The organism is Pseudoalteromonas denitrificans DSM 6059 (assembly GCF_900112265.1).
Classification (GTDB): Bacteria; Pseudomonadota; Gammaproteobacteria; order Enterobacterales; family Alteromonadaceae; genus Pseudoalteromonas; species Pseudoalteromonas denitrificans.
This window is the reverse complement of sequence record NZ_FOLO01000002.1, coordinates 56205-272056: the sequence shown is the minus strand read 5'-3', so window position 1 is coordinate 272056 and position 215852 is coordinate 56205. Positions and strand designations below refer to the sequence as shown.

The 215852-nt window shown below is 34.6% G+C and carries 189 protein-coding genes, 1 tRNA gene and 1 other RNA gene; 86 read left to right on the top strand and 105 right to left on the bottom strand.

Translation table 11 applies throughout. From position 1 onward, the window contains the following. Positions 1-41: 41 nt before the first annotated feature. Positions 42-3206, bottom strand: a complete 3165-nt coding sequence (locus BM088_RS02675) for a DUF6531 domain-containing protein (protein ID WP_091979651.1) — start codon at positions 3204-3206, stop codon at positions 42-44. A gap of 169 nt (positions 3207-3375) precedes the next feature. Between BM088_RS02675 and BM088_RS02670 the strand changes: the two genes are divergently transcribed. Continuing rightward, entirely contained in the window at positions 3376-5619 is a 2244-nt protein-coding gene (locus BM088_RS02670; RefSeq protein WP_091979649.1) for a TonB-dependent receptor, read from the top strand. Positions 5620-5700: 81 nt separating this feature from the next. Here BM088_RS02670 and glnB read toward each other — a convergent pair whose 3' ends face one another. After that, positions 5701-6039 (bottom strand): nitrogen regulatory protein P-II, encoded by a 339-nt coding sequence (gene glnB / locus BM088_RS02665; RefSeq protein ID WP_091979647.1) that lies wholly within the window; start codon positions 6037-6039, stop codon positions 5701-5703. A 91-nt stretch (positions 6040-6130) separates the two neighbouring features. Then, a complete protein-coding gene (locus BM088_RS02660; protein ID WP_091979645.1) occupies positions 6131-7300 on the bottom strand; it encodes an FAD-dependent oxidoreductase in 1170 nt (389 codons plus the stop codon). Positions 7301-7505: 205 nt separating this feature from the next. Here BM088_RS02660 and miaB point away from each other — a divergent pair, with 205 nt between their 5' ends. The 5 genes from miaB to lnt all read left to right on the top strand — a co-directional run bounded on the left by miaB (position 7506) and on the right by lnt (position 13014). After that, positions 7506-8939: a tRNA (N6-isopentenyl adenosine(37)-C2)-methylthiotransferase MiaB gene (gene miaB / locus BM088_RS02655; protein ID WP_091979643.1), complete on the top strand. Its 1434-nt coding sequence runs from the start codon at positions 7506-7508 to the stop codon at positions 8937-8939. A gap of 82 nt (positions 8940-9021) precedes the next feature. Next, a complete protein-coding gene (locus tag BM088_RS02650; RefSeq protein WP_091979641.1) occupies positions 9022-10068 on the top strand; it encodes a PhoH family protein in 1047 nt (348 codons plus the stop codon). Continuing rightward, positions 10061-10516, top strand: coding sequence for an rRNA maturation RNase YbeY (ybeY, locus tag BM088_RS02645; RefSeq protein WP_091979640.1), 456 nt, complete (start codon positions 10061-10063; stop codon positions 10514-10516). Before BM088_RS02650 ends, ybeY begins: the two co-directional genes overlap by 8 nt. Positions 10517-10573: 57 nt before the next feature. Next, complete coding sequence (corC, locus tag BM088_RS02640) at positions 10574-11446, top strand: CNNM family magnesium/cobalt transport protein CorC (protein ID WP_091979638.1); 873 nt, start codon at positions 10574-10576, stop codon at positions 11444-11446. A 59-nt stretch (positions 11447-11505) separates the two neighbouring features. Further along, entirely contained in the window at positions 11506-13014 is a 1509-nt protein-coding gene (gene lnt / locus BM088_RS02635) for an apolipoprotein N-acyltransferase (protein ID WP_091979682.1), read from the top strand. Between the two features lie 55 nt (positions 13015-13069). On the opposite strand, the gene rlmM is transcribed toward lnt, so the two are convergent. From rlmM to BM088_RS02615, 4 genes are read right to left on the bottom strand one after another with little or no spacing between them, the layout of a single operon-like run. Continuing rightward, positions 13070-14188, bottom strand: coding sequence for a 23S rRNA (cytidine(2498)-2'-O)-methyltransferase RlmM (gene rlmM, locus BM088_RS02630; RefSeq protein ID WP_091979636.1), 1119 nt, complete (start codon positions 14186-14188; stop codon positions 13070-13072). A 13-nt stretch (positions 14189-14201) separates the two neighbouring features. Then, positions 14202-14573, bottom strand: a complete 372-nt coding sequence (locus BM088_RS02625) for a DUF423 domain-containing protein (protein ID WP_091979634.1) — start codon at positions 14571-14573, stop codon at positions 14202-14204. Beyond that, positions 14573-15220 (bottom strand): alpha/beta family hydrolase, encoded by a 648-nt coding sequence (locus tag BM088_RS02620; protein WP_091979632.1) that lies wholly within the window; start codon positions 15218-15220, stop codon positions 14573-14575. The genes BM088_RS02625 and BM088_RS02620 overlap by 1 nt, the downstream gene beginning before the upstream one ends. Before the next feature lie 10 nt (positions 15221-15230). Continuing rightward, a complete protein-coding gene (locus BM088_RS02615; RefSeq protein ID WP_091979630.1) occupies positions 15231-16124 on the bottom strand; it encodes a transcriptional regulator GcvA in 894 nt (297 codons plus the stop codon). Positions 16125-16361: 237 nt separating this feature from the next. Between BM088_RS02615 and BM088_RS02610 the strand changes: the two genes are divergently transcribed. After that, the gene (locus BM088_RS02610) at positions 16362-16640 is read left to right on the top strand and encodes a hypothetical protein (RefSeq protein ID WP_091979628.1); all 279 of its coding nucleotides are present in this window, start codon (positions 16362-16364) and stop codon (positions 16638-16640) included. Between the two features lie 84 nt (positions 16641-16724). On the opposite strand, the gene BM088_RS02605 is transcribed toward BM088_RS02610, so the two are convergent. Next, positions 16725-17777, bottom strand: a complete 1053-nt coding sequence (locus BM088_RS02605) for an efflux RND transporter periplasmic adaptor subunit (RefSeq protein WP_091979626.1) — start codon at positions 17775-17777, stop codon at positions 16725-16727. An 8-nt stretch (positions 17778-17785) separates the two neighbouring features. Further along, the gene (locus tag BM088_RS02600; RefSeq protein ID WP_091979624.1) at positions 17786-20911 is read right to left on the bottom strand and encodes an efflux RND transporter permease subunit; all 3126 of its coding nucleotides are present in this window, start codon (positions 20909-20911) and stop codon (positions 17786-17788) included. 337 nt (positions 20912-21248) lie between these two features. On the opposite strand from BM088_RS02600, the gene sstT reads away from it, so the two are divergent. Continuing rightward, on the top strand, positions 21249-22457 hold the full coding sequence (gene sstT / locus BM088_RS02595) for a serine/threonine transporter SstT (RefSeq protein ID WP_091979622.1): 1209 nt from the start codon (positions 21249-21251) through the stop codon (positions 22455-22457). Positions 22458-22524: 67 nt separating this feature from the next. On the opposite strand, the gene BM088_RS02590 is transcribed toward sstT, so the two are convergent. The 3 genes from BM088_RS02590 to BM088_RS02580 all read right to left on the bottom strand — a co-directional run bounded on the left by BM088_RS02590 (position 22525) and on the right by BM088_RS02580 (position 30088). Then, positions 22525-25149 carry a glycosyl hydrolase family 18 protein gene (locus BM088_RS02590; RefSeq protein WP_091979620.1) on the bottom strand — a complete coding sequence of 875 codons (2625 nt, stop codon included), beginning with the start codon at positions 25147-25149 and terminating at the stop codon, positions 22525-22527. Between the two features lie 82 nt (positions 25150-25231). Next, on the bottom strand, positions 25232-26824 hold the full coding sequence (locus tag BM088_RS02585) for a lytic polysaccharide monooxygenase (protein WP_091979618.1): 1593 nt from the start codon (positions 26822-26824) through the stop codon (positions 25232-25234). A 108-nt stretch (positions 26825-26932) separates the two neighbouring features. Continuing rightward, positions 26933-30088, bottom strand: a complete 3156-nt coding sequence (locus BM088_RS02580; RefSeq protein ID WP_091979616.1) for a glycosyl hydrolase family 18 protein — start codon at positions 30086-30088, stop codon at positions 26933-26935. Between the two features lie 479 nt (positions 30089-30567). Here BM088_RS02580 and rsfS point away from each other — a divergent pair, with 479 nt between their 5' ends. The 10 genes from rsfS (at position 30568) to BM088_RS02530 (ending at position 39713) form a co-directional block, all read left to right on the top strand. Next, on the top strand, positions 30568-30885 hold the full coding sequence (gene rsfS, locus BM088_RS02575) for a ribosome silencing factor (protein WP_091979614.1): 318 nt from the start codon (positions 30568-30570) through the stop codon (positions 30883-30885). A 1-nt stretch (position 30886) separates the two neighbouring features. Further along, positions 30887-31357: a 23S rRNA (pseudouridine(1915)-N(3))-methyltransferase RlmH gene (gene rlmH / locus BM088_RS02570; protein WP_091979612.1), complete on the top strand. Its 471-nt coding sequence runs from the start codon at positions 30887-30889 to the stop codon at positions 31355-31357. Positions 31358-31366: 9 nt separating this feature from the next. Further along, complete coding sequence (gene mrdA, locus BM088_RS02565; RefSeq protein WP_091979610.1) at positions 31367-33241, top strand: penicillin-binding protein 2; 1875 nt, start codon at positions 31367-31369, stop codon at positions 33239-33241. After that, positions 33238-34347, top strand: a complete 1110-nt coding sequence (rodA, locus tag BM088_RS02560) for a rod shape-determining protein RodA (protein WP_091979608.1) — start codon at positions 33238-33240, stop codon at positions 34345-34347. Before mrdA ends, rodA begins: the two co-directional genes overlap by 4 nt. Beyond that, positions 34344-35114, top strand: a complete 771-nt coding sequence (locus BM088_RS02555) for a septal ring lytic transglycosylase RlpA family protein (protein WP_245763732.1) — start codon at positions 34344-34346, stop codon at positions 35112-35114. Before rodA ends, BM088_RS02555 begins: the two co-directional genes overlap by 4 nt. A 56-nt stretch (positions 35115-35170) precedes the next feature. After that, positions 35171-36355 (top strand): serine hydrolase, encoded by a 1185-nt coding sequence (locus BM088_RS02550; RefSeq protein WP_091979606.1) that lies wholly within the window; start codon positions 35171-35173, stop codon positions 36353-36355. Positions 36356-36620: 265 nt separating this feature from the next. Beyond that, the gene (gene ybeD / locus BM088_RS02545; protein ID WP_091979604.1) at positions 36621-36899 is read left to right on the top strand and encodes a DUF493 family protein YbeD; all 279 of its coding nucleotides are present in this window, start codon (positions 36621-36623) and stop codon (positions 36897-36899) included. Between the two features lie 37 nt (positions 36900-36936). Then, the gene (gene lipB / locus BM088_RS02540; protein ID WP_091979602.1) at positions 36937-37602 is read left to right on the top strand and encodes a lipoyl(octanoyl) transferase LipB; all 666 of its coding nucleotides are present in this window, start codon (positions 36937-36939) and stop codon (positions 37600-37602) included. Beyond that, a complete protein-coding gene (gene lipA, locus BM088_RS02535; protein ID WP_091979600.1) occupies positions 37599-38588 on the top strand; it encodes a lipoyl synthase in 990 nt (329 codons plus the stop codon). Before lipB ends, lipA begins: the two co-directional genes overlap by 4 nt. A 93-nt stretch (positions 38589-38681) precedes the next feature. Further along, on the top strand, positions 38682-39713 hold the full coding sequence (locus BM088_RS02530; RefSeq protein ID WP_091979598.1) for a tetratricopeptide repeat protein: 1032 nt from the start codon (positions 38682-38684) through the stop codon (positions 39711-39713). Here BM088_RS02530 and BM088_RS02525 read toward each other — a convergent pair. From BM088_RS02525 to rlmE, 26 genes are all read right to left on the bottom strand, one after another. Continuing rightward, positions 39710-40042 (bottom strand): Na+/H+ antiporter subunit G, encoded by a 333-nt coding sequence (locus tag BM088_RS02525; RefSeq protein ID WP_091979596.1) that lies wholly within the window; start codon positions 40040-40042, stop codon positions 39710-39712. The genes BM088_RS02530 and BM088_RS02525 overlap by 4 nt on opposite strands. A gap of 9 nt (positions 40043-40051) precedes the next feature. Next, positions 40052-40336: a K+/H+ antiporter subunit F gene (locus BM088_RS02520; protein WP_091979594.1), complete on the bottom strand. Its 285-nt coding sequence runs from the start codon at positions 40334-40336 to the stop codon at positions 40052-40054. Continuing rightward, positions 40330-40866: a Na+/H+ antiporter subunit E gene (locus tag BM088_RS02515; RefSeq protein ID WP_091979592.1), complete on the bottom strand. Its 537-nt coding sequence runs from the start codon at positions 40864-40866 to the stop codon at positions 40330-40332. The genes BM088_RS02520 and BM088_RS02515 overlap by 7 nt, the downstream gene beginning before the upstream one ends. Further along, positions 40866-42383: a monovalent cation/H+ antiporter subunit D gene (locus BM088_RS02510; protein WP_091979590.1), complete on the bottom strand. Its 1518-nt coding sequence runs from the start codon at positions 42381-42383 to the stop codon at positions 40866-40868. The genes BM088_RS02515 and BM088_RS02510 overlap by 1 nt, the downstream gene beginning before the upstream one ends. Beyond that, positions 42383-42739 carry a Na+/H+ antiporter subunit C gene (locus BM088_RS02505; protein ID WP_091979588.1) on the bottom strand — a complete coding sequence of 119 codons (357 nt, stop codon included), beginning with the start codon at positions 42737-42739 and terminating at the stop codon, positions 42383-42385. Before BM088_RS02505 ends, BM088_RS02510 begins: the two co-directional genes overlap by 1 nt. Beyond that, positions 42739-45528, bottom strand: a complete 2790-nt coding sequence (locus tag BM088_RS02500) for a monovalent cation/H+ antiporter subunit A (RefSeq protein WP_091979586.1) — start codon at positions 45526-45528, stop codon at positions 42739-42741. The genes BM088_RS02505 and BM088_RS02500 overlap by 1 nt, the downstream gene beginning before the upstream one ends. A gap of 209 nt (positions 45529-45737) precedes the next feature. Next, positions 45738-47171 carry a tetratricopeptide repeat protein gene (locus BM088_RS02495; RefSeq protein WP_143085025.1) on the bottom strand — a complete coding sequence of 478 codons (1434 nt, stop codon included), beginning with the start codon at positions 47169-47171 and terminating at the stop codon, positions 45738-45740. A 150-nt stretch (positions 47172-47321) separates the two neighbouring features. Then, on the bottom strand, positions 47322-48224 hold the full coding sequence (nlpI, locus tag BM088_RS02490) for a lipoprotein NlpI (protein ID WP_091979582.1): 903 nt from the start codon (positions 48222-48224) through the stop codon (positions 47322-47324). A 164-nt stretch (positions 48225-48388) separates the two neighbouring features. Beyond that, positions 48389-50512 (bottom strand): polyribonucleotide nucleotidyltransferase, encoded by a 2124-nt coding sequence (gene pnp, locus BM088_RS02485; protein ID WP_091979580.1) that lies wholly within the window; start codon positions 50510-50512, stop codon positions 48389-48391. A 238-nt stretch (positions 50513-50750) separates the two neighbouring features. After that, entirely contained in the window at positions 50751-51020 is a 270-nt protein-coding gene (gene rpsO / locus BM088_RS02480) for a 30S ribosomal protein S15 (protein WP_091979576.1), read from the bottom strand. Positions 51021-51218: 198 nt separating this feature from the next. After that, a complete protein-coding gene (gene truB, locus BM088_RS02475; protein WP_091979575.1) occupies positions 51219-52190 on the bottom strand; it encodes a tRNA pseudouridine(55) synthase TruB in 972 nt (323 codons plus the stop codon). Between the two features lie 13 nt (positions 52191-52203). After that, positions 52204-52641, bottom strand: coding sequence for a 30S ribosome-binding factor RbfA (rbfA, locus tag BM088_RS02470; RefSeq protein WP_091979573.1), 438 nt, complete (start codon positions 52639-52641; stop codon positions 52204-52206). Between the two features lie 114 nt (positions 52642-52755). Then, a complete protein-coding gene (infB, locus tag BM088_RS02465) occupies positions 52756-55449 on the bottom strand; it encodes a translation initiation factor IF-2 (RefSeq protein ID WP_091979571.1) in 2694 nt (897 codons plus the stop codon). A 24-nt stretch (positions 55450-55473) separates the two neighbouring features. Continuing rightward, entirely contained in the window at positions 55474-56976 is a 1503-nt protein-coding gene (gene nusA / locus BM088_RS02460; RefSeq protein ID WP_091979569.1) for a transcription termination factor NusA, read from the bottom strand. A gap of 65 nt (positions 56977-57041) precedes the next feature. Next, entirely contained in the window at positions 57042-57506 is a 465-nt protein-coding gene (rimP, locus tag BM088_RS02455; RefSeq protein ID WP_091979567.1) for a ribosome maturation factor RimP, read from the bottom strand. Between the two features lie 443 nt (positions 57507-57949). Next, a complete protein-coding gene (gene recR / locus BM088_RS02450) occupies positions 57950-58549 on the bottom strand; it encodes a recombination mediator RecR (RefSeq protein ID WP_091979565.1) in 600 nt (199 codons plus the stop codon). Positions 58550-58690: 141 nt separating this feature from the next. Beyond that, positions 58691-59017 carry a YbaB/EbfC family nucleoid-associated protein gene (locus BM088_RS02445; protein WP_091979563.1) on the bottom strand — a complete coding sequence of 109 codons (327 nt, stop codon included), beginning with the start codon at positions 59015-59017 and terminating at the stop codon, positions 58691-58693. A gap of 133 nt (positions 59018-59150) precedes the next feature. Then, the gene (gene dnaX / locus BM088_RS02440) at positions 59151-61541 is read right to left on the bottom strand and encodes a DNA polymerase III subunit gamma/tau (RefSeq protein WP_091979561.1); all 2391 of its coding nucleotides are present in this window, start codon (positions 61539-61541) and stop codon (positions 59151-59153) included. A 28-nt stretch (positions 61542-61569) separates the two neighbouring features. Beyond that, positions 61570-62115 carry an adenine phosphoribosyltransferase gene (gene apt / locus BM088_RS02435; protein WP_091979559.1) on the bottom strand — a complete coding sequence of 182 codons (546 nt, stop codon included), beginning with the start codon at positions 62113-62115 and terminating at the stop codon, positions 61570-61572. 124 nt (positions 62116-62239) lie between these two features. Next, a tRNA-Leu gene (locus BM088_RS02430) sits at positions 62240-62324 on the bottom strand. A gap of 16 nt (positions 62325-62340) precedes the next feature. Further along, positions 62341-62694 carry a preprotein translocase subunit SecG gene (gene secG / locus BM088_RS02425; RefSeq protein WP_091979557.1) on the bottom strand — a complete coding sequence of 118 codons (354 nt, stop codon included), beginning with the start codon at positions 62692-62694 and terminating at the stop codon, positions 62341-62343. A 1-nt stretch (position 62695) separates the two neighbouring features. After that, the gene (gene tpiA, locus BM088_RS02420; RefSeq protein ID WP_091979555.1) at positions 62696-63445 is read right to left on the bottom strand and encodes a triose-phosphate isomerase; all 750 of its coding nucleotides are present in this window, start codon (positions 63443-63445) and stop codon (positions 62696-62698) included. 81 nt (positions 63446-63526) lie between these two features. Then, positions 63527-64876 (bottom strand): phosphoglucosamine mutase, encoded by a 1350-nt coding sequence (glmM, locus tag BM088_RS02415; RefSeq protein WP_091979553.1) that lies wholly within the window; start codon positions 64874-64876, stop codon positions 63527-63529. Then, on the bottom strand, positions 64869-65729 hold the full coding sequence (folP, locus tag BM088_RS02410) for a dihydropteroate synthase (protein ID WP_425439262.1): 861 nt from the start codon (positions 65727-65729) through the stop codon (positions 64869-64871). The genes glmM and folP overlap by 8 nt, the downstream gene beginning before the upstream one ends. 232 nt (positions 65730-65961) lie before the next feature. Continuing rightward, entirely contained in the window at positions 65962-67905 is a 1944-nt protein-coding gene (gene ftsH / locus BM088_RS02405) for an ATP-dependent zinc metalloprotease FtsH (protein ID WP_091979678.1), read from the bottom strand. Between the two features lie 68 nt (positions 67906-67973). Then, positions 67974-68603: a 23S rRNA (uridine(2552)-2'-O)-methyltransferase RlmE gene (gene rlmE / locus BM088_RS02400; RefSeq protein WP_091979547.1), complete on the bottom strand. Its 630-nt coding sequence runs from the start codon at positions 68601-68603 to the stop codon at positions 67974-67976. 111 nt (positions 68604-68714) lie between these two features. On the opposite strand from rlmE, the gene yhbY reads away from it, so the two are divergent. After that, a complete protein-coding gene (gene yhbY, locus BM088_RS02395) occupies positions 68715-69011 on the top strand; it encodes a ribosome assembly RNA-binding protein YhbY (RefSeq protein ID WP_091979546.1) in 297 nt (98 codons plus the stop codon). 51 nt (positions 69012-69062) lie between these two features. Here the strand turns inward: yhbY and BM088_RS02390 are convergent, their stop codons facing one another. Then, positions 69063-69539 (bottom strand): SixA phosphatase family protein, encoded by a 477-nt coding sequence (locus tag BM088_RS02390; protein WP_091979544.1) that lies wholly within the window; start codon positions 69537-69539, stop codon positions 69063-69065. Beyond that, positions 69536-70669 (bottom strand): serine hydrolase domain-containing protein, encoded by a 1134-nt coding sequence (locus tag BM088_RS02385; protein WP_091979541.1) that lies wholly within the window; start codon positions 70667-70669, stop codon positions 69536-69538. The genes BM088_RS02390 and BM088_RS02385 overlap by 4 nt, the downstream gene beginning before the upstream one ends. A 161-nt stretch (positions 70670-70830) precedes the next feature. Here BM088_RS02385 and BM088_RS02380 point away from each other — a divergent pair, with 161 nt between their 5' ends. The 6 genes from BM088_RS02380 (at position 70831) to BM088_RS02355 (ending at position 76700) form a co-directional block, all read left to right on the top strand. Next, positions 70831-71649: a hypothetical protein gene (locus tag BM088_RS02380; RefSeq protein WP_091979538.1), complete on the top strand. Its 819-nt coding sequence runs from the start codon at positions 70831-70833 to the stop codon at positions 71647-71649. Between the two features lie 94 nt (positions 71650-71743). After that, entirely contained in the window at positions 71744-72598 is an 855-nt protein-coding gene (locus BM088_RS02375; RefSeq protein ID WP_091979535.1) for a MipA/OmpV family protein, read from the top strand. Then, positions 72588-72986 (top strand): DUF3019 domain-containing protein, encoded by a 399-nt coding sequence (locus BM088_RS02370; RefSeq protein ID WP_091979532.1) that lies wholly within the window; start codon positions 72588-72590, stop codon positions 72984-72986. The genes BM088_RS02375 and BM088_RS02370 overlap by 11 nt, the downstream gene beginning before the upstream one ends. 63 nt (positions 72987-73049) lie before the next feature. Then, a complete protein-coding gene (locus BM088_RS02365) occupies positions 73050-73754 on the top strand; it encodes a response regulator (RefSeq protein ID WP_091979677.1) in 705 nt (234 codons plus the stop codon). Then, the gene (locus BM088_RS02360; protein WP_091979529.1) at positions 73755-75065 is read left to right on the top strand and encodes an ATP-binding protein; all 1311 of its coding nucleotides are present in this window, start codon (positions 73755-73757) and stop codon (positions 75063-75065) included. A gap of 285 nt (positions 75066-75350) precedes the next feature. Beyond that, on the top strand, positions 75351-76700 hold the full coding sequence (locus BM088_RS02355; RefSeq protein ID WP_091979527.1) for a sodium-dependent transporter: 1350 nt from the start codon (positions 75351-75353) through the stop codon (positions 76698-76700). Between the two features lie 54 nt (positions 76701-76754). Here the strand turns inward: BM088_RS02355 and BM088_RS02350 are convergent, their stop codons facing one another. From BM088_RS02350 to BM088_RS02340, 3 genes are all read right to left on the bottom strand, one after another. Further along, positions 76755-77210 (bottom strand): GNAT family N-acetyltransferase, encoded by a 456-nt coding sequence (locus tag BM088_RS02350; RefSeq protein ID WP_091979675.1) that lies wholly within the window; start codon positions 77208-77210, stop codon positions 76755-76757. Positions 77211-77229: 19 nt separating this feature from the next. Beyond that, entirely contained in the window at positions 77230-77817 is a 588-nt protein-coding gene (locus BM088_RS02345) for a rhomboid family intramembrane serine protease (protein ID WP_091979524.1), read from the bottom strand. A 129-nt stretch (positions 77818-77946) separates the two neighbouring features. Beyond that, positions 77947-78690, bottom strand: coding sequence for a sporulation protein (locus BM088_RS02340; RefSeq protein ID WP_091979522.1), 744 nt, complete (start codon positions 78688-78690; stop codon positions 77947-77949). Between the two features lie 169 nt (positions 78691-78859). Between BM088_RS02340 and BM088_RS02335 the strand changes: the two genes are divergently transcribed. The 5 genes from BM088_RS02335 (at position 78860) to BM088_RS02315 (ending at position 83937) form a co-directional block, all read left to right on the top strand. Next, positions 78860-79552 carry a DUF3313 domain-containing protein gene (locus BM088_RS02335; RefSeq protein WP_091979519.1) on the top strand — a complete coding sequence of 231 codons (693 nt, stop codon included), beginning with the start codon at positions 78860-78862 and terminating at the stop codon, positions 79550-79552. A 137-nt stretch (positions 79553-79689) separates the two neighbouring features. Further along, on the top strand, positions 79690-81261 hold the full coding sequence (locus tag BM088_RS02330; RefSeq protein ID WP_091979516.1) for a cation:proton antiporter family protein: 1572 nt from the start codon (positions 79690-79692) through the stop codon (positions 81259-81261). Positions 81262-81549: 288 nt separating this feature from the next. Further along, positions 81550-81834, top strand: coding sequence for a hypothetical protein (locus tag BM088_RS02325; protein ID WP_091979513.1), 285 nt, complete (start codon positions 81550-81552; stop codon positions 81832-81834). A 136-nt stretch (positions 81835-81970) separates the two neighbouring features. Then, the gene (locus BM088_RS02320) at positions 81971-82198 is read left to right on the top strand and encodes a DUF3820 family protein (protein WP_091979511.1); all 228 of its coding nucleotides are present in this window, start codon (positions 81971-81973) and stop codon (positions 82196-82198) included. 281 nt (positions 82199-82479) lie between these two features. Continuing rightward, positions 82480-83937 (top strand): aminoacyl-histidine dipeptidase, encoded by a 1458-nt coding sequence (locus tag BM088_RS02315; RefSeq protein WP_091979508.1) that lies wholly within the window; start codon positions 82480-82482, stop codon positions 83935-83937. Between the two features lie 132 nt (positions 83938-84069). Here the strand turns inward: BM088_RS02315 and BM088_RS02310 are convergent, their stop codons facing one another. From BM088_RS02310 to ilvY, 5 genes are all read right to left on the bottom strand, one after another. Next, positions 84070-85245: an ATP-binding protein gene (locus tag BM088_RS02310; protein WP_342742221.1), complete on the bottom strand. Its 1176-nt coding sequence runs from the start codon at positions 85243-85245 to the stop codon at positions 84070-84072. A gap of 81 nt (positions 85246-85326) precedes the next feature. After that, entirely contained in the window at positions 85327-86016 is a 690-nt protein-coding gene (locus tag BM088_RS02305) for a response regulator (RefSeq protein ID WP_091979501.1), read from the bottom strand. 10 nt (positions 86017-86026) lie between these two features. Next, a complete protein-coding gene (locus tag BM088_RS02300; RefSeq protein WP_091979498.1) occupies positions 86027-86425 on the bottom strand; it encodes a DUF3019 domain-containing protein in 399 nt (132 codons plus the stop codon). 1 nt (position 86426) lies between these two features. After that, complete coding sequence (locus tag BM088_RS02295; protein WP_091979495.1) at positions 86427-87293, bottom strand: MipA/OmpV family protein; 867 nt, start codon at positions 87291-87293, stop codon at positions 86427-86429. A 120-nt stretch (positions 87294-87413) separates the two neighbouring features. Further along, positions 87414-88310 carry an HTH-type transcriptional activator IlvY gene (ilvY, locus tag BM088_RS02290; RefSeq protein ID WP_091979492.1) on the bottom strand — a complete coding sequence of 299 codons (897 nt, stop codon included), beginning with the start codon at positions 88308-88310 and terminating at the stop codon, positions 87414-87416. Between the two features lie 137 nt (positions 88311-88447). Between ilvY and ilvC the strand changes: the two genes are divergently transcribed. The 4 genes from ilvC to BM088_RS02270 all read left to right on the top strand — a co-directional run bounded on the left by ilvC (position 88448) and on the right by BM088_RS02270 (position 94216). After that, positions 88448-89923 carry a ketol-acid reductoisomerase gene (ilvC, locus tag BM088_RS02285; protein WP_091979489.1) on the top strand — a complete coding sequence of 492 codons (1476 nt, stop codon included), beginning with the start codon at positions 88448-88450 and terminating at the stop codon, positions 89921-89923. Positions 89924-90063: 140 nt separating this feature from the next. Beyond that, entirely contained in the window at positions 90064-91971 is a 1908-nt protein-coding gene (locus BM088_RS02280; RefSeq protein WP_091979487.1) for a methyl-accepting chemotaxis protein, read from the top strand. Positions 91972-92108: 137 nt separating this feature from the next. Continuing rightward, on the top strand, positions 92109-93302 hold the full coding sequence (locus tag BM088_RS02275; RefSeq protein WP_091979484.1) for a tetratricopeptide repeat protein: 1194 nt from the start codon (positions 92109-92111) through the stop codon (positions 93300-93302). 59 nt (positions 93303-93361) lie between these two features. After that, on the top strand, positions 93362-94216 hold the full coding sequence (locus tag BM088_RS02270) for a M20/M25/M40 family metallo-hydrolase (RefSeq protein WP_177207929.1): 855 nt from the start codon (positions 93362-93364) through the stop codon (positions 94214-94216). On the opposite strand, the gene BM088_RS02265 is transcribed toward BM088_RS02270, so the two are convergent. Then, positions 94207-94542, bottom strand: a complete 336-nt coding sequence (locus tag BM088_RS02265; RefSeq protein WP_425439267.1) for a GIY-YIG nuclease family protein — start codon at positions 94540-94542, stop codon at positions 94207-94209. The two genes, BM088_RS02270 and BM088_RS02265, sit on opposite strands and share 10 nt — an antisense overlap. Before the next feature lie 91 nt (positions 94543-94633). Between BM088_RS02265 and BM088_RS02260 the strand changes: the two genes are divergently transcribed. Continuing rightward, positions 94634-94981, top strand: a complete 348-nt coding sequence (locus BM088_RS02260) for an outer membrane protein assembly factor BamE (protein ID WP_091979476.1) — start codon at positions 94634-94636, stop codon at positions 94979-94981. A 74-nt stretch (positions 94982-95055) separates the two neighbouring features. Here the strand turns inward: BM088_RS02260 and BM088_RS02255 are convergent, their stop codons facing one another. Together BM088_RS02255 and BM088_RS02250 are read right to left on the bottom strand one after the other, a co-directional pair. Continuing rightward, a complete protein-coding gene (locus tag BM088_RS02255; protein ID WP_091979474.1) occupies positions 95056-95370 on the bottom strand; it encodes an RnfH family protein in 315 nt (104 codons plus the stop codon). A gap of 23 nt (positions 95371-95393) precedes the next feature. After that, positions 95394-95840, bottom strand: a complete 447-nt coding sequence (locus BM088_RS02250; protein ID WP_091979471.1) for a type II toxin-antitoxin system RatA family toxin — start codon at positions 95838-95840, stop codon at positions 95394-95396. A gap of 166 nt (positions 95841-96006) precedes the next feature. Between BM088_RS02250 and smpB the strand changes: the two genes are divergently transcribed. Continuing rightward, positions 96007-96489, top strand: coding sequence for an SsrA-binding protein SmpB (gene smpB / locus BM088_RS02245; protein ID WP_091979468.1), 483 nt, complete (start codon positions 96007-96009; stop codon positions 96487-96489). 262 nt (positions 96490-96751) lie between these two features. Then, the gene (locus BM088_RS02240) at positions 96752-99379 is read left to right on the top strand and encodes a TonB-dependent receptor plug domain-containing protein (protein WP_091979465.1); all 2628 of its coding nucleotides are present in this window, start codon (positions 96752-96754) and stop codon (positions 99377-99379) included. Between the two features lie 114 nt (positions 99380-99493). On the opposite strand, the gene fabB is transcribed toward BM088_RS02240, so the two are convergent. Continuing rightward, complete coding sequence (gene fabB, locus BM088_RS02235; RefSeq protein ID WP_091979462.1) at positions 99494-100705, bottom strand: beta-ketoacyl-ACP synthase I; 1212 nt, start codon at positions 100703-100705, stop codon at positions 99494-99496. Between the two features lie 214 nt (positions 100706-100919). Between fabB and mnmC the strand changes: the two genes are divergently transcribed. From mnmC to BM088_RS02220, 3 genes are read left to right on the top strand one after another with little or no spacing between them, the layout of a single operon-like run. Beyond that, entirely contained in the window at positions 100920-102902 is a 1983-nt protein-coding gene (gene mnmC / locus BM088_RS02230) for a bifunctional tRNA (5-methylaminomethyl-2-thiouridine)(34)-methyltransferase MnmC2/FAD-dependent 5-carboxymethylaminomethyl-2-thiouridine(34) oxidoreductase MnmC1 (RefSeq protein ID WP_091979459.1), read from the top strand. A gap of 45 nt (positions 102903-102947) precedes the next feature. After that, a complete protein-coding gene (locus tag BM088_RS02225; RefSeq protein ID WP_091979456.1) occupies positions 102948-103373 on the top strand; it encodes a CBS domain-containing protein in 426 nt (141 codons plus the stop codon). A 3-nt stretch (positions 103374-103376) separates the two neighbouring features. Beyond that, positions 103377-103703: a hypothetical protein gene (locus BM088_RS02220; RefSeq protein ID WP_091979453.1), complete on the top strand. Its 327-nt coding sequence runs from the start codon at positions 103377-103379 to the stop codon at positions 103701-103703. Positions 103704-103712: 9 nt separating this feature from the next. On the opposite strand, the gene BM088_RS02215 is transcribed toward BM088_RS02220, so the two are convergent. Next, positions 103713-104564, bottom strand: coding sequence for a flagellar protein MotY (locus BM088_RS02215; RefSeq protein ID WP_091979673.1), 852 nt, complete (start codon positions 104562-104564; stop codon positions 103713-103715). A 234-nt stretch (positions 104565-104798) separates the two neighbouring features. Between BM088_RS02215 and rnt the strand changes: the two genes are divergently transcribed. After that, positions 104799-105476, top strand: coding sequence for a ribonuclease T (gene rnt / locus BM088_RS02210; protein WP_091979451.1), 678 nt, complete (start codon positions 104799-104801; stop codon positions 105474-105476). 1 nt (position 105477) lies between these two features. Here the strand turns inward: rnt and BM088_RS02205 are convergent, their stop codons facing one another. Together BM088_RS02205 and BM088_RS02200 are read right to left on the bottom strand one after the other, a co-directional pair. Then, the gene (locus BM088_RS02205; RefSeq protein ID WP_091979448.1) at positions 105478-107106 is read right to left on the bottom strand and encodes a FapA family protein; all 1629 of its coding nucleotides are present in this window, start codon (positions 107104-107106) and stop codon (positions 105478-105480) included. Between the two features lie 209 nt (positions 107107-107315). Then, positions 107316-108935: a methyl-accepting chemotaxis protein gene (locus tag BM088_RS02200; protein ID WP_091979446.1), complete on the bottom strand. Its 1620-nt coding sequence runs from the start codon at positions 108933-108935 to the stop codon at positions 107316-107318. 150 nt (positions 108936-109085) lie between these two features. Between BM088_RS02200 and BM088_RS02195 the strand changes: the two genes are divergently transcribed. The 3 genes from BM088_RS02195 to ssrA all read left to right on the top strand — a co-directional run bounded on the left by BM088_RS02195 (position 109086) and on the right by ssrA (position 111188). Then, positions 109086-110153, top strand: a complete 1068-nt coding sequence (locus BM088_RS02195) for a porin (RefSeq protein WP_091979443.1) — start codon at positions 109086-109088, stop codon at positions 110151-110153. A gap of 10 nt (positions 110154-110163) precedes the next feature. Beyond that, complete coding sequence (locus BM088_RS02190) at positions 110164-110574, top strand: type 2 periplasmic-binding domain-containing protein (RefSeq protein WP_091979440.1); 411 nt, start codon at positions 110164-110166, stop codon at positions 110572-110574. A 259-nt stretch (positions 110575-110833) separates the two neighbouring features. After that, positions 110834-111188: a transfer-messenger RNA gene (gene ssrA, locus BM088_RS02185) on the top strand. A gap of 764 nt (positions 111189-111952) precedes the next feature. On the opposite strand, the gene BM088_RS02180 is transcribed toward ssrA, so the two are convergent. The 9 genes from BM088_RS02180 to BM088_RS02140 all read right to left on the bottom strand — a co-directional run bounded on the left by BM088_RS02180 (position 111953) and on the right by BM088_RS02140 (position 118769). Beyond that, positions 111953-113179: a zonular occludens toxin domain-containing protein gene (locus tag BM088_RS02180; protein WP_091979438.1), complete on the bottom strand. Its 1227-nt coding sequence runs from the start codon at positions 113177-113179 to the stop codon at positions 111953-111955. Beyond that, entirely contained in the window at positions 113179-113490 is a 312-nt protein-coding gene (locus tag BM088_RS02175) for a DUF2523 family protein (protein ID WP_091979435.1), read from the bottom strand. The genes BM088_RS02180 and BM088_RS02175 overlap by 1 nt, the downstream gene beginning before the upstream one ends. Then, positions 113483-114970 (bottom strand): hypothetical protein, encoded by a 1488-nt coding sequence (locus tag BM088_RS02170; protein ID WP_091979433.1) that lies wholly within the window; start codon positions 114968-114970, stop codon positions 113483-113485. The genes BM088_RS02175 and BM088_RS02170 overlap by 8 nt, the downstream gene beginning before the upstream one ends. A gap of 109 nt (positions 114971-115079) precedes the next feature. Then, positions 115080-115304 (bottom strand): major capsid protein, encoded by a 225-nt coding sequence (locus tag BM088_RS02165; RefSeq protein ID WP_091979429.1) that lies wholly within the window; start codon positions 115302-115304, stop codon positions 115080-115082. A gap of 16 nt (positions 115305-115320) precedes the next feature. After that, on the bottom strand, positions 115321-115551 hold the full coding sequence (locus BM088_RS02160) for a hypothetical protein (protein ID WP_091979426.1): 231 nt from the start codon (positions 115549-115551) through the stop codon (positions 115321-115323). Positions 115552-115641: 90 nt separating this feature from the next. Further along, complete coding sequence (locus tag BM088_RS02155; protein ID WP_091979424.1) at positions 115642-115950, bottom strand: hypothetical protein; 309 nt, start codon at positions 115948-115950, stop codon at positions 115642-115644. A gap of 63 nt (positions 115951-116013) precedes the next feature. After that, on the bottom strand, positions 116014-118218 hold the full coding sequence (locus tag BM088_RS02150) for a replication endonuclease (protein ID WP_091979422.1): 2205 nt from the start codon (positions 118216-118218) through the stop codon (positions 116014-116016). Then, the gene (locus BM088_RS02145) at positions 118218-118499 is read right to left on the bottom strand and encodes a hypothetical protein (RefSeq protein ID WP_091979420.1); all 282 of its coding nucleotides are present in this window, start codon (positions 118497-118499) and stop codon (positions 118218-118220) included. Before BM088_RS02145 ends, BM088_RS02150 begins: the two co-directional genes overlap by 1 nt. Before the next feature lie 33 nt (positions 118500-118532). Further along, a complete protein-coding gene (locus tag BM088_RS02140) occupies positions 118533-118769 on the bottom strand; it encodes a hypothetical protein (protein ID WP_091979418.1) in 237 nt (78 codons plus the stop codon). 107 nt (positions 118770-118876) lie between these two features. Here BM088_RS02140 and BM088_RS02135 point away from each other — a divergent pair, with 107 nt between their 5' ends. Beyond that, complete coding sequence (locus tag BM088_RS02135; protein ID WP_091979416.1) at positions 118877-119287, top strand: hypothetical protein; 411 nt, start codon at positions 118877-118879, stop codon at positions 119285-119287. Between the two features lie 56 nt (positions 119288-119343). Further along, on the top strand, positions 119344-120099 hold the full coding sequence (locus tag BM088_RS02130) for a phospholipase D family protein (RefSeq protein WP_091979414.1): 756 nt from the start codon (positions 119344-119346) through the stop codon (positions 120097-120099). Positions 120100-120210: 111 nt separating this feature from the next. On the opposite strand, the gene BM088_RS02125 is transcribed toward BM088_RS02130, so the two are convergent. From BM088_RS02125 to BM088_RS02105, 5 genes are read right to left on the bottom strand one after another with little or no spacing between them, the layout of a single operon-like run. Then, entirely contained in the window at positions 120211-120684 is a 474-nt protein-coding gene (locus tag BM088_RS02125) for a hypothetical protein (RefSeq protein ID WP_091979413.1), read from the bottom strand. Between the two features lie 11 nt (positions 120685-120695). Then, on the bottom strand, positions 120696-121376 hold the full coding sequence (locus BM088_RS27640; RefSeq protein ID WP_091979411.1) for a DUF2726 domain-containing protein: 681 nt from the start codon (positions 121374-121376) through the stop codon (positions 120696-120698). Between the two features lie 15 nt (positions 121377-121391). Further along, on the bottom strand, positions 121392-121676 hold the full coding sequence (locus BM088_RS02115; protein WP_143085024.1) for a hypothetical protein: 285 nt from the start codon (positions 121674-121676) through the stop codon (positions 121392-121394). Further along, a complete protein-coding gene (locus BM088_RS02110; RefSeq protein WP_091979407.1) occupies positions 121649-122173 on the bottom strand; it encodes a hypothetical protein in 525 nt (174 codons plus the stop codon). The genes BM088_RS02115 and BM088_RS02110 overlap by 28 nt, the downstream gene beginning before the upstream one ends. Beyond that, positions 122173-122376, bottom strand: a complete 204-nt coding sequence (locus tag BM088_RS02105; RefSeq protein WP_091979405.1) for a hypothetical protein — start codon at positions 122374-122376, stop codon at positions 122173-122175. Before BM088_RS02105 ends, BM088_RS02110 begins: the two co-directional genes overlap by 1 nt. 87 nt (positions 122377-122463) lie before the next feature. Between BM088_RS02105 and BM088_RS02100 the strand changes: the two genes are divergently transcribed. After that, complete coding sequence (locus BM088_RS02100; protein WP_091979403.1) at positions 122464-123474, top strand: phage integrase; 1011 nt, start codon at positions 122464-122466, stop codon at positions 123472-123474. A gap of 213 nt (positions 123475-123687) precedes the next feature. On the opposite strand, the gene BM088_RS02095 is transcribed toward BM088_RS02100, so the two are convergent. Together BM088_RS02095 and BM088_RS02090 are read right to left on the bottom strand one after the other, a co-directional pair. Beyond that, entirely contained in the window at positions 123688-123969 is a 282-nt protein-coding gene (locus BM088_RS02095) for a hypothetical protein (RefSeq protein ID WP_091979401.1), read from the bottom strand. Positions 123970-123984: 15 nt separating this feature from the next. Beyond that, positions 123985-124863, bottom strand: a complete 879-nt coding sequence (locus tag BM088_RS02090; protein WP_091979399.1) for a hypothetical protein — start codon at positions 124861-124863, stop codon at positions 123985-123987. A 780-nt stretch (positions 124864-125643) separates the two neighbouring features. Between BM088_RS02090 and BM088_RS27095 the strand changes: the two genes are divergently transcribed. Continuing rightward, positions 125644-125814 carry a hypothetical protein gene (locus BM088_RS27095; RefSeq protein WP_177207928.1) on the top strand — a complete coding sequence of 57 codons (171 nt, stop codon included), beginning with the start codon at positions 125644-125646 and terminating at the stop codon, positions 125812-125814. Between the two features lie 500 nt (positions 125815-126314). On the opposite strand, the gene BM088_RS02085 is transcribed toward BM088_RS27095, so the two are convergent. Next, on the bottom strand, positions 126315-126518 hold the full coding sequence (locus BM088_RS02085) for a cold-shock protein (RefSeq protein WP_091979397.1): 204 nt from the start codon (positions 126516-126518) through the stop codon (positions 126315-126317). Between the two features lie 695 nt (positions 126519-127213). Next, positions 127214-127636 carry a GNAT family N-acetyltransferase gene (locus BM088_RS02080; protein WP_091979395.1) on the bottom strand — a complete coding sequence of 141 codons (423 nt, stop codon included), beginning with the start codon at positions 127634-127636 and terminating at the stop codon, positions 127214-127216. A gap of 273 nt (positions 127637-127909) precedes the next feature. Between BM088_RS02080 and BM088_RS02075 the strand changes: the two genes are divergently transcribed. Together BM088_RS02075 and BM088_RS02070 are read left to right on the top strand one after the other, a co-directional pair. Continuing rightward, positions 127910-130168 (top strand): hypothetical protein, encoded by a 2259-nt coding sequence (locus BM088_RS02075; RefSeq protein ID WP_342742220.1) that lies wholly within the window; start codon positions 127910-127912, stop codon positions 130166-130168. A 108-nt stretch (positions 130169-130276) separates the two neighbouring features. Then, a complete protein-coding gene (locus tag BM088_RS02070; protein WP_091979393.1) occupies positions 130277-130555 on the top strand; it encodes a peptidylprolyl isomerase in 279 nt (92 codons plus the stop codon). Positions 130556-130574: 19 nt separating this feature from the next. Here the strand turns inward: BM088_RS02070 and BM088_RS02065 are convergent, their stop codons facing one another. After that, positions 130575-132620, bottom strand: coding sequence for a TonB-dependent receptor plug domain-containing protein (locus BM088_RS02065; RefSeq protein ID WP_091979391.1), 2046 nt, complete (start codon positions 132618-132620; stop codon positions 130575-130577). Between the two features lie 252 nt (positions 132621-132872). On the opposite strand from BM088_RS02065, the gene BM088_RS02060 reads away from it, so the two are divergent. Next, positions 132873-133880, top strand: coding sequence for an adenosine deaminase (locus BM088_RS02060; protein ID WP_091979671.1), 1008 nt, complete (start codon positions 132873-132875; stop codon positions 133878-133880). 36 nt (positions 133881-133916) lie between these two features. Here the strand turns inward: BM088_RS02060 and BM088_RS02055 are convergent, their stop codons facing one another. After that, on the bottom strand, positions 133917-134528 hold the full coding sequence (locus BM088_RS02055) for a fumarylacetoacetate hydrolase family protein (RefSeq protein WP_091979389.1): 612 nt from the start codon (positions 134526-134528) through the stop codon (positions 133917-133919). A 353-nt stretch (positions 134529-134881) separates the two neighbouring features. Next, the gene (locus BM088_RS02050) at positions 134882-135766 is read right to left on the bottom strand and encodes a LysR substrate-binding domain-containing protein (protein WP_091979387.1); all 885 of its coding nucleotides are present in this window, start codon (positions 135764-135766) and stop codon (positions 134882-134884) included. A gap of 99 nt (positions 135767-135865) precedes the next feature. Between BM088_RS02050 and BM088_RS02045 the strand changes: the two genes are divergently transcribed. The 3 genes from BM088_RS02045 to BM088_RS02035 all read left to right on the top strand — a co-directional run bounded on the left by BM088_RS02045 (position 135866) and on the right by BM088_RS02035 (position 137817). Beyond that, the gene (locus BM088_RS02045; RefSeq protein WP_091979385.1) at positions 135866-136180 is read left to right on the top strand and encodes a hypothetical protein; all 315 of its coding nucleotides are present in this window, start codon (positions 135866-135868) and stop codon (positions 136178-136180) included. Between the two features lie 139 nt (positions 136181-136319). Then, positions 136320-137084: a Tll0287-like domain-containing protein gene (locus BM088_RS02040; RefSeq protein WP_091979383.1), complete on the top strand. Its 765-nt coding sequence runs from the start codon at positions 136320-136322 to the stop codon at positions 137082-137084. Positions 137085-137097: 13 nt separating this feature from the next. Then, a complete protein-coding gene (locus tag BM088_RS02035) occupies positions 137098-137817 on the top strand; it encodes a substrate-binding periplasmic protein (protein ID WP_177207927.1) in 720 nt (239 codons plus the stop codon). Here the strand turns inward: BM088_RS02035 and BM088_RS02030 are convergent. The 3 genes from BM088_RS02030 to BM088_RS02020 form a co-directional block, all read right to left on the bottom strand. Continuing rightward, the gene (locus tag BM088_RS02030) at positions 137814-139661 is read right to left on the bottom strand and encodes a tetratricopeptide repeat-containing diguanylate cyclase (RefSeq protein WP_143085022.1); all 1848 of its coding nucleotides are present in this window, start codon (positions 139659-139661) and stop codon (positions 137814-137816) included. The two genes, BM088_RS02035 and BM088_RS02030, sit on opposite strands and share 4 nt — an antisense overlap. Positions 139662-139772: 111 nt before the next feature. Then, the gene (locus BM088_RS02025; RefSeq protein ID WP_091979378.1) at positions 139773-141653 is read right to left on the bottom strand and encodes an ATP-binding protein; all 1881 of its coding nucleotides are present in this window, start codon (positions 141651-141653) and stop codon (positions 139773-139775) included. Next, entirely contained in the window at positions 141653-142597 is a 945-nt protein-coding gene (locus BM088_RS02020; protein ID WP_091979376.1) for an ABC transporter substrate-binding protein, read from the bottom strand. Before BM088_RS02020 ends, BM088_RS02025 begins: the two co-directional genes overlap by 1 nt. Positions 142598-142913: 316 nt before the next feature. Between BM088_RS02020 and BM088_RS02015 the strand changes: the two genes are divergently transcribed. Then, complete coding sequence (locus BM088_RS02015; protein WP_091979373.1) at positions 142914-144467, top strand: HD family phosphohydrolase; 1554 nt, start codon at positions 142914-142916, stop codon at positions 144465-144467. Position 144468: 1 nt separating this feature from the next. On the opposite strand, the gene soxR is transcribed toward BM088_RS02015, so the two are convergent. From soxR to trhO, 3 genes are all read right to left on the bottom strand, one after another. Continuing rightward, entirely contained in the window at positions 144469-144915 is a 447-nt protein-coding gene (soxR, locus tag BM088_RS02010; RefSeq protein ID WP_091979371.1) for a redox-sensitive transcriptional activator SoxR, read from the bottom strand. A gap of 304 nt (positions 144916-145219) precedes the next feature. Further along, entirely contained in the window at positions 145220-146611 is a 1392-nt protein-coding gene (locus BM088_RS02005) for an MATE family efflux transporter (protein ID WP_177207926.1), read from the bottom strand. 182 nt (positions 146612-146793) lie between these two features. After that, positions 146794-147777 carry an oxygen-dependent tRNA uridine(34) hydroxylase TrhO gene (trhO, locus tag BM088_RS02000; RefSeq protein ID WP_091979369.1) on the bottom strand — a complete coding sequence of 328 codons (984 nt, stop codon included), beginning with the start codon at positions 147775-147777 and terminating at the stop codon, positions 146794-146796. Between the two features lie 233 nt (positions 147778-148010). Between trhO and BM088_RS01995 the strand changes: the two genes are divergently transcribed. Both BM088_RS01995 and BM088_RS01990 read left to right on the top strand, forming a co-directional pair. Further along, positions 148011-149465, top strand: a complete 1455-nt coding sequence (locus tag BM088_RS01995; RefSeq protein ID WP_091979366.1) for a protein adenylyltransferase SelO — start codon at positions 148011-148013, stop codon at positions 149463-149465. 97 nt (positions 149466-149562) lie between these two features. Continuing rightward, positions 149563-150231, top strand: coding sequence for a tRNA (adenine(22)-N(1))-methyltransferase (locus BM088_RS01990; protein WP_091979364.1), 669 nt, complete (start codon positions 149563-149565; stop codon positions 150229-150231). A 48-nt stretch (positions 150232-150279) separates the two neighbouring features. On the opposite strand, the gene BM088_RS01985 is transcribed toward BM088_RS01990, so the two are convergent. Further along, positions 150280-150753 (bottom strand): LabA-like NYN domain-containing protein, encoded by a 474-nt coding sequence (locus tag BM088_RS01985; RefSeq protein ID WP_091979362.1) that lies wholly within the window; start codon positions 150751-150753, stop codon positions 150280-150282. A gap of 202 nt (positions 150754-150955) precedes the next feature. Between BM088_RS01985 and BM088_RS01980 the strand changes: the two genes are divergently transcribed. Then, positions 150956-152113, top strand: coding sequence for a hypothetical protein (locus BM088_RS01980; RefSeq protein WP_091979360.1), 1158 nt, complete (start codon positions 150956-150958; stop codon positions 152111-152113). After that, a complete protein-coding gene (locus tag BM088_RS01975) occupies positions 152113-152541 on the top strand; it encodes a hypothetical protein (RefSeq protein WP_091979358.1) in 429 nt (142 codons plus the stop codon). Before BM088_RS01980 ends, BM088_RS01975 begins: the two co-directional genes overlap by 1 nt. Before the next feature lie 323 nt (positions 152542-152864). On the opposite strand, the gene BM088_RS01970 is transcribed toward BM088_RS01975, so the two are convergent. Continuing rightward, positions 152865-154976: an EAL domain-containing protein gene (locus BM088_RS01970; RefSeq protein WP_177207925.1), complete on the bottom strand. Its 2112-nt coding sequence runs from the start codon at positions 154974-154976 to the stop codon at positions 152865-152867. A 193-nt stretch (positions 154977-155169) separates the two neighbouring features. On the opposite strand from BM088_RS01970, the gene BM088_RS01965 reads away from it, so the two are divergent. Beyond that, on the top strand, positions 155170-156411 hold the full coding sequence (locus BM088_RS01965) for an ABC transporter substrate-binding protein (protein ID WP_091979354.1): 1242 nt from the start codon (positions 155170-155172) through the stop codon (positions 156409-156411). Beyond that, entirely contained in the window at positions 156408-158246 is a 1839-nt protein-coding gene (locus tag BM088_RS27870; RefSeq protein WP_091979352.1) for a sensor histidine kinase, read from the top strand. The genes BM088_RS01965 and BM088_RS27870 overlap by 4 nt, the downstream gene beginning before the upstream one ends. Before the next feature lie 9 nt (positions 158247-158255). Here BM088_RS27870 and BM088_RS01955 read toward each other — a convergent pair whose 3' ends face one another. Continuing rightward, positions 158256-160304 (bottom strand): PAS domain-containing sensor histidine kinase, encoded by a 2049-nt coding sequence (locus BM088_RS01955; protein ID WP_091979350.1) that lies wholly within the window; start codon positions 160302-160304, stop codon positions 158256-158258. A 276-nt stretch (positions 160305-160580) separates the two neighbouring features. Between BM088_RS01955 and BM088_RS01950 the strand changes: the two genes are divergently transcribed. Further along, a complete protein-coding gene (locus tag BM088_RS01950; RefSeq protein WP_091979348.1) occupies positions 160581-161489 on the top strand; it encodes a gluconeogenesis factor YvcK family protein in 909 nt (302 codons plus the stop codon). Here the strand turns inward: BM088_RS01950 and BM088_RS01945 are convergent. After that, positions 161486-161809: an Hpt domain-containing protein gene (locus tag BM088_RS01945; protein WP_177207924.1), complete on the bottom strand. Its 324-nt coding sequence runs from the start codon at positions 161807-161809 to the stop codon at positions 161486-161488. The genes BM088_RS01950 and BM088_RS01945 overlap by 4 nt on opposite strands. A 26-nt stretch (positions 161810-161835) precedes the next feature. Here BM088_RS01945 and BM088_RS01940 point away from each other — a divergent pair, with 26 nt between their 5' ends. Continuing rightward, the gene (locus BM088_RS01940; RefSeq protein ID WP_091979344.1) at positions 161836-162861 is read left to right on the top strand and encodes a glycosyltransferase family 4 protein; all 1026 of its coding nucleotides are present in this window, start codon (positions 161836-161838) and stop codon (positions 162859-162861) included. A 505-nt stretch (positions 162862-163366) separates the two neighbouring features. Further along, entirely contained in the window at positions 163367-164422 is a 1056-nt protein-coding gene (locus tag BM088_RS01935; RefSeq protein WP_091979342.1) for a CNNM domain-containing protein, read from the top strand. Positions 164423-164521: 99 nt separating this feature from the next. Here the strand turns inward: BM088_RS01935 and BM088_RS01930 are convergent, their stop codons facing one another. The 12 genes from BM088_RS01930 to BM088_RS01875 form a co-directional block, all read right to left on the bottom strand. Continuing rightward, positions 164522-166027, bottom strand: a complete 1506-nt coding sequence (locus BM088_RS01930; protein WP_091979339.1) for a sigma-54-dependent transcriptional regulator — start codon at positions 166025-166027, stop codon at positions 164522-164524. A gap of 106 nt (positions 166028-166133) precedes the next feature. Then, entirely contained in the window at positions 166134-166550 is a 417-nt protein-coding gene (locus BM088_RS01925) for an ATP-binding protein (RefSeq protein WP_091979336.1), read from the bottom strand. 8 nt (positions 166551-166558) lie between these two features. Next, on the bottom strand, positions 166559-167266 hold the full coding sequence (locus tag BM088_RS01920; protein WP_091979333.1) for a P-loop NTPase family protein: 708 nt from the start codon (positions 167264-167266) through the stop codon (positions 166559-166561). Positions 167267-167298: 32 nt separating this feature from the next. After that, complete coding sequence (locus BM088_RS01915; protein ID WP_091979667.1) at positions 167299-169398, bottom strand: SLBB domain-containing protein; 2100 nt, start codon at positions 169396-169398, stop codon at positions 167299-167301. A gap of 43 nt (positions 169399-169441) precedes the next feature. Further along, positions 169442-170338, bottom strand: a complete 897-nt coding sequence (locus BM088_RS01910; RefSeq protein ID WP_245763730.1) for an OmpA family protein — start codon at positions 170336-170338, stop codon at positions 169442-169444. A gap of 23 nt (positions 170339-170361) precedes the next feature. Continuing rightward, positions 170362-170688 (bottom strand): STAS domain-containing protein, encoded by a 327-nt coding sequence (locus tag BM088_RS01905; protein WP_091979331.1) that lies wholly within the window; start codon positions 170686-170688, stop codon positions 170362-170364. 169 nt (positions 170689-170857) lie between these two features. Further along, complete coding sequence (locus tag BM088_RS01900) at positions 170858-172714, bottom strand: sugar transferase (RefSeq protein ID WP_091979329.1); 1857 nt, start codon at positions 172712-172714, stop codon at positions 170858-170860. A 12-nt stretch (positions 172715-172726) separates the two neighbouring features. Beyond that, positions 172727-173791 (bottom strand): glycosyltransferase, encoded by a 1065-nt coding sequence (locus BM088_RS01895; RefSeq protein ID WP_177207923.1) that lies wholly within the window; start codon positions 173789-173791, stop codon positions 172727-172729. A 98-nt stretch (positions 173792-173889) separates the two neighbouring features. After that, entirely contained in the window at positions 173890-175383 is a 1494-nt protein-coding gene (locus BM088_RS01890) for a GumC family protein (RefSeq protein ID WP_091979325.1), read from the bottom strand. A 279-nt stretch (positions 175384-175662) separates the two neighbouring features. Beyond that, a complete protein-coding gene (locus tag BM088_RS01885; protein ID WP_091979323.1) occupies positions 175663-177063 on the bottom strand; it encodes an O-antigen ligase family protein in 1401 nt (466 codons plus the stop codon). Positions 177064-177067: 4 nt separating this feature from the next. Then, a complete protein-coding gene (locus BM088_RS01880; protein WP_177207922.1) occupies positions 177068-178507 on the bottom strand; it encodes a lipopolysaccharide biosynthesis protein in 1440 nt (479 codons plus the stop codon). Between the two features lie 148 nt (positions 178508-178655). Beyond that, a complete protein-coding gene (locus tag BM088_RS01875) occupies positions 178656-179909 on the bottom strand; it encodes a glycosyltransferase family 4 protein (protein WP_177207921.1) in 1254 nt (417 codons plus the stop codon). Between the two features lie 163 nt (positions 179910-180072). Here BM088_RS01875 and BM088_RS01870 point away from each other — a divergent pair, with 163 nt between their 5' ends. From BM088_RS01870 to BM088_RS01855, 5 genes are all read left to right on the top strand, one after another. Then, on the top strand, positions 180073-181158 hold the full coding sequence (locus tag BM088_RS01870; protein ID WP_177207920.1) for a glycosyltransferase family 2 protein: 1086 nt from the start codon (positions 180073-180075) through the stop codon (positions 181156-181158). Positions 181159-181482: 324 nt separating this feature from the next. Then, entirely contained in the window at positions 181483-181623 is a 141-nt protein-coding gene (locus tag BM088_RS27090) for a hypothetical protein (RefSeq protein WP_177207919.1), read from the top strand. Positions 181624-182030: 407 nt separating this feature from the next. After that, positions 182031-182759 carry a DUF4956 domain-containing protein gene (locus BM088_RS01865; protein ID WP_091979315.1) on the top strand — a complete coding sequence of 243 codons (729 nt, stop codon included), beginning with the start codon at positions 182031-182033 and terminating at the stop codon, positions 182757-182759. A gap of 1 nt (position 182760) precedes the next feature. Then, on the top strand, positions 182761-185388 hold the full coding sequence (locus BM088_RS01860) for a hypothetical protein (RefSeq protein ID WP_091979313.1): 2628 nt from the start codon (positions 182761-182763) through the stop codon (positions 185386-185388). Then, the gene (locus BM088_RS01855) at positions 185385-186065 is read left to right on the top strand and encodes a polyphosphate polymerase domain-containing protein (RefSeq protein WP_091979311.1); all 681 of its coding nucleotides are present in this window, start codon (positions 185385-185387) and stop codon (positions 186063-186065) included. Before BM088_RS01860 ends, BM088_RS01855 begins: the two co-directional genes overlap by 4 nt. A 170-nt stretch (positions 186066-186235) precedes the next feature. On the opposite strand, the gene BM088_RS01850 is transcribed toward BM088_RS01855, so the two are convergent. From BM088_RS01850 to BM088_RS01830, 5 genes are all read right to left on the bottom strand, one after another. Then, entirely contained in the window at positions 186236-186712 is a 477-nt protein-coding gene (locus tag BM088_RS01850; RefSeq protein WP_091979310.1) for a hypothetical protein, read from the bottom strand. A 9-nt stretch (positions 186713-186721) separates the two neighbouring features. Next, positions 186722-188791, bottom strand: coding sequence for an LruC domain-containing protein (locus BM088_RS01845; protein WP_091979308.1), 2070 nt, complete (start codon positions 188789-188791; stop codon positions 186722-186724). A gap of 149 nt (positions 188792-188940) precedes the next feature. Then, positions 188941-190068, bottom strand: coding sequence for a glycosyltransferase (locus tag BM088_RS01840; RefSeq protein WP_091979306.1), 1128 nt, complete (start codon positions 190066-190068; stop codon positions 188941-188943). A 12-nt stretch (positions 190069-190080) separates the two neighbouring features. Next, positions 190081-190779 (bottom strand): acyltransferase, encoded by a 699-nt coding sequence (locus tag BM088_RS01835; protein ID WP_091979304.1) that lies wholly within the window; start codon positions 190777-190779, stop codon positions 190081-190083. A 21-nt stretch (positions 190780-190800) separates the two neighbouring features. Then, entirely contained in the window at positions 190801-191976 is a 1176-nt protein-coding gene (locus BM088_RS01830) for a glycosyltransferase (RefSeq protein WP_091979302.1), read from the bottom strand. A 231-nt stretch (positions 191977-192207) separates the two neighbouring features. Here BM088_RS01830 and BM088_RS01825 point away from each other — a divergent pair, with 231 nt between their 5' ends. The 4 genes from BM088_RS01825 to BM088_RS01810 all read left to right on the top strand — a co-directional run bounded on the left by BM088_RS01825 (position 192208) and on the right by BM088_RS01810 (position 195792). Further along, entirely contained in the window at positions 192208-193128 is a 921-nt protein-coding gene (locus tag BM088_RS01825) for a glycosyltransferase family 2 protein (RefSeq protein ID WP_091979300.1), read from the top strand. A gap of 40 nt (positions 193129-193168) precedes the next feature. Further along, positions 193169-193597 (top strand): response regulator, encoded by a 429-nt coding sequence (locus BM088_RS01820; RefSeq protein WP_091979298.1) that lies wholly within the window; start codon positions 193169-193171, stop codon positions 193595-193597. Positions 193598-193679: 82 nt separating this feature from the next. After that, on the top strand, positions 193680-193958 hold the full coding sequence (locus BM088_RS01815; RefSeq protein WP_091979296.1) for a GrxA family glutaredoxin: 279 nt from the start codon (positions 193680-193682) through the stop codon (positions 193956-193958). A 106-nt stretch (positions 193959-194064) separates the two neighbouring features. After that, entirely contained in the window at positions 194065-195792 is a 1728-nt protein-coding gene (locus BM088_RS01810) for a DEAD/DEAH box helicase (protein WP_091979294.1), read from the top strand. A gap of 64 nt (positions 195793-195856) precedes the next feature. On the opposite strand, the gene BM088_RS01805 is transcribed toward BM088_RS01810, so the two are convergent. Both BM088_RS01805 and BM088_RS01800 read right to left on the bottom strand, forming a co-directional pair. Then, the gene (locus BM088_RS01805) at positions 195857-196111 is read right to left on the bottom strand and encodes a hypothetical protein (RefSeq protein ID WP_091979292.1); all 255 of its coding nucleotides are present in this window, start codon (positions 196109-196111) and stop codon (positions 195857-195859) included. Between the two features lie 116 nt (positions 196112-196227). Then, a complete protein-coding gene (locus BM088_RS01800; protein WP_091979290.1) occupies positions 196228-196845 on the bottom strand; it encodes a TetR/AcrR family transcriptional regulator in 618 nt (205 codons plus the stop codon). A gap of 139 nt (positions 196846-196984) precedes the next feature. Here BM088_RS01800 and BM088_RS01795 point away from each other — a divergent pair, with 139 nt between their 5' ends. From BM088_RS01795 to BM088_RS01735, 13 genes are all read left to right on the top strand, one after another. Next, positions 196985-198067, top strand: a complete 1083-nt coding sequence (locus BM088_RS01795) for an efflux RND transporter periplasmic adaptor subunit (RefSeq protein WP_091979288.1) — start codon at positions 196985-196987, stop codon at positions 198065-198067. Then, positions 198064-201135, top strand: coding sequence for an efflux RND transporter permease subunit (locus tag BM088_RS01790; RefSeq protein WP_091979286.1), 3072 nt, complete (start codon positions 198064-198066; stop codon positions 201133-201135). Before BM088_RS01795 ends, BM088_RS01790 begins: the two co-directional genes overlap by 4 nt. Before the next feature lie 159 nt (positions 201136-201294). Continuing rightward, entirely contained in the window at positions 201295-202242 is a 948-nt protein-coding gene (locus BM088_RS01785; protein ID WP_091979284.1) for a hypothetical protein, read from the top strand. A 57-nt stretch (positions 202243-202299) separates the two neighbouring features. Beyond that, the gene (locus BM088_RS01780; protein WP_091979282.1) at positions 202300-203190 is read left to right on the top strand and encodes a DUF350 domain-containing protein; all 891 of its coding nucleotides are present in this window, start codon (positions 202300-202302) and stop codon (positions 203188-203190) included. Positions 203191-203266: 76 nt separating this feature from the next. Continuing rightward, positions 203267-205003, top strand: coding sequence for a polyamine aminopropyltransferase (locus BM088_RS01775; RefSeq protein ID WP_091979280.1), 1737 nt, complete (start codon positions 203267-203269; stop codon positions 205001-205003). A 90-nt stretch (positions 205004-205093) separates the two neighbouring features. Next, positions 205094-205507 carry a DUF2170 family protein gene (locus BM088_RS01770; RefSeq protein WP_091979278.1) on the top strand — a complete coding sequence of 138 codons (414 nt, stop codon included), beginning with the start codon at positions 205094-205096 and terminating at the stop codon, positions 205505-205507. A 23-nt stretch (positions 205508-205530) separates the two neighbouring features. Beyond that, positions 205531-206223, top strand: coding sequence for a PspA/IM30 family protein (locus tag BM088_RS01765; RefSeq protein WP_091979276.1), 693 nt, complete (start codon positions 205531-205533; stop codon positions 206221-206223). Positions 206224-206365: 142 nt separating this feature from the next. After that, complete coding sequence (locus BM088_RS01760; protein ID WP_091979663.1) at positions 206366-207004, top strand: hypothetical protein; 639 nt, start codon at positions 206366-206368, stop codon at positions 207002-207004. Next, positions 207001-207327, top strand: coding sequence for a hypothetical protein (locus BM088_RS01755; RefSeq protein WP_091979274.1), 327 nt, complete (start codon positions 207001-207003; stop codon positions 207325-207327). The genes BM088_RS01760 and BM088_RS01755 overlap by 4 nt, the downstream gene beginning before the upstream one ends. A gap of 1 nt (position 207328) precedes the next feature. Continuing rightward, positions 207329-207745: a hypothetical protein gene (locus BM088_RS01750; protein WP_091979272.1), complete on the top strand. Its 417-nt coding sequence runs from the start codon at positions 207329-207331 to the stop codon at positions 207743-207745. Between the two features lie 123 nt (positions 207746-207868). Then, positions 207869-208489 carry an OB-fold-containig protein gene (locus BM088_RS01745; protein WP_091979270.1) on the top strand — a complete coding sequence of 207 codons (621 nt, stop codon included), beginning with the start codon at positions 207869-207871 and terminating at the stop codon, positions 208487-208489. 77 nt (positions 208490-208566) lie between these two features. Next, a complete protein-coding gene (locus BM088_RS01740; RefSeq protein ID WP_091979268.1) occupies positions 208567-210645 on the top strand; it encodes a flotillin family protein in 2079 nt (692 codons plus the stop codon). A 72-nt stretch (positions 210646-210717) separates the two neighbouring features. Further along, positions 210718-215852, top strand: a 5135-nt coding sequence (locus BM088_RS01735; protein ID WP_091979266.1) for a DNA repair ATPase, incomplete at its 3' end; no start/stop codon positions are given.

The following is a 215852-nucleotide window of genomic DNA, read 5'->3' as shown; positions in this document are numbered from 1 at the left end:
GTCGAAAGATCTGATCGCTAGGTGGGCAATAAGTTCACTTCTTATCCAGAATTCAGGTTAGTATAAGCATATGACTTATCTAAAATACCACTTATTTGTTTTTGATTGAGTTGATAGTTTTTATCATATATTTGATTGAGCGTTTTAGCATTACCATAAGTTAGCCTCTTCATTGGTCCAAATGGTAAATATTCAATATTGGATGCTAAAGTCTGCATCGCACCATTAAAAGCGCTGCTCACTTGAGAGACTTGACCTAATACATTGAAGTTATAACTAATAACACGACCACTTGGATAAGTGATGCTTTTTTGTTTTCCTTGGAAGTTATAACTATATTCTGTGATACTACTATGCGAGTCTATTATTGTAATTTCTTTAACTATCTCACCATAAGCATTGTAATAATAAGTTTTATCGCCTGTAAGCTCAGTTACTTTACTTAGCCGTCCAATACTGAAATGATTGACTTCACTTTCGAGTGATAATGCATCATAACTAAAATTTATGTTGTCACTAATGTGAGCGTACATTATTGCTGAAATTCGATTTAGCGCATCATATTGATAAGAAGTGGTCACTTTTCTCTCATCTGTTTTGCTTAACATATTACCCGCACTATCATAGGTAAAAGATGTAATGCCCGTATCTGGGCTTATTTGTTTAATTAAATCTCCAAACTTATTGTATTCATATTCAGTGCTTCGCCCCAGTGCATCAGTTAATTTTGTTAGCTGATCTAGTTTATTATATTCAAACTTTGTTGCACTTTTTGCTTGGTCCAAACTTTCAGTTGCGCGATTTAAAGTATCAAAAGTATTCTCAACCTGAGTATTGTTAGGGTATATTTTTTTAATCAAACTGCCTGCAACATCATACTCATTAATCCAACTTTGCCCCAGCGCATTGGTCGTTTTACTTACTCTGTTCAATATGTCATAAGCACTTTTTTGAGTCAGCTTAATAACTTTATCATTACCTTCAATATCGCGTTGCGTAACATTCCCCATTAAATCATATGAAAGTTTAATGCTATTACCTGCGTTATCAGTTATAGCTATTAGCCTACGAGCATCATTATATTTATAATTAATTTGTAATCCATTTAATGATACTTGCGTAATTTGTCCTAATATATCGTACTGGTAAGTACTGATACGCTCTTCTTTTTTTGATTGAATTAACCGACCATTGATATCAAAAGTCAGCTCAGTTAATACACCATTCTCATCTGTTATTTGAGTTGCTTGACCAAAGGCATTATATGAGCCCAGTTGAATACTTTGATTCAAAGGGTTTGTAATCTTTTTCAAATAATTATTATCATCGTATTCATAGCTATAAATATCATCAACATCAGTTCTTGGTCCATCAACAGAAGTTAATAAACCATCAACGTTATAATAGTACCGTGTCATTCTGTTATGAGTACCATCCATCAAGGTATGGCTTTCTATTCGCCCTGCATTACCATATTCAGTTATTTCAACTAAACCATTCGCATAAGTAATTTTTGTAGGCTTTAAATAAACTGCATCATATTCAAAACTGGTTTTTTGCTCATTTTCGGTATAAAAAGATTTGGTTTTATTTAAAATAAAGCCCTGTACGTTATACCTAATGACCTCCATAATGCCATTTTCATCAGTTTTAGTTTTCACCCGCCCGTTATTATCATAGGTAAATGTCATTTCACTTTGAATACCAGAAGTACTACAACTATCACCTACTACCCTTTCGATTCTACCATTACTTCTAAATGTAATTTTTTTCGTTTTTCCATTCGCACTCATTACGGTAGATGTTTTATTGATGGGATCATAATTAACTGAAATAGCATCTACACCTCCAATATGGTGAGAACTCATAGCCTGTCCAGCTGAATTGTATTGCCATGAGGCATAATCAATGCCTTTTTTATCACGTATACTTAATAATCTAAATGTATCATCATATACATAGTTTTCTGTTGGGTTATCAGATAAATCATTTACTGTATCATCAGGGTAAATAACTGAAATTAAATTATTACCTTCATCGTATTTATATAAAATACGATTAGTGTCAGGTAGCTTCACTTCACTTAATAATAAATTTTCATTATAAAAATACTGTAACGTTTCATTGTGGATATTAGTGACCTTGCTTAACTTTTCATTTGTGCCATATGTAAATGATAAAGATTGACCATTACCATCTTCTATTTTTAAAAGCTTACCCGTTAGACTAAAAATAAATTGCTGTGTATTTTTGGCTATGTAACGCCATTGGTTATCTTCTTTGGTTAGGCTATCTGCATTTCTAAAATATGGCACATAACCGCCACCAAGAAATATAAACCGACGCACCTTGCCATCAGCGAGTTCAATTGCAACATTTTCCCCATTATTATATTCAGATAGTGAAATTTGATAATTATGTCGCCACTGAATATGCCCTTGTTTATTATTTTCAGATCCTTTATAAAAAGAAACTTTAGGCCCAGTATAAGAACTGGGTTGAATAATTTTTTTCCAATTAGAGGTTTTAATTTTTTTGTATGTTTCACGACGCGGTTCTTCTGCCCTTTGAGATTTATAGGAGCGAATAAATGCTAATGGTAGAGAGGTTTTTTGGCTAAAATCTATAAACTTTTGTACTTTTTCACCTCGATAGGTATCTATGGGATTGCCAGAGCGTGCATCACATTGTTGTACTTGTGAAATATTTCCTACACATTGACCTAAATTTTCATCAAATATTGGTTTTTCCGGTGGGCAATAAACAATGCACGCTTTTGCACTTTCAGAGTATTTAAAAGGTTTTAAACATACTCTCTCAAATATTCCCCATTTATGTTCCCAATGGTCATATAAAGTTCCACTAGTCCAAGAAAAATCACAGTCATATTCATGTGTATCAGGGTTAACACCAGCAACTTCTTGACTGATTTGGATCCACCACCAAATGTCATCTATTTGCTCTATTTCAGGCGCATTCCATGAACATGACGGAAGGTCTCCAGTAGTTGGCAAGCGTTCAAAAGTATAACTTGCACATTCTCCTAAAGGTATATCTTGATGAATACCATCAAGCTCAGCTTTAACGCAATATCCTTTAGTGAAAATATTTTCGGTTTTTGTACTCGTGTGGCCAGCATAGACTATTTCGCCTATAAAATTTACACACAAAATTATAGATAACAATATCCTTGTTAAAGTATTCATATTAAATCCTTTTAATAAAACTAAAGATTAGTAACTGATTCTTATTTGCACAAGGAGGTTAAAACAACTTACTTTGACATTCTTGAAATTTGCACTAGCTTTATTAAGGCGTTAAATGTATTTATTTCATATAGATAAAAAAATAAAATGAATTTTCTAAGTGAATCAAATGAAATCAAACATAGTTTCTTTTTTGCCTTTTATCATACCCTTATCGGTATTTTTTAGTACTATTACATATGCAGATGAAAGTAATACTCAAGATGATATTTTTAGTTTTTCTGTTGAAGACTTACTTGAATATGAAATAAACACAGCCTCTTTAAGAACACAATCAGCGGTACAAGCACCGGCTAAAGTAACAGTAATCAACTCAACCCTCATTAAAGACAGAAATTATCGATACTTATCCGATGTTTTAAAAGATTTACCCTCAGTGCGTCTATCTTTATATTCAGCCTCACCAGATTCAGGGTCTTCAGAAATGATCGTAAGAGGGATCCGAGGTAATAACAAAATCGTGTTAATGTGGAATGGCCAAAGGCTAAACCATCCTGACTCTCAACCTTTGCATATTACACCTTACCTATACCCCTTAAATGACGTAGAACAAATTGAAGTGATTTATGGCTCTGCATCTGCTTTATATGGAAGCGATACAGTGAGTATGACAATTAACATGATTTCAACCCAAACAAATGAAAGTGCAATTTGGCAAGCAGGTATAGATTATGGCCGCTACAATGAAAAAAAAGCATATATACAATATTTAGGTAAATTAGGAAAATTAAAAACATCTTTCTTATTAGATAAATACCAAACTGATGGTATTGATTTCTCCAATTTTGAACAATTTTATAGTCGCTACCCTGATGGCCCAGGGATCAATGCAGGTTTTACATTCTTTCCAAAAGATGAACGTTCACATCTTTATCACCCTACAGAAGAAAGCACAACGGCCAAATTAAGGTTTGAGCTTGGTAACTGGTCAATGCAAACTTATTATCAAAGGTTTAAAACACACACTCAACTTGGCTGGTCTCCGTTAACTTATGAAGCAAATAATAAAGCAGGTAATTATATATTTAAACAACTCGGCTTTTTCTTAAATCATAAATACGAGTTCAGTGATGGTGTTTTTTTAGAGTCTCTTGTAGATCATACTAGAAATCAGTTAGATCCTAATTCCCATTGGAGCAGACCAAATATGGCTCCTTTTCGTATTTATAGTGATAATTTAGAGCCAAGGGGTGTGGGCACTCGCACTTATAAACTAAATTTTGGCAACCGTACAAAAATTGAAGAAAGGGTTTCCTGGTCTGCCATAAACAACAAGCTTCACTCTGTACTGGGTATTTCATTAACAACAAATGATTTATTACCTAAATCAGCAAATTTAGATACACCTGGTTCATATAACAATTCATTTTCAACTGAAATAGATGATGTGCAAAAGTTTCATAATTTAAGCGAAAATAACATGGGGTTTTTCTACCAAGGTCAGTATGAGTTTTCAGATACGCTCTCTTTTACTTTGGGAGGTCGATTTGATGAACATAACCGATATGGCTCTACTTTTAATCCAAGGTTTGTAACTAATTATTATGATGAAAATACAAACTGGTTTGCCAAAGGTATAATCAGTACCAGTTATTTGGCCCCCGCTCCATTTTTTACGTTTAATACTTTTATAATTCCCAGAGATTCACAACAGGTACCAAACCCCAACTTAAAACCAGAAGAAACAACAAATTACGAATTTAACTTTGGAAAAAGCTTCAAAAACTATTCTTTTGAGACATCATTTTTTCATACAAAAATTAATAATTTAATTATGCAAGGACAAGTAAAATCAATTGAACATTTAACTGATGAGTTGGGAGACTATATATTTGTAACTCAGCATACAATTAATTCTGGTGAAACTATCATTGATGGTATCAATTTAGAAGTTAAAAATAAGTTTAATGATGCTTTAAGCTTTTACGCATCAATTAGTTATATTGATGGTGAAACAACAGATACAACAAATAATGGTTCCACTTATGACTTAATACATAACCCTAAAGTACAAGCTAAATTAGGTCTCGATAGCAAATGGTTAAACGATGATTTAACCTTATATGTAAAAATACAGTACACAGGTAAAGCAAAGTTTCATCCAAATAATTACCGTTTTCCGGCAACAGATAATAATGGAAAACAATTTGAAATGAACAAGTTTTGGTTATTAAATTTAGGCGGTAACTACAAAGTTAACAAACACTTAAAAATCCACTTTAATGTGGATAATTTACTAGATAAAAAATACGACCAGCCTATCGTAGGTCAAGAAACATCTAGCTGGACCAGAGTAGCGTCAACTCCAGGAGTGCCAAGACAAATTTATTTAGGTTTCGATGTTACTTTTTAAAAAAGGTTAAAGTAAATTGCACTCTTATCTGATAGTTATCACGTTTTTTAATAGCCATCAGATAAAATTTAAAGTCAAAAATTAAATTGCTTCTTCGTCTTCTTCACCTGTACGAATACGTACAACACGTTCAATCTCAGTGACAAATATTTTACCATCGCCAATTTTACCTGTTTGTGCTGTTTTTAATATCATATCAATTGCACGGTCAACATCTTCATCAGCCAGTACAATATCCAATTTAACTTTAGGTAAAAAGTCAACCATATATTCAGCACCACGATATAATTCGGTATGCCCTTTTTGACGACCAAAACCTTTCACTTCACATACTGTCATACCTGATATACCAATTTCTGAAAGCGCTTCTCTTACATCATCTAATTTGAAGGGTTTAATTATGGCTTCAATTTTTTTCATTTTTAGTCCACTTTGAAGGTCGTGATAAATAACAATGATTTAAGTTTAGCTAATCAATAAAACCTGTGCAATTGATATTACTATTAATACTTTATGAATCACCAATTGCGTATTTTAATATTTGGTTTTTGATCGGACCTGTTTTTGAAGCCACTTTCAATCCAAACTGGCGTAAGTGTTTTAATGGTTTGATATCATTTGAAAATACACCGTAACACGCATCCATCACACTCATCATTAATAAATTAGCGTTTCGGCGCTTGCTTTCATACTCTCGTAATAATTTATTACAGCCAACATCATCAGCATTCTCAAGTACCTGTGCTAAAGCAGCGACATCTTTAAAACCTAAATTAACACCTTGCCCTGCAAGTGGGTTAATTGTATGGGCTGCATCACCTACCAAAACTAAGCGTCCTTTAAAGTATTGATTAGCATGTGATCGTGTTAAAGGAAATACGCTCTGATTAATAATTTCAAAATCTCCCGCCAATTCAGGGTAATGATCTATTATTTTTTCTTTAAGTTGGTGCTTACTTAACTGATTAAATTCATCTAACGTTTTACTATGGTGATACCAGATCAAGCTAGCGTATGGTGCTTGTAAAGGCAAAAAGGCAACGGGTCCAGTAGGCTGAAATTGTTGCCAAGTAATATCTTGTTGAGGCGCATTTAATTTGATTAAAATTCCCATGCAAGACTGCTGGTATTGCCAACCTGTAGAGCCTATACCTGCAAGTTTTCGACATTGAGACTGCCCGCCATCGGCAGCAATTATTAAATCAACTTCAAATGTGATGTTTTCAAATTCAATCGTTATTTTTTCACTCTCAGGATTATTTTGAGTTATATTTTTTAATTTTCCAGATTGCGCTACGACTTTGATATTGAATCTTTCAAATTGTTGCCATAAAGCTGATTGTATTAGCTTATTCTCAATAATATGACCCAAATGGCTTTCACCAATATCACTTGCATTAAATTCAAGGTTAGATTCTAGAGATTCACAAACAGACAAACGCGTATAAGGTGCAATACGCCCTTGTTTCAAAATAGCCATAGCCCCAATTTCATCTAATAATTTTTCAGAGAAACGGTTAAGTGCTGAAATACGAATATCGGGAATATTGTCGGAGTCAATATCATTTAACTTTATAGCCTGATGTTCAATGAGCGTAATTTGGTGGCCTTGTTTTGCAAGCTTAACTGCCGCTGTTGCACCAACCATACCGCCACCAACAATAACAATTTGATTTTTCATAATATTTTATTCTAACTCTTTATAATATGTATTATACGCTGCAACTATAAAATACGAAACAAGGTTATGCTTTGATAAATTTGATTTGGTATTATAAAATACGCGCCCAGCTCTTATTCCTGATCTTAAAGTCATACCAATAAGAGCGTTAAAAGCTGTGATAAATTGCAGCTATCATTAAAAGCACGAGGCAATAGAAAATAGTATGGGTAAAAAGCTACATATAAAAACCTGGGGATGTCAGATGAATGAATATGACTCTCAGAAAATGGCTGAATTATTAGATGCAACAAATGGTTACGCACTCACAGATGTACCAGAAGAAGCAGATGTAATTTTACTTAATACATGCTCTATTCGTGAAAAAGCACAAGAAAAAGTATTCCATCAATTAGGTCGTTGGAAATTATTAAAAGATGATAAACCTGAGCTTGTGATAGGTGTTGGTGGTTGCGTTGCTTCTCAAGAGGGTGAAACCATCCGTAAACGCGCACCATTTGTTGATGTTATTTTTGGCCCACAAACTTTACACCGTTTACCTGAAATGATTAAACAAGTTCAAAGTAAGTCAGGTTCAGTTATTGATATTTCATTTCCTGAAATTGAAAAATTTGACAGTTTGCCCGAGCCTAAAGCAGATGGTCCCACAGCATTTGTTTCTATTATGGAAGGCTGCTCTAAATATTGTACTTTTTGTGTTGTACCTTACACCCGAGGTGAAGAGGTTAGTCGCCCATTAGATGATGTACTATTAGAAGTTGCGCAACTAGCTGAACAAAATGTTAGAGAAGTAAATTTACTAGGTCAAAACGTAAATGCATATAGGGGTGAAACTCATACGGGTGACATTTGTTATTTTTCAGATTTAATTCGTTACATTGCAGCAATTGATGGCATCGACAGAATTCGTTATACCACTTCTCACCCTGTTGAATTTACACCCGATATTATAGAAGCTTACCGAGATGTTCCTGAATTAGTCGACCATTTACATCTTCCTGTTCAATCAGGTTCAGATCGCATTTTAGCTTTAATGAAACGTAGCCATACAGCACTTGAATACAAATCAACAATTCGTGCCCTTAGAAAAGTTCGTCCAAATTTATGTATGTCATCTGACTTTATAATAGGTTTCCCTGGCGAAACAACCCAAGACTTTGAAGCAACGATGAAACTTATCAGTGACATTGGCTATGATATGAGTTTTAGCTTTATATATAGCGCACGCCCAGGCACACCAGCAGCAGACTTACCAGATGATGTAACTGAGCAAGAGAAAAAAGAGCGTTTATATCTTTTACAAAATCGTATAAGCCAAATGGCTCAAGATATCAGCAGAAAAATGTTTGATACCGAACAGCGAATTTTAGTAGAAGGCCCTTCTAAAAAGAATCCTATGGAATTACGTGGACGTACTGAAAACAACCGTGTAGTTAACTTTGTTGGCCCGCATACTGTTATTGGGCAGTTTGTTGATGTGCGTATTACAGAAGCACTACCTAACTCTTTACGCGGTGATTTAATTCGTACTGAAGCTCAAATGAATTTACGTAAAGATGTTGCCCCAGCAGAAATTTTAAGTAAAGCACCTACAAATGATGAAATTAATGAAATAGGTGTTGCTACTTTTACACCGTAAAAGTGCTATACATATCGACTAAAACCACTATTTAAATGACTTCACTCAATTTTAAATAGTGGTTACTCCCAAGGAAAGTATTTTGAGTAACAAATTAAAAACGGCTGAAATTTATTTAGAGCCTTCTGATAACCAAAGACTTAATTCCCTAATTGGCCCATTTGATGAAAATATCAAACACATTGAACGCCGTTTAGGACTTGAAATAGCACACAGAGAGAATCATTTTCGCATTACTGGTAAACATAAAAATGTAAATGCCGGCCTTGATTTATTACAAAGTCTTTATGTTGAAACCGCGCCTTTAAAAGGAATTATTAAAGAAATAGATCCTGAACTTATTCACTTAAGTATTATTGAGGCTAATTGCTTAGAGCAAGATAACAGCGAGTTTATAAATGATGCCTACATCAAAACCAGAAAAGGTGTCATAAAACCAAGAAACCCAAACCAAAATACATATATTTCAAATATTATTAATCATGATATTTGTTTTGGTATTGGTCCTGCGGGCACAGGTAAAACATACTTAGCCGTTGCAGCGGCAGTTGATGCATTAGAGCGCCAAGAAATTCGTCGTATTTTGTTAACCCGCCCAGCTGTTGAGGCTGGTGAAAAACTCGGTTTTTTACCTGGTGATTTAACACAAAAAATAGACCCTTATTTACGCCCTTTATATGATGCTTTATTTGAAATGTTAGGTTTTGAAAAAGTGGAGCGATTAATTGAAAAAAAGGTAATTGAAATTGCACCGCTTGCCTATATGCGTGGTCGAACATTAAACGATGCCTTTATTATTTTAGATGAAAGCCAAAATACCACGGTAGAACAAATGAAAATGTTTTTAACCCGTATTGGTTTTAATTCTCAGGCTGTGATCACTGGGGATATAACACAAGTTGATTTACCCAGAGGCGCACGTTCAGGTTTACGCCACGCCATTGAAGTATTATCTGAAGTAGATGAAATTAGTTTTAACTTTTTTGAAGCAAAAGATGTGGTACGCCACCCAGTAGTTGGCCGTATTGTTATGGCGTATGAAGCCCATGATGAAGTAGAACGAAAACAAGCTTTAGCAAAAAAAGAGCAATATAACTTAAATAAATCCAGAGATAAGCAAAATGATTGATCTAGATTTGCAAATAGCCTGCGAATTTGAAGACTTACCAAGTGAAAAAAGTTTTCAGCAATGGGCACAAAAAGCATTAGAAAAATTTAAACCCGATGCAGAATTAACAATTCGCGTTGCCGACAGCGCTGAGAGTCAACAATTAAATTTTGAGTATCGGGGTAAAAATAAAGCAACCAATGTTTTATCTTTTGAATTTGAAGCACCTCAAGGCATAGAGATAGCACTGATAGGTGATCTTTTGATATGCCCTGAAGTTGTAAAAAGAGAATCAATTGAGCAAGATAAAGAGTTTCATCATCATTTTGCACATATGGTTGTACATGGATGCTTGCATTTATTAGGTTATGACCATATAAAAGAAGATGAAGCACAAGAAATGGAAAGTTTAGAAAAAAATATATTAGCAACTATGGGTATTGACGACCCTTATAGAGATGATGTTTAATTAAATTAAACTCTTTTTCTAAATTATTATTAACACAACGGAGCTAAAAAAAAGCGTATGAGCGACGACAACTCGCCGAGTAATCAGGGTTCTTCAAATAAAACATGGTTAGAGGCAATTGCCCAGCTGTTTCAAGGAGAACCCCAAAATAAAAAAGAATTAGTTGAAGTTATTGAAGATGCACAACATCGAGAGTTAATTGATTCTGATACTCAAAAAATGATCCAAGGTGTATTAGGGGTTTCTGAACTTAAAGTAAGAGATATCATGATACCCCGCTCACAAATGATCACCTTAGACATAGAAAAACCTTTAACTGAGCTCTTGCCACTTATGGTGGAAGCATCCCACTCTCGTTTTCCGGTTATATCTGAAGATAAAGATCACATTGAAGGCATATTGTTAGCAAAAGACTTATTGCCTTTAATTTTAAAAAATCACGATGAATTACCTCCATTATCAGAGCACTTACGCCCTGCTATTGTGGTGCCTGAAAGCAAACGACTTGATACGCTCTTAGATGAATTTCGTCAAAAGCGCTATCATATGGCTATTGTTGTTGATGAATATGGTGGTGTATCAGGACTTGTTACGATTGAAGATATTTTAGAAATCATTGTGGGAGAAATTGAAGACGAACACGATGAAGAAGAAATAGAAGATATCAAACAACTGGCAAAACATGTTTATTTAGTACAAGCGCTTACCCCACTAGATGAGTTTAATGAATATTTTGATATGAACTTCAATACAGATGAAGCCGATACAATTGGCGGTATCGTATTACATGCCTTTGGTCATATGCCTGAGAAAGGTGAAGCGATTGAGATATCTGATGTTAACTTCAAAATTGCCAACTCTGATAGCCGACGTATTGGTCAGCTTCAAATTACGATCCCAAAAATACCGGAAGTTGACTGCGCAATTTGATTAAAATAAATAAAAAACCTCTGATAAAAAGTACACTTTCTTTGCTAGCGGGTGTACTAATGACTTTTTCCTATGCGCCATTTAATTTTTGGCCATTAGCTTTTCTTTGCATCGCAATCATAATGAATAATGCGATGCCTTCAAAGAGCATAACCCCAAAAGAAGCCACTAAACATGGTTTTATTTTTGGATTGGGTTGGTTTGGCGCAGGGATCAGTTGGGTTCATGTTGCAATCGCTGATTTTGGGGGGTTACCGCTCATAGTTTCGCTAATATTAATGCTGATACTGTGCGCCTATTTAGCAATTTATCCTGCGTTAGCCTTTGGCCTCAGCGCCAAACTCTACCACAAAACAGTTACTATCGAGAATAACGTTTCTGCTAAATATTACTTATGGATAATGCTTTTTTTACCCATTTTTATGCTAATGGAAACCCTTAGAGCAACGATGCTTACCGGCTTTCCCTGGCTTTCTTTAGGTTACGCCTTAACAGATAGTCCATTTAATATATTGTCACCACTCATTGGTGAGTTTGGCTTAACAGTTATACTTATCTTACTCTCTTTTAGCGTACTGATTTTAATAAAAAGAAAGCTCTGGCAACCTTTTGCACTTACAGCCTTATTATTAGTTTCACTTGCACTCAGTACACCTTATCTTAGTGATTCTCACTACATAAAAAAAGAAGTCAAAGTTCTATTAGTGCAAGGAAACATCCAGCAAAATTTGAAATGGGATCCAGATCAAGCTTGGCCTACAATGCAAAAATATCTGGATTTAACCCGTAAAAATTGGGATGTTGATTTAGTTTTATGGCCAGAGGCCGCGATCCCTGAAATCGAAACCTACGCAAATAGTTTTTTAACCCAATTAGATAGTGCCGCTTCTTTTAATAATGCCGCATTAATTACAGGGATCGTAGATTATCAAAGGGATACTAAAACCGTTTATAATAATTTAATTGTTGTAGGTAAAAAAAATACAGACAGCACACAAGGGCATTATCAGTATTTACATAATAATCGTTATACTAAACATAAACTACTCCCCATTGGTGAGTTTGTACCCTTTGAAGATTTTTTAAGACCTTTAGCGCCTCTCTTCAACTTAGCAATGTCTTCATTTACCCCAGGAGAAGCAATACAGAAAAACTTAATCGCGAATGGTTTACATGTATTGCCTGCTAATTGCTTTGAAATTGTATTTTCAGATTATTTACGTAACAACCATGAAAAAAGTACAGATGTATTGTTAACTGTAAGCAATGATGCTTGGTTTGGAGACTCTCATGGGCCTCACCAGCATATGCAAATAGCAAGAATGCGCTCTCAAGAGCTTGGTTTACCTTTATTACGAGTAACAAATAACGGGATCACTGCTGTATATGACCCCCTTAGCCATGAACAAATATCTTCAAAACAATTTGAAACTAATGTTCTGAAAACTCAATTCAAAAAAATCTCAGGCACGACTTTTTATAGCAAAAATGGTGATACGCCATTGTGGGTATTATTAATCATTACATTTTTTAGTATATTGATTATATTAAGAAAGAAAAATAAATAAAAAAGGGGTCGGAGTTAATAATACGTTTATTAACTCCGACCCCTTTTTTTATTTATTAATATTTTAGGTGTTTTGGCATTTTAGTAATTTGTAAATTAACAGTGATTTCTTCCCTGTCATGATATAGGTGTTTTGCTTGTAACTTAAACTCAATGTTATATTTTTTAAGTTCAGTGCGAATTAAACTTAGATTTTCATAAACACTATCAAAACGTTTTTTCATCGGTAATTTAAGATTAAAAATAAGCTCAGTTACAAAACCATTAACAGCCCAATCAATCATTAACTTTGTCACTTTTGCTGGTTTTTCAACCATATCACAAACTAGCCAATCAATATTTTTTTTATCGGATCTAAATTTAAAGCCATCTTCTGTGAAATGTTTTACTTGTCCAGTTTCCATCAATGACTCAGCCATAGGGCCATTATCAACAGCTTGTACAAACATACCACGTCTTACCAGCTGATATGTCCAACCACCTGGGCATGCACCTAAATCAACTGCATTCATACTTGAGCGAATTCTTTGTTCTTTTTCGCTATCTGGCACAAATACGATGAAGGCTTCATCTAACTTTAATGTTGAGCGGCTAGGTGCCGCACCTGGCATTTTCAGCCTCGGAATGCCCATAAAGAATTCTGAATTATTATTTGTATATGAATAACCAACATAAGCAACTGAGCTTGATAAGAGCAAGACATGCATTATCGGACGTTTATTACTTGATGTATTTACAGAGCCTTTCTTATCGTCAATCAATCGATTCTTTTTTATCAATTTATGTTTTAAGGGTACTGATAGTTTTTTACAAAATCTAAGTAACTCTTTGCCATCATTAGTATCTGGGGTTTCAACACGTAATTCACTACACAGTTTAATCTCAGAACAAAATTGCTCAGTAGCCTCAACAAGGGGAGTTACTCTGTCTTCGTCAGGCATATTTTCTACTAATGTTGCTGCAAACCACTGCCGTGCAAATACCATTTGTGTAAATGGGACATTTTTAATTATTTTATCAGCATGACCTTCTTCAAAACACTGAAAAATAACAAAACCACTTTGTGCTTTTGTTTTTACATAACCCGCAACATTTTGTTGTGTTGCTTGGTGTGTGATTTCGGCTGCTGCATCACTTTCAAAACCAATACGACAGTAAATAACAATACAATTCATTAAAAATTAAATCCTAAACTTCAAAATAACGATAAACCTGAAAAATAAATAAAACCCAAGCGATTATAAAACAAACTCCACCCAAAGGAGTTATTGGACCAAACCATTTAAAACCCGTGAAAGCTAATGCATATAAACTGCCACTAAAAAATACAATGCCGGTAACGAGAAAGCCGCTCGCCCAGTTAAGTGGCACCCCTTGCTTTGCAACAAGTGCAAACAAAACTAAAGCTAATGCATGGTACATCTGATAAGTTACACCCACTTGAAAAGTCGCAATAGCCTGTTCAGTTAATTTACTTTTTAAACCATGTGCAGCAAATGCCCCCAAAAGCACACTTAAAACAGCAAAAACACCACCTAGTATTAAAAATATTTTAGTCATCAAAGGTTCCTGTGCATAAATTCAGCAGCTTTATTAGCAGCTAAGATCCAGTTTTGTGCTTGTGTAAAACCTGATTTTTTACGTGGTATTAAAGAGTGGTCACCATCTGGTATCCAATTTAGCTGCACATTATCGCATAAGCCTAATGCCAACACATCATGTTCAGTGCCAAAAGTATCTCTTTGACCTTGGACAACACATAAAGGGCTATTTAAATCTGGAAAATGCGCAGTTCTTAATTTTTCTGGCTTACCAGGAGGGTGAAACGGGTATCCAAAAGCAACAATACCATTTATAGATTTTATATATTGCTTTGTTAAATAAGCTTCATCACTTATCAGCATAGAAGCCATTCTGCCTCCCATAGATTTCCCACCAATAAACATAGGTAACTCACTTTCTTTTGAAGCTTGCGCTATAACAAGGTCAAAGTATGCTAATAATTTATCAGCTCGTTCTGGCGGCCTTCTTTTACCTTCAGCTTTAATCTTTTGCATATATTCAAAGTTAAATAATCCGACATTTATTTGTTTGCCTGCAAGTAACTCAGCCATTTGTTGCATAAACTCAGAATCCATACCTGCGCCAGCCCCATGTGCAAATATGAGCTGTGCTAAAGGGTCTTTTGATTTGTACCAAGTGATCATTGTCATTTTCCTAACTTTGCTCTTGTGCAACTAACGCTAACATCCAGTCTTTAAAAGAGACTATTTTTCCAAGTTCAGATTGCGACTCCCTAAATACCAAGTAAAATGCATTTTTACTTTCTAAACTATGGCTAAAAGGAACAACTAAACGACCGGCATCAATATCAGGTTTAGCCAGAACACTATTGCCTAATGCTACACCCTGTCCATGCCCTGCGGCCTGTAAAACCATAGATGAATGACTGAAAATAGGTCCTTGATTTACTTTTACCTCTCGAACACCTGATGTTTTCATCCAGTTTTTCCAGCTTTTTCTTGTCATGTCATGAAGCAATACATGATATTGAAGATCTGAGGGCTCTTTAAGCGGTTTTGAACCATTTAATAACATTGGGCTACACAAAGGAACTAAATACTCTGTGTGTAGCTTATGGGTTTCAATACCACTCCAATTTCCTCGTCCATAATAAATTGCAACATCTACATCATCAGTCAAAGAGTTTTCATCTTGTTCTTGTGCTTTTATTCTTATATCTATATCTGGATGTGCTTCATTAAATAAATTGAGTCTTGGCACTAACCATTGAATCGCAAAACTGGGTGTTAAACTCACAGTTAAAGAGCCTTTTTCTCCCCTCGCTAATAACTTTTCTGTGGATTCTATGAGTTGTGTGAAAATTTCTCGTATATCTAAAAAATAGCCTTGACCCTCTTCTGTAAGCAATAGCGAACGATTTTTACGCAAAAAAAGCTTTAACCCTAAATGCTCCTCTAACGTTTTTATTTGATGACTAACAGCAGCTTGCGTGACAAACAGCTCTTCAGCAGCCTTAGTAAAACTCAAATGGCGTGCAGCTGATTCAAATGCCTTTAAAGCATTTAAAGGGGGTAACCTTCTAGACATGACAACCTTATGACAGTTTTATGATATTAAAGCCAATTATGGATTAGTTTTTCTAATCTATTCGCATTATAAATGATCGTTTTAAAAAAACAATCAAGTCGGTTATTATTTACCCGACCTAAGGAAACACCTTACAACCAAAGGATCTGAAGGTAAGAATTTAAAATTGATTTTAACTCCGAAATTTTTTATGCCTTCAACCAGCATAATTATTTCTATTCAATATCGAGGACGATAATGAAAAAACTAACAACAACACTAGCATTAATAACAATTGCTTTGTTCAATGTAAATACTTTTGCAAATGAAACTTCAGAACAATTACAAATTGAGTTGAAAAATGAAGTGAATGCACAAATCAAAAATGTGATTACAATTCAATTAAATGAAGTATTTAGCGCACATACTATTGCACCTGAATTAACATTTGAAAAAATGGATATACAATTAGCTTTAGTAAACAATACTATTTCTGTTGCTGATAGCCGCTCAAAAAACTCTGAATTGACTGAATAAATGAGGTATCGTCATTTATTACCCAATTCAACAAAAAAAGGAAGCCTAGCTTCCTTTTTAAATTAAATATTTATTAATTTTTAGCTAGTTCACAACAACTAATTGACCTTCAGTTAAACGCTCAGCTCCTCTTATTGCAACTTTGTCACCGTCTAATAAATCTCCCTCTATACTTACTCTTTCAAACGTGCCCTGACCTACTTTTACTAATAATTTATGTGCTTTATTATCTGCATCAACTTTAATCACATAAGTACCTTCTTTACGTAATATCAATGCATCTCTATGTACTGTCAGTTTTGCCTGATTATCTTGTACTGGTACTGTTACTTTAACTAACTGACCTGCTGCCCAATAATCATTTAAAACCTGAGGAACCTGTAATCTGACTTCAAATGTTTGTGAGCGAGGATCTGCACTTGGGATTTTTGCAATGATCTGCGCTTTTATTTTTTTATCATTTGCAACTACTTTTAATGGGTTGCCAGTGTGTATATAAGCCAAATATTTAATTGGAACAAAAACCCTTACTTCCAAGTGTTTTGTATCTAGAAGTTTAAGTAAAACATCACTACGGCTAACATCTGTCCCCGCGCGTGTCATTCTTTGTGTTATCACACCTTCAAAAGGAGCTTTAACTGTTGCTCTATTTATTTGATCTTCTATTTGTTGTAGTTTCAAATGTGCAATTTCAATATCAGCCTGTGCTAACTCATATTGAGAACGAGTTTGATCTAACTGATATTGTGACGTTGAATTTGTTTTACGCAGTTTCTGTAGTCGGTCCCATTCATTTTTAAAATAAGCCGTATTAATTTCTGCTCGTTTTATTTGCGCTTTTTGTTCGGCTAATTTTAATTCTAATGGTAATAAGTCCATTTTAACTAATATATCACCTTTATTTGCATAAGTTCCAGGCTCTGCTAACCATTCTAAACGTCCATTAATACCTGCCGTAACTTGAATATGAGAGCGACTATGTAAAGTCCCCATTAAATCCGTAGTTGCTGATAATGCAACCTTAGTCACAGTATCAACTTTTATGGGGCTGGCAGGTATATCAGCAGCAAATGATGTTTGAGAGAGTAACACTATGCTACCAGCGAATAACCCTTTCATTAAAATTCTTGTAAACATAATGTCTCCTAACTCACCTGTTGCTGATGTAATTTTAAATCAGCAACTTTATTATCTGATTCATCATTATTAATTTCACTTGATACTGCTGAATTTTTACCTAGTTGCAATAAACATGGAAATAAAACTAAGGTGAATATTGCACTTATACCCATACCACCCACAATCACGGTTGCTAAACCTCTATATATTTCACTGCCCACACCAGGCATAAGCATTAGCGGTAACATGCCAAATAAACTGGTTAATGTACTCATATAAACGGGTCTTGCACGAATGCGCACAGCTTGTGCAACTGCATCGGAACAAGATAGTCCTTGCTTTTGAGCTGCCCGAGTTTGATCTACTAATAAAATTGCATTATTAACAACTAAACCTAATAAGATTATAAATCCTATCATGGTTAACAAATCTAATGATTGATATGTAAATAAATTCAGTACATACAAGCCTATAACACCACCAGCAACAGCTAAAGGCATCACAAGTAAAACTAATAGGCTATCTTTAGCTGATTTAAATAGAGCCGTCATTAATAAAAATAAAATCAATAAAGCCAATACAAAATTTTTCAACATATCATTAATAGCATTTGCCATTTTATTCGCATTACCACTTAGTTGAATCGAAGCATCATCAGATAAATTTTCATTCATTTTAGGAATGATTTTTTTATTAATCATCACTAGCGCTTCTTCTAGTGACATATCAGCAGGTGGTGAAACCTGTAAGCTAATTGTACGTCTACCGTCAACTCGCCTTAATTGTGTTGGACCCGCGGTACGAGTGAGTGTTGTTAACTCTCCAATAGTCTGAATACCCGCTAAAGGAGAAAATATAGGTAAAGACTCTAATTCATCAGGCGTATTCCATTTTGAACCACGTAAAATAACATTAACTCTGTCGTTACCATCAAAGTATTCACTGATAAATAAACCACTGGTATAAGCCCTTATAGCGTTAGCAACATCTCTTCGTGTTAAACCTGCCTGAGTAATACGTTGATCATCCGGTATTAAATTAAGTTCAGGTTCAGCTAAGTTTAAGCTCGGAATTGGAAAAGCGGTTGTACCTTTCATATTTTCATTAATAGCATCAATACCTGTTTGCGCCACAGTCATTAAGCTTTCTATATCTGAACCATTAATATCGATATCTACAGTACGGCCGTTCCCCCCACCCGATACATTGATCATTGACCCTCTAAATAAGAATATTTGTGTATCAGGCAAATCTGCGAGTACTTTAGTTTTGACCACTTCCATTAACTCTTCAACCCGTTGCGGATCAGCAGAATAAATAAAGCCTCCCGTCGAAGCAGCACCATATGAAAAAAAGTTATAACTTTTTATTTTTGGTGTTTTTTCACCCGATAAATAAGGCGCCAAACGTTCTTTAACTAATGAAGCAACTTCCTTTTCAATAAAATCAACATTTCCGCCTGGTGGCATGTTTAAACTCATGAAAAAACCATCGATTGGTGCCCTAGGCATAAAGTCGGTTTTAGGCATCAATAATACTGTAGCCATGACAGAGCCACCTAACAATACTGCAATCCAAGTTAACCGCTTTGTAGTCGTATTTGTAATTTTCATTACAAACTGAGTGAGTTTTTGCCAATATGCTTGATAGGGATCGATCTCTTCATCTGCATCTAACCAATATTTACTCGCAATTGGTAAAATCGTTACAGCAGAAACAAATGATGCTACCACTGCGATTGAAAGTGTTAATGCTAAATCTGAAAATAACTGCCCTTCTATACCAGCCATAAATAATATAGGTAAAAAAATAGCAACACTGGTAGCCGTTGAGGCAAAGAGTGCGCCTGTCACTTCAAGAGCGCCTCTCATAACGGCTTTTGATTTATTTAGACCTTGGCTTCGTAACCTAACAATATTTTCTTGCACAATAATTGCAGCATCGAGCACTAAGCCAACAGAAAATGCTAATCCGGCAAGTGAAATAACATTTAAACTACGGTCAAACAAGCTTAAAGCTGCAAATGCCACCATCAGGGAAACAGGTATTGTCATCGCGATGATTAATGTCGTTCTTAATCCCCGTAAAAATAACCATAAAATAATCAGAGCAAGTAATACACCCAAACCTAAGTTATTTTGCACTAACTTAAGGGCATTTCTAATATGTACAGAAGAGTCAAAACTTAAATCTATTGTCAATCCAGCTACGGCCATAGGCCCTTCATTAAGTTCTTTAATTGCGATATTTATTTCATCTAATAATGCAACAGTATTGGCATCATTTTGGCGTTTTAAAGTAAAATAATATGATGGTTGACCATTTCTTAAGTTAAACGCAAATTTATCAACTAGCGTATTTTCAACAGTCGCAACATCTTTTAAATAAATAGCTCTTTCACCACTATAACCTATGATCATTTCGGTTAAGTTACCAATGTTATATTGGCCTGAAAACCTCACTGTATATTGGCGTCGTCCTACATTTGCAATGCCACCAGATACATCACTGGCACGTGCAATAGTTGCACTAATCTCTGAAATTGTGAGCCCTAATGAAGCTGCTCTGAGCGGATCAAATGTAATTCTTAACTCTCTATCTCTATGACTGGCAAGATTAACTTGCCCCATGCCAGGAATACGTGCAAATCTTGGTTTTACAACATCTTCGATAAGCTTTTGATATTGCCCTAAATCTTGTGCCGGATTGCTTGGTAAAGTTTTTATCATTAAAGATGCTGTATTTGGTCCACCACGTCCCCCCCCAGCTGAGATCACAGGCTCAATCGCATCCAAAGGTAATGGAGGTGCCTGATTGAGATTATTTATCACATCTAGCATGGCTTTTTGCATATCAGCGCCCACATTAAATGTAAGTGTAATATTGCCAAAACCTCTTTGGATATTAGTTGTAACCTTAGTCACACCTTGTGTATTTTTAACAACATTTTCAATGGGCTCTATTATCACGGATTCCATTTCAGATGGTGCGGCACTTCGCCACCCTGTTGAAATAGTTATTTGTGGTTGCTCTATATCAGGGGTGAGTTGTAATGGAAGTTTAAATACACTCATAACACCAAAAACCATCACCAAGGCAACTATTACAATTATCGCGGCAGGATTTTTTAAAGCCGAACGGGTTAAATTCATTTAGCTGTTCTCATTGTTTTATGCCTTTAAATTTTTCTATTTGTAATTATAAGTAATGAGAAAAATTACTCCATCACTGTTACGTTAAACAGTAATAATTTAGCGATTAAAATAAATTTAGACATTTTTTGTTACACATTGAAATCATAGGCAACACATTGAAATTATTATTCACTATAAGTTCCTATTTTGAGATTTGCCTGACAATATAATCTCTCTACAGCGCTTTTTAGAACATAAAAGAAACATTATCAAAATGAAAAATACTGGACAAAACAACTTCTTCAGTGGTAAAAATCAGGGCAATTATGAAATATAATAAAAACTAAGGTCTGCTATGACAGCACTATTCAAAAAATTACAGTCAACAAGTCTTGTTAGTCAAATAATTATGGCCATTATTTTAGGCTGTATTCTCGCCGTATTATTGCCGGATACTGCAAAATCTTTTTCTATGTTAGGTGCTTTATTTGTGAGTGCTTTAAAAGCCGTAGCACCTATTTTAGTTTTAGTACTTGTCGCATCATCAATTGCGAATCAAAAGGCAAATAGTGATGCAAACTTAAAACCTATTGTGGCGCTTTATTTTATTGGCACTTTAAGCGCAGCATTTGTAGCTGTTGTAATGAGCTTTATATTTCCAACTCAGTTAACTTTGGACTTAGCAGGAGCAACCGCTAATCCACCCCAAGGTTTAAGTGAAGTATTATCTACATTAGCTTTTAAAGTAGTAGATAATCCCGTTAATGCGGTCGCAACAGGTAATTTCATTGGCATCTTAGCTTGGGGATTAGGCTTAGGGTTTGCATTAAAACGTGCAAACGATTCAACCAAGGTAATAGTGCATGATTTAGCTGATGCAGTTTCAAGTATCGTTAAAATTGTTATTAAGTTTGCTCCTTTAGGTATTTTCGGTTTAGTAGCCAATACGATAGCAACGACTGGTTTTTCTGCTTTAGCGGAATTCAGTCATTTAGTTTTTGTTTTAGTTGCTTCGATGTTAATTATTGCATTGATAGTCAATCCGCTAATCGTTTTTTTAATGACGCGTACTAACCCATATCCATTAGTATTTACTTGCTTAAAAGGTTCAGGCATAACTGCATTTTTTACAAGAAGCTCAGCTGCTAATATCCCTGTTAATATGGCTTTATGCAAAAAATTAGATTTACACGAAGATACTTATTCGGTGTCAATTCCATTAGGCGCAACCATAAATATGGCAGGCGCAGCTATCACAATTACTGTCTTAACACTTGCAGCAGCTAATACCTTAAATATTGAAATAGATATCGCTACTGCAATCTTACTTAGTGTTATAGCATCAGTTTCAGCATGTGGTGCATCTGGAGTTGCAGGAGGCTCTTTGTTGCTTATACCACTAGCCTGTAGCTTATTTGGTATTGATACAGATATTGCAATGCAAGTTGTTGCAATTGGATTTATTATTGGTGTAATCCAAGATTCAGCAGAAACTGCGCTAAATAGCTCTACTGATGTTGTATTTTCTGCAGCAGCATCACATCATATAACAAAAGGTCTATAAATTTTCCTATAAAAAAGAGCAGCTAATTAGCTGCTCTTTTTTATTTTAAAACCAACTCAATCTTGACTTATAATTTACTCCAAACAGCAGCTGTGCCAGGCTCTTCATTTTTAGTCCACCAGCCAGCTTGATATTGTGACGCTCCATGAGACACTTTATCACCTGTGTTGTAGACTAAATCTGAACGCCATGCACGAACTTGACCGTCATCAGGCACAACCTCTTCCCACGGACCACCTAAGTCAGGGCTATTTCCTTTAGTCCACCATTTAGCTTTATATGTCACATCATTAAATATTACAGTATCACCTGTGTTATACGTTTTATTGACATCCCAAGTTGTATTACCGCCTGAATCTTTATTGGTCACAGTCACAGTAAAGCTTTGCGAACTTGTCTCTAAACCATCAAATACATCAACACTTAGGCTATAATCAGTATCGGCTGCAACTTCATTTGCCGTTAAAGTCACACTTTCACCAGAGCCAGATAAAACAAGACCAGCAGGTACATTCCAAGTGTAAGTTAAAACATCATTTTGTTCATCTGTTGCGCTAACTGCAACATTAATTTGTTTGTTTTCTTCAACAATCACATCGTTAATTGGTGCAACAATAGGTGCTGTATTACCCGTTGTTGGTGCAACAACTTTTAATATTGCAGACTTACTTACTGTATCTTTACCATCTGAAACATTAACCTTAATAACATAATCAGTTGTTTGAGTGATATTGCCAGCTGTTATTTGAACATTAGCTGTATCTATACCAGTTGCACTAAGCCTAGCATCTAAAGTCCAGCTATATGTTAAAACATCTGTACTATCAGCATCGGTTGCCGTTGCTGAAATATCTATCACAGCCCCAGCATCTACCGAAAAGTTAGTGCCTAAAGTAATAACGGGTTTATTATTAATTGGCCCTGTAGAGCCTGCTAACCCTTCATGCATTGCATTTAAAATATCGCCATTATCAGCATCTATTTCCCATGCAAATAAACCACCGAGCTCATTTGCTCGAACATATTGACCTTTAGCAATAACTGAACGAGGGTTATCGTAAGTAAGTAATTTACCTGAAGTACGATTCCAAACATAAGCTGCTTGAGCGACTTCGTCATACCCCACTTCAAAACCATTCACACCAGTACCAGCACTACCTATCATATTCTTAGCGATGCCTTTGTAGTCCATAATACCAGGTTCCCAAACACCTTCGCTGGTACTACCTTTTAGTTTACCATTACCCGGCGCTGTCATCGGATTATCCATATCTGTCGCATTTGCAGGATAAACACCTTCCCAACCTCGACCATACATAGCAGCACCAACAACAATTTGTTTTGCAGCGACACCTTGCGCCAATAATAAATTAACAGCATTTGTTAATGTATATGCAGGGCCTTTACGTGGTTTGCCATCATCATCTACCCCAGTACCATCACATTCACCAACACTTAGATGACTGCCACAATTTAAACCAGTTTGATGGCCAGTCACATTATTCCAACCACCAAAAAAGTCATATGTCATGGCAAAAATATAGTCCATATACTGTGAAGCAGCAGCATAATCAACATCTTCAATTTTGTCATAACCTGAACCTATCGCTGAGGTAAGTTCATATGTACGACCCGTTTGCGCTTCTAGTTCATCAAGCATCGTTCTTAATTCTTGCATTAAAGCGAGATATGCAGGGCCATCTTTAATTGGATCACCTAAATTTGAGCTTGCACCATCACCACCGGGAAATTCCCAATCAATATCGACACCATCATAAAACTTCCATGTTTGTAGAAATTTTTTCATTGATGCAACGAATGTATCGCGATTAGCTTTTTCTGTGAAACCGTAGAATGGGTCTGATAATGTCCAACCACCAACTGATGGTAAGATTTTAAGATCAGGGTTACGTTGTTTTAATGCCATTAACTGCGCATAAGTACCACGAATTGGATCTTTAGAATCTATGCCCGGCAATGCTTTTTGTACTGCTGCCCAAGGATCATGAATAACCACTTCATAATCAGCAGAACCACCACATGCAGTTTGTAATGCTCGCCAACTATTACCGTTTTCAACTTCTTTTAATGATTCGTTAGGACCACACATTGGAATAAAGCCATACAATAAATGTGTTAAATTATCGACAGGGATCTGACTTACATCAAAGTTACGGCCATAAATTCCCCACTCAACAAAGTAAGCACCTACTACTGTATTAACTTGCTTTGGATATTGTTTGTTATTAGGGTCTATATTCATATTAAGCGGTGCTAAATGTGCACCATCTGTATCAGCGATTACAATCGGTTTACCTGCACTTTTTGCACACACTGTGCCTTCACATAGCTCAATTGTTAAAGTATGGCGACCTGATTTTGAGTAAGGAAAATTAATCACTCCAGCTTTTGTACCTGCAGTTAATGTGCCTTCTTCTACTAACAAATCATCAAAGTACACTTTGTAGGCATCTCCACCAGTCCCACTCCATGAATTCCATTTAATACTTATATCTACTTGTTCTTTTGCTTTAACAAGATCTTTATACGAACCAGAACCATCAAGCTTTACTTCAACAAATGAATAGTCTTGTGGTGTCCAGTCTATACTTGGTGCAGCGGGTGCAGCTACAACTTGTAAATTGAATAATGCTGCGCTTACCGCACAAGCCGTTAATAATTTTTTATACATAATGACCTCTTCTTTTTATTGATGCTGAATATCAAGACAACTTTAAGCACGAGTATTCAACGGAAATTAAATTTTTAGATTATTAAAGTTTTTGCCAAACGACACTGACGCCCGGCTCTTCACCTTTTGTCCACCATTTTGCTTTATATTCAACCTGCTTATGACTTACTACAGAGCCACTCGCATAGTCATTTTGTGCACTCCAAGTTTCAGTACCACCATCGGTAGGCGTTACTAATTTCCAGGCATTGCTATTAGAAGGTTCTTGATTTTTATTCCACCATTTTGCTTCGTAAACTTTGCCAGCAAAAGAAACCTGATCTCCTGCACTATAAGCTTTGTTACTATTCCAAGCGGGTTTTGTTGGATCTGTACTGAGATTTTTAACTGTTACAACAAAGCTTTTATTTGTTGCAATAAAACCATCCGACACTGAAATTGTTACCGCATAATCTGTATCAATTGTCACTTCAGGTGCGCTGATTTCTATATTTGCACCGCTGCCTGTATATGTAAGACCAGATGGTATTTGCCATGAATAATTTAAGTCTGTTTGTTCATCATCAAAGGCATGCACATGCACCTGAGCTGATGCCAGTTCATCTATAGATAGGTTATCAATATCATGAACAATAGGAGGGGTATTAACAGGTGCCGACTTAATAGACAGGGCAAAACTATGATCTTTATTCGTTACAAATACTGAATTACTTAATATATCTGTACTATCAAAAATAATTTCGTCTTGTAAATTCTTAACGCCAATGGCAATAAACTGGCTATATTCAAGATTTAATTTTTGGGCAAAATCACTTTGCCAAGTCGCTACATTAGCCTCTGTTACGGCCAATTGTTGGTTAAGTAACTCCTTCCCTGTTGCATCAAATAATCTTAACCAAACTGTTTCACCTACTTTTGCGATTTGACCTTGTTTTAAATAAAAACCAACATCATACCAAGCGTCTGGTTCAACACTGTCTCTAATAATTGTAATATCACTACAGTTATAAAACCCTTCACCCACGACATCATCACGTTGCCAGCGGGTATACAAAATAGCCTCTCCAACACGGTTTTTCGGTATTGCCACATTCATTTCATAAAAGCGCTTACCATCAGCATCTTTAATAAAATTAATATTGCCATGCGCTTGTACTAATGTGATATCACTCCACGACAGTGCTTTTTCACCTGCATTATATTGGGAGTTTGATAAATAAAACTGCCAGAAACTAGGGTTGTGTGGCGTTGTTGCTCTAAATCTTACTTTTATTTCATCGTTCGTATTTGGGATTACTTCTGTACGTTGCCAATCAAAAGAAGGTAAGTTCATGCCTCTTTTTTTATTATCTCCAGCAGCACATAAAGTCCCATCGGGAATGTTAGCTTCAACAGCCTCCTGATTGTGAAAGTCTGCGGTATTGACCGCAAATTCATGCTCTTGAATAAACTGCACATAACCTGACTCTAAGTAAGCAGCTCGACATGCTAAATTAGGAATAGCGGAACCATCTTCGGGCCACCAATAGCCTTGTTGCGCTTCACAAATTGCTTGTCGCGCCTTTGGACTATCCAAGTAACCGTGTGCATTTACATTGATACTTATCGCTGAAAATACAGTTGAAACAGCTAGGCACACAAACGTTATTTTTAAATTTATATTTTTCTTAAACATAGAAGTCTCCTAAGCAAAGAAGTTAAGCGCTTTGCTCATTCGAACCTATTAACCACTCATAATTAGAAGGTTAATAGGTATCGTTATATTTAATTAACAGATAGAAATTTAGAAGGTACAGATTTGATCCCAGTCTGCACTACCAGGCTCTGATTTTGTCCACCACTTAGCTTTAAATACCGCGCGATTGTGAACCATAATGTCACCCGTATTAGCATGGTCAGGATTACCAGCCCAATCTTTTTGAGGGAAATCTGGATAAACAGGTAAAGTAGCAACATCAATCCCATCACAAGCTTGACCCGTTCCATCTCCACCGCCATCTCCACCACCTGAAGTTGCTTCTGGTAAGTTTGGATATTCAGATTTAATTGCGTAGGTTTTACCACCTTTTTCTATGGTAAAATTTACCGGCCCACTGATTGGCATGTAATACATCACTTGTGCATTGATTGTTTCACCAACTTTGAATGATTCTGTTGTTCCACCCCATTCATTTGTAAGCGTAATAGAAAAACGATGGAATTCATTTTCAAAACCACCAATATTATTACCCGCTGCGTTAGAAGCATTGGTATCAATGGCCATTTTCAGTTTTTTCTTCGCATTCCAATTTGATTTGAATATTGCTGAAGTTGAAACTGGAATATCAAATGATATTTTTGCACCGCTAAAATCAATTGCTGAGTTATTAGTAAATGCAAATGTTGGGCTAATAGGGTAGTTTTTATCACCTTCAGGAAAGTCTTTTGCTACAAAAACAACATCAACCATTTCTGCAGGCACAGTAAATGTGGCATTACCTTTGTCTATACCATAAGGAGTACCACTTTGATTAAATTTATCATAAGCAAGTGTGGTCATAGTTGAGCCCATGAAGTACTCACCTTTTGCAACATCAAAATCAAAGTCGCCAGCAAGCTCCCAAAACATAACACCGCCTAAACCATTATTAATAACATAATCAACTTTAGTTGCCATAGACTCTTCATCTTCTATTGAGATGAATACTTTTTTGGTGTCATTCCATAGCCAAGGCGCTACAGCAACGCTATCGTAATACCGTGTATATGTTCCAATAAACTTATCATCAATATCTGTATCAGGATCTAAACCGTAAGCACTTAAATAACTGCCAACAATGCCTTTTTCTAAATTTTTAGTATGCCATAATGGATTACTACCAGCAGGAACTTCGCGATCATTTTCTATATCATGCCAAAGGTTATCAATACCAACAGCACCATCACCACAGAAGTTTTTATCACCTTTACCTGTACCTTTAGGACAGTTAGCTTGATCAGTAAATTTAGCCTGGCCCCAAAGACCATTTGTCCCACCAGTCACATCTTTAAAACCACGCGTATAATATGGCAAACCGATATTAATACGACCTGCAGATAAGCCTCCTCTGAAATATTTAACAGCCCAGTCAGTATTTAAATAACCTATACCTTCAAACTCTTTAGTACCATATACATCCCATGCTTTAAGCTCAGAGTCTAAGCCTGTATCAAATAATGATGCGTTATGACCAACATGAGAATTCCATGCACCATGTAAGTCATAAGACATGATATTTACATAGTCTAAGTATTGAGTTGCTTGGAAAGTTTCCATGCCACGTAATAAATAACCCGAAGATGGTGATGCTATTGTTAGCATATAATGCTCACCAGCAAGCTCACCCGCTTTATCTAAACTTTCACGAAGTGACTTCATTAATACTTGATAAGATGCATTTAAACCTGCGCGGCGCGCATTAGAAAACTCAAAATCATCGGGATGACCAGAGTCAGCCATAGATGATGGGTATTCATAATCTATATCAACACCATCAAAACCATATTTTTGTATAAAATCAACAACACTGGCGCTAAAAGCAGCGATGCCCGCTTGATTTACACTACCATCAGCATTGGTTGTTAATGTATAAAAACCGCCACTGGCAACACGCCCAGCATCACCAAAATAGCCGCCAGTTTCAGCCCAGCCACCTACAGAAACTAAAGTTTTAACATCAGGATGAAGTTTTTTGTATTTACTGAGTAAATTGAAATGACCTTTATATGGCAAGCTCATATCCATTTCAGCGCCAGCAATACCCGGCCACTCCATATTAGTAGCGGGATTGTTAACTGCGTTAGGATCACCAATAGAAATTTTATTTTGATCATCAACATGAGCAAACGCATAATTTATATGAGTAATTTTATCCCACGGAATATCATTAACTAAATAGCTAGGTTGGTTATTAGCACCATTTCGCCAGCTAGTAAAATAACCGATAACTCGCCTCGGATGATCGGCTCCCATCAATTCACGACCATTTTGATCATAAATAGTACAGTAAGGTGTATTAACACCTGGCGTTTGGTAAAGTCCTTCAGGACGACAGTCATCAGGGTTAGGTCCTGTTTGTCCATCTTCTACAACAGAAACACTAATTTCATTACTTAAAGAAGTAGCGCCTTTATTATCTGTTGCTTTTACTGCAAATTTAACAATGCCTAAAGCCGAAGCAGTCCATAAAAAACTCCCGCTAGCACTCGTAGCACTGCTTACTTTGATTCCGTTTTCGAGTAATTCTAAAGAAGATATTTGGCCATCGGAGTCTGTGGCCGAAAACTCAAAGTTAATCGTATCACCCACTAAAACTTTACTTGGTACCGTTGCCATTAATGTTGCAACAGGTGGCTTATTTACAGGGGGGGTATCTTTTGGTGTAACTATAATTAAGATTTCACTGCTTGTTGTTTGCGCACCTTTATCATCTGTTGCAACAGCCGTGAGTGTATGTTCCCCTACCACAGCCAACCAATCATATTTATACGGAATTCCGTTTAAAGTCGTTAATTTAATACCATCTATAAATAAATCAACTTTAGAAACAGTGCCATCTTCATCCGAACTGTTCAAATCAAAGACAACGCTGTCATTCTCTACAAAAGAAGTACCAGTTAATGGTGAATTCCATGATACAAAGGGAGGTAAATTAACAATGACACCGCTGTCACAGTCACCCGTTTTTTTCCACTCTTGCCATGGACCTGATTTTTCCAATGGATTAGATTTATTCCACCATTGTGATTCAAACGCTTGTTCACTTAACTGAACAAGTTCACCTTTTGAATATGCTGTATTTTCTTGCCAGGTTGTTACATTTGTACAGTCTACGACAGCAGCTTGCACAGCGCCTCCAGCCATAGCGAGTGAAATTGCACTCAATGTAAGCATGTTTTTAATTTTTATTACTGATTTCATTGTCACCTCCATTCCTTATTTCAATTAACTTTTACGCAACATTGCAATTTAATAGATAAAACAAAGGTAACATATATTTTACAAACAGCAAATTTAGAAAAAATAATTTTACCTATTTGAGAAACCAAATAAATAATAAGCACAAACAACAACTTGAAGAGCAAAAAACATACATTCGTAAGAAAAATTTAATAGTATAAACATTCTAAATTGAATTTATAAAATAATTGATTTTGTACTATTAAATTCCTAAATATCTTTTTTAATTATAATATACAGCAAGTTACACTACCTAAATCAGGTACTTCAAGATACACCACTTATAACTAGATCGAATAACAGAAAACAAAAAAGAATAAAAATCATTTCAACGTTAAGTTTCATAATGATTTAATTCAACTGTTACTTATCTTTAATTAGCATGATAAAATGGTCGATTAGTTAAATCGTTAAAATCTTATAAATAGTGAGTATTTATTTTGCAAACAACTGAATTAGTAGAATTTGCCCTTAACAAAATGGATGATATGAAAGCACGAGATGTCGTGAAATTAGATGTCATTGGTAAATCGCCTATTACAGATTATTTATTGATCTGCTCAGGTAATTCAAAACGTCATGTTTTGTCAATTGCAGATAACGTTAATAAAGAAGCAAAAGCCGCAGGTTTTGAGCCTTTAAGTTTTGAAGGAAGAGAAACTGGGGAATGGGTAATTGTGGATTTAGGAGATGTTATTGTTCATGTAATGCAAGAACAGACAAGAGACTTTTACCAGTTAGAAAAACTTTGGGGCTAGTATGAAAATCCAACTCATTGCAGTCGGTACTAAAATGCCTAACTGGGTTGAAGCCGGCTTCAAAGAGTATCAACGTCGTTTTCCCAAAGATATGGCCTTAGAGTTAATCGAAATACCAGCAGGTAAACGCGGTAAAAATGCAGATATAAAACGTATTTTGCATATTGAAGGTGAAAAAACCTTAGCAGCTGTTCCTAAAGGCAACCGTATAGTAACACTTGAAGTAACAGGTCAACCTTGGGATACACACAAATTAGCTAAAAATATGACAAAATGGCAGTTAGATGGCCGTGATGTCAGTTTATTAGTTGGTGGACCAGAAGGGTTAGCACCTCAATGCATAGAAGCATCTGAACAAAAATGGTCATTATCTAATTTAACCTTACCCCACCCGCTTGTTCGAATCATTTTAGCTGAAAGCCTGTACAGAGGCTGGAGCTTAAACACCAACCATCCCTATCACAGAGAGTAGTATTTGTTGATGTTTAAAGGCCCTACGACTATTAGAGATCATTCCTTTGAAGCAAATTTATTTGCACGTAGAGCCTTTATTGCTTTTGTATTTGTATTAATTTTAATTGCAGTACTGTTTATTAATGTTTATCAATTGCAAGTCACATCTTTTGATTCCTATCAGACGCGCTCTAATGATAATCGCATAAAACTAGTCCCAGTCCCCCCTAATCGCGGTATTATTTATGATAGAAACGGCGTGATCCTTGCTGAAAATAAACCCGTTTATAATCTCGAAGGCATTTCTGAAAAGATTAAAGATTTAGATAAATCTTTAATGGCGCTAAAAAAGTTACTTGATATCACAGAGCAACAAGAAAAAAACTTTTTAAATGATATAAAACATAATCGCCGTTTTAAAAGCCAAATCCTAAAATCTCGCCTCAATGAAAAGGAAGTTGCATTATTTTCGGTAAACCAAGATAAATTCCCGGGTTTTAGAGTAGAGGCCCGTTTAGCTCGCCATTACCCTCATGGTGATACTTTGACTCATGCCCTAGGTTACGTAGCTAAAATAAATAAAAAGGAATTGCTCAAATTAGATGCTGAAAATAAAAGTCAAAATTATCGTGCTACCCGCTTTATTGGCAAGCTAGGCATAGAAAAATTTTATGAAGAAACTTTACATGGCACCGTGGGGTCAGAAAAAGTAGAAATTAACAATAGAGGCAGGGTACTACGTAGCATAAGCTTTACACCTCCGATTCCAGGTAACGACCTTGTTTTAACAATGGACATAAGTTTACAAAAAGCAGCTCAAGCAGCATTAAAAGGTATGCGTGGTGCCATTACTGTTTTAGATGCAAAAGATGGCGGTATATTAGCTATGTACTCAAATCCAAGTTACGACCCCAATTTATTTGTCCATGGTATTAGCAGTAAGAACTATAAAGCATTATTAAATTCAGACCGCCCATTGTTTAACCGTGTAACACAAGGAAGATACGCACCAGCATCCACTATTAAGCCAATTATTTCAGTGCTAGGTTTAGAAGAAGGCATTATAGATGAAAAAACAACGATCCGTGACCAAGGTTTTTTTCAAATCCCAAATGTAAAACATAGATGGCGAGATCACCTCAAGTGGGGCCATGGTAAAGTTGATATTTATAAAGCGATAGAAAAATCTTGTGATACTTTTTTTTATGATATGGCTTACAGGCTCGGAATCACCAAAATCAGTAACTTTATGGCTCAATTTGGTTTTGGAGATTTATCAGGTATAGATATTCATGAAGAAACCTCTGCAATTTTACCCTCTGTTGAATGGAAAAAAGAACGCTTTAATGAGTCATGGTATCCAGGAGATACGATTTCGATTGGTATTGGTCAAGGTTATTGGTCTGCGACACCAATCCAAATAGCAAATGCAGTTAATATTTTGGCCAATAAAGGTATTAACCACCCACCACATTTAGTTTCAGTGGCTAAATTGAATGAACAACTGACTATTTTAAATAATGAAGAAAAGCCACCCATTATATTAAAAGATAATAATCATTGGGATATTCCCTTAAGAGCAATGCATAATACCGTACAAAAAAAATCGGGTACTGCATACAAAGCATTTAAAGGGCATACGTATGATGCTGCGGGTAAAACAGGCACAGCACAAGTCGTTAATATTGCCCAAGGTGAAGAGTACGAAAAAGATAAAGTTAAAGAAAAGCATCGTGATAATGCTATGTATGTTGGCTTTGCACCTTTTTCATCCCCTGAAATTATTGTGACCATTACAGTTGAAAATGCAGGTGGCGGGAGTAGCCTAGGGGCGCCCCTCGCTCGTAAAATTATGGACCATTATTTTGCAAATAAAGCAGCTGAAATAGCAGGTAATCCATGAATCCGTTAAAACATAAAAAAACAATTTGGGACAAAATTCATATCGACCTCCCTTTATTACTCGCTTTAATTGTTTTACTCGCAGCGAGTTTATTCATTGTTTATAGTGCCGGTGGACAAGAACTTCCTATCGTTTTTCGCCAATTAAAACGCTTGGGAGTTGCGCTTTTAATCATGGTTGTTCTGGCACAAATATCCCCTTCTACCTTGCAACGTTTTGTGATCCCCCTTTATACATTTGGCATTATACTTCTCATTGCAGTATTAATTGTAGGTGTTAGCAGTAAAGGTGCTCAACGTTGGTTAAACATAGGCATTACGCGCATACAACCCTCAGAAATAATGAAGCTATTAGTGCCTATGATGGTTGCTTGGTATATAGGTAAATATCATTTACCACCAAAATTAAAACATTTATTCATTGGGTTTTTATTGGTCATGTTACCAACTTACCTAATCTATAAACAACCGGACTTAGGTACTTCCATTTTAATAGCCAGCTCAGGTATTTTTGTTCTGTTCCTAGCAGGGGTTAGCTGGCGCCTAGTTGGTAGTGTGTGTGCTATTGGTGCTATCAGTGCATGGCCTCTTTGGACTTATGGTATGCATGCCTATCAAAAACAAAGAGTATTAACCTTTTTAAATCCAGAAAGTGACCCGCTTGGATCTGGCTACCATATTATTCAATCTAAAATAGCCATAGGGTCAGGGGGAGTTGAAGGAAAAGGCTGGCTCCACGGAACACAATCACAATTAGAGTTTTTACCTGAACGCCATACTGATTTTATATTTTCAGTTCTCAGCGAAGAATTCGGTTTAGTGGGTGTGACTTTGTTATTAGCAGCTTATTTATTTATTATCGCACGGGGTTTATTCATCGCTGTTAATGCACAAGATGCCTTTGGTAAATTATTAGCGGGAAGTTTAACCTTAACTTTTTTTGTGTATATTTTTGTAAATATCGGCATGGTTTCAGGTTTATTACCTGTTGTAGGTGTTCCTTTACCTCTTATTAGCTATGGTGGAACTTCTATGGTTACTTTATTGGCAGGCTTTGGCATGATAATGTCAGTGGCAACCCATAAGCGCATGTTGGTTCATACATGATAAAGTTATTAAAAATGCGATTCATTATCTTATTAATAATTAGCACAGTCGTTTTATCTGCATGCAGTACAAGTCGTTATAATATGCGCCATGATGCAGCACCACTAAGAAAGCCCACTTTATTAGAACAGCTTGATGCTAAAGTCATAAAAGTAAAAAAAAGCATAGCTGCAAGTCGAACATATACTGTGCGAGGGAAAAAATATACGCCTTTGCTTAGTGAGTCAGGATATGAAAATGAAGGTATCGCATCTTGGTACGGGCGAAAATTCCATGGTCACCTAACTTCTAATGGTGAAACCTATGATATGTTTTCTATGACCGCAGCACATAAAACACTGCCCCTTCCTAGTTTTGTCGAAGTCACAAATTTAGTCAATGGCAAAACAGCCATCGTTAAAATAAATGACAGAGGGCCTTTTCATGATAATCGACTCATAGACTTATCCTATGCAGCAGCTTATAAATTAGGAATTTACCAATCAGGAACCGGGCGCGTTAAAATCAAAGCTTTAGTGCCCAATGACAAAACATCGGCCATGTATATTCAAGTACTCGCAGCTACCAATTACTCTAATGTTCAACTACTTGCGAATAAACTTTCCAAAAAATACCAATTAAAAAATAAAATTAATCAAGTAAATGGAATTTATCGTCTGCATTTAGGTCCTATAAAAGATCCATCACAGGCAAAAGATGTTTTGAACAGTTTAAAACAAAATTCGCATAAACAGGCGTTCTTGCTTTACTCTCAAGACAAGCTTTAGGATAATGAATCCTCTTTGCGTCACTTTAACTTATTAAAAAGTAGCTTATTAGCAATATGAAACAAATAAAAAACAAACTATTAAATAAAATAAGCAAAATTGTTTATTCAGTTGCCTTAGCGGCAACAGTTAGTACAACATATAATGCCACAGCTCAAATCATTCCGTCTGTTCCCCAAATCAATGCAAAAGGTTATTATTTAGTTGATTTCACAACGGGCAAAGTAATCGCCCAAGGGAATCCGGATGATAAATTAGCACCTGCTAGTTTAACAAAAATGATGACTAGCTATGTTATTGGCTCTGAAATTAAAAACGGCAATATTGCTTTGACTGATAAAGTCACCATAAGTGAAAATGCTTGGGCCAAAAACTTCCCTGATTCGTCAAAAATGTTCATTGAAGTTGGCAAAAACATTTCTGTTGAAGACTTAAACCGTGGCATTATTATTCAATCAGGTAACGATGCTTGTGTTGCTATGGCTGAGCATATTGCCGGCAGTGAAAGTGCTTTTTCAGATTTAATGAATGCCCATGCAAAACAACTAGGCATGACTAATTCGCATTTTATCAATAGCCATGGTTTAGATACTAATGAACATTATACAACACCTAAAGACATGGCTACTTTAGGTGCAGCATTAATCAAAGATGTCCCTGAAGAATATGCTTTATACGCTGAAAAATCATTTACTTTTAATGGCATAAAACAATTTAACCGTAACTCTCTATTATGGGATAACAGCTTAAATGTAGATGGCATTAAAACAGGTCATACAAGCGAAGCAGGTTATAGCTTAGTAACTTCAGCAACTAAAGGCGATATGCGCTTAATTACAGTTGTTATGGGTACTACCAGTGAACGCGCTCGCAAAGTAGAAAGTAAAAAGTTATTAAACTATGGTTTTAGATTTTTTGAAACAATTACACCCTATAAAGCCGGTGATAGTTTTGCAAAACAACGTATATGGATGGGTAATAAAGAGGAAGTTTCTTTAGGTATATTACAAGATACCCCAATTACCATTCCACGTGGTCAACGTAAAAACTTAAAAGCTAACTTTAAACTAGATAAAGAACTTAAAGCTCCAATTGCTAAGGGTACAACAGTAGGTTCACTATTTTTACAGCTTGAAGGTGAAGATATTGCTCAATATCCTCTAGTTACGTTAGAAGAAATTGAAGAAGGCAGTTTCTTTAGTAAAGTATACGACTACTTACGCCTTCAACTAACGAACTAAAAGCCTATCTTATGTCAAAAAAACGCTTCATTTTATGAGGCGTTTTTTGTTTCTATCTTTGTTTAATATTCAAATGAAATAAAATTATTAATCTTTAAATTAAGAATATTAATAAGCGTTTTAACCATATTAATGATAAAATGCCCACCTTTTTAAACATTCAATTACTTTGTAATAGCTGCCTCAAAGACTGAGATTTAGTTCTATAAAACTAAGCATCACAATTGTAATGATTTTAAACTAGTGACATGAAAGGCGAATTATTGTGGTAAAACCTGTTAAAGATACTAAATTTGATGAACTTCTTGAATTTCCTTGCCCATTTACATTTCGTATTATGGGTTTGGCCAATACAAATCTAACAGATCAAATTTTAGTTGTAATGCAACAATATGCCCCAGGTGATTACGCACCAAAAAGCAAACCAAGTAGCAAGGGCACATACGAGTCAGTAAGCTTAGTAGCAACAGTTACAAGTAAAGAACATATAGAACAGCTTTATACTGAACTTGGTAATATAGAAGATGTACGCTACGTACTCTGATTGATATTTCCTATAACTCATTTTAGGAGTCATTAATTTGAGTCAAAATAGTGTTATTGTCCGCCAACTTAATCGTCGTGGTTATGAAGGTGTTTTGCAGGCAATGCAAAGTTTCACTGATAGCAGAACAGATGAAACACCAGATGAAATATGGCTAGTTGAACATGATCCTGTTTTTACTCAAGGCCAAGCAGGTAAAGAAGAACATTTACTTATGCCTGGTGATATTCCAGTAGTAAAAGTTGATAGAGGTGGCCAGGTAACTTATCACGGACCAGGCCAACAAGTCTTATATGTTTTATTCAATTTACGTCGACTTAAGATAGGTGTGCGAGAGCTGGTTACTTGGCTTGAAGAAGCAATCATAGAGACTTTAGTTGAATTTGGTATCAAAGCTTATGCCAAAGCCGATGCTCCGGGTGTTTATGTTAATAATAGCAAAATAGCATCTTTAGGACTGAGAGTTCGAAGAGGATGTTCATTTCATGGTTTAGCACTAAATATAGATATGGATTTAAGTCCATTTTTACGCATAAATCCATGCGGTTACGCTGGCTTAACTATGGTTCAAAGTAAAGATTTATCAGATCTTCAAAGCCTTGAACAAGCATCGAGTGCATTAGTAAAATACTTAATCACAAAATTACAGAAAATAAATGCAGATCTTAAAAGCATACAAATACAGGGGTTTGAACACGAATGACGCTTTCAGACAATAAAGTACAAAACAAACCAGTTAAAGTACAACCTGGGGTGAAACTCAGGGATGCAGAAAAATTAGCACATATCCCAATAAAAATTATCGCAACTGAAAAAAGCCAAATGCTGAGAAAACCCGAATGGCTTAAAATTCGATTACCAAAGTCAAGTGAACGCATAGATGGCATAAAAAAAGCAATGCGTAGCCGAGGTTTAAGCTCAGTTTGTGAAGAAGCCTCATGCCCTAACTTATCTGAATGCTTTAATCATGGTACTGCTACATTCATGATTTTAGGTGCTATTTGTACTCGCCGCTGCCCATTTTGTGATGTTGCCCATGGCCGCCCTTTAAAGCCTGAAGCAGAAGAACCTGAAAAGTTAGCGCTTACGATACGTGATATGGGTTTAAAATATGTCGTGATCACATCAGTAGATAGAGATGATTTACGAGATGGTGGCGCACAACATTTTGCTGACTGCATTACACACATTAGAAAACACTGCCCTGATATTACAATTGAAATTTTAGTGCCTGACTTTAAAGGCCGAATGGATCGTGCTTTAGAGATTCTCATTGAAACGCCACCCGATGTTTTTAATCATAATTTAGAAACTGCCCCTCGTTTATATAAATTAGCAAGGCCAGGTGCTGATTATAAATGGTCTCTAGAATTATTACGCCGCTTCAAAGAAGCACACCCAAATGTTAAAACAAAATCAGGACTAATGGTTGGGTTAGGTGAAGAAATACCTGAAATAGAACAAGTTTTAAGGGATCTTAGAGAGCATAACGTCGATATGTTAACTGTTGGCCAATACCTCCAACCTTCTAAACACCACTTACCTGTAAAGCGCTACGTACCACCAGCTGAGTTTGATGCATTAAAAGACTATGCAGATGAAATTGGCTTTACACATGCCGCGAGCGGTCCATTTGTACGCTCTAGTTACCACGCAGATCAGCAAGCAGCGGGTAAAGAAGTAAAGTAAGTTACAAATTGCAATAAAAAAGCGTGATATAAATATCAAGCTTTTTTATTGCATAAAATACCCAGGACCAAAATAACTGCTAGAGTTTAACTATTGATATTTAATTTTGATGATGAAATGTTAACTGCTTCAGCATTATTTTTTACTGTAATAAACTTGAGTATATCCAGTAGCCCAACAGTAACTTTTAACGCTTTAGTTAAAGCCGAAAAAGATGCTGCAAATTATCCTAGTCTAGCAATAAATAATTACTTCAATTATAAAAATCAATTAAATAACTTACCTAAATCAATAGAATTACGTTGGCATACAGCAGCAATAAGAGCAGCTTTAAATAGCTCACAACTAACTTTTGCTGAAGAGATATTTTCGGATATGAAACATAGCTATGATATGGCCGTAAAGCACAAAATTGGCTTCTATTATAATTTAACCGGTATTTGGTTTAGAAAATCAGGATATAACCAGCAAGCGTTAAAAGCTTATCAATGTGCACTAGAAACAACAACAAACATCGCTAAACAAACAAAGTACCTCAATAATGCAGCAATTGCTGCACGCTATATAAAAAATACAAAACTTGCCAAAACATACTTTTCACAAGCAATAATGTTATTAAAGAAAACGCCAAATAAAATACTTGAAGCAAGTATAAGTAACAACTTAGGTATGCTCGCATTAAGCCAAAATGACTTTATTTTAGCGAAGAAGAAATTTTCCCACGCCTTATATTTAAAGGAAAGAGTGTCTAGAACAGCAAGTCAACTCACAACAGCTCTCAATCTTTTAAATACGCTGATATTTATGGAAAATATTTCTTTGTCAGAAAAAATATCATTAAAAATTGATAAGTTATTCACAAAGACAAGTAGTACCGATAAAAAGATATATTATCATTGGTTACAATTCAGTCTTGATAAGTTAAAAAATAAACATGCATCAATCAGTGAAAAAACACTTATTCAAGAATTTTATTTTTTAAAAGGCAGCAGCTACATTGCTTTAATTGAGCAAAGAGCGGCTTATCTGAATATCGAACTTCCACAACCGAGCCATTCAACTCAAGCAAAAAAATATAAAGGGCCTGTCTTGCATTATTTAAAAAATTGTAAATTACAAAATTAGTCATCTTCTATATTATCTAACCCTTTGGTGCCTTTTTTAGCTTCAAGTTTATGGTGTATTGCTGCTTTTATTAACATATATCCGCTGATAGGTGCTGTGATCAATAAAAATACGGATATCAAAATTTCTTTCACGCTTATACCATTTTGCGTAAAGCTGAAATACACCATAGCAGCAATCAAAACAGCAGCCATACCCAAAGTAGTTGCTTTTGTTGGCCCATGTAAACGCATAAAAAAATCAGGCATTTTATTTAACCCTATAGAGCCGATTAAAATAAAGGCACCGCCAATTAATAATAATACTGATACAAACCATTCAAAAATCATATTTAACCTTTATTCAATAATATCGCCACGAAGTAAGTATTTACACACAGCAACTGTACTTACAAAACCTAACATAGCAATTAATAATGCAGCTTCAAAATATAAAGCGGTATCCATTTGAATACCATATAAAATAATTAATGCGATTGTATTAATATACATGGTATCTAAGGCTAAAATACGGTCTGGTACCGAAGGCCCTATAATTAAACGCCATAAATTCAATAACAAAGCGATGCCAATCATAGAAAAAACAATTAAGATCACTGTATCTAATAATGATAAATCTAACATTGAAAAATCTCCTTTAATGGGGCTTCATATCTTTGTTTAATCATTTTTATTAATGCTTCTTCATCTTCTAAATCTAAAACATGGATCAACAAATATTTTTGAGGCTCTTTATCATCTTCAGTAATGCTTTCTGGTATTGGGTATATTTCAGCGCTTACTGTTCCAGGTGTTAATGAAACCGTACTTGCTAATATTGTAATAGGCATTTCATGAGACAAATCCAGAGGCACTTTTACAAATGCAGGACGTAACTTTTTAGATGAACCCAAGATTAAAATTGCCACTTGCACATTTGCTGTAACAATATCGTAAAGCACTAATAGAAAATGCCTAAGCGCAAGTCCTGGCTTTAAGATCAGCGGTTGTGGCTCTCGAAATCTAAAAGTTAGCAACGGAATTAAAATGGCTAAAATCGTTGCTAAGATCAGATGACCAACTGAAATACTATTATTTAATAATAACCATACAACAAACAATAGCAGGCTACGAAATGGCGTTGGTAACCAAGAAAGTTTTGCTTTTAACCTCATTATTTAGATCCATGATTTGATATGGCTAAAACGGTATTTACATGATTAGTAACATCATGTAATTGTTTAGCGGCAGCTAATGTAAAGTCACTAATAGGTCCTGAAAATATAACCATTAAAGGTGAACATAATAATAAAGTGATAATCACATTTGTTTTTAATGGTGCAGCTTTTTCTTTGGTCGCTTCATTATTAGAATGTCGCCAAAATAAATAGCTTCCGGCACGAGATAAAGCAATTAATACAACAAAGCTAGCAATCAAATACACAGGCCAAAATATATATGTTCCGTTAATTTGTGAAGATGCTTTTAATAGCCAAATTTTACCGATAAAACCAGACATTGGCGGCATTCCCATTACAGCTAAAGCTGCAACTAAAAAACCAGCACCTAATATATAAGGCTGTGCTACGGGTCGACCTTCAACTAATCGATCTGAGACTTTACCTCTTTGAACCGAAATTAAATCAGCCAATAAAAATAACACAGCTATCATTAAGGTTGAGTGAATCACATAATACAGTGCAGCGGCAGTTGCCATCACAGAATGCATACTAATTGCTGCAACTAAAGTACCGACTGAAATAATAACAAGGTTTGCTGTTAGCTTTCTTAAATCCTCACTGGCAAGTACACCAATAGCACCAATCGCAATTGTTAAAATAGCTAATGGCCATAGCCATGATTGTGCCATAAAGGCAAGCTCACCGGCTTGTTCGCCAAAAATTATTGTATATACTCTGAGCATGGCATATACACCTACCTTAGTCATGATTGCAAACATAGCTGCCACAACAGGTAAAGCCGATGAATAGGTTTTTGGTAACCATAAATGCAGTGGTAAAATAGCTGCTTTTAAACCAAATACAATTAATAATAATAAACCACCAATTTTAGCCAGAGCAACATCATCACCAGTAAGCTGAGATACTTTCACTGCCATATCGGCAATATTTAATGTACCCAATACGCCGTATAATACGCCTAATCCAATTAAAAATATGCTTGAACCAATAAGGTTTAAAATTACATAGTGTAATGCCGAGCGGGTTTTATGCTTATCCCCTGCATGCATAAGTAAGGAATATGATGCAATTAATAAAACTTCAAAGAATACAAATAGATTAAATAAATCCCCAGTTAAAAACGCCCCATTAACACCCATAACTAAAAACTGCATTAACGGATGAAAAAAGCTACCACTCTCATCGTCGCCAGCACTTGCATAAGTAATACAACATAAGGCTAAAAGTGAAGTTAATGAAATCAAAAGTGTAGAAAGCATATCACTAACTAATACAATACCAAATGGCGCACTCCAATTACCAATTGCATATACTTCAATATTATTGCTAGCGCTATAATTTAACAATATTAGAGAAGCTACTAATGTAAACAAAGCAAATACTTGAGATACTGTACGTCTAACTTTTACATTTTTACCACAAGGCGGTAGTAGTAATAAAATTGCACCTAACATAGGCAATAAAATAGGCAAGGTCACTAAGTGGCCCATTAACGGCTCTCCCTTTGAGATTCTTTATTTTTATTTGGAATTATTCCATCTACATGATCATTACCTAAATCAGCTCTGCCACGTATTGATAAAATAACGACAAATGCTGTCATTGCAAAACCTATAACAATCGCTGTTAATACTAGGGCTTGCGGTAAAGGATCTGCATATTGAATTGATTGACCTAAAATTGTGGCTTGATTTGAGTTTAACCTGCCTGATGCAAATAAAAATAAATTCACAGCATACGACATCATAGTTAAACCTAGTACAACAGGAAAAGTACGTGCACGTAGCATTAAAAAAATGCCACATGTAACAAGTATTCCAACACAGCCAGCGTATAAAATTTCCATTAATTATTCTCCTTTGGCTCTGTCGCGATAGTCAGCTTTCCTAGGCTTGCCAAAATCATTAAAGTAGAACCCACCACGGTAATATAAACACCTAAATCAAATGCAATTGCGCTGGCAAGTTCAACCTTTCCTACTAGCGGAACTTTAAAATATTCAAACCAACTTGTTAAAAATGGACGATTGAAAAACCAGCTGCCAACACCAGTGGCTAAAGCAATTAAAATACCTGAAGCGATTATTTTTCTGTAGTTAGCATCAAACCGAGATGAAACCCACTGAGAACCATGTGCCATATATTGTAAAATAAATGCAGTTGCGGTAACTAAACCAGCAATAAACCCACCACCGGGAAGGTTATGACCCCTTAAGAAAATATATACCGATACTAATAAAGCTAAAGGTAATAAGCTTTGCGAAACACTAGCTAGTAATATTGGGTGGCGCTCTCTTGCCCATAACCTCCCTTCTCCATCACTAGATGGCATAAATAATGGCAAGTTTGCCAAAAGCTTATAGATACCTAATGCAGCAATGCCTAAAACAGTAATTTCTCCTAAGGTATCAAAACCTCTAAAATCAACCAAAATAACATTAACAACATTGGTGCCTCCACCGCCCGTCTTAGCGTTCGCTAAAAAGAAGTCAGATATCGACGATAAAGGCCGTGTAAGCATGGCATAACAGATGCTTCCAACAACAACACCTATGCTAGAAGCTATCGCTAAATCCCTTAAAATGCGAGGAGAACTCGACTCTTTCGGTGTTTTCTGTGGTAAAAAGAATAAGGCTAGCATTAATAATATAACAGTAACCACTTCAACAATAAGTTGTGTTAGTGCCAAATCTGGAGCAGAAAAGCGAGTAAATGCCACTGAAACCATCAAGCCTACAATTGAAATACTTATCAATGAAACAATACGTACTCTATGCCAAATGATAGTTGCCAATGCGCCCGCAATTAATAGACCTGCACCAACAGCGTTTTGTGGAGAAATTGGCATTAAACTTTCTGAGCCAGCAAGTTGGATCATATCAAATAATGGTAAACCAGCTAATACAAGCACACTTAATAAGAACAAAAATATATATCTTTGTAATGAACCATTCTCAATAGAGTTTATAAATTTAGAGCTAAATTTTACCGAGGTTTGAACCCATAGCTCAAACCAAGCCTTTGCATCAATACTTGGTAAAGAGGCTTGAAATTGAAAAAAGTGTTTACGCTGCGTATATACAAATAAACCTAATACAACAGCAATAAAGCTCATGAGTAAAGGTAAGTTAAACCCATGCCAAATTGCTAAATTATATTCAGGTAGTGCATGGCCTACTACAGCAATTGATGCTGATGTCAAAATACCATCAACAACAAAATTAGGTACTACGCCAACAATAATACAAAGCGCCACTAAAATTTCAACAGGTACTCGCATATACCTAGGCGGTTCATGAGGCATTTTAGTTAACCCAATTGGCTTACCATTAAAGAATACATCATGAATAAACCGTGCCGAATACGCTACGGCAAAAACACCAGCTAATGTTGCTAGCACAGGAATTAACCAAGACATAGATCCTAGTACTTGTTGATGCAGCGTTTCAGCAAAAAACATCTCTTTGGATAAAAAGCCGTTCAATAAAGGCACACCTGCCATAGAGGCTGATGCAACCATAGCAAGTGTTGCCGTATAAGGCATAAACTTAAATAAACCATTTAATTTACGCATATCACGGGTGCCTGATTCATGATCTATTATGCCCGCAGCCATAAATAATGAAGCTTTGAAAATTGCATGATTTATAATATGGAAAATGGCGGCAACCGCAGCCAGTTGCGTATCTAAACCTAATAACAAAGTAATTAAACCTAAATGACTTATTGTAGAATAAGCTAATAGACCTTTTAGATCATGTTTAAATAAAGCAATATAAGCACCTAGTAGTAAAGTGGCCAACCCCGTTAAACCTACAATTAAAAACCAAAGTTCAGTACCAGCTAAAGCAGGATAAAAACGTGCTAATAAAAAAATTCCAGCTTTTACCATAGTAGCTGAATGTAGGTATGCGCTCACAGGGGTAGGAGCACTCATAGCGTGAGGTAACCAAAAGTGGAATGGAAATTGTGCCGATTTAGTAAATGCACCTAACAAAATTAACACTAAAGTAACAGGGTAAAGAGCATGACTTTTAATTAAATCACCACTTTGTAGGACAACTGAAAGGTCATAACTGCCAACAATATTACCCAGCATGATTAACCCTGCCAATAGAGCTAAGCCTCCTGCACCTGTAACAGCAAGTGCCATTCGCGCGCCTTTTCTTGCACTTGACTGATGCCACCAAAAACTAATTAATAAAAATGAACTTACACTTGTTAACTCCCAAAAAACCCAAAGCTGAAGAATGTTATTAGATAAAACAATTCCTAACATCGCAGTCATAAATAACATTAAAAATGCGTAAAACTTAGCCATAGAATCATTTTCGCTTAAGTAATACCTGGCATAAAGGATCACTAACAAACCTATACCTAAGATCATAAAAACAAATAATAGTGCGAGACCATCAAGCCTGAAAGATAGGCTAATGCCTATAGCCGGGAGCCATTCAAGTGAATACAGCAAAGTTTCACCAGAAAAAATAGCCGGTGTATAATAAATTGCAATTGCCAGTGCAATTGCGGGCATAATTGCAGTTAACCAGGCACTCACAGTTCGGTTCAAGCTACCAGTTACAGACGCTATAATGCTAGCTAGTAAAGATAATAAAGGGATCCATAGCAAAGCCATTTGTATATTTCATTTCCAAAATTGAAGTTCAAATCTCTGAAATCATATCATTTATAACCCCAGCTAGAATAGTGAATAAACGTCAATTCTAACTAAATATCACAAATAAAGGTTCTCTCGCTCAAAAATTAACTTATTGATAAGCTAAAGATAAACTTAAGTTAAAAATACATTAATTCAGTTATATGAATTAGCCTTAAATAAAAGCATCACAATACTGGGGTACTGTTCAGATAGTTCATCGCCAAAGGGTTATTTTGTGCTGCAGATAACTTAAAGTAGTGCATTGCAGCCTCTTTGTCAGTCTTGCCCCCTTGCCCGTTAAATAACATTTTGCCATAAAAGTATTGTGCAAAACTATCTAAGGACTTTGTACTGGCCAATAAAAAGTATTTACGTGCTTTTTTATATTGCATTTGCTCATAATACAAGCGTGCTAAATTTGACTGCGCCAATGGCCAATCACCTGATTGTTCTAGTAGTTTAATAGCTGTTGTGATATTGCCTTCTGCTTCTTTTAATAAAGCGACTTGAATTAAAGCACCTTTAAACCCGAGTTTAGCGGCATATAAATACCAAAAACGCGTTTTAGTCGATTGCGCAAAATTCATGGCAAAGACAGGAAACATAGATAAATATTTATTTATATTTTTAGTCAGTTTAATTTGATACTTTTTGGGTAACCCCTTATCTAAATACTGCATTAAAGTTAATTCATTTACTGGCTTGTAAGCTTTTATTTTACTACCGTTACAACTTGCAACGGGTTTCAAATTTTTAAACCGTACTTCAGTATTTCTTTTTAAAGTGAGTTGGCTGTATCTCAAATTTAAAGCATTTAGATTACACCGTTTTTTTTGCTTTGATTTTGATATTTCGTATTCATCATCAAAACCAAACAAATGCATAAACTCGTGCTTAAATACATTAAAACCAGACTCATTCGCTAAATACATTACTCCTTGATGAACATTCGCTTTACCTCCTTCAGCTATTACCATTAAATGACGAATATTATCAGGCCAATCAGATATTTGTGCTAACTGAGTAAAATCACATTTTATTGCTGAATTTACATTTTCTAAACAAGGTAATTTCGATTTATTTATATACAGGGGTTTTGTAAAACATATAGGTAAACCAGATAAGAAGGGATGTTTTGAGAATGAATAGATTTGCTTAATAGATTGAGTCAAACTAGAGTAGCTACGTGCAACAGGCACAATATTAACTTTACACATATTATCTACATCTAATTGTTTAACAGAACTAACAAAGTCAACTCCTACAGTCAAAATATTCTTTTGGGTAAGGTCAATTACATCTTCTTGAGCCAATGCAGTTAACAGTTGAGAGTTATGTAGTTGAGATAAATAAGTCCAATCTTTAGGATCATCTTCATTTAGAAAATAATCTATTTTTTTCCACAACTGATTTTTTTTATAAAATGTAAATAAGTTTTTGCGTGCAATTTTTTTAGCATTTTTATTCTTTGTTTGAACAATTATTTTAAGATAAAGTTTTTCGGCTAATAAGTAACTCTTTTGAATTTCATATCTTTGAGCCAATAAATTCATCGCATCTATATTATTGATAGATGCTAAATAACGAAGACTAGACATAGACTCATTCATTGAATGCATAGCAGTTTGCTTTTGAATTATTGAAGTATTTAAGGCCCTATCATTAATATAATATGCCGATAAATTAAATGGTTTTATATTAATAAGGATCACAGCCAAAAATAAAAGCCGAAGCAAATGCTTCGGCTTTATCTCAAAATAATTTGGCATTTAATGTACTATTTTTGCAGCTTCTAAAGCCATCGCTTCATTTTGCAATACTTGAAGTTCGAGCCTAGCATATTTATATTCAACAAATTCATGGACATTAGTTGCTAAAGCCAATTTGAAGTATTCCGCAGCTCTGAGGTTATTCCCTGCATATTGATATTGCTTAGCTAAATAAAAGTAAGCTTCACACAAACGCTCTGCATATTGTTGTTGATTACCTACATTTTTATCTAAGCCAGCTAAAAAGTCTTCTTCACTTAATTCACCACTGTATAAAGAAACAAGTTGATAAGCCCAGTTATCAGAGTTAAGTTTTTTTGCATGCTGTTTTAAGTGTTTAACGGCTTCTGGTTTTGAGATTGCTTGTTCAGCTAAATAAAGCCAAACCACACGATATGCATCATCAGGTGCATATTCTAAAAACGTAGTAAAATCTGATTTAGCTAACTGAGCTCTGTCACCATAATATAATGCAATGCCTCTGTTAAGATAAGCATATTCATGTTTTGGCTTTAAGTCTAAAACAGAATCAAACATCTCATATGCTTTGGTATATTGTTGCCTTAAAGTGAGATGGATACCTAAAAAATTATATACTTCGGGTAAATCTGGTTTCAGTTTTATCGTTCGATTAAAGTCAATCCATGCTAAAGTTTGCATGCCTAGGCTATCAAACAGTACCCCTCGATCATAATATAGTTGTGCTTTTTGCTCATTTGTTAAATTAGCACGGTAGAGCAATTCACTGTAACGCGCAATTGCCAGCTCACTTCGCGCATTTGATTCCAGCGGTGTTGTGAAAGCAACATTAACAACAGGTAAATCTTGTTTTTCTGGTGTCGATTGACAAGCTGCTAAACTAAGCCCTAGAAAAGCACCTAAAAGTAATTTTTTTAATTGCATCGATTTCCTTAACTGTCATAACCGATTAAATGGGAAGTACTCTTAAGAGTATAGCCTATTCTTTTAGTTCAATTAAACCAATTAGATTAATTAATGCAAATTATGATCGGGTAATAAAAAAGGGGCCAAGCCCCTTTTTTATTTTAATTTAAGCTTAACTCAAATTATTCAGCTGCAGGAGCCTCTGTTGGTGCTGCAGGAGCCATCGCTTCTTTGATGCTTAAGCGAACACGGCCTTGGCGGTCAACTTCAACAACTTTAACTTTAACTTCTTGACCAACTTTAAGGTGATCAGCAACATTATTTACACGCTCTTGACAGATTTGTGAAATATGAACTAAACCATCTTTACCCGGAAGTACATTTACAAACGCACCAAAATCAACGATACGTACAACTTTACCATTGTAGATAGTACCAACTTCAAGCTCTGCAGTGATTTGTTCGATACGCTCGATTGTAGCACGTGCACTTGCACCATCAGTTGCAGCAATTTTTATTGTGCCATCATCTTCGATTTCGATAGTTGTGCCGAATTCTTCAGTTAATGCTCTGATCACCGCACCACCTTTACCGATTACATCAGCAATTTTCTTAGGTGGAATATTCATAGTGTAGATACGAGGAGCAAACTCAGATAATTCTTCAGAAGGAGCTGAAATCGCTTCGTCCATCACTGTAAGTATGTGTAAACGTGCTGCTTTTGCTTGCGTTAAAGCAATTTGCATAATTTCTTGCGTGATACCTTCAATTTTGATATCCATTTGTAATGCAGTGATACCACCTTGAGTACCCGCTACTTTAAAATCCATATCGCCTAAGTGATCTTCATCACCTAAGATATCTGAAAGGACAACAAAGTTTTCGTCTTCTTTAACAAGACCCATAGCAATACCTGCTACAGATGCTTTAATTGGTACACCCGCATTCATAAGTGCAAGTGAAGAACCACACACTGAAGCCATTGAAGATGAACCATTTGATTCAGTGATTTCTGATACAACACGAATTGAGTATGGGAATTCAGTTAACGTTGGCATTACTGCTTTCATACCACGCTTTGCTAAGTTACCGTGACCAATTTCACGACGTTTAGGAGACCCAACAAAACCAGTTTCACCTACACAGAAAGGAGGGAAGTTATAGTTAAGCATGAAGTGATTCTTTTGCGTTCCTAAAAGGTCATCAATTAGCTGAGAATCTCTTTCTGTTCCTAAAGTAGCAGTCACTAGTGCTTGTGTTTCACCACGCGTAAAGATTGAAGAACCGTGAGTACGTGGGAGTACACCAGTTTTAACATCTAAAGCACGAACAGAAGCAGGATCTCGACCATCAATACGTTTTTCACCAGCAATAATGCGACCACGAACTGTTTTCTTCTCTAGTGAACCTAAAAGTTTACCCACTTCTTGAGTATCTAACTTTTCATCTTCTGCGAGTTCAGCTGTTAACGTTTCAATCACTAGCGCTTTAGTATCATTGATTGCATCTTTACGTGCTACTTTATCAGTAATCAAATAAGCTGCACCGATTTTCTCTTCTGCAAGCGCGGCAATTTTATCTGCTAAAACAACATTTTTTTCTGGAGCTGTCCAGTCCCAAGTAGGTTTGCCAGCTTCAGCTTTAAACTCATTTACTGCAGTAATGATAGCTTGAGCTTGTTCATGACCATATACAACAGCACCTAACATTACGTCTTCTGGTAATACATCGGCTTCTGATTCAACCATTAATACTGCGTTATCAGTACCAGCAACAACTAAATCTAATTGGCTGTTTTCTAATTCTGTAACAGAAGGGTTTAATACATATTGACCATCTACATAACCAACACGAGATGCACCTATAGGACCATTAAATGGGATCCCTGAGATGGCAAGTGCCGCTGAAGTACCAATCATAGTTAAAATATCTGGTTGAATTTCAGAGTTTGAAGATACAACTGTTGCAATAACTTGTACTTCGTTCATGAAACCTTCTGGGAATAATGGACGAATTGGACGGTCAATTAAACGTGCGATTAATGTTTCGCCATCATTTGGACGACCTTCACGCTTAAGGAAGCCACCTGGAATACGACCTGCAGCATACATACGCTCTTGGTAATTAACAGTTAATGGGAAAAAATCTTGACCTGGTTTTGTATCTTTCTTACCAACAACAGTTACTAAAACTGATGTATCACCCATGCTTGCTAATACAGCACCACATGCTTGACGTGCAATTGCACCCGTTTCTAGGGTTACTTCGTGTTGACCTAATTGAAATTTTTTAATAATTGCTTGCACTTAATATTCCTTAATAAATAAGTATGAAATTGTAGTTTTGCTTTAAGTACCAATTCCAGTAGTTAATTGTACTTTTGAAACTCAAATTTGGCTTATAAGTTTCATAAATTTTAAGATCAATTAACTACTACAATTGGTATCCGCGCTTAGTATACTTTACAAAACACACTATAGTAATAAACAGCCATAAAAAAAGAGGCTAAAAGCCTCTTTTTTTAATCAAAATCTTAGCATCGAATTAACGACGTAGGCCAAGCTCTTGGATTAACGCTTTGTAAGACTCTACTTTTTTACCTTTAAGGTAATCAAGAAGTTTACGACGTTGGCTAACTTTACGTAGAAGACCACGACGAGAATGGAAATCATGTATGTGGCTTTTGAAATGGCCTTGAAGCTTGTTGATATCATGTGTTAATAATGCAACTTGAACTTCTGGTGAACCAGTATCACCTTCAGCGCGTGCAAATTTAGCAATGATTTCAGCAGTTTCTTGAGTACTTAGTGACATATGTAACTCCAATAAATTTAAATTTTAGACTTTTAATTAAAAAAGTACTTAGGGTGTTTAAGCCGATCACTAATTCAGCAAAAACGATTCGGGCGAGATTATACGGGTTTAGATACCTGCCTGCAAATATTTTATTGACCGCGCAGATAATTAATTCTAAAACGTAAATAGATTCAAATTATCCTATGAAGTTAATATTCATTTAGGTTGTAAACTTTCTAAAGTGCGCTTAGCTTTTAATTCACCTTTATCATTTTTTTCACCTACTCCAATAAATATTTTATCACTGCCAGCTGTGACTCTTACCACACCATTTGGTAAATTATTCACAATAATACTGCGACCATTTGCAAAAAACTGCCCGTCTTCCACGCTAATATTCACTTCTTCAAGATCCGCAACAGCAGTATCCATAGGCAATAATAATGAATCTAAAACAATGTATGCATCTGGAGATATTTGTTCTCTTTTATCAGACTCATTTGTTTTACCACGATCAAGTAATTCCTGTATTTGATCTAAAGTAACCATTTGATCACTTGGATAATTACCTACTTTTGATCGATGCAACATAATTACATGAGCTCCACATCCTAGCAACTCACCTAAATCATCAACAATCGTTCTAATATAAGTACCTTTACTCACATGTGCCGTCATTTGGATTTCATTGGTTTCGCTATCGAACTCATCAAAAGTCAGACTAAATACATTTATTTCCCTACATTTCCTAGGAACTTCTATGCCTTCTCTGGCATATTTATATAAAGGTCGACCTTCATATTTTAATGCTGAATACATAGATGGATATTGATCAGAGATACCAATGAATGTTTTTATGGCATCTTCTATCTGAGAGTGTGTTACTGATACTGGTTTTTCACAAACAACATCACCTTGGGAATCTGAGGTTGTTGTACGGACGCCTAATTTCGCTCTAACAACATAAGTCTTATCTGTATCTAATAGAAACTGTGAAAACTTAGTTGCCTCACCAAAACAGATAGGCAGCATGCCTGTTGCTAATGGATCAAGTGCTCCAGTATGCCCTGCTTTTTGGGCATAATAAATTCCTTTTGCGCGTTGTAAAACATTGTTAGAGGAAAGCCCTTCTTGTTTATTTAATAATAAAACTCCATTTATAGGGCGACCTTTAGACCTTCTTGCCATCTTCTAAAACCTATTACTCTTGCTCTGTTGAACTATCTTCGCTGTTATCTGCGATATTTTCATTATTGCTAACGTCATCATCATTACGTCTTTCATTATCGGTACGCACCGCCGTTTCAACTAAGTTAGAAATACGCATTCCTTCCATTAATGATGTATCTAATACAAATTTCAATTCAGGCATGATACGTGCGCGAATACGTTTACCTAAAACTGAACGTATATAACCTGTTGCATCATTTAATATTGCTACACTCTGTTTTGCACTATCTTCATCTTTCTGATCTAGGATAGTTATAAAGATTCTTGCGTAAGATAAATCACGAGATACTTCAACAGCAGATACTGTTACAAAACCTAAACGTGGATCTTTTATTTCTCTTTGTAAAATTAGTGCTATTTCTTTTTGAATAGACTGACTTACGCGATCAGTACGAGAAAACTCTCTCATTTTATCACTCTTTAATTAATTAAAATTTTGGCTGTTTAAGCACAATATTTTAAATATTCTAAAATACGAATGGGGGCTAAAGCCCCCATTAATTAATTTATAAATTATTAAAAGTTATAGCGAACGCTGAACTTCAACAATTTCAAATACTTCAATCTGATCACCCACTTTAACGTCATTATAGTTCTTAACGCCGATACCACATTCCATACCGTTACGAACTTCTTGAACATCATCTTTAAAGCGACGAAGAGACTCAAGCTCACCTTCGTAAATAACCACATTATCACGTAATACGCGAATTGGATTACTACGTTTAATTGTACCTTCAGTAACCATACAACCTGCGATAGCACCAATCTTAGGAGATTTAAATACATCACGAACTTGTGCTAAACCAATGATCTCTTGCTTGAATTCTGGTGCTAACATACCAGACATCGCTTGTTTAACTTCTTCAATCAAGGCGTAAATTACACTGTAGTAACGTAAATCTAGGTTCTCATTTTCAATTACTTTACGCGCTGAAGCATCAGCACGCACGTTGAAACCAACGACGATTGCATTTGAAGCTGCTGCAAGCGTTGCATCTGTTTCAGTGATCCCACCTACACCAGTACCTACAATCTTAACCTTAACTTCATCTGTTGATAATCTTTGTAAAGAATCAGAGATTGCTTCAATTGAACCTTGAACATCAGCTTTAAGTACAACATTAACTTCAGAAATATCGCCTGCAGTCATATTTGCAAACATATTTTCAAGTTTGGCTTTTTGCTGACGAGCAAGTTTAACATCACGGAATTTACCTTGACGGTAAAGTGCTACTTCACGTGCTTTTTTCTCATCTTTAACAACTGTCGCTTCATCACCTGCAGCTGGAATACCAGATAATCCTAAGATTTCAACTGGAATCGCTGGGCCTGCTTCAGTGATATCTTTACCATTTTCGTCGCGCATAGCACGAACGCGGCCATACTCTTGACCACATAAAACGATATCACCTTTTTTCAAGGTACCTTCTTGAATCAGAACTGAAGCAACTGGACCACGACCTTTATCTAGGCGTGACTCAATTACAACACCTGCAGCCATACCTTCTTTAGATGCTGTAAGCTCTAAAACTTCTGACTGTAGCAAGATTTGCTCTAATAAAGCGTCAACATTTTCACCTGTTTTAGCTGAAATGTGAACAAATGGTACATCACCACCCCATTCTTCAGGTATAACATCATGTTGAGAAAGTTCATTTTTAACGCGATCTGGATCAGCGCCTTCTTTATCAATTTTATTAACAGCAATAATAAGAGGTACTTCAGCAGCTTTAGCATGCTGTACCGCTTCTACTGTTTGTGGCATTACGCCATCATCTGCAGCAACAACAAGTACTACGATGTCAGTTGCTTTAGCACCACGAGCACGCATTGATGTAAATGCGGCATGACCAGGAGTATCTAAGAAAGTGATCATGCCATTTTCTGTATCTACATGGTATGCACCAATATGCTGTGTAATACCACCAGCTTCACCATCAGCAACTTTAGCTTTTCGGATATAATCAAGTGTTGAAGTTTTACCATGGTCAACGTGACCCATAACAGTAACAACTGGAGCTCGAGACTCTTTATTACCTGCTTCACCACGATCAGCAAGCACATTTGTTTCCAATTCATTTTCTTTCACAAGAACAACTTTGAAACCCATTTCTTCTGCAACAAGTTGTGCAGTTTCTTGGTCAATGATTTGGTTAATTGTAACCATATCACCCATTTTCATCATTGCTTTAACAACTTCAACACCTTTAACTGACATTCTGTCTGCTAAATCTGCAACGCTGATAGTTTCACTGATTCGAACATCTTTTGCTTTAACTTCGCCAGTTGGTTTAGTAAAGCCATGCTGTAAAGAAGTTGGTGCTTTTAATTTTGCTTTTTGACCACGCCCTTTACCACGTAAAGTCGTTGTGGTAGCTGGTTTTTTCTTCTTACGACGACGATCACTTTTAGCTTCTTTCGCTTCAGTTTCATCTTCAGCGGCACGTGCAGCATTAGAAGTTGTTACATGTAAATCAGCAGTTGCTTCTGCTTTTTTACGTGCTGCTTCTTCAGCTTTCCAACGAGCAGCATTTTCTTCTGCTAGTTTACGAGCTTCTTCAGATAGCTTTTTACCTTCCTCTTCTGCTTTTTTGCGTGCTGTTTCATCAGCTATATTTTGAATACGCTGTGCTTCTTGACGCTCTTTAGCAATACGCTGTGCTTCTTCTTTACTTACAACCTTCTTAGGCTGTGCGGCAGCTTTACGAGCAGCTAGTGCTTTTTCTTTTGCTTCTTGCTTTGCTTTAACTTCTGCTTCATGCTTTAGTTTTGCAGCAGCTTCAGGGTTTGCTTTTTGCTTAGCAACTAATTCTGCATTTTCTTCAGCTTTAATTGTTGCTACTTTTTCAGCCGCACGTTCAGCTAAACGTCTTTGCAATGCTTCAGCATCTTTACGAGCTTGTTCTTGTTGTTGTTCTTGTACTGCGCTCTTTTTAGCATATGTACGTTTTTTACGAACTTCAACTTGAACTGATTTTTTACCTTTAACGTTTAAAGTACTTTTACTTTTACGTTGTAAAGTCATTTTTGCTGGTTCAGCCGTACCTGTGCCACCATGTTGCTTATTAAGGTGGTCCAAAAGGGTCGTTTTTTCAGTATCAGAAACGCTTTCACTTTCTGATTTATTGATACCCGCTTGTGCTAACTGTTTAACTAATTTATCAACAGTTGTGCCTATATCACTGGCTAGCTTCTCTATGCTTACATCTGCCATCTACTTGTTATCTCCGTCAATAAATTATTCGTTAGCGAACCAGCATATATTACGTGCAGCCATTATTAGCTTGCCAGCTTCTTCATCAGGAAGCTCTGTAATTTCTACTAATTCATCAATGCCTTGTTCTGCCAAATCTTCTAAGGTAATTACACCTTTACTTGCCATAACAAATGCTAAATGTTTTTCTAAGCCTTCAAGGGCTAATAAATCTTCAGCAGGATGTGCGTCCTCTAAAGATTCTTCTGATGCTAATGCTTTTGTGGTGATAGCTGCTTTTGCACGGTTACGCAGTTCTTCAACTGTTTCTTCGTCTAAGTCACCAATTTCCATAAATTCTGCAACTGGAATATAAGCAACTTCTTCTAATGAAGAGAAACCTTCTTCAATTAGTAAAGTGGCAAAATCTTCATCTAAATCTAAGTTTTCAGTAAATAAAGACATTAACTTATCTGATTCAGCTTGGTTTTTCTCAGCCATGTCATCAACCGTCATTACATTTAGTTCCCAACCAGTAAGTTGAGTCGCTAAACGAATATTCTGGCCATTACGACCAATAGCTTGTGCTAAGTTATCTGATTCAACCGCAATATCCATAGAGTGAGTATCTTCATCCATTACGATTGAAGCGACTTCAGCTGGTGCCATTGCATTAATAACAAATTGTGCGGGATTATCATCATATAAAACGATATCAATACGCTCACCACCAAGCTCTGTAGAAACAGCTTGAACTCGTGCACCACGCATACCAACACACGCACCAACTGGGTCAATACGTTTGTCGTTAGATTTAACAGCAATTTTTGCACGAGAACCAGGATCACGTGCACCAGCCTTAATATCTATAGTTTCTTCGCCAACTTCTGGCACCTCAATGCGGAATAATTCAATCAGCATTTCAGGTTTTGAACGTGTTACAAATAATTGTGCACCACGCGCTTCAGGTTTTACTTCGTAAAGTAAACCACGTACTCGGTCACCCGGGCGGAAGTTTTCACGAGGTAACATATCGTCACGGTAGATTACCGCTTCAGCATTATTACCTAAATCTAACATAACAGCTTCACGTGTTGCTTTTTTAACAACACCCGTTACCATTTCACCAACTTGGTCTTGATATGCCTCAACAACTAAAGCACGTTCAGCTTCTCTTACTTTTTGAACAATAACTTGCTTTGCTGTTTGCGTTGTTACACGGTCAAATTTAATTGAATCTATTTGATCTTCAACATATTCACCTATTTGGATTTCAGGCTCATCAAATTGCGCAGCTTCAACTGTTATCTCTTTATACGGGTTTTCTAAAACGCCCGTTTCTTGGTTTGCTTCAACAACCATCCAACGACGAAAAGTATCATACTCACCAGTTTTTCGGTCGATGCTTACCCTTACTTCTATATCACCTTCATGTTTTTTCTTTGTTGCCGTTGCTAAAGCAATTTCTAAAGCTTCAAAAATTTTTTCTTTAGGGACTGCTTTTTCATTGGAAACAGCTTCAGCTACCAATAATATCTCTTTTGCCATTTTATATTCCTCGCTGCCTTATTCCTTTGTGCTCAAATTTATATTTAGCAGTTAAAATTTAGCAGTTAAAATTTAGCAATAATGTTTGCTTTTTCGACATTACCTAGCATGATTAAATAATCAGAACCATCAATAGATAATGTCAACATATCACCTTCAACTGATACTAAATCGCCTTTAAAGTTGCGGCGACCGTCTTGTGGAAGTTTTGTTTTTAAACGAACTTCTTCACCCAGAGCTTTTTCATAATGCTTAAACTTAAACAGTGGACGATCTACTCCAGGAGAAGATACTTCCAAGTTATATTCATTTGTTATTGGGTCTTCGACATCTAAGATTGCACTTATTTGACGACTTACATCAGCACAATTATCAACCGTGATCCCCTCTGCATTTTGTATATTTTCGATATATACACGCAAAGTAGAATGCTGGCCAGCTCGAACAAACTCCAGGCCTAACAATTCAAAACCTATCGCTTCGACGGCAGGTTCTAACATTGCTGTTAAATCTTGTTCTAGCTTTGTCACAAGTTCCTCCATACAAACAAAAAAGGGCATAATGCCCATAATATTTAATTACATTAAATAACTGCTATCACTTATTTAATATAACTAAGTTTTATTATGTTCCAGAAACAACTACGCCCCTTAACTTAGGGGCGCACACCTGGAGCATAAAAATGTGTGCCCATAAGGGCTTGCGTGATATAAAAGTCATATCAAAAAAATCAAAAAATGATTTAAACGCAAAATGCGCATTACCTGAATGCGCCATAACCATCATTACCTAAGTAATGGCTTGGTTGCGGGAGTATTTAAGCCATCCATTTCTACTCAAAGAATAGTAAGCAAAAGCTAATTTATTCTACACCGCATTATGATGGCAGGGATTATAATTTCCCGCAGCTTATTTAGCAACCTTTGAACATCATATTTTTAAGATTAAATTAAAATATTTATATGCACGATACTTAAACCACTTTACGACCATTAAATGCATGGGATAATGTCATTCCATCAACCAAATCAAGCTCACCTCCAACAGGGACTCCATGGGCGATACGTGAAGCTTCCACCTGGTTTTTTTGACAAAGTTCAGCGATAAAATGCGCGGTTGTCTCACCTTCAATAGTTGGATTAGTTGCTAAAATAACTTCCTTTACGTCACTGGTTATTAATAGATTATCCAACTGATCTAAGCCAATTTCATTCGGGCCTATACCGTCAAGTGGTGAAAGATGCCCCATTAACACAAAATATCGCCCTACATATTGACCCGTTTGCTCTATCGCCAAAATATCAGAAGGTGATTCCACAACACATAATAATCCCGAATCAATTCGTTTGACGTTTTGGCATAAATCACAAATAGCTTCTTCACAAAAAGTACGACAAGATTGACAATGACCAATTTTATCCATTGCTTTAGTTAATGAACGCCCTAATTGACTACCGCCATTTCTATCTCTTTCTAATAAGTGAAAAGCAATCCTTTGTGCCGATTTTGGACCGATACCAGGCAAACAACGTAAAGCATCGATTAATTGAGAAAGGCTTGCAGATAATTTCATTGTGTTAGCTCTTTAAGAGTGGAATATAAATATGCAGAAAGTTATTTTTATAATCTGGTTGGGTACATATGATTTGTTTTTACAATAAAAACAGCTCGAATACAGATTAACATCGATGCAACCTGTATTCATTCAACTATTTTAGAACGGCATTTTCATACCTGGCGGCATTTGCATTCCACCTGTTACTTTACTCATCCTTTCTTGACTTTGTTCTTCAACTCGACGAACGGCGTCGTTAATTGCAGCTGCAACTAAATCTTCAATCATATCTTTTTCGTCTTCCATTAGGCTTTCATCAATATCAACGCGACGAACATTATGATTACCTAACATAGTTACTTTAACTAAACCTGCGCCAGCTTCGCCAACAACTTCCATTTTTGCAATTTCTTCTTGGGCTTTTTGCATGCGGTCTTGCATTTGCTGCGCTTGCTTCATCATGTTGCCCATTCCGCCTTTAAACATATTCTCTACTCTCTATTACAATTAACTAAATTCAAACTGAGCAAAAGATAAGGATTTCTGCTACTGATTACAAGTTTAAATATACACTATCATTAAAATACTTAAAGATGTTAAAGCCGCATCCTATCAAAATCTATCGAGTACGTACGCTTGTTTCATCCATTTGAGCATTAAAACGTGTTAAAAATTGAGATACAACCGGGTCTTGCTTTAAAACCTCAATAGCGTGTTGTAATCTATTTACATCAATATTTTGTTGAATTAAATAAGGTGAGTTTTCAACTTGCCCTTCAAACTGTACTTGTAAATTAATTTCTTCATTTAATATTTTAGATAAGCTCATTTGAAGTTGGTCGCGCATATTTTGACTATCTAAGTGCTGCTGCGACATATCAACATTCAATGAAACCAAATTATCTTGTTTTTGATATGTGGCATGTAATGCAAACTGACGAATTCGTCCGCCAAGCTGCATATTATTAATAACATCAGCCCAATGATCTTGTTGATATGCAAACTTCACATTACTGAGGGGGCTTTCAAAACCATCAGGTACTTCGACTTCCTGAACAAAAACGTCTTCACTTTTATTTTTATCTCCTGCTATCTGAATTAATAATTCAGGTGCTAAGTTTGAAGGATCGGACTTTATACGCTCGAGAGTTTTTGTTTTGATTGGTGGTTTTTTAGGAGTATCCTCACTTTTGATTACATTCGATACTTGACTACCTTTTTGGGATTCTCTTTTTTTTTGATCGTGCTTTTGTAATGTGTCATCAAGATGCGAAGTTTCGTTCTGGCTATTTTTTGAAGGTGTTGAAAGTTTGCCAGTTCCTGAAACATTACGATTAGCCAAAATCCTAGCTATTGCTGATTGTGCACCAGACATCATACGAGTGACATTTGGTAGCTCTGAATTGACTTCTTTCTTTTCTGTTTTTTCTGTTATTGATGGCACATTTTCTATAGCAAGCACATTATCTTGCATTGGAATATTTGCACTCGTTTTGTGAGACTCTAAGTTTATGCGACTTTTTTCAACTGAAGTATATTCTTCTTCTAAACTAGCATTAAATTGAGCACCATTCATATTTTCTTCAACATTTAAACTTTGAGGCTGCAATAGCGTTTGAGCTTCATTTAATACATCTAACATTTGCGTATTAACTTCAGCTTCTGAACTATTTTGTAGTTCCTCTGCATTTAGGCTGTTGTTACCTACATCATTTTGAATCCTTGTATTAGTAAGTTTTGTAGCTAAATTATCATGATTTTTATTCACCACATCTGGACTAGATTTTAGAGTATTTATATCAGGTTCGACAACTAAATCACTTTTTTTTTCGACCTTAGGAGTGTTCAGTAATTGTCTCAAACTAGCCATTTTATTACCGGGTTTTTGACTCGTTCTTTCTATATTTACATTTTGCCTTGTAATTGATAACGGCTCAAATGCTAATAGACGTAGTAAGACCATTTCAAAACCGAGCTTTGCTTCAGGGGCCCATAATAAATCTTTTTTACCATTAAGGAGCAGTTGATAATAAATCTGTATTTGTTCAGCATTGCTTTGCTCAGCAACTTCACTAATAAAAATTTCGTTATTTTCATCTAGTTTAGCAGCTGATGGTACCAATTGAGTCATTAAAACCAAATGAGTCAAAGCAAGTAAATCATCAAGCACGCTTTTATAGTTCGGATTATGTAAAGCAAGTTGAGATACAACCTCCAACAGAGTTTCACCATCTTGACATAAAATGGCAACAAACAATTTTTGTGACCAACTGATATCGATTAACCCTAACATTTGCATTATGGGTTGGGTTTCAAGTAATCCATTAGTTTGTGCAATTGCTTGATCCGTTAGACTAAGCGCATCTCGCATACTGCCATCGGCAGCTTTTGCTAATAGTTTTAGAGCTTCTAATTCAAAGGTAAGTCGCTCTTTATTTAATATTGTTTCTAACTGTTTTTGAATTTCATTTAACGTTAACGCACTTAAATTAAACTGTAAGCAACGAGATAAAATGGTAACGGGTAGTTTTTGAGGATCGGTTGTTGCTAGTAAAAACTTCACATGCTCCGGCGGTTCTTCTAAAGTTTTAAGTAAGGCATTAAAACTATGCTTAGATAGCATGTGCACTTCATCTATTAAATAAACTTTATAACGCCCTCTTGAAGGCGCATATTGTACGTTATCTAATATTTCACGTGTATCTTCAACTTTTGTACGAGAAGCAGCATCAATTTCAAGTAAATCAATATATCTACCTTCTTCTATATCTAAACAAGTTGAACAAACACCACATGGTTCTGCCGTGATCCCTTGTTCACAGTTTAAGCTTTTAGAGAAAATCCGGGCAATTGTTGTTTTACCAACACCACGAGTACCAGTAAATAAATATGCATGATGTAACCTTTTTTGTTCAAGGCCATTAATTAAAGCTTGTTTGACATGACTTTGACCAACTAACTGATGAAAGTTTTGTGGTCGCCATTTTCGCGCAAGAACCTGATAACTCATGTATTAATTACCCTTAAATCGACTACGTCTATTCGCCTTCAAACTCAACCAGCTTTAATACTTCAATACCTAATTTTTCTATTCTTTTTTCACCACCCAACTCAGGTAAAGAAACAACAAAAGCTGCATCAGTCGCTTGACCACCTAATCGCTCTACTAGTTTAAAGGTAGCTTCAATTGTGCCACCTGTTGCTAATAAGTCATCAACTAATAATACTTTGTCATCGGCAACAATAGCATCAGTGTGTAATTCTAAAATATCTTCACCATATTCTAATTGGTATGCTTGACTGGTTACAGCTCTTGGTAATTTCCCTGGTTTTCTCACCGGTACAAAAGGGATCCCTAATGCGTATGATAAAGGTGCACCAAATATAAAACCTCGTGCTTCGGTGCCTATAATTTTTGTAAAACCTTTATTTTTATATTTATCAACAAATAAGTCAATTACAGCAGTGAAAGCATCAGGATCTGACATTAATGTCGTAACATCACGAAACATGATCCCTTGTTTTGGGTAGTTAGGTACCGTTGCGATACTTGATTTTATTTTGTTAATGATAGATTGTGTCATTTTTTGACTCTAGAATTTATGTAACTGATTAAGCGTATTATACTGTTTTTACCACAAAAGCGAATCTTTGATAAATACAAACACAAAAAAACCAGTTTATTTCTAAACTGGTTTTTATTTGTAATGGTGCGGATGGGGGGACTTGAACCCCCACGCCCTAAAGCACAGCCCCCTCAAGGCTGCGTGTCTACCAATTCCACCACATCCGCATATCTTTCCTAAAGGCTATTTTGGAACATCAGAACCTTTATTTTCAGTTGATTTTGGTACATCTTCAGCACCTGGCGCAACTAAAGTTTCAACCGCTGGTACAGGTGATAAATCAGACCATTCATCCGTTTTCTTAATTTGACCAGCAGTTAAGTTACCTAAAATAATACTTAAAACAAAAAATGCACTTGCTAAAACAGTGGTTGTTTTAGTCATAAAGTTGCCAGCACCACTTGAACCAAATACGGTTGCTGATGCGCCAGCTCCAAATGATGAGCCCATGTCTGCGCCTTTACCTTGTTGGATTAAAACCATACCAATTAAGGCTAATGCGGTAATTAAATAAACTACTAAAAATATTTCGTACATTTTATGCGTTCCTTTGGGCACTATTACAAATACTTAAAAAAGCGTCAGGTTTTAGGCTTGCGCCACCAATCAGACCACCATCTATATCTGCTTGTGCAAATAACAATTCGCTATTCTGGTCATTTACACTTCCACCATATAGAAGTGTAATATTTTCTGCGATAGACATATCTAAAGCAGCAATTTTGTTTCTTATAAATTTGTGCACTTCTTGTGCTTGTTTGGGTGAAGCTGTCTTACCTGTGCCTATGGCCCAAACGGGTTCGTATGCTATCACAGAATTAACCAGTGCCGCTACACCTAATTTATCTATTACTACATTTAGCTGCTCTGCAACAACAGATTCGGTTAATCCTTGTTCTCTTTGTGTTTCGCTTTCGCCTACACATAGAATTGGAATAAGCTTATTCTCTTGCGCTTTTTCAAATTTAAGAGCGACAACATCATTAGATTCGCCATAAATACTACGTCTTTCAGAGTGACCTACTAATGTATATTTACAACCTAGTTCAAAAACTAGCTTTGCATCTACTTCACCTGTAAATGCGCCTGCATCTTCATGAGATACAGTTTGAGAACCTGCAACAATGTCAGCCTCTAATGCTTTAGATAAAAGCGGGAACGGAGGAAAAATAAGTACATCAATTTTATTATTTGACGCGTTTTTCAATGTATCAGCCATGGTAGTAATTAACTCTACAGAGCCATTCATTTTCCAGTTGCCAGCGACCATTGGTTTACGTGATGCCATTTCAGCCTCTTTTTAAGTTCCAATAAATAAAGCGGGCGAATTTTAACGTGACTCGCCCGTTGTTTCAAGTCATTATCAAGCTTAAACGTCTTGATTGCTCACAGATTCAACAACTTCTGCGATTTTCTTTGAATAATCGAAAACCTGTTTTTCATGTTCAGCTTCAACCATTACTCTGATCACAGGTTCTGTACCTGATTTCCTTAATAATACCCGACCTTTTCCTGCCAACATCTCCTCAACTTCTTGAACCGCTTGTATCACTTCAGGGTTAATTGTTGGATCTGTTCCTTTAGGGTAACGTACATTAATCATATTCATTGGGTACTTAACAAACCCTTTACCTAGATCTTCTAAGGTTTTATTTTGCGCTATCATGGCTGCTAAAATTTGTAAACTTGAGATGATACCGTCGCCTGTTGATGTCAAATCTAAATTCAATATATGGCCAGAGCTTTCACCGCCTATCTTCCAACCTTTCTCTTTCAGTAACTCCATCACATAACGATCGCCCACTTTAGAACGCTCAAATTCAATGCCTTTTTCTTTTAAAGCATTCTCAAGTCCCATATTAGACATAACAGTGCCAGCAACACCTCCGCCTAATGTATTGGTTTCAAAAGCCTGACAAGCAGTAATATAAACAATATCATCACCATCAAAAACACGGCCTTTGTGATCAACCATCATTACACGGTCACCATCACCATCATAAGCAATGCCGACATCCGCTTTAGTTTCTAAAACTTTACGAACTAAAGCTTCAACATGCGTTGCACCACATTTTTCATTAATGTTTATGCCATCAGGTTCACAAGCGTATGTGATGACTTCTGCGCCTAACTCTTCTAATACCGATGGGGCTATGTGATATGTTGCACCATTTGCACAATCAACAACCACTTTTAAACCATCTAGCGATAAAGTTTGTGGAAACTGACTTTTACAGAACTCAATATAACGACCGTCAGCATTATCTAACCGCTTAGCTTTACCTAACTGTTCAGATGAGACACATGTCATTTTTTCATCTAACATGGCTTCCATTTCAAGTTCAACTTTATCATCCAGCTTAAGCCCTTTACTTGAAAAGAACTTAATACCATTATCATAATAAGGGTTGTGAGAAGCGCTGATCACTATACCTGCTTCAGCCCTGAAAGTTTCTGTTAGATATGCCACAGCAGGCGTTGGCATTGGCCCCAACAGTACAACATCAATTCCAGCAGCAATTAAACCAGCTTCCAAAGACGTTTCAAGTAAATAACCAGAAATACGCGTATCTTTACCGATAATGACCTTTTGAGTACCAGACTTAGCTAGTACTTTACCAGCAGCCCAGCCTAATTTAAGCGCAAATTTTGGTGTGATCGGAAACTCACCAACTAAACCACGTACTCCATCGGTACCAAAATACTTTCTATCAGACATTAATTTTTCCTATATTGTGCAAGCCTTGTTCACAAGCTTGCCATACTCTCAGTACATCTGATGTTTGTGCAACATCATGTACTCTAATTATTTTTGCACCTTTTTGTGCAGCGATTAATGCACCAGCTAATGAACCAGCTAATCTTTCGTTCGCATTTCTATTTAGCAAATTTCCAATCATAGATTTACGTGAAAGTCCCGCAAGTACATTGCAACCTAAGGTTTTAAATGATTCAAGTTTTTGTAAAATCTCATAATTATGTGATAACGTCTTACCAAAACCAAAACCAGGATCTAATATAATTTGGCTTCGGTTTATACCAAACTCTTCACACTCATTAATTCTTTGCTTGAAAAAGTAATTAATATCATCAATTAAATTTTCATAAGTGGGGGAGTCTTGCATTGTTCTAGGCTGGCCCTGCATATGCATCAGACATACAGGCACACCCAAGCCAGCTGCAGTTTTTAGCGCGTTAGGTTCTTGTAACGCTCTTACATCATTTATAATATCAGCACCTGCTGCTACAGCTTGAGACATTACCTCAGCTTTACTGGTATCGATTGAAATAACGCAGTTTGATTTCTTTCTAAGTGAAGTTATAACGGGGATAACACGTTTTAATTCCTCTTCTTCAGATACATCTGGAGCTCCGGGGCGTGTAGATTCTCCACCGACATCTATAATTGAAGCACCTAATTTCAGCATGTTTAACGCTGATTTGACAGCGTTATCATAACTTGTGTAGCTACCACCATCAGAAAAAGAATCAGGAGTAACATTAAGAACCGCCATTACTTGCGGCTGGCTAAGATTAAGCTCTCGGCCTCTTGGTAGTTTTAAAATAGACATAATTCACATCATTGCGAACAAAGTTCCTTGCGAAACAAACTCACTATACAGAGCTTCATATCAAAATCGGAACATTTTATAAGTTTAGCTACGTCATTTTCTACAAGTGTATATTAAGTTAGATAAAAATTAATATATAACTTAACTCATAAAAACGCCATATGGTTGCATTAATAAATATACGTAGCAAGTTCATTAAAAAACCCCGATAATTCGGGGCTTATTAAGTTTGTTATTCTACAGATTTTTGCTCTGCATCATCAAGCTTAGATTCATCTTTTTTCTCAGGTTCTTCCTTAATTTCAGGCTTATCTGAGTTATCTGATTTTTTATCATCAGAATTAGGTTTCTGATCATGTAAATCTCTTGGCTCTCTAACAGGCTTCCTATCCATTAGATCATCAATTTGACCTGCATCTATGGTTTCATATGTCATTAAACAATCTTTCATGGCATGTAGAATATCAATATTATCTTTTAATATCTGCTCTGCTCTTAGATAGTTTCGATCGGAAAAGTCTCTAATTTCTGCATCAATTAACTGAGCAGTATCTGCCGACATACTATTAGATTGTGCTGATGTACGACCCAAGAAAACTTCACCTTCTTCTTTAGCATAAAGAAGTGGCCCTAGTTTATCGCTTAAGCCCCATTGAGTAACCATTTTACGTGCAATATCAGTGGCACGTTCAATATCATTAGAAGCTCCAGTTGAAACACGATCTGAACCATAAATGATATCTTCTGCAATACGACCACCATAAAGACTTGAGATCATCGACTCTAATAAACGCTTAGAATGACTTACACGATCTTTTTCTGGTAAATACATAGTTACACCAAGTGCACGACCACGCGGAATAATTGATACTTTATAAACAGGATCATGGTCTGGTACTAAGCGACCAACAATTGCATGTCCGGCTTCATGATAAGCCGTCATTTCTTTTTCTTCTTCACTCATAACCATAGATTTGCGCTCTGCGCCCATCATGATTTTATCTTTTGCAGCATCAAACTCAGCCATATTTACAACACGTTTATTATTTCGTGCGGCAAATAATGCGGCTTCATTGACTAAATTTGCTAGATCAGCACCAGAAAAACCAGGTGTACCACGTGCAATGACTTCAGCTTTAACATCATCACCTAATGGCACTTTTCGCATATGAACTTTAACTATTTGCTCACGACCACGAATATCAGGTAAACCAACAACAACCTGACGATCAAAACGACCAGGACGAAGTAATGCGGGATCTAACACATCTGGACGGTTAGTTGCAGCGATAACGATAATTCCTTCATTACCCTCGAAACCATCCATTTCTACTAACATTTGATTAAGTGTTTGCTCACGTTCATCATGACCACCACCCATACCTGCACCACGCTGGCGACCAACGGCATCAATTTCATCAATAAATATAATACAAGGCGCTGCTTTTTTAGCCTGTTCAAACATATCTCGAACACGTGATGCACCTACACCAACAAACATTTCAACAAAATCAGAACCTGAAATTGCAAAGAAAGGTACTTTTGCTTCACCAGCAACAGCTTTAGCTAACAAGGTTTTACCCGTTCCTGGCGGTCCAACCATTAAAACACCTTTTGGAATGCTGCCACCTAACTTTTGATATTTAGCTGGGTCACGTAAGAAGTCGACCATTTCAGTCACGTCTTCTTTTGCTTCATCACAACCAGCAACATCTTTAAAGGTAACTTTAATTTGGTCTTCACTCATTAAGCGAGCTTTACTTTTACCAAATGACATAGCCCCTTTACCACCACCACCTTGCATTTGACGCATGAAGAAAATCCATACACCAATAAGTAGTAACATAGGGAACCAAGAGATAAAGATACTCGCTAAGAAAGACTGTTCCTCAGGAAGCTTTCCTACAACATTCACACCATTTTTCAATAAGTCATTTAATAAATCATCATCATGCATAGGCACAACTGTTTCAAAGCGATCGCCATTACCTTTGATACCAGTAATGATGCCTTGTGTACGATCTACCTGAACTTCACGCACTGCTTTAGTTCGTACATCTGATACGAACTGAGAATAGCTCATCTGGCGATCTGAGCGATCACCTGGATTAAAGCTTTGAAACACCGACATCAAAACAACGGCGATGACTAACCAAAGTATTAGATTTTTTGCCATATCACTCAAGAAGTTAACCTCTTGTTTCCAATTAAATTAAAATTACTATAGTATAATATCTTAATGTACTACAGTTTGTAGCCCGTAGCTACTACATATACTTCTCTTGAACGTGCTCTTGATGAGTCAGGTTTTCTAATTTTGACCGTTTTGAAACATGCTCTTACATCTTTTACAAATTGCTCAAAGCCTTCGCCTTGGAATACTTTTACTGCAAAACCTCCATTTTTCTTTAATACTTGATTACACATATCTAAAGCTAACTCAACTAGATACATACTACCAGACTGATCTACAGACAAGTTACCACTAAAATTTGGTGCCATATCAGATAAGACCAAATCAACATTTTTTCCATCGATTCTTGTTAACAATGCATCAAGCACTTTTTCTTCTCTAAAATCGCCTTGTAAAAAATCAACGCCTGCTATAGGGTCCATTGGCAAGATATCACACGCTATTACAGTGCCATCCATTCCTGCATGTTCAACACAGTATTGCGACCAACCTCCTGGGGCTGCTCCCAAGTCAACCACTGTAAAACCTGTTTTGATTAGTTTATCTTTTTGCTGCAGCTCTTCAAGCTTAAATACAGCACGCGATCTGAACCCTCTTTTTTTAGCTTCATTCACGTAATGGTCATCAAAATGCTCTTTCATCCAGCGTTGCGAACTGGCTGACTGCTTTTTATTTGTCATCTTCTTGCTCAACTATAGTATTTAACAAAATACCCAACATATTAGTATTATTCATTAGATGGCGGTAGAATACCCATAATTCAAGCTTTATCCAGTGAAAAATGTAACATTATGAAATTATCAAATAAACAAAAGCAATTTTTAAAAGGCGAGGCACATAGCCTTAAGCCAGTGGTATTACTAGGTTCTAACGGCCTTACAGAGGGTGTAATTGTAGAAATTCAAAGCGCTCTAGAGATACACGAATTAATTAAAGTTAAAGTTCCAACTGACGACCGTGAAACTAAAAAACTAATTTTTGACGCAATTGTTCGTGAAACAGGCGCTGAAAAATTACATACCATTGGTCATACCGTTGTATTATATCGTCAAAGCCCAGATAAAAAAATACAATTGCCTCGCAAATAAGTTTTAAATTAAAAGGTTAGCACTCGCTAACCTTTTAATTTATGGGCACATCTATTTAAGTCCCATACTTTTGATTTCTGCAATGTATCTTTGATTTAATAAATTTATTTCAAAGTATGAATCAAATTGCATTTCATTAAATTGACTAAATTTTTCTCCAGTTAACATATTCGCCAACATAGGTGTTGTATTACTATGGCCCGCAACAACGACGATCCCCTCTAGTGCTTTTAATTGTTTTGAGAATTCAGCTAACTTTCTAGGATCGTAAATAATAACGTCTACTTTTTCATTTTTAGCTAAAGGTGCTAAGGTTTCTTTTGTTCGATTATAATCTGTACTGAAGAGCAGGTTTGGCTGATATTCACTCAATTTATTAGCCAGCCAAAGCGCACGTTTTTTTCCTGCTAAAGTTAAACTTGGATTTTCCCCAGATTGTTTTTCAGCATGACGAAGCAAAAATATTTTATTCGGTGCTGCAAAAGCAGTAATGCTAAAAAAACATAATACTAATAAATAACGTTTCATGCGGTTTCCTTATTTTTATATTCTAAAAGTACACGATCAATAAAATCGGTTGTCAATTCATTTATCAAGCCAGTTTCTGCATTAAGCATAAGGCTAAAACCTATATTAAGCCTTGGGATCACAACAATATCAGCACGGTACCCTTGAACCCAACCGCTATGATAATATAATTGCTCGCCACCATAATCATAAATTCGCCAGCCTAAACCGTAATGAGCTTGTTTTAACTTCTCTCGCCAAATACGGCGTTTTAATTCTTTTTTTGTTTTTGTATAACCAAAAATTTGTTGTTTTAAGGTTTTATCGTTCAATATTTGTGGATAAGAACCTAACTGTGCCTTTAGCCACTGCACCATATCAGATGCACTGGCGTTAACTCCCGCTGCAGGTTCAACCTTATAATAATTTTTTTTAAGTTTAGCCGTGTGCCATCTTTTTCGACCTTTTACATGAGGGTGTGCATAGTGTTTATCAGCAACCATAGCTTCAAAACCAATACTGGCATTTTTCATATTTAAAGGTTTAAAAATAGCTTTATTTAACCAGTCACTATAGCTCACACCTGTGCTTTTTTTTGTTATCTCGCCAATCAAACTAAACATAACATTCTGATAGCCATAGCACCTTCCAGGTATACATAATGGCATGACACTGGTTAGTTTATTAACAATATCGGGGTAATTCATTCTTGATTCTATTAAATTATCATAAGCATTAGGTACTAAACCACTAGAATGACTTAACAAATGATAAATTTTAAGCGACTCATCAAAATTTGAAAATTTGATATTTGGTAAATATTTCTCAACTGAGTCATTAAGTGAAAATGCACCTTGCTCAGCAAGTTTTGATGTCAATGAACCCGCAAAGGTTTTTGAAATGGAGGCCAGTCTGAATCGTGTATTAACAGTAATAGATTCACCATTTTTTATTTTTGTTTGACCTACCCCTAATGCAATTGAGTCATAATTTGTATTTACAATAGATAGTGCTGCACCAGGGATCGATTTTTTATTAAGTGCTTGTTTTAAGTGTTTTACATAAGAACCTGTTAGTTTATTCCAGTTCTCTGTTGTACTTTGAGCAAAAAAACTTGCTGTTACAATTAACAATGCAAAAATGTACTGCATCTTAGTCTCTAAATAATATGAATTCACTGATAATTTTATCACATCAAATACATGATGTGCATAGGCAAATTACAAACAGGCACACCAAAGAAGCAACTTAAGCCTAACTAAGATATACTAGCGCCTGAAATTTGGTTCAGCTTATTTAAACAGGAAACACAATGCGCTTAATGCTAATGATTTGCTACATTCTTTTATTAACTGGTTGTCAGCTAATAACTCCACCTGCACCATTATTAGCGATGCCAAGTAAACCAGTATTAAAGTCTAAGAATATCACCTTAATTTATAAAAATAAGCACTCAAAAGCGATTCCTGAAACAAAAGTAAAATCTGTTCAGTTACCCGCACACAAGATAACGCCACTGCAAACAGTCGAACTTGATTTATCAAAATCACCAGTTAACTACAATTTAAGAAAAATACTCAAAAATAAATTATCGGCTAAGAATCTATCCCTTGTTCAAAACAATGCTAAAGGAGACTATAAATTAACTTTAAATAAGTTAACTCATCACTCTGGACCTAAAATAACTTATCAACTGTCAAATAAAGATGCATTAAACAATGATGATTTACAGCAAAAGTACAATTTAAAAACATGTGCATCTATGAACTCAAACATTAGTTTTCGACTTACGCATATAAAATCTGGTGATGTAATTTGGTTTGCACAAGCAACTATGAACAGTAGCCAACTTTTAACGCCTTTGAATTACCACTTAAATATACATGAAAAAATCACAAATAAAGATGAAATAAAAGCTTTCGTATCAGCTAACAATACTCAAGAAGCTAGAATTATAAGAGCACATACACCGGCACAATTGCCAAGCTATCAAATTTCGAATATCTCATCTAAATTAAAAAAAATATCAGGCGCTTGCACACAAGAAGAGGTAGATAAATTAACCCATAATTCCAGTGAATTATTAGTTAATATTCTGATGAAGAAATTAAAAGTCTATAATAAAAAATAACAAAATTAAAAAATTACAATTTTTTACAGTTACAACACAGTGTTTAACAATACAATAACACATGTCAAAAATAGAATTCGGTTGCAAGGTTTCCATGTTTAAGCATATATCAAAAAATATAACCATCACATTAATGTGTCTAATCGCTTTGTTTAGCACGATGACAACAAATGCGAGTAACCGACTTTATGCTGATAATGAACTAGAGCCAACGCAAGGTTTTGATTGGGATTGGAGCTTTGGTGCCAGTCATTTCATTCAAGACTCCTACTTAATCAGTACCGACTCATTTGAACAAGGACTTGAGTTAGATTTAAACCTTGCGATATCATATAACAAATTTTATTTAGATTTAGACAATACCCAAATCAGTGGTACATTTTTATTAGGTTACAGCCTTATAGATAAATATGACTGGGGTCTTGATATTATTGGAACCAACTTTCAAAAAGGTTTTAGTGAAAGTGGTTATAATTATGATGATGATATAAAACCTGATCTTGCAGGAATAAGCACAAGAGAATACGACTTTAACATAGGCATGCGTTTATCTCGTCGCTTTAAAGATACTCAAGTATCTTTTGAACTGTTAAAAGATATTTCAGGAGCTCATGACAGCTGGTTATTCAATTCTTTTATAAGCCGTATACAAATCTGGAAGAACTGGGAGTTTCGCACTGCAGCAGGTATTAACATTTATTCTGAAAAGTTTACCCAATACTATTACGGCATTAGTCCAGAGGAAGAAAGAAGCTTTAGAGCGCAATATAGGCCCGATAACGGCTTTAGTGCTTTGATCGAGTTTCATGCTGAGTACCCTTTATCTGAGCATTGGGTATTTATGAGTGGCATATTATCAACTTGGTTTTCAGGGGCAATAGGAAATAGCCCAATTATCACTCAAAGCTATCAACATAAAGCCAAGGTAGGCGTAAGATATGTATTTTAAATCCAAATTATATATTTGTTTATTATTAGTACACTTTCCCTTTGAGGCATTTGCAAAGATAAACGATGGTTCAGCCAATACTTTTACAGTGACACCCAATAAATGCATTGCACTTCGTGAGGGCAGTCCTTGTTATGCACCTATTTCCGTAAATTGGAAACAGAGCACGGTAGGTAATTATTGCATACGTAGCAGCGATAAAAAACAAATTATGCAATGTTGGACAGCCCAAAAATCAGGTGTATTTCAATACGAATTTAATTCTGAAAAAAATCAAAAGTTTGAATTGATAAATACAAAAACAGGTCAAGTTTCAGGACGAGCGGGTATTAAAGTTCACTGGGTTTATACCAATAAACAGAAAAAAAGACGCTGGAGATTATTTTAATGCACTTGTCACACGATCACATTAGTAAAAAAATGAATGGAGAAACGAATGTCTGATTTATTAATAAGTGGGTACGGTAAAATTTTATTAGTTGAAGATGATCTTTCGTTAGCTGATTGGGTAAATAGCTATTTATTAGAGCAAGGTTTTGAAGTGATCATGTGTCATAGAGGTGATCATGTTGTTAAGCTTGTAAAACAGCATAATCCGGCATTAATTTTACTAGATGTCATGTTACCTGGAATGGATGGTATCAGCGTTTGTCGAGAGCTTAGGCACTTTTACAAAAAACCAGTTTTATTGCTTACAGCAAAAGGTGAAGAAGTTGACGAAGTTATAGGCTTAGAAGTTGGTGCTTCCGATTACATAATCAAACCTGTACGCCCCAGAGCTTTGTTAGCTCGCATTAAGTCTGCTCTACGTAATGAAAGCACTCATAATGAAACGCCAGAGAAAGCTGTAGAAATTAACGTAGGAAGTTTATACATTGATTTAAAAGCGCGTAATGTAATGTTACAAGGTGAAAAAATTGCAATTTCAAATGCTGAATTTTCACTTTTGAGTTTTCTCGCTTCACATGCTGGTGAAGTAGTAGATCGTGACGCTGTATTTAAAGCAACTAAAGGCCGTGAGTATGATGGTTTGGATCGCAGCGTTGATGTTTTGATTTCGGCACTTAGAAAAAAAATTGGTGACGACCCACAAAACCCACAAAAAATAAAAACGATTTGGGGTCAAGGTTATTTATTAGTTGATGACGCTTGGTAAATGAAAAAGTTATATATTTCATTATTACTTAGCGCTTTTGTTTCTCTTTTTGCGCTTGGTTGGTTATTAGATACCTTTAGCCAAACAAGCACAAATAACCTTGATGACTTTGCATGGCAAAAAATGATGATGCAAGGGTTTTCTGAACAAATTGCACAGGTAGCACCATTAAAAAGAACAAGAAAAACAATCCAGCTAAATGATCACTTTAGTCAAGACTTAACCTATCAAAAAAATACAACATTAGCTTTACCCGATAGCTTGTTATCTGAGCTATATTTACCTGGAGGTCTAGTTTTAGAAGACGAATTAGGGTTTTATTTACTAAAATCATCTCCTAAGTTTAAAGATTACCATCTAGAGTTAAGGCTAACAAAAACACAAAGTTCCTCCAATAATTTTGATTTATTTTTAACTCTAAGCTTTTATGCCGGAGTTTGTATATTAATGTGGATATGGTTATCCCCGCTCACCAAACGATTAAGTATATTAAATGAGGCATCACAAAAATTTGCGAGCGGCAACTTATCTGCTCGCATAAAAATTAGTAAGTTTACTTATATTTACGATGTTGAAGCTGCATTTAACCGTATGGCAGGCCAAATACAAAAGCTTATTGAAGAAAATAAACTACTCGCATCTAGTATGTCTCATGATATAAGAACCCCTGTAGCGTGTTTACGTTTTGGACTCGATGCCGCGTTAGATGCTCAAGATAATGACAAAAAAGATCGTTATCTTGAAAGAATGGAAACTGACTTAGATCAGATGGAGTGTATGCTAAATAGTTATTTGGAGTTTGCAACCTTAGAAAAAAACTCTTACCAAATATCTATTTCACCAGTTAATCTATCGCCATATTTACATGATTTAGTAAGGCAAATAAAACCCAAACTAGACAATAAAAAATTAATCGCCAAAATTGAATGTGACTCTGTAGAAGTTGAAGCTGATTTACATTGGTTGGCGCGTGCTGTTACTAATTTATTAAGTAATGCCTGTGATTTTGCTGAGCAAAGAATATTAATACGTGCAGTAACAAGTAATACATCTTTTTATTTAACCATTGAAGACGATGGACCTGGAATTTCACCAGATAATTGGAAGTCTGTTTTCACTCCATTTTTTAAAGAGCAAACACATAGAGATCGTAGTAATAAAAGTTATGGCTTAGGACTCGCTATTGCGGCAAAAGTAGCCGATTGGCATTTTGGGATCATAAAAGTTGATAAATCACCTGATCTATCTGGTGCGCGTTTTACATTAAAACTTCCTTTAAGACCCCCAATCCAAACAAATAAAAACTCGTAACTTTTAATTTACAATTAAAATTTAAAAAACAACATTAGACCTATTAAAACAACAAGTTACACTTTTAAAATGTTAATAGTAAAAAATAATGTTCAATACCTCTTTTTATTCTTAGTTGTTTTGAGATAGATCAATGCTATTTAAGCTTTTTATTTTTGAGTATTTACAGTAGATTGTCAGCTTAACGCATTATTTCCAAATAGCTTAATAAAAAAAGCTGAGAGATACCTAATTGGATCTAGCTATAACAATCATAAAATATCAATAAAAGAGAAATATAATAATATGAGTGCTAATAGAGGGGAGTTCAGCTCCCGCTTCGGATTTATCATGGCTGCAGCAGGTTCAGCTGTTGGCTTAGGTAATATATGGGGATTCCCAACACAAACGGCTTCAAATGGCGGGGCTGCATTTGTATTAGCTTATTTAGTATTAGCTTTTTGTTTAGCATATCCTGCATTTATGGCTGAACTTGTGATCGGTCGATATGGTAGAGCAAACGCTGTAGCCTCTTTGAAAAAAATGTCGAATAAAAAGTGGCAACACCAATTTGCATTTATTATTGGTTTTGGTGGTATTCTATGTGCTGCTTTAATTTTAAGTTTCTATGGCATTATTGCTGGTTGGATGATGTCATATACTTTAGAACCGATAACCACTTTGATAGGAATTAATGAAGCAAGTAAGTGGCTAACAAGTCAAAGTACAGTACCAAGTTTGATATTCACGACCTTGTTCATGGGTTTAACAATTTACATCATTCGCAGCGGTGTTGAAAATGGTATTGAGAAATGGTCAAAACGCTTGATGCCTATGCTTATCTTATTGCTGATCTGTTTGATTATATATGTCATGACATTAGAAGGGGCAAGCGAAGGACTGAATGCATATTTAAACCCTGATTTTTCAAAATTAATTGAACCTCAATTATTAATAAGTGCATTAGGACAAGCTTTCTTCTCATTATCTTTAGGCACAAGTGTAATGATCATCTACGGTTCTTATATTAGTAAAAAGGAAAACTTAGTAACCTTAGGCGCACAAGTTACACTGATTGATGTTTCTATTGCTTTTCTTGCTGGTTTATTAGTTATTCCTGCTATGTATGTTGCTCAAGCACAAGGATTACAAATATTCTCAGCTGAGGGTAATTTAATTTCAGGTCCAGATCTTGTATTCACTATTTTACCTAGCTTATTTAATGGCATGGGATTCATAGGATCATTTGTTGCGCTGGCATTTTTTGCTTTAATGAGCATAGCTGCGCTAACCTCTTCAATTTCAATGTTAGAAGCCCCTGTTTCTTATGTTGTTGAACGTTTTAACTTACCAAGAAATAAAGCAACTTTAATCACAAGCTTACTCATATTAAGCATTAGTATTTTAATTATATTAAACATGGATTCATTATTTGGTTTTGTTGTTACTTTGGCAACAGAATACGGTCAGCCTATTATCGGTATGTTTTGTTGTATTTTTATCGGCTGGATCTGGCATAGAAGTAAAATAATAGAAGAACTAAAGCAAGGTTATGAAGAACTTGAGCAAGGTCTATTTTGGAAAATTTGGCCTTGGTATATTAAGTTTATCTGTCCATTATGTATTTCATTCGTATTCTTAAACTCAGTATTATAAGTCAAAAGCTATTTAACTAAAAAAGGCGCTTAATGCGCCTTTTCTGTTTTAACTCTATGCCCGTTTGATCATATCTTGATGCTCAATACCATCTTCTAAATAAGCATCTCCTACAACTTCGAGCCCCAAGCTTTGATAAAAAAATAATAAGTAAGTTTGCGCTGATATCTTTATCATATGTTCCGGCCAAAATAATTCGCATTCCTTAATAGCACAAAGCATTAACTCCTTCGCCAATCCTTTCCCTCGGCCCAGCTTAGAGACTACAACTCGTCCAATTGCAGGTTCATGAGTGAAAACAGTTTTAGGTGCAAGACATCGCGCATATGCAAGTAATTCTTCATCATCATAAATCAATACATGTCGCGTATGTTCATGCATATCTAAATCATCCAACTCAGGATATACACAATTTTGTTCTACGACGAATACGTCGACTCTTAATTTTAAACTTTGATATAGCTCGTTCGTTGTTAATTCATTAAAAGATTTTGTTATTTTGTTAAGCATTATTTTTTTATCTCTGATATTAATTTGTTTCACATTGAACTTGATTACCAGCATCTTTTTTAGCAAACATGTAACCAATGACAGCACCAGCAAGCATACCAAATAAATGGCTTTCAAAACTCATACCTTCTTTTATAGGTAATACCCCCCAAGCCATACCACCATATAAAAATATCACTACAACAGAAATCACAACTGATTTAATACTACGACGAACAAAACCGTATAACACCACATATGCCCACAGAAAATATACAACGCCACTTAAACCCACATGTATAGAGGTACGGGCAAAAATCCAAACAAATAAACCGGGAATTAAAGCACCCAATAATAATAAAAGCCAAATTCTATTGGGTTTGAATTGCCAAACAAGTGCAGAAAACAAGCTAAATGAAAATAAATTATGTATTAAATGAGACCAACTACCATGAAGAAAAGGGTGAAATAAAATGCCATATAAACCAGAAACCTCCCTTGGTATCACGCCAAAATAATTTAGCTTCATAGATAAAAGTAGGTTCACAAGATGTACAGCTATCAATAACATCCAACTTGCAATTAAAAAGTGAGTTAATTTAGGTTGAGAAACTGAGCTTATATTCATTATAAGGACCACGTAACATTGTTTTTATTGCGCTACGCAGAACCTTTCTGAGTAGCAACTTAAGTATTCACTTTAACTCAGCATAATAAAATTTTGATGGAGTTAACTGTCTATTTAACTGAGTAAAATTTAATTCAACAAGTGCTCAAGTTGATCGCATAACTGAGATAAATTTACCTGATCATGTTCAATAGTCATATCAATATAACCATCACCTCTAAAAGCCCTATCTAATTCAATTAGAACATGGGTTTTATGAGCTTCAGGTACAAATGATAACTCAACTTCTTTTAAGTCAAAAAGATTTGATGCATTAGGTTTGTATTCAAGCTCTTGATAGCAGCCTGATGTTGATTGAAAGGTAGAAGCTTGCAAAAAACCTTTTTCCACATCTGATTTTACTAAATTAAAACCGCAGCGCTCTATTGCTTGCATAAAAGTACGTACAGCTTCATTTGGATAAACATAAATAGGGTCTTTATCCGTTGGATCAAGTGCCATATCAATATTTAGACCTGTCGCTAACCATACTTGCGTTTGATTTAATCCCTGATTAAGTTCTGTTATGGGTGTCTCTGAATGTAAACGCGCTTCAAAAGGAATTCTTTTTAACTCACCTGCAGCTACGGTGCAATGATCAACAATATGCCAACTTTCAATCACATGATTAGTAAAATAATCACCATTATCGTCTTCAACTTTTACTTTAGTCATGAGGGCTAAATCTAACCCTGATATTTCCTGCTCAACGTCCCCACCTTGAATTAAAATTTCAGCGCTAAATTTTTGCCCTGGTTGTAAGTGTTCAGTTTGTAATATCGTATCGACTTTAGCAGCGCCAATTCCTACTGTTGCCAAGATTTTTTTGAACATCTTGTACTCCTATTTTTTCTTTACCTGCATCTTAACGTTATTTATTTGTAATTGTCGCGCATATTTTTCACTTATTTTGTAATATATAAAAACAAAATATATATATTTTCCTATAAAGCAAATAGAGTAAAATGGTACAACAAACCATTTTGTTCGGAAATAATACAATATGAAGCAAGCTATAAAACAAAAAACATACTTTATTTCACTATTAACGCTTTTTTTACTTTCAGGTTGTAAAACAACTAAAACTATTGAAGTTAAAAATGGATTTATCCGTGACTATTCACAAATGGAAAATATTGAACGCAATGATGGTTCGATCCAGCAACGTTGGGTTTCAAAAAAATTAACCCGTAAAATTAATCCTCTTCAACCAAAAGCCTTTTTTATAAAACCCGTTATTTATTATCCAAAATTAGAAGTTAATTCACAATTTGATGCACTCTCAGCTAAAAAAATAAAGGTTTATTTTGATTCTGAATTAAAAAAAGTTGTCGCTAAACATTTTTTGATATCAAACACTCTTGGTCCAGAGATTTTTATACTTGAACCTGCAATCACAAGTATGCGTATTTCTTTGGAAAACTTCTCGCCATTAGAAGTATTGCCATTTAAAGCTGTGATCTCTAGTCTTAACTATGCCATAGGAGGCAGGGATAGAGACGTTGAAGTCCGTTTAGAGTCAAAAATAATAAATGCTGAAAGCAATGACTTGTTAGTGACCTCCGTATTACGAGGCAATGCGTTACAACTTGAAAATGATTCTGAAAAGTTAAATCAAAGTCATATTCAAGAACTTGTAGATTCTTGGATAAAGCAATGGGATAAAGACTTAGCTAAATATAAGGCACAACTATAGTATTTAGTTGCCAAGTCACAACATAAAAAAAATTCATGTGTATTTTACAAATATCGCTTAGAAAATACATATACTTCATATTAATAACCATTTAATTTAGATACAATTTATCCATACTTTCTTTAAGTTCAGAGTCTATGGAAATCGTCTTTTTTGCTACAGCATTTATCTGTGGTTTTATTGTGCTTCAAATGAAGTTACCTCCTTTAATAGGTTTTTTAGCCGCAGGTTTTTTGCTCAACTTTGCTGGATTTGAAAGTAGTGAATTACTTTCAAAGATTTCATCTACAGGCATTACTTTGTTGCTTTTCAGCATAGGGTTAAAACTGAGAGTTAAGAACCTGACACAATTACAAGTTTGGGCTCCAGCAAGCATACATATTATTTTGAGCAGCGCTTTATTCTCTGCTTTTATTTTATTAATGAGTTACTTCGACATTTCACTATTTAGCCAACTTTCTCTTGAGTCAGCTTTATTACTTGGCTTTGCATTTAGCTTTTCAAGCACTGTTTTTGCAGTAAAAGTACTTGAACAAAGAGGAGAAATGGCAAGTTTACATGGCAAAATTTCAATTGGAATTTTAGTTATGCAAGACATTTTTGCCGTTATCTTTTTAGCAATCAATACAGGTAAGATACCTAATGTATGGGCCTTGGCATTAATCGCTATTTTACCTTTAATTCGCCCATTGCTTTTTTGGGTATTAAACCGCTCTAAGCATGGTGAAGTTCTACCTTTATTTGGTTTTTTCTTTGCACTTGTTGCAGGCTATCAAGCTTTTGAGTTTGCGGGCTTAAAAGGTGACTTAGGTGCTTTAATTATTGGTATGTTGTTTGCGCCCCATAAAAAAGCAGGTGAATTAGCTAAGTCCCTTTTAAGTTTTAAAGACCTATTATTAGTCGGTTTTTTTCTAACAATCGGATTAAATGCTAACATCACAGTTGAAGCACTATTTGTTGCTTTACTTATGGTATGTATATTACCTGTAAAAGTGATTATTTATTACATCTTAACCAATCTATTTCATTTACGAGCCCGTACTTCATTATTAAGTTGCTTCACACTTTCAAACTATAGTGAATTTGGTTTAATTGTTTGTGCAATGGCTGCATCAAGTCAGTTTATATCAGCTGAATGGTTAGCAGTTGCAGCCATTGCAGTGTCACTTACTTTCATTATCGCATCCCCTCTCAATAATCATGCAAATGAGATATATGTAAAGTTTGAGAACTGGTTAATAAAGTTTGAATCAAGTAAACGCTTAAAAGATGAGTTACCAGTAAACCTAAATCAAGCAAGAGTGCTTATTTTTGGTATGGGTCGTATTGGAACTGGTGCTTATGAAACGATTTATCATAGCTTCCCAAACTCAGTTGCAGGTGTTGATATAAAACCTGAATGTGTTGAAAAACATATAAAACGAAACCGATTTGTCATTTTAGCAGATGCAACCGATCCTGATTTTTGGCAAAGAGTTAATCATTCTCATGTCGAAATGATCATGCTTGCAATGCCAAAACATATGCAGAATATATTTGCACTTGAACAACTAAAAGCATCTGGGTTTAACGGGCAAGTAACTGCAATTGCAAATTATCCAGATCAACAAAAAGAACTTGAAAGCTTGGGTGTTGACTCCACTTATAACTTCTATCTTGAAGCCGGAAGTGGTTTTGCAGAACACGTAAAATCAAAAGTTTTTAATTAATAAAAAAAAATAAATTAGTCATGACTTGGAATTGATAACTATTTTTATTTATATATCATTATGTTATTAATTCCATAACAAATAACAATATATAAGAACTCTTTATTATATGCTACTTCATTTACAAAGCTTTACATGAGAGTTAGCAATCAGCCCCGGAAAGATCGTACACTAGGTTCAAACATAAAATTAATACCTAAGTATTTATTTTAATACAAAGAAATAGTTAATTATATGAATTACTGGTTTAATCTAATTAAAAAGCATTGCCTGTTGGGAGCTTAAATAATGTCAAAAGAATTTAGTAAACAAGAATTTAAACCCGTGGCAGCAGATCGCCAAGGTGAAGCGCTAATAAAGTTACAAGCTGAGCTTGATTATATTCAAAACTCAGGTATCAGCCCTTCTCAATTAAGAGAAGTACTTTTTCAAAAAATGTTAGATATGTACCATGTTCCTCAAAGTCATGAATTAAGAGCTCAAGAAATACCGACACGATTAGATGATCCAAAAATAAAACAAACATTAAATCAACATGGATTTTATCGTAAATCATCAAACATAATTCATTAATAAGAGGCTTCGTCCTCTTTTATAGGTCGGCACAGCCTTTGTCGACCCCTTCGAACTAGCCTAAACTTCTTGTTTAATCATTTTAATTTCTCCCCTGTCTTATATAATCAATTTTTTGAATACCGGAAAAATACTAATGGATAATAAAATACTCTCCGATGCTATAAATACCATAATGCCATTTGGAAAATACGCTGGTCGTCCATTATTAAACTTGCCAGAGCCTTATTTAGTTTGGTTTAAACAGCAAGGTTTTCCTCAAGGAAAATTGGGAGAACAATTAGCATTAATGTATGAAGTTAAATTAAACGGTTTAGAGGGCATGTTAAAGCCGCTATTACAAAAATCAAACAAACCTTATTAAGCACCATTAACACTGTTATAATCCTCAATATATTACTTATACCAATTATCTTAAATGAGTGAACACGTATAGGTGAGTATAACTGTTCAAAGCACTGGTTTATTGTTTCATACTAAATTCAAATACCAACATGGATGTGGACTAAAAATTTGATTGAGAAATTATCGACTATAGGAATTGAAAGTAACACTGCTATTGTACATTTAGACCATTTGTAATAACCATTTTTAATGGCGTTGGTAATAAGTTCTCGTCAATATTAACTAAAATAGGATCTTTCTGTGAGTCAACTAAGCAATTTATCACCCCAACCTCTTTGGTCTATTTTTGAGAAAATCTGCTCAATCCCTCATCCAAGCAAACATGAAGATAAAATATCAGCATGGATCCAACAATGGGTGCTAGAGCTTGGACTTAATATCAAAGAAGATAAAGTCGGGAATTTGATCATCAAAAAACCAGCAACACCCGGCATGGAAAATAAAAAAGGAGTCATATTACAAGCCCATATGGATATGGTTCCGCAGAAAAACTCAGACAAAGAACACAACTTTGTAACAGACCCAATTGAACCTTATATTGATGGTGATTGGGTAACTGCAAACGGAACAACTTTAGGCGCAGACAATGGCATTGGGCTTTCAGCCAGTTTAGCCGTACTTGCCAGCAAAGATATCAAACATGGTCCACTAGAAGTATTAGTAACAATAGATGAAGAAGCGGGCATGACTGGCGCTTTTGGTCTTGAGGCTGGCTGGTTAGAAGGAGACATATTGCTGAATACCGACTCTGAAGATGAGGGTGAAGTTTATATGGGTTGTGCTGGCGGTATTGATGTGAACATTAAACTGCCTCTTGAAACTGAACCTGTTGGTGAAAATGTTCAAAGTTACTCTTTGAGTATAAAAGGCTTAAAAGGTGGGCACTCTGGTGTTGATATTCATTTAGGTAGAGGTAATGCGAATAAAATATTAACACGATTTTTAAAATTGCATCAGCAAGAATTAAATATTTCATTAAGCCAATTCAATGGCGGTAGCTTGCGTAATGCGATCCCTAGAGAAGCTTCAATGGAACTTAATGTTCATCATGAAAATTCAATTTCTTTAGGCCAGGCGGTAGACGCATTTCAAGCATTACTGAATACTGAATTAAGCGCTGTAGAACCAAATTTACAATTAAGTTTAAATAAAATTGGATTAGCCAACGCTCAATTTTCTAAGGCAACACAATTTGCATTTGTTAATTCAGTTAATGCTTGTGTAAACGGCGTGATCAGAATGAGCGATGAAGTTGAAGGTGTTGTTGAAACATCAACTAATCTAGGTGTAATAACAACCCAAGATAAACATTTACATATTCAATGCTTAGTACGTTCACTTATAGACAGCGCTCGCGCTAATACTCAAAATATGATCAGTTCTACTTTTGAGTTAGCAGGTGCAGCAATTGAATGCACAGGAGCCTATCCAGGTTGGGAGCCAAGAACAGACTCTCCAATTAAAGATCTTCTGCGTGAAACTTACCAAAAAATGTTTGGTACTTTACCAAATATCATGGTGATCCATGCAGGTTTAGAATGTGGTTTATTTAAAGATGCTTACCCAAATTGGGACATGGTTTCTTTTGGTCCAACAATACGTTTTCCACATTCCCCAGATGAAAAAGTAAAAATAGATACGGTAGCGCCATTTTATCAATTATTACTTCAAGTATTAGAAAATATCCCAAATAAATAATTTGAAATAAAATATAAAAAATATTGAACCTTTATTATAAGTAGCACTCTGAGTTAGTGCTACTTGTTGAAATTCAGTTATCCCGTTTGAAAAGCGCTCATATTTGAGCGCTTTTTCTTTTCATCATAAAGACTAATTGTTAAGTGGCAGTTCAATAACAAAACAAGCCCCCCCCAGATCTGTTTCTTCTAAATAACAACGCCCTTTATGCCAAATGATAATCTTTTTCACAATAGCCAAGCCTAAACCAAATCCTCCAGTTTTTTTATCTCGACTTTTATCTAAACGAGTAAAAGGTTTAAATACATTAACCCATTCACTTTCATCTATGCCTGGACCATCATCAGCAACTTTGATTAAAACTTTATCATGAGTCAAAATCAAACTAACTTGAACCAGAGTTTTACTATACTTTAGCGCATTACCTATTAAATTTTGTATTGAGCGTGTTAAAAAGTGACCATCACAAGCATAATTCAATTCATCAGGTGATATTAAGCGTATTGTACAATCTGTATTAAAGCTCAATTTATCAATTAGATTATCGGCCAGTTCAACAACATCTACATTTTCAATATTTAATACTGGTGTTTCTCTATCCATCTTTGCAAAGTTAAGCATCTCTGTTACTAATAATTCAAGCTCTGCAATATCATAATTCATACTATTGATATACTTTTGACTTCTCTCATTAAGCTCATTGTCATCAAGCATGGCGATTGCAAATTTTAATCTTGCCAGTGGCGTTCTAAATTCATGTGAAACGGATGAAGTTAATTCCTTTTGGGAATCAAGTAAACGCTTTATTCTCTCCTGCATCGCAGATAAAGTATCTGTGATAGGAAGTAACACAGAGTGAACACCAGGTCCTAAGTCCATACTATCGGGTGAATTCATGTTTTCGCATATATGGCGTAACCTTTCAAAATCTCGCCAAACAAAAAAGCTCCATAGGCCTATCGGCACACCAATAAATGCCAAAATAATCAAATAAGGCCAGCTTGAATCATAAACCGGTGCAACAACTGTGATAGGGCCTACTTTTAGTAGGTTTTTTTTACTTAATTGGATATACCAGACAGCTCGTTCTTCGCTGTCAAATAATAAAACGGGTGACTCTTCACTTAATTTATCTTGCTGATGAGGTAAAAATGCAATATCACTGGATGCGATAATTTCGGCTGAAAAGTGCTTTTTAAGCTGCTCAATACCATTTGAAGTTTTTGATAACAAAAGTAAGCTTTGACTAAATTCAGCACCCAACATTACTGCATTTTCACCTTCTTTATGAGGCCACAACTTTTCCATTGCGCCACTTAGTAAAAATAATGAGATAATAATATAAAGATATAAGCTAATAAAAAGCCTTCTCATTTAATTGAGAGCCTCTTAATCATTCCAAGCATCAGAAACAAATAAATAACCTTGACCCCAAACGGTTTTAATTCTGTAAGGTTTATCACTGTTATCTCCTAACTTTTTGCGTAACCGTGAAATACGCACATCCACAGTTCTATCTAAACCATCGTATTGACGTCCTATCATTTTTTCATGTACATATTCTCGACTCAATACTTCACCTGAACTATTTGATAACAACCATAATAATTCAAACTCGTGTGACGTCAGTGTTATTTCAGCCCCACTCAATTTTACAATTCTGCTAGTTTTATCTATTTTCAGATTACCAAATTTTAATTCTTCCGTTGATTTTTGTGGTTGATGACGTCGTAACAATGCATTGACCCGAGCAAGTAAAACTCGCGGCTCAGCAGGTTTTATAACATAATCATCAGCACCGAGTTCAAGACCAATCACCTGATCAAAATCTTCACCTTTTGCCGTTAACATTAAAATAGGTAAAGCATATTTATCCCTGATCTCTCGACAAACACTAAAGCCATCTTTTCCAGGTAACATCACATCTAAAATCATAAGATCAGGCATTTGAGACTCGATATAGCCCATAACATGTGCGCCATTATCAAGCACATCAACAATTAAGCCATTATGTTCTAAATATTCTCGTGTTAATTGCTGTAAACCTAAATCATCTTCTACTAATAAAACTTTAGCCATATCTATTTCCTTAAAAGAAACTCCAGGGTGAACGTAAGCGACGGCGTTGAGTTTTTAAATGAGAACTCTGAACTTCAACCTTAGTTTTCGCCAATATTTTACCCGTTTGAGTATTTACCAGAGAGTATACGGTCTCAATCTGAACCTGAGCTTTATGAGTCATTTTTGCTTGGTTATTTTGTTGCCAGCATTTCACTTTTTTTCCATTTTCGTATAAACAAATATTTTGGGTTTCAGCTAATTGCCACATAATCCTAAGGTTTAGATCACACATTGATACTTTTTCACTGATTACACACACTTTTGGCGATACATTTAATAAGGCACCCTGCCCTAACGCAAAACAATTTTGTTGCGCCAAAATAAAAAACAGTAAAAAAATGATAACAATACGTATGGATTTTTTCATATTAAAAAATGTATTTTAAACCCATAAAAATGTTAACGGCATAATCATATTTAAACAAAGGGCTATCACTTGTATTCGAATAGTCATCATATTTTAATTTAAATAATACAGCTTTATTTTCAGACATAGGCCAAGTCAGTTGCAAATGAGCATACGGCTGAAAACCGCCATCCATGGGGTAAAAAATATCAAGATTATCTTTTTCAGACAGACCATAATAATAACTATTAAGTTCTGAAGACTTATACCAAACACCCAGCATAGGCTGAACAATTAAATTACCAACAAATAATTGATATTCTAATTCTAATCCTACTCTCCAACCATTATAAACATCACTGATATCCGCTAATAAATTAGCTCTTACAATCAAATCTTTATTAAAATATTGATAATTAATCCCCGAGTCAAAAGCCCACTTTCTTTTTGATATATCATCAGTATTTATATTTTTTAGTTGCTCATCTTGATCAATCACGGGATCATCTTGGCCAATCACGGGAGTAGAATATGCATTCGACATAGTAGACGAATTTAAAAATACATTAGAGGGGTGCCAGAATATAAAAAACCTTTTTTCCGGATTTAGCTCTGAAATAAAACTGACAACATGTTTTTTTTTATCAAAAACTGTATATCCAAATTGACCATTATCAAAGTAAAAGTGTTCATCGTAATATGCAACGTCAGGTAATAGAAGTAACGGAAAATCATCACCACCATTTAATGGATTCTTTGCAACTCCCAAACCCACACCTAAACCCAAATGCCATTGACCAAGCTTAACTTGCAAAGCTTCATTGTCTAGAGGTTCAGCTTTAGTAGCAAAACCATAGCTACAGAATAAAATAATAAAAATGTAACGCACCTGCCCCCCCTTGTAATTTCATTATGCGCAATGTATGCACACTTTAGCAAGATATCACATGCCACACACCCATCAGTTACAATTAATAACAAAAAGCACCACTTAAAAAACACATTATTTTTATACTGATTTTAGTGTTTTCGAAATTTTCCACATAGCCTGAATGATTGGGTTTTGTAATTGTTTACGCTGAACACATAATCCTATTTCAAAAGCCTTCGGCTGATGAGGCACTTGCAATACTTGTACTTTATCTTTCAGTGGGCTGTTATCTAAAACAATTTTAGGAACAAGTGCAATACCAAAACCTAAACTAACCATTGAAACAATTGCCTCATTACCCGCTACTTGTGTATAGATTTGTGGTTTAATGTGATTTTTTTTCCACCAATGCTCAAGTCTTTTTCGATTCAAGCCTTGCTCTGGCACAATATAAGGTAAGGATTGCCATTTAACATCTTGCCCTAATAGATTTATTTCCTGACTAATATCACACTGCATTTTAGGTGCAATAAATTGTAATGCGGAAGTACCCGTTGTACAAAAAGCAATATTAGCAGGTAATTGATCAGGTTTTGCTGCAATTGCCATATCTTCATGACCATCTAAAATACGTGTAATTGCAATGCCGGGATCACCAGTATTAAGTTTTATTTCTATTTTTTGATGCTGTTGACGAAATGTTTCTAATAAACGATATAAAAAACTATATGATGCGGTAACCGAACAATATAAACTCAGCTCTCCCTGAAGTTCAGTATGGTTTTCATCTAATGAAGATTTAAACCTATTCCATTGAGACAAACTAAGCTTCGCATATTCTACAAAATCCTTGCCTTGTTTTGTCAAAGTCACAGTTCTATTATCTCTTGTAAACAAACTAGCGCCAAGATCTTGTTCTAACTGTTTAATATTTCTACTTAATGTAGAAGCACTAATGTGGCAACGCTCACTTGCACGCCCAAAGTGTAAAGTTTCAGCTAAAGCTAAAAATAACTGCAAAGAACGATTATCCATGGAGTACCCTTAAAACCAATCATTTCACATTTTGCAATACTCTAATGCAAATATATCATTTTACGCAAGAAGTGTTTTTGTATAAGTTATTATCAAGGTCTCAGTAAGATCACTTAATTTTTAGCAGGATGGATATTATGACAACAAATTATTTCAACTCTTTAGCATTACGTGAGCAATTAGCACAACTAGGTCAATGCGAATTTATGCACGAATCTGAATTCAGTGACGGTGTTAAAGTATTAGAGGGTAAAAAGCTTGTAATAGTCGGTTGTGGTGCGCAAGGTTTAAATCAAGGTTTAAATTTACGTGACTCAGGCTTAGATGTAAGTTATGCACTTCGTCAGTCAGCTATTTCAGAAAAACGTCAATCATATATAAACGCAACTGAAAATAAATTTCAGGTAGGTACTTATGAAGAGCTAATTCCAAGTGCCGACTTAGTGCTTAATCTGACTCCCGATAAACAACATACCTCTGTTGTGACAGCTGTTATGCCATTAATGAAACAAGGCGCAACGTTATCTTATTCTCATGGTTTTAATATTGTAGAAGAAGGCATGCAAGTACGCGATGACATTACAGTTATCATGGTTGCACCTAAATGCCCAGGCACTGAAGTACGCGAAGAATATAAACGTGGATTTGGTGTACCAACATTAATTGCTGTTCATCCTGAAAATGACCCACAATCTAAAGGGTTAGCACAAGCAAAAGCATATGCCGCAGGTACTGGTGGTCATAAAGCAGGCGTACTTTTATCTTCATTTATTGCTGAAGTTAAATCCGACCTTATGGGTGAACAAACTATTTTATGTGGCATGTTACAGACAGGGTCACTTCTGTGTTTTGACAAAATGGTTGCAAAAGGCATCGATGCTAGTTATGCATCAAAACTTGTACAGTACGGCTGGGAAACAATCACTGAAGCATTAAAATACGGCGGTGTAACGAATATGTTAGATCGTTTATCAAATCCAGCTAAAATAAAGGCTTTTGATTTAAGTGAAGATCTAAAAACAATCATGCGTCCTTTATATAATAAACACATGGACGATATCATGGCTGGTGACTTTTCTGCTGGCATGATGGCTGATTGGGCTGAAGATGATGCTAAATTATTGGGCTGGCGTGAAGAAACATCACAAAGTGCATTTGAAAAGCAACAAAATACCGATGCTGAGATTTCAGAACAAGCATTTTTTGATAATGGTATTTTAATGGTTGCTATGGTTAAAGCGGGTGTTGAACTCGCTTTTGAAACTATGGTTGCAGCAGGTATTAAAGATGAATCCGCTTATTATGAGTCGTTACATGAAACCCCCCTTATCGCTAATACAATAGCTCGAAAAAAATTATTTGAAATGAATAGAACAATTTCTGATACAGCTGAATATGGCTGTTATTTATATAATCACGCATGTTTACCTTTACTTCAAGATTTCATGAAAAATGTAGAAACTGATGTTATTGGCAAAGGTTTAAACACAACAACAAATGGTGTAGATAATGCGCGTTTAATTGAAGTAAATGCAGCTTTACGTAACCACCCAGTTGAAATTATTGGAACTACGCTACGTGGCTATATGTCTGATATGAAGAAAATAGTTTAACGCTAAAATTAATTTTCGCTTGTCAAAGCCCCCTATTATAAAGCGGGGCTTTTTTATTCCCTCCATTTATTATAATTGCCATTAACACAACAATATCCCTATGCTAAGATATTTATCCCATTTATTTTAGTAAAGTAATAATGACAGTTTCTATCACACAAAAAGTTGCATTCGTTGCCACACTTGTCGCTATCGTGGTTGCTAGTATTATTGGATCAATTTCAATTTTTTCTTCAAAGAGCATAATAGAAGAAAGAATGATCCACTCCGAACTCCCCAGCAAAGTAAAAGAAATTAAAAATTATTTAAGTAAAGAAATTAATATTTTATTAATGGCAAGCAAACAATTATCAGGGAACCAGTTTATTCAAAACTGGGCACAACAAAAATCACCTAACGACTCATTGTTAATAACTGAATTAAACCGTCTCGTAGAACAATATGATTTAGCAACCGCTTCTTGGTCTAATAAAAATACGAATGACTACTGGAATCAAAATGGCTTTTTAAGAACCCTAAATAGACAAGAAGATGCGTGGTTTTATGCATTTAAATCATCAGGACAAGCTTTTTCAATTAGCATTTTCCAAGAAAGCCCAGAGGATGTAAAAATGTTTATAAATCATCAAGAGCTTGATGGTCTTGGCTTAGCTGGGCTGGCAAAAAGCATAGATGAAATGCAAAGTTTATTAGAAAAATTTAGCATTGAAAAATCAGGTTTTGTTTTTATTGTTGATAAAAAAGGTTTAGTTAAGCTTCATTCTGACGACACACTCGTTGCTAAATCCACATTAGACAAAATTTACAACTCAAACATTCAATCTCGTTTGTTAAATGATAAAGAGTTTTCTTTAATTGAAACAAACTATCAAGATCAAACCATTTTACTTGGCGCTAGCCCTATCGAAAATACGGACCTATATGTTATTGCTCAAGTGCCAAAACAGGAAGTTTTTTCACAAATAAATTCGCTGACATGGAAAATTGTTAGCTTTTCAATTTTAGTCGCCGTTATCGCCAGCTTATTTGGTTTATTTTTAGCAAGAACGATTAGTGCACCGCTTCAGAAAATCACCGCTTTATTTGAAGAATTAGGGCAAGGCGAAGGAAGAATAACCTATCGACTACCCACAAATAAACAACCAGAATTAAATAAACTTAGTTCAGGATTCAATCAATTTTTAAACAAAATTGAACAAGCATTACGTGATGTATTACAGCAAAGTCATGATATTAGAACGACATCAGATCAAGTGTTTACACAAACTCAACAGCATTCATCACAAATGAATCAACAAAAAGAGCAAACTATTTCAGTTGCTGCAGCCATAAATGAAATGGGAGCAGCAGTACAAGAAGTTGCCACGAGTGCTGCAAATACAGCTGAATATACACAGCAAAGCCACCAGCAAGCATCTGAGGTACAAAATCAGGTTCAACAATCTCAGTCAGACATAAAAAACCTTGCTAATGATATTGATCAAGTCAGTCACAAAATAGACACTTTAGCCAATAAAACCAAAGAAATTGGTTCAATTTTAGACGTGATACGCTCTATTTCAGAACAAACAAACTTACTCGCTTTAAATGCAGCTATTGAGTCTGCTCGAGCAGGTGAGCATGGCCGCGGTTTTGCTGTTGTTGCAGATGAAGTGAGAGGTTTAGCACAACGCACATCACAATCAACAGATCAAATACAAAATATGATTGAAGAACTCAATTCAACATCACACCAAGTTGTTATTGATATTCAAAGATCTCAATCAAATGCGAGTCAAAGTGTAACATCTATGGATGAAACAGTAGGTCAATTAACCGAAATTGTTGAAAAGGTAGAAAAGATAAATGATATGGCAACCATAATTGCCACAGCAACAGAAGAACAAAATGCGGTCGTTACAGATGTTAGCCAAAATGTTGAAACAATCAGTGTGATCAATGAAGAATCTCTTCATAATCAAATCAATATTCAAGATGCGATAGAGTCTTTAACTGTTAATGCACAAACCTTAGATTCATTAGTTGATGCTTTTAAACTAGAACGCTAAAGCGACAAAAGAGTGCTTGATTTAAATTACAATAATAAGCACTCTTTTTTGAAAAAACTTGTAACATTTTACCTAAGCAAATTCATTCATTAAAGCATATAGTAAATAGAGAATAAAACTCATTACAAGAGGTATTTATGAGTATAAAAAATTCATTTCCTTTATTTAATATTATGTTAATTACCAGCAGTTTATTACTGACAGCTTGTACCAGCACAACAAAAACAAATCAGCATTTACCGCCCCCAACCAACTTATTTACAAACCAAGATTTATTCTCAGAGTTTAACGTTGAACCTTTTGATGAAATATTTACATTAAGCGATGATATTAAGCACAAACTTGATATACAAATGCCACAAAAAAAACGCTCTCAGAGAACAACAAAAGATTTATTGCATTTTATTTTTAATTCAGCAAACAACCATATCGATTATCAATCTGGCGCAACTTTAACGGCCAATCAAACTTTTATGCAACAAAATGCCAATTGCTTATCTCTTTCTATAATGGCTTTTAGTATGGCTGAACATTTAGGATTAGAGACAAGTTTCAGGCGTGTTTATATCCCTGAGTATTGGGCGCTTGAAAAAGGCTTTAATTTACTTACTTCCCACATCAATATTAAATTATATTTTAACGAGTCAAAGCATGCTAATGCTCAAAAAGTATATGATATCAACAATGGTATTGTGGTTGATTTTGATGAAAATAGTAGAAAAGAAAGGTTTAGAACCAAAAATATAACAAAACAAACAGTCGCGGCCATGTTTTACAATAACAAAGGTGCGATTGCTATGGTTAATGCAAAGTACAATCAAGCATATCATTATTTTAAAAGTGCCACAGAAGTTGCACCTAGTTACTCACCGGCATGGGGTAACTTAGGCATATTATTTCGCATCAATAATCATTTAGAAAATGCAGAGTTAGCTTATCAATTCGCACTTAATTTAGATCCTCAAAACAATACTGCAAAAGGTAACTTAGGCATTTTATATGAAATGACTGATCGCGTTGAACTAGCACAAGCAATACAAAAAGAACTAGAATTAAAAAGAAAGAGTAATCCATATTATCATATGGCTAAAGGTAATGAGGCTTATGTACAAAAACGCTATCGTAGCGCAATTGCACATTATAAAAAGTCATCTTCATTAGATAAAAAGCTTCATGAACCCTATTTTGGAATAGCAAGGAGCCTTTATCAATTAGGAGATTTCAAACAAGCAAAACGTCATTTAAAATCGGCAAAAAAGAATGCTTTTTACCTTGAAGACAAAAACATTTATCAGGGTAAACTTAATAGCCTAAGTGCGATGGTCTATTAATGTTCAGGTTTTTTGTCTTATTATTTTGTTTATGCATAGGTTTCAGCTCCTATGCACGCATGAATAAAGTTAACAATGAACTTCTAGCCGACTTGAAAGAGCTCAGCTCCGCAAAAATGCAAGGAAGAAAAACGGGTTCCTCGGGTTCACATAAAGCAGCGCAATATATCATTGATAGATATACTGATATTAAACTGAAATCATTAACAACAGAATATCGACAAACTTTTGATTACAAAAGTGGGTTTTGGTCAATCAAAAAGGGAGAGAATATTGTAGGCGTTTTATTATCAGATAACCCAAATGCTAACTATATCGCCATCACCGCACATTATGATCATTTAGGTCACTCAGGTAGCAAAATCTATTATGGTGCTGATGATAATGCATCAGGTGTTGCAGCTATGATAAATATAGCTAAAAACTTAAAAACACAGAATTTGAAACATCATTATATTTTTATTGCGACAGATGCAGAGGAAACGGGTTTATACGGCGCAAAAGCCTTTCTAAATAGTAATTTAATTGATACAACAAAAATTGTTTTGAATATTAATTTAGATATGTTGGCAGTCGCACCTAGGCAAAAACAACTTTATGCTTTTAGTTCAAAAACAATGAAACCATATAAGGCACTCATAGAGCAAAAAAATAATACAACTATGACCCAGTTTATAAGTTCAAACAGGAAAATGAATATAAAATTAAAGACCCAAAAAGTCGACTGGAGAAATGCAAGCGATCATGCCATCTTTCGAAAACATCATATACCTTTTATTTATTTTTGTGTTGGTACACACAAGTATTACCATACAACCAAAGATAAGTTTGAAAATATAAGCCCCAAATATTATGTCGCTTCAGTCAAACACATTTACCAAACGATTCTTTCTTTAGACACAATTCAGCTTTGATGCATTTCAATATTATTTTTCATTTCTAAGACCCAGGCACGTTTTTTAATTTTTGATAATTTTTTAACTTGATATTCTAAAATACTTGCTTGGCTTCGATTACCTACTTTAATATGAAAAATCAGTGATAACGGTCCTTTGCCTCGCAAGTTTTTAGCCCCGAATCCTTTTTCGTGCTCATTAAACCTACGTGTTACATCAGTCGTAATCCCGGTATACCAATGCCCTAAACGTGTTTCTATTATGTATATATGCCAATCATTATTAACTAGACTTTCATTTTTACTAGTCTGGATTGAACTTTTATGCTCAGTTTTAGTCAAAATCCCACTTTCCACTTTTACATGACGACGGCACAAGGTAGTATATCGGATATTATGCTCAAAACCGTTAAAAAATAGGATCAGAAAAATAAAAATGCAGTGGTTTAAAATAATTTTAGCGTCATTACTTATTACACTTGCCAGCGGTTGTTCTAGCTGGGTATACCGAATGAATATCCCACAGGGAAACTTTTTAGAACAAAAAGATATTGATAAATTACGAATTGAAATGACTCGAGAGCAGGTAATTTACGTCCTGGGTCAACCAATTGCAACCGATGCTTTTGATGACTCTTCATGGCATTATGTTTATTTATTTAATTACAACCGAAATACTGAACAAAAAAAATCTGTTGTAATTCATTTTAAAGATGATTTATTAAGCAGTGTTTCTGGAGACTTCGAAACACCAGAAGAGTTTAATACTCCATTAGAAAAATAAGTCACATAAGGCAAATTTTTTACACTTCCCTCAGTAAAAAATTTGCTTTATAACAAACGTCACTAAAGCGAACTTTAAACTCGACCACCGGTAATTTTATTCGCCCTTCCCTCATCTTTTGCTTTTTCAGCTCTTCGGCGACGCGCATCTTTAGGATCCGCGATTAATGGACGGTAAATTTCAATTCTATCACCATGCTTCAATTTAGCATTTAACTTACACGTACGATTCCATATGCCTACTTTTAACTTATCAACTTCAATTTCAGGGCACTTTTCATAAATACCTGATTTAATAATGGCTTGCTCTACAGACATGTCATCATCAATCTCAATCATTAAGCATGTTGCTTTATCTGGTAATGCAAATACCACTTCAACTTGTTTCATTCAATGTAACTCCATATCAAGCGCTAGCTAAAACTTCTTGAACCATAAACCTGTTTTGCACGTTCAGTAAATGCACTTAACATATTATTAGCAACTTCATTAAAAACACGACCAAAAGCCATTTCAACTAGTTTACTCGAAAATTCAAAGTTTAACTTTAATTCAATTTTACAAGCTTTCTCGTCTAAAGCAGTAAACTGCCAACCCCCTTCTAACTTTTTGAAAGGGCCATCAACTAATACCATATTAATTGCTTTATCTGTTATTAATGAATTTTCCGTGGTAAACCACTTTTTAAGGCCACCCTTTGCAATTTCAACTGAAGCCGTCATCTTATCGTTTGACTGAGAAAGGATTTTTGAATTTGAACAGTGAGGCAAGAAATCACGATAATTGACAACATCATTTACTAAATTAAACATTTCATTTGCACTATACATAACCAGTGCATTCTTTTTTATTTCTGGCATTACTTCTCACCCTTTAAACTGAGCATAGATTTTAGCAAGGTTTTAGTACTTTATCTGCAATATATACTCTGCTCTGCTGAAAATAAGCTTTTGATTTAGATTTGTTTACTCATAAATACAAAAAACGGATGTAAATCATATGATTTTGCGTATAATGAGCCAGATTATGGCAAAGAAAAAATCCCCCAAATCAAACAGCAATACCATAGCCTTAAATAAAAAGGCGCGTCATGAGTATAAACTGTTCGACAAAATAGAAGCTGGCCTTGAATTACAAGGCTGGGAAGTTAAGAGTATCCGTTCTGGAAAAGTAAACATTTCTGATACTTACATTCACATTAAAGATGGCGAAGCTTTTCTCTTAGGTAGTTTAATTCAACCTTTAATAAGTGCTTCAAGCCATGTAATTTGTGACCCTCTCAGGTATCGAAAACTACTACTCAAAAGAAAAGAACTCGATAGATTAGCAGGCTCAGTTGATCGTGGTGGTTTTACCTTAGTTGCAACGGCAATGTACTGGAAGAAATGCTGGGTAAAACTTGAGTTTCATTTGGCCAAAGGTAAAAACCTACACGATAAGCGCAGTGACGATAAAGACAAAGACTGGGCACGTGAAAAAGAGCGTACAATGAAGCATGATTCAAGATAAGCTATCTTGATAGCTAACATTTAAGAAACAACAAATAAACGCACCTCTCGGTGCGTTTTTAGTACCTAATGACTAGATTTGATACCGCACTCATCTCAAAAACGCATATCTTATACAATTAACTTATATAATTAAAAAAGCTTAAGTAAAACAATTGTGTCTATGTTACTCATATGCTATAAATATGATGTAAGGTCTCTCACCTTCACTGATTAATACCAAAGAAAACAATAAAATAAAAAACGACAACAAGGATTTCAGGATGAACAAGAGTACACAACGTAAGCTTAATGCTGTTTTATATGCAATAGCAGCAACTGGTATCAGTGTTTCAAGCCAGGCTATAGCAGCAGATAAAGATTCAGAAGAAAAAATTGAGCGTATTGAAATAACAGGTTCCCATATAAAACGAAATGACATGGAAGGACCATCACCTGTTTTAGCGATTGATGAAACAGATATTGCCAATTCTGGTGCTCAAGATATTTCAGAGCTACTTGCTAAATTATCAGTTGCCGGTCAAGGCACATTTTCAACTCAAGGTAATGATGCGGACGATACTTCTAATGGTGGTTCGGCGATCTCTTTAAGAGGGTTAGGCGCAGACTCGACCCTTGTATTATTAAATGGCCGCAGAGTGAGTGTCTCTGCTTTTGCTAAAAATATTGGTACAGCCTTTGTTGATATAAACTCAATTCCTGTAAGTGCTATTAAAAGAATTGATATTTTAAAAGATGGTGCATCAGCTACTTATGGCTCTGATGCTATCGCAGGTGTTGTAAACGTAATTCTTAAAAAGGACTTTACGGGTCTAGAATTATCAGGAGGAATTGCAGATACAACTGAAGATGGCGGTAAAGAAAATTCATTTTCTTTAATGTGGGGTAATGGCGATGATAAAGGCCATACCACTGTGATAATGGATTACTTTAAACGTGATGAAACCATGTTTTCTGATAGAGATTACTCTAAATCAGCGGATCAGTCAGCAAGAGGTGGTGCTGATCAACGTTCTTCATCTGGTAACCCAGGTACTTATATACCTGCAACTATAGGCGCTGATGGTTCAATTACAACAAAATCTGATGAATATACGCGAGTGCCTGATATTAACTGCCCTGCAGGACTTTTAGATACCGCAGGTAACTTATGTCGATACGACTATGCCCCTCATATGAGCTCAGTGCCTTCTACAGAACGTGCTGGTATTGTTGTTTTACATGAAACACAAGTTGGTGATGAGACTACTTTTTTTGCTGAGGCTTCATATCAACGAAATAGCTCAATTGTAAAAGGTGCGGCAAGCCCAAGCTTTAATGAATTTTATATGAAGGCTGATAATCCAAGCTTACAAGGAACTTGGTTACAAGACATGTTTCCAGGTGAAGATATCACCATGCGCCGACGCTTAACTGAAACAGGCGGCCGTCAAAAAGAAGCCGTTTCAAGTAGCTCTCGTATCGTTTTAGGCTTTAATGGTGTTGCAAGTATTGGTGATAATGAATGGGACTGGGAAATGGGATATACCTTCTCCCATAATTCCAATCAAGAATTTGGTCAAAATGGTTTTGTTCAAACATCAAGAATACAACAAGCAATTGAAGATGGTAGCTTTAACCCATTAAGCACAACTCAGCCTCAATCTGTAATTGATGGCATTATGGTTAATACCACACGTAACGGTAAATCAACAACTAAAAGCTATGATGCTAAAATGTCAGGTGATTTATTTGATATAAGTGCAGGTACAGTTGCTATGGCTGTCGGTGCTGAATACCGTGAAGAAAGCATGAGTGATTTACCAGATCAAATGTTTTTAAATGGAGACATTTTTGGAACGGAAGCAACGGCTTCAAAAGGCTCTAGAGATCAAACTTCATTATTTGTTGAATTTGCAGTGCCAATTATTGATACCTTAGAGCTGCAACTCGCTTTAAGATATGAGGATTATTCAGACTTTGGTACAAATACTAGCCCTAAAGTTGCGTTTCGTTGGGCTGCTGATGAAAATATAACTGTAAGAGGTAGCTGGGGTGAAGCATTTAGAGCGCCATCGCTAGTACAATTAGGCTTAGGTGAAGCGCAACAATCTCCAAACTTAGTGGACCCTGTTCGCTGTCCTTTAACTGGAAATGCAAGTGATTGTGATCCAATAGAAAGAACGGTAATTTATACTGGTAATCCAGATTTAAAAGCAGAAGAGTCTGAGTCTTATAATTTAGGTTTAATTTGGTCTTTAACTGACGACTTAAATTTCTCTATTGATTATTGGAGCTATGATCAAACAAACTTAGTAACGCTAGATCCTAAATTTGTATTAGATAACCATGGAACTGATCCTGCTTTTGTTAAACGTCAAAATTCATCTACTGGAATTCCTGGTGAAATTGTTGAAATCTATGATACTTATCGTAACTTAGGCGGTCAAAAAACAGATGGAATTGATTTAGATATAAACTATAAAATGACAACAAATTCTGCAGGTGAATTTAAATTTGGTGCAAACATCACTTGGGTTAATGAATTTGATGAAATTTCAAGTTTAGGTGTAGTTGATAACTTAGCAGGCGAATACCAACACCCTGAGTATCGCTGGACTGGTAGTGCAGACTGGGTTCTTGATGACGTTTCTGCATCTATGCGTGTAAATTACATTAGCGAGTATAAACAGGATAAAGATGCCGATGCAACAGGTACTGTTGATTCGATGATGACAATCGATGCCAATACAAGCTATCACGGTATTTCAAATACTAAAATTACACTGGGTATTAATAACTTGTTAAACGAAGAGCCTTCTTTTGTGAAAACGACATTTATGGGTTATGACCAACAAACCCATTCAGCACAAGGTCGCTTTATTTACTTAAAAGGTACATATACATTTTAATTAAATCATAAAGAGTAGTGGTTTATCACTACTCTTTAAATACATTTAAAAACACAAAAAAACCGCAATAATTAAATTATTACGGTTTTTTTAATATTAAAATTTAGCTCAATATTATTTGTATTTTTGCATTACTAAAGTAGCGTTAGTACCACCAAAACCAAAGCTGTTAGACATAACAGTATTTAGTTCTACATCACGTTTTTCAGTAACAATATCTAAACCTTTCGCTTGCTCATCTAATTCTTCAACATTAATTGAAGGAGCAACAAAGTTATTTTCTAACATTAATAATGAGAAAATCGCTTCATGAACACCAGCAGCACCTAATGCGTGACCAGTCATCGCTTTAGTTGCACTGATAGCTGGAGATTTGCCACCAAATACTTCTTGAATCGCGCCAAGCTCTTTCACATCTCCAACAGGAGTTGATGTACCGTGAGTATTTAAGTAATCAATCTCACCGTCTACAGTTTCCATAGCTTGCTTCATACAACGTACAGCACCTTCGCCTGATGGCGCTACCATATCGTAACCATCAGAAGTTGCACCATAACCTACAACTTCAGCGTAGATATGTGCTCCACGCGCTAAAGCATGCTCTAATTCTTCAACAACAACAATACCGCCGCCGCCAGAGATAACAAAACCATCACGGTTTGCATCATAAGTACGTGATGCTTGTTCAGGTGTTTCATTATATTTAGTCGATAATGCACCCATCGCATCAAATTCCATTGCAAGTGTCCAGTGAAGTTCTTCACCGCCACCAGCAAACACAACATCTTGCTTGCCTAATTGAATTTGCTCTACTGCGTTACCAATACAGTGTGCAGAAGTAGCACATGCAGAACTAATCGAATAGTTAACACCTTTAATTTTAAATGGTGTTGCTAAACATGCTGATGCAGTACTCGCCATAGTACGAGGTACCATGTAAGGACCAACACGTTTTACGCCTTTTTCACGTAAAATGTCAGCAGCTTCTACCTGATATTTAGATGAACCACCACCAGAACCAACAACTAAACCAGTACGAGGATCAGAGATTTGCTCTTCAGATAAACCTGAATCAGATACTGCTTCGGCCATTGCTATATATGAGTAAGCTGCAGCCTCACCCATGAAACGTAATGCTTTACGATCAACATGCGCTTTAATATCAATATCGATATGACCACTAATCTGACTACGTAATTTATATTCAGCAAATTCTTCGTTAAATTTGATACCTGAACGGCCAGTTTTAAGTGACTCTAATACTTCTTTCTTATCGTTACCGATACTAGATACAATACCGATCCCCGTAATTACGGCTCTTTTCATGGGGCTCTCCTACGTTACAAACTTAATTGCTGGTTATTTTACTTATAAATGAAGTTAAACTGGTCAGCTTTGTGCTGTTTATTGCTATAACTGACCCAAAGTTTAAAAGAACGTTCAATTTATATCATTATTCTTGGGCTATTTTATGAATTAAATACGTGTATTTACAATAAAAACCCTTAAAATGATGAAAAAAAGTAAGTAATAAGCCCATATGATAAAAAACGCACACATTTATTTCAACGAATCAGGAACGCCTGTTGCAGATAAATTTGATGATATTTATTTTTCCACTGATGATGGCTTAGCAGAATCTACTTTTGTATTTGTTGAAAAAAATCAAATCATTGAAAGATTGAGTAAGCATGATCAAACTCACTTTGTAATTGCTGAAACCGGTTTTGGCACTGGACTCAACTTTTTAAACACATGGCAACAATTTGCGCTATGTGAAAATAAATTGGTTAAAAAACTCCATTTCATCTCTTTTGAAAAGTACCCAATAAAAAAGAATGATCTAGCACAATCTCTTGCAGCTTGGCCTAGTTTAAAACCTTACGCAGATAAACTCATCTCTCAATATCCGATTGCAATGCAAGGCTGCCATCGAGTAGAGTTTTGTGAGGGTGCCATTGTTTTAGATTTATGGTTTGGCGACATAGAAGAGACGCTTCCTCAGCTATGTTTTCAAAAGAAAGGAATTATTGACGCTTGGTATTTAGATGGTTTCGCTCCCAGTAAAAATCCTGATATGTGGCAGCAATCATTGTTTAATGCAATGGCAAATCTTGGTCGTGACAACTGTACTTTTGCAACATTTACTGCGTCAGGCTTTGTTCGTAGAGGATTAATTGAAGCTGGCTTCACGGTCCAAAAACACAAGGGTTTTGGTAAAAAACGAGAGATGATCAGTGGCCAATTATTAAAAGCGAATGATAAATACTCTACTCCTAAATATTACCCCAGAAATGCTAAAAAGATAGATAAGATTGCAATTATTGGTGGTGGAATAGCCACTGCGAGTTTAGCTTTATCTCTTAGTAAGCGCGCAGCTAGTTTTGATATATTTTGCAAAGATAAAGATGTTGCTATGGGCGCATCTCATAATCAGCAAGGTGCCTTATATCCTCATTTACAAGCTAATTTTAGCCGTGAAAGTCAGTTTTATGCTCATAGTTTTTTTTATGCTAGACGTTGTTACGATGAGGTTTTAACTAAAGGATATGAATTTTCTCATCAATGGTGTGGTGTATTGCTTCATGCCATAAATGAAGAAAAACAAAAAAGACAGGCATCACTCATAGAGCAAAATAAATGGCCTCAAGATTTAATTCGCTTTGTTACAAAAGAACAAGCATCAACTATCGCGAATGTTGTCACACCTTATTCAGGCCTATTCATTGAACAAGGTGGTTGGATCAACCCACCTCAACTTGTAAAAGCGATATTAGATTATAGTTATGCAATCAAATCATTTAAGTTAAATACAAACACCAAAGTTGAAAAGTTTTATCAAAAGGAAGATTGCTGGTATTTGTTTGATGGTAAAACTGAGCACGGGCCATACTCTCAAATAATTATTGCAGCCGGTGAGCATTCAGATACATTCGAACAAACAAAATCATTAGATTTACACCCTGTGAGAGGTCAAGTTAGCCATATCAAAGCAACTGATAAATCGGAAAAACTATCAACTGTTTTATGCCACAAAGGTTACTTAACACCAAATTATTTAGAACATCACTGTATTGGTGCCACTTTTACTAAAAATAGTAAAGAGATTCACATCAGTGAAAATGATAATAGTATTAACCTAAAACAAGTTACTGATTTTTACGGTGAATGTGAATTTACTCAAGATCTAAATGACATTACCAGTGCTAAAGCTGCTATTCGCTGCACTAGCTTTGATCATATGCCTTTGGTTGGCCAAATAACTGATATTAACAGCTATCAAACAAGTTTTGCGACATTACGTCATGGTAGTAAGTACGGGTACTTACCTTATCACTCTTCAACTTCTGGGCTTTATATTTTCACTGGTTTAGGTGCTAGAGGTTTATGTAGTGCCCCCCTATGTGCCGAACTATTATGCAGTGAAATATTTGATGAACCCTTACCCATTGATTTAGCGATGAATGAAGCGTTACATCCAGCTAGGTTTACAGTAAGAGATTTAAAACGAAATAAAATATGAAAAAAAATAAATGATTGTTTATAGTAATAATTACAAGGAGATCTTATGAATAAAGTAATTGCCGATATCATGACAACATCAGTATTTCAGCTTGATGCAGAAAACAGTATGTTTGAAGTGCATCAACTCATGAAAGAGTCACAAATACGCCACGTCCCAATCTCACAGAACAATGAATTTATTGGCGTTGTAACACAAAAGTCCATCATCTCTAAAGTAATGTATTTACTCGACAACTATGGTTCATCAGCACTTGAAAGAAGAGAAAAGTCCATTAGTGTAAATGAATTAATTGATAAAAAAATAGTCTTTGCAAATCCAGATATGCCTTTAGTCGATGCTGCACAGTTTTTCTTATCAAATCGTCACGGCTGTTTACCAATCGTTAGCAACGAAAATAAATTGCAAGGAATAGTCACCTCTTCTGATTTTGTTAAGCTATCCTTATTATTATTAGAAAGGGAGAATTAAATTATGAGTCGCTTCATATCTATTTTATCATTATTTATTTGTTTAATAAGCTTTTACAGTTATGCGAATATAGATAGCATTCCCCTACCTGATGATACAGATATAAAAATGAAATTAGATGGTGAATATCCGATGATCTTAAATGGTTTTGTAAAAATGCCAGATACAGATGTACTCGCTTTTTACCATACTCAATTAGGTGCACCAGATAAAATTATTGAGGATATCGGTCGCTATACTTTTTTTTATAGAATAAATGAAAACAAAGTTAAAATAAGTATATATCAGCAAAATCAATGGACTGAAATAAGTGTAATGATCACTCAATAAAAGTTTAGATTAATTAGGTTTAGCTATTTGGATCACAACTCTTCTGTTTTTATCTCTTCCTAAGATTGTTCTATTTGAAGAGATATGACGTTTCTCACCAAAGCCTTCCACTTTAACTCTTAGAGCTTCAACACCTAAGTCTGTCATATAAGCTTTAATTGCCTTTGCGCGTTTTTTAGACCAGGTTTCATTCAAGTATCGGCCACCATAGCTGTCTGTATATGCTGAAATTAAAACTGATTCTATGCTTGGATCATTTTTTAAATATTCACCTATTTTATCAAGACGCTTTTTTGACGCTTTAGTTAATTCACCTGTATTTGATTCATAGTTCATAACTGTAAAAGCAATGTCTTCAAAGCTATATGCAAGCATTCTATCTCTGCACTTTAAAAATTCTAAATATACTTTTTTAAAGTTAACAGATAATAATCCTACTAATATTTTGTCGTTCTGATTATTCCAATCTTGATAATAAAAAGTAGGAGTGAAACCTTTTTCCAGCTCAGTTAGCATCAACCAAGTTGTTTTACTATCAAGCTCACCATCGAACTGCTTTAATAATTTCAAATTAGCAAGCTCTTTTGAAGGTATACCTGGTTTCCACATAGGGGGGATTGATTTTACCGCAGCGACATCATAATCATTTGGTTTAATTAACATATCAATTGTAAATGACATAGGTTTAGATTTACTGGCATAACTATTAAATTGTGCTTCACCATATGCTGGAATGGTATGATTCAATCGACACGATAAACGAGTTGTCTTTTCTAACTCCCATATAGACTCATCCGCATTGGCCGTATATTGCCGAATACCTGCCAGAGCATACGAGCTGAAAAAAAATACATAAAACAAATAAAAATGTAAAAATAAACAGGTTACACGACTAAACACAAATTTAACTCCAATAAAAACAACTGCATCTGACTATTAAAAATAACTAGATTAATAATAGACAAATAAAATAGCGTATATCTCTATGCAATTTATCGGCCTCATTTCAAAAAAGTTAACTTTAATTGATAGGTTTAGGTATTTAAATATTATTTAAGTATAATACCCTTCATTAAAAACCTGAATAAATAACTCATGTCTTCAAACGAACAAACACTCTTTTCAAAACGCTTTCGAGGTTATTTCCCTGTTGTTATTGATGTAGAAACAGCTGGCTTTAATAACAAAACAGATGCCCTATTAGAAATTGCAGTCAGTATATTAAAAATGAATGACGATGGTATTATTTCACTTGACCATACATTACATTTTCATGTTGAACCATTTGAAGGCGCCAATATTGAACAAGCTGCAATCGACTTTAATGGTATACAACCATTTAGTGCATTACGAGGCGCAGTACCAGAATCTGAGGCTATAAAAGAAATTTGTAAGGCCGTACGAAAAGCGCAAAAAGCAGTGGGTTGTCAACGCTCAGTGATTGTTGCACACAATGCAGCATTTGATCATGGTTTTCTAAATAGCGCAATTGAACGCTGCAATATAAAACGCACTCCTTTTCACCCTTTTGTAAGCTTTGATACTACAACATTATCAGGTTTAGCATTAGGTCAAACAGTGTTAGCAAAAGCCTGTAGAGCTGCTAATATCGAGTTTGATAACAACCAAGCACATAGTGCTTTGTATGATACCGAACGTACGGCTGAGTTATTTTGCTTTATCGTTAATAAATGGCAAGCATTAGGAGGGTGGCCATTAGCTGACGCGCCTTCAGAAGATGACTCTATTGTTCAAAGTACAGCTGAAAGTTAATTTATTTAAAGGTTTGTGTAATTTTACCCTCTGTTACTTTTAGTAAGTTCGGCGGGTAAATTCGAGAAAAGTGTTTATTATCTTTTGCAATGTGAAGCTCCACACCTGGGTGCATTAATTCATTAATAGTTAACCTGCTTGTTTGCAACAACATTTTTAGTTTTTTTCGTAAAATATCTCTATTTTTATAAACTTTTTTAAGTTTAGTCAGTAGCTGATCTTCGCTGGCTTTAATTTTAGCCAGATAGAGCCTTTTTTGTTCTGCTCCAGGAATTTTTTCAGCTTTCTTTTTTGCTTGTTTTAAAACATTTGATTTTGAATTAATCGTTTTTTCCAACGCAGAAAGGTGGTTTAATTTTTCTCTCAGTTCATGCCAATATTGTGCTAAATATATCTTTGTTTTTGTTCCTGATGGTGCGCCTAACTCTCCAGTTTCAACTCTTAGTGCATCAATTATTTGACCACCAATAATTTTACCTCTGGGTTTATCTCCTTTACCAACACGAATTAAACGCCTTGCAGATAATTCACAATGTAAGGCTTGTTTATCAATCATTAAATCTTGACCAGAATTCAATTTACTGTACTGGGAATACCCTATAGATACATTGCTATTAGCTTGAACACTACACGTAAAGTCACTTCCTTCTTCGCGCTTTCTACCAATAACACCGTGTATTACAGTAACAGCTGATTCTGAAATAATTTCAGCTGATTCAACAAACCCTAATACGGTGATATCACCAGTTGCTTTAATCTTCATGCCATCTTTTACATCACCGGAAACAATCACACTGCCATCAAATTCAATATGACCAGTTGTTACATCAACATTGTTATAACACACAACATCATCAACACGCATACCTCTAGAAACAGCCACGGGAACTCCCACGGCATCAGCAACGAGTATATCTGGGTTTTTTGGATCTAGTGCTGTTCCATCCATAATTTGAAGTGGAAAGTCACGTCCAGGTTTTGCTGGTAAAATATCTCCAAAAACAGAATAGCCATCTTCACCTAATGAAGGTGGTATGCGTTGCATTAAAGGTGTTCCAGGATTAACTGTGATCAAAGCACCTAAATCACGCATATCAACCTTACCATCATCTTTTGTTTGAGGGCTTAAAACACGATCTTGAGCCGTAGCACACAAACGCACAAAACGTGTATCATCACCATCTTTGGTTCGCTTACCATGTGCAACAATTCCTGAATAAGAATCCCCACCTTGGCATTCAAATTGGCGCCCTAAAAAACTCTCAATTGCTTTGTTATTGATTCCGTTTTTCACTCCAGCTTCTTCTAAAACCAAAATCATATTATCAGCGTTGGCTATTCCCCCCCCCTTGGCTGTAATTAACGTTGCTTCTGCTGTCATATTAGTGTCATCAATTTTGACTGTAATAGTTGCATCTACGGCTTTGGCAATAAAATAAGGAGGTGCTTTAATTGTATTGGAATTTGTAAAAAGTGAGCGGATAGATGCTAAATCAAGCTCATACTCAGAAAATTCAGATGCTTCTATTAACTCAACAAGCTGATCTGCAGACGCAGGATAACCGGAGTCAACAGGATGCTGAACTAACTGTACTTGCTTCGTTTCTTGATTTAGCGAAAACAACGACATTAATAACCTACTTCCATAATTAAAGTTATACCCCATTGGAGCACAACTTCAATAAAATGTTAAGCTATGTCTCAAAAAGATGCAAAAAGATACAAAAAGATATGATTTAAAATCATTTTAGCCATAAAAATAAAAACAATACAAACAATACAAACAATACAAACAATACAAACAATGTATTACTTTAGAGTAACAAGTATCTGTATATATTAGACTTCAAACTTAGATGTAGCGTCTAATAAATTATCAGATAAATAATGAAGGTTTTTTGCCACTTCTCTAATTGATTTTAATGATTCTTGAGTATCTTCAAATGAACTATGCATATTAGATACATTGTCAACAACCATTGCAGCAACAGAAGTTTGCTCCTCAGTAGCCGCAGCTATTTGGGCATTCATACCATTTATTGATAAGATTTGTTCTGATATTTTTTCTATTGACACACCAGTTTCTTGTGCGGAATTTGCATTATCTTTAGCCATATCTCTAGCCGAATTCATGGCTCCGACTGATTCATTAGCAGCACTGGTTAACACAGTTAATAATTCGCGAATTTCATTTGTTGATTTAGCTGTTCTAGATGCTAACTCCCTCACTTCATCAGCAACAACAGCAAAACCACGACCTTGCTCTCCTGCTCTAGCGGCTTCAATTGCAGCATTTAATGCAAGTAAATTAGTTTGTTCTGCTATTGAAGTAATAACATTCAATATTTGCGTTACATTTTGCGTATCGCTGGCCAGTTGATCTATCGTAGATGAAGCGCTTTGTATTTCTTCACTTAAAGCCTGAGACATTTTCATAGAAATATTAATTTGCTGTAAACTTTGCTCAACTTCTTTCTCTGCAACTTGGGCTGCTCCAGCCGCATTTGCAGCAGATGAAGAAATATCTCCAACACTTTGTTTCATCTCTTCCATAGATTGACGCACAATCTCAGCATCTGTTGACTGTTGAGTTGTAGCTGATTCCGCTTTTTCCATACCTTGTACTAAACGCGTTGAATTTTCCATTAATGGCTCTACAACAGCCATAATATCTAGTACAGACCCTTTTAAAACACCAATAAACGCATTAAAATGAATTGCAACCTGGCCTATTTCATCATTAGAACAAATAGGAAGTTTCGAACTCAAATTACCACCACCACTGGCGAGTAACTCTAAAGAATTAGCAGCATTACTTGCAGCAAAGCCAATTTTTTTAGCGATGAATACAGCTAAAGCAATTAGACCTAATAGCATAATACTGCTAATAGAAAACATTAAAAATAATGCATCATCAGAACGTTTTTGCGTACTTTGTACTAACTCAATAAAGCGCGCGTCAGATTTATTTTGAATTGACTTAAAACTATTTAATAAAAGTTCAAATTTAGAAGATTTACTTTTTGCATCTTCTTGTATTTTAGAAAAGTCAGCAGTGCCATCAATCATACCTGTTGCTATTTTAGATGATATCTGAGCATATTCGTTTAAAAGTTTAATCTCAGTTCCTTTATAACTAGAATCAAGTGAATTTAATTCCTCTAAATATTTTTGTATTTCTTTTTTTGTTGTATCTGCTTTACCAACCAAATCACCGTCACCAAATGTTACAGCCTGCGTATATAAATCATCAAGTTTTTCAAGTAAATACTTATTAGATGTAGCTAATTGAACCACTTTATAAGATACAGTCTGTAATTCATCTAAAGCATGTTTATTATCCACCATAGCGCTATAGTTAATAACTGCTGATACAATAAAAACAATAACTGCAATGCTTGTAATTGCATGTATTTTTTTTGTGATACTTAAGTTATTGAATGAAAAACCATTCGACATATAATACTCCAAACCTTCATTTCAATATAATTGCATAATTAAACCTATCATTTATCTCCTAATTGTTAACTATTTTATGAATTTATCTAGTTTTTTTTTAAATAGACTATAATTTCTTCGATTAGTTTTAATCCATATCGGGGAAAAATAATGAAAATTAAATTATTATTTGCATTGATAGTGGCTTATTCACTACCTCTGCAAGCAGAAATAAACATTTCAGGCTTTGCAAGTGTAAACGGAGGGAAGGTATTAAGTGGTAAAGGTGTTTTTGGTAATGAAGCAACTTTTTTAGCCGACTACCCTATCGTAAGCACATATACTGAAGACTTTTCAATGAAACCAGAATCATTATTTGGTTTACAATTTACAGGAGATTTAACTGAAGGTTTAACAGCTACTGCACAAGTAGTAGCCAGAGGTGCAAACGATTATGATGCTAAATTTGAATGGGCATATATTTCATATGATTTAAATGAAAATTGGACACTCCAAGCCGGCAAAAAACGCCTACCTTTATTCTACTATTCTGATTTTTTTGATGTGGGGTATGCATATGTTTGGATGCGTGCGCCTGCCGATAATTACACTTGGCAAATATTCAACTATAACGGCATCAATGCATTATATAGTGGCTCTATTGGCGACTGGTCTTTGAGTGCAAATCTTTACGGTGGCCGCGAAGATGATACCCATAACAAATTATTATCAGATTTCTTTTTTAAAGTGCCCGTTAGAGAAATATGGAAAGATATACTTGGGGGGGTAATTCAAGTAAATAATGACTGGCTTGAAATAAGAGCCACCCATATGCAATATACAAATGAAAGAGAAATATCAGGCCAACCTTATGATTTTGGCAATGGCAATATGGAAAGAGATGGTAAATTTTATGGTTTAGCCGTTAATGCAGATTTTGGAAATTTATTCATTTTAACCGAGTTAAATAAACTTGATTTAGGAGATGATTTTGATACTTATATGGTTAGTGTTGGTTATCGATTTGATAATATAACACCTTTCATCTCCTATGCCGATTATGAACAAGATGCAACCGATGGTGAAAATCACAATACGACTTCCTTTGGTATTCGTTGGGATTTTCATTCCTCTGCCGCATTTAAAATTCAGTACGATGATGTCGAAGATGATTCAGTTAATTTAGCTGTAGCAGGCGATAGCGAATCAATTACTTTTGGTATAGATGTTGTTTTTTAGGAGAGTTACAATGAAAGCATATACACTAGTGATGACTCTATTAATTTTTGCGACTTCAACTTTTGCAAATGTCGCTGTAATCGTTCATCCTTCAAATAGCAATACCGTTGATGCAGCAGCCATAACTAAAATTTTTACTGGCAAAGCAAAATCATTTGGCGATGGCAGTAAAGCTGTTCCTCTTAGCCAAAAATCAAGTTCAGCTACAACAACAGAGTTTAATAAAAAGGCTTTAAAGAAATCCTCAAGTCAATTAAAAGCATATTGGTCAAAACTTGTATTTACAGGAAAAGGTACACCACCAAAAGAACTCAGTAACGATGCTGATGTTATTAAAATGGTGTCAACCAATCCAAACACAATAGGTTTTGTTAGTGCAGGTTCTGCCGATGGGAGTGTAAAAGTAGTTCATACTTACTAAACAGAATAAAATAAAAAACATTAAAACAAGCTTTTAGTTTTAATGTTTTTTTACTCAACTGCATATAAATCCAGCATCTAAGATACTCAAACAAAATAAAGCCTTGTACGGAACTCGCTCCTTCTTGTATACTTACCTTAATAGCTGCAAACCAGCAGTTATAGTCAATAAACTGAAGTTTATTTCAACGTTAGAAAATAGTTAAACTTTTATTTTAAATAAATTTTATTATAAATAACCTTAACTAAAACAGATTTCAGGGGCTGATTAGGATTCGACGGGATTCAAGAAGCCTTAGGTGCATGTCGAGGTGCGGCTGGCCTCGTAAAAAAGCCGCAATTAAAGTAATCGCAAACGACGATTCTTACTCTCTAGCAGCTTAGGCCGCTAGCGCTCCTCCCAAGTATTCTCGTGGACTGGGATCCGGAGTGTCACCCTACATTGAGATCGCGATGGAAACCCTGGCCGGGGTTGAAGCGCTAAAACTAAGCGGCCTCGCCTTTGCTTATCGTGTACGTCCGAGACTTAAAGGTTAATTAAATGACGATACTAAACATGTAGTACCGAAGGTCGACGCTTTCCGGACGGGGGTTCAAATCCCCCCAGCTCCACCACATTAAGTTGTTATAAAACAGGCGGTTAAGTTAAATCTTAACCGCCTGCTTTGTTTCTACCGCCAATTAACATCCACAAAACATCCACACTAAAAATTTACAATCCATATATAAAGTACAATTCAGTTTTAGATTTAAAATCCTGCAACTAAGAAGTTGCAAAACCATTAGAGAAAACACAGGGGATAAGATAAGGGAAAATACAAAGATATAAACAAGAGAAAAACAAATTCAAAACATAAGAAAAAGATTAAATTCAAAACATTAAAATGATATCGCTTCGCTCTGTTTTATAAGTTCAAAAGACTAAGGTCAAAAGACTGGCTAATTAAGAGGGGGAAAAAATCTGTTTTTTCACACTGTTTTCAATGGCCCTGTCATCATAAGAGAACAACTCCACCCTGCTGGTTTCGCTTCGCTTATATGCCTACGGCATTGAGTGCAAGATACTGATTCCTCTATTAAAAACAAGATACCCGTTCACCTCATTAATATGCCCGTTCATTGAAATTATTTTCATAATCTCAATTATGGGCTATTAAAATATATGTAGATTTAGGGTAATTAAATTACTTTTAACCACTATTTCTGTTTTGATACTGCACTGTATATATGTCCAGCACTACCGAGAACCAGACCTAAACTGTTGATATATAATGTTATTTTGTTTTTAATATCGTTCTAACTACCCATACAAACAAAAACATACTCAATACACTATTTAAAATAATACATAATATAAATTCACTCATAATTCACCTCTATCAACTCGCTGTTCGCTGCGTTCCCGTTGGTACTCGCTCAGTCGCTTGTTGATTATCGGCGATAACGTCAAGAAAAGAATTCTTATAAGAACAATAAACAAAAGATGAACGACCATTAAAAATTAACTTAGCTTTACAGGGTTTTATAGGCTTTACATAATAACCAAGCTCTCTTAAATCCATTGAGTTAAACGAATATTCAACTCCATCAATATCAGAATTAAAAGCATAATTCTTTTCTCTAATTGAAAATGATGAACCTGTTATGTAAGCATTTTTTAAAATTGCATGGTATGGATCTAAATGAGGATTTTTATCAATGAGCTGGTTAGATAAAGTGACACTGTCATTATTAACAACCTGACTATTACCACGCTGAACAGCATCACTATTACTGGATGAAGAAACCTTCTGTATAGGTTCGCTACCTTGCTGAACAGATATAGCGTCATCTTGCCTATGACCCCCAAGCACCTTGGGAGCAGGTTTAGACAAAATGTAAGACCAAAGACAAGCCAGAACAACAAGTAAACCAAGTATTTTAGGGTCTTTGTAGAAAGGTGTTCGAGGCTCTGAATTTGTAAAAGCTCCTGTTTTCGTTGAGCTATAAAGCGCAAATATTTTCTTCGGAACCCAGTTAAAAAACTTAACTGTACCTTGGCTTGATTTACTTGTTCCTCTTGAATCTGTTGCATGCTCCACCGTTTTGTAAAAGCGCCAAATACCTAAGTTGTAATGACGAATAGCAACTTTTGCCATATCTTTCATTTCAGCTCTAACTTTAGTTATTGACGTTGTTGTAAACACAAAATCCCAATTATAATGACGCTGCATATCCCATGCTGTGTCCATATCTTCAGGTCTGTCATCAATGGCCGCTTGTTCAGGACCACCAATATAATTTAATTCTTGAATATCTTTAGCATTCCATTTTGGTTTAAAAATTCTTTGCACTTCATCAATTACAAAGAAAGCGCCCTTGGGTGCCCAATGAAAAAAGCGCGCTAATTTATCGCGCCCTGGTTGTTGCTCAGTATCAACAAAAATAACTTTAAAATCTTTGTGGACAAACTTCTTACCAAGTACTTTAAGGGCCTTTTCTCTAGAGAACCCACGGATATTAGTCACTAAAGTTCGACCTGATTTAATCACTGGTAAAATGTCATCTTTAATAGCGCCAGACGTTTTATAAGTTCCATCAGGGCCATGATGTATTTTCATTCCCATTAGATAAACCTCATGACAAATCGAGTAACAAATGCATTCAACAATAAATTCAAACCATTAATAACATTAAAGAAATTAAGCTTACTTACCACGTCGGGCGGAAGGCGCTCTAAAGCAACTTGCATTTCAGCACTGATATTTAGCTGCGTGATAATTTCCTTAGCAATATCCCATGCAAATTCAATTGAAGCTATAGTCGCCTTGAGCTGAAAAGCTGCAATTTTGATAATCACCCACGCATAAGCTTCAACGACAAAATCATAGATACCAGTTGTAAAAAATTCATAAATCCCTTGAATCATATCAAACATTTTTAGACACCCCACCTAAAACAACAAATCCAGCCAAGATAGTAAAAAACAATAAAATACCATTTGAAATCGGTATCATTTCATCTGAAAACTGGTCAAGACATCGCGTGTGTGTTTTACCATTCATTGAAATTAAATCATGACAAGAATTAAAACCGCCCCCACCTGCATTTAACTCTTTAACTAAATTTGACGCTTCGGTTTTTATACCGCTCATTGTCGTTTGGTATTTTGATTTTAATTCGTCTAATTCTGATTGTGCTGTAGAAACATCAAAAGAACCTTTTTCACTATTAACATCAGATGATTCATTTAATTTGTCATTTATCTTTTCAAGTAAACCATTAGTTTCAGAAACCTTACTATTTAAAGACGACAATAACTGATTGTTAGCAAAGGACTTTTCATTTAACTTCTTTTGCTCTGCAACTTGGTCTGCATTACCTTTTTTAATTTCTGACAATGTAGACTCAGCCAATTGATTACCCGTGTTCAACCCTTCAACAACATCAGTATTATCAACTTTACCATCTTCATTTTTGTCTGTTTCATCTGATTTTTCTGAACAAAAAGTAGGATTGGCAAGCCTAAAAACTTCATCGGTACAATTATCATTTATATCAGGAATGGGGTCAGTTCCCGTATCCTTTGGACAATAAAATTTACCATTAATATCACCACAGCTATTATTACACTCAAGTACAGAATCATAATTAACAGCCGCATTTACAAACTTACAATTATCTTCTTCTTGAGCTTCACAATACTTTTGACCAGTTTTTATTACACAACCATCCTCATCAGGCGTATCAGTGTCATTGGGGTTTTCATAAGGAAGCTCAGGCTCTCCCGTTTCACAATTCACATTCTCAGCAGAAGCCAAAGACGGCGGCAATTGAAATACACCATTATCAGAAGTATAAGAGCAAGCATTACCAGAGCCACTCGGGTTTGGAAAACATATAGTTGTATCATCACCAGCACTAAAAGCAAGGTCTGGAACATCAAAACCATTAAGGTCAGGGCATGAGTCATCATTGTTATTCTCTTCCGAATTTTTAGCGCATTTATCCTGAGAATTAACAACAACAGGAAACGGATGTGAATTGGGGCAAACACTAGATGTTGTCTCCTCTGGATTCGTCAGTTCAATAATTTTATTTAACTTAGTTGATATGTAGCAAGAATTATTTGGACCACCGAAATTCCCTTTTTTGTAATCAAATAAAGTGCTAGTCTCGCCACCGCTAAAAAATCGAATCACCTCACCACATTCATCACCGATGGCGGAAAGAAAAGCTGAGTCCTGTTTTGTACATGCTGATAAACTAAGAACTCGCCCAATGTTTCGACCGTCCCAAACACAATCATAAGTCTTGACAACATCATGAAACGGCTCTCTTAAATCATTCATATCAAGATACGAATAACTAAAAAAAGGCATAAAAAAAGCACATGTAAGTGCTATTTTAATTCGCATTGTATGCGCTCCTATTGTTATTATTTTCATCATCGGGTCACAAAAAAACCTAAAAATATTCCGATAATGAATGATGCACCACACAGCGCACCAAACATTAATGATGCCATTAGATTTTACGAACTATCCCGATAATTAAGCCAATTACCACAAGTGATGCAACTGAACCAATAACAAACTCACCTGTTGTTAACGCATCTGTTTCAGCAGCGGTGATAGACGCACCAACTTTTGTCGTATCAATAGCATGAGCAAGACCCGCCCCCACAGTTAAAGCTACACCAGATAAGAACTTACTTGTTTTTGCTAATTTTGCTTTTAATACATTTTTCATTTTCATTCTCTTTTAATTAACGACGAAGTTTGTTTAATAAAGCCAAGATAACGCCGATACCTATCCCAGCAACGAACATTTCTATAACACCACTAAAACCAGTGTCATAGGCCAAAGGGTCAAATTGCCCCGCCGCATTTGCATTAAAATCATTAGGAGACATCAATATAAAGTCCTGACATTGTGAAATCGTTTCAGGTTTATTTATGACATTTCCGTTATTATCAATACTTATGCAAAGGGACATTTATTTATTTTTCCTAAATGAAGGAATTAAAAAAACTTAACACCCACACGATTGCTATTAGAACAGCTAATAAAATTAGCCAATTCATAATTATTTTTGCTTTTGCGTTGCGATTGAATGCAATACAAAGCTAAAAAACTTCTGACCATTAAAAACAGACTCTTTTTTACCAACATTGATTAAAACAGGTCGAGCGCTCCATGGGTTATTTGGATCTGTTTCAAATTTCTTTAACTCATTTAAAACACCCGACTGCACTTGTTCAGGGCTAATTTTTATTTCCCAATAATCAGACGGGTTATGTGTTTGCAATTTAAAAAGCCCACTGGTTGTAGTCTTACCATCAAATTCTTTATTAATAAGTTGTACGTCTGATACTGCACCTTCAATTGAAGCCATAATATTTTCCTTTTTTAATTTAAATTTTATTGTTAAAACTTTACTAAATACCTTCGGTTACACTTAATGACACAAGTCCAAGTTCGCGACTTCGTCACTCATAAAACCTTCCTCCAAAGCTTCGTAGTCTATGTACCAGCAACGATTACCTTGGTCAGGAATTGATATAGATTCGAGCCATGCTTGCTCTACTGGATCAGGTCGTAAATATAAATCTCTATCTTCCCAATCTTCAAAGAAATGACGTACACCAGACATGATTTTCTGCTGCCCTTTAATTTCTTTTTCAGACATTATTTTTGTGCCAGCTTTACGGGTAATCACTAAAACATTGTCCCAAGCAACACCCAAAATTCTGTTAGATGGTGAGTCACCATATTTGGTAGCATAAAAAGGGCTCATCCCCTCAGCACGACTAACTTCACCTGTAATTGTGTCTACTAAATCTGGTATCTGATAATGAATACGAACGGCTTGGTCTTTACGCTTAACCTGAACACCACCCATAGCAATAACAAACGCGGCCCAATCTGAACTATCAGCCGCTTGACGTACTTTTTCTAAAGCAAAATTTCCAATCGAATCAACTGATTTATTCATAGCGTTTGCAACCTCACACTGTCCTTTTGCACCTATCCCTAAACGTCTCATTTCACGCCACACTGTTACCGACGGCAAACCAAAAGGGTCGAATTGTCTAAACTTATTATTACCAGCCCATTCACGCGCACTTTCAGCAGCATCAGCAGGTTTAATATTAATTTCACCCGCTAAGGTATCTGTTACAGTGTCAATATTTGCACCTGTAATTGCCTTAGTGATGTACTTAGCAATGTAACCAACAGCACTACCTTGCTTAGAATCTATTTGAATTGATTTAAAACGAATATCTGAATTGCGCTTAACTTCTTCAGGTGAATCACGAAGGGCTAAATCTTTTAAAATTTTTCTTATTTTTGGCATATCTTCTTTAGGGGCAAACATCAGCATATGCCAATGCGGGCAACCATCATGATGGGGTTCTACCACTCTAAAGCCATACGGTTTTAATTTTGCTTTTGAAAACTGAGCACGCGCTAAACGCCACACATTATTTAAATATGCTTGTGCATCTTGAGCCGATAAATATTGATATTTTTTATTAGGTATACCTTTAGCATTAACAGCATGAAAACGACTTGGACATGTAATTGTATTGAAATCGGCAACATGACCTACCATTTGAGAAAGCTCTTCTGTACCGCGCATTCTCACCATTAATTCACAAGCTTGCTGATAACCAGATGTATGAGATTTTTCACATATTGACTGTAAAGTTTCTAATTCATCAAAAGGGCTTTGATGTTCGCCAAGTAAAAACAAATTAGATAAAACTTTCTCATTCTTAGCTTTACGTAATCGTCTGGTGTAAATAGTTTGGTTAGAAACATAAGGCGATGCTTTTTTATGAACCAGTCTTAAATCTCTGGCAATTTGTTCAACAACAACACCCTGCTTTGAACGTAATTGTCTGCGCCACCAAATTGGATCAGAAACACGATTCAAACATCCTTCTAAACACCGCATTGAATAATCTTTAACTTGAACTGGTAACATTGCACGTTTAAAAGGTTCAGCCTCAAAATAACGTCTATCAAAATCAGGCATTTGAAAAGTGTAACGATTTACATAGTCTTCAATGACTAATAACGTTTTATATGAGCAACCTAGGTTCTCAACCTTTAAACGACACGCTCTAGCTTTATCGTCTGAAATATCACATAACTGACTATCATCAGAACTTAACTTAATGTCGAATAACGATAATGAATCATCAGCAACCTTTAATCTATCAACTGCTTCTTGATATCCAATAAACTTATGAAGTTGTTTATAGCCATTGGCCAGCATGACCGATAGTGATGTATGACGTGAAAATATGTTTAAACGTAAAGTTTCACAATCTTCAAAGGTATCATCAAAATCAAATTGACGTGTTTTATATAAATACTTAGCTTTAAAAGGTGCGGGTAAATTACTCGTAATCTCACTTGCAGCAACAACAGGGAATATATGTTCGTTAATAGCCCTTTGCTCAGAGCTTAAATTTTCAACATTAGTTACACTGTAATTATTAACTTCTTTTTTTGACGATATATTCAAAGAACGCTTTTCTTTTAAACGGTCATTTTTAACTATTTTCTTATTTTTTGATTTTAAGAAACGATTTAAAAAAGCCTGATTCTTATCACTATCATTAAGTACAGGTTCCAAAGCTAAAGAAGACATTAATAAACCCTCTTTTGCATTGCTTCAGAAACTAGATTCCAACTCCACAACCTAAAACGTTCAACTTCTAAATCAACAAACGGTAACGTACAAACTTTATGGCCTTTTTGAAGTAAGTATAAAAAAGGTGAACATGGAGAAATGCGATTAAAAGGGATCTGATTAACTTCTTCACCATCAAAAGAAATAACAACCAAATAAGAGATCTCATTATTTTGCTCAATCAACGAAAACGTAAAATCAAACCTACCTTTTTGAATTGTTAAATCACGTGATGTCATATAAAAACCCTCTAAACAGATATTTAATATTGCTTAAGCTATATTTAATTCGATATTTGCAGATTCAGCAGCAGCAATATAAATTGCTAAAACGTTTATGTACTTTTTGACTCTTGCAGTGTTTTGAGTTGGAGGGTGAGGTGGTATATAAACTGGCAGTTTGCCTACAGCAACAGCGTTTATAATATCTCTGGTCTTTTCACCTGTTAATTGGGCATACGCCTCAAAGGTCAAAATAGGTGCAGGAATGGATAAATTTAGTGTTGTCATGTTAATATCTCACTGTCTAATTGAAGCTAACGAAACGAAGACTAAGTAATATAAAATATTACGTCAAGTGATTTTTTAAATACCTAGTTGTAATACAGGTAATTACATTGAACATAAACTGCGCGCAAGTATTTGAAAAACTTATGCTTTTATACGGTTGTGACAACCCAGCTCAAATTTCAATAAAATTTGATAAAAATAGAGCGTGGAGTGGACAAATGATTAAAAAGAACTCAATTCCATATCCACAATGTGTTCAGGCATGTGAAGAAAAAAATGTAAGTATGGACTGGTTGTTATTCGATATTGGTGAGAAAGGCACACCAACAACTGTCAACCGCTCTGAACTAATAAATAATTTAAAAGAGTCATTCTATGAATGCTGGGAACTAGATTTATTACCTGACTATCAAACTGAAATAATGCCTGCAATAGCATCATTATTTGCAAAGAACTTAGAAGATCTTGTAGAAATATCAAAAGATAAAAAAATTATCAAAGATAAAAAAGTAATTTAATAGTCCCACCATAAAACATCACATGGATAGGGAATCTATATTTAAGGATAAACATTATGGCTAAATTTCTAAATACGAGTGCAACTAACTATTACCTCGAAGAACTAATAAAAAACACATCAGACCGTTTAATTTTAATTAGTCCATTTTTAAGGCTAAACGATCGTATTAAAGAGTTACTAGAAGATAAAAACCGATTAAAAATTGATATTCGTATTATCTACGGTAAAAGTGATTTACACCCAAACGAAATTAATTGGCTTAATGAACTCTCTTTTGTTAGAACGAGTTTTTGTAAAAACCTACATGCAAAATGCTACTTAAATGAAAACTCTTGCATTATAACTAGCTTAAATTTATATGAATTTAGCCAGGTTAATAATAATGAAATGGGTATTCATATCACGAGAGATGAAGACCCTGATACATACAAAGATGCTTACGAAGAAGCACAACGTATTATTAGAATTAGTGATGAAGTAAAAGTGTCTCTTGAGAAAGTAGAGCAGCCGATTGAGGCTAAAAAATCAATCGAAACTAAGAAAACCCAAAGTAATGAGGTTGAAAATAGTGAAGTTCAAAATAAAGGTGAAGGTAAAACAGCAAAATTAACATCTTCTAAATTAGCACAAAAACTAAAACTAAAAACGGCTGATTTAATGTTAGCACTCGTTTCTACAGGCTATTTAACACACAAAGATGATAAATATTCTTTAACCGATGAAGGCAAAAGTATTGGTGGTGAATTTAAATACAGTAAACGTTTTGGCCCTTATTTTATTTGGCCTGAAGATACAGATATTGGCAGTTAATCATTATAATAAACTTGAATTAAACTAACAACTTAAAGGTTCAGTAACTCTTGGAAATAATGAAAAATTTAGCCAGTTTTATAGAACCTAACCTCCCCCTATTTTCAAGGTTTATATACCAGTAACTGTTTTAGATTGCCAATAAGACAAGTAACAAGATATCGCAATAGAGGATATTGATAAGAAATAACAAGCACCCAAAAATATAAAGTTGTTAAATGTTGGTTCAACTATAACCATTGAAGGTGGTGCTATTAATAAAGCACCTGCAATTACCCGATAAACTCCAATCAAACTAAATCCAATTTGATCTGAAATTTGATGTAACCTAGTTTTAAGTTGAGAAATTGAATTAATAGGCGAATAAAAATAACAATTCAAAAACCAAAATATAAAATGACTCAAAACTAAAAAACAAAGATAATAACTTAATACATTTGGTGGAACCATTGATTTAAGAAAAATAACTAATCCCACTACACCAGAATCCTGAAGCATTAAAATACAGGGAATACCACCTAGTAATAATGAACAGATGATCTCTCTAAATATAAAGCTCTTGGGTGTAACTTGATTTCGCTCCATAAAAACCTCTGTTATGTAGTATTACTCGATTCAATATATCTACACTTTGGAAATGCGCTACATGCCCAAAACTCATTACCTATAGCCTTTCCTTTTTTAGCAATCTTAACAGTCATTTCAGATGAACATTTAGGGCAAGCTTTATTACCTGACTCTTTTGGAGTTTCAGGACTAATATCAACATTACTAACCTCATTTTCGATCATATACGAAGTTATCTTTTCTCGAATATCTACAACACTATATGAGACTTTTGCTGGAACTCGAATTAGTGGAAAGCTCGCAGATTTACAGGCCCCCTCTAAAAAGGCATCTCGTGACTTTTGCTTCTTACTATTGTGAGACCGATCATCAAGCTCAATAGCACAAAGGACAGATAAGTCATCTTTATTACACAGAATAAAATCAAAGTGCTTTGCTGATATTTTATTAAAAGCTATTTGCCATTTTCTCCTTGTAGCTCCTCTTTCAGGAGTAATTACATCGGCTACGCGTACCTTACCAAAGACAACCGTTTTTTCATCTATAGCATGATTTAAAACTCCAAGAAATGATCTTTCTGCGGGCGTAAATAAAGCATCTAATTTTCGATATAAAGGCTCTTCTTTTTCAATAGGTTGATAGTTTTTGACTTTAAACTTCAAAAATATGAACAGAGCAAAAACAACTAATATTAAAACAATAAAATCCACAACTTCTCCTTAAGTCTACTTAACAACCTTTAAAACTTTATCTTCATCAGATATACGTGTTTTCAGCTTTCTTTCAATATACAAATTATAACGAGCAGTCCAATCATCTTTCTTCTCTTTACGTATATCAACAGGCATTTCATTTATTTCGTAAAGCTCTTTTAATAATAATTCTGCAAGCTCTGGTAACGATATTTCTTTAACTTCTGTATCGTCAACACGCTCAATCACCCTTACCTTTAACGCTATAACGATTGCAACAAGGCAAACAACTAAGACAAACGGGACTTCAAAAACCACTCACTAAAACTCCATTTAAAATTGAACGCAAACATTGCAACTATCATTAATGCTGTAGCATTAACTGTTACCGAATAAACAGAGTAAAACCAATTATTAGGCTCTCTTAAAACCATAACCAAATAGTGCATATATAAACACGACACTATATTGATACTTGATAAACGATATATCCAAACCAGTGCATTATGACTTCTTAACCTTTTGGTTAAATGAAACATAAAACAAAAAATTATCGTTAAAGCCTCATACATAGCCCACTGTAAATAATAGAATTCAGGCCCTACAAGCTTCCCCGAAGGTAAAGTTTCTAATAAGTTAAAAGCAAAATTACTTAATACATAAGAAATAGAATAAACAGAAATACCAACTTTTAAGGATGCTTCATTTTTATATCGATAAAAAACTAAAAACAAAGTAATCACAAATAAAATGGTAATGAAGTTCTCTATAAAAAGTCCAAAGTCGTAATTATTAAATATACTAAAATCAATCATTACTTTTGCTGTGGAATCACAACAACACCACCGCCACGCATAGGTGTAATATCACCACCGCTAATCAACTCTAGCGCTTCTTTACTTATTGTGACGCTACCGGAAGTTTGCACTTCGGCCTTAACAACTTCAGCTTTTTGTTTCTGTATTGAACTAGAATTAGTTAGGTTTAATGAAGTAGGTTGATTAGAATTAATTTGCATAACATTCCCTTATTAACAATATTGCAATAATATACCATGCACCTTATGTGGAAACAATGACCCCAATCAAGAGACGGAACTGAAATTATGTCTATTACAAAGCTATCTGACGGAAAATATTTCTTAGATATAAGACCTTGGGGCCGTGATAAAAAACGGATACAGAAAAAATTCAGTACAAAGTCAGAAGCAACCCGCTACCAAAACTTGATTTTGGCCGAGGCACAAAATAAACCTTGGAACGGAGAAAAAGACGACAAAAGAAAACTATCCCAATTAATACCTATCTGGTTTGAGTGTCATGGTAGAACTCTAGCAAACCCTGATAAAATGAAAGCTAAATTAGAGTTAATTTGTAAAGGCTTGGGGGATCCTGTTGCATCAAAATTAACAGCAATTGAATACACAAAATATAGAGGTGAACGACTCAAAACTACTAAACCTAAAACAGCTAATAATGACTTAACTTTCATTCGTGGTCTATACAATAAATTAATTGAAATGGGCGATTTAAAATACCCAAATCCCCTAGCATCAATCAAACTTATAAAATTACAAGAAACTGAATTAGCATTTTTAAGCCACACCGACATTGAAGAACTAGAGATAGAATTAAAAAACTCAACTAATAAACACGTTCATATTGTTTCATTAATTTGTTTATCAACTGGCTGCCGCATTAGTGAAGCGTGTAATTTAAAAGGCAGTAATGTTATTAAAACTGGTAATGAATATAAAATTACTTTCGTAAACACTAAAGGTAAAAAACGCAGAACAATACCTATATCAGAAGAAATGTATAATCAAATACCTAAAAAATCAGGTCCATTATTTAGTGATTGTAGAAAGGCATTTGAACGTGTCATTAAGAAGACAAGTATTGAATTACCTGAAGGTCAATGCAGCCATGTTTTAAGACATACATTTGCTAGTCATTTTATGATGAATGGGGGAAATATAATTGTATTACAGCGCATTTTAGGCCATGCTAAAATAGACGAAACAATGCGATATGCCCACTTTGCACCATCACATTTAGAAGATGCTATAAGACTTAACCCTCTTTCAGAACATTCTAAAGATATGCACCTTGATTAAGATAATGTTTAGATAAACAGAAATTAGATTTTAGAAATATTCAATATTGGCTGACAGCAGCAAAGAATATTCGCGAGTTCGGTCATCGGCATTTAGCAGTTGAAAATCCTCCACTATAATCAATTAACCTGATTTAGTGGAAGATAGTTGTTACCCGCTTATTCAACAGTTAACTTAAAAGCCTGAAAAGAACTGTATTTTCATACGAACCTTTTATGTTGGTTTTGTATTTTCCCATTTTATAAATGCGACGAAAAGGCTACTTACTAGTGAGACGAGTATAGCCATAGAAAACAACGTTGCTGCAATTATTAAAATCCCTTGCAGCTTACTATTGCCAGGGTCTATTGCAATAAAGTCCATGTATATCCAAGCAGGAAACATTGCCAAGGCTGCTACTATTAGGATATAACTACCAGCTCCTAAAAGTCTTGATATAAACAATAGGGGTTTTAAGTTTTCAGTTTGTATTTTTGAATATGGATATAATTTCATTTTTTAACCTCTACTCTATTTACAATTATAATAAAATATAAAACCTAACCCTGTTGTAGATACTCGGGTCGGTGTGCATTGAATGGCCGGTCCGCCCTCCTTTTTAGTAAACTTTTGAACATAATTGTTAAATCGGTTCGCAGAATCATTACTTGAAAACCTGTAATCATTTGATGCTAGTTCTGCTATGGTAGTCGGTATTGTATTATTATCTTTGTCTCTCGATGATAATATTTTAAATTGCCTGCTAGCAGGATTAAATGTAACTTGTGCTGTTCCGTTTGGAACTTCCATTAAGGAATCTGCGTAGAATTCGATATCAAGATATGCATCCAACTCATATGCACCTGGGATTTTAATGGCATTGAATATATTCTGTGTCACTCTATCAATAAGCGAGGTAGTTTTAGCAAAGTAATAGTCATATAGGTCATTTTGAATGGCTGCTGTTGTTATAAAATCCAATGGATTTCCTTTAGCGCGTAAGGTTCCTGTATAAATATATCCTGTACGAGACTTTGATGGTGGAGTGGTGCCTGGCATACCTAAACCAGGCATACTTGTCATTTCCACCATTAAATCAACTAAATCTCGTCTATATTGGTATATTACACCTATATCATGTATTTCATCAGAAGTGGGTGAAATCTGCCGTGCAGTGATTGAAGGCTCACCATATTCATCAGTAGTTTTAAATACTTTAAACTTAATGACATTTTCATTTTTAATATCGGCAACGATAATGTCTGATGATCTCTTAGAAACAACACTGTACTTTGCAGCATTCATTGATTGACTCAATGAACAGTCATTACAAATAACAAGATCTGATGTATACGCTGAAACCGGTTGAATTAGCATAAAGCTTGAAAGTAATAAGAGTCTTTTTAACATTTTAAATTCCTTTTTAGTGTATATACTTTAAAAAAGGACACTCTATTCTGTCTCCAAATTAGAGTCAAGATATTTATACTGAAGAAAACAGTGCAACCCGAAAGCATCCACAAAACATCCACAACGACTAGATTTTATAGGGTTGTACTATACACCACTAAAACGCAAGGCATTGATTTATATGCAAGTCATTGTTTTTACAATGGTATAGATATAATCGACGCTTTCCGGACGGGGGTTCAAATCCCCCCAGCTCCACCACATTAAGATAAGCTGTTGTTTTAAGAGCAACAGCTTACCTTTTTACTTTTTTTATCATTTTGCACACATTGATTAAACCGTCTTCTGACAAAGTAACTTAGTAAAAGCAGCTCAAACCAATTAAAACCAACAGCTTAACCAGCAACATTTAACAGGAAAGCTGTTTCCAACACCCACCAACATTCACAAAACATCCAAAGTGAAAATTTACAACCCACGTAAAGGTATAATTCAGTTGTAGATTTAAAATCCTGCAACTAAAAAACTGCAAACCATTAGAGAAAAATACAGGGTTATGTGAAGAGCATAGTGATGCAAATATGAGCTACTAGTTCAACACAGTATACGTATTTCTAATCTACGTAGCGACGGCATTTATCGGTAAACGCAGTCAAGCTTGACAATATTTTTTTGACTTATAGCTTTATGGGAAGTACCTTTATTGGGTTTGCAGATTGTAAACGCCATGAATTATGAAATTAAAATTAATAAACATCCAATAATAATAAGGATATAAAAATGACACTTAACTTAAATAAAAAGAAACTTAAAAACCTTTCAAAAGACAATAAAACATTACCACAGGATATGACTGCACAGATCGGTGGTGCACAAAGGCCTAACTTCAGTCTTAATGGTGAGGTTTTTTGTTCTCCGACTAAATATTGTATTTCAAATAATGGCTGCTAAATAATAAATTTTTATTAGACTGCTTCAGCTTAGATACCATTTCACAACATAAAACCGTAGTAATACAAAATGTAACAAGTAATAAAAAAACGAAAACTATAAAAAAGGCTGCCAAGATTTTATCTTTACTGCCTTTTTATTACATTCGTTTTTCTAGGTTTCACTATAAAAATTGTAATTTAAAAAAGGCTTACTCAAAACTGACTAATGAAAAAGTACTTCGACCTGAGTCATTCATTGTCAATATTTATATAAATACTTAGCTATTTCAGAGGCTAGAACAACAAGTGAAAACTTTATCTGCTGTATTTTCTACTGACTTAAATATGATTGAATTTTGTGTATCTTGAGGTGTTACTTTCATTCTATCAAAGTGAGTAATTCAAAAAATCTAATACTCAAATAAAAGGTAAATTACAGTTGAATACATTTAAATTAAAAGTTCAAAAAAGCCAACCGCAATTTACCCATGTTAATCTTTTTTAATACAGCTTAGCTGATTAAAGAGGCTTAACATTCGTTGCACATGGGCCTTTTTGTCCTTCACCCACTACATACTCAACCTTTTGGCCTTCATCAAGTGTTTTATAGCCGTCAACTTGAATTTCAGAGTGGTGAACAAACAAATCTTTACTACCGTCTTCAGGAGTAATAAAACCAAAACCTTTGTCTGCATTAAACCATTTTACTGTACCAGTACTCATATTCTTACTCTTTATTATTAGGTGAACTAAAAATGACTACTCTCGCTATCACCATTACAAGACTAGCTTTAATTTTTTATGCCGGCTATTTAATGTTTAAACTTTAAGCATTGCCAGTGTAGGCGTTCGGTTAACAATGCTTTTTATCTGCTAGATTTCATACTTGACCTTCAAGCCTTTAAAATATGAATAAGTTACGACTTAACTATTTCCCTAATTAGAGCAGATTGCGACTTCAGTTCTTTTCACACAATAACTTAGTATATATTCAACTTCGTATTTATCAACATTCGGTTGCTATGTATATATATGAAAATTTCAAACTTTTTTACAGCTAAAAATAACAGAAATATAATTTTATGTTTTTTGAAAAGTTCATGAATTGTAATTTTCTGATGGCATAACTTACTATACCGTTTTGTACTCATTTTTAAAACATTACATTGTCATTCTTTTGCTTCTCTGGCACGGTTTATTCTACATTCCAATGCCCAACAAATTTTCCATTTTTCATTCTAAAATATCAATGACTGCGTAGCTAAGAAGATCCGTCGTTCTTTTAGTATGTTAGTAAACCACTCAATTTGGGCATTTATTTCATCTCTAGTTTCATACAAGGTTTTTAGTGATTACTCATCATTCATAGCCAATTCTAAATAATATACCTGTATATAAATATTTAACATATTATATATTCATGAGGTTATAGGTTTATCAAGTTGAAGCTCCATCTTGAAATACGGTATACCTGATTTATAGAATTCAGTACCTTGTTGTTCCATGCCAAATTTTTTATAAAATCCAACAGCAGTTTTACGTGCATCACACCAAAAACATTTTATTCCGGTTATTTTCATTTCATCCAAGATATATGCAATAAGCTTAGTTCCAAGACCTTTGCCTTGGAATTCCATCAAAGTTGCAAACTTTCTTAGCCTAGCAATGCAGCCATTTATATAAACTGAAGCGACACTAACTAACTTATTATTTAAGTAAACACCATAGTGATTTGCTTTTTCATCACCTTCAACTTTACAAAATGAAGCGGGTTTATTAGGCCATAAAACAGTATGTCTTACTGGTAAGGTTTCATCCCATTGAATAGTTCTAATTTTCATTTTCTCTCTCGTAAAAAATAAATTTCTTGTAGCTATTTTTATTGATATATGCCGCTATCATTAAGGCCTACACTCGTATCTAACTGACTATACTCACTTTATTTTAAAGGATTCAATTAGTGACATACACACAAAAATAAATTTATTTATGCCAGACAACATACAAGTCATTTTATAATTAAAATATGACTTTTCATTATTTAATCGATCTTTTTTAAATCTCTCCTATATTTAAATTGACTACTCTGAAAAATTACATCAACGGAGAACTTGATGCTTCCTAAAAAACCTCAAAAATATCAAACTAATTTATCCCAAGCTCAAACGTCTAAACAAACTCACCAAGCTCTTCAAACTGAGGCAAGTGATGACTTCGATATCATAGTAAAAAAACCAAAAAAAAATACAGATATAGACGCTAAAATCGAAAAAAATGATGACCCTTACATGTATTTCACTGAAAAAGATTTATCAAGAATTTTGAATAATTTAGATACTTTAAGAAATGATGTTTATCCAGCTCCATTAGATCTCGAAGAAAGTGAAAAAAAAGTCCCTAACTTCCCTTCTGTTTGTTTAATTGGTTTAGGTCGTTGTGGTTCTAATATTGCGTTAGATGTTGCAGCATTAGTGCACAGCGCAAGAAACTACTACCTAAATGAATTTCATAATGCGATGAATAATAAAAAAGAGCATGAAGTTAAGTCTGTAAAGTGGTTAAAACGTAGCTTGAAACTTGAACATCAAAAAACGAATAAACCCGTTTTCTTAATTGAACCCCTCGTTATGTTGGGCGATTTAGATAAAGATATAGAGGGTAGGATCAGGTTTTCTTCACAAAAATTTGACCAGAATTTTTTAGCCGATTATAACAAGCTCAAAGTAATGGATTTATCAGAAATCCATGCTGGTGGTGCAGGTAACGCTCCGATTTTAGGACAATATTTAGCTAAATTAATACTCAATAAAGATACCGCTCAATTCAATAATTCAGATTGGAAATTTATACATTCCTATTTAATTGATTCGTGTGGTATTAAAGCAAATCAATCAAGGTTATATTTTTATATTTTTAGTGCTGGAGGGGGAACTGGTTCAGGTATGGCTTCGGAGTTTGGCCTTGCGCAGCAATATTCCTATATGAGTAAAACATTTGATATACGCTCAGAAAAAGAACTTTCAATGCAAAGCCAATCCTTTGTTTTTGAACCTATATTCACCAGTGGTATTTGTGTACTACCTAATATCAATGATCCAAGTATTGAGATGTCTGAAGCATTGCATATCAATGCAGGGCGCTTACTTTGTAAATATTTAGCCGAAGAGTGGGACTTTTCATACAATATAGAAAATGAAGAAGACAATATAAATAAGTCTCACCACCGTATTCGGCCTTGGAATGCCATGATGTTAATATCAAATGACATCATGCGGTATGCTGATCAAAGTGATACTGATGGTAATATAAAACACATAGACGTTAACACTATGGAGAAATATGCAAATCAGTACATCAGCCAGCAAATCTTTAATATTTTAACAGCACAAGCAGTTACGACCGATTACGATGATAATTATTTTCATCGTGCAGGTATAGATATTGGTGAAACAATTCGATTAGATGCTAATGATTTATTTATGAGCTTAGCAGGCCCTGTTGGCATTGCATACGCCGAATCAGTTGTTATTGGTAGCCCTGCAATAAGTGATACTGCTAAGGGGGATATACAACTAGATATAGATGATTTATTTTACAGATCTATCGACTTACCGCACTTTAATAAAAGTACACAAGCAATTGAAGGCATTAGCTTGCTGCCAATTGAGTCCGAAAGTTATAGAGAAATAATGAAAAGCTACAAAGATTCTAATTATGACTACAAAAGCATAAGAGATTTACACTTTTTCAAAAACTGTTCATCAATTGTTTCCATTATTTCTTTACCAAAAGACTACAAATTATCTTATTTAGATTTAAATAAACTCAAAAAACATCTCAGTAACTTATTCCCGAATACGACTTTAAAACGTTATGCCCTTGTTATTGGAGCATCTGCAAATTTATCGTTAACTACTTTAATCGCAAAAAGCCCTTGTTTAAGTGATGACTTTTTAACCCTTATTGTTGCTTATATTAAACGTTGTTTTGCCAAAGAAGAATATAAATTTGATGACTCAATAGATAGTGCCATTATTGACTTCATTCAATCTCCAAAACTGGATGAAGCCAAACTTGATGCTATGCTTAATGAATTTGAAAACCCAGCAAAAATTCTCGATACAAATTGGTATGCTATAAAACCTATGTACGAAAAAAAATACAGAGAACTTGTTCGTGAAGAAGAAAAGTTCACATCTATAAATGACATTCGCTTAACTTCTGATAGCGTTAAAAAATCGATACATTATTTACGAGAGATATATCGTTATCGTATTAGTAAAACAAAAGTAATTTCATTAAATCAATCTATTAGTTTAAGTAAAAAAATGACAAAAAAAACAAAACCTAACCCAAAAGATAATTCCGAATAACAGTATCTATGGGTATGCTATTTTCAAAAGCAGCTTACTCATAGTTAATTAAAAACATATTAATTTGAGCCATGGTATAATTCTACTAATAATTTTTTTGAGGTTAACATGGCACATACAGCATCAGCTTTACATATTTTAGTCAAACATAAAGAGCAAGCAGAAGATATTATCAAACAGTTAAATAAAGGCGCTAAATTTCATGTCTTAGCAAAAAAATATTCATCTTGTCCGTCAGGTAAAAAAGGAGGGAGTTTAGGTGAGTTTAGAAAAGGTACTATGGTACCGCAATTTGATAAAGTGGTATTCACCAAAGAGGTTTTAACCCCTCATTTAGTTAAAACAAAATTTGGTTGGCATGTAATTAAAACTTTATATCGCACTTAACCTAACTTGCGGACTAAGGTTAAAATTTATATTCAGCTCCAAACTTAAACCAACGTCCGGTTTGTTGATACGGATGTACCACTGTACCGCCTTGACGCCATGTTTTATCAAATATATTTTTTACATTAAATGTAACAACCATAGGTAAACTTGGTATTTGCCACCTGATGTTCATATTAGACAAAAAAGTTGGCGGTAGCATATTTTCTGGTACTTGGTATTCAACTCCTTCATTAGGAAAAGGGTCTTCAACGGGAACATTATTAAAAGCTATATTAATAGGTGACTTACGGCTTCCAATATATTTGAGTGATAATTGATAAGATACAATATCATTTAATTTTTGGTCAAATATTAAATTAAATTGATATCGTGGAATATTATATATTTCATTATTATCAGCACTATAACCTTCAGACTTTTTAATCTTATAATAACTCCCAATAAACCTGAACGTACGCTTTTCAAATTGATAAGTGAATTCAGGTTCTATGCCTATTGTTTTTAATTTACCTGCATTTATAAATAAAGGCTCATTTGGCAACGCTGTTTTTTTTCGAAAAACAATATCAGTATATTCGTTATGATATAAGTTGAATTTAAGTTGTGATCTCTTATTTAAAAAATGAAACTCAGGTGTAAATTGAATAGACTTTAATATTTCAGGCTTTAAATCTGATGATCCTCTAAATGATGCGAAGCTCGAGTATCGATTCCAATAAGGGGGATCTACAAATGATTTTGCATAAGATAGTTTATAGATACTATTCCCTTTGTTATATAACAAAGCTATGCGGGGACTTACCTCTTTAATATCTGTACCAGTTAACCTTTTTTTGGCATCAAACCTAACACCTGCATTAAGTTTTAATTTTTTAAAAATGGGCTGCTTATACTGTAAGTAAGTCGATAATATCGACTCTTTTCCTAACTTTAAAACTGGTTCACCATTAAATAAAATAGGCCCTGTAATAACACCATTTGACCCAGCGGTTGCCTGACTATTTGTTAATTTTGTATCATCAAAATCAATACCTAAAAGTAACTGTGCCCAATTAAAATCATGTAACCATTGAACACTCAAACCATAGTCATACTCTTGCCATGCAACATCAACAAATGCATTTGTTTGCGCATTTATTACAACAGGCCCTTTTATGTCATTACTGTCGTAATAAACTTTTATGTGTAAATTATTTCTATTATTCACATTCCAATCATTTTTTAAATAATAATGCCACCAAGTAGACATAGCACCAGGAGATACCCCATTAACTAAAGGTATATTTTTAATAGAGTATGCTTCACCTGAAATACCTCCAGTGGTGAGTGGTTCAATATAATGTCCTTGACGATGATTAACTAAAAATGACCAGCTATCATCTACTTTAATAGTTAAACCTAGATCATACGAAGCTTCATTAAAAAAACCATCTAAAACTGAATAAACAGGCATAACATTTGGTTTTGGAGAGTAATCATCTTCAGGTTTAATTAAAACCTTTTCACCATCACTTTCAACAAACTTAAACCATGAAAAATAATCTATTTTATTTTTTTTATTTCCAAACTCAAAATATAATTCTTTATATCCATAATTGCCAAACTCAGTACTTCCTACAAAACCTGCAACACTTTCACCAGATTTTGAAATAATATTAACAACACTCGTTAAAGCAATATTACCATGTACTGATGATCCTGGTCCTCGCAATACCTCTATACGCTTTATTTTTTCTAAACTAATTGCATGATCTGGATTAGCCATTGAATATGCCCGACTATTCAACCTGTGACCATTAAGTAAAATTAAAAATTTTTGCTGTGAAGATGTATAAATCCCCCGAAATGAAACATTATATTCATTTTGATCTTGCACTTGAACAAAGCTTGGAACATATAATGTCAGTAAATCTCTTAAAGTATAAACACCACTATTAACAATCATTTGTTCTGAAATAATAGTCACTGCTGTAGGTGCTTCAATAACCTTTTCTTCAAACCCTGAAGCTGATTTAATGATTACTTCACCAAGGGCTTCAATAGATAAAGAAAATAAATCCACCTAATCAGAAAAAGCAGGAGTAGATACAAAAAGCAAAAAACACTTAAATAACTGAAAACGATTCATACATAACTTGACTTCAATTTCATGCTTTAATTATAGAAGAATAATCAAAATAGATAAGCAAAGGCACTTTTATTTAAGAACAAAAAATTTATCAACTTAAAAATTTAGCTTTATAATCATGGTATATACTTACTACTTAATCTTTTTATTTGTAATAATTTAAATCTAAGGGGTTTTTTGCCTATGATAAAAAAATTCATTCAAGGCTTACCTAAAGTAGAATTACATCTTCATATTGAAGGCTCATTAGAACCAGAGCTCATGTTTAAGTTAGCACAGCGTAATAATATTAATATTCCTTTTAATGACCCTAATGAGGTAGCTAAAGCTTACGAATTTGAAAATTTACAATCCTTTCTAGATATTTACTACCAAGGTGCAAACGTACTAATACACGAACAGGATTTTTTTGATCTCACTTGGGCATATTTATTACGTTGCAAACAAGATAATGTTATTCATACTGAAATATTTTTTGACCCACAAACTCATACAGCCAGAGGGATCCAATTTAGTACTATAATTAATGGTATTGATAGAGCTTTAAAACAAGCAGAACAAGAACTCAATATCACAAGCAATCTTATTATGAGCTTTTTAAGGCATTTAGACGAAGATGCCGCTTTTGAAACTTTAGCTCAGGCTTTACAGCATAAAGATAAAATCATTGCCGTGGGTTTAGATTCATCGGAGCAAGGCAATCCACCAAATAAATTTCAATACGTATTCCAACAAGCATTAAAAGAAGGTTTTTTAACAGTTGCTCATGCTGGTGAAGAGGGACCTGCTAGTTATATAACTGAAGCATTAAACTTATTAAAAGTTTCACGTATTGATCACGGCGTACGCTGTGTTGATGATCTTGAATTATTAGAGCACCTCATCACCCACAAAATAGCATTAACCGTATGTCCATTATCTAATATCAAGCTACGCGTATTTGAACACATGGAGCAACACAACATAGTTTCACTTTTAAGAAAAAATGTCTGCGTTACAATAAACTCAGACGATCCTGCGTATTTTGGCGGCTACATCACAAACAATTTTTTAGCCGTAGCACAAGCTCAGGAAATGAATTTAGACGAAATAGCACAATTTACATACAACGCCATTAATGCCAGTTTTATTAACCATGATGAAAAAATAAGACTCACTAACATTATTAATGCTTATGTAAAAGCATTTAAATAAAAAGAGCACTAAGATGCTCTTTCAATTTATAAAAAATTAAACGGCAATCCAGCACTTTTTAACCAGTTCTACTTCCTTATTTAAAATTCGACCTTCAAAACACGATCCTGAATGAATCACCCCCACCCCTTTAGGTGTACCAGTCATAACAATGTCACCATCTTGTAAGTCCATAAAAGTCAGAATCTCTTTTAAAATTTCATCGGGTTTATACATCATTAACGCAACGCCACCAGACTGAATAATTTCACCATCAATTTTAAGCTCTAAAGACAAGCTGCTATCTATATTATTAATAGATACAAAATCACTAAAAATAGCTGAACCATTAAATGCTTTTGCACGCTCCCATGGCAAGCCTTTAACTTTTAGTTTACTTTGTAAACCTCGCTTTGTTAAATCTAACCCAAAACCCACAGCACTAAAACGCCCTTGTTGATAAATAAAACACAACTCAGCTTCATAGTGTAAAGTTTCTTGATGACAAGCAGATAACTTATGAGATATCGCAGAGTTTGGTTTTAAAAATATGACCATTTCATCGGGAACTTCATTATCAAGTTCGGCAATATGAGCGACATAATTTCTGCCAATGCAAATTATTTTATTTGGTGTAATTTGACTATCATTAAGTTGAACAATTTTCAAATTTAACTCCTGTTTTTAGCAATATAATACCAACTTCATAAGATAAGTATTCTGAATGTACAATCGCTGTGTCGTCTGAATCAATGTAGATACTTAGCTTTAATCAGAAAAACTAAACCAATACTCCTTAAAATTGACCCTCAGCTATATTTTTTTACTTTCTAAAAAGAGTTGCTATAAGAAGAAATCGACGTCATTTTATATGAAATAAATGAATATGTTTTAACAAGTTTATGATGATGGATATTCACTAAATAAATGCGAGTAAAAACACTTTTAAATCAATATATCTTCCCTTTAGTGAGATAACGCTACTCACCCCTTTAAACAGTTATTTTTAATTAAAAATTAAATTATATAGACAAAAGTTTAGTTATCCATGTTTCAAAACGTTTCACCTTATCCCAACTAAAGTGATGAGCGGGTGCCACTAAATACAGTGATCTCGGGTTATCAAAATAATAATTGAGCACATTAATCAAATTACCATTTCTTAAATGCTCGTCAACTAAAACTTTACTAACAAAAGCAATCCCCTGCCCCGCCAAAGCACTTTGAATGATTGGTAAAGCATCTGTTGTTTTAAGTCTTGATTTAAGCCTGCTTCGTTTTATGTCAAATTGCTTACAACAGTCATTAATTGCTTCTTGAATATCAGAACTTGTATCTTCAAGCAAAGGCAAATCAAAAATAATATCTATATCATTTTTATTTTCTTTAATAATTAAAGGACTCGAAATTAGAATAATTGAATCTTCAACTAATTTTCGACTTTTAAGCCCTGAATAATCACCTAAACCACGCCTTATTGCGATATCAATATCTAATGCTTCAAATGTATCTAGTTTATTGTTGGGTGAAAATTGCACGCTTAAATTTGAGTTTTTTTCTTGAAACTCACTTATTTTTGGAATTAATAAAATAGAAGTAACCGAGTGTAATGCACTTATTCGAAGTTCATTGGCATTAGGTTCAAACTTAACTGCATTAACACCATGATTAATTTGCTCAAATGCATGCTCTATATATGGCATTAAGAGTTTCCCTTTTTCATTCAACTTTGTTTGCTTACTATTACGCTCAAATAGCTTGCATCCTAAGTGACTTTCTAGCAAACGGATTTGTTGACTCACGGCAGCCTGCGTTACATACAAGTTTTCAGCTGCAGCTTTAAAACTATTATTTTGAGCCGCGCTCAAAAATACTTGAAGTGATTTTAATGGGGGTAAATTTTTCATAACTTAAGAAAATCTTAACTACCGTTAAATTTATATCGTTTGATAGATAATAGAACAAAGACTAATTTAATAATCAAGTTTATTTATAAAGAGATTATTATGAAATTCATATCTATATTATCAGCTGTATTACTTATATTTATATCTACTACATCAGTAAATGCACAAAGTCATAAGTTATATTCAAATCAAGGTTATCCATATAACTTACTCATTAAACGAACAGATAAAATTAAGATTATCTACAGTGAAAGCGAAAGTTCGACAAAATGTAGAGTTGAGATCAAATGGAAAAATAGCCATATTTCAACTCAAAGCATTAATATTAATCATTCAAAATTCAATCAAAAACCTCTTGCGAGCTGCTTACCCAGAGCGCAAGCAAAACTCATTCTAAAAAAAACATTTAGTTAACTTTTAAGGTCTCTTGGTCTTATGCGTATTGATATTTTTAATATTGATACACATAATTTAAGTCAATGTAATTTGATTGAGAATTTGTTTTGCATGTTCTAATATTGATGAATAAACATCCATAAAAAGCCCATTTCATATGATAAAAAAAATTATATTTTTTTTTATGTTTATCAATTTTAGCAATACCTATGCATCAGACCACCAAGGAAGTATCAATGCTGATAAATCACTTCTAATCTCTGAAATAGCAGAAATATATCAAGCATCTATGACTTATATTTTTAAAAATCAAACACTCATAAATCAAAAAGGAAGTGATAAATCGGGTTTATTTGGCAAATCTTTCTTATTAAATATAAAAAAAGCTTATCGCACAAAATTTAACAAACCTTTTCCTAGTGATGAACATATATTAGTAAAAGCACTTCTTAGAGTAATGATTGAAGTAATGGAAAGTAATCGTACCCTTTTTTATGATGATGATATTCAATTTAAAGGCTTTATACCTGCCATCTTTGCCTTTCAATTATCGGAAAAACTATCAAAAAAAGGATTAGGGCTAAAAATTAAGTTTACAAGCACACCTGATATGATCCGAAATCAATTAAATCACCCCGATTTATGGGAGGTTGAAACAATGAAAAAAATACAAGAGTCAGCACTTCCGCGCTACTATGATGACAAGGCCAAATATTTGAATAAAACGGCTCAAAGGTATTTTTTACCCGTGAAAATGCAAACTTTTTGTTTATATTGTCATGGTAAACCTGAAAACAATCCATTAAACAAAAATCGAAACAAACTTCAATGGACCAATATAGATAAAACAGGCTTTCCAATGGAAAATTGGACCTTAAAAGATTTTGGTGGTGGTATCAGTATTATTATTTATGATAAATAGCAATAGAGTGATTATGAAAAACAGTTTGTATCTTTTAATATTTCTAATTAATTTCATTTCGTTGAAAGCCAACTCTGTTACTTTAAAAGTAGGAATAATAGACTACCCACCCCATGTTGATTTTAAAAATAACATTAGAAATGATAAAGCTTACAAATATGTTCATGCTATTTTAGAAAGTAAATTTTCAAATGTTGAATACATTCAATATCCAAGCAAGCGTGCTATTTCAGAGCTTAAAAAGGGTAATATAGATTTACTTTACCCTGTTGATGATCCATTTAATAAGTTAAAACATTTATCCAAAGCATTTTTTCATTCAACACCTGGGCTTTGCTTTAAAAAGAAAAATTTCATACCGATTCTCAGTGCAACGCATCTTTTTAAAGGGTTAGCAATTGGCATACCTTCAGGCACAAAAATAGTGCCTACGCTTAAAAGCTCTTCAGCCAATTTAATAGATATAAAAGGAACAAATTCATTGAATAGAGGAATAGAGTTGCTGAAGTTAGGCCGTATAGACGCATTATTTCATCCAAATCCAATCAAGCTATATCATTTAACAAACCCACTCTCAAAAGAGATTGCCTGCTCCTATTTTCATGGCTACTCTTCAGGTGTATATATTGCTACAAAGCCCGGAATGGATAAAGAAACATACAAAAAAATTGACGATGCATTTACTTTAGCCTTAAATGAAACATCTTATGAATTTTACTTTACACAAAATTAGGTAAATTCACTCACGATACAGTTCCTTCCTTTATTTTTAGCTTTATATAAATACTCATCAGCATGTTGAAATAAACTAACAAAATCATTTTGCTTTTCGCTAAATTGAGCAATTCCAAAACTGGCTGTCACTTTAATTACCCGATTATCATATTCTAAAGATAAATCCTCTATTGCAAGCTTGATTCTCTGTGCAATAACATATGCTTGAGCAGATGAAGCACCAGACAATACCGCTAAAAACTCTTCACCACCCACTCGCCCCAAAACATCTTTCTCACGAATATATCCACTAGCCACCTTAGCAACCGCAATCAGGACATTATCTCCAGCTAGGTGACCAAAAGTATCATTAACATATTTAAAATGATCAATATCAAAAATAATAATTGAAAAATTTTGTGCCGTTAATTGCGACTGTTTAAGCGCTCGCTCAGCATAATAAAAACTATATCTACGATTCGCTAATTGCGTTAATTCATCAGTATTTGCCAATCGATTTAATTTTTTACTTGTTTTGATTTGTTTATGAAATAAATAAACAAGAATTATAATAAATAAAACCGCTATGATAATAACTAAATTTTGTATCTGATTTTTATGCGATGAGTTTTCAAGCTCTGTCGCTGCTAATTTTTTATCTTTTTCAAGTAATTGATTTTTTAATTCAGCTTGCTCCGTATCAAACATTATTTTGTATTTTGAACGTGTATTTTCACGAATGACATCATGGTAATTATCATATAATTCACTTGATTTTTTTAATAATAAATAGGCTGATTTAAAATCATTACGACTCATTGCAATATCAATTTTAATATCAAAATATGTTACAAAAAGATTCACGTTCTTGTCTTTATCTAATTTACTTAAATAAACTTCAGCCTCCTTTATTGCTGTTGTTGCCTTTTTAATCTTATTTTTTATTATTGCGAGTTTCGCTTTAATCAATAAATGACTTGAATAGCTATAAGGGCTATTAACTTTATAAATTAATTCATCAGCTTTAGACCAGTATAAAAAAGACTTTTCATACTCTTCCTTTTTCAAAAAAACTTTACTCAACCCTGAAAAAGCAAAAAGTTGACTATTTTGATCGTTAAATGATTTTGATAACTCGAGTACTTTTTGGTAACTCAACAGTGCTTTATCATAGTTTTTGGCAAATAAATAAGTAGTGGCCTGACTTTCAATTGTCAACATTTCATCATAAAAGTATTCATTGGATTTAAAATAATCTATTGCTTCATTTTGTAATAAAATCGCTTTTTTAAAGTCTTTTATATAGGTATAAGAATTAGCCATATTTAATTTTAAGTAAGCCATCTTGAGCTCATTTTTTGATGCTGCAATCAAAATATAAGCTTTGTTAAAGTATTTTAACGCTTCAATATCATTATGATTTACAGCATATATTGCAGCCAGTACATTATATGATTCAGATATAAGTTCATTATTTTGTGCACTTTTAGCCAAATCAATTGCCTGATGAAATACTGTTATTGCAGCATCAGCACTGCCTTGTGCATCTAAAACACTTCCATAGGTCAATAAAATTTCAACTCCCGTTTTACCTTTTAAAACAGGCATGTACTTCTTGCTTTTACTAATAAGGGTTAAGCTTTCATCAAAATTACCAAAATAATATTGATAAGTTGCCAACCGACTATATATTGCAGCAAAATCAAAATCAGAAAACTTGTTAGAGTGGTTTTTTTTTAGATTTTTCACAAATTCATGTGCTAAGTGAGGGTTTTTATCATTAAGTTTATCGGCCTTATCTAAAGATTCTTGCAACCAGACAGGGTGTGACTCAATAGCCGAAGTTTTTAGGCAATAAAACATAATAAAAAACAATAGAATCAATTGTACTATTATGACAAGTAGTTTTTTTATATGTATTAATAACACTTTGTTACCCTTCAATTTTAATGTCTGATAAATATAAATTGAAACTTATAACCATTTAGCAAGTGTTTTGTAGATTTCATCTACATCAAAAGGTTTTGATAAATAATCATCCATTCCAGCTTCTTTACATTGATCTTTCGTTTCTTGTAGGGCACTTGCAGTCAAAGCAATAATTGGGGTTGTAATTCCTAACTCTCTAATTTTTGTTGTAGCTTCAAAACCATCCATTTTAGGCATTAAACAATCCATTAAAATTACTTCATAAGATTTTTGTTGTACTTTATCTATTGCTTCTATGCCGTCATTAGCAATATCTAAACTATTATTTTTTAAAATTTCATTCACTATTTTTTGGTTAATTAACACATCTTCAACTAACAATATTTTCTTACCAGTAATTTCAATTTCTAAATCCTTCTCTTCAGCTTCATAAGTAATAAGATCCAATACTTCAAAAGATAAGTCAAAAATAAAACTAGCGCCTTTTCCTAACTCACTTTCAATCCAAATTTTCCCTCCCATTAATTCAACGAGACTTTTACATATAGCTAAACCTAAACCTGTACCACCATATTTACGGGTTGTTGAGGTATCAGCTTGTACAAATTTAGAAAAAAGTTTATCAATTTGACTCTGACTTAGCCCTATTCCAGTGTCGGTCACACTGAACCTAACTGTGCAATGCTTTAGATTAGACTGTAAAACATCAGCAAGAATAGTTACCTGACCCGCTTTAGTGAACTTAAAAGCATTACTTATTAAATTTACTAAAACTTGCCTGATTCTTGTTTCATCAAGTCTTAAATTATGTTTAATTGATGGCTCAATTTTAGAGATTAATTTAATGTTACGGTTTTTAGCTGTCACTTCAAACATACTTACAGTTGTTTTCAATATTTTGTTTAAATCCCTTTTTTGTAGATCTAAAATAAGCTTTCCAGCATCTATTTTAGAAAAATCTAAAATATCATTGATTACAGACAATAATTGCTTACCTGATGCTATGATAGTTTCACAATATTCTTTTTGCTCTCCTCTTAAATGTGTCTTATTTAATAATGATGATATTCCAACTACACCATTTAGAGGTGTTCTTATTTCATGACTCATAACAGCCAAAAAATCAGACTTGGATTTAGCAGCCTGTTCACTGAGCTCCTTTTGTAATTTTAAATTTTCTCGATTTTCAAAAAAATCAGACATTAGCTTATTATAAGCGCTAATTAAATATCCAAATTCATCATGTGATTTATATTGCAGTGCTATAGGTTTATCATTTAAGTGAGCATGTTTGATTTCTTGGATCAAAAGATTCATTGGACGATATATTTGAAACTTAAATAAGAACAAGGTAAACGAAACTGCAAATGCTAAACCTATAATTGCCGAAAAAATTAATATTTGAGTTTTTTCATGTAAAAAACCAGTCACTTTATGATCACTTAATCTAATAATAAATATAAGTTTTTCAATTGATTTTTTGTCTTTACTAACAGCGTTAAACAATGAAGTATAAATAATTCCTTCACCTCCAATTAATTGATTATTTCTTTTTGTTAAATCAATTTTCTCCAAAGAAGCTTTTAGGTCATTTTGTATATAGTACAAGGATTGATTTTTTAACTTATTAAGATTACTGACTAATATTTTTTTTGTTTTAGCATTTACTATAAATAAATGGCTAACATCATCAATAGCGCTTAGTGAGCTTATTATATGTGCAATATTAGCTGAATGCATATTAGTTTGAGCTGTTCCAATAACAGTTTCAGCCATTAATTTAGCTTCATTTAAAAGCAAAACCTCTTTCAAGTTTTTGGACACGTTATTATTTATAAGCAGTAAAGCACTAATTACCACTGTATAGGACAGAATAAGACCAATGCTGATTTTAGTCCTTAAATTAACCCCCCTATTTTTAAGCATTATTGTGCCATAGTTAAATAGCGAGGCAGTATTTGGCAATCAAATGAAATACTTTTTGTTATCATTAATGTTTGACACACTTCATTTATATTTTTTTTAAGCTGAATTGAACTTAACACTTTTAATTGTTCAGATGCCGGTAAGATATAAAGCCCTGTTAGTGCTTCAGTAAACTCTTTAACACTAATCCCCTCTCTTTGAGCCATAATTTCATATGCATCTTGCTGATTTGTTTTAGCGTAATTAAGGGACCTTTCCCATACTTTGTGAAACTTTTTTAGCCACGAAGGATCTTGCTTTAATATACTTGAATCAACTGAAATGGTATCAACAACATCGTTAGGAATTTCAGCTGAAGTAAAAATTTTTAAACTATTCGTTTTATTTAAAAGTTCAATTGAATAAGGAGGGTATGTAACGATTGCTTCAATTTCATTTATATTTATCGCATTTAAAGCATTTAGTTGCTCAACATTTATTACCTCAACATCAGCTAAAGATAAGCCATTTTTTTTAAGTGCTTTAACTAAAACAAACATGCCTAAAGAGCCAATTTCAGCACCGACTCTTTTCCCTTTAAGCTCTCTTACTGATGTAATATTTTCATTTGATAAAATCACATCACCACCGTTAGAATAATCAGGAATTAGTACTAAACTAGTTGGTTTTTTTAACTCTCCAGCACTTGTAACAGCTTCAATCATTGTTGTAGCCATTGCATTTGCATGGCCTTGAGCATACATACGCTGTACATCCGCTAAAGATGGTGCCTCTATTAGTTCAACATTAAGCCCTTCTTGCAAAAAAAAACCTTTCTCAGATGCTAAATATAAAAATTCATATCCAGGCCAAGGATTAATCGCCAACTTCACTTTTGGACTCTTAGTTATTTTTGAACAAGATAACAAAAAAACAGCTAATGCTATTAAAAATATTGATTTCATAACAGTTCCTTAAGTTATTCTACTCAATTATAGATTAATAATTTCATTCTTTTTTATTTTTAATTAATAAGAAACAAAAGTTTGAGCTTATATATTTTTTAAGTTTACTTCTCAAGCTAGATTTACACTCACATAAGCCCCATTCACCAAAAATAAACTAAACAGTTTATTTCCATAACATTTATCTCTCTTAATTTGAGAAACTGAAATAAAAAGAAGTTTTACTAATTATCTATTTAAAACTACTAAATTTTTAGGCCACTTCTATACTTATTACTGTTTCAGCCTAATAGTATAAATTGAAATAAGGGTTCAAATGAATAGCATTGAACATTTTGTTGAGATTGGTATCGCATTATCATCAGAAAAAAACCATCATGTCTTATTAGAAAAAATTCTAAAAAGTGCCATGCAATTAGCCAGTGCGGATGCTGGCACTATCTACTCTGTTTCTTCAGAAAATAAGCTCGTATTTGAAACTTTATTAAATAACAGTTTGAATTCACACTTAGGCGGTACAACAGGGAAAGCAATAGAGTATCCTAATATTCCCGTTTTTCAATTTGGTGAAATAAATAAAAATGCGATGGTAGCCGTTGCCGCCGCTTCTGGTGAAATAATCAACATTAAAGATGCCTACACTAATACTGACTATAACTTTTGCGCTGCTAAAGAAATGGATAAGTTGACAGGATATAAAACGCAATCTGTTTTAACTTTACCAATGAAAAACCACCAAGAAGAATTAAATGGTGTCATACAACTTATTAATGCAAGTGATGGAAATGGCAATGTCATACCTTTTAGCGATGATATTCAGCGTACAACACACGCACTGACTTCATTAGCAGCCATTATAATTACCAATAAACAACTCATAAATGAAATGGAACATTTATTTAGTTCATTTTCAAAATTAATCGCATCTGCCATTGATAAAAAATCCCCCTATACAGGAGAGCATTGCCGTAGGGTGCCAGTTATTACAATGATGTTAGCTAAAGCTTGTCATAAAACAACATCAGGACCATTAAATGAATTTCATATGGACAAAGAAGATTTTCACGAACTCAATGTCGCAGCCTGGTTACACGACTGTGGTAAAATTGCAACACCAGAATATGTAATGGATAAACCAACAAAATTGTCCACTGTTTTTGATCGAATTGAAATAATAGAAGCAAGATTTGAAATCGCATCCAGGGATATTTACAATTCAAAAAAACTAGATGATCAAAACAAAGCTGTATTATTAAAACAATTAGACATTGACAGAGATTTTATTCGCAAAGCAAATACGGGCGGCGAATTTTTTGATAATAATAAAATAAACCATATTTACTCAATTGCGAAACAATATCAAATATCAATAGCTGGTGTTAAACAATCCGTAATAAGTGACGATGAAGTTTATAATCTCATAATTAAACGTGGCACAATAAACCCTAAAGAACGAAAAATTATAAACGGTCATATGGATGTTACCGTTGAAATGCTCGAATCTATGCCCTTTCCTAAACACTTACAACGTGTTCCTGAATTCGCCTGCGGTCACCATGAAAAAATGGATGGCACTGGTTATCCAAAAGGTTTAACCCGAGAACAAATGTCAATCCCCGCAAGAATGATGGCTATTGCCGATGTTTTTGAAGCTTTAACAGCAAATGACCGACCTTATAAACCACCAAAAACACTCTCTGAAACTCTAACCATCATGGGCGTTATGAAATTAGATAATCATCTTGATCCTGACTTATTTGATGTATTTATTAATAAAAAAGTTTACATTGAATTTGCAAAAAAATATTTATTACCAACGCAAATTGACCAATTTGATATAAATGATATTCCAGGGTGCGGTGAATTTTAAATTACTTTCTATCTAACAGAACCGCACCAGAGCCTTCATTTGCTAATTCATCTTCAGGGTTATATATAGGGCAATTTTCCATTGATAAACAACCACAACCTATACAACCTGTGACAGAGTCTCTCAGCTTTTGCATATAAGCAATTCTTGTATCAAGTTGTTTTTGCCAATTTTTAGCAAGATTAGCCCAGTCACCTTTGCAAGGAGTGCGTTCATTAGGTAAATCTGCAAATGTTTGTTTAATGCTATCAAGGGTAATACCTATCTTTTGCGCTGCTTTAATCACTGATATACGCCTTAAAACATCACGTTTATAACGTCTTTGATTTCCTTGATTACGCCAACTTCGGATCAAACCCTTTGTTTCATAAAAATGTAAAGTTGAGACTTTGATCCCACAGCGCTTAGCGACATAACCTACACTCAAGTTTGCTTCTTCTAAATTCATTATAAGCTCAAATATATTTTTCTATTTTATTTCCCTAAATCTGAGTTTAGTAAAATAATTCATTGACCTCAAGTTAACTTGAGATTTTACACTTCTCCTATCAAATAATGAGAGGGTTCAAAAATGAAAGAAATCAATTTTTCAAATAAAGAAAAAAGAACAAAGAACAAACGGTTTTTTTATAATTTTTATCAATTATTTAATGAGGCAATGAAAAATAAATAAGTTAATAAGAAACTACCAACAAAGAAAAGCCATTAAGTATTTTGTAACTTTATGGCTTTATTTTAAAATATTGACATAATCAAGTCATTATATTTACTTTTTCTGCTTCCAAGTCAATTTCATTTCCCTCACCTTCTTTAGGTAAACGTAATCTAAACTCTCTACGCAATAAATAAAAACTGACTGCTGCTTGAATACATACAGTTATTACAGATAAATGCCATAAATTTTCAATGGTAAAATCGCTTTGTTGAGATAACCATAAAGCTGGAACAGCAAAGCTAATTAACCGAGTTCCAGTGCTTATTAATGCAGGCCAAGTATTACCTAAAGACTGAAACATACCAGAACAAGTGAAAACAAGCCCTGATGGAATAAAATTCCAGCAAATCATTTGTAAAAAAACGGCACTAATTAATACAACTTCAGGCTCGTCTACAAAGCCTTTTACTAAAAACTCAGCTTGATATAAACATACTAAAGTAAGTATTAACATTAATGAGCAAGTTAAAATAGCCGACCATTTAAATGTTTCTCTTACGCGAATAAACTTTTCAGCACCAAAGTTTTGCCCTGCAACCGCAGGTGCTGCAAATGCTAAAGCCATTGCAGGTAAAAACAATGACTGCATAATACGCGAACCAAGACCAAAACCCGCTTGCGCATCAGCGCCAAAACGCTGAATTAGCCAATAAATCATGCCCATATAAATAAACATCAAAAAGAATTCGCCACCAGCAGGTAAACCGATAGATGAAATCTTCTTTAAACTTGCTGTATTAGGTCGCCATAAGCTAAAGTCGACACTGATATATTTTTCTGATTTTTTAAAATAAAAACATAGAATAATCACAGCACACACAACTGAAATTGAACTGGCAAAACCTGCACCGGCTATGCCCATTGCATATCCCGTGCCCCAACCTTCAATTAATATCGGTGATAAAATAATATTGATTATAATAGAGATCATTTGCACTAACATGGTTGGTTTAACAACTCCTGTTCCACGTAATGCGGCACTGATAGATACCATTACAAACTGTAAAGCCATACAAGGTATAAACCAGTTTAAATAACTTAAACCTGCCCCAACCGTATCTAGGTCTTGAGACACCATATTTAAGTATGAACTGGCACCAAAGTACCCCGCTATACAAACTATAATACCCACTATGCTTGAAGCCATCATAGATTGATTGAATATTAAATTAGCATCTATTTTATCTTTTCGCCCTACCGCATGAGAAATTGCCGCAGCGGTGCCCACATTCAAAATTTGTGTTAAAGCAAAAATCAAAAACATCGCATTACCAGCAAGACTCAAACCAGCCAGTGCAGCACCACCTAGCTTGCCAACAAAATATAAATCAACTAAGAAATATAGCGTTTGCACAAACATGCCTACCATCATAGGTATGGCCATAGCGATCAAATGTTTAGGTATTGAACCTTGAGTGAGATCTTTCATTGTTTTGGAACTCGAATTTCAATTTTGGAGGAGTTTGTATTCGCGTGTATTCCACACACAATGCAAACTAAACAAGCACTTTATAATGAAGTTGATTTAACTACAATCACTTGAGTATTTTTAAATTGTTACAAAATAAAAAGGCCGCTTCATAAGCGGCCTAATTGAAAAGCATTTTAAAACTAACTAGCAGATTGCTCAGCTTTTCGATCTGCTTTTTCTTGACGACGCTCGCTGATTAACTCTTTAACTTCACCGCCAATATGAGATTCACCGCGTTGCTCAGCTAAAATAATTTGGCGCTCACGTTCAGCAAAACGCTCACGTTGTTTATCAGTCACTTTTTCATGACATCTATGGCAGCTTACGCCTTTAACGTAATGCTCACTTTCTTTTTCAGCTTCAGTTAGAGGGAAACGACATGCAAAACATTGGTCATATTGACCTTGCTCTAAATCATGATTAACCGCTACGCGACCATCAAATACAAAACACTCGCCTTGCCATAATGTTTCATCACTTGGTACTTCTTCAAGATATTTTAAGATACCGCCTTCTAAGTGATAAACTTCTTTAAAACCTTGATCTTTTAAGTAAGCAGTTGATTTTTCACAACGGATGCCGCCAGTACAATACATAGCGACTTTTTTATGTTTATTTTTATCTAAGTTGTTTTTCACATACTCAGGAAATTCACGGAAAGTTTCTGTATTTGGATTTACTGCGTGTTTAAATGTACCAATTTCAATTTCGTAATCGTTACGTGTATCTATTGTGATCACTTCAGGATCAGAAATGAGTGCATTCCAATCTTTCGGCTTTACATATGTGCCAACGACTTGGTTAGGATCAACACCTTCAACACCCATAGTTACGATTTCTTTTTTCAATTTAACTTTTGTACGATGAAATGGATTTTCATCATTAAAAGCCACTTTGTAAGAAATTTTACTTAAGTTAGGATCTTCTGCTAAAAACTGTAAAACTTGTTCAATGCCAGTATGAGAACCAGCGATTGTGCCGTTAATGCCTTCATTTGCAAGCAATAAAGTACCTTTAACATCTAGGCTTTCCATTTTTGCTAATAGTGGCGCGCGTAAAGCTTCAAAATTTTCTAAACGAACAAATTTATATAATGCACAAACTGTTATTTGTGATGCAGACATTGTGTGTTCTCCATTGAACGAACTGGAACGTAAAACCAGTGCTGTAGAAACCCTAACTAGGGCGATTAACATACTCAACTTGATCTAGATCAAGTTTTATTGGGCGCGCATTCTATCAAATATTATTTAACTTGAATAGCGCAACGCAATTTATGTTCAACTTACAGATCAGATTAAAAGTGATATCATTTTATAAATTAATATCAGTTTGCATTATAAAGAAAGCTTAAATTATGAAATTTTCTAACACTTACAGCCAACTAGATAGTGCCTTCTATCAACGTATCGCTCCGACAAAGGTTGCAGCACCGCAATTACTACTTTGGAATAAAAATCTTGCTCAAAGTCTATTGATAGATGAACAGATCACAAATAATCATAATCTATTAGCGCAATACTTTTCTGGTAATCAAATTCCTGATGGCGCAGAACCTATGGCACTGGCTTATAGCGGGCATCAGTTTGGCCACTTTAACCCTAACTTAGGTGACGGTCGCGCCCATTTATTAGGAGAGATCATAGATAATGATAACAAACGATTTGATATTCAATTAAAAGGTTCTGGCCCGACCCAATTTTCAAGACAAGGTGATGGTCGTTGTGCTATAGGCCCAGCTGTGCGTGAATATATTATGAGTGAAGCTATGTTTGCACTTGGTGTGCCAACTTCTCGATGTTTATCAGTAGTTATAACTGGAGAGCCAGTATATAGGGAGCAAGTAATGCCTGGCGCTGTTGTTACCCGTGTCGCATCAAGCCATATTAGAGTGGGAACCTTTCAATATTTTGCTGCAAAAGGTGATTTAGAATCGTTAAACACATTAACTGATTATACAATTAATCGTCACTTTTCGCATATTGATATCAATGCAGAAGATAAAATAGAACAGTTTTTAGTCTGTGCTATCGACAAACAAATTGAATTGATTATTGCCTGGATGCGTGTTGGTTTTATTCATGGTGTAATGAACACAGACAATACAGCAATTTCTGGCGAGACGATAGATTTTGGACCTTGTGCCATGATGAGCCATTACCATTCAGGTACTGTCTTTAGCTCTATTGATAAACAAGGAAGGTACGCATTTGGTAATCAACCTCATATTGCACAGTGGAATATGGCAAGGTTGGCTGAATGTTTATTGCTCTTAGTTGATAGCAACCAAGAAAAAGCATTAGAAAAAATAGAACCTTTAATTATTGCCTTTAATGCTAAATTTGAAACGGCTTATTTTACAATGCTTGCAAATAAATTAGGTTTAAATGAGGTAGCTAAAAAAGACCATCAATTTATAAATGAATTATTAGAGCTGATGCAAAAACAACAACTAGATTATACAAGTACCTTTGCTAAATTAACGGACTCTTTAACGGATACAGATATACAAGACACACTAAAACAACAATTAGGTGATTGGTATGCTAATTGGCTAACAATGCTTGCAAGTAAAAACCAAAGTGCTCAAACAGCTAAAACATTAATGGCAAAAAACAATCCTTTGGTGATCCCAAGAAACCATCATGTTGAAGCGATTTTAGCCGAATATGAAACATCAGGTCAAAGCACTGTAATAGATGACTTTCTTGAAGTCTTACGCTCCCCTTATGAACAACTCAAACGAACAAGCCAATTTCAAGATGAACCTAAAGATGGCGATCACCAATATCGTACTTTTTGTGGTACTTAACACTTAAAACCAGATATAATGCACTTCAAATAAAGAACCAGTCTCATTATTTGAAGTCAGCTCAGCCAATCACATTTAAATTTAATTAAGAGCACTTTTGAAGATAAGTAAACGCCTAAACACAATCAATAATATGATAACAAATCAATATGATCATATTTGGGATTGTTGTTGCGATCACGGGCAATTAGGCATCAAACTATTAGCCAGGCAAGCCGCATCTAAAGTTCATTTTGTTGATGTTGTTGCGCCTCTTATGACTGAACTTGAAGCAAAGTTGCAACAATTTTTTAGTATTAATCCTGACCATAAAAACTGGCAGGTATATTGTTTAGATGTTGCAAAACTCCCCTTACAAAATACATGTAAAAAAAGTAAACAATTGATCATTATTGCAGGTGTGGGTGGAGACTTATTAGTTGAACTAGTTAATAGCATCATTAAAAATCACCCTGAACATAATTTAGAATTTTTATTATGCCCAGTGCATCATCATTTTAAAGTTCGAAAATCGCTTAATGAATTAGAGTTTTGCTTAATTGATGAAGCACTTATTCGTGAAAATAACCGTTTTTATGAAGTTTTACATATCAGTCAAACAGCAAAGCAAGTAATTTCTCCTGTAGGCTCAATCATGTGGGACTTTACAAGAAAAGATGATAAAGATTATCTCACTAAAACAATTAAGCATTACAAGCGAATGGCGCAAAAAACTGATAAAGAAATATTAAATATCATTAAACAATATCAAGCGCTCACTGCTTAACTTGTTGTAGCAATTAAGCTACATCATAAACATACTCAAGATGACAGCTTATAACAATAAATCACCTTCTATTGGTATATAGTCCCTAGCACTATTTATTAAAGCTGAAGCAGTTAATTTGGCAACACCATATACATCGCAAGGTACATTAAATTTGCCTTGTACACGGTCTAACAACATTGCAAAATCACCATCGCCCGAAACTAAAATCACTTTATCAACTTCGCTGGCATAATCCATAATATCAAGTGTGATACCCACATCCCAATCACCTTTGGCACTGCCATCAGCTCTTTGAATAAAAGGCTTTAGTTTCACTTCAAAACCAATTGCCCTTAAAATATTTTGAAATTGCTTTTGTTTTTCATCAGAACGCGCAATAGCATAAGCAAAAGCATATTTAACTTCGCAATTCTCTGTAGCCTGTGCCCAAAATTGATTGTAATCAAAATTACGTTTATACGTTTCTCTACAAGTGTAATAGACATTTTGCACATCAACAAAAATGGCAATTTTATTCAAAATTATATTTCCTTTAATTTATTTGTAATTTTTCATATAAGTTTCAATCATCAAAATTTGTAATACTCACAAACATTTAGCCCCTAAAATATACAAGACATTATGAAATATAACTATAAATTTTAATTTTATTGCCAGTATTTAAAAATTATTGCGAATAAGCACCTACACTTTATTCAAAGGAATTAAAAAATAAAGTCATATGAAGATAAAAAACACCGCTTATTTTTACTTAACCTTCTTTATCTTAGCGCTTCTCTTAAGCATTAAGTTAAATGCTCAAGAAGTTCAATTTTCAGGATTTACAAGACTTGTCACTGGCGCAAGTATTAATGATAAAACACCTTACGAAGAACATCATGGTGATTTTAGCTTTAAACCTGACAGTTTAATCGGTTTACAACTTGACGTTCCTATAAATAAAACTTTTTCTGCAACCGCGCAAATATTAGGAACGCGAGATAAGCATAAAAATTCAGGGCTAGAATGGCTTTATTTAAGTTATACTCCAAATGCATCAACAAATATCAAGCTTGGCCAATTACGAACGTCATTTTTCACTTATAGTGATGTGCTTGATGTCGGTTTTGCCTATCACTGGATCAAGCCTCCAGAAGAAGTATATGCATCATTTTTCTTTTCACATTTTGACGGTATAAACCTTCAACATCATATTGTTAACAAAACCTTTACTACTAAAATAGAAGCTTTTTATGGCAAGTTTAATGATGAAGTCAGTTTTTCAGATCAAACCTTTACACCCGATGTTGAAAATTTTACAGGGCTTGTTTTGACAACAGAATTTAACGCTTTAAGTATTAGAGCGGCTTATTCACAAGCAAATGTTTCAATAAAAGATGATAACTTAATGCCACTCATCACCACTTTACATCAATTAAACCAAAGTACAGCAGCACAAGCACTTCTCATTGATGATAAAATGAAATACTACCAGTTGAGTATTAATTACGATGCTTTTGATTATTTTATTAAAACTGAATGGCTTAGTTTAAAACATGATTTACACCTAATAGGCGAAGGTACCAGCTATTACATCAGCACAGGTTATCAATTAAATGATTACACTTTTCACTTAACTTATGCAGATAGAGATGATAATTTTAGCCGAAAACTTCCAAGCTTAAGTTTACCATCAACCCCAAGTTTAAAACCTTTAATTTCAACTTATAATGGAATACAAGCTGAACTGATAGAAGCAGATCAAAACTCTTGGTCCCTTGGCGTAAGGTGGGATTTAAAATCGGACTTAGCCTTAAAAGCAGAACTCAAACGCACTCATTATTCATTCACTCATAATAATGTTAATGTTTTAATGCTTGCGCTTGACTGGGTATTCTAATGAAGAATTTTACTAAAGCGATTTTTTTATTCTCATTTATTATACCTACAAGCTTTGCCCAAGAAAACATATGGGTAATTACACAAAAACTAAGTAGTGAAATTAAACTAAGCAAACAAGAAGTACGCCAAATATATTTAGGTATTAATATAAACCTCACTGATACTATTACATCTTCAGCAACAACATTAAGCAGTTCACATCAAATACGCTCAATATTTAATGCTCAAGTGATAGGACTAACTGAATCAAGACTTCAATCCTATTGGGCACATATGCGCTTTTCAGGTAGAACAAAACCACCAAAAGAGTATCCAACAATCAATTCCTTACTAAAGCATCTTGAAGCCACTAAGGGTAGTATAGGGTACGTGCCAGCAGATACTGAATTACCAGATAACCTAATCGTCATTTACCCTGAAAACTAAGTATTATATCTATTTAAAATCGTGAATTTTAAAGTTAAATATAATACCAATCCATATATATAACTAACTTTCTAATGAAACTTCAAAAGAGTGAGTTACCACACCTTCTCCATGCATGTAAGAAACTGATTTTATAATAATTCACTTCACTATAAAGCTATAGTCATTAAAGCTGAACACTATATTTAATATGAATGATGACAACACAAAGATGGGCTTAAGCAAGCATCAGGTATCTTCATTTTATGTCTTGGAGTGATATAAAGATACGATAATATGGCTCATTGTTTATGCATGCTTTTATAATTCATTACCTTAATAGATTAAAGGTGAATTACGTTCGAACTTTTTCCAGAAAACACATGAGAATTATGAATTGAGTCTACTTTACTTTTTAAATCCTCTAAAGGTACAGGCTTAGAAAAATAATATCCTTGAATTAACTCACAATCAAAATTTGATAAAAATTCATACTGTTCTTTTGTTTCGACACCTTCAGCACATACTTTTAAGTTTAGTTTTTTGGCCAAACCGATAATACTTTCAACAATTAACCTATCGCTATCTGAGCTAAATATTTTTTTTACAAATTGCTGATCAATTTTTAAAGTATTAGCCTTTACTTGAGTCAAATAACTTAAAGACGAATAACCCGTGCCAAAATCATCAAGTGCAATTGAGCACCCCATTTCATTTAATGCTTTAAAAAATAAACTCGCAGACTCAAAGTTTTCGATATAAGATGACTCAGTAACTTCAAATTCAATAGAGTCTGTTTTACTTTTATTTAGTTTAATTAATGCTTCTAAATACTGTATAAACCCTTTTTTAGTAATATCAATCGCTGATACATTAAATGAAGTGATAACTCCAGGACCAAACCAATCATTAATAAATGATAAGTCTTTTAGCCCTTGCTTTAAAACCCAACGCGTAATGTCGTGAACGCGACCGCAATGTTCAGCAACAGGAATAAACTCTGCTGGAGATACTAAACCATCAAATTGACTGTGCCAGCGAATTAAAGCTTCAAAGCCTATAACGCCTAATAAAGGACTGACTTTAGGTTGGTAATATAATTTAAACTCATCATTGCTAATCGCTTTTGCCAGTTCATTTGCTATCAGCATATGCCTATGTTGCACACTTTGCATTTTATCTTCAAAAACAGCAAACTGCCCCCTCCCCCCTTCTTTTGCTTTATACATGGCAACATCAGCATTACTTATTAATGCGGCTGCATCAAAACGATTTTTTTCATTAAATGCAATTCCAATACTCAATCCTGATTGTATTTCCCACTCCTGTACATAAAAATAATTAATGAAGCTTTCTAAAATACGCTGGGCAATACTCACTGCAGTGAGATGGCTAGGCAACTCAGTTAAAATAACAATAAATTCATCACCACCTAAACGCGCTAAGGTGTCTCCTTCCCTTAATTGAGCCTTAACTCTGTCACTAACCAATTGTAATAAAACATCACCAGCATGATGCCCTATCGTATCGTTAACTGTTTTAAAGTCATCTAAATCTAAAAACATCACCGCTAATTCTTGATTTGTTCTTTTGGCTTTAATGAGTTCTTGCTTTAGTAATTCAGAAAATAACTTCCTATTTGGTAACCCTGTTAATTGGTCATAGTCAGCTAAATGCTTCAAAGATTTTTGTTGTTTCAATAATTTTATAGTATGTCTTTTATTTTCAATATCTTGTTCATTAATAATGGATAGCATTTCATTTATATTTGAGCCAAGAACTGAAACTTCATCTTGCCCATGCCCTTTATATCTCAGTTGATAGTTTTTTGTTTTTCCAACACTCGAAACTAAATGAGATAAATTAATAAGTGGTGTAATAATGCCACTTTGAACCCAATGAGATAAAACAAAAATAATTAAAATAATCAGTAAAATTAGGGGGATTAATTGCGTAATAAAGACTTGCATATTTCGAGATAATTGATTGGATAAGTCTGCCACAATAATTAAGTTACCAGTAGAGAATTGCTCATCCCCAATTAAATGAATTTCCATCAAGCTCTCAATAAAATCTGAACCTTGATTTTTTAGTATTCTTTCCCAATCTTGTGTAGAAAAACCTTCAGTATCAAGATTAAACTCAGGGTTTAAATATTGTGCAACCACTTTATTTGATTTATTTAACACAACCCCAAATTTAATTTGCTGATAACGCTCAAGTTTCAATAAAGTTGTGGTTAATCCGATAAATTCAGGTTGTGGTGCAGCCATATATGGAAATAACTCATCAGATAAGTTACTACTTAAGGCATACAGGTTTGTAGCCAAGTTTTCTTTATATAGTTTTTGGTGTTGATACAAAGTTAAAAAAGTAATAGCTAAAGCACACAAAAAGACCACAATAAATGTGATGGAAATTAACTTTGTTTTAATGCTTATTGAGTTCAAATCCATTTTAATCCAGTGCTGCATTCATCTTTTATAAGACTAGCAGTTATCTCTTACTTTGCTTTAAAAGCCTTACATTTTGCACACGCAAAAAGAATAATTTTTTTGTTTCTAACTTAGAACTTTTAGATTTTAAATTTCTAATCCTTTATTTTTACTATAATAAATTTTATTATATTATTTTAATGGAATAAATCTTATGCGCCATTCACTTTTTTTTCAGAAAAAAATAATTACAATTTTATTTTTGATTTTAATCAACTTTAAAACTCAAGCATTAGAAACGTATAATTTATACTTAGATGCAGATTTTTCTGGAGCCAAAGCATCTAGCATTTCAATTCAACAAGGTATTGAAACAGCATTATTTGAAGTTAACCATAAATTATTCAAATATCAGCTTAATCTGGTTATAAAAAACCATAGAGGTAACTCATTACGTAGTAAACGTAATTTAGAAGCTTTTCTGCAAGACCCTAACGCACTGCTCGTTTTTTCAGGGTTGCATTCACCACCTATTTTAGCGAACAAAAAATTCATAAATCAAAATGAAATTTTATTACTTGATCCATGGGCTGCAGCGGGTCCAATTACACGAACAACGCATAAAAAAAATTGGATATTTCGCCTCTCAATAGACGATCAAAAAGCAGGATTTATAATCAGTGATAATGCGATAAAAGAAGGTTTTACAAAACCCTTTTTATTACTTGAAGACACAGGCTGGGGTCGCTCTAATGAAAAAACGATAACAAAAGCACTCAAACAAAAAAATTTAAAACCTATGGGTGTAAAATGGTTTAATTGGGGCATAGGAAAAAATCATGCGCGTTTAACCTTAAGAGAAATAAAACCACTTGCTGACGTCATTTTTTTTGTGGGGAACGCAACCGAAGGAAAAACGTTTGCAAAAGCAATGAGTGAACTTAGTTCAGATGAGAGGCTGCCAATTAGGAGCCACTGGGGAATAACTGGCGGAGATTTTGCTGATATAATTAATAAGGATATTCGCCAGTCATTAGATTTACAGTTTATACAAACCAGCTTCTCTTTTAATTCCGATAAACTAACTGCGTTACCAACTTCAGTATTTAATACTGCAAAAAAAAATTTCAAACAACTTTTAACACCACAAGATATAAAGGCTCAAACAGGCTTTATTCACGGCTATGATTTAACCAAAATTTTAATTTCCGCCATTAATCAATCAGGGTTAACCGGCGATAAAAAGCAAGATCAACACAATATCCATAAAGCATTGGAGTCATTACAAAAACCAGTCGAAGGATTAATTAAAACTTATATAAAACCGTTTTCACCTTATATGATAAATCAACCTGATGCCCACGAAGCATTATCTTTTAATGATTATGTCATGGCTTATTATGGTGATGATAATGAGATAATTCTCATTAAAAATAACGAAAAAATTGGCCTATGAAAAAAATATCTGTTTCTTTTGCTCTGGCAGGCTTTGTATTTTTAAGTTGTGCATCATTAGCCTTACTGATCTCTGCGTTAGTTAGCAATCAAGTGATCAGTACAATAAATGCTGAACAAAATAAAATTATTTCTCGTGAAATAAATCAAATCAACAACAATTACTTAATATATCTAAACCAAAGACTTACTATTTTAAAAGAAAAAGCTAAATTACCTATCATGCTGCAAACATTAATGCAGCCGGAATCTAATTTAGGAAAAATAAATGATTTTATGGCTGATTTAACGATATTAGGGAAGTCATATAAGCTTAGTTTATTTGACTTTGAAGGACGGCTTTTACATACGACCTTAAATAGTTCTCAGTTAATTCAACAACAAATCCCTTGGTTTAAATCCGTATTAAAAAGTAATATATCCAATAATCAGACTTTAACAAATATATCAATTACTGGAGAAACAGAGCCGTATTTTTTTGCTATTTCAGTCGCCATAAAATATCAAAATTCAATCGAAGGCATTTTGACGATGCAAATTCCTATTGCTGATATTAATGAACAAATAAGCGCAGATAAACGACTCGAAGGCATAAGCATAGGGCTGATGAAAAATAATCAAACACTTATCACATTTGGAGAGGTCATAATTGGAGAAACAAAGCGTATTGATTGGCCTAAATTAGACTTATCGCTACTTTTCACGATTGATAAAAGCATTATAAACTCAATGTTATATAAGTTAATGGTGCAAATAAGCGCCATTATCATCGTCGCTATTTTGATTACTTCTTTTTTAGCTTACTTTTTTGGTTATCGATATTTTGTTAAGCCACTTTTATCACTTAGCGAAGCGACAGAGAAATTAGATAAAGGCGAACATATCCAAGCAATGCCTGAAGAGTCTAGCATAGTTGAATTTTCATCTTTACTTCATAAATTCAATCAAATGGCCAAACAAGTAGAGAAAAGAGAACAAGCATTAAAAACCAGTTATTCAAAATTAACACAAGCCAATGATGAGCTAAAACTGAGTGAATCCCAACTCGTACAGTCTGAAAAAATGGCCAGTATCGGTTTGCTTGCTGCTGGTGTTGCCCATGAAATAAATAACCCCATAGGTTATGTTAAAAGCAATTTAACAGTCTTAAACGACTATTTGAATGACCTGCAAGAATATAATAAGGCGCTATCTGATGATACATCATTTAAAGACAACATCATGGCAGAATACAAGCAAAAACAACAAACACTAATTGATAAATATGATATTGATTACCTCTTTAAAGATATATTTCCATTAATAGAAAGCACTATAGGTGGTATTGACCGTGTTGATGAGATAGTGCAAAGTTTAAAAATATTTGCCCGTATTGAACAGCCACTAAAAAGCTTAATAGATATTAACGAAGGCCTAAATGCGACACTTAAAATTGTATGGAATGAACTTAAATATAATTGTGAAATTCATGTTGATTTACAACCTTTACCTATGACATTGGCATTTCCAGGGAAACTAAATCAAGTATTTATGAATTTATTGATCAATGCAGGTCAAGCAATTGATGATAAAGGTAATATATACGTACGTTCTAAGGTAAAAGATAATGATATCCTAATTGAAATAGAAGATACGGGCTGCGGAATCGAAAATGAGTCGCTATCTAAAATATTCACCCCTTTTTATACCTCTAAGCCAATAGGCACAGGTACTGGTTTAGGATTATCGATTAGCCATAATATTATTAATCAACATGGAGGTCAGATATCAGTCACTTCAAAAGTAAATCAAGGTAGCTGTTTTACTATTTCAATCCCGATCATCGAAATAGAGTAAAAACACCAATCATTCACCATAATACTCAACTTTGCTTGCAAGCAAACGGCTATCTACAGGTTTAGTGATAACATCATTCATACCAGCCGCTAAACATTGATTTTTGTCCTCTAAACTCGCATTTGCCGTAAGTGCTATTATTGGCAATTTTTGATATACACTTTGTGCTCTGATAATTTTAGTTGCCTCAATACCATCCATTTTTGGCATCATCATATCCATTAAGATTAAATCAAATGTATGTTGTTTTAAGACTTCAATTGCTTCAGTGCCTGTTTCAACCAATGTAACTTTATGATTACGCTTTTCTAATAAGGCTTTGACCACCATTTGATTAGCAATGTTATCCTCAGCAACTAATATTGATAACACAGCGCACTTTTTATTTTGCTTATGATGTACTTTAAGGTCATTAATTTCATGACTAATAGGGATATAAGGAATCGAAAAAGTAAAATGAGTAAATTCCCCTAACTTACTTGTACACTTAATTTTACCTTCCATTAAAGTTAATAATTCTTTAGCAATGCTTAACCCTAATCCAACACCTTGCTGACGGCGCTTAATAGAAGAGTCAACTTGTGTAAAAGCTGAAAATAATTTAGTAATATTATGCTCTGAAATACCAACGCCAGTATCTTTAACAATAAACTTTATACCTTCAGTAGTTAAACTGACGTCTAAATTAACCGCACCATTTTCAGTAAATTTAAATGCATTACCTAAAATATTAAATAAAATTTGCGCCAAACGAGTGGCATCACCCAAGATGAGCTTAGGTACATTTTGAGCTAAAGTAACATTAAAGGTTAAAGTATTTTTTATAGCCTGAACTTCAAACTGCTTAGAAATATTTTTGATCAATGAATGTAAATTAACCGTGCTGTATTCCAGCTCTAATTTACCTGACTCTATCTTAGAAAAATCTAAAGTATCAGATATCACACCTTGTAATAACTGGGCACTTGAATGCATATAATCATGTAGTTCTTGTTGTTGCTCATTCAACCCAGTGTCTTCCAACAGCTCTAACATGCCCAAAACAGCATTCATTGGGGTTCTGATTTCATGAGACATTACAGCCAAAAAGTTTGATTTTGCAGCACTGGCTTGCTCTGCGTTCTTTGTTGCTTGCTGCAAATCTATTTCTCTTTGTTTATTATAACTAATATCTTTACCTGTCCCCATATATCCAATAAATTGATTATTCTCATTAAAATTAGGACAACCAGATAATGAGATCCAAAAACTTCCCCCTTGCGTACCTTTTGCTTCATATTCAAAGTCATGTATTTTTGATTTTTGATTAATTAAATGTAAGAAAAAACTCCACTTTTTAAGTTGCCCAACTTCATTTTCAGAACGTAATTCAAGAGGTGTTTTCCCTAAAAAATGTTGATAGCTTTTTTGTTTTAATTCATTTTCAGAATTCGATAAATAAATATACTTTAACTCTTTATCTGTTTCCCAAAACCAATCTGATGCCGTTTGTGCAAAATATCTAAACCTTTGTTCACTCATTTTTAATGCTAGTGTTCTTTCATTGATCCTTTGCTTAATCCAATATTCCTGCTCAAGTTGCACAAATGTTTGTTTGAAAACAGGAGACAATTGCTCTAATTGCGCTAATACGGTTTGGTTTATTTTATGTTCTTCTGGCAAGGTAAAAATGAACATGCCTTTTCGTTCTGAAAAATTAAAAGCATATAATAAAACTTTTGATAATTTTTGTTTTACAGGTAAAGGCTGGATTTCAAATTCAAGATCTTCAAATATATTGTCAACTAACAGGATTTGTTGCGCAAAAGCCTTACTAAATAGCTGACAAATAGGCCAATAAGTACTCTCAAACTCGGTCTCGGTGGCACAAATGCAAGTTAAAAAATTAGCTTGGTCTAAATCACTTTGATCAGCCACAGTGACAATCAAGTTTTCAAATTCAAAAATAGATTTTAATGAAAGTTTCAACCTAAACATGGTTTCTTCACTACTTCTTGAAAATGCTAAGCTTTCAATAAAGCTAAGAATAAATGCCTTATTTATAATTTCATCAGTCAAATTCGCGATTCCAAAATGTGTTATAAACTAAGCATAGTCTAATCAAAATGATTCATTTAGCTTTGCAAAATGCAATTAATTTTATTTTTTACCAAAATAAAACGTTTTAAAATACAAATTCCCAGAAGCTTAAACTTTCCAACCTATCACCAGCACAATATAAACACTTAATTTCAATGAGTTAACGGTAAATCAAAAAAACAAAATTTAACTTTTACAAAACTGGCTTAAAACTTGGTTATTTAAAATATAACTTATGAGTTTGGAGTAATATGTATGAAAATCGTATGCATTGGTGGTGGCCATGGTTTATCACAAGTATTAACTGCTTTGCGTCCTCTGAATAATGATATTAGCGCCATTATTGCAACAACCGACAATGGCGGTAGCACAGGAAAACTCAGGCAAGCTAAAAACTGTATTGCCTATGGTGATATACGTCGTTGTATTTTAGCGCTTGCAAATTCAAATAACTTACTAACATTAATTGCACAGCAGCGATTTGAAAATGCAGGGGAGTTATCAAGTCATTCACTGGGAAATTTAATTTTACTTGCCTTATCTCAAGTCACTCAAAAACCAAGCGAAGCCATTTATTGGTTATGCCAATTACTTGATGTGCAGCAAACAATTTTGCCTATGAGTGATCAGGTAACTGACTTATCGGCTACTTTAATTGATGGCTCCAAAATCGTTGGTGAATGTGAAATTGATGCTCTGACAGAACTACCACAAGCTTTAGGTTTAACTAACCCGGTACAAGCACCACAACAAGCCATTAATGACATTTTATCAGCCGATTACGTCTTTATTGGCCCTGGCAGCTTACTAACGAGTGTACTCCCTGTTTTATTGGTTGAAAATATTCAAACCGCATTAAAGAATACCATGGCGACCCGCATATTTATCACTAATAAAACAACCGAGAACAGCGTGGCTTCTTTAATTAGGAACCAAGCCAATGAGTTATGGGCAACAAAAATTTTAGGTTTTAAGTTTTACGATTTAATTTTAGGTCAAGACGCCATATTTGCATTAGATGATAGAAACTTACCTCTATGTGAGATAAATCAAAATGATACATTACACGATGTTACACAGCTTAAACATGTATTAAGCCAATTTATATGTACAAAAAACCAGTGTAAATCAACATACAAAACGAATACAAATATAATCCATTAGGTAAATATTATGGCTGATTTTAAAGTTTGCTCACACGTATCACCCAACTGGGAAAATAATAACGTTAAATCATTATTATTTTTCCCTTCCAATTCAATTTTTTCACACAAATCAGCTAAAATCTCAGCGCCATATGTACGGGCGCTACTTTTTAAGCTATGGCTAATTAAAATCACATCGTCAATATTATTTTGTTGTTGCGCTTTAATTAACTGCGTCACTAGCTTGTTGGTTTCAACAATAAAGACTTGCATTAATTCCTTCGCAAGTGTTTCACCAACATCCTGCTGTAACTTTAAAACAACGGCCTTAATAAACATATGCATTCCTTGTGGGAGGTCTTAATATGAAAAGCCATATTATCATATTTGTAGACTCTGGATTATACGGGGGTATTGAGTCACATATAATACAACTTGCAAAATTATTATTACATCATCAAATTGATTTAGAAGTACTTTTTTATAAAGACCATAAAAACATTTTTTTCTATGAACAGCTAAAACACAATAAAATCAACTACCATATATTAAATGGTCAACCCTTCAGTTTATATCATTATTTAAATAAACAAACGCAACCTTATGTTTTACATACTCACGGTTACAAAGCCGGGATTATAGGCCGTATTATTTGTAAATTCATTTCCAAGCCATGTATATCAACTTACCATGCTGGTGAAACTGGTTCTGGAAAGTTAAGGTTTTATAATTTATTTGATAGGTTAACAAGTGTTTTATCTCGTAACTTTGCTGTATCTGAGCAAATCGCAGCAAATATATCTCGTGCCACAATACTCAATAATTTTGTTTCAATTAAACAATTTAATTACACTCCACCATCAAATACGATAAGAGTTGCTTTTGTTGGTCGACTTTCATTTGAAAAAGGGCCTGACATTTTTATACAAGTTGCCAAAAAATTTATAAATAACAAAGCTTTTAGTTTTCATATTTATGGTGATGGTCCTATGAAGAACACATTACAAGATAACTTTCCTGAAAACTTAACCTTCCATGGTCATCAAAAAGCTGATGTTATTTGGCCAAATATCGATTTACTTATGATAACTTCTCGCCAAGAAGGTTTACCCTTAGCTTTATTAGAAGCAATCAATCACTGTACTTGTGTAATAAGCACGCAGGTAGGGGCTGTTAATAAAGTCATTAAAAATAACTATTCAGGAATGATTTGTGAAAATATAACAAGTGATTCTTTGGGGTCAACTCTCAATACGTGGCAGCAATTGAATACACAACAAAAATTATTATTAATTAAAAATGCTCACAATACTTTAATAAAAAGCTTTAGCGGTACACAACAATTAAAGCTATTAACCTGTGCTTATAAGCTGCGATATGGTCGAGGATAGGATTATCTGCATGGCATTGTGACGCCACACTATGCGATATAGATGATCACACTTCACCTAGCTACAAAACATTCAAGTAGAAATTTATATGTCTATAAAAAGGAGAGAAAGTCTAGAGCTGTATGTCGTATTATCATCTGCATAGGCCTTCTGCAGTGTGCTCTTTATAAAAAATAAGTATTATTTTGGCTCGAGAAATGACATTTACATCATTTAAAAATTCTCACCCATGGTGATAAATTCCTAAACAAAATGAGATAATAGCACTTATACAACTGAACAAAGCAACTCACAATAATGGGAATTTTAAACGCGATTCAAATCCAACAATAAATATACTCATAATTAATGAATTATCCAATTGATATAAATAACCTATTTTCACAATAACGTCTGTATAGATTTTTCTGTAATAAAGGGCATCAAAGTAGACTATTTTGACAAATTGAGCTTACCTTAATAATGAACTATAAAAATACTAACCAATTAGCACAATACGGAGTCTATGTTTCTTTTAGGATTGTATTTATTTATTGCTTTATTCTTTTCGTTTTTGTGCTCTATTGCCGAAGCGGTACTCTTGAGTGTTTCTTGGGTCTATATTGCTCTGATAGAAAAAAAAGGCCAAAAATCTGGTGAAATTTTACGTAAGTTAAAGGGAGATATAAATAAACCTTTAGCCGCTATTTTGACTCTAAATACCATAGCCCATACCGTTGGGGCCGCAGGTGTTGGCGCTCAAGCAACATTTGTATTAGGGGATGCTTCACTTGGGATAGTATCCGTAATATTAACTTTATTGATTTTAATTTTTTCAGAAATTATCCCTAAAACAATTGGGGCTTCTTATTGGAAAATATTAGCGCCAGCTACCGCTTACTGTCTAAAATATTTAATATGGATACTTAATCCATTTATCAAAATGTTAGAATTTATTACGCGTAATATGGTTAAAAAAGAGCCATCAGGATTTAGGCGCAATGAATTTTCCATTATGGCGCAATTAAGTGCAGATGAAGGTCATATAGAGCCCCAAGAAGCTAGAATCTTACAGAACCTTTTGTTATTACAAGAAATAAAGATCAGAAAAGTAATGACACCTAGAACGGTGATTTTCCATGAATCTCAAGATCTTTCAGTCGGAGAGTTTTTTCATAAGCACAAAAAAAATCGTTTTACGAGAATCCCCGTTTATGATAAAAATCAAGATGATATTATTGGGTTTGTTATCAGAACCGATCTTTTGTTAGCTCAGGCTCGTGGTAATAGTGATACTTGCTTAAGCAACTATCTCAGGACCATGCCTACTTTGCTGGATAATATGTTCTTGCTACACGCCATGAAAGAAATGCTGATAGGTAAAGATCACATCTCATTGATTGTAAATGAATATGGTACGGTGCGGGGAATATTAACACTAGAAGATATTTTGGAAACTCTCATCGGGCAAGAAATAATAGATGAAGGCGATAAAGATATTGATATGCAAAAAGTAGCAAAACGTTTATGGAAAGCAAAAGCTAAAAAATACGGGATTAATTTGGAGGAACAGCAAAAATAATTAAATGAGCCTGTTACAAAGCAGCACTTAATGACCACTTATTTTTGCTTCATAAACAAAATAAGCATACCTTTTAAAGCCTAATCAGCCCACTTCTATTTAACATACCGTATTTTGCTCTTGCCATGTTTTCATTTTACGGTAAATCGTTGATGGACTGACATCTAACGAAGCAGCTGCTTTAGGAATATTATTATCACATAATGCAATAGCTTGTTCGATATATGACTTTTCAATGAGCCATAAAGGTTTAATATTTTGTGAATTACTTACATGATAATACTCATCTGACGTTACTAAAGAATCTGCTGGTTGAGAAAAACTTTGATTCGTTGATGCGCTATTTTCTGGGCTTTTAATTTCCGAAGTTCGATTTATAAAATCATTAGACATTTGATTATTATCATAACTTTGTGATGAATTTGACAAATTACTTTTATCTGCTCGTGGTAATGGGGGTAACATTTGAGGCTCTATTATGTCCGCATCATTAAGCACCACAGTATTTCTAATAATATTTTCTAACTGCCTAACATTACCGGGCCAAGGGTATTGGAGTAACTTTTGTTTCGTATGATACGACATTGTTTTGTAACACTTACCTTCCTCTTTACTTAGTTTTTTAAATAAAAAATCTGCAATTTCAATTACATCACCATCTCTTGCACTAAGAGAAGGTAATTCGATAGGGATTACATGTAAGCGATAAAATAAATCTTCTCTAAAGCGCCCTTCATTAACTTCAACTAATGGATCTCGGTTAGTAGCACAAACAAAGCGTACATCTACTTTTTCTAACTTTTCACTGCCAACTTTTTGAAATGTGCCCGTTTGAATAAACCTTAATAACTTACTTTGTAGATTGAGCTGCATTTCACAAATTTCATCTAAAAAAAGGGTACCGCCATTAGCCTGACCAGCAAGCCCTTCTCTATTATTAGTTGCTCCTGTAAACGCTCCTTTAACATGACCAAAAATTTCACTCTCAATGAGATCTTTAGGAATGGCTGCACAATTTAACGCAATAAAAGGGGATTTATTTCTAGGACTTGCCTGATGTACTGCCGATGCACATAACTCTTTACCAGTTCCACTTTCACCTGTGATAAAAACTGTTGCTTTGCTTTGGGCTGCATTATTAATAATTTGATACACAGATTGCATCAAGCTTGAACTACCAATTAAGTCATAAAATCGTCCATTTTCATATTTTTGCTGATAGTTTGATACTTTTTCAGTAAGGTTTTTTAGCTTTAGAGCGTTATTTATAGTAATGCGAAACCTATCTGCATCAATCGGTTTTTCAAGAAAGTCAGTTGCACCTAAACGTATGGCTTGCACTGCCAGCTCTTTACTTGCATGACCAGTTAATACAATGACTTGTGGACGATCATTTTGATCCAATGATGCTAAAATATCCATGCCATTCATATCTGGCAACATAATATCTAATAAAATGAGTTGTGGTTTGTTATCAGCTAAAAACGCTAATGCTTGCTCACCAGTGCTTGCTACGTCAGTATTAATACCTGTCGGTATTAAATAGCTTTCATACAATTGAGAAAGGGATAAATTATCTTCTACAATTAAAACACTAGGCGCCATAAACAACTTCCTTATAATTTAAACTGATAGTTTAATTAAGGACCAATAAAGGTGAATCGTCAATTCAAAAAAATAAAAAGTTCTTTACCTGCAAATACTTAATCTCTTAAACCAACTGTCTAGGTACTTCAAAGCTAAAGTAGTTTTTTCCTTGAGTGATAGTATACTGATAATCATCAAAATAATGTTTTATCAACGCAAGCCCCATCCCCCCTTCAACTAACTCTCCTTGTTCTAATTCCCAATCACTGTCTCCCGACTTTAATAATTTACAATAAAGTGTTGGATCAATTAAAGTGATACGAATATTCTCACCTAAATCACTTAAGACTAACGTAACAGCTTCATTTTCACCATTGCTATGACGTAATAAATTACTTAAATATTCGGTCATGACTAAACCAGATTTATCAATATCATCCTCACTCACGGGAATATCTTTTAAAATAAACAACAATGTTTGTCTGATAAAAGTCAATGCAGCCCAAATTAAATTAAACCGACGATAATATAAAGTAGACATGAGTGCTCCTATGGGCAATTAAACAACCATTGCTGTTTTTTAACGAGTTTCAATAACCATAGCCTTATTTTAGGTAATTTTACTAAATAATGTTTAATGCTTTCTAATAATTGAGGTCCCAAAGGTGGTAAATATTGCTGGGTAACAACATAGGATAAACTTTTAAACCCTGCTAACTTTACTTTTGTTTGTGCTTCCAATAAATCACTTTCACTGTTTTTTCCAAGTGCCACACAAACTAAGGTTAAGTCGGTAAATTTACTCACGATATGAAGTGGAATATTCATTTTATTTACTCGCATCGCAGGTGACATATCGATTAAAATATATTCAAACTCTTGCTGTAACCTTAAGATTGCTTCACTTAATACATTTGATTCACGTGCAATTTCGATATCAATTAAGCCACTAAGACTTAAAAAAGGAATTTTTTTTAATTCAATAATATTAAGTTGACAGCTTATATCACTAAAACACCAATCTCCCACAGGCTCATCAAAACCTAAAGTTTTTGGTTTAATAGGTTGAAACTGATTTAACTCAATAACTAATACTGATTTCTTGGCTGATCTTATTTTTGAAGCTAAAGAGAACGTTACTGAAGAAGTACCTTCTGCACCATATGAAGATATTAAAGTAACCACTTTTGCTTGCTGATCTTTTACTTGTTGAAATAAACTTTCTATCTCTTGATATTGCGGTGGAATAATTTTCATTTTAACTCCTGACAAATCATTTAGAACTTTGGTTATAAACCTATCACTAAAGCTGCAATTGTTAAGATATCTAAGAATGACTCTTTGGCATTTTTAGTAACACTATCTTTATCATTTGCAATATAAACAGTATCTCCAGCACGTAAGACAGGTATTTTTGCTGAATTAGGATTTTTAATAAATTTTTCCAAGTCAAAACGTCTCGCCTGCTCTTTACAACATGAGTGGTTTATTACAACGATATTTTCAATTAATGCATCATGACTTGGGCCACCAGCCTCAGCTAGAATATCAAGTAAAGTCATTGAATCGTCAAAGTTATAACGTCCAGGTTTTTCAATTGCGCCCATGATACGAACAACACTTTCTTTAGGTTTACTTAACCAATCTTTATTTTTTTCAGGAACATAAATGGTATCTCCCGCCACGACTTTAGGAAATAAAGTTTCATCTCCTGTTTCAAAATAAAGCGCTAGATTGAGCTTACTCACTTTTGCATGTTTTCCATTTCTGTGGGTAATACGTATATTGCGAAGGTCTGCTTTATCTGTTGTGCCATCTGCAGCTGCTAAGATATCTAAAAAATGAAGTGCGTTATTAAAACCATACCGACCAGGTGCGCCAACCTGTCCCATAATATAAATAGAACTTTCAGCACTTTGTCTTACCCATTGGGATTTATTGTCTCTTGGATCATGGGGTAACTCTTCAATGATGACAGTATCTCCCGCCTGTATTTCAGGTAGCTGATACTTATTGGTTTTATCATTAGCATATTTATCAAAACTGAATGTTCTGGTAATTTGGCCATCACGTATAATTTTAATATCATTTACATTACCGCCTTTTGTTGGCCCTCCTGCATGAGAAAATAAATCTGTAAAATCCATTTCATCACTCCACTCATAACGACCAGGCTTATGCACTGCACCAATAATTTTCACTGCACGTTTAGGGGGCACTTTTAACCAACTTTTTTCATTTATATCAGTTTTTTCAGGAATAAAGATTACATCTCCGGGGCCTACATCTGGAATAGAGATATCTTTGAAACCTTCGGTGTAAGCGAGTAAATCAAATAAAACCCGCTCCCCTGATGGACGTAATACTGTGATATGCCTGGTTTCTGCCCAACGAGTTGGTCCTCCCGCATTTGCTAAAATATCTAAAAAGGTCACTTTATTATTTGTTTCATAACCTCCGGGCTGTTTCACTTCTCCCATAATATAAACAGTGCTTTCAGTCGTATTAACATCATCAACCATAATGGGAACGTAAATCGTAGTACCTGGGCTAATCGCTGGTAACAATTTGTTATTGCCACTATCTAGGTAAGCCTTTAAATTAAAAATAACTGGGGTATCATTTTGAATCACTCTTATTTTTGTCACGTCAGCATAACGTGTCACACCTGCAGCGCGCATTAAAGCTTCTATAATAGTCATATCTTTTTTATAAGAAAAACTGCCTGGATGATGTAATTCGCCAAATAAAGTAACCGCTTCGTTATTTTCACCCGCATCACCAGACTCAGCTAAAGTGCGTGCGTCAAAGTCTATTTGAACATTGCCTATGAGAGGCGAGACAGGTACAAATACAGTATCACCTGTTTGGATCTGTGGTAACAACTCAGTATTACCTGTATCTAAATATTCTTTATAATTAAACTCAATCATTTCACCTGAACGACGGATCTGCATACGATCCATTTGTGCACCTTGCTTTAAGCCACCAGCTAGATTAATGACCATTTGAATATTGCCATTTTCTGGAACGCTCACTTGAGAAGGTTCATTCACATAACCTAAAACTGTGACTAATAATTCTCTTGAACGCACCTCTAGATAAAAACGAGATAATTCACGATATATACCAGCAAGGCGTAACTTTAATTCCGCTTCAACTCTTGAAGGAATTTTTCCTGAAATTTTAATTTTACCTATTTCTGGTAAATTTATTTCTCCTTTTTCATCTACTTTAAAAGGTTTATCAAACCCCTCTTCGCCAGGAATATGTAAAAATACTTTATTACCAACACTGATCACTTGTTCATTTTCACTTGCTTTTTCGAGTGCTTTCACTTCACTACTTGCAACATCAGGATTAACAACTTGTGCATTAGCCACTGACATAAAAAAACAAAGTAATAGAATAAACTGACGCATAATTATCTCCCTAGTTATTTTTAGATTCATCCGAACTTAGCTCATGTGTCCATTTAGATAATGGTAATGACACTTCATTATTTTCCACTTCATTTGTTTTATTTGAAGGTAAAATATACGCATTAACACGACGGTCCGAATGATTTTTAGCTTTAATATCTGTGACATTGCCCTCATTTACAAATGAAGTAAGCGGTTGCTTTTCACCTTGTGTTAAGGTCACTAAATTACTTTTATCAGCGCCATATACAACTAACCAATGTTTAACTTGTTCAGCACGTTTAAAGGCTAATTCATAATTAGCATTATCACTGCCCTCTGCGTCAGCATGACCAACTAATAAAATCTTAATATCTCCTGCAAGTTTTATTAGCTCTGAAACTTGCGCTATGCGCATCATGTACTTTTGTGTTATTTGAAAATTATTAAATGCAAATTGGTTATCACTATTGAGCAATATTTCTATTCTACTCATTAAGTCTTTATTTGTTTCTTTTGAAGGTGCAGCTATGTCTACAACACACTGAGTTTTTTCAATAATGATATTAAAGTGACGCTCTAACTGATTGAGTTGATGATATAAAACAAGTAAGTCAGCTTGAGCGTCTTCTAACATTTGTGCACTTAACTCTCTGTTTACACGATTTAGCATTAAGTTTGCTTGATGTAATTGACCAGGCATACATTTTTGAATGCCTCGACTTTGCAATAACTGCAACTTTATTGATAAATGATCAAACTCAGTTTCTAAATGCTTTTGATTTTGCCAATACCAAGCATCTTCTTGCTCAACTCCGTCAGGCGAAAACTTTTCAGCCCAACCTCCTCGGCCTTCTTCTGGCCAGCTAGCACATCCGCAAAACATATGCCCTAATAAAACCAAACTGATAGTATTTATATGTTTCATTTGTGTATTCCTTTTTTATTAGCTTAAGCTGCACCTAAATCATCAATAAATGTTATCGTTCGATCGACTCTTAATAACTTCATTAATTTATTCGGTTGTCCTGCAACTTTTAATAAAAGCAGTTGTACACCGCGTTTTTCAATGCGTTTGTATAAATACACCATGGCACCAATGCCTGATGAATCAATAAACTCTGTTGCTGCAAAATCGAGAATGATGGTGGGTTTATCTGTTGTCACTAAATCATCAAATTGATCTCTGTATTGATCTACAGCTAATCCTGAAAAATCACTTGGAAGGGTGACTATCAGCGTATTTTTATGTTCACTTGTACAGTTAAAGGTTGTCATGGTTGTTACCTCTTTTGAAAATACATAATTACAATTATGTATAACTATCCAAAATAGATGCCAAAACAATAAGGTATATATAACAACAACTTAAAAATTTAAGATAAAATGAACTTTGCACTTTGCAATGACAATTGCAAAGTGCAATATAAAAATAAGTGTATTAGAATTACTGGCCTTTACCTGTGATAACAATATAAACCGTTCTCACTAAAATATTACATTCCATTTGTAGCCATTGAGTGAATGAACACAGAGATAAAACATAAGCATAGTCCCATGCAATTTTTGATTTTACATCTTCAAGAGTTTCATCATAACCATTCATCACTTGTGCTAAACCCGATATCCCAGGTTTCACACCAAAAGTTCTTTGACTATAAAAAGGAATACCTGATTCTAGTTTTCCATAGAACACAGGGCGCTCTGGTCTTGGTCCTATTAAAGACATTTCCCCTTTGAGCACATTAAAAAACTGTGGCAATTCATCTATACGCGTCTTTCTTAAAAACAAGCCTACTTTAGTGATCCTAGGATCTTCCTTTGACGCCCAAACAGCACCATTTTTCTTTTCAGCGTTATCAACCATAGTTCTTAATTTATATACATTAAATAATGCGACAAAGTCCTCCTCAAACTTACCGACCCTTTGCTGATGATAAAAAATAGGACCTTTTGAACTCAATTTAATCGCAGCGCCTGCAATCATCATAATAGGGATAGATAAGGTCAAACCAATAATAGATCCAAAGATATCTATAGTACGTTTGGCGATTGTTACTAACACCTTTTGATTAAATGCAGCTTTATTTTTCTCTCTTTTCCAGGGTGAGCGGTAAAACCCAGACATCAAACGAAAGATGCCATAAAATGCTGCACTATAGCCTGTTAGTACATAATTCATATCATCTACAATTGGCAATGCTCTTTTGATTTTAAAAATTGATTTAGTTACTCCAATTAAGCTAGTAGAGCCTAACCCAGCTAATAAAAATTGCGCAAATAAATTATTTTCAAAACATGCGGCTAAAATTAAAAACACCACCGAAACGAATAAAAAGCATGGCATTAACCCTCTCAATACCTTATGAGATAAAAAAGAAAATTTAAGAGGCAAGTTTTTGGTGGTAAACAAATGCTTTAATAAATAAATTTGCTGAAAATTACCCGCACCAATTCTAATGCGTCTCAACTTATCGACTTCTAAAGTATCTTGATCCATTTCAATAATATTTAAGCAAGGGTTTATTATTGACTTATGCCCCTCACCTAAAGCCATCATAGATAAAACAAAATCATCATTAATAGTATCTTTAGGCAAAGTCTGGCAGAGCTCACTTCTCATCGCAAATAAAGCACCTGGAACTCCCACAACTGCACCTAAATATGATTCATCTTGTTTAATACTATTTTGATAATGCCAATACTTTTTCTGCTGTTCAGAGCACGTATCATAAAATTGATAAACACCTGAGACTACACCAACAGAGTCATCTTCAAAATCATCAACAATCAACTTGAGTGCATCTATGCTAGTAAGCGCGCTAATATCACTGAACAATAAAATATCATAATTGTCTTTTTGCTGTGAAATAAGGTAATTAATGCCAGAAAGTTTACCTTTATTTTTTTCAAAAACATGTAATTGACAAGCAATATATTGTTTGTGTAATTGCGCAATCGCGCTTTGGGCTAATGCCAAAGTATTATCTGTACAGCCATCAAGTAATAGGTGTATTTCAAATTTATACCCAGGATATTGCAATGCAGCTAAATTAAATAATTTTTGCTGAATAAACTCAGCTTCATTATATGCACATAATAAAATACCTATTGATGGTAAATTATTCTCTTGTGTTACTGAGTACTTTTCATGTCTATGTGCTCTTGATTTATTTATCATTTTACGTTTTAAAGTATGTGTTAAAACACGTAATAGTTTAGGGTATAAATAATGATGATAAATGAACAAAAAAGTACAGACTGCAATAATAACCCATATCAAATCAACAATTAACGAATTCATAATGCCGCCCCTTTAGACTAATACAGAATCATATAACGCATCATATTGTGCGGCCATAATACGCGAACACCCTTGTTTGATTGCAGCTTCCCTTATTGCATTCTCTTTTTTTAGGTTTAATGCATCTAATATTGCTTGTGGCAATAATTGCGATTGATTAAATTCTAATAAAATACCTAGACCTTTAGTAACAACTTCACTCACTCCCCCTACATTGCTTGCTACTACAGGTTTATTACATGACATCGCCTCTAAGATGCTCAGTGGTAACCCTTCTCTTTGAGAGAACAAACAAAAAAGATCTAAGCATGAATAAAAAGTTGTCATTTGCTGCACATTACCCAACCAGTGCACACGTTTTTCAATCCCGAGTTGTTTTGCTAAGCTCTGATACTCTTTTAATTTAGAGCCACTGCCTGCAAATACTAAATGAAAATCATCAGGTAGATTAATAAGCTGTTCAAGCAATTTACAGTGTCCTTTTCCTTCCTCAATCCTTGCAGCGCAACCAATCAGTTTTGCAGTCCTAGGTAAATTAAGCTGATAGCGCGCAAATTGCATGTTAATAGGGCTAAATTCAACACTATCTATACCATTTATAACAATTTCCTGTGCTTTGAAATCTACTTTTTTATACACTTCATCAGCCACAGCCACAGCATCAGCAACAACAGTGATAGGCGTCAATTTATAAAGTAATCGTGTTAATAAGCGGTAACGCCATCCATTTAAATACCAAGCGTCATGTACTGTCGTGATATGTTTTACATGCCTTCTTTTTTTTATTGCGCATGCACCATACAACATAGGACCAATATGATGGCTATGAATAATATCAATTTGATGCTCATCTATAAGCGCAACTAACTGATCTACAATTTTAAAACTAATTCCAGGTTGTTTATCTAAACAATCGACATGAGAGAGTAATTTCAGTTGTGGCCATTGCTTAAGTACATCATCACAATCCCCCTCCAGTGAAACAACATGGGTTGTTTGACTATGATTACTTTTGCTACTGAGCTCAAATACCATTTTTTCTAAACCACCAATTTTAAAGTGCTGCACTAATTGCATTACATTCACCATAATTACCTCGCTTTTAAATTATTTAGTCATTTAAAATCAATCCATTTAACATATGTCCAACTTAAACTTTAAAAATCTCTTCTCACTTAAGTAAGTGGTTCGCCTTCAATTGCAATCTGTTTTGACTCAGCTATTGATTTATCATCAATAATAGGGATAACTGAAACCACCTTAAGCCCTGTTGTTTTTTCAATGCTATCGATATCTTGAATACTACTGTCACATAAAAAGCTTAAAAAGACTGCTGCACCACCAGCTAAAACACCTAAGCTTATACCAATAAATAAAATTACAATCAAAGGTGTATTTATCGCACTGGTAGGACTAAAAGCTCTTTCTATCGTTTTAACCTTATCTGGGCCTTCATAACGAACTAACTTGCCTGTAATTTTTGCCATTTCGTAACGGCTTAACATTTCTCTATAAAGTAACTGCTTGACCTCATGGTCTCTTTCTAATTTTTTAAGTTCTTTCTCAACACCTGAAGTACTTGATAATCGCTCAGACAAATCCTTAATTTGTGCCAATAACATTTTAAATTCTTGCTCAATTTGCATCACATTATTTTTAGCTTCCTGTAAGGCTACTAGTTGCGTAACTAGTAAATTATTTTCTGTATTACCATCCTTAGCAGGCAAGGTATTAGCCATTTGCCATAACTTGTCCATATCACTAGTATCTAATTGCATATTTTGAGCCATTAACTCTGATTGACGCATTTTTAAGTTAACTAACGTGCGTAATTTTGCCTGTACTTGACTATGCTTATCTGTATATCGCGTGCGTAATAAAGACACTTCAGACTCTGTAATAATTATTTTATTTTCTAAAATACCGAGTATTGGATTTGCCTTGCCTAATTTATTAGATAAGGCATCAAGCCTGGCTTTTGCACCACTAAGCTCTACTGACTTTTGTTGTTTTTGTATCTCTAAACTCTCTAAAGCACCACGATTAGAAGTGAACAACTCAGGCAAAGAATCACTATTATTTGATTTAAAGTGAGCCAGTAAATCTTCTGACTTTTCTAGTTCAGTTCTTAATACATCTAGTTGCTGTGAAAAGAATTGCTCTGAGGTATCTAACGATGTCTTCGTGGGTGCAAGTAGTCTTTCTATAAATTTCTCAATCACAGCTTCTAACACAGGTTTCATTTGCTCTCTATTAGTCCATCTAAAATGTATACGAACCAACTCATCACCTACCAAAGATAATGACAGTGCATTCGCTAATTTTTTTTGCATTTTATCTATTTCTAAATCCGTTGCATTTTTTGGCACAAGATTAACCTCTATGGCCACTGCAGCTAAAACCTTACGGCTGATAACCAAAGTACGTAATGCATCCATACGATCTTTAAGCTCAAATGAAAAAGATAAATCATCTAAAAAAGGGTTTAATAAGGCTGATTCTTCAATCAAAATTGTTGCATGATTTATATATTGTTTTTTAGCCGTAGAAGAGATGACCAGGACTAGGATTGGCACTAATATAAGAGGTATTAGCATCATTTTAGCTCTCATATAGGCTGCATATAACGAGAGATAAGCGATTCTCTTGATCTGGTCTCGAATTAACATCAATTTCTCCTATTTTGCAATTTGCAACGCAAACCGCCCCCTACTGTAAATCCTATTAGCAAAAAGCAACTTACAACGTCTTTTTGCTTTAATATCTATATACAACGCAATTATTTTGCCAGAAGTGACATTTCACAAAAAACGGGGGCTAATTTAATAAAACGAAGGTGTAGATATGAGAAAGAAACAACTCAATTTACAGATAAACTAAGATAATTTGAGCGATAAATGAAACTATGGGATGAAACTGGTAGTAGTAAAATGATTGAAGATAAATAATTATTCTTGAGTAATAACTTGCGTATTGTGTGCAATATACTGATGCTCAATATAATTGCATAATGAAATAGTCAGTGCCATTAAAATGTAAAAAGGCCAAGTAAACCCTTGAGTTAAAAAAGTACCAGATACCATAAAACTTAAAAAACCAGCAAATAATGCAAAGGAATAATATTGAATGGTTATCAACTTATTACGTGATAATAAACAGCTATTATTTTCTACCATCAAAATGAGTAAAGATATTTGCCGTTGTGCTGTTTTTAACTTTCTCAATAAACTCGCTAATAAACACAAAAATACCGTTAACCCTAAAAAGCCAGTCTCAGCTAGAATACCAAACCAAGTACTATGAACCGCATGATTTAAACCATCCCAATGGGCACTATAATAATAATAATTAACTAAAAAATTATTTATCCCAACTCCAGTTAATGGATTAGACAAAGCCATTTTATAAGCCGCTCCCCAAGCATATATTCTGCCCATAGCAGACTCATCAATTCCCTCTTCAGCTGCTCCACCTGAGGAACGATCAGAAATACCCGCTAAAACAAGTAGTATCGGAAGTAAAACTGCCGCGCCGCTTATTAATAACATTTTTGATTTCACTTTAATCCAAGCAAAATATCCCGAAATAACCATAATACCTAATAAACCACCTCGACTTTGCGTTGCAATAATCGCACTAACGAGCAAAAAGTAACTCAACCCAGCTAAATAACGCTCACACTTAGATAGACCAGTAGAAAAAAATAAACTTAACCCAAAACCACAAGGGAATAGTAAAACTAACGATAAATCATTTGGATCCCCTAAAATTGAACCTATATCTCGGCCTATAGTGACGCGAGTACCTTCAACAAGCCCGATACCATTCATTTTATTTGACAGCGCAACACAAGCGATCACAACGCCTGATAATAAAAATAACCGGCTAGCTAACAAAAAATCACTCGGAGACTTACTCAGCCAAACAATGGCAAATACCAAGATAGCAATTTTAATATAGGTAGAATTAAAGTAACCAATCGCTTTTCCTGAGTTACTCGCAAATATTACCCCCACAACAACTAAAGCAAAAAATGCAACAAACCAACTTAATTGAGGGGTCCAATAACAATTAATTTCCTTTGAAACAAACAAGTGCCAGACAAGTACACCTAAAGTTGCCAAAGCTAATAACTGAGGGATATGCAATGGACTTAAAAATGGAAAAGCCTCATGAATTCTAAAAAAAGAAAAAATGATAAACCCTAAACAGATGATATAGGGAATTTTTGTCAGTTTAACCACAATTGCAGGCGCTAGAAATGCCGCTATCACTAAGATAGGGGAAGGCATAACATACCAAATCACACCCACTAATATTGAGTACCCGCAAAATATAAGTAATTGCATAATATTAAGCTCTTAAAGATAGTTTCATTAATAACTTATTTTTACTGATGCTTTCTTTTGCAGTAAATAAGCCACTTAAATATAAGAAAGCACTCATAACTAACAAGGCTACAATTATTAAAAGTAATTGCAGATAAAGATTAATCACGTTAGGTATTATGATTAAAAATAAAACACAAATTATCGATAACAGCAGTAGCTTATTCCAGTCATACTTCAATTCTAATGTACGCTGGCTAATAATAAAAAAAGTCACCACCCGGAAGGTTTGCGCCAAGATGAGTGAAAGTATCACACCAAACACTTGAAAATATTCACTTAATAAATAACATAACATAACGGCTATGATCGCAGTGGCAAAATCAATATACATCACATTTTTAGTCGATTTTTTAATATAACAGCCCATATTTATCAGTTCGGCTGCTTGTTTTATAACAAAGAAAGTCAGTAACCAAGGAATATAAATGATGGCATTTTGATAATTAGAGTCGATAAAATAATTAATGGCGATAGGTGAACTTAAACAAATAAGCGTTGCAAAACACAAGACTAATGCCAGCCCTAAAGAGGTTTTATTTGCGACAACTTCTAATCCGTTTGCTTTTTTTAATTCTTCAAACCGCCGAGCAAACCACCACATGCAAAAAGGCTGTATTAAAATAATGCTAATCGTAGCGAGTTTTTTTGCTAATGAATATAAACCTAATTCATGCTCAGAAGATACAGCAGCGACCATCCACCAATCAGCACCATTCAAGGCAAAAGCAGCTAAACTACTCAAAACAAGCGGGTAACCATAAGATAAAATCTGAGGCACTAATTTAAAATTTAAGTTAAGACCGGTTTCTCTTATCTGCATAAACAATAAAGTCACTGCCAATAATAAAATTGAAATTAATCCACCCCAAAGGATTGCCGAAATCCCAAGGCCTTGGCGTAATAAAAACCAAGATATGCACGCCTGAATTATCACTTTACTTGTTGTAAGCAAAAAAAAGCTTGATGCTTGCTCTCTCATTCTTAACCAGGCTAACGGAATCGCAATACAACCTTCAAATGAAAACATAATAACTAATAGCTGCATATCAAATAAAGTAATACCAGCGGTTAAAAACATGACAATAAAGGGCGCTAAACTCATGCCAATCGCGAGGCTAACTAAACCAATAATCAAAGCTAATGTGATAAAATTGGCAATGATCATATTTTCATCTAGGGGATCCTCATTCATACCCACAAACCGATACAGACCATCAACTAAACCAAAACCTACTATTAGCGTTGCAAAATTAGAAAAACTCAACATTAGCTCTAAGGCACCATATTGAGCAGGAGATAGATAAAAAGTAACGATAGGTAGCATTATTAAAGACACCGATTTCATTAATAAAATACCAAGTCCATAGTAAATCGCTTGATGAATTTTTATGCCTTTGATCATACGTTTCCCCTTAATCACTCGCTTTGTATGCTTTTCAATAAACATGCCAAGCGCTTACCTCTTACACTCCTTATAAACGACATAGTATGCTTTGCAAATTGCTAATCAAATTACCATCTTTTTTCAAATTGCAAACTCTCAAGTGACTTTAAAAATGATTGGCTGTATTTTCAATTAAACTTGATAGCTTTCTAGCTTGCTTTTGTGCTGTGTATAAATCACAAACACGTTTATAGGCATTATTTTTCATACACAAAACATCAAATACAGGCATACGATAAAATTGCTTGATCATACTTGCTAATTTAATGGGATCTTTAGGCGGAACACGTAACCCAGTCGAGCGTGTTAGAAATTCATTACACCCCATAAAATAAGTTGTGATCACAGGTAACTTTAAAGCCATAGCCTCTTTGACAACAACGGGTCCTGTATCTCTATCACCATTACTCGCAAGTTCAAAAGGGGCAACCATAGCATCATAATTTTTACTCGACTCTATAAACCATGATGATTGTTTAGCGCCTAAGAAATTGACAAATTGCGATAACTTATTCTTTTTTACATATTCAATGAGCTGCTCTCGTAACACCCCATCTCCCACTAAATCTAATTGCGGACGATGCTCTTTAGGTATAAGTCTTAACGCAGCTAATAAAGTAAACAAACCTTTGGTTTCACATAAACGGCCTATAAAAAGTAACTTCCCTTTTTTATCTTTTTTCCCAAATTTTTTCTGAAACGCCTTAAATTCCTTAAACTCGATTAAATTTAAAACAAACTCATGCCTATTATTATGAATATGGGTGGGCTTAAAACGATTCGGTTCAATACCACAATAAACAAGAGAAACATTTACTTTAGGGGATAACTCTTTGAAATCTGAAACCATGTCTTTACAAACCGCAATTGCAAAATCTACAGATGCTAGTTTTAAGGGTAAATCTTGGGGTGTTGCATAAACATCATAACCATGGCCTACAAATGATACTGTTGCACCACACAATCTAGCAGCAACAATAGCAGTAGCCGCAGCACCTTGACAAAAATGCGCATGAAAGTGAGTACAATGTGTTCTTTTCGCCAAATAAGCTAGTTTAAGGGCGTTGCCCACTAATGAGTAAAAAGAAATACCTTTTTGTAATAATGCAAATTTAATGGCTTTACCAATACCAATCCCTATTGCAGGTAAAGCCTTTAATGCAATTGATTTACTATAATCACTTAAAAAGAGCGTTCTGTCCTTTAAGTCAGTGTCTTGCTCCTGAAACTCCCCTTCATAATGGTTAAATGCAATAGGCTGAACTTCATGCCCACACGCCTCCATTGCTCTCATTTCTGTACTAACAAATGTTTCTGATAGGACAGGGTAACTAGATAATACATATGCAATTTTATTCATAATAATCGACCTATTCATTCATTTTAAATTTCAAATTCAGTCATCTGTAATTTGTTTCAATGTGGCATGTGAAATGCCTATTAAACCTTTATGTTAAACCCATGATTGAAAGTAATTAGCAATTTAGATGCCACTGAAATTTAAATTAAGTAGGAGAAACTTAATGACAAAAATACAATTTTTGATTCAAAAAGCATTTTCAAATCAAATGGTCATTGCATACCATGAAAAAGTAGAAAAAGTTGATACATCGATAATAATTCCAACTTTTAATTGTTTAGAATATTTACCTAAAGCAATACGAAGTATCCAGAAACAAAATGTCTCATCTGTGGAAATTATTATTCTAGATGATGGTTCTAGCGATAAAACTTGGCAATATTTATTATTAATATCTCAATGTGATTTAAGAATAAAACCCATAAGACTCAATGGGGTGGGAGTTTCTAAAGCACGCAACTTAGGATTGAAACATGCCAAAGGCAAGTATATTGCCTTTTTAGATGCCGATGATTACTGGTTAACAGGTAAATTAAAAAGACAACTCGCATTTCATAGTAAAGAGCCCAACGCTGTTATGAGTTTTTGTAATTATTTACACTTTAATAATGACAACGATTATTTAGGAGATTGCTTCTCTTACTGGCCTAAATTTAAAAAACATATAAATCATAATTTTTGCAATGAATACAAATTATTAGACAGTTGTACTGCCGATATATTTTCAGAAAATATTATAGGCACATCTGGTGTAATGATAAATACAGCAGCACTCAATCATGAAGTTTATTTTGATGAAACCTTATCTTCAGCTGAGGATTGGGATTACTGGTTAAAAGTTTCATTACAAGGCCCTATAGGCTTTACCCATAGTATTGATTTAGCTTACTTAATGCGTACAGGTTCTGAAACATCAAATATAAAATTACGCTTAAATCAGATGCAAAAAATTATGCTACGACATGCCAGAGAAATCATAAAAACCAAGCCAATTGCGTTATTACAATGCATATCACGCATATTTACAGGTTATGCCGAATATTATAGAAATTTTGTTGTAGCACAACCAAGTTCATTTAATGAATCAATTAATAACCTAAGGCCATTTTTATGTCATATGGTCGCCTTTTTGCTATCCCCCTCTTGGAGAAGTTTTAATTCTACGGTAGCGGATATTCATTTAACTGAAGTTAACTTATATCCAATAAGAGTTGCAAAATGCAAAAAAAATAGCGAATTGCAAAATTAAAGTACACAAAGTAAAACTCAAACATTGTATTTTTTGAGTTTTACTTTAAATACATTAATAAAAAATCAAAACCACTCTGAAGTATAATTATTCATAAAGAAGTTAAAAGGCGTACTAAAACGCAAAATATCGACCTATAACACATATAAAAAGTCACACTATATATATTTATATTCAATCGCTTGAAAATAACACTCATTGAATTAAAACACGCCACCAACACATTAGTTTTTTTAATCCGAAAACACTAAAAAAACTCGTTGGTAAGTTATGCTAATTGATTGCAAAATAGCCTTACTGCATACCAACGAACGGAGTAAAACCATGACTAATTTAAATGTATCAAATTCAAACCAATTAAATATCGAAACAGCTAAGACTGTGACAAAAAAGCAAAGAATGCTAGCTAAGTTAAATAGTTATGGCAAGAAACTCGCTTTATCTGGTGCTGTTCGCTCTAAATAATAAAGATTTTCCTTTGTAAAGAAAGAAGTGCCCTATCGTTTCTTTCTTTGATTTCATACTTTAAAACGATGACCTCCTCCCGCTCCTTTTATTTAACACTTCAGCTTTAAAAACCGCTCTATATATAAATATAAATAACATTAGGCACATAGAATGCATATTCCTTTTATACAGTTTCACAACTTAAAATATCAACTAATTTGTAAGTTAAATACATTTTATTAAGTAAGTGATCAAATATAAATGAGGATAAATTTTCAATAGCACAGGTTTATAGTTCCAGGTTAAACCTAAGTACCTGCATCCATGCAGGCCACCAGCGATTGCATATTTAGTCCATTTTGAATCATCACATATTTAATCAAAGTGATATTACTTATTGAGTTGATCTTAAATAAGGTATTGCTATGGAATCTATCGACCCACTACTCATTGCATTTTTACCAAAAGACATTCGTGCTATGTTTTTCCCTTATGCCAGTGTTCAATTAGGTGCTTTGTTACTTAATTTAATTTTAGGTTTTTTTTTAGCATCAGCGATTGGGCATCACTTTAGAAAGTACTCTTCTGCATTTTGTAATCGACAAGATTTTTCTCGATTATTTCCACTATTAATGATGTCTGTTATTTTAATTATTACAGTTGTTAAAGCATCTTTAGCATTAGCACTCGGGTTGGTGGGTGCACTGTCTATTGTTCGCTTTAGAACACCAATAAAAGAACCTGAAGAACTACTTTATCTATTTTTAAATATAGGCATTGCGGTTGCCCTTGGTGCAGGGCAAACACTTGCGGCACTCGTAGCATGCTTTACCACTTTACTGTTAGTCACGGTATCTAAAAGAAAAGTCGCAAAATCTTATAATGAGAGTGGTTTATTTCTATCCCTAAATTATATATCCCCTAATAACCAAGACATATGCATTAATGTATCAGATTTAAAAGATATGATTATCAATCATACACTCAGAATGGAGTTACGAAGGTTAGATATTAATAATCAGCAGTTTGATGCAACATTTTTTGTCTCTTTAACAAATTCAAAACAAATTGATGATCTCGTTGTTGAGCTCAAAAATGTATATCCACAGATCAGTGTCTCTTTACTCGAACAACATAATATTGCAGGAGTCTAATATGGAGTTGCATAAAGCAGAGTCATCCCATACTAAGACTGAGCGACGCATGTATTTCATTTTAGTTTTTATAATTGGATTGTTGATACTGCCATCCCCGCTTTATATTAAAACACTGCTAATACAAGCCGGTTACACTGCACGCTTTGAAACCGGTAGTGATAAAGCAGTTCAATTACTCTCTGATATAGCACAGGCACCTATTCGCTATATGACTTCTCAGTCTGATATGCCTTTATTAAAAGTAAATATCAAATATCAAAACTGGCTAAAAATAATGAATGATAGAGAGCAAGCACTTTCTACTGGTCGTATTCCTGAAATTCGAAATAGAGTTAAAGGAGAAGTTTATTATTTGGGTCAAAAATATAAAACTGAAATCAGATTGCAGGGCGATATGCTAGATCATGTTAATGCACCTAATAAATGGTTTTTAAGATTTGAGGTGAAAAAAAAACAAGCCATTTTATCTAGTAGACGTTTTGCACTCGTCAGTGCAAATGTAAGAGGTCATCATGGTTCAATGTTATTTTCTCAAACCATGAAAGGTGCAAACTTTGACATTATCACACCTATTATGAAACCCGTTAAAGTCATAATGAATGGAGAAGATTGGGGGGTTATGCTGTTTGAACAAGCGTTTAGTCAAGATATGCTTGCTGTTAATAATCGTACAGAAGGGTTAATTACCCGCTTTGATTTAGTAAATGAAACTCAAAATTCACACAAACAAATCATACGAAAATTACGTCCTAGAGTATTACAACGTAGTACGATTTTAGGTAAACCAGCTTTAAATAAACAACGTGCTATCGCACTAAGTTTACTGAGTGATTTCATTAACAAAAAACGTACAGCGAGTGATGTTTTTGATCATGAAAAATTAGGTCAATATTTAGCGACGGTTGATGTGTGGTCTGCCTGGCATGCTTTAACCTGGAATAACTGGCGCTTTTATTACAATCCACATACAGCAAAATTAGAACCGATTCAAAGCGATGTGGCAGTTTCACCCGCGGAACACTTTTGGTTTACACAAGCGGTAACCCAAGAATTTAAAGTAACAAGAATGATGTTGAACGATAAGTTAGTTAAAAATAGTTATATGAAAGCATTAAAACAGATAGATAAACGTTTAGATAATGGATCATTACAAGCTCATTTAAACCATCAGCAAACTCAATTATTGACCTTATTAAATTCAGACATGCCACTCATTAGTACTTATGATTTTGATTTATTACAAAAGCAAACAAAGTGCATCATAGCCAGTTGCACCATTTCAAATAAATTAAATCCACAGCTACATAAGCAATTATCATTTGTGAATATTAAAAAGAATTGGGACTTAACATCTCATTTTAAATCAAACCCTAACGATATAAATTCAGCCATTCTTACAATAGAAAACAATACTGAAGAATCACTTAATCTTGAAACGCTATTTGGAGCAACCCATTATTCAAAAATGGTTTATCTTGATGAAATTAACAGTGATCTACCGTTAACTATCCCCCCTAATAATAAAGTTACCTTTAAAATTCCAAATAATATAACATCGCTGGATTTACATGCAGGATTAGAATCTAAAAAAATAAAACCGTTTCATTTTATCAAAGATACACAACCTTTAGATTTTATCCCTAGACCTATCAGTTATAACCCATTATTAAAAAATTATCCTTTTATTACGCATAACAGTAGCAATAAGACATGGTATATCGCAAAAGGAGATTGGCAAATTAATGATTATTTGGTCACTCCCAATAATTGGCAAGTCATTATTGCTGCAGGTGCTAATTTGCGCTTTTCCAAAGGTGCTGGGATGATGGTTTTTGGCAAGCTAATGTTAAATGGTAGCGCCCAAAATTCTATAAATTTAAGCGCACAAAAAAATCAGTATTGGGCCGGTATATCTGTGTTTTCAGACAATCAGAAGATTGAAATAAACCATAGTAACTTCAGTCATTCAAAAGGGCCCAGTAAAGGTTTTTGGCAAGCAAGGGGCGCGCTTTATTTTGTTAAAGCTGATGCACATTTGAATCATGTCAATATCAGTGATAATTACTCTGAAGATGCGCTTAATATGATTAATAGCCAGTTCAAAATTAAAGACTTAAAAATCACTAACGCCTTTTCCGATGGTTTTGATTGTGACTTTTGCTCTGGTGTCATTAAACAAAGCGACTTTCATAATATAGGCATTCGCTCAGGCGGTGATGCGATAGACGTAAGCGGATCTAAACTATTAATCTCAAATGTCTATTTTCAACAAATACGAGATAAAGCAATCTCCGCAGGTGAAAACAGCTTTATTGATGTTAAAAGTATTTCAATTAATACAAGTAACTTTGGTCTAGTCAGTAAAGATGCCTCAGAAGTTTATGCTGATGATATTGAAATTGAAAATATAAATCATTATGCACTAATGACTTACAGTAAAAAAAGTATATTTGGCGGTGCCAAATTAATTGCCCGTAATCTTAACTGCAAAAAATCACACTGTATTGCCAATATTATAAGCGAGCTTGGTAGTCAACTATCGCTGGATGGCACAACCAGCAAGCCTGAAAAAATAAACATACAAACTTTATATAATACAGTTATGAAATCGGATAAATCACAATGAAAAATACTAGACGCTTTGAAGTTAAAATACCGATCCCCTTAAGTAGACTAAACCACGTATTAAATTGGTTGAAGTTACACCCACTTCTATTTCGTAAAAAGCACCCTGATCGCAGTGTAAATAGCTTATACCTCGATAGTGCTAATTTAGATGTATATGAAGAAAATCTCAGTGGGATCTGTAATAGAAAAAAGATCCGTATCCGCTGGTATGATGAATTGTTTGATTCTAAAGATTCAAAGTTAGAGTTTAAATACCGTGAAGCAGGTAAAGGCTATAAAGTAACTTACCCTGTGAATTTGGATATAAGAAACAGCGATAAAGCCTGGTATCATCATTTACTTTCATGTCAAAAAGTACTCAGTATTCAAGCTAATAATTTGTGGGGAAACAATCAATATCCTGTATTGATTTGTCGATACCAAAGAGAATATTTTGAGAGCCTATGTGGTAGTATGCGGGCTACTTTTGATAGAAATATAGAAGTATATGATCAACGTTATCAAGGTATACCAAACCTTGTTACTGGACGATCTTTAGGCGAATACGTATTGCTTGAACTTAAAACGGATGAGTCTTTCGAAAAAGAACTCGCTGCATTGGTTGCGGCTTGCCCTCTAAGACCTTCTCGTCACTCAAAATACGTAAATGGGATCAGAGCTTTAACTTGGTTTTAAAGCATTCATTTAACAAGCAGTAATTAATGAATGAAAAGGACTTAATACTAACTCATTGGCAGTAATCTTTATCAAAGCCAAAAATTTAAATAAATACATATGAAAAATAAAAAACCTTCAATTTAAAAGAAGGTTTTTTATTTAAACTTAAACTTTTAATTAACTGACGATTAGCGAATCAAAAAATGCTGTTCATCATCGTTAACTTGGTATTGCCATTCATATTCCATGGGCACTGTAGTGCCATCGTAAAACCAAATTTGCGCAATTAACTTTATACCTGAATGACTGATCATAAGAGACTCTTGAATGCCATTTTGATTTAATGGTGATCTAAATAGACATTCATTATAATCAAGCTGCTTACCTGGGTCAGGTGATAAGCAAACATTAATATATGCTCTTTGATCTAATCCAACTAATTTTGCATCAAGCTTAAGGCTAAACTTAGTTGAAAAATTAAAATTTTGGTCAGCGATAATATCAGCCGTAGTTTCAACAATATTATCCGGTGGAGGTGGTAACATTACTATCGGTACTGAATCTGGTGATTTAGTTTCACCTTTATTCTCCCCCTCACTACCTCCCCCGCAGCCAACTAACATTATTGATAAAATAATTAAAAAATTGTTTTGTAAAAAAATCATGACTTACTCCTAATTATTTATAACCTTTGAACTATCAGGTGAATTGAACCATAACGAATTATCAACTCCCGACGAGCGGGCAAAGCTATTAAATAGCGGGTAGGCAATAATTAAGTCTACATTTTCTTTTGGATGTGACCAATTAACCCCAACTTCCATAGCCCAAGGTAATCCATTCTCAGTTTGATAATAAAACCCACTTTCAACATTACTTGCGTCATCTTCGAGTGTTAATAGATTTAAATCGAATGCCTCTGTTGGTTCTTTATTTTTCAAGTGAACTTCCCAAGACCTAGCATTATTAATATTGACATAATCCCCATGAGCAAAACCATTTACAGCAAAAATAAAGGGGTCGAGTAAACCTAAAGGAGCAATACTTGAGTCTATAAAAGTACTTAGCGGTAAGGTGATCTTAAAACTAATTTTGGGATCGCTTTCACACCCGTTTGTTCTAAAATAAGTACATGCGCTGCTATAGACTGTTTTAGTATCAGGGATCACAATTAAAATAGCCTCACTACGCCCTGACTCTAGTGCAATACCTGACTGTATTACCCCGCCTATTTCATGGCGAATTAAGCTTGTATTTACGTATCCACTTGGTAAATTTTTAAAACGCACTGCAAACCCATTATGATAACCAGCCCCAACAGCATTGAGCTCACCTTCGATTACATATCGAATAACATTTGAACCTACCTTATTGACTGTGGTTCTGTAATTAAGTACAACATCATTAAAGTCATAGTCACCTGTTTCAGGCCATAGGTCCTCGTATGCCAAAGATACCCATGAACTCGCTCCAGGATAATAAGTTGTAGACATACCAGGATCTGTAATGTTTTGCTGATAATCTTCTACTTCACCATTGGAAACACCGCCATTGGCTGTAACAGTTGGATTTTCAGTGACTCTAAAACGCATCCAAGTACTACCAACTAAAGCATTATTAGGCACTTCAAGTAAAATGTGATTTTCACCCGCTACAAGGCTTTTTGATATCACCGCTTGCTCACTGTTATCAAATTCACCATTTTGGTTCCAATCAAACCAAGCATTCAAATAGCCTACACTGGAAGATGTAACGAGCATTAAAGTATCCAAACCAACTTCTAATCCAGTTATAAATTGCACACCATCATCACTATCATCTACCGCTTTAGGGGTAGATTCACCATTAACAATACTGCCCAAATATAACCCAGTAGCATCAAACTCATGTCTAGCACCGTTATCAGCTAACGTTAAACCATAACTGGTAGGCGCATCACCAAAATCAATTGCTGTATCATCTTCATCAATTAGTGGTGCCGTTGCACAGCGCGCTCCGTCGTTATTTCCCGAGTTTGGTCCTAATGCAAAAAGTTCTGCAGTAGGGTTTGAATTTGCAACATTAATCCTAAATATATGGCCATCTTTATTACGACTTATATAAAACGTACCTTCAACATCAAAATATACCGCACCAAAAGTGCCACTTTGTCCAACATTACCTAAAGATATTGACGTACCTGAATTCACATCAATGCGATGTAAATCACCATTTTTATCTACGCTATAAGCTAAATGGGTATCAGGATGAAATGCAAAATCAAAAATGGTTAAGTTTAATGCGCTTCCGTCTGTTATTTTGCTGACCTCTAAATACTCACTGCTGGTTTCATCAAGTGGAACTCGATATAAACCTGAGCTTGCACCTTTTTTATAGAAGTAATAAGCGTTTTCTTGTACTGATACATCACCTACATAATAATTTCCTCCTGGATTATTAATAAGGCTTAACGGCTCAACTTGATAATCAACGCCAATACGTACCAAAGATCCAGCTTCATAGCCCCAACCATATAAATACCTATCGTGCACACTAAAACCAAAACCATTTACTTTGCTATTTGTGCCCATATCTGACGTGAGTTCAGGCGCATTACCTGAAACTAAATTCACACCATATAACCTTGCAGTTGTATCTTGTACTAAAAAAGCTTTAGAGGGACAGGAATTAAAGGGTTCCCCTGCTTGCGCACTTAAACTCGCTATCCCTAAAAAGAGTGATCTTAAGATCTGACATCGTTTCATATTATACGCTCCAATGAATAAACTATATTCAAGAGTGCATTCTACGCGCCACCTTTAAAGTACTTTACTATCAACAAATTAAAGTAAAACCTCTAATAAGATGTTTAATAACTTTGCAATTTGCAAAACAAATTGCAAAACCATAAAGACTATAAAACAGACTTAAGTTGATTAAGAACATAATGGGACTTTTGCTGCCAACTCTCTTGTTTTACTTGATTTGATGAATTTTGACGCCACATTAAACCACTTGAGATACTTAAGTTAACAGCCCAATCAACACGTTCAATAAAACCCTGGACATCATTTGCAATTAATACTGTTTCTTTATACTTATCTACAGCAGGAAAAGAAGTTGAAACGATAGGGGCTCCTGATGCTAAATATTCTTTAAGCTTTAAGGGATCACAGGCCCTTATTTGTGCGTTATCAACAAATGGGAGTAAAGCAACTTGCCAGTGCTGTGAAAAATGGGGTAATTGATTGTGGTTTATTGCTTCTATATGCTTTACATTTTTTAAAGCTAACAATTCATTTAAATCTACCTTACTTTTACCAATTAAAAGTAAATCGTATTCAGGTCTTGCTTTAACTAATTGTTTTAATAAATCAAGATCTACCCAATTTGATATTGATCCATAAAAGCCTAATGTTGGTCTTTGCTTTTGTAAACCTTCATTAATATTGGCAGGCATATTGAATAATTTGAAATCAACACCATGCCTAAGTAGAAAAGTTTTATTGTGTGGCATCTTTTGCTTTAAAGCGTCACTCACAACATAAATAATATCAGCTCTATTTATCAGTTCTTTTTCAAAAGGTGCAACCAGATTATAATCCACACCATCAAGTCCTGAAAAATCATCACCACAATAATAAATGACTTTATCTTGTTCCCTTATATCAATCATACTGATAGCGGTAGGTACACTTATCCAATAAATGATAGGGTCATCATCTATTGATGTATTTAATAAAGGTATTGTTTTTTTTATTTGCTGCTTGTTTAATATATTCACCCAAGAAAATTGATGCCAAGGTAAAATTTTTGCATTGTAAACTGTAAATTCATTCAAAAATTCAGATTTTTTACGCATACTAAAAAGCGAAATAAATTTATTAAAAACACGCTTAATATCTTTAAAAGAAAATTTAGGTGTACGCATTCCCACGGAGTTGACCCAACTCACTTCATGCTCTTGAGATATTTCTTTTATTAAGTGTTGCGTGCTGCTCGGGTGTGCAGCCCAATCTTCGCCAAATACAATAAATCGCATAAATACTCCCAGCTAAATATTTTTTACAACACGAGCAGGGTTACCAGCTGCAATGCAATTAGCAGGTATATCTTTGGTTACAATAGAACCAGCCCCTATAATAGCCCCTTGACCAATCGTGATACCCGCTAATACCGTCACCCCAGTGCCAAGCCAAGCGCCTTGCTGAATAATGATGTCACCAACTTGGCATTCCAAATCAGGTTTACCTTGAGCTCTTGCATCATTATCAATTGGATGCCCTGGAAAACCAGCTAAAAATACCTTACCAGCAAGTCTCACATCATCTTCGAGAATGACTTTAGTACCAATAGAAATCGAGTTTTGCCAACCTATATCAACGTTATTCCCTATAATTAATTGGGGCTTATCAACAGAGAATACGCGCCCACAAAAAGTCGTGACTCCTGACATTCTGACATTTTCACCTAATGTAATATCCAAATGACCTAATATCTGTGGCATGCCAGAATAGAGATATAAATTTTGCTTTTTACCTTTCACTTGGCTTTTAAATAAAGGTGTGAAGTATAATACTCGGTATATATCATCAAATAAATTTGTGATAAACACATGAAAATTAAATAATAAACTATGCATTAATGGAATAACGGGAATTTGAGGGTTACGTATTTTTTTCGCCCATTTACGACAAAAACACCCAAAAACACTTTCATCTGTTTTAAGCCAGTAAACCATTTTAATAAACATAAAACCTCCAGAGTTTTTGTTTTAACTATGAATTTGCTCAATCAAATTTGATAATTTTTTTGCCTGTGTAATAGAGTCAAACATTACCTCAACCCGCTTTCGAGCAAGTATGCCCATCTTTTGCCGAATGCTCGGTTTTAAATAATTCAGTGACTCTATTGCTTCTTTCAACTCATTTGTATCTTTTGGTTTTACAATAAAGCCAACCTCATAACTCACAACCTCTCTACAGCCTGTAGTCTCACATGTAATAACAGGAAGCCCCATTGCCATCGCTTCTTTCACTGCTAAATGACTTGTATTAGTTTCTCCATTTTCAGGTGTATAAAATGGCGCAATAAAAGCATCATATTGACCTGATACTTGCGCAATCCAATTTGGGGTATGATGACCAAGTAAGCAAACAAACTCTTCTAAATGCAATTGCTTTATTTGTTCAGATATTCTTGCATATTCAGGACCTTTGCCAACAATATCTAAGCAAGGCCGATGTTCAGCGTCTATTTTAGCTAATGCCTCTAAGGCATATTTCAACCCTTTTTTAGCCACTAAGCGGCCGACAAATAATAACCTTAATCGCCGATTCCTTACATTATTATGATCCGGAGGGGGATTTAATGCGAAGTGAGACACATCAACGCCGCTATGAAGCAAATAATGATGTTTTGCGCCTAACAAGCTAAAGGTATTGTTCATATCTTGGCAAACAGCAATACAAAAATTACACATTTGTAATTTGTACTTTAAATCATGGCTATTCACATCAACATCATGACCATGACCCACTCCTGACACAGTGACATCTGCCAATTTTGCCGCAACTAAAACATAAGCCATAACATTATGTAAAAAGTGGCAATGAAAATGTTCACAGCCATACTTTTTAGCTAATGTCGCCAATTTGACCCCATAAAAAAGCAAAGATTTAATTGAAATTTCTTGTAAGTGATATGCACATATAAATGACTTAACCAAGTTCATTGGGTTAAACCTAAATAAGCCACCGATCTCATTTGATATAGTAGAATCAAGTTCAATAACATTGACTTTATCCGGTAACTCAATCCAATGTAGCTCGCGGTTAAAACAAAATACAGTGATCTTATGACCCATTTTAAGCAAAGATTTAATTTCAGTTACCACAAAGGTTTCTGATGGAATTGGAAAATCGGGGAGCACTACAGCAATATGTTTCATTACTCTATCCTCAGTTATCATAGTCAGTAATTACTAGCGTCATTTAATAACAGCAAGGTATATGCCTGCCCTGAATCAGGTATTTAGCGCTGTATTTATACTGTTTATGCAAAATGATTGCATTTTGCAAAGCAAAATGGAGAACTTGCTGCTGTTTTTAGCGTAATATCGCTGGCATTTTAATTGCAGTTTTCAAAGTAAATAAAATTATTATGAAATGGAGAATGTGATATGTGCAAAGATGTCTGTGTCATTATTCCAAGCTATAACAATAAAGAACATTTATCTAAATCATTAGGTAGTATTCTTAGGCAGAAGAATATACGCCAAGAAGTTATTATTACTGATGATGGCAGCAGTGGTGATACTTCCGAGTGGCTAAACCACATAGCCCAAAGATATGATTACATCCGCATTATTGAATATAATAAATCAAATATTGCAAATGCGAGAAACTTAGCCATTGAAAAATCGAACTGTAAATTCATTGCTTTTTTAGATGCCGGAGATACATGGTATGACAACAAATTAGCCAATCAACTGCAGTTTATGAAAACCCACCCTAATTGCATTTTAACTTTCACGAACTATCAGAATGTCGATACACATTATCAGCCTATTATTGATTGCTTTTCATATTTTTCTGAATTTTCAAAAGTATGTAACTTTGTAAATAATGAATATATAACATTAAATTCACCATTAAATATTTTATTAAAGAATAATATCATAGGCACTTCAAGTGTCATGGTAAAACGTGAAAAACTGATGAAATCAGGTTTTGATCCAAGTTTAAAGTCAGCCAGTGATTGGGATTGTTGGTTACGGCTTGCGATGCAAGGAAACTTTTGTTTCAGCCATGAAATCACCACAGATCATCTCACGCCTAAAAATTCAAACTTAAAATTTCAGGATAAGCATTTAGCCGCATTAGATGAAATAATTACACGTATCAGAGCACACCCAGATGTTCAACCTTTAACAGTAAAACATGCAAAAGCAAGTTTGAATGAAAGCAGAGCTGATCACCATCGTCAACTAGGTCACAAGTTTCATGCTTTAAAACATGCACTACAAGCCGTATTGCTTTACCCACATAAAAGAAATATTAAACACTTTTTTCATGACATTAAGCAATTGATGTATATTTAACTAGTATATTAAAATAAAGATAAGATACAGGAGGTTATTAATGACCCACATTTTATTAGTAGATGATGAACCTGAAGTATTAAATGCATTAACTCGAATTTTACGAAAAGATTATCAAATTACGAGTTACAATTGTGCAAGTGAAGCATTAGAGGCTATTAAAAATAATTTAAATACAGATGAACAATTTGATTTAATTATTTCTGATATTCGCATGCCGCATATGGATGGAATTGAGCTTTTAAGTCACATTAACAAAATAGCCCCTCAAATGAGTAGAGTTTTATTATCCGGTTATGCAGATATGGAGCTTTGCCAATCTGCGATACCAAATAAAATTGCACAAATCATATTATCTAAACCTTGGGATAATTTTGAAATAAAAACTGTAATTAACTTATTATTAGAGTTAGCCCATTTGAAACAAGAAAATTTATTACTCAAAAACACTCAATCATCAACTTTATAGAATAATACAATCGAATTAATCTATTTTACCAATTTATAAATTCGACTATGCTGTACGTATTCAAACAAATGAGGTTTAAGGTATGTTTACAGTGATTTTTGGTCGTGAAGGGTGTCCATATTGTGTCAGAGCAAAAGAAGTTTCAACTCAGCTCAGTAAAGATGTAGTAGGCTTTAAATTTAAATATATTGATATTAATAAAGAAGGCATTTCAAAAGCGGATCTTGAAAAAACAGTCGGAAAACCGGTTGAAACTGTACCTCAAATATTTGTTGAACAGGTCCATATAGGTGGCTTTACCGAGTTTGAAGCGTATGCAAAAGAAAATTTTGGTCTGTACCAAGAAAATACACCTGTATAAAATTCAACCAAGTTCAATCACATAGAAAATAGTTGAAATTTACCCGAGCTATTGCTGCTGTTTTACTATACAATGCGCGCCTCTTTAAATATGCCGAGGCGCTTTAATGTCTGAATCTGTCACTTTTTCATCCTTAGAACTATCACCTGCTATATTACAAGCTGTCGAAAAATTAGGTTATGAAACACCTTCTGAAATTCAAGCTAAATGTATTCCTTCTTTATTAGCAGGAAAGGATGTATTAGGACTTGCACAAACAGGTACAGGTAAAACAGCAGCATTTGCTTTACCCCTGTTAAATAATATAGATGTTAAAGCTAAATACCCTCAAATATTAGTATTAGCACCAACACGTGAATTAGCAATACAAGTAGCTGAAGCATTTGAACAATACTCTAAATTTACTCACGGCGTAAAAGTATTACCTATCTATGGTGGTCAAAGCTACGGTATCCAATTAAAAGCACTACGTGAAGGCGCACAAATTATTGTGGGCACACCAGGTCGTGTTATGGATCACTTAAATAAAGGCACATTAAAACTAGATAGACTAAGTGCAATGGTTTTAGATGAAGCTGATGAAATGTTACGCATGGGCTTTATTGATGATGTTGAAACTATCATGGCTAAAACCCCACAAGATAAACAAACATGTTTATTCTCTGCAACTATGCCTAAGCAAATTCAATCAATTTGTAGCAAATACTTAGAAAATGCAGAACATGTAAGTGTTGCAGCACGCAACTCAACTGTTGAAAGCGTTGAGCAAGTATTCTGGATGGCTGGTCACGTTCATAAAAATAAAGCGATTGTACGTTTTTTACAAGCTGAAAATTATGACGCCTCTATCGTATTCGTGAGAACACGTAACGATACAGTACAGCTAGCAGAGTACTTAGAGCGTGCAGGTTTCTCTGTTGCACCATTAAACGGTGACATGAACCAGCAAGCCCGTGAACGTACAATCGAACGTTTAAAAAATGGCATGCTAGATATCGTTATAGCAACAGATGTTGCAGCACGTGGCCTTGATGTACCACGTATCGATTTAGTTATTAACTACGATATACCACAAGATGCTGAAGCTTATGTTCACCGTATTGGCCGAACTGGTCGTGCAGGTCGTACTGGTAAAGCACTTTTATTTGTTAAGCGTAACGAACGTTACATGCTTAAAAATATCGTTCGTGGTACTAAGTCAGACATTGCAGAAGTTCAATTACCAAGTACAGATATAGTACAACAAAAGCGCCTTGAAACTTTAGCAACTACATTAACAAAAACAGCTGAACAAGGTGATATTGCATTTTATAATGAATTAGCTGCAAAACTTACCGCTGAATTAGGCTTATCAAGTGAAGCACTCGCAGGCGCATTACTTTACTTGGCGCAAAAACAGTCGCCAATCAAAGTTGAAGATGCACCTAAAATGCCAGAACGCGCACCTAGAGGCGACCGCAATGATCGTGGCCGTGGTGATCGTAATGACAGAAGTGGTCGTAGTCGTGATAGAAATGATCGCAATAGCCGTGGTGAAAGATCTGAAGGTCGTCAAGACAGAGAGCGTAAACCTCGAGAGCGTCGCCCTAAAGATAATGGTCCTGTAGATACATACCGTATCGAAATTGGTCGTGATGATGGCGTACAAGTTAAAAATATTGTAGGCGCAATTGCAAACGAAGCAGATATTCCAAGTAAATTTATCGGCGACATTCGTTTACATGACGATCACAGCACTGTTGAGCTTCCACAAAATATGCCTGAAGCAACATTGAAGCATTTCAAAACAGTTGTTATTTGTCAAAAGCCAATGAAAATGTCTTTAAACAAGTAAGCTGTTTAAAATAAAAAAAGCTTGCCTAGGCAAGCTTTTTTTATGTCTGTTAATAAATATCAAATTATTCATTATAAATATATTGGAAAACATATTCTGATATTTCAACAAAATTAAGCCCGCAACTATGCTCATATTTAACACATTGTTCAGCGGTCACATTTATACACAAAACTTCAGGACAGATATCCTGTAAATACTCAGCCATTCTATCATTATAATCAATACGACCATCTAACTCGAAAGCCATATTTTCAACTCTAGCCCACTTGTCAGAAACAATGAGCTTTTCAAAATAAATTTGAGATTTTGAGTTCATACAAAGTCATAAGTTATTTTAACAAGAGAAACAGAATAACTAAGTGATGTATCAAAGCATTGATCGAAATCAAACTAATTAATTTTATATTCAAGCAGAAACAAATGATTACATTTTTAGCTATAAGACTTTACAAAGCGATTAACACAGTCTTTTAAATATTCGTCAGAAGGTGCTACGTCATCACTGATATGGCCTAAAGTACGCTTTAAATGCCAATCACCTTGTACCATGCCTAATAATTGTAAAGTAGCAAAACGTGTATCATTAATGTTCAACTGACCTACACCAGATAACTTAGCTAAACACTGAGAAACCTGATCTTGGATCATTTTAGGACCCGCGCAGTAAAAACATGAGCCTAACTGAGGGTGTTCAGTTCGATGTGATACACAGGTGGTATAAACTTGAATCGCATCATCCGATAAAACAAGATCACTAAAAGTTTTAACAATTTTAAATAAATTATCTTGTAAGCTAGATTCTGGATGATAAAGCTGACCACTAAATTCAGATGCTGAACAACGTGAACCAACTGTTTCAACAAATAAAGTATCTTTATCTGTAAAGTGGCTATAAACAGTTTGCTTTGATACCCCAGCTTCCTTAGCTATTTTATCCATACTCGTATTTGGGTAGCCCTGCTCAATAAATAATTTTGTTGCAGCCTCAATAATTTGCTCACGCTTTAATTGCGATTTAGTTCTTTTTGACGCTACTTCTGTTGTTACCATTTAATACAAACCTCAAATTACAAGAATAGACTAGACAGTCTAGTTTGATTCATTTATATTGAACCTAGACTGAGTAGTCTAGTATTTTATCATCGTTTTATAAATCAATTTTTAGTTCATCAGGGATCAGGAGCATAAAATGAAGTATCAATCATTTGCATACTTTGGTTTATTTATTGCCAGTTTTCATATTTCAAGCGCCGAGAACACAGTCAATATTGAAGCTATGGCACTACAACAAATGGCATCATATCAAGTAGAGCGTCAATTTAGCGGTCGAGTCATTAAACAACAAGATGCTAAACTCGCATTTGAATTCTCAGGTAAAATAAAAAAAATTCATTTTGATCAAGGGGATAAAGTTACAAAAAACACAACCCTTATCACCTTAGATACCCGGCTTCTTGACATTGAAAAGTTAAAACTTTTAGCTAAGAAAAAACGCATTGAAGCTGAGCTCACATTAGCAAAGTTAGATGAAAAAAGATTAGATAAATTAAAAAAACAAAATTACTCCGCCGAACAAAATTTAGATAAAATCAATACTCAAATCAATGTCTATCTAGCAAATATCAGTGAAATTCAAGCTGCAATTACAGGCATAGATCTTCAAATAGAAAAATCTCATTTAAACGCCCCTTTTGATGGTATTTTGGGTCAAAGATATGTTGCTTTAGGTGAAGTCATAGCAGCAGGAGCACCTACTATACGTATATTAGAAAAAGGTCATAATCAAATTCAAGTCGGTGTACCTGAACATCTGAAGTCAACCATTAAACCCATAATGCCCGTTATTATTTCAGGCCAAGAGTATCAAGCAAAAGTATTGAGTAAAGGCGCTGAAATAGACCCTATATCTCATACATTATCAATGCGTTTTTCCTTACCCGATAATGCACCGATATATGCAGGTCAAGTTGGCAGGCTTAAAATAAAAGAAGACAAAAAAGCACTGGGTTATTGGGTACCTTTATCAGCTCTTACAGATGGTATTCGTGGAACTTGGAATATTTATCACATAAAAAAAGAAGAAAAAAGCGCTCGTTTAAAACCCGTTATTGTAAAGGTCATATATACCGATGGAAAAAATGCATTTATCAGTGCCCCGCTACCAGATAAAAGTAAAATTGTAGCTAACGGTTTACACAAAGTAAGTACTGATATAGCAGTTAAAATTGTTAAAACAAGATTTGCAAATTCAGCTAATGGTGAAGTTCAATGATCAAATACTTATTTGAACATGGCCGCCTTCAAGCGTTAATTATAGCGTTATTGTGTGTCAGCGGATTAGCTGCAATTTCGAGCTTACCCATAACTGAAGACCCTAGAATCACTAACAGGTTTGCTTCTGTCACCACTTTTTTACCGGGCGCCAGTGCTGAACGAATTGAGGCGCAATTGAGTGAAAAGCTTGAACAAAAGTTAAAATCTCAACAAGAAGTTAAACTTATCATTTCAACTTCCCGTCCAGGCATATCCGTTTTAAGCATCGAATTAAATGATAACGTACAAAACCCATTACCTATTTGGTCTAGGTTAAGAGATTTATTGGCTGATGTGCAATCAGAATTACCCGCTCAAGCTAGCACACCATTATTAGATGATGAAAAAGGCTATGCCTATACACGCATTTTTGCACTTACGGGGAAAACATCTGAACTACCGCTTACCACCTTAAGCCGTTATGCAAAAGAATTGCAAAGCACATTACGTAATGTCAGTGGTGTTGAAATTGTCCATTTTTTTGGTAAACCAGAAGAAGAGATTTTAGTTGAAGTTAATGCTCAAAAAGCTGCCCTATCGCAAATTTCAATTCAACAAATAGCCCTTGCTTTACAAGGCGCCGATGCAAAAGTTGCCGCTGGTACATTAACAAATCAACACACACAAATACAATTAGAAATAACAGGCGCATTTGATTCTATTTCTAGAATACAAAAAATTCCTTTGATCAGTAATGAGACAGGTGCGCAATATCAGTTATCCGACTTAGCTAAAGTACAAAGAGCAATCAAAAAACCTGAGTTTGACATTGCTTTAATTGATGGCAAAAAAGGCATCTATGTTGCAGCTCGTATGTTACCAGGATTACGAATAGACAATTTTTCAAAAAAAATAAATACCAGTATTGCACTATTTTCACAAAAATTACCCGAGCAAGTTCAATTAAAAAATATCTTTGATCAAAAACAATATACAGAAAATAGATTAGGTGAGTTAGTTAACAATATTTTAGTTGGCTTCGTGATTATTTTATCTGTTTTATTACTTACCTTAGGGTTTAAAGCCGCACTGATTGTTGGCACAGCCTTACCTTTAACAGTATTATTTACTTTAGTAACCATGCAATATTATGGTTTACCAATACATCAAATGTCAGTCACAGGTTTGGTTGTTGCACTGGGTATTATGGTTGATAATGCCATTGTAATGACAGACTCAATTCAAAGATATCGTCAACAAGGTTATAGCCCATTAAAGGCTGTGCAGACTGCGGTCTCTCATTTTTGGATGCCTTTATTAGGCTCAACTTTAACCACTATTCTTGCTTTTGCACCAATCGTATTAATGCCAGGACCTGCGGGGGAATTTGTCGGGGGCATAGCGCTAAGCGTTATTTTTGCTTTAATTGGCTCTTATTTAATTTCTCATACTTTAATTGCTGTATTTGCAGGGCAATTTATAAATGGAAAAGAAAGAAATACAATCTGGGGTCGCGGCATACGTTTGCCCAAATTAACAAGTAAATTTCAGGCATCTCTAAAATGGACTCTAATGAACCCTAAACAAACCTTATTATTGGTTTTTATTTTACCTGTATTAGGTTTCTTAAGTGCGGGTCAGCTTACGGAGCAGTTTTTTCCACCATCAGATCGTGACATGTTTCACATTGAAGTACGCCTAACACCAAGTAGCAGCATAACAAATACCAAACAAACAACGCTTGAAATTGATAAATATATCCGAAAATTTGATGGCATTGAAAAATTAGACTGGATGGTAGGTAATAATTTCCCCAGCTTTTATTACAATATGAAACCCAGAAGCAGAGGTGCCACCAATTATGCGCAAGCTATGGTTAAAACACCTGATTTTGAAACCGCCAATAAGCTCATACCTAAATTACAAACTGAACTTGATAAAGCTTTTCCCCAAGCGCAAATTATTATTCGAAAATTAGAACAGGGCCCACCTTTCAATGCACCAATAGAGATGCGCATTTACGGCCCTAATTTAGACACATTAAATCAATTAGGTTTAGAATTACGCACTTTATTGACTGCGCACTCAAATGTTATTCAAACGAGATCGACTTTAATGTCGGGCAACCCTAAACTTTGGTTGAAAGCCGATGAAATTGCATTAAAACAAAGTGGCTTAACTTTGACTGCTTTAGCAAACCAATTACAGTCTCAATATCATGGCATTATTGCAGGTAGTATAATTGAACATACAGAGACCATTCCTGTACGTGTCAGAGTAGCCGATATCGATAGATCTTCAACCAGTGCTCTTAATTCAACTAGTTTTGTAAGCAGCCAAGCTCTGAACATTGAAACCTTTACGGAACTCACTTTAAAGCCGTCTCGTGGCAGTATAGAAAGAAGAAATGGTGAACGTGTAAATGTGATAGAAGGTTATCTGAAGACAGGTATTATTCCCCAAACTGTATTAAATGATTTTCAGCAAACTTTAGCAAATTCTGACTTTAAAGTTCCCCCAGGATATAGACTTGAAATTGGCGGAGAGTCACAAAAACGTAATGAAGCAGTAGGTCAACTGATAACTTCCGTCGGTATAATAATCGTACTATTGCTAACGGTTTTAGTTGTTTCCTTTAATTCATTTACCACGACATTATTAATCATGGTCAATGCTGCGCAAGCTGCCATGCTAGGTTTACTCAGTGTTTATTTAGGAGGTTTCCCTTTTGGGTTTACCGTTATAATCGCTTTATTGGGGCTTATGGGTTTAGCGATTAATGCTTCCATTGTTATTTTATCAGAACTAAGGGCTACCCGCGCAGGTACAGATCAAGATAAAATAATCGCTGCTGTTATGAAAAGTTCACGCCACATTACCTCAACAACAATCACCACCGTGGGTGGATTTATGCCACTCATACTTGCTGGGGGTGGGTTTTGGCCTCCATTTGCCGTTGCTATTGCAGGTGGGACAGCGCTAACAACTATTTTATCTTTTTATTTTGTGCCTGTTGCATTTAAATTAATGATGACCAGAAAGTTGTTATTAACCAAATCGATAGCCGCAGACTCAATCAAAGTGTAAATTCACATACTTTAGGATTACCATTTTCAGACGATTTTTGCTTTAAAGTCTTGACTCGCATTATCACTAAACAAAAAACTTGGTTTAAATCGTCTGTTATGCAAAACTAAAGCAACTCAATAATATCTATACATTAATGCTGATAAAAGGTGACAATGAATGTCGAATTTTAATGCCTGGAAGCTGTTTAGTATTTTTTGCTTTTCGCTGCTGTTACTAGGTTGTGAATCCAAAGAAGAACAAGTCCAGAAATCAGTTCAGTTAGAAGTAACATCTACTGAATTAGAAATTTCAAGCTTAAAAAAAGCATTGGATAACGGTTATATCCGAAATGCAAAATTACTAAAAGAATACGATAGCTACTTACAAACCAAAAAACCTGAACTATCTCAAATAAGCGCTCTGGTTGCACAAGATGCAACAACACAAGGACCATTATTTAAAGGCTTAACGACACGCCTTAATGAGATTAAAAATGAACCTGTCACATTAGACAATGCATTTATTCAATTAGACCGACTAGCTAAAATAAAAGAAGCTGCAAAACTCAGCTTATTTGGTGATGCACTGACAGATCCAATTAACGTATTGGCCGATATGTCTGATGGCAACTTGGGACGGGTAGGTGCAATCAGCCAACAAGCTGAAAATGCATCGAGTAAAGGTGATAACTTTGGTGCTGGCAGTCAAATGGTAGGAAACCCAAATTACGGAAACTGGCAAACTAATTCAAGTGGCATCAGTTTTTGGCAATGGTATGGTATGTATCGTATGTTTGGCGATGTTGTAGGTGGCATTAGCTATGATAGATGGAGCAGCAAACGCCGTTATAGTTATTATAATGATTATGGCCGCTCTCGTTATACCAGCCAAAAACAATACAAAACACAGCAAAAAATTGAGACAAGAACAAAACAATCATTTAAACGACAAGGTAAACAGTTTACGAGTCCATATGCGAAAAAGCGTTCCGGTGCATCAAGTTTAAGTCGCAGCAGTTATACACCAGTAAAAAGTAGTTACTCAAGAAGCAGCTATTCCAAAAGTTCGGGCTCAGTTCGAAATAGCTCAAGTCGCACCTCTCGAGGCGTGAGTCGCGGAAAGTAAAAAATAAAAATACTGGTTACAACGAGTTTAAATAAAGAATTTTTTGGAGAATACAAAATGAACGGATTAACATTATGGACGGCACAAGCACTCGCCATTGACTTTATTGTCATTATCGCCTTATTTGTAAGTTTAAAATTAATTAAGGGCTGGGTATCAAACCTTCATGCAAATGATGAAATCACCAAACGTGATAATTTTGCCTTTGGATTAAGTTTTGCGGCTGGATTAGCAGGTTTAGCAATTGTTTTAACAGGTATTACGAGCGGTACTTTTGCAGATTCTTTGTTAGAAGAAGCATTGCAAATGGCCGGTTATGGTTTAGTTGGAATTGCTTTAATTAAAATAGGCCACTTTTTTCAAGATAAAGTTGCACTGCGCAAAGTAGATTTACATTCAGAAATAGTACAAGGAAATGTCACTGCCGCATTGATTGAGTTTGGGCATATCGTAACTGTTGCAATTGTAATCCGTTCAGCTCTAATTTGGGTTTTAACCGAAGGCTGGCATGGTTTACCTATTGTGATTGCCGCATTTATAATTGGTAATATAATCATGTTATTAGTGAGTCAATACCGTGTTCAACTATTTAAACGCACGAATAAAAGTGGTGACTGTTTACAGCAAGCGATTAAAGATAATAATTTAGCAGTAGGTGTACGTTACGCTGGCTTTTTAATTGGCAGTGGATTAGCAATTACAGCCGCAACGGGTATCGCTCCCTATAGCGCTGATAATTTAAATATGAGCTTAGTATATTGGGCTGCATCGGCTTTATTTAGTTTAATCATGTTTATAGTGCTCCACCTGATCACAATTAAAGTAATCTTATCAGGCACAGATATTTCAGACGAAGTAAACCGTCAAAAAAATGTAGGGGTTGCTGCTATTTCAGCAACAACATCATTTGCTATCGGCTTAACTATGGCAACTTTATTAGGGAGTTAGAGGTATAAATACAAGTTGTTAGATGCGAAGTAAACTTAAATTACATCTAACAACTTGTAGCTAGCTTCTTTTAAAATTGAATACACAATCACTTAACAATCAAAAACAAACTTTATGGTTTCACGATACCCTACTCATTGCCGTAATGGCGATATTAGCGGGGTGTGGGCTTATCTACGAATATTTATTATCACATTATGCAGGACGTATTTTAGGCTCTGTAGAAAGTGCCATATATGCCATGATAGGAACTATGATAGTTGCCATGGGCATAGGCGCCTTTTTAGCTAGATGGTTTAAAGATGCATTTACTGCTTTTGCTTGGTTAGAAGTTCTAATCGCTCTTTTAGGCATGAGCTGCATTTTGTTTATTGCAGGTCTTATCGCTATTAGTTATACCTTACCTCATACATTATCTGAAACCTTTAATTTACCACCTAATGTTTTGCTTGATGGTTATATGTTTGAGCAACTTCAAGATATAGCGCAATTTATGCCTTATATCTTTGGTTTGATATTAGGTATATTAATTGGCATGGAAATCCCTCTTATTGCCAGAGTACGTCAACAAGTTTACGGGCGATTTTTAGAAAATAATGCGGGTACTATTTATGGTGCTGATTACATAGGCGCAGGCATTGGTGCTGCAATTTGGGTGACAATCATGTTATCAATGCCCATAATGCAGGCTGCAGCATGGACTGCTTTATTCAATATTATTGCAGGGCTTGTTTTTTTATCGAAATACCATAAACATATACGTTATGCTAAATCTCTTTTTAGCTGCCACATTTTATTATTAGGCTTATTTACTGTACTGCTAATAATGGGCACTACATGGATGAAAGATTTAAGCAGTGTACTTTATAAAGATAAAGTGATTTATTCACAATCAACAAAATATCAACATTTAGTGCTCACAGAGCGCTTTTTAAAAAATCAAAGTGAACCTGTAACAGATCTATATTTAAATGGACGATTGCAGTTTTCCAGTGCCGACGAACAACTTTACCATTCAATGTTAGTCTACCCCGCAATGGCAGCATCAAACCGCCATGACAATGTATTAATCATAGGCGGTGGCGATGGTTTAGCACTCAGAGATACTCTAAAGTGGCCGGTTAAATCAGTAACTTTAGTTGACTTGGATGCTCAACTATTAACCTTGTTTGGCTTAAAAAGCACACAGCATTCAAGTGAAAAGTTTAATATCCCTGATTATATAAAACAAAGGGTTACAAAGCTTAATCACAATGCAATGCAAGACTCTAGAGCAAATATCACGCCTACAGATGCATTTTTAGAAGTTGAAAAGCTGCTAGACCAAGGCAAGCAATTTGATACTATTATCATAGATTTACCCGATCCAAACCATCCTGATTTAAATAAACTCTACAGTGATTATTTCTATAATCAGATACGTCAAATATTAGCACCAGATGGTGCATTAGCCATTCAATCAACATCCCCTTACCATGCACAAAGCGCCTTTTTAAGCATAGCTAAAACGGTTAAATACGCTGGGTTTATGCATGTTGAGCAATATCAGCAAAATATCCCTTCATTTGGTCAATGGGGTTGGACCATAGCGACACGTTCAGGTCAAAGTGCCAGCCAACGCATTGCAAAATTACCGCAATTACCTGTTGAATCACAATGGCTAAGCAAAGAATATATTTTGGCTTCATTTGTATTTCCAAGAAACTTTTTTAAAGAAGTAAAATCTATTGAAATCAATAGACTTGGTTCAGGTGTTCTTTATGATTACCACAGTAAAGCCTGGCAAAGTGAATCAGAGTTGTATAAAAATTAAAATATTTTGCACTTGGTTGTTGACATAATATGTCGCAAGTGTAATTCTTAACTCAGACATAATATGTCAAAACAAGCAAAGGAACAGAAGATGGAATTAAATGAACTTTCAATCAAGTTAGCAAGTTTTGAAGCGGAAGGCGTCAGCTTTGAGTCTTTTCTAATTGCAGGTGATAAAGACCAGGAAGTCCTTCAGGTAATAGTTGATGGTAATGATGAGTTACCGATATTTGTTACACAAACTGACGAGCAATTACTGTGTATTAGCTACTTGTTTTGTGAAGCTGAAATAAAAGCAGAGTTAAAAGATGAACTTAACGAAGCATTACTGAGATTAAATGTACCAATTCCATTAAGTGCATTTGCAAAAGTTGATGATAGATATGCCATTTTTGGCGCTTTATCGGTTAACTCATCTTTTGATGATATTAGCCACGAATTAGTAACATTAGCTGACAACGCAATTGATTCATTAGATGCTGTCACAGCTTACTTAAATGAATAATGGTTTAGGCCAGGAGAAATATTATGAGCATACTTAAAAAGTTATTTACAGCAGTACGTGGTGGCGCTAGAGAAGTTGGTGAATCAATTGTAGATGCAAATGGCATACGTATTTTTGAACAAGAAATTGCCGACGCACAAAGCGCATTACAAAAAGCGAAAAAAAGCTTAACTGAAGTAATGGCAAAAGAAATGCAATGTAAACGTAAAGTAAGTGCTTTAAATTCAAGCATTAGCGAGCATGAAGATTATGCAGGCCAAGCACTTAGTCAAGATAATGAAACATTAGCAATTGAAATTGCAGAGAAAATTGGTGACTTTGAAACTGAAAAAGCAGAGCAAGAACAAGTTTTATCAGGTTTCACGAATCATATTGTGGCATTGAAACAACAAGTTAAAGAAGCTGAAAAAACCATTAAGGAAAATCAGCGTCAATTAACTATGGTTAAAACCACAGAAAGTGTGCAAAAAGCGACTATGGCAGTAAACAGCACACTAAATACGAATGAATCCTCGATGACTTCAGCTCGCGCATCACTTGATCGCATCAAGCAAAGACAACAGGATAGACAAGATGAGCTATCTGCTGCAAAACAATTAGAATCAGCTACAAATGGCGATGACCTTAAAGCCAAAATGGCCGATGCAGGCATTGGTGGTAGCAATACAAAAAATAGCGATATCTTAGCGCGAATCAAAGCGAAGCAAGGTAAATAAGCTAATAAAAACAAAGTTTGTGAGTTTGAATACTCATAAACTTTTTGTTTTTAACCTCTTTATTGTATTTAATGACTCTAAAACTATTTTTAGAGATAAACCTTTAGGGGATCAATCCCCTCCTTCATTACGGGACGCCCCTATGTTTAGTTTTTTCAAATCAAAAAAAAAACCAGAACGCCAACTTAATACAGCATGTGAATTAAAATCAGGAGATATGCTACAAATAATAGATTCGTTTGCTTACCCAGCATGGCTTAAAGGCCAAATGCTTAAAGTAGCTAATGTGCAAACGTATCAATATGAACGAAATTCAGATACCGAGTTTGTATTAGAAACTGATTCTGGCCAAGTCGTTTTTTTACAAATAGAAAAAGAAGACGGCGAACAGTGGGCTAACTTCTCTATAAAAATTCAACGTGATGATGTCGACTCCATTTTTACCCTTGATGAATTTGCCCGTATTTTTGATGAAGCAGGTTTAACTCACCTCAATACTAAAAATATACCTAAAGAATTTAGCCACTTTTTAGCACAAGAATATAAACAAGCTGAAGCGCCTTATGTTGCCTATTTTCATGAAAAAGACTATCGCAATTTAACTTTACCTCGTTATCAAGATGAAAGCGGAGAGCCTTGTGAAATTATTTATTTAGAGTCACCTCAAGGCAGTCACAGCCTAAACATTGAGGTTTGGGACGGTGGTGAAACTGAAATATCACTCACACTTACCCGCCCTATCACTGATATCGTTGATCTTTTTCCTGGTAGTGCTACATGATCAAAAAAGAAGATACTTGGCTAAAACAAGAAAAAGCCATTCGTGCCACACAGATGGCTTTTGACTTAAGCAGTGAAGTACAAAAAAACATTAAAAAACAGGCGATTGATGAAGAGTTAACACCTTCTGATATGATCCGTAAAATTTTAGAATTAGATGTTAAATCTAAAAAAACTCGCCAAAGACTATCGTTCAATCTCAATGATGACGAAATAAAACAATTAGCGCAGCGTTTTGAAGTTAATATTGATGATAAACGTGCCGTAAAGCAAAAAGTAGCAGATATTCTAATTGAATATGCAACACAAAAAAACAAGGACTAATATGAAAGGTGCAGGTGGAACATCAGGTGGTATTGGCAACTTTTTTATCGGTTTAATCATGATGAGTGGTGGTTTTTATATGCTACTGAATGCCATAAAAGTAAGTTCATCTTTTGGTATGGGCACGCGACTTTATGGCTTTTCAGGAATGAGCATTACAAGTGGCATGGTGATGATCCCTTTTATTTTTGGTATAGGTTTAATTTTCTATAACAGCAAAAATATTTTAGGGTGGATTTTATCATTTGGTTCACTTACCGCACTTATATTTGGCGTTATCAGCTCAATCAGGTTTACTTTTGCAAGTATGAGCTCATTTGATTTAATTGTTATTTTAATACTCAGCATGGGTGGATTAGGATTATTTTTACGTTCATTAAAAACCATAGATACACGTTATCCAGATAAAAAACCTTAATATAAATTAACTTATGTTTTAATATACAAGGAAAGCATTACCCGCTAAAAACAGCGAATAATAATTAAATGCCACTGTGTGGCCCAAGTAGAAATGCGCTGCAAATCTACCAATGGAGTGAATATGGACTTTTTAAATACAGCACTTACCTTCCCGACAGTTATATTTTCAGTATTACTAATCATTGTGATTATTTTCTGGCTAGTTACTATTGCAGGATTAGCTGATATCGATATGTTTGAAGCCGATGTTGAAATAGAATCACAAACAAACGCGGCGACATCTGGGCTATTTAATAGCTTAGGGTTAACCGATATTCCACTGACAGTATCTGCCAGCTTAATGATCATGAGCTCTTGGCTTATTAGCACTTATGCTCAAACCTGGTTTTTACCAAATGAAAACAATAATTTATATTACCTTTTTGGTATCACCATCATGCTAGTATCAAGCATTTTAGCTTTACCTATTACAAGCATTTTAGCCAAACCACTAAAACGCTTTTTTACCAGTAAAGAAACGGCTACTAAAAATGATTTTGTAGGCTTGGAGTGCGTCATTGCAACATCAAAAGTAACAGATACATTTGGACAGGCACGAGTGACCTTTCAAGGTACAGAACAATTAGTTGAAATTCGAATTCAAGACGATACACATCAATTTAACCTCGGCGATAATGCAATTTTAATAGAGCATATGAGTGAAAACCACAGCTATATAATTGCTCCAAAACCTTGGGCTTAAAACCTTTAATCTCACAAAGAATAAAAACTAGCAGGCTGATCTAGCCCTAATTTATTTTAAAACAGTTAGGAAACAACATGGAATTTTTAGATAATATAGTCCCAATATTAACTTTTGTTGGCATAGGCATTGCCATTATTTTTGCCATTTTACTGATCGTTGGCAAATTCTACCGTAAAGTTGATCAAGGTCAGGCTTTGATAATCAATAAAATGAAAAAAGAACCTGATGTCACAACTACGGGCGGTATTGTTTATCCCGTGATCCATAAAATGGAAGTAATGGATATTTCAACAAAACGCATGGTATTAGAGCGCAAAGATAAAGGCGGCTTGATCTGTAAAGATAATATTCGTGCCGATATCACTATCACCTTTTACATTCGTGTAAATGAAAATAAAGAAGATATTTTACGAGTAGCTAAACAAGTTGGTTGTGAACGTGCATCTTACCCTGAAACTCTGCAAGAATTATTTGAAGCTAAATTCTCAGAAGCACTTAAAACGGTAGGTAAACAGCTTGATTTTGTTGAGCTATTTACACAGCGAAACCAGTTTAGAGACAAAATCAAAGAAGTCATTGGTCAAGACTTATCTGGCTATACCTTAGAAGATGTTGCAATCGATTATTTAGAACAAACTTCGATCACTAAGCTTGATCCTCAAAATATTTTAGATGCAGAAGGTATCCGCCGTATCACGGAAATGACGGCCGCACAAAATGTGGCAACCAATCAATTAAAGAACGATGAAGAAATTCAAATAAAAAGACAAGACGCCGACGCAAAAGAGAAATCTCTTGAGTTAGAACGTCAAGAAGAAGATGCAAAAGCCAAACAAGCAAGAGAAGTTGCATCGGTTCAGGCTCGCGAAACAGCAGAAACAGACAAAGTACAAGAAGAAGAACGTTTAAAATCAGAACAGGCTCGTCTGCAAACAGATGAAACAATTGGTATTGCAGAACAAAACAAGCAACGAGAACTTGATATTGCTGAACAAAACAGACTGCGTGTACTTGCGATAGAAGAAGAAAAAGTATTACGAGCTCGCCAAATTGAACAAATTGAGAGAGAAAAAGAAACTGAAATATTACGCATTAATAAAGAGAAATCTTTAGAAGTTGAACGTAAAGAAATAGCTGAAGTTGTACGTGACCGTGTCGCCGTTGAAAAAACAGTTGCCGAAGAAGAAGAGCGTATTAAAGATGTGCAGGTACTTGCAGCTGCTGAGCGTGAAAAAGAATCTATTATTATTCGTGCCAAAGCAGAGGCTGAACAAGCTTTAGTAAAAGATATTGAAGCCGCCAAAGCATCTGAGCAATCAGCTGAATACAAAGCCAGAGAACAAGAAACTTTAGCCGCAGCAGAATTAAGAGTAGCCAATCAAACAGCGGAATCTAAGAAAGTGCTTGCTGAGGCGACAAAAGTAGAAACAGCTGCGATTGGCTTAGCCGAAGCTGATGTTATAAAAGCCAAAGCACAAGCAAATGCAGCACAGGGAGAAGCTGAAGCTAAAATATTAAAACAAAAACTTGAAGCTAAAGCACAAGGTGAACGAGAAATCGGTTTAGCGGATGCACAAGTGAAACAAGCAATGGCTGAAGCTTTGGAAAAACAAGGTGAAGCAGAAGCGCTGAATCTTGAACGTCGTATGACAGCAGAAGCCAAGGGTTTAGAAGAAAAACTTGAAGCACTAAATGCTATGAGTAAAGAAGCCCGTGATTACGAAACCTATACACTACAGCTAGGCCAGAAAAAAGACTTAGCTTTAGCATCAATAGATGCCAATAAAGATATCGCATCCAATCAAGCTGAAGTGATGGCAAAAGCCTTAGGCAGTGCAGATATCAATATTATGGGTGGTGATGGCCAATTCTTTAATCAATTCATGAAAGCAATTACTTTAGGTAAATCAATTGATGGTTTGGTTGACGAAAGTGACGTCGTTAAATCTGTATTTAAAGATCACTTAAATGGAGAGCGTAATTTACTTGAAGATTTAAAAGGTGTTTTATCAGGTGCAGAAGGTTCAAGTGCCACTTTAAAAAACTTAAATATGAGTAAATTACTAAGTCAGTTAAATTCTCACCCTGATAAGAATCAATTATTAAGCTTGTTAAGTTCAGGGCTTAATTCAACAAATAAACAAAATGATTAATCATTTCTAGCCCGCTTGGCGGGCTAACAATCTCTTTTACAAATGAAACTTCAGGAAACTAGGATTTAATAAATGACGGATGCAAATAAGACTGAACAATCTGAAAATACAGTGACTTTAGAAGGTGGCTCTTATGAGTTAATCAAAAGGCGTTTATTAAATTTTGGCTCCGAACTCAAAACTCAAATTGACAGTGTGAATACAGACCGCATAAAAACATTTGGTAGTACGGAGCTAAAAGTAAAAGGTCGCGTGAGAGTTCGCACCGAAAACAACTGTATTCCCAGAGATATTATTTGCATTGGTGATACCTTAATTTTTGCCTTTAATGTCTTTATTGGCTTAAAAACGACAACCAGTATCAAAGATGTGTTTAGTTTACATAAACTAATTGCGCAAGATGATCACTTTGAAGTTGAAGACATAAGCCTTGAAGGTAGCTTTTTTGCTGATAGTCGTTTTGAACGCGACTTTAACGAACTTTATACTTATTACAAAAAAGCACAATTACAACATTTTTATCAGCAAGGCAGTAAACTTTTTGCCACATTTCAAATTGGCGAACGCATAAGCGACATTCGTGTATTTAGCTGGTCAATTTCACCAGACAATGAAATAACCTATATTGATAATCGCGGTGACCGCACGCTCAAACCAGTGCAAAACCATGATTTTGAATGGATAAAAACCAGTCGAAAAGAACATGAAGAAGGTCGCCACCCCCATATCAATGTATTAGATAAGTTATTTGTTGAAACTTTGAATGGCTCACTGACCATAAAAGTAGAAAATAATACTGGTAGTGGAAAAGGCATATATAACGAACCCGTTGAAGATGAAAACCAATCTTTAGCCGATTGTGAACTCGAATATGCGCAACTAGGCTCTTTAATTTTATTAAAAATATTACCTTATCGAGAAAAACAATGGCGTTATTTAATATTTAACCATGAATCTAATGCAGTATTACGCCAAGATGCGATAGGAAATGCCTGTGTGCAGTTACCAGAAAATCACGGTATTATTTATCCTGGTGGTTATTATTTACAATCTGGCCAAACTCGCTACTTTGAAGACAAAGCCGATGATCTAGAATTTCATAGACAAATAAAATCTCCCAACGGCGAAGACGTTTTATTTGTTTTTTACGAACCAAAAGAAGGCCGTTATGCTTTATTTCCATATAATTTAATTGATAAAAACCTACAAAACCCTATTTTTGGTCATGGGTATACTTTATTTGAAGATGGCACCGCCCTCACCTTTAAAGCAGATAAAGACGAAGCTGAACGTGTACACCCAGTACAAATTTGGCAAAGCCCATTTGTTTCAGCGCAATTTGCAGCAAATACTCCTCAAGATGGTAGCTTGTTTGGAAAAATAGGTAACCCAGATCTAGTACGCGGCATTTCCGATTTATATAGTTTGCATAAATTGATTAATGAACAGAGTCCACAAATTCATCATTATGAAGCCATGATAGCGTTATCTCGTAATTTATTTGATCGCTACCATTGGCTAAATGAAGATTTTTTTAACAAAATAGAAACCTGCCTACATCAAATATTTGAAACTTCTGAGCAAGTTTTAGATGAATTTGAAAAAGTGACTGAAATACAAAATAAAGCAGTTACAGCACTCACTCAAGCCGAAGAATCTTTTAAAAGTTTAAACAATAAAATTCGCCCTGATAGTTTTAAACAGGCGAGTGAATTTGTCAGTGCTTTAAATGAATTAAAACTGCAACAAGGCCAGCTAATAAGTCTTGAAGAACTAAAGTACGTGGATCTTCAAGCACTTAAATTAATTAACCAACAACTTGATGAAAGCACTGAAAATTTAAGCCAAGCAACGGCTAAGTTTTTACAACAAGATCAAGCATTAACACCTTATCATGCCAGCCTTAAAGAAATTGAAAAACAAACTGAAAACTGTGATAGCGTTACCGAATTAAAGCAATATATCACTACTTTAGATGAACTAAGCACAGGTTTAGATTTACTAAACCACACTATGCTTGATCTGAAAATTGATGATAGCCGTATTCGCACTCAAATTTTAGAAGATATTAGTAACATTTATGGCTTAGTAAACCGCGCTAAAGCCAGCATAGAAATTAAACGTAAAAGTTTAGGGTCAGTAGAAGCTAAAGCCGAATTTTCAGCCCGTTTTAAATTATTATCCCAAAGTGTTACCGGTGCACTCAATAGTGCAAAAACACCACAAGAATGTGATGAACAGTTATCTCGCTTATTGATTCAACTAGAAGAACTTGAATCTCAATTTAGTGAATATGATGAATTTTTAGCAGATATTTTGAGTAAACGAGATGATATTTACGATAGCTTTGAAAAACATAAACAAACTTTAATTGATGCAAGACAACGACGAGCCCTTAATTTATCATCAGCCGCAGAGCGTATTTTACAAGGTATTAATAGGCGAGTTCAAAGCTTTAATGAACTTGATGTATTAAATACTTATTTTGCATCAGATCCCATGATCAGTAAATTAAGGGCTTTAATTACTGAACTAAAAAACCTTGATGACCAAATTAAAGCCGATGACTTGCAAGCCAAACTTAAAGCAACTAAAGACCAAGGCATTCGCAGCTTACGAGATAAACTCGATATTTACACTGATAGCGGCAATACAGTTTCCATTGGAAAGCATCAATTTAGTGTCAATAAACAAGTGCTCGATTTAACTTTATTACCTAAAGATGGGGAGCTAACGCTTCACTTAACTGGTTCTGATTATTTTGAAACCATAAATAATAAAATACACAAAACGGCATTAGATAAAAATAAACACTTATGGCAACAAACACTCATCTCAGAGTCAGATGAAATTTATCGAGGTGAATATTTAGCGTCCCAAATATTATTAGCGGCCGACTCTGATGAACATGAATTAAGTTTTACCACTTTACTTGAAGCGCAAAAACACAATACCTTACCTAAATTAGTGCAAGCCTTTGCAGAACCTAGATACCAAGAAGGTTATGAAAAAGGGATCCATGACCAAGACGCAACTTTAATTTTAGCTGCGTTACTAAACCAAAAATCAAATAATGCTTTATTAATTTACCCGGTAACAGAGCGCATTTTTGCAGCTTTATTTTGGATAAAACAAGACTGCGAATATCAAAAAACATTATTAGAACAAGCTAAAAATGCAGCATTAATGCAAGCACACTTTAATGACTCAGGCTTTTTTAATTCGCTCAACTTTGAAACTGAAAACGCATTACAAAATTTTCTTAAAGCTGAACCTAAATTACAAAATGCAAAGTTAAACGCCAATGCAGGTATTAGCGCACAGTATTTACTAAATGAACTTGCATGTATTCAAAATACTAAAGACCACCCTGAGTTTTCAGTGTCATTAAGCGCAAAAAATCTATCGGAGCAGTTTATACAAGATATAAAAAGCAAAGGAATTTATGAAAATTTACAGCAAGCAAATGATCAAATGTGTGAACTCAGCGCACATTGGAAACTTTTTTTAAACTGGCTTAATGCTTATAACTTATCAACAAATAAACCTTATGCTCAAACGATTGCCATGGAAGCTGCTCATTATTTAATGCAAATACAACAAGGTAGCTTAAAGTTTAAAGTCTTAGATAATAAAAACACCTCTATAGTAACGGGGTTAATGGGGCAACATAGCCGAATAAAAGAACAAAACATTGAAGTAGACTATGCTGACTTTTTTGCCCGAAGCCATACTTATCAACAAATTCAAGTACCAGCATTTAATGACTACCATCAACTCAGAACTGAAATTTTAATTGAAGAAAAAGAGCGCTTACAGTTAGATGAGTTTAAAGCCCGACCTTTAAGCTCATTTGTGCGAAACCAGTTAATCGACAAAGTTTATTTCCCTATCATAGGCGATAACCTAGCAAAACAAATTGGTGCTGCTGGTAATAATAAACGTACCGATTTAATGGGTATGTTATTACTTATTTCCCCTCCAGGTTATGGTAAAACAACTCTTATTGAATATATAACCAATCGTTTAGGTCTTACTTTTGTAAAAGTAAATTGTCCGTCAATCGGACATGATCAAGTTTCACTCGATCCTGCTCAAGCTATAAATGCAACTGCAGAAAAAGAAATTGAAAAAATAAATCAAAGCTTTGAAATGGGCAATAATGTAATGTTGTACTTGGATGATATTCAACATACTAACCCTGAATTCTTACAAAAGTTTATTTCTTTATGTGATGGCTCTCGTCGCATCGATGGTGTATGGAAAGGAAAAAGTAAAACCTACGATTTACGTGGTAAAAAATTTGCTGTAGTGATGGCTGGAAATCCTTATACAGAGTCTGGTGAAAGCTTTAAAATTCCTGACATGTTATCAAATCGTGCTGACATCTATAACTTAGGTGATACATTATCAGGTTGTGAAAGTGAGTTTGCCATGAGCTTTATTGAAAATGCCATGACTTCAAATTCAGTATTAGCACCGCTTGCTAATCGTAATATGCAAGATCTATATAAGTTGATACGAATTTGTGGAGGCGAAGATATTTCATTAAATGAACTAGAACATGGTTATAGCCAGGCGGAAGCAAATGAGATACAAGCCGTATTAAGTAAATTAATCGTGATTCGCCAAACTGTTCTAAAAGTAAATGCCCAGTATATTGCCTCTGCGGCGCAGGATGACAAATACCGTACAGAGCCGCCATTTAAGCTACAAGGCAGTTATAGAAACATGAATAAAATGGCTGAAAAAGTAGTTGCAGTGATGAATGATGAAGAACTCGAAAGCCTTATTCAAGATCATTATCAAGGTGAAGCACAAACACTCAGTAAAGGCAGTGAAGAGAACTTGCTTAAATTAGGAGAACTCAGAGGCACTTTAACCAAAGATGAAACCGAACGTTTCCAAAATATTAAAGATAGTTTCAGTCGATTAAATAGCTTAGATACTGCAGGGAGCCCTGCAATGTTAGCTGTAAATCAAATGAGTTTATTACACGAAGCACTTGAAAACATATCGAGTAAACTCGATAAAAAAACCTTAAGCTGGGATCATTCAGATCAATTTTATGCATTAGCCGAATCTATCAAGGAAACAAGTACGCAAGAACAACTCAGTACCATAGCAAACAAAATATCAAACAGCATTAACAATACTGATAACCAAGCTCAGCTAACTGAGTTAATTAATGCTGTTAGCTCATTAGA

What these genes read in the sequence shown, in the direction of transcription:
- BM088_RS02220 (WP_091979453.1), top strand. Translation starts at nt 103,377, where the DNA reads ATGAGTCGCTTCATATCTATTTTATCATTATTTATTTGTTTAATAAGC.
- BM088_RS01925 (WP_091979336.1), bottom strand. Translation starts at nt 166,550, where the DNA reads ATGTCTACTTTATATTATCGTCGGTTTAATTTAATTTGGGCTGCATTG.
- ftsH (WP_091979678.1), bottom strand. Translation starts at nt 67,905, where the DNA reads ATGGCAAAAAATCTAATACTTTGGTTAGTCATCGCCGTTGTTTTGATG.
- BM088_RS02300 (WP_091979498.1), bottom strand. Translation starts at nt 86,425, where the DNA reads ATGAAAAAATCCATACGTATTGTTATCATTTTTTTACTGTTTTTTATT.
- apt (WP_091979559.1), bottom strand. Translation starts at nt 62,115, where the DNA reads ATGACACAATCTATCATTAACAAAATAAAATCAAGTATCGCAACGGTA.
- BM088_RS01870 (WP_177207920.1), top strand. Translation starts at nt 180,073, where the DNA reads ATGACAAAAATACAATTTTTGATTCAAAAAGCATTTTCAAATCAAATG.
- BM088_RS01745 (WP_091979270.1), top strand. Translation starts at nt 207,869, where the DNA reads ATGGACTTTTTAAATACAGCACTTACCTTCCCGACAGTTATATTTTCA.
- BM088_RS02050 (WP_091979387.1), bottom strand. Translation starts at nt 135,766, where the DNA reads ATGAAAAATTTACCCCCATTAAAATCACTTCAAGTATTTTTGAGCGCG.
- BM088_RS02555 (WP_245763732.1), top strand. Translation starts at nt 34,344, where the DNA reads ATGATAAAGTTATTAAAAATGCGATTCATTATCTTATTAATAATTAGC.
- BM088_RS02260 (WP_091979476.1), top strand. Translation starts at nt 94,634, where the DNA reads ATGCAGTGGTTTAAAATAATTTTAGCGTCATTACTTATTACACTTGCC.
- BM088_RS01875 (WP_177207921.1), bottom strand. Translation starts at nt 179,909, where the DNA reads ATGAATAAAATTGCATATGTATTATCTAGTTACCCTGTCCTATCAGAA.
- BM088_RS02310 (WP_342742221.1), bottom strand. Translation starts at nt 85,245, where the DNA reads ATGGAAAAGTTGTGGCCTCATAAAGAAGGTGAAAATGCAGTAATGTTG.
- BM088_RS02045 (WP_091979385.1), top strand. Translation starts at nt 135,866, where the DNA reads ATGAAATTCATATCTATATTATCAGCTGTATTACTTATATTTATATCT.
- truB (WP_091979575.1), bottom strand. Translation starts at nt 52,190, where the DNA reads ATGGCAAGAAGGTCTAAAGGTCGCCCTATAAATGGAGTTTTATTATTA.
- BM088_RS02390 (WP_091979544.1), bottom strand. Translation starts at nt 69,539, where the DNA reads ATGAAACGTTATTTATTAGTATTATGTTTTTTTAGCATTACTGCTTTT.
- BM088_RS02160 (WP_091979426.1), bottom strand. Translation starts at nt 115,551, where the DNA reads ATGTCCCTTTGCATAAGTATTGATAATAACGGAAATGTCATAAATAAA.
- BM088_RS02675 (WP_091979651.1), bottom strand. Translation starts at nt 3,206, where the DNA reads ATGAATACTTTAACAAGGATATTGTTATCTATAATTTTGTGTGTAAAT.
- BM088_RS02520 (WP_091979594.1), bottom strand. Translation starts at nt 40,336, where the DNA reads ATGTTAGATTTATCATTATTAGATACAGTGATCTTAATTGTTTTTTCT.
- BM088_RS02550 (WP_091979606.1), top strand. Translation starts at nt 35,171, where the DNA reads ATGAAACAAATAAAAAACAAACTATTAAATAAAATAAGCAAAATTGTT.
- BM088_RS02340 (WP_091979522.1), bottom strand. Translation starts at nt 78,690, where the DNA reads ATGTTCAAAAAAATCTTGGCAACAGTAGGAATTGGCGCTGCTAAAGTC.
- BM088_RS02015 (WP_091979373.1), top strand. Translation starts at nt 142,914, where the DNA reads ATGAATAGCATTGAACATTTTGTTGAGATTGGTATCGCATTATCATCA.
- BM088_RS01885 (WP_091979323.1), bottom strand. Translation starts at nt 177,063, where the DNA reads ATGCAATTACTTATATTTTGCGGGTACTCAATATTAGTGGGTGTGATT.
- BM088_RS01855 (WP_091979311.1), top strand. Translation starts at nt 185,385, where the DNA reads ATGAAAAATACTAGACGCTTTGAAGTTAAAATACCGATCCCCTTAAGT.
- BM088_RS01900 (WP_091979329.1), bottom strand. Translation starts at nt 172,714, where the DNA reads ATGAATTCGTTAATTGTTGATTTGATATGGGTTATTATTGCAGTCTGT.
- BM088_RS01795 (WP_091979288.1), top strand. Translation starts at nt 196,985, where the DNA reads ATGAAGTATCAATCATTTGCATACTTTGGTTTATTTATTGCCAGTTTT.
- dnaX (WP_091979561.1), bottom strand. Translation starts at nt 61,541, where the DNA reads ATGAGTTATCAGGTTCTTGCGCGAAAATGGCGACCACAAAACTTTCAT.
- miaB (WP_091979643.1), top strand. Translation starts at nt 7,506, where the DNA reads ATGGGTAAAAAGCTACATATAAAAACCTGGGGATGTCAGATGAATGAA.
- BM088_RS01785 (WP_091979284.1), top strand. Translation starts at nt 201,295, where the DNA reads ATGTCGAATTTTAATGCCTGGAAGCTGTTTAGTATTTTTTGCTTTTCG.
- BM088_RS02375 (WP_091979535.1), top strand. Translation starts at nt 71,744, where the DNA reads ATGTTTAAGCATATATCAAAAAATATAACCATCACATTAATGTGTCTA.
- BM088_RS02660 (WP_091979645.1), bottom strand. Translation starts at nt 7,300, where the DNA reads ATGAAAAATCAAATTGTTATTGTTGGTGGCGGTATGGTTGGTGCAACA.
- BM088_RS01895 (WP_177207923.1), bottom strand. Translation starts at nt 173,791, where the DNA reads ATGCAATTAGTGCAGCACTTTAAAATTGGTGGTTTAGAAAAAATGGTA.
- BM088_RS02125 (WP_091979413.1), bottom strand. Translation starts at nt 120,684, where the DNA reads ATGGAGCGAAATCAAGTTACACCCAAGAGCTTTATATTTAGAGAGATC.
- BM088_RS01750 (WP_091979272.1), top strand. Translation starts at nt 207,329, where the DNA reads ATGAAAGGTGCAGGTGGAACATCAGGTGGTATTGGCAACTTTTTTATC.
- BM088_RS02590 (WP_091979620.1), bottom strand. Translation starts at nt 25,149, where the DNA reads ATGTATAAAAAATTATTAACGGCTTGTGCGGTAAGCGCAGCATTATTC.
- rlmM (WP_091979636.1), bottom strand. Translation starts at nt 14,188, where the DNA reads ATGAATTGTATTGTTATTTACTGTCGTATTGGTTTTGAAAGTGATGCA.
- rodA (WP_091979608.1), top strand. Translation starts at nt 33,238, where the DNA reads ATGAATCCGTTAAAACATAAAAAAACAATTTGGGACAAAATTCATATC.
- BM088_RS02105 (WP_091979405.1), bottom strand. Translation starts at nt 122,376, where the DNA reads ATGCAAATTAATTCTAATCAACCTACTTCATTAAACCTAACTAATTCT.
- rnt (WP_091979451.1), top strand. Translation starts at nt 104,799, where the DNA reads ATGTCTTCAAACGAACAAACACTCTTTTCAAAACGCTTTCGAGGTTAT.
- mnmC (WP_091979459.1), top strand. Translation starts at nt 100,920, where the DNA reads ATGATAAAAAACGCACACATTTATTTCAACGAATCAGGAACGCCTGTT.
- tpiA (WP_091979555.1), bottom strand. Translation starts at nt 63,445, where the DNA reads ATGGCATCACGTAAACCAATGGTCGCTGGCAACTGGAAAATGAATGGC.
- BM088_RS01820 (WP_091979298.1), top strand. Translation starts at nt 193,169, where the DNA reads ATGACCCACATTTTATTAGTAGATGATGAACCTGAAGTATTAAATGCA.
- fabB (WP_091979462.1), bottom strand. Translation starts at nt 100,705, where the DNA reads ATGAAAAGAGCCGTAATTACGGGGATCGGTATTGTATCTAGTATCGGT.
- corC (WP_091979638.1), top strand. Translation starts at nt 10,574, where the DNA reads ATGAGCGACGACAACTCGCCGAGTAATCAGGGTTCTTCAAATAAAACA.
- BM088_RS02625 (WP_091979634.1), bottom strand. Translation starts at nt 14,573, where the DNA reads ATGACTAAAATATTTTTAATACTAGGTGGTGTTTTTGCTGTTTTAAGT.
- BM088_RS01850 (WP_091979310.1), bottom strand. Translation starts at nt 186,712, where the DNA reads ATGATTTTTTTACAAAACAATTTTTTAATTATTTTATCAATAATGTTA.
- sstT (WP_091979622.1), top strand. Translation starts at nt 21,249, where the DNA reads ATGACAGCACTATTCAAAAAATTACAGTCAACAAGTCTTGTTAGTCAA.
- BM088_RS01890 (WP_091979325.1), bottom strand. Translation starts at nt 175,383, where the DNA reads ATGTTAATTCGAGACCAGATCAAGAGAATCGCTTATCTCTCGTTATAT.
- rlmH (WP_091979612.1), top strand. Translation starts at nt 30,887, where the DNA reads ATGAAAATCCAACTCATTGCAGTCGGTACTAAAATGCCTAACTGGGTT.
- smpB (WP_091979468.1), top strand. Translation starts at nt 96,007, where the DNA reads ATGGCAAAGAAAAAATCCCCCAAATCAAACAGCAATACCATAGCCTTA.
- BM088_RS27870 (WP_091979352.1), top strand. Translation starts at nt 156,408, where the DNA reads ATGAAAAAAATATCTGTTTCTTTTGCTCTGGCAGGCTTTGTATTTTTA.
- BM088_RS02500 (WP_091979586.1), bottom strand. Translation starts at nt 45,528, where the DNA reads ATGGCTTTGCTATGGATCCCTTTATTATCTTTACTAGCTAGCATTATA.
- BM088_RS02370 (WP_091979532.1), top strand. Translation starts at nt 72,588, where the DNA reads ATGTATTTTAAATCCAAATTATATATTTGTTTATTATTAGTACACTTT.
- infB (WP_091979571.1), bottom strand. Translation starts at nt 55,449, where the DNA reads ATGGCAGATGTAAGCATAGAGAAGCTAGCCAGTGATATAGGCACAACT.
- BM088_RS01860 (WP_091979313.1), top strand. Translation starts at nt 182,761, where the DNA reads ATGGAGTTGCATAAAGCAGAGTCATCCCATACTAAGACTGAGCGACGC.
- BM088_RS01905 (WP_091979331.1), bottom strand. Translation starts at nt 170,688, where the DNA reads ATGACAACCTTTAACTGTACAAGTGAACATAAAAATACGCTGATAGTC.
- BM088_RS02150 (WP_091979422.1), bottom strand. Translation starts at nt 118,218, where the DNA reads ATGTCTTCTTTAGCTTTGGAACCTGTACTTAATGATAGTGATAAGAAT.
- BM088_RS02280 (WP_091979487.1), top strand. Translation starts at nt 90,064, where the DNA reads ATGACAGTTTCTATCACACAAAAAGTTGCATTCGTTGCCACACTTGTC.
- BM088_RS02005 (WP_177207926.1), bottom strand. Translation starts at nt 146,611, where the DNA reads ATGAAAGATCTCACTCAAGGTTCAATACCTAAACATTTGATCGCTATG.
- BM088_RS02270 (WP_177207929.1), top strand. Translation starts at nt 93,362, where the DNA reads ATGAATAAAGTTAACAATGAACTTCTAGCCGACTTGAAAGAGCTCAGC.
- BM088_RS02165 (WP_091979429.1), bottom strand. Translation starts at nt 115,304, where the DNA reads ATGAAAAATGTATTAAAAGCAAAATTAGCAAAAACAAGTAAGTTCTTA.
- BM088_RS02335 (WP_091979519.1), top strand. Translation starts at nt 78,860, where the DNA reads ATGAAGCAAGCTATAAAACAAAAAACATACTTTATTTCACTATTAACG.
- rlmE (WP_091979547.1), bottom strand. Translation starts at nt 68,603, where the DNA reads ATGACAAATAAAAAGCAGTCAGCCAGTTCGCAACGCTGGATGAAAGAG.
- nlpI (WP_091979582.1), bottom strand. Translation starts at nt 48,224, where the DNA reads ATGCAATTAAAAAAATTACTTTTAGGTGCTTTTCTAGGGCTTAGTTTA.
- BM088_RS02330 (WP_091979516.1), top strand. Translation starts at nt 79,690, where the DNA reads ATGGAAATCGTCTTTTTTGCTACAGCATTTATCTGTGGTTTTATTGTG.
- mrdA (WP_091979610.1), top strand. Translation starts at nt 31,367, where the DNA reads ATGTTTAAAGGCCCTACGACTATTAGAGATCATTCCTTTGAAGCAAAT.
- BM088_RS02250 (WP_091979471.1), bottom strand. Translation starts at nt 95,840, where the DNA reads ATGCCAGAAATAAAAAAGAATGCACTGGTTATGTATAGTGCAAATGAA.
- BM088_RS01935 (WP_091979342.1), top strand. Translation starts at nt 163,367, where the DNA reads ATGTTTCTTTTAGGATTGTATTTATTTATTGCTTTATTCTTTTCGTTT.
- BM088_RS02170 (WP_091979433.1), bottom strand. Translation starts at nt 114,970, where the DNA reads ATGCGAATTAAAATAGCACTTACATGTGCTTTTTTTATGCCTTTTTTT.
- BM088_RS01835 (WP_091979304.1), bottom strand. Translation starts at nt 190,779, where the DNA reads ATGTTTATTAAAATGGTTTACTGGCTTAAAACAGATGAAAGTGTTTTT.
- trhO (WP_091979369.1), bottom strand. Translation starts at nt 147,777, where the DNA reads ATGTCTGCATCACAAATAACAGTTTGTGCATTATATAAATTTGTTCGT.
- glnB (WP_091979647.1), bottom strand. Translation starts at nt 6,039, where the DNA reads ATGAAAAAAATTGAAGCCATAATTAAACCCTTCAAATTAGATGATGTA.
- BM088_RS01865 (WP_091979315.1), top strand. Translation starts at nt 182,031, where the DNA reads ATGGAATCTATCGACCCACTACTCATTGCATTTTTACCAAAAGACATT.
- BM088_RS01930 (WP_091979339.1), bottom strand. Translation starts at nt 166,027, where the DNA reads ATGGCGCCTAGTGTTTTAATTGTAGAAGATAATTTATCCCTTTCTCAA.
- ilvC (WP_091979489.1), top strand. Translation starts at nt 88,448, where the DNA reads ATGACAACAAATTATTTCAACTCTTTAGCATTACGTGAGCAATTAGCA.
- BM088_RS02610 (WP_091979628.1), top strand. Translation starts at nt 16,362, where the DNA reads ATGAAAAAACTAACAACAACACTAGCATTAATAACAATTGCTTTGTTC.
- BM088_RS01845 (WP_091979308.1), bottom strand. Translation starts at nt 188,791, where the DNA reads ATGAAACGATGTCAGATCTTAAGATCACTCTTTTTAGGGATAGCGAGT.
- BM088_RS01830 (WP_091979302.1), bottom strand. Translation starts at nt 191,976, where the DNA reads ATGAAACATATTGCTGTAGTGCTCCCCGATTTTCCAATTCCATCAGAA.
- BM088_RS01770 (WP_091979278.1), top strand. Translation starts at nt 205,094, where the DNA reads ATGGAATTAAATGAACTTTCAATCAAGTTAGCAAGTTTTGAAGCGGAA.
- ilvY (WP_091979492.1), bottom strand. Translation starts at nt 88,310, where the DNA reads ATGGATAATCGTTCTTTGCAGTTATTTTTAGCTTTAGCTGAAACTTTA.
- BM088_RS01965 (WP_091979354.1), top strand. Translation starts at nt 155,170, where the DNA reads ATGCGCCATTCACTTTTTTTTCAGAAAAAAATAATTACAATTTTATTT.
- secG (WP_091979557.1), bottom strand. Translation starts at nt 62,694, where the DNA reads ATGTACGAAATATTTTTAGTAGTTTATTTAATTACCGCATTAGCCTTA.
- BM088_RS27090 (WP_177207919.1), top strand. Translation starts at nt 181,483, where the DNA reads ATGACTAATTTAAATGTATCAAATTCAAACCAATTAAATATCGAAACA.
- BM088_RS01950 (WP_091979348.1), top strand. Translation starts at nt 160,581, where the DNA reads ATGAAAATCGTATGCATTGGTGGTGGCCATGGTTTATCACAAGTATTA.
- BM088_RS02495 (WP_143085025.1), bottom strand. Translation starts at nt 47,171, where the DNA reads ATGCATTCAATGAATGAGTCTATGTCTAGTCTTCGTTATTTAGCATCT.
- BM088_RS02200 (WP_091979446.1), bottom strand. Translation starts at nt 108,935, where the DNA reads ATGTCGAATGGTTTTTCATTCAATAACTTAAGTATCACAAAAAAAATA.
- BM088_RS02320 (WP_091979511.1), top strand. Translation starts at nt 81,971, where the DNA reads ATGGATAATAAAATACTCTCCGATGCTATAAATACCATAATGCCATTT.
- BM088_RS02355 (WP_091979527.1), top strand. Translation starts at nt 75,351, where the DNA reads ATGAGTGCTAATAGAGGGGAGTTCAGCTCCCGCTTCGGATTTATCATG.
- BM088_RS02040 (WP_091979383.1), top strand. Translation starts at nt 136,320, where the DNA reads ATGATAAAAAAAATTATATTTTTTTTTATGTTTATCAATTTTAGCAAT.
- BM088_RS27095 (WP_177207928.1), top strand. Translation starts at nt 125,644, where the DNA reads ATGACACTTAACTTAAATAAAAAGAAACTTAAAAACCTTTCAAAAGAC.
- folP (WP_425439262.1), bottom strand. Translation starts at nt 65,729, where the DNA reads ATGTCTATTTTAAAACTACCAAGAGGCCGAGAGCTTAATCTTAGCCAG.
- BM088_RS02325 (WP_091979513.1), top strand. Translation starts at nt 81,550, where the DNA reads ATGTCAAAAGAATTTAGTAAACAAGAATTTAAACCCGTGGCAGCAGAT.
- rbfA (WP_091979573.1), bottom strand. Translation starts at nt 52,641, where the DNA reads ATGAGAGAGTTTTCTCGTACTGATCGCGTAAGTCAGTCTATTCAAAAA.
- BM088_RS02180 (WP_091979438.1), bottom strand. Translation starts at nt 113,179, where the DNA reads ATGGGAATGAAAATACATCATGGCCCTGATGGAACTTATAAAACGTCT.
- BM088_RS01940 (WP_091979344.1), top strand. Translation starts at nt 161,836, where the DNA reads ATGAAAAGCCATATTATCATATTTGTAGACTCTGGATTATACGGGGGT.
- BM088_RS02195 (WP_091979443.1), top strand. Translation starts at nt 109,086, where the DNA reads ATGAAAATTAAATTATTATTTGCATTGATAGTGGCTTATTCACTACCT.
- BM088_RS02255 (WP_091979474.1), bottom strand. Translation starts at nt 95,370, where the DNA reads ATGAAACAAGTTGAAGTGGTATTTGCATTACCAGATAAAGCAACATGC.
- BM088_RS01810 (WP_091979294.1), top strand. Translation starts at nt 194,065, where the DNA reads ATGTCTGAATCTGTCACTTTTTCATCCTTAGAACTATCACCTGCTATA.
- BM088_RS02275 (WP_091979484.1), top strand. Translation starts at nt 92,109, where the DNA reads ATGAGTATAAAAAATTCATTTCCTTTATTTAATATTATGTTAATTACC.
- BM088_RS02110 (WP_091979407.1), bottom strand. Translation starts at nt 122,173, where the DNA reads ATGATTGATTTTAGTATATTTAATAATTACGACTTTGGACTTTTTATA.
- rpsO (WP_091979576.1), bottom strand. Translation starts at nt 51,020, where the DNA reads ATGTCACTAAGTACTCAAGAAACTGCTGAAATCATTGCTAAATTTGCA.
- BM088_RS01995 (WP_091979366.1), top strand. Translation starts at nt 148,011, where the DNA reads ATGAAATTTTCTAACACTTACAGCCAACTAGATAGTGCCTTCTATCAA.
- BM088_RS02205 (WP_091979448.1), bottom strand. Translation starts at nt 107,106, where the DNA reads ATGTCGTTGTTTTCGCTAAATCAAGAAACGAAGCAAGTACAGTTAGTT.
- BM088_RS01765 (WP_091979276.1), top strand. Translation starts at nt 205,531, where the DNA reads ATGAGCATACTTAAAAAGTTATTTACAGCAGTACGTGGTGGCGCTAGA.
- yhbY (WP_091979546.1), top strand. Translation starts at nt 68,715, where the DNA reads ATGAAATTATCAAATAAACAAAAGCAATTTTTAAAAGGCGAGGCACAT.
- lipA (WP_091979600.1), top strand. Translation starts at nt 37,599, where the DNA reads ATGACGCTTTCAGACAATAAAGTACAAAACAAACCAGTTAAAGTACAA.
- BM088_RS02225 (WP_091979456.1), top strand. Translation starts at nt 102,948, where the DNA reads ATGAATAAAGTAATTGCCGATATCATGACAACATCAGTATTTCAGCTT.
- BM088_RS02620 (WP_091979632.1), bottom strand. Translation starts at nt 15,220, where the DNA reads ATGATCACTTGGTACAAATCAAAAGACCCTTTAGCACAGCTCATATTT.
- BM088_RS01755 (WP_091979274.1), top strand. Translation starts at nt 207,001, where the DNA reads ATGATCAAAAAAGAAGATACTTGGCTAAAACAAGAAAAAGCCATTCGT.
- soxR (WP_091979371.1), bottom strand. Translation starts at nt 144,915, where the DNA reads ATGAATTTAGAAGAAGCAAACTTGAGTGTAGGTTATGTCGCTAAGCGC.
- recR (WP_091979565.1), bottom strand. Translation starts at nt 58,549, where the DNA reads ATGAAATTATCTGCAAGCCTTTCTCAATTAATCGATGCTTTACGTTGT.
- BM088_RS01970 (WP_177207925.1), bottom strand. Translation starts at nt 154,976, where the DNA reads ATGGATTTGAACTCAATAAGCATTAAAACAAAGTTAATTTCCATCACA.
- BM088_RS02515 (WP_091979592.1), bottom strand. Translation starts at nt 40,866, where the DNA reads ATGAGGTTAAAAGCAAAACTTTCTTGGTTACCAACGCCATTTCGTAGC.
- BM088_RS02605 (WP_091979626.1), bottom strand. Translation starts at nt 17,777, where the DNA reads ATGTTTACAAGAATTTTAATGAAAGGGTTATTCGCTGGTAGCATAGTG.
- BM088_RS02035 (WP_177207927.1), top strand. Translation starts at nt 137,098, where the DNA reads ATGAAAAACAGTTTGTATCTTTTAATATTTCTAATTAATTTCATTTCG.
- BM088_RS02145 (WP_091979420.1), bottom strand. Translation starts at nt 118,499, where the DNA reads ATGACATCACGTGATTTAACAATTCAAAAAGGTAGGTTTGATTTTACG.
- BM088_RS02305 (WP_091979501.1), bottom strand. Translation starts at nt 86,016, where the DNA reads ATGGCTAAAGTTTTATTAGTAGAAGATGATTTAGGTTTACAGCAATTA.
- BM088_RS02585 (WP_091979618.1), bottom strand. Translation starts at nt 26,824, where the DNA reads ATGTTTAAGAAAAATATAAATTTAAAAATAACGTTTGTGTGCCTAGCT.
- lnt (WP_091979682.1), top strand. Translation starts at nt 11,506, where the DNA reads ATGACTTTTTCCTATGCGCCATTTAATTTTTGGCCATTAGCTTTTCTT.
- BM088_RS02345 (WP_091979524.1), bottom strand. Translation starts at nt 77,817, where the DNA reads ATGAATATAAGCTCAGTTTCTCAACCTAAATTAACTCACTTTTTAATT.
- BM088_RS02525 (WP_091979596.1), bottom strand. Translation starts at nt 40,042, where the DNA reads ATGATTTTTGAATGGTTTGTATCAGTATTATTATTAATTGGCGGTGCC.
- BM088_RS02080 (WP_091979395.1), bottom strand. Translation starts at nt 127,636, where the DNA reads ATGAAAATTAGAACTATTCAATGGGATGAAACCTTACCAGTAAGACAT.
- BM088_RS01920 (WP_091979333.1), bottom strand. Translation starts at nt 167,266, where the DNA reads ATGAAAATTATTCCACCGCAATATCAAGAGATAGAAAGTTTATTTCAA.
- BM088_RS02085 (WP_091979397.1), bottom strand. Translation starts at nt 126,518, where the DNA reads ATGAGTACTGGTACAGTAAAATGGTTTAATGCAGACAAAGGTTTTGGT.
- BM088_RS01975 (WP_091979358.1), top strand. Translation starts at nt 152,113, where the DNA reads ATGAAGAATTTTACTAAAGCGATTTTTTTATTCTCATTTATTATACCT.
- glmM (WP_091979553.1), bottom strand. Translation starts at nt 64,876, where the DNA reads ATGTCTGATAGAAAGTATTTTGGTACCGATGGAGTACGTGGTTTAGTT.
- BM088_RS02350 (WP_091979675.1), bottom strand. Translation starts at nt 77,210, where the DNA reads ATGCTTAACAAAATAACAAAATCTTTTAATGAATTAACAACGAACGAG.
- BM088_RS01760 (WP_091979663.1), top strand. Translation starts at nt 206,366, where the DNA reads ATGTTTAGTTTTTTCAAATCAAAAAAAAAACCAGAACGCCAACTTAAT.
- BM088_RS02130 (WP_091979414.1), top strand. Translation starts at nt 119,344, where the DNA reads ATGGCTAAATTTCTAAATACGAGTGCAACTAACTATTACCTCGAAGAA.
- BM088_RS02670 (WP_091979649.1), top strand. Translation starts at nt 3,376, where the DNA reads ATGAAATCAAACATAGTTTCTTTTTTGCCTTTTATCATACCCTTATCG.
- BM088_RS01780 (WP_091979282.1), top strand. Translation starts at nt 202,300, where the DNA reads ATGAACGGATTAACATTATGGACGGCACAAGCACTCGCCATTGACTTT.
- BM088_RS02240 (WP_091979465.1), top strand. Translation starts at nt 96,752, where the DNA reads ATGAACAAGAGTACACAACGTAAGCTTAATGCTGTTTTATATGCAATA.
- BM088_RS01740 (WP_091979268.1), top strand. Translation starts at nt 208,567, where the DNA reads ATGGAATTTTTAGATAATATAGTCCCAATATTAACTTTTGTTGGCATA.
- BM088_RS01910 (WP_245763730.1), bottom strand. Translation starts at nt 170,338, where the DNA reads ATGAAACATATAAATACTATCAGTTTGGTTTTATTAGGGCATATGTTT.
- BM088_RS01980 (WP_091979360.1), top strand. Translation starts at nt 150,956, where the DNA reads ATGAAGATAAAAAACACCGCTTATTTTTACTTAACCTTCTTTATCTTA.
- BM088_RS02100 (WP_091979403.1), top strand. Translation starts at nt 122,464, where the DNA reads ATGTCTATTACAAAGCTATCTGACGGAAAATATTTCTTAGATATAAGA.
- BM088_RS02025 (WP_091979378.1), bottom strand. Translation starts at nt 141,653, where the DNA reads ATGCTTAAAAATAGGGGGGTTAATTTAAGGACTAAAATCAGCATTGGT.
- BM088_RS02070 (WP_091979393.1), top strand. Translation starts at nt 130,277, where the DNA reads ATGGCACATACAGCATCAGCTTTACATATTTTAGTCAAACATAAAGAG.
- BM088_RS02360 (WP_091979529.1), top strand. Translation starts at nt 73,755, where the DNA reads ATGAAAAAGTTATATATTTCATTATTACTTAGCGCTTTTGTTTCTCTT.
- ybeY (WP_091979640.1), top strand. Translation starts at nt 10,061, where the DNA reads ATGATTGATCTAGATTTGCAAATAGCCTGCGAATTTGAAGACTTACCA.
- BM088_RS02190 (WP_091979440.1), top strand. Translation starts at nt 110,164, where the DNA reads ATGAAAGCATATACACTAGTGATGACTCTATTAATTTTTGCGACTTCA.
- BM088_RS02090 (WP_091979399.1), bottom strand. Translation starts at nt 124,863, where the DNA reads ATGTTAAAAAGACTCTTATTACTTTCAAGCTTTATGCTAATTCAACCG.
- BM088_RS02175 (WP_091979435.1), bottom strand. Translation starts at nt 113,490, where the DNA reads ATGTTTGATATGATTCAAGGGATTTATGAATTTTTTACAACTGGTATC.
- BM088_RS02380 (WP_091979538.1), top strand. Translation starts at nt 70,831, where the DNA reads ATGCGCTTAATGCTAATGATTTGCTACATTCTTTTATTAACTGGTTGT.
- BM088_RS02030 (WP_143085022.1), bottom strand. Translation starts at nt 139,661, where the DNA reads ATGTTTTATTGCCTAAAAACTTCGGCTATTGAGTCACACCCTGTCTGG.
- BM088_RS01945 (WP_177207924.1), bottom strand. Translation starts at nt 161,809, where the DNA reads ATGTTTATTAAGGCCGTTGTTTTAAAGTTACAGCAGGATGTTGGTGAA.
- BM088_RS01825 (WP_091979300.1), top strand. Translation starts at nt 192,208, where the DNA reads ATGTGCAAAGATGTCTGTGTCATTATTCCAAGCTATAACAATAAAGAA.
- BM088_RS01880 (WP_177207922.1), bottom strand. Translation starts at nt 178,507, where the DNA reads ATGATCAAAGGCATAAAAATTCATCAAGCGATTTACTATGGACTTGGT.
- BM088_RS01840 (WP_091979306.1), bottom strand. Translation starts at nt 190,068, where the DNA reads ATGCGATTTATTGTATTTGGCGAAGATTGGGCTGCACACCCGAGCAGC.
- BM088_RS01805 (WP_091979292.1), bottom strand. Translation starts at nt 196,111, where the DNA reads ATGAACTCAAAATCTCAAATTTATTTTGAAAAGCTCATTGTTTCTGAC.
- BM088_RS01800 (WP_091979290.1), bottom strand. Translation starts at nt 196,845, where the DNA reads ATGGTAACAACAGAAGTAGCGTCAAAAAGAACTAAATCGCAATTAAAG.
- BM088_RS02140 (WP_091979418.1), bottom strand. Translation starts at nt 118,769, where the DNA reads ATGACAACACTAAATTTATCCATTCCTGCACCTATTTTGACCTTTGAG.
- BM088_RS01815 (WP_091979296.1), top strand. Translation starts at nt 193,680, where the DNA reads ATGTTTACAGTGATTTTTGGTCGTGAAGGGTGTCCATATTGTGTCAGA.
- BM088_RS02505 (WP_091979588.1), bottom strand. Translation starts at nt 42,739, where the DNA reads ATGGAAATTTTATACGCTGGCTGTGTTGGAATACTTGTTACATGTGGC.
- BM088_RS01915 (WP_091979667.1), bottom strand. Translation starts at nt 169,398, where the DNA reads ATGTCAGTGGCTAATGCACAAGTTGTTAATCCTGATGTTGCAAGTAGT.
- BM088_RS02020 (WP_091979376.1), bottom strand. Translation starts at nt 142,597, where the DNA reads ATGAAATCAATATTTTTAATAGCATTAGCTGTTTTTTTGTTATCTTGT.
- BM088_RS01790 (WP_091979286.1), top strand. Translation starts at nt 198,064, where the DNA reads ATGATCAAATACTTATTTGAACATGGCCGCCTTCAAGCGTTAATTATA.
- BM088_RS02385 (WP_091979541.1), bottom strand. Translation starts at nt 70,669, where the DNA reads ATGCAGTACATTTTTGCATTGTTAATTGTAACAGCAAGTTTTTTTGCT.
- BM088_RS02510 (WP_091979590.1), bottom strand. Translation starts at nt 42,383, where the DNA reads ATGGGCCACTTAGTGACCTTGCCTATTTTATTGCCTATGTTAGGTGCA.
- BM088_RS02600 (WP_091979624.1), bottom strand. Translation starts at nt 20,911, where the DNA reads ATGAATTTAACCCGTTCGGCTTTAAAAAATCCTGCCGCGATAATTGTA.
- BM088_RS02445 (WP_091979563.1), bottom strand. Translation starts at nt 59,017, where the DNA reads ATGTTTAAAGGCGGAATGGGCAACATGATGAAGCAAGCGCAGCAAATG.
- nusA (WP_091979569.1), bottom strand. Translation starts at nt 56,976, where the DNA reads ATGGCAAAAGAGATATTATTGGTAGCTGAAGCTGTTTCCAATGAAAAA.
- BM088_RS02095 (WP_091979401.1), bottom strand. Translation starts at nt 123,969, where the DNA reads ATGAAATTATATCCATATTCAAAAATACAAACTGAAAACTTAAAACCC.
- BM088_RS02155 (WP_091979424.1), bottom strand. Translation starts at nt 115,950, where the DNA reads ATGGCTTCAATTGAAGGTGCAGTATCAGACGTACAACTTATTAATAAA.
- BM088_RS02075 (WP_342742220.1), top strand. Translation starts at nt 127,910, where the DNA reads ATGCTTCCTAAAAAACCTCAAAAATATCAAACTAATTTATCCCAAGCT.
- BM088_RS02580 (WP_091979616.1), bottom strand. Translation starts at nt 30,088, where the DNA reads ATGAAATCAGTAATAAAAATTAAAAACATGCTTACATTGAGTGCAATT.
- BM088_RS02615 (WP_091979630.1), bottom strand. Translation starts at nt 16,124, where the DNA reads ATGTCTAGAAGGTTACCCCCTTTAAATGCTTTAAAGGCATTTGAATCA.